The following is a 230686-nucleotide window of genomic DNA, read 5'->3' on the forward strand; positions in this document are numbered from 1 at the left end:
TGATACAAGTAGTAAAGATGGCGAAGCTGCTAAACAAGCAAGTTCAAATACGTCCTCCTCGGAAGTTGCTCCTGCTGGGCAGCAAAATGGTACGCCTAGTGAGAGAACGATAACTGACGAGTTGGGCAATGAAGTGAAGCTCCCGACAGAAGTGAAGAGCGTCTTCGCACCGAACATGGAAGATTCGCTAGTAGCTATTGGAGTTAAGCCTGTCGCGCAATGGTCGAATGGCAAGCTGGGGCACTTTTATTTACAAGACCAGTTAAAAGACGTTCCTATGATCGATCTTTCGGGAGGTCTTCCGTCACCAGAAGTATTAATGTCTCATAATCCGGATCTGATTATCCTGCATACAGAGTCGTATGCCAAGGACGGTACATATGAGAACTATGCCAAAATCGCTCCAACCTATGTGTTCAAGAACGCAGCTGGAAACATTGAAAAGTCTCTCGTTACATTAGGAGATTTGCTCGGCAAATCTAATGAAGCGGATCAGGCTGTGCAAAATTATAAACAAAAAGTTAGCGATGCAAAAGAAAAGCTAAGCAGCGTCGTAGGAGATAAAAAAGTGGCAGTTATTCGTTTTGCACCAAGAGGTGTCAGCTTGATGGGCGGGCAATATTTCTGCGGATATGCGCTGCATCAGGACCTTGGACTAGGTATGTCCAAACTTGTTGAGAACAAGACTGCGGCCAACCTCTCCTTAGAAATACTGCCTGAATTGGATGCGGACTTTATTTTTGTCATCAATGCTTACGATCAAGGGACAGAGCGCATGACAGAAATGATGGCAAGTGATATTTGGAAGAGCATGCCGGCAGTCAAGAATGGTCATGTGTATGAAGTGAATAATCATCATTGGCTTGGAAGCGGGCTTGTCGCATATGAAAAAATCATTGACGATACCGTTCGACTACTAACGAGCAAATAGGAGGATTTCATGAGTAACGGTACGATTTCAACCGATGTGATACGGCGCAGCGTAGTATTGCCTTATGCGGAGCATTGGATCATGCGTTCCAAAGTAGAGCAGCGCACCTATCGGATTATAGCGGCAAAGCCATTAGGGGAAGCCCCACCTGAAGGGTACCCGGTTATTTATATGTTGGATGGAAATTGCGTGTTCAATACGATGGTGGAGGCGCTGCGATTGCAGTGTCGTCGGCCAGAAAAGACAGGTGTTACACCTGCTGTCATCGTCGGGATCGGCTATGAAACGGACAATCAGTTCTCTCCTGATCGCTTCTATGACTATACACCATTTCCGAACACGAGCATTTTGAATAAATCGGATGGTTCGCCGTTGCCAGAACAAGGTGGCGCTGAGGCTTTCCTACGTTTTCTCGAAGAAGAAGTGAAGCCTCAAATCGAAAGTGAATTCAACATCGATCGCAATCGACAGACGTTGTTCGGCCATTCACTTGGCGGTTTATTCACCTTGTACGCGATGTATAGCAGGCCGCATGCGTTCCAGTATTATATCGCAGGCAGCCCGTCTATTCATTGGAATAAGGAATATCTGCAGGAGTTGGAATCAGCATTTATCGATCGCATAAAGGATGTACCGCATCGTATTCGTTTGTTGCTGGGCGTAGGTGAATTAGAGAAAACGCATGTGGCTGGAAATTGTTCGAATGCGTGTCAACTCGCTGATCGATTGGCAGACTTGGTTGAGTACGGTGTACAAGCTGAATACAAGGAATTTGAAGGTGAGGGCCATGTATCTGTACTGCCTGTTCTTATAGCTCGAGCTTTGCGGTTTGCTTTGCATCCTAAGCAATAGGGAGGATTCGATTGTGGAGTATCCATGCATGGAAGGGAAAGTTGCACTCGTCACTGGCGCTGCTCAAGGTATTGGTGAAGCGATAGTTAAGGCTCTCGCAGAACAAGGCGCGATAATAGCAGCTGTAGATCGGAACGAGGCTGGCTTGAACAGCCTCGTAACTGATCTTGTCAGTGAAGGGGCAAGGGTGTTCCCTTATACAGTAAATGTAGGCGACAGCACTGAAGTTGAAGCTGCTGTCGAGCGAATCGAGCATGAGCTTGGTTCAATTTCCATACTTGCAAATGTAGCAGGTGTGCTGCGTATTGGACCCATTAGCTCCCTCAGTGATGAAGATTGGCTTTCGCATTTTACGATCAATACGAATGGTGTGTTTTATACTTCCCGTGCTGTTGTACGTCGTATGGCAAGGCGAAAGACAGGTTCTATCGTTACAGTTAGCTCAAATGCGTCAAAAGTCCCTCGCACACAAATGTCCGCCTATGTAGCTTCAAAAGCAGCTTCAACCATGTTTACGAAATGTTTGGCACTAGAATATGCAGCAGATAATATACGCTGCAACATTGTCTCACCTGGCTCAACAGACACAGAGATGCAGCGTCTGTTATGGAAAGATGAGAATGGTGCACAGCCCATTATCGAAGGATCTTTAGAGACATATCGTACAGGTATCCCGCTTCGTAAAATTGCTCTTCCTTCGGACATTGCAGATGCCGCTCTCTTTCTCCTATCAGAACGTGCTAAACATATTACCATGCATGATATTTGTGTGGATGGCGGCGCTACTTTAGGTATCTGAAGTCAACAGGTAATTACTGAATGCATCATTTTAGTACATTTATTAGCAGGAGGGAGATCGAAAAAATGTTGTACGTTGACACATTAACAGTGGCTGAAGCTGAACAACTCATCAAACAATACCGGACAGGATCGTCCTTCTTCTTCTCCTCACCACGTAAAACCTTGCTTACACAAGGGGAGTTTGCAAGATTAACGTATCCAGCAGCGTCGGAAGCCGTCACATTGCCTCAGCGAGTTGCCAAACTACTAGAAGATGCAAAACAAGCAGGGAGAACGCATTCTATCGTAGTTGGCGCAATTCCTTTCCATATCAACCAGCCGTCACATCTATTTATTCCAGCTACGGTTGAATCGTATGATGAGCTGCGGTTCTCATCAGAAGCAGCGCCAGAACGGCCTCAAATATCGAATTATGAAGTGCATCCAGTTCCAGCTCCAAAACAGTTCAAACAAGGTGTAAATCGATTGTTAGAGCTGTTTCAGCAAGGTGTACTTCAAAAAGCAGTGCTCTCCCGAACGCTGCATGTCTCTTTACCTCAAGCTTTGCAAATTCCTCAATTGTTAGCTCATTTAGCTTTTTATCATTCCCATGGGTATACGTTCGCAGTTCCATTAATACCTGAGCAATCATTAGCTTCAAATCATATTTCAGATCCAGAAATCTCGGCTAGAACATTGGTTGGAGCAAGTCCTGAATTGCTAGTTACGAAGAAAGGACTTCAAATTAAAGCTAATCCATTAGCGGGGTCAGCCGCACGCAGCGATGATCCAGTTGAAGATGAGCGGAGAGCTGCTGCACTGTTGGCATCCGTCAAAGATAGATACGAGCACGCGATCGTAATTGAAGCAGTTGCCGAGGCCCTGAAACCTTATTGCAGCAAGCTGGATGTTCCATCCGAGCCATCGCTTGTTCAAACGAAGGCGATGTGGCATCTATCTACCGAAATTAATGGAGTGCTGAAAGATGAATCGATCACGTCGCTTGATCTTGCTTTGGCGATGCACCCAACTCCAGCTATATGCGGAACGCCTACTGACTTAGCTAGAGATGTCATTCAAGAGATTGAGCAGTATGATCGCGAATTTTATACAGGTGCGGTCGGTTGGACCGATGAAAACGGAGATGGTGAATGGGCGGTAACGATTCGCTGCGCTGATACAGAAGGTCTATCGATGAAAGTGTACGCGGGAGCGGGAATTGTGGCAGGTTCTAGTGCTGAGGCAGAGCTTGCTGAGACTTCAGCGAAGTTCCGTACTATGCTGGCTGCGATGGGCTTGAAAGAATAAGAACGGAACGGACAAAGTGCTGGTTATAACATAGGAGGGATAATTGATGCTGGCAGGATGCCCAACATGGCCAGAAGAATTTGCAGCGCGATATCGTCAAAATGGTTGCTGGGAAGGAATAACATTCGGAGAAATGCTGAGGCAACGAGCCTTAACACTTGGAGAGCATATTGCTATTGTTTGCGGTGATCAACAGGTTAGCTATGCGGAGCTTGATCGTAGAGTGGATCGACTTGTTGCCGGATTGCGGCAATTAGGAATAAAGAAGAAGGATCGAGTCATCATTCAGCTTCCGAATATTGCAGAGTTTTTCGATGCGATCTTTGCGTTGTTTCGGATTGGAGCCTTGCCTGTCTTTGCTTTACCTGTTCATCGTGAAAATGAAATTGTTTACTTAAGTGAGTTCAGTGAGGCAGCAGCATACATCATCGCTGATAAGGATGCGGGCTATGACTATTGTGAGCTGGCGAAGAAGGTTAAGCAATCGGTTCCTACGCTTCGCCATGTCATAGTAGTAGGGAATCCGAGTTCGGAAGAGTTCCATGCCATGAGCGATCTTTATGTAAACGGGGAAGATGTGATTATGTCAGCGGGGGTTGACGGACCAAGCTCGAGCGATGTTGCATTTCTGCAGTTATCAGGAGGGACAACCGGACTGCCTAAGCTGATTCCGCGTACTCATGATGATTATATTTACAGTTTACGCATGAGCGTGGAGGTCTGTGAACTGCACAAAGATAGCGTTTATTTGGCAGTGCTGCCCATTGCGCATAACTTTCCGCTTAGCTCACCAGGCGTTCTAGGAACAATGTATGCGGGTGGAAAGATTGTGCTTGCTCGCAGAGCAAGTCCAGATGTCGCATTTCCACTTATCGCTAACGAAGGAGTGACAATTACAGCCCTCGTTCCGCCGCTCGCGATTGTTTGGCTTGATGCGGCCGAGTCACGCCGTCGTGAACTGTCGAAGCTTCAAATCCTCCAAGTGGGCGGAGCTAAGTTCAGCGCAGAAGTGGCCAAGCGGGTACAAGCTGTAATGGGATGCAAGTTACAGCAAGTCTACGGAATGGCAGAAGGACTGGTTAATTACACGAGGCTGGATGATCCATTTGAAATTATGGTAAGTACGCAAGGTCGTCCGATGTCTCCTTATGATGAGGTACGGATCGTCGATGAGGATGATAATGAAGTTGCAACTGGTAATGTAGGTGAGCTGTTGACACGAGGTCCCTATACTATACGAGGTTACTACAAGGCAGAGAAGCATAACGAGAAGGCCTTTACGGCAGATGGATTTTATCGTACCGGCGATCTTGCCAGTATGACCCCTGAAGGGTACTTAGTGATTGAAGGACGTTCGAAAGATCAAATTAATCGTGGTGGCGATAAAGTAGCGGCTGAGGAAGTGGAGAATCATCTTCTTGCACACCCAGCGGTACATGATGCCGCTGTTGTTGCCATGCCCGATGAGTTTCTCGGTGAGCGGACGTGCGCATTCATCATTGCTCACGATTCTGTAGTTACTAGTAACGAATTAAAGGCATTTCTCAGACAAAGAGGGCTTGCTGCTTATAAAATCCCGGATCGAGTTGAATTCATGGATGAGTTCCCGCAAACAGGTGTAGGGAAAGTAAGTAAAAAAATGCTGCGTGAGCTCATAGCCAATAAGCAGAACATGTTAACTCGTTAATCACTATTTATAAATTTATTAAATTGAATTTTTCAGTTCCTATCCTTTGATGTATACACTACCTACAAAAATTACACAGAAAAGAGGAGATATGATGGCTCTTCCTACTATATTGCCTTATCCAATGCCTTTGGAAAATGAGCTGCCTATGAACAAGGTGGCTTGGACAGTAGACCCTAATCGTACAGTGCTGCTTATTCACGATATGCAGCAATATTTCATAGATGCATTTACGCCCGACCAGTCACCTGTCGTGGAATTAATCAGCAATATTCAGAGACTGCGTGTTTTTTGTGCGGAGCAAGGTATTCCGGTTGTCTATTCTGCACAGCCAGGTGGACAGAGAGTGGAGCAGCGCGGACTGCTGCAAGATTTTTGGGGATCAGGCATTAATGATGGGCCGTACCAGAAAAAGTTTGTGGATGCCGTAGCTCCAAGTGGACAAGATATTTTGCTAACGAAATGGAGATATAGCGCGTTTCAAAAAACAAATTTGGCAGAAATCATGCACGAGCAAGGCCGCGATCAATTGATGATAGTTGGTATTTATGCACACATTGGCTGCATGCTAACTGCTTGTGAAGCATTTATGCAAGATATCCAGCCATTCTTTATTGCAGATGCACTTGCAGATTTCTCAGAAGAGAAGCATCGCATGGCACTTACCTATGCGGCTGAACGCTGTGCTGTTGTCCTAACAACGGATCAACTTATTTCATCGTCAAGTCATAGACAGGTTGCCGCTTCCGTCGAATGCATAGAAGCGGAGAGTGACGATAGTAGTGAACAGACCCATGTTCTTAATCCAGCTGTTGCTAATGCTGCTAAAGAAGAGCCCCCCTTACTGACCGAGCTGTCATTGCGAGAGGAAGTAGCAGCTTTATTACAAGAAGAGGCCTCCACTATAGGTGCGGATGATCATTTAGTAGAGTATTGGGGACTTGATTCCATTCGTATGATGAGTTTGGCAGAGCGGTGGCGTCGTGCTGGCATTCCCGTTAGTTTTGTGGAATTAGCGGAGCAGCCTACTTTAGCAAGCTGGTGGGAGTTGCTGTCGCAGAAAATAAACATGCCAATGCCTAATTATGATTACTATACCGTATAAAAGGAGATAACTCTATGCTTGAACAGAAGAGGGAACACTGGCCCCTGTCTGGCGCACAGGCAGGTATTTGGTTCGCACAGCAAATTGATCCAAGCAATCCGATTTTCAATACGGCAGAATGTGTGGAGATTCACGGAGCTGTAGATCCGATTCGCTTCGAGGCAGCGGTACGTCAAACTGTCATGGAAGCAGAAGCCCTTCATGTTCGCTTTGGGGAAGATGCGGACGGACCATGGCAGTACAGCGATTTATCTTCCAATTGGCCGTTTCATGTAATAGATGTAAGTGATCAGGTTGATCCGTGTTTCGCTGCACAATCATGGATGGAGCATGATACTGCACAAGCTGTGAATTTGAGTGTAGGTCCTCTATTTACGGAGGCACTCTTTAAATTGGCCCCAGATCGCTATTATTGGTATCAACGCATCCATCATATTGTAATAGATGGCTTTGGAGTGTCGCTCCTTATGCGAAGAGTGGCCCAAATTTATTCAGGGCTAGTAAACGGAGACTCTCTTGCGGAAGGGGGATTTGGTTCATTTCGTGCTAGCTTGGACGAAGATATGGCTTATCAAAATTCTGAGAAAATGGTGCAGGATCGGGAATTTTGGCTCCAGCGGTTTGCTGATGAGCCAGAAGTCGTAAGCTTAGGCGGACACGCACAATTAACCGCACGCAGCTTTTTGCGGCGCTCCGCAAAGTTCCCTGATTCACTGCTGCACAGCTGGCAGCACGCAGCCCAACTATCTGGTACAAGTTGGCCGGATGTTATTGTTGCAGCAGCGGCACTGTATGTACATCGTATGACGGGTATAAATGATGTTGTATTAGGATTACCTGTGATGTGTCGCTTAGGATCTTCCTCGCTTCGTGTCCCTAGCATGGTTATGAACTTGCTGCCACTGCGGATTCATATATCCCCAGCTATGAGTTTGGAGGAATTGTTACAGCAGGTCACACGAGAGATCAGAAGTATTAGAAGGCATCAGCGATACAGGCATCAAGATATACGCCGTGATTTGAAGCTGTTAGGGGATAACCGCAGGTTGTTTGGACCGCTTATCAATGTCATGCCATTTGTGGAGGAATTGAATTTTGGAGGACATGTAGGCGTGATGCGGAATATTGCAGCGGGCCCTGTGGATGATCTGACGTTCAACGTGCACGGTAGTCTGGATGGAAAAGGACTAAGCATTGATGTAGATGCCAATCCAGTGATCTACAGTGAAGAAGAAGTACAAGCACATTTGCAGCGCTTCCTTCAATTGTTGAACGATATCGCAGATATAGATCCTGCTGAACCAGTCGGACGTCTGTCCGTCATTTTGCCTGAAGAACGAAATAAAGTGCTGCATGCGTGGAATGATACGACCTTTATCCTTCCGCAAACGAGTGTTTCTGAACTTTTTGAGGAACAGGTTACTCGATCTTCAGTTGCTCCAGCGATCGTTTGCCAAGAAGCTGTACTCAGCTATGACGAGCTGAACAAACAGGCAAATCGCCTTGCTCATATGCTTATTTCACGAGGTGTAGGGCCTGATCGAATTGTCGCTCTTTCCTTGCCGCGTTCCGTGGACATGGTCATTGCCATTTTAGCTGTTCATAAGGCCGGAGCAGCTTACTTACCCATAGATCCAGATTACCCGAGTGATCGGATTATGTATATGGTTGAAGATGCGAAGCCGATGTGTCTTATTACCTCACAAGAGCTGACAGCGAACTTCGTAAATGTTATGGAAGATGACCAAATTGTGAAGCTAGATGATCCGGTGGTCATTTTTAAACTAGCCGCACAAGTGTCTGCGAATCCTGTAGATGCTGATCGAACGGAGCCATTGTCACTACTTCATCCATCCTATGTGATTTATACTTCCGGTTCGACAGGGCGGCCTAAAGGAGTTATGTTGACGTTTGAAGGGCTTGTCAACTTGCTGCTCGATATGCGTGAGCGAATCGCGATAGGTGAGCAGGATCGTTGGCTGTCTGTTACGACTATCTCCTTTGATATATCGGTAATGGAAGTACTTCTGCCATTAATATGCGGTTCGACGCTTGATATCGTATTGAAGGATACGATTCTGGATACACCTGCGCTCATTCGCAGAATGAAAGAGACGGGTACGACAATTATGCAGGCTACTCCTACACTGTGGCAGGCAATCGCTTCTAGTCATCCTGAAAAGTTCGAGCGTTTAAAAGTAATAACAGGCGGCGAAGCGCTGCCGATTGGATTAAAACTTGCGCTGCAGGAACTGAATTGTGAAGTGAACAATCAATATGGGCCTACAGAGACGACTATTTATTCGACTGCCGCACAGTTGGATAATAAACGAGAGAAGCCATCGATCGGCGAGCCCGTTTGGAATACGAAGCTGTATGTGTTGGATTCGTCGTTAACGCCAGTTCCACCAGGTGTTACTGGCGAGCTGTATATTGCCGGCTTGGGGCTGGGTCGTGGCTACTTGGGTCGACCGGACCTGACGGCGGAGCGTTTCATAGCAGATCCATTTGGACCAGCTGGGTCACGCATGTATCGTACGGGTGATCTTGCAAGATGGCAGGACAATGGCTGGATTGATTATTTAGGGCGTGCGGATCATCAAATTAAGCTGCGCGGCTTCCGGATCGAGACCGGCGAAATCGAATCGGTTCTTATTGACCATCCTGCTGTAGAGCAAGCCTGCGTAATCGTACGTGAGGATCGCGCAGGTGATCGCAGATTGGTAGCCTACGTCGTTCTGAACGATACGGATTCGGCAAGCGTAATTGATGCTAATGAGCTTAGAAGCTTTGCTGCCGGGAAATTGGCGGATTACATGGTTCCGACCGTCATTGTGATGCTTGCAGAGCTGCCGATGACACCGAATAAAAAAGTCGATCGCAAGGCGCTGCCTGTTCCAGATCTGAGCTTGATAGCGATTGGTCGCACACCGCGCACTCCTCAGGAGGAGATGCTGTGTACCATATTCCAAGAAGTGCTTGAAATACCGCGTGTCACGATTGACGATGATTTCTTCGCCCTCGGAGGTCACTCGCTTCTTGCAGGTAGAGTGATGGTGCGGGTTCGTGAAGCATTTGGCGTAGAGATGAACATTGGCAGACTGTTTGAAGCACCTACGGTGGGGAATCTTGTGAAGCTGCTTGATCAGGCACAAGTGGCAAGACCAGCTATTCAGCCAGCTGTAAGGACAGGGCATATTCCATTGTCGTTTGCACAGCAGCGTTTATGGTTCTTGTACCGTTTGGAAGGTGCAAGCCCGACGTATAATATCCCACTAGTCGCGCGCCTTTCGGGTGAGATTCATTTGGATGCGCTGCAGGCAGCAGTTATGGATGTAGTTGCACGGCATGAAGTGCTTCGTACCGTTTTCCCAGATGAGATGGGTGCTTCGAGACAACTTATATGGGATGCTGAACAAGCAAGTCCTACACTGATCGTGACCGAAATAGGTGAGGCAGATCTATCAGAGCGGTTGAATAAAGCAGTTCGATACAGCTTTGACTTAGCAACTGAGACTTCAATGCGTGTTGAACTGTTTAAGTTAAATGAGACAGAGCATGTACTTTTGCTGCTGCTCCATCACATCGCAGGTGATGGCTGGTCGCTCACACCAATGACACGGGATCTTTCCGTGGCTTATGCGGCACGCTGTGAAGGAAAAGCACCTATACTGCCGCAATTGCCAGTACAGTACGCAGATTATGCGATCTGGCAGGAGGAATTGCTAGGCAGCTCTGGTGATGAACATAGCCTAATCGCTCGTCAATTGGACTATTGGACAAATGAGCTTCGCTATTTGTCTGAGCAGTTAGAGCTTCCAACGGATTATCCGCGGCCAAATGTTGCGAGCTATCAGGGGGATACGATTTCATTCCACATGGATCGTACTTTGCATCGTCAGTTGAATGAGCTTGCTCGAAGTAATCGGGCCACTTTATTTATGGTGCTTCAGTCCGCATTAGCAGCTTTATTCACCAACTTGGGGGCTGGGTCGGATATCCCAATCGGCAGCCCGATATCAGGTCGAAATGATGATGGTGTGGACAACTTGGTTGGGTTTTTCATCAACACGCTTGTTTTCCGTATTGATGCATCGGGTGACCCACAGTTTGATGAGCTTTTGAAACGAGTGCGTGAAATGAGCTTGGCTGCCTTTGAACATCAGGATGTTCCATTTGAACGACTAGTTGAGGCGCTAAATCCGTCTCGTTCTCGCTCAAGGCATCCGCTCTTCCAAGTGATGCTTGTTCTTCAAAACACGCCAGACGCTGTACTTAAACTGCCGGGAGTACAGGCAAGTCTGCAGCTGCAAAGCGTAGGTACAGCGAAGTTTGACCTAACGTTTGAACTGACAGAACGTAGGGATGCACACGGAGCTCCAGACGGGGTGGATGGACTCCTTGAATTCAGCACAGATCTATTCAAGCGCTCTACGGTTGAAGCGATGACGGAACGTTTTATGCGCGTGTTGCAAAGTGCGGTCAGTGAACCGAGTAAGCACATAAGTAAACTAGATATTTTAACCAAGCAAGAGCGTGAAGATTTGCTTCAACAATGGAGTACACCGATTCCGCTTTCTGAGCAGACGACCATATCAGAGATGTTTGAAGCTCAAGTTGCTCGCACACCTCAGGCCTTGGCTATTATCTACGAAGGAGTATCGCTGACTTACCAAGAACTGAATGAGCGTTCCAATCGACTCGCTCACTTAATAATCGAATCTGGTGTAAGAACCGAGCAAATTGTTGCACTAGCGTTACCTCGTTCGATTGATATGGTGGTTGGTATATTAGCTGTACTTAAGGCAGGAGCAGCCTACTTATCTCTTGATCCTGATTATCCGGAAGACCGACTCACTTATATGATGGAGCATGCTTGCCCTGCATGTCTGATTACAAGTGTACATGTAAGCGATCAAATACCGAATTCAGCAAGCTTGCCTCGTATCGTTATTGATGATATGGAAGTCGCTGCACGCATACAGCGTTACTCACGTAAAAATCCTACGGATGCAGAGCGTCATGGCAGACTTATGCCATTAAGTGCTGCTTACATCATTTACACATCGGGGTCAACGGGCAAGCCAAAAGGGGTACTCGTACCACATCAAAATGTCGTACGTTTATTCGCATCGACAGAACATTGGTTCCATTTTGATGAAACCGATGTGTGGACATTATTCCATTCTTATGCGTTTGACTTCTCGGTTTGGGAAATATGGGGACCTTTGCTGTACGGCGGACGTCTTGTTGTCGTTCCTCATCGCTTAAGCAGAGCGCCAGATGAAATGTTACGCTTGCTCGCTGAGGAAGGAGTAACGGTACTGAATCAGACGCCGTCAGCCTTTTATCAATTGATGCAGGCGGATCGTGAACAGCCTGAGCTTGGGCAGAAGTTGAAGCTTAGATACATCGTGTTCGGCGGGGAAGCCTTGGAGCTTGGTCGATTAGAGGATTGGTACAGCCGACATGCTGACGATGCTCCCCGTCTAATAAATATGTATGGCATTACGGAGACCACTGTTCATGTCAGTTATATCGAACTGAATCGACATAGTGCTGCTCCAGGAGCGAGCAGTCTTATAGGTGTTCCTATACCTGATCTTAAAGTATATGTGCTGGATAATACGCTTCAGCCTGTTCCTTGTGGTGTGACTGGAGAAATGTATGTGGCTGGCGCAGGGCTAGCACGTGGTTATTGGGGTCGTCCTGATTTGACTGCTGACCGATTCGTTGCCGATCCGTATGGAGCGCCTGGAACAAGAATGTATCGAACAGGAGACTTGGCGAAGCGGCTCGCGGATGGCTCATTAGATTATTTAGGACGTTCGGATCATCAGGTGAAAATACGCGGCTTCCGAATTGAGCTAGGTGAGATCGAATCCGTGCTTATACGTCACCCAGAAGTAGCTCAAGTTGCTGTTATTGTGCGTGAAGATCAACCAGGAGATAAGCGACTTACTGCCTATGTAGTCAGCGCAGTAAATACAATTGGCGAGGCAGCAGAACTGCGCCGTCATGCAGCTGCTTCACTGCCAGATTATATGGTACCTTGGGCATTTATATTTATGGACAAGCTGCCTTTAACAACGAACGGCAAACTGGATCGGAAAGCACTGCCGGCCCCAGATGTTACGTTGGATTCGGATGGTCGAAATCCTAGAACACCGCAGGAAGAAGTGATGTGCGAACTGTTCGCTGAGATTCTTAACGTCAAGCGGGTGAGCATCGACGATAGTTTCTTCGAGCTCGGAGGACACTCCTTGTTAGCAGTCCGGCTTATTAGCCGAGTACGTGAAGCATTGGGTAAAGAGCTTAGCATTGCGGTACTCTTCGAAGCGCCTACGGTAGCAGGGCTTATCGATAAGTTGGAAATGAGCGGTGGAAACAGTGCTCTGCAAATTATTCTCCCATTGCGCTCACATGGCGATCAAATACCTTTGTTCTGCGTGCATCCTGCTGGAGGTCTAAGCTGGTGTTATGCAGGTTTAATGAAACATCTCGGAATGAATTATCCTATCTATGGCTTGCAAGCACGTGGTATCGCTCAAGACGAAGACCGGCCACAGTCATTAGAAGAAATGACGGCTGACTACATTGATCATATTCGCACCATCCAGCCTAAAGGCCCTTATCGCGTACTAGGTTGGTCATTAGGTGGCAATGTAGCACAAGCTATCGCGGTGCAGCTGCAAGAAGCGGGAGAGGAAATTGAATTGCTTGGGATATTGGATGCCTTCCCAAGTCATTATTTGCCGATAAAAGATGAGCCAGACGAAGATGAGGCGCTTACGGCATTGCTTGCTCTTGGCGGATTTGATAGAGAGAGCATTGAAGAGAAGCTAGGTGATGAGTCCCTTACGATTGCAGGCGCACTTGAGCTGCTGCGCAATGAAAGCAGTGCATTGGCATCGCTTGAGGTGGACACGATTCTCAATTTGAAGACGACGTATGAGAACTCTGTACAATTGTTAAAAGCGTTTGTTCCGAAGAAATTCGATGGAGACATGCTATTCTTCCACTCGACCATCATCCCGGAATGGTTCGAGCCAATTGATCCAGATATGTGGCTTCCTTACTTAGGAGGGAAGATCGAAAGACATGATATCGAATGCCGTCATAAAGATTTATGCCAGCCAGGGCCGCTTGATTATATCGGCAAAGTTATTTTAAGCAAGCTGGAGGAAGCTTCACATGCAAGACAGACAACTTCTAAAGGGAGTGAACTGATCTATGAGTAATCCTTTTGAACAAGCGGACGGCAATTATCTTGTGTTAATAAATGACGAGGGGCAGTATTCGCTCTGGCCAGCTTTCGCGTCCGTTCCGAATGGCTGGACTCAAGTGGTTGGGCCAACTACGCGTGAAGAGTGCGTCGCCTATATTAACGACAAATGGGTAGATTTGAGACCGCGCAGTTTGTATGCGAAGGAAGAACTAATTGTGGGAAGCAAGCAATGAGTGCTTGGCTAAATCCGCGAAAAGTAATGTGTATCGTCTATGTAGCTGCTATGTTTGTCGTCGCGATGGACGCGACGGTGCTAAACGTGGCGCTGCAAACGATCAGCCAAGAACTTAATGTACCGCCAGCTGCATCTGGCATTCTCAATGTCGGCTATTTAGTCAGTCTTGCCATCGTCTTGCCGATGGCGGGGTGGCTTGGCGACAGATGGGGGACGAAGCGAACCTTTTTATTGGCGCTTGCTATTTTTACTAGCGCCTCTGCCTTGTGCAGCTTTGCTCAAGACTTAACGACATTGACGATCTTTCGTGTCATCCAAGGGATTGGCGGAGGCTTGCTTACGCCAGTAGGAATGGCGATGCTATTTCGAACGTTCCCTCCTGAAGAGCGTGCGAAAGTATCGCGATCACTCATTCTCCCCATTGCGATAGCTCCTGCTATTGGGCCGATTGTGAGCGGAATGCTGGTTGAGCATTTTTCATGGCGTTGGATTTTTTATGTAAATTTGCCGATCGGCATACCCGCATTATTGTTTGGACTATTGTTACTGAAAGAGCATAAGCAGCCAAATACGGGGAAATTAGATGTGCCTGGGTTTCTATTGTCGGCACCAGGTCTTGCACTCCTTATGTATGCGCTAAGCCAAGGTCCTATACATGGTTGGAGTTCACCGGCAGTGTGGGGAGCAGGAGCAATAGGAATCATCCTGCTGTCTGTGTTAGTAAAAGTAGAACTGAGCGTTAGCCAACCACTGCTGGATTTGCGTTTGCTGGGCAATCGCTTATTCCGAACGACTGGACTCGTTTCCATGTGTGCTTCTGCAGGTTTGCTAGGTATGTTGTATGTGTTTCCCTTAATGTATCAAAATGCATGGAATGCCTCCGCTTTAGATACGGGATTAACAACATTCCCAGAAGCGATCGGGCTCATGATTGCATCCCAGTTGGTGCCATGGACGTATCCAAGGCTTGGACCGAAACGTGTCATGGTCATTGGGTTTGTAGTAACTGCACTCATATTTGTCACGCTGAGTATGGTAGATGCGAATACGAATCCATGGTTTATTCGAGGTTTGTTGTTTAGTGTAGGTATTTTCCTTGGCCAGACGGTGGGCTCAGTACAAATTGCTGCCTTTGCAACGATCCCTCCAGCATCGATGGGGCGTGCAACGACCTGGTTTGCGGTACAGGGCAGACTTGGTCCTGCGATAGGGCTAGCTGTTCTTTCCGGAATTCTAGCATTTGTCGGCACAAGTACGGTGAATGCTGCTGGAACGATCGAGCCTAACTTGATAGCTTATCGCATAGCTTTGCTTGCAGCTGCTGGCTTTCTAATTTTAGGAGCTTGTGTGGCTCTATTCATTCGAGACAGCGATGCGGCTGCTACAATTCGCAAGCCAGTTAAGCAAAGCGCGTCCAAGAAGCCAGAACAGCCCGCAGCTGCTGAAGGGTAAGCACGCCGGTTGGTAAACGGATTGATTGAGGCAGTATGGAAATGAATGAACGAATGGACGAATGAACAAACGTCATAGAATGGAGGCTGTCTTGATTGAAGTCAAGGCAGCTTCTTTCGTGCTTCCTACGTATATTTTTGTACCTTCTTTTCTATGGAGAAGCACTCTCGTATCTCCGTGTTGAAGTGGATACTTTATTATAAAAATTAACTGGTTTCCATTCATAAATCGTTACTTAGACACATTGACTATTTTGGCGATTGGAATAAAATGATAAATAAAACCTAAATGAAAATGATAATCAATATCAAAATGGGTAAGTGTGAAGGTGGATAGGTATGGGTCAAAAAGCAAATTCGTATTCAGACACCATTGTTTCAACACCAGTGAAAGCAGCAAGCTCCACAACTGCAGAGACTGTATCAAGCATCTCAAGGCATGCCGGTGGAGCTCATAATCGCTCACGTCCGTGGGCGGCAACATTTATTCTTATAGGCGGGCTTCTTGCACTGCCGCTTGGTATGGCGATCTCGATTTGCTTTGGCGCCGCAAATATAGAATTTGCCACAGTATGGAATGCTATTTTCAACTTTGATTCGAATGTGAGCCAGCATCATGTTATTCAAGATGTTAGACTTCCGCGTATACTTGGAGCAGCTATGATAGGTGCATGCTTTGCTGTTGCGGGGGCAATGATGCAGGGGATGACTCGAAATCCACTGGCAGACTCAGGGCTGCTCGGTCTCAATGCCGGAGCAACTTTTATGCTGGCTGTTTGTTTTGCCTTTTTTCCAAGTTTGCCTTATAAATTTTTGATTTTGTTTGCATTTTTAGGTGCTGGAATAGCAGTCGGCATTGTATATGGGATAGGATCGCTTGCTAAAGGTGGTCTTACGCCTGTAAGGCTTGTGCTGGCTGGCTCTGCGTTAACTGCCCTGCTATCTGCCGTCAGTGAAGGAATTGCGCTGCAATTTGGCATTGGGCAGGACATGGCCTTTTGGTATGCTGGAGGTGTTTCAAGTACGGAGTGGTCTCAACTTAAAATTATGTTCCCGTGGGTATGTGCAGCTTTAATTGGAGCTATTTTGCTATCTCGATCGATCACGATATTAAGTTTAGGAGAAGATGTGGCAAAAGGACTAGGCCATCATGTTCGTAGCATACGTGCCGCAGGGATGGTCATTGTTCTTATCTTGGCAGGCACAGCTGTTTCGGTCGTAGGTGCCGTTGGTTTCGTGGGTTTGATTGTTCCACACCTCACACGATATTTGGTAGGGGTCGATTATCGTTGGATCATTCCATGCTCAGCTGTGCTTGGCAGCTTGCTTGTTGTCTTAGCTGATTTGGCAGCACGTATGATTAATCCTCCTCATGAGACTCCGGTAGGTGCGCTTATCGCCTTAATCGGGGTACCGTTCTTTCTGTATTTGGCACGTAAAGAGAGGAGGGGAATGTAGGCATGAATCAAGTCTATTTCGAATTAGCAGACCAAATGAAACGTAGACGCTACCGAATTATTATGACTGTAATCGCGATTTGTATTGCAGTTGTATTTATTATTAGTATGAATACAGGCCATATTCGATTGTCTCCTATGGAACTGCTGCGAACCGCAGTCGGTTCAGGAACAGATAGACAGGAATTAATATTATTTGAATTTAGACTTCCTCGTATGGTTATGTCGATCTTAATAGGCGCTGGACTGGCTGTAGCAGGTACGATTATGCAAGCTGTTACTCGCAACGCGCTGGCAGATCCGGGAATTATGGGGATTAATGCTGGAGCGGGGCTAGCAGTCATGCTGTTTATATCTTTCTATGAAATGAATAGTCAGGCTTCCATTTACATAATGCCGCTCGTTGCTTGGGGCGGAGCAGGTTTGGCAGCAGCACTCGTATTTTTATTATCCATTAAAAAACACCAAAGTTTATCGCCGACACGTCTGTTATTGACTGGTGTAGCGGTAGCAGCAGGTATTAGTTCTGCTATGATCGTACTCACCCTTAAACTTAACCCAGATAATTATCAGTTCGTAGCCACATGGTTGGCAGGAAGTATGAAGCATACGACTTGGAATTATGTATTAGCTCTACTTCCATTTATTATCGTGATCATGCCGTATGTATTTTACAAATCAAGAATGCTGAATGTACTGAATCTTGGGGAACAGACAGCGACTGGATTAGGTGCTCATGTATCGAAGCAACAGCTTGTTATACTTGCTGCGTCTGTTGGTCTTGCTGGCACTTGTGTAGCGGTAAGCGGCAGCATTGGCTTTGTCGGCCTTATCGGTCCACATCTAGCTAGACGTCTCATTGGACCGAAACATCAATTTCTTCTGCCAACCGCGGCCGCGGCAGGAGCGCTGCTTGTTATTGCAGCAGATACAATTAGCCGCAGTTTCTCTAAAGATGTACCTACTGGTATCGTAGTAGCTATTATCGGTGCACCGTATTTTTTATACTTATTGGCTAAATCCAAATCGTAAGAAATGAAAATGAGAGTGTGAAATTAACACTTATCGTACGTGGAACAATTTATGATAAGGCTGTATATCGTGCTATTAAATAAAGAGGCTGTATATCCTAGCTAGATGTTAGGATATCAGCCTCTTTATTTATTCAAACCCGTAAAACTTCTTAAATCATAAACAGAGAATCCACGAAAATATAGGGTCGCTCTTATCTCTATTCCAATGTTCAGTTGTTCATGTAGTGGGTAGTATAGCTGCATTTTGCAGCTTATGTTACTCCATGTGTTACACCATGACCAGTCATAGGTATTCTCCGTTTCACGTAGTTGCTATTTCGAATCAAAGAGAGAATTCGGGTCTTTTTTTACTTTACACACAAGATAGGTAGCAGTAGCGATCGCGCCGACGGTTCCACATATAATGTCCAGCATCGTATCGTACAAACTGCCATTTTGAGATTTGAACCCTAACAAGCCATCAACGGTGAACTCATAGATCTCCCATACGCCAGCCATTGCTACTGAGAAGAAAAAGGCAAACCAGATTGCAATGGAAGGGGCAATTTGGCTGTGATGACGACGTATCTTTTTCCCAAGGATAAACAGTCCGACGAAACAAAGGATGACCCCTGAGAGCAGATGCTCGATTTTGTCCAAATGCGGTATGACACCATACATATTGAACAAATTAGCGATTAGCATGGCAAGCGCAATAAAAAACAGAATCGAGAAGCGCAGAGCAAAGGGAAGATCGCTTTTTGTCCATTTGATAAGCCCGCGTAGAAGCAGCAGCACGACAATAATCAAAGCGGACTGAAACACTTTCCCGCCATTTCCGATCACCAAATAATAAACAAACGCTACCGAACAAATCACGTATAAACTAAGTTCAAAAAAGTCGTTGAATGTCAGTTTCTTCTTTTGCTTCATATGTGAATCACCTCGTTATTAAATTGTTACCCAATAAATGGTTGGATATTAGTATGCGGACGGATAACAACACGTGTGATCCAGCTATTCCGATCAAACTTGCTTGACTAAAAAATGCTTATGTACACAACTAAACGAATGAACATAGATGATAAGGATTCTCAATATAGCAATACTGATATATACTACAGCATATAGAAGATGATGTCGAATACCGATGTCAGGTTGTACATGAGCGTAAGGAAGGGAATCCATAATGAAAAGAATATTGCTTATTGAAGACGAGAAAAACTTATCACGCTTTATTGAGCTAGAGCTGCAGCATGAATCGTTTTCTGTAGGCACTGCTTCTAATGGTCAAGATGGACTTCAACTCGCAATGAAGGATTACTGGGATTTGATTTTGTTGGATCGAATGCTGCCAGGTATAGATGGACTTGAGGTGTGCCGACAGATTCGTGCGCATCGTAAAACACCGATCATTATGATAACGGCTAAGGATCGTATTGCTGATAGAGTGGAAGGATTGGATAGTGGTGCGGATGATTATATTCCGAAGCCATTTGCCATTGAGGAGCTGCTAGCACGTATCCGTGTTGTGTTCCGAAGACAGGAGGAGCACGATGAATCTCCGTTTGTTCAATTAGTATTCAAAGACCTTAGCATTAATCTAGATTCGAGAATCGTGAAGAAAGGTGCAGCTGAAATTGAATTAACAAAACGAGAATATGCACTGCTTGTAGCATTGATGGAAAATACAAACCGTGTGCTGAGCAGGGAAATGCTGTTGAATAAAGTGTGGGGCTATGACGCGGTCGTTGATATGAACGTTGTGGACGGGTATGTAAGATATTTGCGTAAAAAAATAGATACGCCTGGTCAGGATAGCTACATTCAGACATTGCGCGGTATTGGCTATGTGATGCGCAAATGAAGTTGAAATCAAACACAAGCATATTTTCGCGAATGCCCATTAAGTTGAAGCTTACGCTCTGGTCATCCTTCATATTATTTGTCCTATTTATGGCCTACAACGCCGTTCAATATGTATATATGGAAAAATGGATGATGGATCAAGAGAAGGTAAAGATTCAAGCGAATATGAACCAACTGCTGAATGAGCTTCTTGAAAATGAGTATGCACTGCAGAACAAAGCGCATGCTAGCATTCGCCAATTATTTTATAAGGTGAATGCACCGAACCAATTGATACGGTTAATGGATCAGCACGGGGAAACGATCGTTACGGTATCAAGCCATGTATCTGATGAATGGTTGCAGCCTCATCCGGTAACGAAGTCAGAGATCGTATTCACGGAAGTGGATGGACAGTCGTTGCTAGTGATGAGAAGTCCGATAACCGTATTTCAATTTAACGGTACGATTGAAATGGTGAAGAGTATGGATGACTTTACGCAGCTAAGTACTGCATTTGCTCAAATGATGTTTATTTTCGGGATAGGTGCAGTGGCGCTGTGTGGACTTGGTGGTGGAGTATTGGCTTGGCAGATGTTAAAACCTATTCAGTCTATGGCACTCACGATACGTAAGGTCAAGCAAAAAGGATTGCAGGAACGGGTTCCGATTCAAAATAAGGGCGATGAGGTGGGCAAACTCATTCTTCTGTTTAATGACATGATGGATCAAGTAGAGCAATCTTTTCATCAACAAACGCAATTTGTAGAAGATGCATCGCATGAGCTGCGCACACCGATCGCGATTATTGAAGGACATCTAGGACTGCTGCAGCGTTGGGGCAAGAATGATCCAGCTATCCTTGAGGAGTCTCTGCAAGCGTCTATGCAGGAACTGCTTCGCCTGAAAGGACTTGTTCAAGAGCTATTGGAGTTGAACCGTGCAGAGCATCTTGATGGAGAACCGTATCGTACAATATCCAATCTTGGCGAAGGGATCCAATTACTTATTCAGAAGCTCGTTCTCATTCATCCTTCAATTCAATTTGAAAACGAGGTAGCATCCGTGATGGATATGCCTCTCGCTATGGGAGAGCAGCATTTTGAACAAGTGATGCTCATTCTATTAGATAATGCGGTTAAGTACTCATCCTGCGATGCTGTTGTTCATATTAAGGCATTGGCGCACGAAGATACGGTGCAGCTTGTCATTAAAGATAAAGGAATAGGTATTCCGGAGGGACATCTTCCCTATGTAACGAATCGGTTCTATCGGGTAGAGCGAGCGAGAAGCCGTGAGCAGGGTGGGAATGGGCTCGGATTGTCCATTGCGAAACGGATTATAGAGAAATATGACGGCAAGCTAATGATTCAAAGTGAGTACATGAAAGGTACGTCTGTGACCATTTCATTACCGATTGCATCACGAGGCAAGTCACCTGAACGACAACGAAAAGAATGAAAGGTATATGCCAATGAATAAGAAAGTTTTCGTCTTAGCCATATCATTGGTGGTGCTGGTCATCCTTTTGATCGGTGGCATCAGTTTGATGGTGAATCAGACGGGAGAGAACACAAACGATAACTTAGCTAAAAAGGGAGAACAGGCTGCTGTGAACAAAGGGGCGGTTGTCAATGTATATACGTCGCGGCATTATACAGTTGATAGGAAGCTGTTCGAACAATTTACGAAAGCTACAGGCATCAAAGTAAATGAAGTGAAGGGAACCGCTGATGAGTTGATCGACAGACTGAAACGGGAAGGGGAGCATACCGAAGCAGATTTGTTTATAACGGTGGACGGTGGCTCGCTGCAAGCCGCGAAGCAAAATAATGTCTTGCAGCCTATACGTTCGAGTGCACTTGTTAAGCAAGTAGATAAGCGTTGGAGGGATGTGGACGAGCATTGGACAGCTATTTCAGCACGTGCGCGTGTAATCGTATACGCTAAAGATCGGGTGAAACCTGAGGAGTTGTCCACGTATGAGGATTTAACAAGCGAGAAGTGGAAAGGGCGCGTATTAGTTCGTTCTTCCTCCAACTTGTACAATCAGTCGCTTTTGGCATCCTTCATCAAGCTTAACGGCATAGAGGAAGCGGGCCAATGGGCTAGTGGAATCACGATGAATATGGCTCGTCAGCCGGAAGGCGGTGATCGAGACCAAGCGTATGCTATCGTTGATAAAGTTGGGGATGTCGCGTTAATGAACAGTTACTATATTGGACAGATGCTCAACGCCAACAAACCAGAAGAGGTAAAAGCGGCTAGCGGCCTTGGTGTTTATTTTCCAAACCAGCAAACGACTGGGGTTCACATGAATGTGAGTGGAATAGGACTGACGAAGTATGCGAAGAACAAAGATAATGCGATTAAGCTTATCGAATATATGACGAGTCAAGCGGGACAAACGTTGCTGTCGAATGAAAGCTATGAGTTTCCTGTTAATGAGTCAGCAGAAATGCCTCCATTGCTAAAAAGCTGGGGATCGTTTAAGGCGCAGTCTATTAATTATGCTGAGCTTGGTGATTATCAAAAAGAGGTAGCAGAGTTGTTTCAAGAAGCAGGGTGGAAATGATTCGTTCTCGATATTTTTAATGAAAGGACCTCAATTTCCGCCATAAAGGGGAGGATGAGGTCCTTATTTTAATTTTTAAACGAGAGTCCACTTTCCTGCAAAGCAGCCCGTAGTGTAGGTAATGATGCTGGACCTATACCATGCAGCTTTAAAATTTCTTTCTCACTATGAGTGGATAGCTGCTGCAAAGTTGTTATCCCGTGGTGCTCCAATGCTCGTCTTGCAGGTGCGGAAAGAAGCGAAAGAAATCCGGATTCGGGTTTGCTTTCTTGCGCACAGATTGGGCATGTGGGGCAATCACTACTTTTATAATAATTGTGTCCCTTGTCACAAGTTCTAAGTGTTTTCTTGGATGGCGCCATATTGAATATCTCCTTTTACATTCGTATCCACTGCAGCTAATTGTATGCTGATTTGTCTCCCAATGAGCCAATGATTCCTGTGCTTATTTTCACCCTTCCATTATAGAACGTACATTCGTAGATATCAAACCTACTTAACTATCGGAACATAACGCTTGCAAAAAGATTCGCATAGGGAGTAATTTTTTTGCTTTTCACACCATTTTCACATTTTCATTCGTTATAGTAACAGTAGAAATTGCAGATGATTATCATTATCAATGAGAATTGACTGAGAAAGATAGCAATAATGTTAGGAACGATGTGCTGGAATAATCAATCCAGCTTCATTCGATGAATGTAAGATACTGACTAGGGGGATCACTTGAAATGAAAAAGAGAAACTTCAGAAAATCATTTATGCTGCTTACCATTGTCATGATTATGACTTTGTTGGCAGGTTGTGTTGGCGGTAACAAGACTGCAGCGCCAGATGCTGGACAAGCAGCTAAAGAGCCAGCTAGCAAAACGAGCAACGAAGTAAATATTTATACAGCACGTCATTATGATGTAGATGCTGAATTGTATGCGAAGTTCACTGAACAAACGGGTATCAAAGTTAATGTAATTGAAGGCAAAGCACCAGAACTTATCGAACGTTTGAAGCGTGAGGGTGCAAGCACACCAGCTGACTTGTTCATCACAGTGGATGGCGGTATCCTCAATACAGCGAAGACAGCAGATTTGCTGCAGCCGATCCAATCTGCGACGATTGATACTCAAGTTCCTGCGGATATGCGTGATAAGGACAGCCAATGGGTAGGCTTGTCTACACGTGCACGTGTCATTGTATATGCAAAAGATCGTGTAAATCCAAGTGAATTGTCTACGTATGAAGATTTGGCAACAGATAAATGGAAAGGCAAGCTGCTCGTTCGTTCTTCAACGAATTTGTACAATCAATCTTTGCTAGCGTCTCTTATTTCTCTTAACGGTGAAGCAGAAGCTGAGAAATGGGCAGCTGGCATCGCAGCTAACTTAGCACGTGATCCTGAAGGCGGCGACCGCGATCAAGCGAAAGCAGTTGTAGCTGGTACAGGTGATGTTGCGATTATGAATACGTACTATGTAGGCCGTATGACTGTATCTGATGATCCAGAAGAAGTGAAAGTAGCAGAGAAAATCGGAGTATTCTTCCCGAACCAGCAAACGACGGGTACGCATCTGAACATCAGTGGCGCGGGACTTGTTAAACATAGCAAAAATAAAGACAATGCATTGAAATTGATTGAATTCCTAACAGCTAAGGAAGCACAAACAGCGGTTTCCAAAGCAAACTTCGAATTCCCAGTAAACAAAGAGGCAGAAATGCCTGAATTGTTGAAGAGCTGGGGCACATTCAAGCATCAAGGTTTGGACTTTGCTGTGTATGGTGAACTAAATCCGAAAGCAGCTGAGATTGCGAATAAGGTTGGTTGGAAATAAAAATGAACAAACGACGTCTCTTCATCAATGTGCGAAACAGAATGAATGCATGGACGATCGTTAGCTTAACAGGGGCAGCAGTTATTCTGCTGCCCATCCTGTATGTGATGTCTGGGTTGATTCGGCCAGCTAACGATAATTGGGAAACCGTAAAACAGTTCCTATTGACTGACTATGTCATAGGCTCTATAAAACTGGTGCTATTCACCGGTTTTTTTGCTACGTCTATCGGTGTTGTGCTCGCTTGGCTTGTGGTTGGATATACGTTTCCGCTGCGAAAATGGTTCCGATGGGCTTTGATGTTACCGTTAGCGGTGCCGCCTTATATCGCGGCCTATACCTATGCGACGATGACGAGCTATACAGGCTTTATTCAAGCAACACTGCGCAATCAATTTGATATTCATGTAACTCCTGGCACGATAGAGGTCATGTCAACACGAGGGGCCGTGTTTATTTTAACGTTGTTCTTATTCCCTTATGTGTTTATGATTGCAAAAATGTTTCTAGAGCGTCAGAGTGCGGTTTACATTGAAAATGCAAGACTGTTAGGACATAAACGACTATCCTTGTTCTTCAATGTCGTGCTTCCTATCTCACGTCCTGCTATTATTGCAGGCTTAATGCTGGTTGTCTTTGAAGTGCTGAGCGACTATGGCGTGGCGAACTATTTTGGTGTACAGACGTTGTCTACAGCCATTTTCCAGACGTGGTTCAGTATGTATGATGTTGACTCCGCGATGAAGCTAGCGGCATGGCTAATGGTTGTCATTATCGGGATATTCGTACTGGAGAGATATTTACGGCGCAATCAGCAGTACAATACGTCGATGAAGCAGAACAAACCGCTAACTCCGAAGCCTTTAAAGGGAGCGGCAGCATTTGGCGCCACAGCCTTTTGTATCATCGTATTTTTGTTATCGTTTGTCATTCCAGTTGTGCAGTTAGTCGTATGGGCGACTTGGACGTATGAGAAAATGTGGACTGCCGATCTGTTCGAATTGACGCTGAATAGCTTGAGTGGCGCTGCCATTGCTACATTTATCATCCTTACCTTTGCACTATTGTCGGCAAGAACGGTGAGAACGATGGCTTCATGGCCGGCCTATTTGCTTACTAAATTGATGACAGTGGGATATGCGGTACCTGGTGCGATTATTGCAATAGGAGTGCTGGCTGTCTGTATCCAATTCGATGAATGGTTAGCTTCCATTTATGCTTCTCTAGGTATGGGGGAGGGTGTACTTTGGTTAAGTACATCGCTATTTATGCTCATAGCCGGCTACGTGATACGATTTATGGCAACAGGCTATAATGCGATCGAAACGGGCTATGACAAAATTCCGCGAACCTACTCGGAAGCGGCAAGAACGCTTGGACACGGGCCTGCGAGGACCTTTTTCAAGATCGAGCTACCATTGCTGAAAGGGTCAATTGTAACTGGATTCATCCTTACCTTTGTTGAAATTGTAAAAGAGCTACCGATAACGATGCTGCTTCGGCCGTTTAACTTCAACACGCTGGCGGCAAGAACGTACCAATACGCCATTGATGAGCGAATTTATGAAGCAGCGCTGCCATCTTTGCTGCTGATCGGAATTAGTTTTATTTCTGTACTGTGTATCCTGAAGATTGAAAAGGAGAAGATGAGATGACGTTTGTGTCTATTAAAAACTTAACCTTCCGTTATAGTAAAAGGCAGATGCCGATTATCGATAATCTCTCCTTTGCGATTAATAAGGGAGAAATCGTAGGCATTGTGGGTGCAAGTGGCAGTGGAAAAAGCACTTTACTGCGTATTATTGCAGGATTGGAGCAGCCCGAGAAGGGGATAATTGAGGTCGATCATAAAGTGATGATGGATGATAGATGTTGGGTGGAAACGGAGCAGCGTGGTGTAGGTATGGTGTTTCAAGATTATGCGCTTTTTCCACATCTGAATGTGGCTGACAACATCGCGTTTGGGCTTCATAAGCTGAAGCGCTCAGAACGCAAGGAGCAGCTGCGTGAAATGCTTGAGCTGGTTCAGATGACGGAGTATGCGAAGCGATTTCCTCATGAGCTGAGCGGTGGACAGCAGCAGCGTGTCGCGATGGCTCGTGCTCTTGCGCCTAAGCCATCTATTTTGCTTATGGACGAGCCGTTTAGTAATTTGGATGCTCACTTGAAAGCTGGAATTCGAACAGAGCTGCTTCAAATTTTGCGAAAGGCAGGAATCACTTGCTTGTTCGTTTCTCATGATCAAGCTGATATTGAAGCTATTTGCGAGCGGGAGTTTTGTATTGTAGCAAATAGTAAGAACAATAGCTGCTGGTGTTGATGATTGTATCTAGAGATGTTTGTGGCCGATCGAGGGTGTATGAGCCTTCGATTGGCTTTTTTTGTTCATATCTATCTTTAACAAACCTTTACATTATTTTAACATAACCTTAATTGTTTTCTAGAAAAAGTAAGTTTACAATTACAGATGTAATAATAAAACTTAGAAAGGTGTTGTAAGGATGATGAAAATGATCAAGGCATTATTGAAAGGTATCATTTGTTCTTCTCTTATGTTGACACTTGCTGCCACTTCTGTATCAGCACTTCCGAAAGAATCAACTACTCCTACAGCTAAGAGCACGAATTCGCATATCATTTTTAATGGTGTGTCTATTAGTTCTTCGGATGCAACCAAGTACAAGGCTGCACTTGCACAAGTAAGGCACACTGTCGTCGAGAGTGATGGTGAAACATACGGATATGCAAATAAAGTAGATGCAGATAAGCACATCGAACGTCTTAATGAAGAACCTCGTGTTCAATTCATGCCACCACATGATAGATCTAAATTTTATGACCTAATCAACCTTGGCGGAGATGTTTTAGAAGTCCGTCAGGGTAATCATTCCACAGATCTAGGTGTTTGGAGTGACAAAATTTCGTCTGTAAAAGTAACAACTGGCTACAACGGACTTCGTTTATTCGAGCATGAAAATTACCATGGCAGTTCGATCTACTTACAAAAAGACAAGACCTATTCTAACTTAGGCGATCATTTCTTATGGCCAAACAAAACGTGGGACAATCAAGCGAGCAGTTTACAATTCCAGTAATTCCAGTAATAAGCGTGTAGTATTTAGCAGAGGTCAGTATCCAGTTTACTTTTCAGGGGTAAGCCAGTTGGATGATATTCATTCAGCTGGCTTTTTGGCATTAATCTTATAATGAACTTCTTATCCGCCAGTTGGAATGTTCATTCTTCCTGTTTAGAGCTTGAAAGTGTTATGATGTTATTGACTATCTCATCATTTGGGAGGCATTTCATTATGAAAATTGGAGTTATCGGTATTGGTGATATTGCGAAGAAAGCGTACTTGCCCATTCTAGGAACGCGAGCGGATGTGGAATTGTCAATTGCTAGTCGCAATCAAGAGGTTGTAACTCAAGTTGCGCAGCAATATCGGGTTGCACATCAGTGTGCTTCTGTACAAGAACTGATTGCTACGAAGATTGAAGCAGCATTCGTCCATGCGGCTACTGAAGCCCATCCGATTATCGTCCGTGAGCTTATCGAAGCAGGTGTTCACGTATTTGTAGACAAGCCGATTGCGTATACACTTCGTGAAACGGAAGAGATTGTATCATTAGCTGGGCGACGTGGTGTTGGAATAATGGTAGGCTTCAATCGTCGATTTGCTCCGATGTATCGGAATTTGAAGACAGAAATACACCATCCAGAGACCATTTTGTTGCAGAAAAATAGAACGGGCCCATTGTCAGATATTAGAACAACAATTTTGGATGATTATATCCATGTCGTGGATACGCTGCTCGCATATGTGGGTGATTCAAAGCTGGATATAAATGTGCAAGCTAAAATTGAAGAAGATCTGCTGCACTATGTCATTTTGAATGTAGCGTCAGAGAGCACTACGGCTATTGGCATGATGCATCGTCAGACAGGTGTTACAGAAGAACGTCTTGAGATCATGGGAAATCAAAAGAAGTTTGTAATCAACAACATGGTGCACACGACCGCATTTGTAAATCAGACTGAACAGCACCAGCCTTTCGGTGATTGGACGACAACGTTGTATCGGAGAGGTTTTGTCGATATGATTGATCATTTTATTACTTGTGTTAGAAATGGACAAGAATTTGAAACGAGTGGAGAACGTTCTTTACGTACACACGAGCTGTGCGAGAAGATCGTTTTGGATCTTTCATAGATCCATTTGCAGAGTTAATAAGCAGGAGTAGGTTACAAATATGGTGAAATCATTTTTTCAGAAGTTTATGTTTGCCAGATTTCTAGTAGTTGGTGTAATGAATACGATAGTTGGCCTAACGTCTATCTATATCTTTTTTAATGTCGTATCCTTGAATTACTGGGCTTCTACAGCAATAGGAAATGTAATAGGTGGCATTTGCAGCTATATTTTAAATAAGAAATATACATTTCAAGTGAAGTCATCCACGCCGAGTTTCTCAACGGCTATCAAGTTTATTGGTGTTAATATCGTAGCTTATTTCACGGCCTATTATATAGGGTATTGGATTATCACAATGGCAGAGAGCTTTGAGCAGTATATGTCGCCACTGCTGTATGAGAACCTTTCTATATTAATAGCTTCGGGCCTATTCACGATATTTAATTATGTTGGCCATAAATATATAACCTTTGCGAATCGAAGTACGCCATTGTAACTACTATGTGCTGTTCAAAGCATACAATGATTAATACCATTTATTTCAATTATTAAAATAACCTTAAGTCCCATGCGTTTTAAAATGAATCGGTTAACATGTTGGGAGGGTTAAGTCACCTTGAATAATTCAATATGGATAATAGTAGGGATTGCGCAGTTATGCACGATTGGTACTGCAGCGTTTCGAGCTTCACAAGACGTTTCGGGGCAGCGCAAGTTCCCGAAGATGCTCTGTATGTTGTTTAGCAGCCTGCTCGTTATTACCTCATGGCTCGTAGCTGCATCGGCAGATTTTGCTACTCCTTATGTATGGCTGGCTGCCGGGATGTCACTTTCATTCATCGGAGATTTATCGATGGCTGCTTTGTTGCCATGGCGCCAACCGATTATTGGGGGCATGATCACATTTGGTCTTGGACATCTATGCTACATGATTTCCTTTACTCGAATTGCTGATTCCACTGGCTCTACCATTTATAATGAGGCGTTTATCGTAAGTGCAGTGGTTCTCATTGTTACGCAATTATACGTATGGAGACGTATTCTGAATGTACCTACACAACCGCGAGCTATTGTGAATGGAGCAGCGGTCTATGGACTGCTTGTCGGTTTCACGGCAGTATATGCGGCGGGCTTGTGGCAGGCAGTAGGAGGTCTGTGGCTGATTCCGCTCGTAGGTGGCTTGTTATTTGTATGGTCTGACTTCTTAATTGGATGGTTCGATATCGGTGGGAGAAAATTGAGAAATCCTCGTTTATGGATATGGATTACATACGGGATCGCTCAAATTTGTATCGTGTATGCACCACTCGTGCACCTGTTGCAATAACGGGTGCTGCTACTTATGTTTTGTTATCGATATCTTGTCCGAGGATAAACGATCACTGGAAACCATTATTTTATAGAGAGGCTTTCCATCTTCAATAGAAGTGGAGAGCCTTCATTTTTGGATATATACAAGGGAAGAACGGCGCAGCAATAGGCTTAAGCTCACGTTACAGGTATTACCTTTTATTTTCTGATTCGAATTGGACTACAATGGGTACATCATTTTGTTCAGAAATTGTTAAGTCTACAGAACTATAATGAGAGGATTATACATTATTTATCCTTGATCATTTTCACATAATTGCTGATAATCATAGGTATAAAGCATTATTTTTGTAATTATGAAGGCATGACGAAAAGCTGAACTTACCCAGATCGTGAGTCCAGATTCATATTTTTATAAGGATGAGAGGAGTAATAACGTGAAACTTATATCTGTCGTGATACCTGCTTATTACGAAGAGGAAGTTATTGAACATTGTTATGAAACATTGACGGAAGTAATGAGTCATACGAACTATACTTATGAACTTATTTTTGTCAATGATGGGAGTCAAGATCGTACATTTGAAAAATTAACTCGTATAGCCAGTAACGACTATAACGTAAAGATTATCGACTTCGCAAGAAACTTCGGGCATCAGGCGGCGGTAACTGCAGGGATTTCTAAGGCTAACGGTGACGCAGTTGTTATTATTGATGCGGACTTGCAAGATCCTCCTGAAGTCATTGTAAGCATGCTCGCGAAGTGGGAGGAAGGTTATGATATCGTCTACGGCAAACGGAAGAAACGCGAGGGAGAAACGTGGTTCAAGCTCGTAACGGCAAAATACTTCTATAGATTCCTCAATTACATGTCGGATGTAGATATTCCAAAAGACACAGGCGACTTCAGACTGATTGATAGCAAAGTGGCTCATATATTCAACCGCATGTCGGAGAAAAACCGCTTTATTCGCGGGATGATAAGCTGGATTGGATTTAAACAAACGTATGTAGAGTATGATCGGAATGAACGATTTGCTGGGGAAACCAAATACCCGCTTCGGAAGATGATTAGATTCGCAACGGACGGCATTGTTTCATTCTCCTCGAAGCCGCTGAAATATATTATGCGTATTGGTTTCGTTACTGTTATACTGGCACTCGGTCTTTTAATTTATTCTGTATGTGCTAAGCTGCTAGGTTCTCCAACAGAGCCAGGATGGACTTCGATTATGGTAGCTATTACATTGTTCAGTGGCGTACAGATGCTTTCTCTAGGTATTATTGGAGAATATATCGCCAGAATATATGACGAAAGCAAGAATAGGCCTCTGTATATTGTGCAGAATGAAGTCAACTTTGAGCAAATGCAACCATCCAACAGGACTAAGGATACGAAGGTTTCCTCTATTATGTAGGTGAAGCACTCAATGATTCCTTTTTGAATCACGAAGGTGAGGTTTAATGGGGTGAACAACAAGAAAATGGTGTTGGGTGCAGGAATTATTTTATCTATTCTATTACTCACATCCTGTGACCGTTCTGAGCAGGTTGTGAAACCTGTTCAGCCTGACAAGCCTGTAACGACAGCTCCGCTGCTGCCAAGAGAGAGCTATGGGGATCAGCCGCATACACAAGCAAATGAAGAGCAGCTGTACCAGTTTATTACTAAGCAGTTGACAGGAACATACGGTGTATTTACGAATTTCCGTAACACGGATCAGTCTGCGGAAGTGGCGACTGGGCATGAAGTGTTGAGTGAGTCTGCAGGGTTGCTCATGCGTTATTATGCGCTAACAGGGCAGCAGCAGGCTTTCGATGCAGAGTGGAATCGTGCTAAGCAGACATTTAACTTGTCAGAAGGATTTAGTTATCGTTATAGTCCACAGCACAATAAACGTTATCCGTTAAATGCTGCAGTAGATGATCTTCGACTCATACGTGCATTGCATGAGGCTAGCATTGCTTTTGACAATAAACGTTATTCGAAGGAAGCTGAACAATACGGCAAGCGATTCTACGATCATAACAGTAGAGACGGACGTCTGTATGATTTTTACGATGAAACGTATAAGATGACAAATGACTTTATTACGTTATGTTATATCGACCTTACTTCATTAGGACTGCTGCCTATTTCAACATCTCAAGAAGAGTTATTGCAACGAAACATGCTCGACATTATGCATAAAGGCTATCTATCTGACCAATTCCCATTTTACGAGACGAGATACAGCTATAAATCTGAGACGTATCAATCGGAACGCATTAATACAGTTGAGTCGCTGCTAACCATATTATCGCTCGTAGAAGTGAAACAGCACAATCCAGCAAGCATTACATTTATTAAAGAGCAGGTGCAAGCTGGAACGCTGTTTGGGCAATATACGAAAGAAGGTAAAGCGACAACAGATATCCAATCGACTGCTATATACGCGATTGCTGCGATGATTGGATCTGAGCTCGGAGATGAGGACTTGTATAAAGCAAGCATTCAACGAATGGAGCAATATCAAGTCCGTAATAGCGGTACGAAGCTTGATGGAGGATATGGGGATGCTGCCACACAGCAAGCATATTCATTTGATAATTTAATGGCTTTATTGGCCTATGCGCATTAATGGAAATACAGGAAGGGTGAAGAGCTGATGACGGAGAGAGTGAACATACGCGTAAAAAGCATACTCATTGCGTTAAGTCAGTATGTATCTCCGGCTATGCTCGCAGCTGCGGGAGTTCTAATTGTTACGATAATCGCTTTGTTTGTACCACCTTATATCGGGATGGCAGATAACGGAGACTACTCACGAATTATTTATAGCAACGGTTTGTATATTCTGAATCCTGACTATAAAACGCATTTCTTTGGCTATTTCGTTAAAGAGTATGGCATGTTCCAGCACTTTAATGAGCATGCAGCTGCTTTGTTCTCGTCACATTCGTATTTTATTCGTTTAGCTATTTGGCTAAATGAACTGTTCTATAGTGATCAGATTTTTGACGTTCGGTTTCAAACCATTATTTTTGTTGCCTTGTACACAGTCGCTATTTATCTGCTTATCGAGAGTCTAACTTGGAAAGTTCCTCGAAAATACGGCTACCCAATTGCCTTAATCGCCATTTTTATATTTGCAGACACGGCGTATACGGCTTTTTTCAATTCCTTCTTCAGTGAAAGCATCATGTTAATTATGACTATGTTTTTATTTGCTTCGGGCTTGTTGTTATATCGCAATCGTTATAACGATTATGTACTGATGGCCGTGTTTTTTATTAGCGCATTGATTCTAACAACGAGTAAGCAGCAAAATGCTCCTGTAGGTGTCATTCTCGCGGTTACTGGCGTTGTACTCGTATTTATACGTAAAGAGCGATCTTTCCGTATTTGGATGTCATCGATTCTCGTGGCTTTATTTTTGACGGGAATTGGAACCTACGTGTTAATTCCGAAAGAGTTCGTAAATATTAACGCGTACCACGCTATGACCCGTGGTGTTTTGATGGAATCAGAGGATCCAGAAGCAACGTTGAAAGCCTTCGGCATTGATAAGCAATATGCCGTTCTAAATAAAAGCATATACTTTGAACCATTCACAACTGTAGATGTGGACTCCAAAATACTAGAGGATCATTTCTATAGCAAATATGGGTTCGGCTCGATATTGGCTTATTACCTGACGAATCCAAGTCAAGCATTTAAGATGCTGGATATTGCAGCGAAACATGCCTTCACGATAAGGCCTCCTGCTATGGGCAACTACGAGCAATCTGCGGGCAGGGAGTTTGGAGAGCAAACCACGTTCTTCTCCCTATACAGCAATATAAAGCATGCGCTAGCACCAAAAACGTTCGGCTTCGTCATACTTTGGGTCATTCTCATTGTTGGGCTGTATATGCCATCTTTTATTACAGCTGTAAAGGAAAAGCATATGAGGCACATCCAGCGGTTGCCGCTCATTATTGGCATGATGTTGCTCGGTTTATCCGGTATATTTGTTTCCATTATTGGAGCAGGAGATGCGGATTTATCCAAGCATGAGTTTTTATTTACACTGGTGTTTGACTTAGTGACATTTGTCGCAGTAGCCGATGCTATTCGTCGATATTTATGGCGAAGTGACCAAGATGTTGCCATTGAAGCTACATGACGAACGAAGGGAGGAAAGGCATGTTGTATAAAGCAACAAACAAAATACTGCTGCTGTTTATAAGTATGCTGCTTGTCATCATTACGATCGTGCCTGCTCCTTCGGTTCATGCCGAGGGAAATAAGCCTGTTCGCGTTCTGTTATTGTACGATAGCTTGGCTAGGGGGAGCGCAAAATCTGGTAATGTTGAAGCACTTCAACATGTATTAGCTGCTTATAGTGTTCAGGTTACGCTGCAATCATTTGATAACTATAAGAAGGGTGAGCTGCAGCAGTATACGAAAGTAATTGGGATTTATAATGTACCGGACATAGCTATAACGAATCTGGATTTTGAGAGAGACTTTGCACAGTACAAAGGAGAATACTTACATATTGGAACGAATGTACCATCCATGGTCCAGCGTAAGTTGAATTTACAGACGCAACAAGTAAAGGAAGACACGTTTAAACTGACAATAGACGACTTCTCTCAGAAAGCAATCCAAACAGAATCACTTACGTATATCACGGCGCATGAAGGTACTACTTATGGGCTTATCTCTTCTAGAAGCGGCCTTCAGTCTCCATTTGGAGTCGTTCATAAAGGGATAGCTTATGTGCCTTACTTTGAGAAAGGGAATTTGAGTGAGCTTGCGATCGGTTTCGTGCTCCGTGATTGGCTTGAATGGACAGAACAGAGTAGTACGTATGTGGTGTTTAAAGAAATATATCCATTCTCTAACTTGACACGATTGGAGCAGTTGGCGGACGAGTTGTATGAAGCTGGGATTCCTTTTGTAGTAAGTGTTAGACCTATCTTAATCAATCTTGATTATCCGGCAACGAAGCGATATTTTAAGACGTTGAAATATGTGCAGTCTCGTAATGGAAACATAGTGGTGAACGTGCCAGAAATATCCGCTATATTGAGTCCGCTTGAGCGCGATTTGAATAAAAGCCTAGGCTTGTTCATTGATGCAATGGTCAAGGAGGGCGTTGCTCCATTAGGTTTTGGTGCGGAAATGTATTGGACCTATGATCAATATTTTACAAACTCAGGACTTGGTCTATTTGATACGGCAGTTCTATTCCAAAATGAGGAGATTAAACACAAGGCGCAAGACAATACGTCGAAGTCATTTTCATCTACTTTATATAGCTCACGGTTAGAATATTTGGAGCAATTTGACTACAAGGAAACGGCGCTCACAGAGCTTCCGATGAATACAGCGATAACATTCAACTTCAATGATAACGAGCAGGAATTGAATGAAGCTGTGAAATGGCTTCGCGATAGTTGGGTAACATTCGCTGACTTGAAATATGGGGATCATACCGTGACAACGCAAGCGAATACCATTCGATCTAGTGGAGGCTCGCTCTACATCAATGATCAACTGATTGACTTAGCAAGCGCGCGTGAGGAAGTTAGTGAAGAATATGAGTACAAGCCTAAAGAACAAAAGAGCTTCGAGCGTTGGTTTAATGTCCAAAATAAAGTCTTTATCGTTATCATTCTGGTGACGATTGTAGCGTTTGGAGGCTTCTTCATCATTGGCCACCGATTATACAAACGTAAGTATTTTAAATGAGGAGGCCGCTATGACGATTGCAGATATACTGATGATGATTGCCGTGGTTTGTATCTGGTCCCTCTTGCTAGTCAATGTGGTACTGATTGTTGCAGGCTACTTGTATTACATCGAGAGTGAAGGCAAAGAGGTGCCTCCAATCAAAGGAGAAGCACCTTTCGTTACTATCATGGTTCCGGCGCATAATGAGGGAATGGTAATTATAAAGACCGTCGAGTCGCTATTAGCCTTGGACTATCCGCATGATAAATATGAGATTATCGTTATTAACGATAATTCATCCGATAATAGCAGCGAACTCTTAGCAGACTTGCAGGAGCGCTATACTGGGCGGAATCTAATCGTTATTAATACGGATAAGGTTACTGGCGGTAAAGGAAAATCCAATGCACTAAACATTGGGTTCCAGCGCAGCAAAGGCGAGTTAATTGCTATCTATGATGCAGATAATACACCTGAGAAAACAGCATTGCGTTATTTGGTAGGCGAAATTATGAATGATGATTCGCTCGGCGCTGTTATCGGCAAATTCCGTACGCGGAATCGTGATGCGAGTTTGCTGACACGATTTATTAACATCGAAACCTTATCGTTTCAATGGATGGCGCAGGCAGGACGATGGAAATTGTTCAAGCTGTGCACCATTCCTGGTACCAACTTTATTATGCGTCGTCATATCGTCGAAGAGATTGGCGGATGGGATGTCAAAGCAATCGCAGAAGATACGGAGATCAGCTTCCGTATTTACATGATGGGCTACCGGATTAAGTTTCAGCCTAAGGCCGTAACTTGGGAACAGGAGCCGCAAACGCTAAAAGTATGGTTTAAGCAGCGTACTCGCTGGGCAAAGGGAAATATTTATGTAATCGTCAAAAACATACCGCTGCTCTTTAATCGCTCAGCGAAACGAATTCGTTTTGATATTTTATACTTCTTATCGATCTACTTCTTGTTGTTGACGTCGTTAGTGATGTCTGATATTTTACTCATCTTACATGCTTTGGGTTATGTTCATACAACGATTGCTGGGCTTAGTATGTTCTTATGGTTGCTTGCGATAACGCTATTCGTAACGGGGACATTCATTACGATCATCACGGAAAAAGGAGAGATGCGCCTCTCCAACTTATGGATCATCCTGCTTATGTATGTGTCCTATTGCCAAATGTGGATGGTCGTAGCAGCGTATGGATTATATGCGTATATAAAGGACCAAATTTTCAAACGCGAAGCGAAATGGTATAAAACGGAACGTTTTTAAGATAGGAGAGAAGCGTGTGATGAGAAGAAGTCTACTTATCGGCATCACTTGTATATGTATGCTGCTCGTACAGATTGTTCAGCCGATGAAAGTTGCTGCAGCTGAAGTTAACAATGTGAAGGTGTATGAGACGCCGATGACGAATGCGAACACGTCGTTATCGGGTGTGATGACATCCAAGCATTTTCAATTTCAAACGGAGCCTTATTGGAAAGCCCAAAATGCAACCTTAACATTGGATTATAAAGCATCACAGTTAACGATTAATGATCGCTCCAGTGTTACTTTGTCAATGAATGGAACCAAGTTCTATTCATTCCGGCCTAAGGTTGCTGATCAAGCGAAGCAGCAGTTAACGGTTGTCGTTCCAGCAGAATTACTTGTTGAGGGCAATAACACGTTATCTGTTACAGGTAGTATTGAGACGTCTATTAATAATCAAATATGTGTACCACCAGATCGACATGATAATTGGTTGGAAATTTATAAGACGTCGACGGTTGCTGTAAAGTACGATACAGAAGCATTTAGCGGCAGCATACGAGACTTTAATGAGCGATTCACAGGAATGGACACGGTTCGTGCTGATTCCAATCTAATTGTAGTACCTGCACAAAGCAGTTCAACGGAACTGGAAGCAGCTGTGCATGCATTGTCAGGCTTCGCGAAATCCAATCGACTGAAGAGTGACACGATTCCGATACAAAAATTTGATGCGGCATCGATGAATCATAAACAATGGATCGTAGCTGTAGCACTATATGATCAATTGCCAGCTACGCTCAAAGCTTCTTTGGAGCAGCAGGACTTAAGCAAACAAGCACTAATTCAAGTTGTGACTTGGGATGGGAAGCCAACGCTTGTTGTTACTTCTCAAGATGCCGAATTGCTCGTAAAAGCTGGACGATTAATCGCCAATCAAGAGCTTATAATGCAAATGAACGGAAGCTCAAAAGTGATCACAGAAAGTACGGATGTAAATACGCCTGCCGTAAGCGTAAGCAAACAAGTAACATTGACTGAGACGGGCGATGAATTAAAAGGACCTATGCGTCAAGAGAAAAGCTACTTTATTGCATTGCCGGCCAACCGTTCCATTGCAGACGCAAGCAAAATTAGTCTCGACATGCGTTATGCAAAAAATCTAGACTTTGATCGTTCTATGGTGACGGTTTATGTGAATGAGAAGCCAATAGGCAGCAAGAAGTTGACTTCTGAATTGGCCAATAGTGACACGCTTACATTGCCAATACCTAAAAACCTTGATATCTCAGGCAACTTCATGGTTACGGTGGCATTTGATTTGGAAATGAAGGGTGGCGTATGTATCCGACCGCAGGATGAGATGCCATGGGCGTACATTACGAAGGATTCTATGCTGCAATTAAATACTAAGGACAAGACAGAATTGTTATTCAACAATTATCCGAGTCCGTTCTTACGCGATGGAAGCTTCAATCAAGTTGCAGTTGTCATGCCAAAAGAGCGGGATACCTATACGTATTTAGCGCTGTCGAATCTGTTTAACCTTCTAGGGCAATATGCGGAAGGCAACACAGGCAATATTCATTTCTTTGAAGATACAGTGGCTTCATCTGAACTGACGAATTACAATGTCATTGCTATCGGCAGCCACTCGAATAATAAAGTAATCCGCGATCAGAATACAAAACTATATTTCCAATACGCTGCGGATGGCGCGGGATTCATCTCCAATGAAAAGATGAGCATTGATCAGGAGTATGGCAAACGATTGGGAACATTGCAACTGATTGAGTCTCCTTACAAAGATGGTCATGGTCTTCTAGCAGTTACTGGAGCAAGCTCAGAATATTATTATTTAGCTTCCAAGCTGCTCGGCAGCGAAGAACAGAAGTGGAAAGTATTTGGAGACAGTGTAGCTACAGATAAAGATGGACAAGTATTTGCCCATCGCTTCAAGATGCAGGCAGAGCAAAATGAAGAATCGCTCGTGAGCAATATTATGGAGCGCAGCGATGTGCTTGGCTTTATGGTTGCTGTTATGCTCATCATCGTGCTCATTCTCGTGTCGCTTATTTTCATAATTCGCAAATATAGAAAGAAACGGAGGCAGAACGATGAAACGTAATCAAGGTAGTCTGCTGTCCGATGGAGCTTTCTTGCTGTGGATCGTTATCACTTTTGTCAGTATCATATTCATTGCGGGAGACCCGAACCGCTATATTTTGAATATCATTCTGTTAAATGTGGCTTTGCTTATTGCGATTATTACGTACTTTACGTCGCTAACAATCGGGCTTATCTTGAATGTTCTGTTTATTTTCGGTTACGGTACGTTCACGCTGTATCAAACGATCGTGCAGGGAAGTGTGCTGGAAGGACATCATTATTTCTGGCTCATTATGACACCTATGTTTGCGCTAGTTGCATGGATGATTACGTTTAGCAACCAGAAGATGCAGGCTGAGAATGAGCAACTGCTCAAGAAAAATCTATCGTTAGCGACGATGGATGAGAATACAGACTTGAAAAACAGCCGTTCCTTCCAAAAGGACGCAACGATATTTATGGCACTATCCAAACGATATCAAATCGAGCTTACGCTGCTTGTCGTAAAGGTAAGATATTGGGATGAATTGAAGCAGATGGTTAGCCGAGAACAAATGTCAGATCTGATTTACGATTTGTCCAAATTAAGTGAGACAAGCATACGGATGAATGATTCGTTGTATATGCTGAATTCCGATGATCCGACATGGGGACTGTTGCTGTTCACCGACCGTGAAGGGGCTAATATCGTCATCAATCGAATTAAGGACAAAGTAGCATCGTTTAATGCGGTTGAATCTACAGGAAAATACAAAATTGATTTGGATTTGATTATCGGCGCAGTTGAGTATGAGGTTGAAACGGTTTCAACACCGTTAGACTTTATTGCCCAAGCAAGAAAACAGTTGGAGTATGATGTGTAAGTTCTCAGAATAAAGAACATAATGAATCCCCTTTAGGCCATGCAGCTGACGCATCGTGATGATGTCGTTGCTGCATGAATACTTAAAGGGGATTTTTGTGATAGATGAATTGATTCTGTTACTGTGCTTGACTTTGAGTGTGGGCTGTTGTTCATCTTTATCCGTGTTGTAGTTCTTCCATAATGCTCTGTATACCATGTTCAATCTGCTCGACAGTTGTTCTGGAAATGCTCATCCGCAGAAATTTTTCCCGCTTCAGCCAGCCAGATAAGTAGAAGGGATTCCCTGGTGCGACCGTGATTTGCTTCGAGTCAAGTCGCTTTATGAGCTGGTCCATATTGATCGTTAGTGGCAACTTGAATTGTGTATAAATACTTGAGTGTGTTTCCGATAACTGTACAAGTCCTTTATCGTTATTTCGCGTAACTGCTGCATGCAGAGCTTGCATACGGATACTGTATTCTTTACGTAGAAGCTGTTTGTGGCGTTGGTACATGCCATTTCGGATATATACTTCGAGTGCCGCTTGAGATAAAAGGGAAGTGTCGCCGTAACTTTTATAGGATTGGAATGTTTGTACCAACTGCTCAGGAAGAACAGCAACACCGAGTCTTAAGCCTGGGAAAATCATTTTTGAGAAGCTCTTCAAATAAATGACGTGTGAACTTTGATTGTACGAATAAATGGGATCAAATTGTCGGTCAACACCCAGATCTGCCATATAGTCATCTTCGACGATATACACATCATAGGTGCTTGCTAGCCTGGCTAGTTTGCGCCTTTCTTCCTTGTTGTAAGAGGTGCCGAGCGGGTTCTGGTAGCGTGACATCGTGTAGAAGAACTTGATCTCACCGCTGCTGAATGCTTCCTCTAAGGCTTGCCAATCTACACCTTGTGCGGTCCGAGCCACTCCGCGAACCGGGATTCCTTCTCTTTCTAAGTAACGTAAATAAAGATCATAGCTTGGCTGTTCCACAAGTACGGTGGAGCGTTGATTCGGAAACGGCATTCTGGCTACTATCTCTAATGCTTGTTGGATGCCAGAAGTCAAAATAATTTGATCTGTGCGTGCAAATATTTGATCGTCCGCTAACAGCGATACGAGTGCTTGCTTAAGCGAACAAAGCCCTTGTGGATGGCCATATGTAAATAAGTTGTATTTATGAGTATCGATTGCTTTGTTCAAGCAATGCTGGAAATCTTGATATGGAAATAAATGAAGATCAGGAGAGGCAGATGAAAAGTTAATCTCGTCATTGAAACTGCCTCTATGATTTTGATCTGAACCGAATCGATCTACCACATAGTAACCGCTCTGCGGAATGGTGTAAATGACATGGCGTTGTTCAAGCTCTGTATAGGCCTGCGTGATCGTGCTTTGGCTGCAGTGATACATTCCGATGGCTTGGCGAACGGATGGTAGCTTTTGACCTGATTTGTAATGTCCTTCTCTGATTTTAGATTCGATATCCGCAGTAATCGCTTGATATTTTTTCATAAATGCTCCTCTATGTATGCCCTTTAGCCTTTAGCATTCATTTACGTAAATCCGTTTGAGTAAGGAAAGCGAAGGTATTCGTTTTCGTCTCCTATTATGTATGTTACCATGCTCATTCCTTTCTGACAGCAATAACAGATGTGACTGTATCGATACAGTTGCACAATTTGCTGCTCGGCTCTCAATCCAACTTGCTGTATCGTGGAACATAACGAATAAGGGAAGTGTTGTAATCACTCGTTCCCTTGCAGCAAAGAGAAGAGAGAGGGAGAATACGCATGAACAGAACAGGAATCAAGCTAGCTTACTTTTTAGCAGTAATGAATGCCGTCATTATCGGATTTTCATTTTTATTTGCCAAAGTTGCATTGGAATACGCTGCACCGCTGGACACATTGACTTATCGCTTTGCCGCTTCTTTTATCGTGATGTCGATACCAGTGGCATTCGGTTGGATTAAGCTTCAATATCGGGGGAAGGCGCTGTATAAAGCGCTGCTGCTTTCCTTGATGTACCCGTTAGGCTTTTTCACCTTGCAAACATTTGGGCTTCAGTACGCAAGCTCCGCAGAAGGTGGAATTTTATATGCTTGCACCCCTGTGGTAACCCTAATACTTGCTTCGATATTTCTGAAAGAAAAAACATCTTTGCTTCAAAAACTATCGATTTTCTTGTCTGTTTTCGGAGTGGTATTTATTTTCGTAATGATGGGGAGCAGCATCGACTTTTCAAATGTAACAGGATTAGTGTTGTTGTTTATGACCTGTGTTGCCTTCGCTGGATACAGTGTCATGGCGAGATCGATCTCGCAGCAGTTTAGTCCAGCAGAAATTACGTATCTAATGTTGGGGGTTGGATTTGCTACGTTTTTAGTCACTTCATTGGTACAGCATAGTAGTGCTGGGACCACAGAACAATTTTTCGCGCCCATCATGAACGGTACATTTACATTTATCGGATCGATTTTATTTCTAGGTATCATATCTTCACTTGGGACAGCGTTAGCAGCTAATTATATTTTATCGAAAATGGAAGCTTCGAAAATGAGTGTGTTCACGAACTTATCAACGATCGTCTCTATTGTGGCAGGTGCGATATTTTTAGGAGAAGAGGTAACGATCTATCATCTTATTGGGTCCGTGCTTATTATCGCTGGTGTAGTAGGAGCAAATTATTTCGGTCGAAAGAAAGCTGTGCAGCAGCAATCTATTGTTATTCATCAGAGCGAAGTAGTAAAGTGAGCGAATTCGGGCTAGTTTTTCTTGGTGTTTACCATGCATTGTAAGTGAATTTGTTGCAAAAAAATGTGAATTGTGATGTACTTTAATTCTGAATTAATTCCTTTACCTACTTGAAAAGGAGTGTCTGTATGAATGCAATGAAAAAATTAAGTCTTTTGAAAATCATCATTGTGTTTATTCTGGTTTCTGGATGTGTTCCAAATGAAGAGAGTAGCTTGAATAGTGTTAATGTAGGATATTCAATTCCAGATATTCAGTTCAAGGACCAAAAATTAAGTGCAAATTATGAGATTACTTTGAAAAATAATGAAAAAAACGAAATTGAAATAGAATGGATAGATCCTATTCTTAATATAAACGGAGAAAAAATAAACGCAGAACAAAAAGTATTTATTCATAAAGTTCTGAAAGATAATGAAGAAATTACTTTTCATGGGAGTCTTGAATATAACGGAATAGATACTTCTAAGTCTGAAATGATTATGAAAAATGAAGTCATGTATGGACTTAGAATTAAGCTCAAAAATGGTGATATTAAAACAGTTAAGATATAGTATATTATTACCCTAGCAATATCCAGCTAGTGTTCTCGAACTGGAAGTAATTGAGGTTTTCAACTCACTTTGATCACTAATTTTTCTTGAAGATATTAATAACTGATAAGATAGTTCCGAATATACAAAGAAACATTGAGGCAGCTACAAGAAAGTCAGAGTCATTAAAAGCGAACTTTCCAAGCAATAAAATAAAGATGCCTAATAGTGTAAATTGTATTCCTAAGAGAATGGCCTGGAGAGGTCGGAGATTTCTTGAAATGAACCAGCAGAATACGATCAGAATAATAAGTAGGATAGGTAATACGGCTAATAATGAGATCAAAATATTGTACCTCCTTTACAATTGAATATAGATGATTGTAGTATCGCTTCATTTTTAGAAATTGTCTAGATTGAAAAACAAAAGAACCGAGTAGCAAGGACAACATCGTCTTTGCTGCTCGGTTCTTGGTCGTTCAACCTGTGTTGTAAATGTTAATCGCTATCCACCAGATTAAGCTGCCATGTGACACCGAATTTATCGGCCACCCATGCAAACTTCTTGCTGAATGGGTAAGCTCCTAAAGGCATCATCACGAATCCATCCTGAGACAACTTTTCAAAGGCATGGTCCACTTCAGCTTCTGTATCACAATTGACGAATAACGAGATAGCCGGTGTAAAGCCAAAGTCATGCTTCACGAAGCTGTCAAAGAACCTAAACTGCTGCCCATGAATGGATAAAATAGCCTGCATTACAGTTCCCTCTGGGCCATCTTCATTTGGTCCGTAGTACTTCGCACTCACGATTTCGGAATTTTCGAAGATGGACATATAATATTCCATGGCCTCCCGAGCTTGACCAGTGAACATAAGAAACGTACTAATTTTTTGTACGGAATTGCTCATCGTTTATTCACTCCTTAGACACAATGGATATAGTATGCTTCATCAAAATACAAAACATACGTTCTCATATCATTTATTATCTAAGAGTTAGATAAGCCTGTCAAATGCTATTATTTTACTCGATATTTGATACCTTTTAGGACGGCATTTCCTCTTTCTGAGCCAAATAGCATTGCCAGTATAAAGAATACGACGACATATGGCATAATAGCGATCGTAGTTAGTGACGCTGCCCAGCCGAGCAGTGGAGGCAGTAACGTAGCACCGGTGTAAGCAACCGCCATTTGATAGCCCATAAGATGCTGAGACTGCTCTTTGCCAAAGCGCACTGGCGTTTCATGCAGCATGCATGGATAAATGGGCGCACAGCCTAATCCGACCATGATGAAGCCAATTAGCGAAAATACAGTTGGCAATGGAAGCAAGAGCATGACCGCACCAGTCAACGCAATAATTTGGCCGGAGCGAATTAGAATTTTATTGCTAACCTTCAAGGTGATAAATCCGGTGATGAATCGACCTACAGTAATGCCTGCATAGTACATCGATACCCACTGTGCTGCAACCGAAGCGGGCAAGCCTTTCACATTTACGAGAAAACTACTGCCCCACAGTCCCATAGTCGCCTCTGTACCGCAGTAAAATAAGAAGGCAAGCAGAGTTGCTTTAGCCCCTTTCATTTTTAAAGGACTTACTTTTTTGTTGGCGCCATTGTGAACAGATGCGGTTGCATCAGTATCACTTTCATTGTCTTTCGTGCCATCACTAGCCTCATCATTCCCTTTATGGACAACACGTTTCCAGAGGGGGAGAGTGATCAGCAAAATAATAACCAACGCAAACTGAATCATCGCAATTGTGAAATATCCTTCTCTCCAGCCGCTACTGCCAACTAGATAGTAAGACATAATGATTGGGCCTAGTGTAGCGCCTACACCCCAGAAGCTGTGAAGCCAGCTCATATGATGGGCTTTGTAGTGTAAAGCCACATAGTTGTTTAATGCGGCATCAACTGCACCAGCACCTAAGCCTAATGGGATAGCCAGTATGATCAACCAAGTTAACGATGGTGCATACGCAAAGCCTAGCAGTGCAGCAGCGGTCATGAGACAGCTGATGAACGTTACTTTTCCAGTTCCTAACCACTTCAACATGAGACCGCTCATTGAGCTAGAAACGATTGTACCGCCTGCAATAATCATGGACAGCAAGCCAGCGGTCTCGAATGATGCATTGTATTCCTTGTGCATAATAGGCCATGCCACACCGAGCAAGGAATCGGGCAGTCCTAAACTAATAAAGGCCAGATAAATAATAAGTAAGAAAAATGTTGCCATTACTTGTGAAACCACCTTATGTTTATTTTCTTTACTAAGTAGCGTGCAGCTAGCAGGGCTGTCAAGCAAGCTACTTAGTTGTGGATTCCGTATACGATGTAATCCATATTAACAGTTTCGATCCTAATTGTGCATCTGTTTCTCACTTCATTGGGAAGCTGCACTTGTTGGTTGGATACATTAAGATAAACGGCTTCTTAGTACATGTATACGTAATCTTTTACTTATGAACACGCCTTCCATCATACCATGTTGTCATGTATTCGTGTTGTGAAGTTAGATTTTTTATTGCAAGCCTTCATTTTAATAGTGACATACAGTTGGCCTAACTCAGTCGATGAGTTCGTGAGCCTGTTTTCTTTAGTTAGAATTTATGCAAAAGTAACAATTCAGCTACATGATAGACGGATGAATAGACATAGAATAAAAATGAAGGCGATTTCCTTTTTGAGCAAATCGCTTAAACTCTATCAAATGGGAAGGAGTCGATATTCATGAAGAATAAAGTCAAATGGCTTCTTTGCTTTGCGCTTATTGTCGGTTCTTTACAGGCGATGTTTATTCAAACAGCAGCAGCAAATGACACTCCAAATGAGGTGACTGAGTCAGAAGCAGGTGTATTTGCCACCCCTCAAAGGCCATTTCCCCAGCATACTAGCTATGTAGCGGGCGTGATCAAACCGAATAATGTAACTCAAACCCAAATGGACAACGAAGTCAAACGGTTGTACAACGAGTGGCGTACTAGGTATTTGAAGAAAAATCCGTATGTGAGCAATCAATATTTCGTTCACTATAATTTGAATCAAGAGTCAGACGACAATCCACAAGTGGTCACAACGAGCGAGGCAAACGGATATGGTATGCTGGTAACTGCCATAATGGCAGGTCATGATCCGAATGCGCAGCAGTACTTTGACGGTTTGTATCGTTTTTACAAAGCGCATCTCAGTAGTATTAATTCAAATCTAATGGCTTGGCAGCAAATCGATAATGGTTCTGCAATTATAAATAATGCCGCGGCAGGTGTTACTGCGGCTACAGACGGAGATATGGACATTGCTTACGGGCTTCTTCTTGCTGATAAGCAGTGGGGAAGTTCGGGGGCTATCAATTACAAGGCAGCTGCAATTCAAATTATTAATGCGATTATGGCAAGTCAAGTACATCAAACGGCCTGGCATTTGAAATTAGGAGACTGGGCACAGGATTCAGATCCGCAATGGGGCAAAGGTACACGGCCTTCAGATTATATGTTGAATCATCTTCGAGCCTTCCGAACAGTAACGAGCGACAGTCGCTGGGATAACGTGCTCAATCAGACGTACTTTATAATTGATCAGCTGTACAACAAATCGACTGGCTTACTACCAGATTTTGCGACGAAAGAATCTAGTGGATATAAACCGCCACAAACGACATATTTAGAAACGATATATGACGGTAAGTACTATTACAATGCAAGTCGGACACCATGGCGAATTGCAACGGATTATTTACTCACAGGAGATATACGTGCTAAAGCACAGCTTACTAAATTGAATCAATGGATTAAGAGCAAAACAGGCAGTAATCCTGCTCAAATTCAAGCGGGATATGATTTAAGTGGCAATGTGATTGGTACGTACTACGACTTGACGTTTGTTACTCCATTTGCAGTAAGTGCTGCAATTGACAGCAGCAATCAAGCTTGGTTAAATGCGTTGTGGACCAATACGGTATCGAAACAGACGAATCAAAATACGTATTTTTCCAACAGCATACGTATACTTAGTCTAATTACTGTGTCCGGCAACTGGTGGAGACCATAGTATCGTTAATGCATAGATGACAATAAACCGAGGGCTCCCCCTCGGTTTATTTGTGCTGTTCTAGAACTTTACTTAGAAGCTCAATTTTCATGTTTCGTATGAATATCGCTGTGGAGATGTACATGTTAGTTGTATAATGGAAATAGATGGATTAACCGTTTCTTTAATGGAGAACAATTTGAATCGTTAGCTATAATGTCAGTACTTAGAGATGAATATAAATAGCGATAGCTTCATCACACAAGCCGGATGTTGTTCAAAGAACCATAGTAAGGCCAAGCATCATAAAAAATGAAGGAGGTTGATATATCAATGAAGAATCACACGATTCAAGTTTTGATAATAGCTGCTGTATCTATACTACTTAGCGCTTGCGGGAACGGAACAGAATCGGTATCTTCCGAAGTTACGACGCCTGAGCAGCCATCTATTAAGAAGAAACAGGATGCACAGCAAGAGCCTATATTGATCATTATTGATCAGCGCGATGACTTCCCGGGCTCTGGAAATCAATTTTCATTTGGTATTGAGAAAGTTCCTGAAGGATATACGCTTGCAGAAATGAAATGGGAGTCCGACCACAATCGTATCGTAGATACCTTGGAAGAAGCAATGGAGCGTGGCGATAAAGGAGGAGACGGATTCAGCATTGGCGGTAGCGGCAATTTTTCGTACTTCTTTTATCCAGACAAGATGAAAGGGGAACAAGGCCAAGTCATATTTTTATTCCGTAATGATGAGAAGGATGAGTTGATATGGAAGAAAACGATCACGCTTAAATAAAAATATTTCATATCAACACACCGTGTACACACGTTGGTCACATGAGCACTCTATACTTAGCTTGTAACTAAGGAATGGAGGAGTCATGATGATGAAAAAGACAGCACTAGTATTGTGCTTGGCAATTGCAACAACGGCATTGACTGGGCATGTATGGGCGGATCCTAAACCTACCAAGGCTGGAAATACGATTGCACCTGTGGTTCAAGCAAATCAACAAACACAGGATATCACATCCTTTTTAAGCAAACTGCAAAAGTCCGTGAAAGAAGAGAATAAGAAGGAAGTTGCTAAGCTGATTTCCTACCCGTTAAATCTTATCAATAACGGAAAAAAGACACTCATCTACACACAGGAGCAATTTGTTCAAAAATATGATCGCATCATTACGAAGAGTGTGAAGAAGCAGTTGCTTAATCAGAAGTCAACGGACCTATTTGAAAATGAAAATGGGTATATGATTGGCAGAGGTGCGATGTGGATTAGTGAAATAAACAATCGTTTACGTGTTTATTCCATTAATGCAGCATACAATCCATACGAGGTTGCGGGGATTGACGATCCAGAGGAATTTATAGCGTATTTGAACAAACTGAAGAAAGAAGTGAGAGCCAATAACAAAAAAGTTGTCGCCCATCTAATTTCCTACCCGCTGCGGGTGAATAAGGATGGCAAAGCAACACTCATTAAAACGAAAAAGCAATTTATCGCCAAGTATGACCAGATTATAACGAAGCAGGTCAAGAAAAAGCTTCTTGAACAGGATCCAGACAACGTATTCGTTAGAGATGTAGGAGTGAGTATTGGTGAGGGGACAATGTGGGTTAGCCAATTTGGCAAAAAAATAGCGGTTTACGCTATTAACTTATAGAGTAGTTATCTTTTGACAGCATATACTTCGTTCATCTAAAATTGGTTCATACCATTTTAGTGTGGAACGGAGTGTTTGGATATGACACGAAATATCTTGCTTGTTGAAGATGATCCGTTAATGCGTGAATTTATAACAGATTACTTTTTGAAAGAGCAATGGAACGTTCATGAAGCTGAAAATGGAAAACAGGCATTAGACGTGTTCGAAACTACCTCCATTGATTTGGTTGTGCTGGACATTATGATGCCCGAAATAGATGGTTGGAGTGTTTGTAGGCGCATTCGGCACAAATCGGATGTGCCTATCATTATAATTACGGCCAGAGCCGAAGATGATGATCAAATTATGGGATTCGAGCTCGGAGCAGATGAATATGTCACGAAACCATTCAGTCCAAGGGTACTCGTTGCGCGTGCGAAAACATTGTTGAAAAGATCGGAAGGGACACTTGGCCGTGAAGGAGATACGATGGTGTACGGAGAACTTACTATTAACAAGCGCTCGCACACAGTAACTGTTGAGGGGGAAGTGATTAACTTATCCCCAAAAGAATATGAACTGCTCGTATTTTTGACGAAGCATGATGGTACTGTGCTGTCTAGAGAGTATATTTTGAACGCAGTATGGGGAATTGACTTCTTTGGGGATTTGCGAACAGTGGATACGCATGTGAAGAAATTACGGGCGAAGCTGGGAATTGAAGGTCAATCCATTCGGACCGTCATTCGAGCAGGCTATAAGTTTGAGCGGGAAACATGAGAAAGCATAGTGTTGTACGTAAATTATTTTTAGCAACAACCGCGCTAATTGCCGTTATTATAGCACTTATTATACTGGCGCAGGGACTATTCTTTGAACATTATTACCGCGATTTCAAACTTAAAGAGCTGCAGCACAGCATGAAACAATTCAGTCAGCAATATGATCAGATAAGCAACGATGAACGCGAGACTTCCAAGTTGTTTGCCCATTTTGTGAATCAAACAAATGCAAGTATGTCTATTCTAGATCCAGACTTTAATCAAGTGAGCATCATCAGTCCCTATTTTATTGAAGTGCAGACTCCATCTAAGCTCGTCATCATTCGTTTGAATTCAGCATCGTTCATGATGAATGACGTTCCACAAGGAATTCATATTGGAGAAATGTTGACGGTAGATGGCATATATATGGATGAACAGAATACGATACTTTCTCCAGTTCAATTTCAATCACAACATTCAGGACTTGAAGAGGGACTCGTTCGAGTAGAGGGCAAGATTACAGACTTGATGATTCCTGTGCAGCAAGCCTTCAATCCCTATTACCAGGATAGTTTGGTCACGGAAGCTCACAAGCATTGGATCGTACAAGCAGAACGATATCAAACTTCTTTACAAAATGGAATATCTGTACAGTGGGAATGGACAGATCCATGGAGTGGAGTTCAATACGGTGTTGTTATACTAGCCCTATCTGAAATAGAGCAGAATGAAGGCTACTTTTTTGCAATGACTTCACTGCAGCCAGTAGGGGATGCGGTCATAATCTTCGAGAAATACATGATTTACTTAGCACCGCTCATTTTACTGCTTATCCTCATTCTTACCTTTGTCTTCTCGAGAGTTATTTCTAGACCATTACTTACGCTCAATCGTACGGCTGCGCGCATGGCACAGTTGGATTTTACGATACCTGCTGCCATTCGTTCGAAAGATGAATTCGGAGAGCTTTCCCAAAGTATGAATACGCTTTCGTGTAATTTGGATACGGCTTTGCGAAACCTTACTGCAGCAAATACGCAATTGCAGGAAGATATGGTGGAGAAACAGCGGCAAGAACAACTCCGTAAAGAGCTGATCGCGAATATTTCACATGAGCTAAAGACACCTCTAGGAATAGTCAAAGGGTTTACCGAAGGGCTTCAAGATGATGTGGCGGAAGAGAAGAGAGAGCGATATCTTTGTTTAATACTAAATGAAGTGGATCGAATGAATGCTTTGATTATGGATATGTTGGAGCTTTCTAAGTTCGAAGCAAAAGCGATACGGTTGAATATTAGAGCTATTTCGTTGTCAAGGCTAGTTGAAGATATATGTATTGCTTTTACTCGTCAATTGGAAAGCAAGCAGCTTCGTATCCGAGTTGATCAACCATTCGAACAGTTAGTGCGGGCAGATGCCAGGTGGATCGAACATGTTATCGTTAATGTATTGAGCAATGCCATTCGGCACGCAGTTAAGCAAAGTGTAATCGGGATTCATATACAGGATACTGGGTCGAGTCATGTCATAATGCGTATTGAAAATGAGGGCCCATCTATCAAAGAAGAAGATTTGAGTCGTATTTGGGAGCAGTTTTACCGTGTAGAGCGTGCAAGAGATCGGAAATCTGGAGGAACCGGATTAGGACTAGCGATGGTTAAGCATATATTGGAGCTTCATGGTAGCGAATTCGGGGTTGAGAATACGAGTCGAGGTGTCGTGTTTTATTTTTCATTAGAAATAGACGGCAGCATCATCAAGAAAGAAGGAAGTTGATGATACCAATGAAGAAACAATCGATTTATGTACTGGTAGCAGCAGTTATAATCATGCTAACTAGCGCTTGTGAACAAGCAGAATCATCCGTATCTTCTAGAGAAGCGCCTGCACAGACTCCTGTTGAGAAAAAACACGACGATAAGCAGGGGAAAAAGCAATCGCTTATTAAGCAAGCCCCTATCCTCATTATTATTGATCAAACACCTCTAGAAGAATCTTTAGGAAATGGTTTCAATTTTACGGTTGAACAAATACCGGATGGTTATGCGCTTGATGAAATGAGATGGGAATCTGAGCAAACCCGTGTCGTAAATACATTCATAGAGGCATCAGAACATGGAGCGAGCGGGGAAAAAGGTTTCTATATTAGCGGAGATGGTCAATTTTCAGGATTCATGTATGATGACAAGATGAAAGGCGAGCATGGTCAAGTCACATTTGTATTTCGCAATGATGATATGGAAGCGTTGATTTGGAAGCAGAGTATTACGCTTAAATGACATTTGGATGAAATCAAAAGGAGGCTTTGAGAATAAGGACCTAAAACCTACTAGTCATGCTGATAAGAACAATAGAGTAGGTTAATCAAATAATAGTTGCCTGTTCTTATAATTTGAAAAAATATATTTCAGGGTGACAATTTGTAGTGAAAAAATGGTAAACTATATTTGTTCGCGATAACATCTAGTAATGTCATTGTTGTTATCCTAAGGACAAATCATATCCATCCAGATCAAAACATATTAGATAATTTGGAGTGATAGACCAATGACTAAACTAGAAAAAGCCTGTTTGTTTGTCAAAAAGGTAGGTTTTGGCGTTACAGCTCTTGTACTTTTTTTGTGTATGATACTTGGGACAGGACAGGTAGATGCATCTGGAGTACAATCGAAGCCAGAAAAACAAGCACAAGTGCTAAATCAGTACAGCAGTAATAAGCAGGACGGATTCACGTTTTATGTGAAAAACGCAAATCATGATTCGAAGATATTGACCTTTAAGTTGGAACGTAAAGGTGGAACTAAGTCATCTCCGACTATGATTGAAAGAGAATCTCCAGACGGTAAAACGAAATATTCCCAAAAAGGAGTTTTAGAGCATCTGGAGTTATTTGTTAATGGAAAGCGGCATAAATTTACTAGGAAATCTATGAAACGTGGAGAAGATAGCAATAGTTTTATTTTTGAATATCGTGCAGACAAACCACTGCCGGACAAATTCGACCTCATGATTAAATTGAAAGTAAGTAAAGTGAAGAACCCATATATGATTAAAATACCTATGAAATCCAAGGGAAGAACTATACTTAAGCCCGATATGATAAAAGCATACAAGAATTTTCAATTTATTCTTGAGCGAGTGGAATTAAGTTCGCTGACAACAACCATCGACTTAGTTGGATATGGTGATATAAAAGATTTACCGCTTCCGTCTGTTGGTGATAGAGATGAGTATTTTGCAGAAATTGATAGCCTTATAGATATGGGATTCGATATAATAGATGAGCAAGGTAATCATCTGAAAAATAATGGAATTTATTACGGGTTAGGCAAAGGAACGGGTACATATAAATTGAAATTGAATTTTTCACCATTCAAGTCGTTGCCTAAAACAATAACAATTATGCCATATGTTGAAAATATGGAATCTACTACCGGAAAACCTGAAAAAATATATATTCAAGAGCTACAATTTGAGGTTCCAGTAAATTAATTCATTAATTGAAATTTAATGAGAGTATGTGGTTCGTTACTGTGGTTAAGGTGAGCGTAGTTTGTTCCCATCATCGAAATAAAAAATGAACTCTTTTACTGTTATCTATGAGTTATATCAAGGATTCGCGATTGCGAATCCTTTTTTCATGTATGTGAACTGAAAGGCTAGTTATGTCAGCCTAAGTTTAGCGTAAGAATCTGCGCAAATAAATCATTGCAGATTGATGGAGCGCTTCATGATAGATGGTGCGGACAAGCACTTGTGCAATGGTGTGCATCCCAGATTCAGTAGCTCGATATGTTTGCAGTTGATTAAATAAAACTTCATGCCGTCTTAACATCTCAGCTCCTCCGATTCCGTTGATTGGGAAATTAATTGTTCGTTATCGATTGTAACAGGATTGGGAGTAAGTGAATAGAAATTGTCCACAGACTAGAGACAGCAAGTATATTATTGCAAAGTAAAAAGGCTGCCATTCGCATTCTTCCCGCGATATCAGCCTTTTACTTTGTTTTATTGCGATAGGAATTTACGTTTATAATTGCCCAGAGTGAGAAGTGGCCAAATATAATTATAGCTATGATAGTGAATATAATAGTTTCCCGGCAGACCTGCTCCTGTTGGGTAAGTTGCTGCTTGCTTGTTGGGATGTTCTAGCATGTGGAGTAGAGTCTGAATTCCTCGTTCCATTTCTTCAGTTGGCCGAGAAGATACAGCGATGAGCGCATCCAATGCCCAAGCAGTTTGTGAGGGTGTAGAGATGTGAAGCGGGATGTACGTTTTCTTTTGATCACTTTCACAGGACTCTCCCCATCCGCCATCTCGGTTCTGAATACGAGACAGCCAGCGAGCAGCTTTAATGAGGTTGGGGTTAGAACGGTCTAAACCTACAGCCGATAGTCCTGTTAAGGCAGCCCAAGTACCGTAAATATAGCTGATTCCCCATTTTCCATACCATGATCCGTCCTGTTCTTGGTGATGCATTAACCAATCTACCGCACGTTTTATAAAGGCGTGTTCCTGCTTAAGAATCGCCGTATTTCCCAAATATTCTAATGCTCTCCCTGTCAAATCAGCAGAGGAGGGATCGGTAAGGGCAGCATCTGCACCATCGTAAGGCAGCCAAGTAAGTATCGCTTTATTCGTATTTTTTTCAAATGCTGACCATCCACCATCGTCGTTTTGCATCGACAATAGCCATTGCAGCCCTTTGTCATAAGCAGCGGCATAAGTAGAGTTATTGCTAGCCAGCCTGTTAATAGCACGGAGTGCGGCGGTTGTGTCATCGATATCGGGAATGATGGTGTTAATATCTGAAAATCCCCAACCACCAGGAGGTGTATTCGGATTATGGAGTTGCCAGTCTCCTAGTACATGCTGCTGCCGAGATAATAAATAGGTGCCTGCCCGTTGAATGGCTGCATGTTGGGTGGGCAGTCCTGCTTGCTGCAAGGCATGGCTAATGAGTGCGGTGTCCCATACGGTAGGTGGGGAATTTTGAATATGTACATACGTGCCGGAAGGGCAGATAAATGATTTGAGCCCTTGTATGGCTTTGGAGATACGTGGATGATTTCGATCATATCCAAGTGCAAGCAGGGCAAATATCATTAGAAAGGTCGCACTAGCGTAGCTGTACAATGTCCCATTTGGTTCTATTCGATCTAAAATAAAGTTTTCTGCTTTATTTCGAGCCTCTTGCTTGACAGAGTGTGGGGAAGGCAGCAGTTGAAACAATTCTTTTTTTACATTTTGAAACAAGGAGCGGTACGGATCTGCAGAGTCTCGTTTCGTGTATTGTATTGACTGGGAATTTGAAAAGTCACATGAAAACGGATCGGAATCAAGTGTATATTGTAGTTGAAACGCATCTATTTGATCGGTATCTCCAGTCTCGTCTTCCCAGCTCCGATGTGGTAAAAGTAAATCGGACAGATCGGGAGCTCCTTCGGGTCGTTGTGGTTCAGGCAGACTGCTCATAATGAGTATCGGGGCAATATGTACTCTTGCATAGCCTACAATATCGTAAAAGCTGATAGGCGACCAATCAGGAAGCAGCAGGAATTCAATAGGTACCGTGTAGGAGCGGGGCCATGGACGTTGTCCTGTGGCTGCAAGCATTGTTTTTGTCATCACACTGCTAGCCTTTTGCATGCCGCCGCTTCTTAAAATATATGCTTTTGCTTTTAACAGGATGGGATCATCTTTCTTCATCGTTCCAGAGTAGAGCAGCGCATAGTACGCTTCTACCGTAGCAGATACATTGCCGTTCATTTCATTTGGGTATGAACTCCAATAGCCCTCTGGATGCTGTCTTGATACTATCCGCTGACTTAATTGCTTCACCAACTCTTCCTCAGGCAGCTGCAGCACGCGAAGCATAATAATCATATAGCTGTCTGTCATTGTCCCGATCTCAAAACAAAAACGCCATGAGCCATCGGGAGCCTGAGCCATGAGCAGCTGTTGAATCAGACGATTGATTCCTGTCTGAATGTCCACGCTTCGGTTCATTTCCCTCATCCCCTCCAATAGTCATGGTGAACGGTACTTTCGATATCTTAATTGATGATATTCATTTTCTTCTCGTCCTATTCTAAAACCTTTGGTAAAATTTATTGTTTATTTTAAATTTATAAATTAAACTTTAAATAAAAAGGGGGATGAGCAGTATGGAGTATGCAAACTACAAATTCAATTAATACATGGTGGTTGTTATCGATAGCGACCACCCATTTTAAAAGAATAGGTGGTTTATATATATGCGCAGCAAACAATATGAGATTATAGAGCGTCTTCCAACTGTAATGGAGCATAAGACAATATGGGAAGCAGTAGGTTGGGGCAGTGTTAATATAGAGATGACGGAACGATCGATTGCTAACTCCATATACTCTTTAGTTGTCATTAGTGACGATCATGTTATAGGTATGGGACGCATTGTCGGCGATGGAGCAATGTACTATTACATTCAAGATGTAGCTGTATTACCTGAATATCAGAAGCTAGGGATTGGTAAGCAAATTGTCGAGAAACTGATCAATTACATTTCTAATCATTGTGTTGGGGCTGGTTTCGTCGGTCTATTTGCATCACAGGGTAAAGAACCATTCTATGAACAGTTTGGATTCAAGGATTATTCGCCGGGTATGACAGGTATGTTTAGGGTGATGGAAAAATAGAGTAAGCCGGTCTTCGTATTCATAATAGAAAGATTAGGTGAGTCAGTATGGATGTTCAAAGTAAACTTCCTCGAATCGGTGTGGGGGCAGTAATTCGGAATGAAAAGAACGAAATATTATTAGTGCTGAGGAATAGAGATCCTGAAAAGGATAATTGGAGTATTCCAGGTGGCAAGGTAAAGCCTTAAGAACATCTTGAACAATGTGTCATGCGTGAAATTAAAGAAGAAGTGGATCTTGGGGTAGAGATTCAAGGCTTGCTATGTATGGCGGAAACGATTCGCCCCGGACACGAAGAACATTGGGTATCGGCTATCTATGAAGTAAGTGTTAAGAGTGGGGAAGCTCGCAATATGGAGCTTGGTTTAAGCTTGAACAACTGCCTACGAAACTGGAATGTTTCACAATACCAGCTATCGAACATATACAAAAAAGAGGTAGATTGTAAGCTATAGTTCGTTACTTGAAAAAAGATTATGAAATTTTAGCTCTAGAAGGCTGATTTTACCTAAATGAATATAAATAGACCGCCCTAAAGGCGGTCTATTTCATGTCAGACACGCTCTTAAAGAGTACTCCTATTTCCTAAACCGCTTTTAAGCTGGCTGGATACTACGCCTGTAACAGAAGTGGGAGGAAGAAGTGAGTGGTGACAGTTAAGATTATGACTTTAACCATTTATGTAGCAGCAGTTGTCATATAGACTTGGAAGTAAGTTGTTTATGCATTAATAACCTAACTTTTAATATTTATTTATCAAAAATTGGAAGTGAATATCAAAACTAAGAAATATGAAATCCATTGAAATCATTGTTTAGAACAGTGTAATTATTATCATTTTTTAGTAATGTTTTGGCTACATTATAAATGGGATAGTAGTTTTTAGATAAAGGAATCATGGTTTGATTGGAAAGTGTTAAATCGTAGTTGTTGAAGGAATTGGGGCTGACAGAGTGGGTATATTTAATATTAACTAGAAAGCTTTTATGAGATTGAAATAAATACGGGGTAGACTGAGTGGAAATGTCTTTTAAGTTAGTTGTACTTGTAATGACCCCTCCATTATTCAAATGAATTTCTACGTTGTATTTTCCTTTCTTTTCTATATACATGATTAAATCCTCTATGATTTCTTTTTGTTTATTTTTTACTGTAAGTTGGATGAAATTATATTTTTTGAGGTTGTTTTTGGTAATAAAGGCTAAACCTTGCTCATAAATGTACTGCATAACTTTAGTTACGTTTGAACGTAATAAATTTTCATCTAAGCAGCATGGAAGTATGCTGGATGGATTCAAGGATAATAAATTTAACAAAGTCTCAGTATCTTTTAGATTCACGAAATAAATAAACTTCACATTAGACACTTCATTTTTAATTTTTAACAGACGCTCGAATAATTGTGCAGTTTTCTCTGTTACTTCCAAGATAGCTATGCTAGTTTTCTGTTTTTTTATTTCCCCCCGAAATTTCTCCATGGTTTGAATTCCTGTCACAGTAAACTCTTTTAACATTTCACTAACTCGCACTCTAAATTCGCAATTAGGTGAAAACACTAAAATGGGAATGTGACAGTCAGTATCCAGATTCATACTAAATCTCCTTTTGAGTAAAAGTATTTAAATACAGCTACATAATAGACTAGATTCACAAAAATGGGAATACCCTAAATTTTTTGGGTCTTATTCCAATTTGATAGACCGAAAATGGATAAAAAGGATATATTGGCTATGAAGCGAGGCGGTTATTACATAGAATAATTGCTTTCGCCAGATTGCCGGCCGGCTATCAAAACATTTTTGGGAGGGATTTAAATGTGTCAATATGCATGTCCAAGTAAGTTTACTGCAGCTGCTAATAAAGTGGTAGGTACAGATCATGGTTGTTTTACTGATAATAGCTGTAGTTCAAGTAAAAAAAGACGTAAAGTAGATTTTTATACTCGTTGCTATCAAGATGGTTCTTCACACTTTCTTGATTTCTACTGCAACACGGATTGGCATACTTGCTGCTAAAAGAGTACTTAGTTAATAGGTTAATGTGTCATTTATACAACTAATAAAGATGCTCAGAGAACTGAGCATCTTTATTTTAAATCCTGAAATGGAGGAATGGTTACTCATGATTTCGAATCAAAAAAAAGATCATATGAGATTTTTGAAAAATCCAACCGTAGCAGATGTAGCAATCGGGGAATACCTTTCTAACACGTTTACCATTAATCGTATGGGTTCAACTGTAACGATTAAGCCAGATCCCAAAACGGGAGCTGTAATATTTTTTATGAGCACCACTTGTAAAGATTGTAACTTTGAAGCAATAGAGGCTTATAGTGAGCAATTTCAATTTAAAACGTATCTGTTTGTGGATGGCAAACAGAGCTTTATTGATGAGCTACGAGAAAAATATAAGTCTTTTATCATTGAGCAGGCTGATATATCTACACTCTATACCGAAATTAATATTGAAGTTGTTCCTTGGGTATATGCATTAAATAGTATGGGACAGATCGTATCAGGTGGGATATTCAATAATATCGATAGACTACGTGTTAAGATAGCTCCGCTAATTGATGTATTTGGAACGGGAGATACAAGTGAATGATGGCAGTAAAAGCTTATTATGACTTATTTCTTGCAACCTTAAAGGAAGTTTGGAAATTTGATAAACTTTATTTTTGCTTGAATCTATTCGTCTTTTTGTATAATTCGCTGCAAGCAAATATTAATATTTATTTAGTGGCACTTATTGCGAATCAAATTGCACAAGCCAGCTTTAATATCTACTTTGTTATGAATGCTGCCTTCATTATGATTTTAATAGAATTATTTGGAATATTTCTTGATTCATACAACCAAAAATATCAACTCAAGTTTAGTGAGAACTTCGGTGTACATCAGCAAAATAAATTAATTAATTATATGTTTAGTTTGGATCTGTTAGTGAAAGAAGACCCTCAATTTCACGGAGAAGCAAATATATATCAGTACGGAATAACTAAAATTGTGAGTAATTATATGGCATGGGTCAGTTCTTTTTCGATTATAATTAGTTTTTTCTTATCCTATACATTTTTACATAAACTAGATGGTTGGATTATTGTACTTCTATTGGCCGTTTCTCTATACAGAGCTTATTTAGAACTCAAGACAATTAACCAGCGAGTTAAAACGATGAACCATCTGCAGAGTTCACATCGGGCGCATGGTTATTTGCATCATATATTGAGTAGTTTTCATTATCACAAAGAGTTAGTTTTGATGCAGACGATTCCTTTTTTAAAATCATTATGGATGACTAAAAAAAGGGAGGCTTTTCAACTCTCCTATCAAGTTGAGAAGCAAACGATTCATTATGTAACGCTTAGTCAAATCATCTCAGGCTTGATGAGGCTGGGCATTATTTTATTTTGTATATATAGCATATATCAAAAGAAAATGTCGGTAGGCGATTATTTCGCGATTACCCTAGCCGTTGCGATGATAGAAGCGAATGTATTAAGGATGTGTACTGTATGTGGGGACATTCATGAAAATATGAGCTATCTCAAACGAATTAAAGACTTTCTACTCACGGAGGTTCACACGGGCACTGATAAAACACGAATTGAACGTATAGAAACAATTGAAGTAAAAGATCTTACCTTTTCCTATCCAACTGCGGCATGGCCTACATTACAAAATATTAATCTATCAATTAAGCGAAACGAAAAAATCGCGATTATTGGTGATAATGCCGCAGGAAAATCTACCTTAGTCAAATTTATTCTGGGCTTGTATCCGGCACCAACTGGAACGGTCTATTACAATGGAATCAAGCAAGAAAATATTGATATGGAAAGCTTATGGCTGCAATTCAGTGCTATATTTCAAGATTTTATTCGCTATGAGCTGAGTGTCCGTTATAATATTGCAATTTCAAATTTGGATGAACTACATAATGATGCAAGATTGGCTGAGATAATAAAGCAGGTTGGTCTGGATAAATTATTAACGCATCCTAACGGAATAGATGCAGAATTAGGTTATTTAACCGAGGGTGCTCAGAACTTATCAGGTGGACAGTGGCAGCGAATTGCGATCGCTCGTGCTTTAATAAAGCAATCCGATTTAATCGTACTGGATGAGCCGACTTCAGCCATCGATCCAAACACTGAATTGGAGATATTGAAGGAGATCATTAAACATTCCCAGGATAAAACATTAATCCTCATAACACATCGTATTGGTATCGCTGCAAATGTCGATAAAATTATAGTACTTAAGGAAGGGGAAATAGCCGAAATCGGGAGCCATCATGAACTGATAGAACGGAAAGGAGCCTATGCAGAGATGTGGGGAAAGCAAGCTGAAATGTATCAAATACAGGAAAAGGAGACTGCTATTTATGAACCAGTTAACTAATGTGACGGTGAGGTTTACAGACCAGTTCGTGGATTACAAAGGAAACCCGATCTTGATTCAACAACATAAGCTAACTGCACTCATCTTCGTATCTCTTTATTGCTCGACCTGTGTGGAGTTTTTACCGGATATCGCCACGCTAACCGAAGAATTCCCAAATATTGAAGTAATTCTTTTCTGTAATGGAACAACTGATGAGCATGATGAAATGATTAACTATTTTAATTGGAAGTTTCCTATCGTATTTATGGAGCCAGTAGAGGCTGATAAGCGGTATCAGATTACGGAGTTTCCATATATGATGCTGGTAAATGATGAGGCCCTTGTATGGAAAGAAACAATTGAGGAAGTCGATGAACTTATTGTAACGATAAAAAGCAGAGGGGTGTAGTTTTGATTGCTATACTTATGAGTATTTTTTTCGCTGCGCTATTCATGCTTTCTTCGATCTCAAAAATAGTCGATTTTCAGGACTTTCAACATGCAATCAAGCAGTTTGGAATCATAGCAAACAAAAAAATAATCAAAATTAGTGCTTATTTATTTGTTACTACAGAGTTGCTTATCTCATTTTCGTTTATTTTTTTCATGAGTCACTGGATTACTTATATGAGCGCAATTGGCATCATGTTATTGTTTACAGCTGTCCTTTTGAAAACTATAGTCGAAAAGAAAAAAATTACTTGTTATTGCTTTGGCAAGAGTAAAAAACAAACCAATATCCACTTGGCTGTGGCACGTAATACGGCGATCATTATGTTGCTTTCTGCAACTGCGATTCTAGCAAGTAGCCTCCACATAAATGTGGTTGTGCAGCTGCATATTATGATAGTTGTGGTTTTATTCTCCGTTATCACGCTAATTTGTAAAGAGTTTCTATTTGAGCGGGGAGGGAGCATACTTGAATCTCATCAGTGAGATTATGTTGATTGTTTATGGAGTTGGGATTTGTATTATAAGCTTTCTACTACTGCTGTTAGTTAGAAAAGCAGATCATACAAAAAAAATGATGTTTATCAATGAATCAGTTCGGACCACTGTAAATATAAATGCGCTGATATTTTCATCGTACTACTTCGTATTTATTGAACCAGGCTCGGAGTACAAACTTGAAGATGTTATGATAGATCTTCGCATAACTGAAGGACATAGTAATGTACTTATCGTATACTGCGCGCCAGAATGGAGAGCTAATATGCTCAAAAAGAAAATGGAGCAGCCGTATAGTTTTTATATTGATGAATCAAAACAATTAGCTTCATTATTAGGTGTTCAAGCATATCCAAGTGTATTATCTGTGCATTATCCAAGCAATTCTATTAAAAAAATAATGTAATAGGCGGTGGCACTTATGAAGATTGATGCTTATTTAGTGGATAACATAGAAATGGTTGAGCTAGAAGATGGAAGCAAGAAAATTGTTAACTCGGAGAAAATAAACACGATTAAAGTGCCAACACTCCCCTATGTAAACCAATTAACGATTAAAATCGATCTAACTGATTTGGTAGTAGGTGAAAGAACGATTCTTGAAGTACATATATTGGACCATAAAGAAAAGTTAATAGGATTTAGTGGTGCAAAAAAGATAAAAGCAGAAAAAGCTTCTTTCTCTATGCTGTGTCAAATTACAATGGTCCACACCTCAATTTCCGATCATGTATTTCGTTTATTTGTAGATGGTGAAATTGTAAGTACAGATACATACTGTGTTGAATTTGATTCCGATTCAGTAACCCAGAAATCAAGATTGTCTTCTTAAGTAACATCAGTTAAGTAAATAGGAAGGAATTTATATGATTCAATTTTCGGTGTGGATGTTTGCAACTTAACTAGTCATATAAACAAAAAGGATCGCTGTTGTTAACAAGCGATCACATGACTTCATCTAACCCTTCGGTTAGGTGATTTTTATTTTTTGAGTTAAATCAATAAATCTCTTTAGCTCCCATTGGCAAATCTCTTACTCTTTCAAGATAAGCGGTCATATTTGTATCATCATTCATTCGATAGGTATACGAATAAGTTGCAGCTACTTCAAGTGCCAGTGTCCTGAACAACTCACAAGTAACAAAGATAGAATTCCACATGTTTTCGTAGTTTGCATCCGAATAAGTTGCTTTGTACATGTCCCAATACGCAGTTGGAAGATACATTTTGAAGTATTTGCCCATTTTACCGGTTGAGACTTGATTGTGATGCTTTATACCGATCCACCAAGAAACCATTTCATCCAAAGGTGCTCTAGATGTAAACTCATACATATGTTTTGCATACGGCAGTTCGTCACGCCATATTCCTTTGGCGACGTTCTGCTGACACCACCAGAATTCATTGCAGCAGTTCATGAACTCCGCTTCTGTAGGTTTTTTAACATAGTAGCTGCTGTCTGTTGGTGCAGGGATAGACGGGAGTATATTGTCCTTATCCAACAATGGTGCAGTAAGGCTGTCTTCCATATATGTCTCAAGCATAGCTTCTTTCGTTTGAAGGCGGAGGTCAATACGGTTGCCATCTGCAAACAACATTAAATAGATGTATGTGCGATCTATATTTACATCGATGCCAACAGCACGGTCCATTTTATCGGCTTCCTGTATCATTAGCCGTTCGCCGAAAATATCAATCCAGTTCTCATCCCTTAAAAAGGATGCTATCTCTGTTACAACATAAACAAAATCATAGTCTTGAAAAATATCTTTCGGTGCATGGGGGTTCGTTCTGGAACCGTTCATATAGACGGCCCGTACACGTTCGTCTTTGTTAGCGACACCGAGTATTAGGTCAAAAATTTCTTGTTCACTTCTCAACGCAAATCACCTCATAGCAGCTTTATTTATGTATTGATTTCTATACTAATTTCCATGCTCGTTTCTATAGTAGCATATTTGCATAAATGAAGGTGGCGGTCGTACAGCTTACTTTTAATAGCTTAGCTTAAAAGATTGAGGAGTTGCGTGGTAAATGAGATTTGTGTTATATTGGAAATAATTCATGTGAAGGGGGTGAGGTAGGTGAATCACGAAATGGTCAACAACCGTATTAGTCAGCTGCCGATGGCTATGGCTGGCATTGTTCATGTATTTTCTGTGAACGGGATAAGTCTGTCCAAATTAGACGATACGTTTGAACCATTTGCAAGAAGACGCCTACCTTAACCACAACGGATTGTATGATTATCCTAAAGGGTCGCGGGCTTGTTGCCGCGGCTCTTTTTGTGCATTCAAGATAGGGTCTTTATCTAATAGGAGGCACCTAAAATGACAATTGTAAATATTCAAGAGATGAAGAAATACCATGCAGCGAACCTCATTCTAGACGGGTTGACATTTCAGATTCAGGCTGGTGAAAAAATCGGTCTCATTGGTCGGAATGGCAGTGGAAAATCCACACTGCTCCAATTAATTGCAGGTCATGAGCCTATAGACGAGGGCATGCTTACTATAAAGAAGGAACTGCGGATTGGCTATTTGCCGCAAATTCCTGCAGAGTTTGAAGCGCTGACCGTATATGATGTTTTGGCTTATGGTTACAGGGATCTAATGCTCACAAAACAGGAAATGACGAAGATTGAGCAGCAAATGTCAAGCCCAGAAGCAGCCGCTAATTCTGTTAGAATGGAGCAACTGCTTGAGGCTTATGCTACTATGCAAGAGAAGTTTGAGCGAGGCGGTGGCTATGATATGGACACTGCCATCGAACAAGTAGCGAACGGGATGCAAATTAACCGAAGTAGTTATGAGCGCGGCTTTTCCAGCTTGTCTGGTGGTGAGCAAACACGGGTGGTTTTGGCGTCTCAGTTAGTTGTAGCGCCAGATTTGCTCTTGTTAGATGAGCCGACCAATCATTTAGATCTAAGAGGAATTGAATGGCTGGAACAATTCATCAAACGTTATGACGGTGCATGTGTGATCGTATCGCATGATAGATATTTCTTGGATGCCGTCGGCACAAAAATGATCGAATTAGAAGACGGCGAAGCACACGTGTATCACTGCAATTACAGCGGATATATGAAAGAGAAGGAAGAACGGCTACTACAGCAGTTTGCACAATACAAAGAACAGCAAAAGGTTATTAAAAAAATGAAGGAAACGATCCGTCAATTAGAGGAATGGGGGCGTATAGCAGGGGATGAAAAATTTTTCAAACGAGCATTTTCCATTCGAAAAGCGCTGGAGAAAATGGAAGTTGTAAAACGTCCAGTATTAGAGCGAAAAGCAGCAGAGTTTGATTTGGTACCGCTTGATCGTTCTGGCCGTCAGGTCATCCTTTTTGAAGGATTGACGAAGACATTTGAGGGACGTGCGATACTAGATCAGGCGGAGGGAAGCCTTTCCTATGGTGAGAAAGTTGTCCTTCTGGGGGAAAATGGATCAGGTAAGACAACACTTTTCAAGCTGCTTCAAGGCATGATTGCACCAGATGAAGGTCAGGTTCGTCTAGGAGCGCGTGTAGAGGTAGGTTATTTAGCTCAGCAAGAACCTGTGTCAGATAGCAAGATGACGGTTCTTGAATTTTTCCGTACAGAGGGTGGTTTGGAAGAAGGCGAAGCACGAGGCGTATTGGCCAAATACCTATTTTATGGAGCAGATGTTTATAAGCCGCTGCAAATGCTCTCAGGAGGCGAGTGGTCTCGTCTGCGACTAGCCTTGCTAGTGAGAAAGAAGCCGAATCTATTACTGCTAGACGAACCGACGAATCATCTTGATATCGCTTCACGAGAAGCTTTGGAGGATGCCCTTGATGATTTCCCTGGAACCGTACTAGCGATTTCACATGACAGATACTTTGTAAATCGTTTGGCGAAGCGTGTATGGGAGATGAAAGAGGGATCACTTGCTAGCTATGAGGGGAATTACGATGACTTTAAGGAGAAGCGTGCGGAACTGCTTGCTTTAGAGGCTAGTTTGGCAAGTAATCATGCATTGAATATACATGTGATGCCCACTGATCGGGAGAAACCGAAAAAACCGGCAGCTGATGAAAAAAATAGACAGGTACGTGCTAATGAACGAAGACTTGAGCAGCTAGAAAGCGAGATTGCTGCTTTTGAATGGGGCATCGCTTGTGTGGATGAGGAAATGATTCAATTGAATCAAAGCGGGGATACTGCCCAGCTCGAAACCTTATGGCGCAAGAAGGAAGAGCTGCAGATGAATCTTGATGAACGTTTGGAAAAATGGGTTGAATTATCAAACGATTGAACCAATATACAATTAGGGGGGCGAGGCAATTGCACCCTCAAGAAATGTCGGCAAAATGGGAGCATCTTTCGCAGACGAAGATTTATAGTGAGAAGCTAATGTTTCGGTTTAGTATTTCCCCCATTTTTTTTGAAACTATTTCCCTCTTTAAAGCGTCTTTATCATAAAGGGGGCAATACGATGAAAAAGATAACCGTCATCGTCTTCATTCTAAGCTTTATTCTAATGGCATGCACTGACAATGGGGTAACACTTACATCGGATCAGGTGAAAGCTACCTTAGCCGATCATGGAGTTGTGCTGCCTGATAAACTCTCCTACAAACATTCTGTTTTTACAGAAAGATATAATCAAATTTTGCCAGAACATTACTTGATCGATGAACATCAATCTATTAGTATTTATGTCTATTCTTCGCGTGAGGCAGCAAAAGAAGGATATGAGGATTTTACAAATAAGACAGCAACGATGAAGCTAGTTCCACATAGTACGTTTCAAGTCGCTAATGTATTGATATTTTATGTGGCGAAAGAAGAATATATGGACAAGCGAGTAAAGGACGCTGCTGAGGGTCTGCTCGTATCAAAATGATTTCGATCGTCTAAAGTCAGCATAATCATGTGAATTGAGGAGAAATCTCTTGAAAAAGGAGTATTATCTCTAGATAGCTCGTTCTCAGTTATATAAATGGAGTTTGAACGTAGATTTAACTCATGTGTACAATAAAGCTATAATGATGTATACGCTAACACAAGGGCCATGCCTTATCTAGTGTTGTGAGATTGTATGATCGACAGCACTAAATAACAACCCCGTTTTCTTCGGAGAACGGGGTTGTTTGCGTTCTTGTAGTGGCACAATATGGATAGAAAGTAGGCTGAATGAATATGCAACTAGAAGCGATTTATCACCGTTCCAAACAAGGTTGGTCCTATGCTTATGACCAGGAGACAGTCCACATACGGATTCGCACAAAGAAAAATGATGTTACCGCAGTTGATCTGATTGCTGTTGACAAATATGCGTTTGAGCGCATGACGGAGTATGTGCCGATGCGGAAGTTTACGTCAGATGCATTATTTGACTATTGGGAAGCAGCTTATAAGCCGCCATTCCGCCGTCTTCGTTATGCATTTCGTTTCGTAGATGATCAGGAGCAATGGTATTTGACAGAGCGCGGTTTCCGCAAAGAGCTGTCAAAAGAATATTTTGAATCTTTCGAGTATCCGTACTTGAATAAAGTTGATATTTTTGAACCGCCTGCTTGGGTAAAAGAAGCCGTGTTCTATCAAATCTTCCCTGAGCGCTTTGCGAACGGGGATGCGTCGAATGATCCTGAGAATGTGCTACCATGGGGTGGAGAGCCTACACCTACGAATTTCTTCGGTGGAGATTTGGAAGGAGTTATCCAGCATCTCGATCATTTGAATGAGCTGGGCATTAATGCGATTTATTTCACACCTGTGTTCGAGGCAACGACGAACCATAAATATGATACACGTGATTATATGAAAGTAGATCCTCAATTTGGCTCTAATGAGAAGCTGAAGGAATTGGTTGAGGCTTGTCATGCTCGTGGCATTCGTGTATTGCTTGATGCTGTTTTCAATCATGCAGGCAAAACGTTCCCGCCGTTTGTGGATGTGTTGGAAAAAGGAGAGGAATCTGCGTATAAAGATTGGTTCTACGTACGTGAATATCCATTGCGTGTGGAAGAAGGCATTCCTACTTATGAAACGTTTGCTTTTGAACCAATTATGCCGAAGCTCAATACGGAACAACCAGAAGTGAAAGAGTATTTGCTTGAGGCAGCTCGTTATTGGATCGAGGAAATTGGGATTGACGGATGGCGCTTGGATGTTGCTAATGAAGTCGATCATCAGTTCTGGCGTGAGTTCCGTCAAGTAGTGAAGAAAGCAAATCCGGAAGCGTACATTTTGGGTGAAATCTGGCATGACTCGATGGCTTGGCTGCAAGGTGACCAGTTCGATGCTGTAATGAACTATCCATTTACAGATGCAGTAAATGATTTCTTTGCCAAACAATTAGGGGATGCTGCAGAATTTGCAAGTGCTATCGGAACACAGCTTGCTAACTACCCGCAGCAAGCGACTGAAGCAGCATTCAATTTGTTGGACAGTCATGATACGCCGCGATTGCTAACGCTATGTGATGGTGATAAACGCCGTATGAAGCTGACGTCCCTATTCCAATTCACGCATCCAGGAGTCCCTTGTATCTATTACGGAGATGAGGTTGGATTGGCTGGTAAAGGAGATCCGGATTGCCGTCGCTGCATGGAGTGGGATGTAGAGAAGCAGGATCGAGAATTATTTGAGTTTTATCGTAATCTAATCGCATTGCGTCGCGATCATGAAGCGATGCGTTCTGTAAATATTCGTTTCTTGCAAGCTGAATCTGATTCACGTGTATTGTTGTATGAGCGCTGGAGTGAGTCTGGCGAGCGCTTCTTGATTGCTATTAATGCTTCCTCTGAGAGCACTACGATCCGTGTAGGTGAGCAATTTGATGGGAAAGTGTGGAAGACAAAATTGTCTTCAGATGCTACAATTGCACATGTTGGCGATGCAATGACCATTCAGCTTGAAGCATATGGATTTGCTGTACTGAAACAGACGAATTAAGCTGGTAGAGCAACGGTTGTTGGCATGCAACGTCCATTCGCAATTTAGTTTATAACATGTACCGTATGCCTAGGGGGAAATGACATGAAAATGTTATCTCGTTGGAGCGCGTGGCTCCTAATGATTGCTACACTTTTATTTGTGTGGCCACCACAACCGTTGCAGGCAGCACCTGACACAGCCGTTACGAACACAGCAAACTTTAGTACAGATGTGATATATCAGATTTTGACTGACAGATTTTTTGATGGCAATCCCCGTAATAACCCGAAAGGATCATTGTTCGATGGAACTTGCAAAAACTTGAAAAAGTATTGTGGGGGAGATTGGCAAGGGATCATCAACAATATAAACGATGGCTATTTTACTGGGATGGGTGTTACTGCATTATGGATCTCTCAGCCTGTAGAAAATATTTTTCATGTCATCAACAACTCGGGTGTTCAAAATACATCGTACCATGGATACTGGGCGCGTGATTTTAAGAAGACTAACCCTGCATATGGTACGATGGAGCAATTTAAACAATTGGTTAAAGCTGCACATGCGAAAAATATTAAGATCATCATTGATTTTGCGCCGAATCATACCTCACCTGCGATGGAGACAGACCCTAACTTTGGCGACAATGGAAGGCTATACGATAACGGTACATTAGTTGCGGGTTATACGAACGACACTTCCCGTATTTTTCATCACAATTTAGGCACTGATTTTTCGTCTATTGAAGATGGGATTTATCGCAATCTTTATGATCTTGCAGACTTGAACCATAACAATACGATCGTGGATAAGTATTTTAAGGATGCCATTCAACTCTGGCTTGATATGGGTGTGGACGGCATTCGAGTAGATGCGGTCAAGCACATGCCGTTTGGGTGGCAGAAAAGCTGGATGTCTTCGATTTACAGTAAAAAGCCAGTGTTTACGTTCGGTGAATGGTTCCTCGGGGCAAATGAGGTAAGTGCTGATAATCATGCATTTGCGAATGAGAGTGGAATGAGCTTACTCGATTTCCGCTTCGCTCAAACGGTTCGTCAAGTATTTCGAGATCAAACTCAATCGATGCAGAGCTTGAATAATATGATCGTTAGTACAGCTAAAGATTATAAGTATGTGAATGATCAGGTTACGTTTATAGACAACCATGATATGGAGAGATTCCACGTCAATAAAACGAATAAGCGTATGCTCGAGCAAGCATTGGCATTCACATTAACCTCACGTGGTGTACCAGCGGTCTACTACGGGACAGAGCAGTATATGACGGGTGGCAATGATCCGGAAAACCGTGCACGTATGTCATCTTTCTCGAAAAATACGACAGCTTATCAAGTTATGGGAAAGCTAGGTCCACTTCGAAAAGTGAATCCCGCATTTGCCTATGGTACGACACAAGAGCGATGGCTCAATAATGATGTATATATTTATGAACGAAAGTTTGGTAATAGTGTTGCGTTGGTTGCTATTAACCGCAACTTAAGCAATGCTGCGCACATTAGCGGATTAGTTACAGCATTGCCAAGTGGGCAGTATCAAGATATGCTCAGTGGTTTGCTTAATGGATCAGAGCTAAAGATAACCAACGGAACTGTTGCACCATTCAAATTGGATGCTGGGGCTGTTGCCGTATGGCATCACAATCTGGATGAAACAAGTCCTGTCATTGGGCATGTTGGACCAACGATGGTAGTACCGGGAAATAAGGTGTCTATAGACGGACGTGGATTTGGTTCGGAAAAAGGAACGGTACATATTGGTGCTGTAAGGGTAACAGGGACAGATATACTGTCTTGGGAAGATACACATATTGAAGTGAAGATTCCACCAATTCGTCTAATTCCTCCAATGCATTTTGCGGGACATTATGATCTGGTAGTAGAAACCGTAAAACGTACGAAGAGTAATGCTTCTCCATCGATTCAAGTGCTCACAGCATCGCAAGTGAATGTTCGTTTCGTCATTCAAGGTGCGAATACAGATATGGGGGAGAATGTATATCTATCAGGAAACATATTTGAGTTAGGGTCCTGGGACATAAAGAGTGCTATTGGTCCGATGTACAATCAAGTTGTGTATAAATACCCGAATTGGTATATAGATGTTAGTGTTCCTGCGAATACACAGATTCAATATAAGTTCCTGAAAAAGAAAGGTAGCCATCTTTTCTGGGAAGGTGGGAAAAATCGTACTTATACGACACCGAGCAGTGGGACGGATACGGTTATTGTAAATTGGCAGCACCAGTGAATAGGAAGTAAAATGAAGTAACATCTTAGCAGTAAGCCGAGGGGGAATTCCTCGGCTTATTTTTTATGGTCAATAATATTCAAAAAATTCTAATATAACGATTTGTTGTGCTCAAAATCTTTACGGTGGAATCGACGATAGCGATGATAGGTAGATGAGTTTACCCAGTGTATGGTAGATAAATGTATGCATACAGAAGGCTCCGTCAAGTAGATATGGACGGAGCCTTTAGATTTATCTGTACAAGTGTGAAGTTGTATTAATATACTTCTAACTCATTAATTCGAACATATCCTTGCTGATGGCTTGGACCTAGTAGAGCAGAGACACGGATTTTGGTCGTGTTAACAGCGTTAAAGGTGTGCGTACGAGAGCTAGCAGTATTGCCTGTAACATTTGCTAGCTGCACCCAAGTTGAACCATTCCAATACTGTAGGTCGTATTTAGATATTGCATAAGTGGCTGTTGTATATAGGTCAATTCGGTTAATGGATCGGGACTGGCCGAAGTCGACATATACATATTGTGGCAGAGGCGTATGCTGGTTATTAGCCCAGCTATGGCTCTGCCCGAGAGCAGTATTGCGATCACCATCCTTTATTTTAAGAACGGAATACCCAGGGAAGGTCGAATCAGCAGAAACGGTTGCTGTTAAAGCGTAGTTCGTATTGTTCGTCGGAGGTTTCTTCTCCAACTTGACTAGATTCCAGCGGAATTCAAACAGTTTGAAGTATTTGTTTAGTACGGTAGCTTCACCTTTTACGAGCGCATCAATGGTGAGTGAGAAGTGGGAGGACACATTCGTATTACTTGTCCATTTTCCCTGTCCTTCTATCCCAGCAAAGACGCCTACGGCAATAACTTTCAACCTCGCAATTCTCAAGCTAACTTCAGCTTTTGCTCCAGCCCAAGCCGTAATTTGCCCTTCGATATTGTGAGAAACGTTGAGATACCTAGTGGTGTTTGCATATGGCTTAAATGAGACAGGTATCCAGAAGAAGTTCTTGCCTCGAATACCTGCTTCTACGAAATAGCCCTGATCAACGACAAACTCAAACTTAACGCTTCCATCGACACCAATAACTAAAAATACACCTACAGAAGCACTTGCTAGCTTGCCCGCATTAATGTTAAAGCCGAAGATAGGTACTTTTACTTCTTTGTGGAATTTGGCTTCGCCTTTAAGTGTAACTTTTGCTTTCTCACCTGCTGTAAACTTCACATCGTATTTTTTACGGTTATATACAGCAGATACTTTCGGGAATTGTAGTGTAATGCTTCCGCTAGCTTCTACATAAACTTTGCCGTTCGTGCCAGTTTGGTTCACTAATACTTTGTTGAAGTTACAAGTGAAATCATTACCGACTTTGCCACAACCCGTGGAAGTTGGTGATAGGACAGTAAGATCGTGTTCTGCTAAGGACATTTTTTCGGCAGGTAACACGATGTTGGATTCAGCTAATTCTACCGTTTGCTCTGGAATATCGTAATATTCGAGCAGTTCATCAAGTGCTGGAGCTACATAGTCAATTCTGAAGCTCGTTCCATCTTGTATCACTTGCGAAACTTTGATTGCTTTATTGCTTGCTTCATCGAAATAAATTTTTCCTACTGCGAGGCTTGGGGTAATTTGCCTAAACTCTTCTTGAGTCAGAACAAAGTTACCAGATTCGGCTTCATCTTCGAAAATATTCCCTTTTATATCTAAGCGATTTTTGACATTAGCAGGCATGGCTGCTGCAGTGCTCTTAATTTGATGGGTAACGTTGCTGAACGAACCTACACTCGTAATGGGGTTGCCTACACCTGATGAGCCGTCTGGATTGATTATGAATTCGAAGCGGAAGTAAGCTTCCTTCGCAGGAGACCAATAGTTCGTATCTCCTGGCCAAATCCATTTAGCAGCTGTATCAGCTGGCATACCTTGAACACTCTTGTCCCACGGTGTTATCCCGTATGCCCCGAAGTCCTTCGCACGCTGCCATACAGAGTCGTTGAAATCTCTCAGATGCCATCCTTCAGTAAAAGTACTTGTTGACTTCCAGTTAAAATCAGTTGTGAAAATGTCGTCTTGACCTGCATTGATCTCAGCAAGAAGACCTGCATAGATTCCATTGTCTTTCGCTTTTACTGCGATAACGTTTTTACCTTGAGTCACTTTGAGCGGGAAAGTGCCTGCTTGATTCCAGTTGGTACCCGCACCAATTCTGACTCCGTTATGATATACCTCGAATTCATCGTCAGCAGTCAACGTAATGCTTGGCTCCGTTGGAGAGACAGCTGCAGGAGCAATAAGTGCATCTGGACCATTAGGAATGAGTGAGCCATCAGGAAGATAGGTAGCATCGGTTACACTTTGAGGCGGGGCAACATAGGCTAATACTTGTCCTCCAACCATCGTGATAATAAGCGTAACGAGCATAAAGGATACTAGCCATTTTTTGAATACGGACTTCGTTTGTTCCACTATCCTTACCTCCTAAGAATATGGTGCGTCTGAGCTTCACATGCATCATGTTCGTAATGAAGGGGTATGTAGGCATCTTGAAGAAGCATCAGTCTACTTGAAAATAGAAGATGAGCAGATTGCCATGACTGTAAATGATAGATGTAAACCTAGGATCTGAATTATTTGTTCATGGAAGTAAGCTTCTGTTTTGCTCGTAATCATAACTGTTTAACCAAGTTGAATATGTCGATGGAAGGGGGTGGAAAATACTTACGCAGCTCGCTAGAAATGGTATGCGGATAAGATTCAATGTCTAACCGGAGGTGGAAATAATAAATAAATGTATTCGCATGGGCTTACATGGTTATTGAAACAGAGTTTTACCAAGGAAGCAATAATCGTGAGAGTAATAGTAATGTGGATGGGCACTACTAAATCATAGAATGAATAACTTATGGATATCTAGTGGAGGAGTTTCTTTGACTGAAATTGGAGTAGGTTGTAGAGGTATGACCAGGTTACTTAAAGAAGTGGTATGTAACTCATAGGGGCTAAATCAATGAATATGGACAATACGTCGTCCAAGGCGGGGAGGGTGTACTTCAACTGTTTGTATCCTGATATTCTGATAGAAGAAGTGACTCTAGATTATCAGTACAGTTGAACAGGACTCCCGAAATAAACAGCTTCACCTCCTAGCATGATAGACTAGCCATCTTTCGACAAAGTGGGAAATTACTGTGACCGTCCATTAGGTATGTCCACTCTATAGGATGCCGGAACATGATGATGTTAGTTGCATCATCCACTTAAAAGATAAGTTGTTCCAAGCAGTGGCGTCAACTATGGAATCGCTTACATATGGATTTGTTCAACAACATCGTTTCTGCGATCCTTGCCAACAGCATAGCACATGGATGGATACATGCGCTAGATCAAAAATAGTAAAAACTCACTAGATGATGTGAAAATGTAAATTACAAATATAATTAGAGGTGATACATATGTCACAGATGAAATAGTTGAAATGATTATAAACATAAATGGCATACGGTTGCGTGGAGAGATAAAAGAGAGAGAAGTTATTGAGGGCTATTTGAGAGATAGAGTTACTAGGATAGAAATATAAGCGAATCGACACTTAAGTTTTTTGTCACTTTTTGTCGCAGTTACAGGCGGATTATGACTGTTTTCCACAATTTACGCCAAAATTTCTTGATCATTTTACATATACTGTTTTGCGGAAAGTATAGTTCCAAAGTATGATAGGGTAAATGAATAAAGCTATCTTCCTGTTTTCTGAGCAAAATAAGTCTGGAAAGCGGTGTCATACATCATTGAAATGGTAGTTCGTTGGTGAATGTCGATAATTGTCGTATTTTAGTTGGTTTAATAGTGATGAGAGACACATAGAACAACAAAAATGGTGAGGCTAGTAAACAAAATTAGATTCTATAACATAATTGAAATATGAATGTGTATTCATATGAATCTAATTACGTATATCGAAGGGGTTGAACGCTTTGCCGGTTATGGACTTAACCACTGTAAGGTTACGCGAATATGAGACGTATACGTTTGCCATTTCCGAAGAGGCTGCTGAAGCCATTCGTTCGATTAGTGGTAAGCAGGATTTATCACCAGAAGCTGTTGTATGTACGGCTTGGGGGACTTTGTTGACACGGTATTTCAACTTGAATGAGGTTAGTGTATATGTTGCAGCATGCGAGAAACCAGATCACGCTGAAGTCGTTGTTAACGAAGATGGTATGACAAGGAAAATGCTAGCTGAAATGGAAGTCGGCATTCAACGCAGTGGTCAGGAACAGCGTAGTAATCATGTACCTATGAATGATTCAACCTATACTTATTGTTGGATCAGTAATTATAATGAGAAACCTTCCAATTCGGTTGCAGCCGAACTAGAAGGCGATCTTCACTGCCAATTCTTATACAACTATGGTGTTGCAGCACCACAACAGCTTATCATCTATTGTAGATTAAATCGATTGCACAACACAACTTTTGATCAATTGTATAGGGACCAACTTATAAATAATTGGGAACAACTCCTTTTACAGATGGAGAGGTTTCCTGATAAGCGTCTGGGTGAGCTGAAAGTGTTGACGCCAGCATATGAGCATCAAATAGTAGCGCTATGGAATGATACATCGGTAGCTTTTCCGAGATTTCAAACCATTACGACGTTGTTCGAAGAACAGGTAAAGAAGTCACCGAATCAAGTTGCAATTATAGAAGATGGGATCGAGATATCCTATTTGACGCTTAATGAAAAGGCTAACCGATTGGCGCACCGACTTCGTCGTCTAGGTGTAAAAAGAGAGCAAGCGGTTGCAATCATAGCTGAGCGTACAGCACAAATGGTCATTGGCATTTTAGCTATCCTCAAAGCAGGTGGGGTGTATGTACCAGTCGATCCAGATCATCCACCAGATCGAATCAAATACATATTGCAGGATAGCGGAGCACAGCTTGTACTGGCAAGCAGTCATTATACTGGACAGCTATCAATGGGAAATAAAGCAGTAACGATTGATGCTTCTGATCTAGATGTTGAACCAATGGACAATCCCGAGCCAGTAAATGAAGCGACAGATCTCATCTATTTGATGTACACATCTGGCTCTACAGGGATGCCTAAAGGAGTTATGGTTACACATCGCAACGTGACTCGACTTGTTATGAACACAAACTTTGTAGCATTTGGACCGGATGATCGTATTTTGCAGACAGGTTCACTAGTTTTTGATGCATCCACCTTTGAAATTTGGGGGGCGTTATTGAACGGTTTGCAGCTGGTGCTTGTAGACAAAACCGTTATTTTGGATCCTGTCCAGTTGGAGGCTGCCATTCGTCTACACAAGGTTACGACGATGTTCTTAACTACCGCATTGTTTATTCAATTGGCAGAACGTAACCCGAGTCTGTTTTTGCCGATTAAGCAATTATTCGTTGGTGGAGAACTTATGAGCCCGAAGCATATGCTGAGGGTGGCACTAGAGAGTGCGCCAATTGCGCTATCTAACATTTATGGGCCGACTGAAAATACGACCTTCTCGACTTGGTATGAGCTCGAAGGTAGCGTCGAGGAGTCAGTTCCGATTGGAAAACCAATTGCGAACTCAACGGCCTATGTTGTAAATAAGTACGGACAACTTCAGCCTGTTGGTGCAGTTGGTGAACTGTGGGTCGGAGGCGAAGGTGTTGCCCGTGGATATATTAATCGCGCTGATTTGACGGCTGAGAAGTTTATAGAAAGTCCATTTGTATCCGGCGAGCGGCTATATAAAACAGGAGATCTAGTGAGACTGCTTCCTAATGGCAATTTGGAATTTGTCGGTAGGGTCGACCATCAGGTGAAAATTCGCGGCTATCGGATGGAACTAGGAGAAATTGAAGCGCAAATACAAAGACATGAGTCAATAGTAGAAACGCTTGTAATCGATTTCGAAGATGCGCCAGGTCAAAAAGCACTTTGTGCCTATATCGTTGCAAATGGTGAAATGTCCGCAAATGAGATTCGCTCATACTTGGCCAGTCATTTACCAGCGAACATGGTTCCAACTTGCTATATGTTCTTGGAGCGAATGCCGCTGACGATTAACGGCAAGATCGACCGCCTGAAGCTGCCACTGCCTAAAAAACAGGGCTGGATATCGGACAACTATATAGCTCCGCAAACGGAAACAGAGCGCATGTTAGTTGGTATTTGGGAAGAGGTGCTAGGTTTCGCTCCTATCGGGGCAGCGGATCATTTCTTCGATTTAGGCGGTCATTCGCTGCAAGTTTCACGCATACAGGCGTTAATCGAGCAAGCATGTGGACTGCTGCTTACATGTAAGCAATTCTTTGAATCGCCTGTACTGAGGGATTTGGCGCTGCAACTGGATAATCAGGAACTGCGGTCTGTTGTAAAGATTGAAGTTGCTGCTGAAAGGAAAATGTATACACTAGGGACAGCTCAGCGTCGTATGTTCGCATTGCAGCAGCGTATGGGTATTGGTGCAGCTTATCATATTCCGTTCTTGTATCGAATGGAAGGTAAGCTTGACCGCGCACGATTGTTGAATGCATTAAAGCAGATCATTAGGAGACATGAAGCTCTGCGTACATCATTCCATTATGAGAATGGGGAGATTGGCCAGCGAATTGCGGCCATGGCAGATGTCGTATTTGAAATAGATTACAGGGATCGAACGAATGAGCGGTTGAGTGAACAGTCGGTTAATGAGTTAGTAGAATGGTTCAAGTGTCGCTTTGAACTTGAGGAATCACCATTGATGAAAGCAGCGGTGGTATCATTTGCAGATGAAGAGCATCTGTTCTTGCTGAATATTCATCATATTGTATTTGATGGTGCTTCATTGCGCATTTTTGCCGATGAATTGTGCGCCTTGTACGCTGGAAAAGAACTAGTCCCCTTAAAGCTGCAATTCAAAGACTATGCAGAGTGGCACGCCGATAAAATTAAATTTGATGTACAAGCTGAACAGTATTGGCTTAACGTTCTTGATGGAGAGCTGCCAGAGCTAAACTTGTCGCTTGATTTTCATCGACCAAGCAAGCAATCGTTCGAAGGTGAGGTCGTTCGTACTCGGTTATCAGTTGAGCAGACAGCTTTATTGCGACAGTTTGCGAAGGAACGCGGCTGCACGATGTACATGGTATTGTTATCTGTCTACCATGTGCTGTTGGCGAGATATGGGGATAAAGAAGATATCATCGTAGGCTGTGCTGTAGCAGCTCGCTCCCATGCGGATTTGCACGACATGATTGGGATGTTCGTGAATACGCTGCCGATTCGTTCTTATCCCGAGTCATCCAAATCTTTTGCTCGTTTCTTAGCAGAAATGAAAGATACGCTGCTGCATGCTTATGAATATCAGGATTATCCTTTGGAACATTTAATAGAAAAAAAGCAGCTAAAATCTGATTTGAGCCGTAACCCGCTGTTCGACACTGTATTTGTAATGCAGAATATGGGTAGCGTCGATATTCGGCTGCCAGGCTTAAGTTGTACAAATATCCCTGTTCACAACGAAACGTCTAAGTTCGACTTAACCCTTGAGGCGATAGAGCAAGCTGACTCGGTGACTTTTACATTCGAATATGCTGCAAAACTATTTAAGCGTGAAAAAATGATTCGTTTTGCGGATCATTTCGTTCAGTTGGTTCATGAAGCAACGGCAAATCCGGCATTACCGATTGCACAATTGAATATTCTGACTACTTCAGAACGCCAGCAGATTATACAGCAATTTAATGACACGGCTAGTGCGTATCCACGTGATTCTTCCGTCGTTGCGTTATTTGAGCAGCAAGTGTTAAGAACGCCACATAAAGTGGCAGTCGAGACGAAGGATCGCAAGCTAACCTATACGGAGTTAAACCAAGAAGCGAATCGTTTGGGACATCATTTGCGAAGTAACGGTGTTATAGCAGAGCAACCTGTAGTTTTGTTTGCGGAGCGCTCGGCTGACATGATCATTGGTGTGCTTGCTATTTTAAAGGCTGGTGGTGCCTATGTTCCCATTGATCCTGATTATCCTGCGGAGCGCATTCAATATATGATCAAAGACAGCGGGGCAGCAGTGGCGTTGTCTAATAAGCAACTAGCACATCGATTGCCTTTTAAGGTGAACACGATTGTATTTGATGATCTTGAGCTTAACGAGCATCCAATTGAGAACATTGGTAATCCGCCGGGTCCTAATCACTTAATGTACATCATGTATACTTCTGGGTCGACAGGCAACCCGAAAGGGGTAATGATCACTCATCGCAATGTGATTCGTCTCGTGCAGAATACAGATTTTGTTCCATTTCAAGAAGACAATTGCCTATTGCAAACGGGCTCGCTCGTGTTTGATGCGTCTACATTTGAAATATGGGGAACATTATTGAATGGATTGCGCCTTGTGCTTGTTGACAAGACAACGGTTTTAGATGCGGTGCAGTTGGGGAGCGCAATTCAGGAATATGGCATCACGATGATGTGGTTGACTTCACCACTATTTACACAGTTGGCGGAGAAAGATGTCCATATTTTCAAGCCTATACGGGTATTGCTTGTTGGAGGTGACGTTTTGTCACCAAAGCACATTTATCGCGTGCGAAATAGCTGTAAACCAATTATGATTATCAATGGTTATGGACCAACGGAAAATACAACATTTTCGACATGCTTCCCTATCGAAGAGGAGAGCGAGGGCTCTATACCGATTGGTAAACCAATTGCTAACTCGACGGCTTATGTTGTAAATGGTGCCGGTATGCTGCAGCCGATAGGTGTTCCTGGAGAGCTGTGGGTCGGCGGAGATGGAGTCGGTCGAGGATATTTAAATAGAGTTGACCTGACGCAGGTTGCATTTATTAATAGTTCATTTCGAATGGGTGAGAAGCTTTACAAAACGGGTGATCTTGTTCGTTGGTTGCCCAATGGCAACTTGGAGTTTCTCGGGCGTAAAGACCACCAGGTAAAAATTCGTGGTTATCGAATGGAATTAGGTGAGATTGAAGCTCATATTCGCAATCATGAATGGGTCAAGGAAGTACTTGTTATCGATATGGAAGAGCAATCTGGTACGAAGGCGCTGTGTGCTTACATCGTGGCAGACCGCGTAATGGCGAGTAAAGATGTACGTGACTTTGCGCTACAGCGGATGCCAGATTATATGATCCCAACATACTATGCATTTTTGGAGCAGCTGCCTTTGACGACAAATGGCAAGGTGGACCGTGCCAAGCTGCCAGCACCAGAAAAGCAAGCATGTATGGCTTCTGGCAATTTTGCTGCTCCAGCTAACGAAACAGAGCAGAAGTTGGCGACGCTGTGGAAGGACCTACTCGGTTTGATTGAAGTAAGTGTAGAAGACAACTTCTTCGAGCTGGGCGGCCATTCGTTAAAAGCCATTTCCTTAATCGCATGGCTGAAACGGGAATATGTAGTGGAAGTGAGCGACGTATATCAGTATCCTACTATTCGTCAGCTCGCACAGCATATGAAATTCCGTCCGAATCATTTAAAGGACAAGCTGTCTCAACTGCGTGACCGAATGCAAGCCGATCGGGAACGGAATGAGCAAGGAAATAAGAGTTTGGTTGGTGAACGCGAGCTGTATAAGGAAAATATTTCTATATATATGGCACAAGTTAAGCATGCTTTGCAAGAAGAGAATGCTTATACCGATGTTTTACTAACCGGAAGCACTGGTTATTTGGGAGCCTACTTGCTGCGTGATCTTATTGAGCAACAAAAGAGTTGTCAAGTTACAGTGATCGTACGAGGTGATTCTCAAGAGCATGCTAAGCAACGATTGCTTCACAAACTTACCCATTATTTTGGTTTCGCCTGGGTCGAGCAAAGCTGTGATCGAATTCATATCGTGAATGGCAATTTGTCAGATACAAAGTTTGGTTTAGACGATCGACAATATGCGCAGCTAGCTGCAGAAGTAGATTGTATCATCCATGCAGCTGCAAATGTAAAACATTATGGCCCTTACGACGAGTTTGAAAACAGCAATATTAGGGCAACTGAGCATTTGACCCAATTTGCTATGGCTGTGAAAGCTAAGCCGTTTCATCATGTATCGACAATGTCAGTCGGCATGGGAACGATAAATAATATAGAGTCTGTCTACTTTACAGAATATGATCTTGATCTTGGTCAACAGCATAATAACTATTATGTAAAGACAAAGTTTGAAGCTGAAAAGGTTGTCCATGCGGCAAGAAAGCAAGGGCTAATAGCAAATATTTATCGTATCGGCAATATTGTATTTGATTCCGTGAGCGGAAAGTTTCAAGAGAACATACAGGATAACGCGTTTTACAATCGGATGAAGTCATTTATCCAGCTCGGTGCTGTACCGATAACAGAGGCGGATATTGACCTGACATATGTTGATCAGGTCAGTGGAGCTCTCCTTACATTGTTCAATAAACCAGCGCTTCATCAACATACATTCCATTTGTACAATCCGAAATTCGTTAGTATGTCTGATATACTCGCGGATCAAGAGGAATGTAGTGTAGAGGAGCAGTCAACTGAAGTATTTTTTGACATGCTCTATACCGCATATATTCAAGGTGACCATATGCATGCTGTTGAGAATATGCTTTTGCACAGCGGATGGATGGATGAGAAGGTTGATAGCACTTATTTCGAGCTGACAGCAGAACTTACACTGAACCTATTGAAGCAAATGGGCTTCTCTTGGGACGTGCCAGAGAACAGACATATATCAGCAATGCTTCGACATTGCCGAAGAGTTGGATTTTTGGAATAAGTCGAGCAGAGCGTATACATATATAAAGATGACAGCACTACTTTACACTTTATAAAAACTACCATTTTAAACTTATATATTCCAGGAGGAATCTATATTATGTACGAAGTTAGATACAGAGAAGATAAAAATCGCATTTATGTAAAATTAGAAGGTCTTATGACATTAGAAGAGGCGAAAGTATACGATATAGCAGTACGTGAATGTGTAGACCAAGCTACATTAGGGTACACGTTCTGTATTGATATGGCCAAAGCTCAAGCAGCACCCCCTGAAGTAAATGACTATCTTGCGGGTCTTCGTGCCTACATGGCTGCAAAGCAGCTTATTGGTTCCTCGATGATCGTTAGCTCCGTACTTACCAAGCTTCAATTGTCCCGTTTGATTAAAGAAATCGGTGGTATTTTTAATGTGTCTCAAACCTACGAAGAAGCAGATAAATATTTGGATACGATATAAAAGAGAAAACTTTACGTAAGTAACTCTATTGAAAACTACATTGGGATTTTATATTGCTGTTTGTTCGCAGTTCACAGTTATGAACCGATAGCAAAAGACGGTACAGAGATTCATTTCTGTACCGTCTTTTTGTTTACATAAATAACTTTTACCAGCTTATCCTCACGAGATAGGCACGCATGTTTTTAATCCAAGTCTATTCAGCGCGAACATTATTCAAGATCTCAAATGAACGAAGCCTTGCATCATGGTCATAAATTTGACTGTTGATCATAATTTCATCCGCATTCGTTGATTCTAACAGTTCGGTCAGTTTGCGCTTGACAGTAGCAGGACTGCCAATAATCGATGTTGAGAGCGTACGCTGCACAAGCATTTTCTCATACTCGCTCCAAAGCTCCTCCATACTGTCAACAGGAGGCTGCAGCTTCTGCGGCCTATTGCGAATGAGGCTCAGGAACTGCTGCTGCGATGAGGTCGCCAATCGTTCTGCTTCTTCATCGGTATCCGCTGCTATGGCATTGACCGTTACGATAACATAAGGTGCATCCAACACTTCTGAAGGCTGGAAGTGGTTCCGATACACTTCCAGTGCAGGGCGTGTATTCTCAGGCGAGAAATGGCTGGCGAATGCAAAGGGAAGCCCAAGATCTCCAGCTAGTCGCGCACTGAAACCGCTCGAACCGAGCAGCCAGATCGGTATATGAAGGCCCTCGCCAGGTACGGCGCGAACCCGATTCTCAAGTGGTGAAGCATGTCGCAAATAATTTCGCAGCTCATCCAACAGCTCAGGGAATTCCTGCCCATTGCGGCCTGTATCACGACGAAGTGCTTGCGCAGTAAGCTGATCGCTGCCCGGCGCTCGGCCTAAGCCTAGATCAATGCGGTTCGGGTAGAGGGATTCTAACGTACCGAACTGTTCTGCAATAACGATTGGGGCATGGTTTGGCAGCATAATACCGCCTGATCCTACTCGGATGGTCGAGGTATTCGCAGCTACATGTCCGATAAGCACAGAAGTTGCTGAGCTTGCTATGCCAGGCATATTATGATGCTCGGCCAACCAATACCTCTGGTAGCCCCATGCTTCTGCATGGCGTGCTAAGTCTGCAGTTCGCCGAAAGGATTCGGCAGCCGTACTGCCTTCAACGATAGGAGATAGATCCAATACGGACAACGGGATATTAGCCAGTGATTGGTGAGTCGATTGTGATGGTTGTTCCATATTTTATAGGTCACCTGCTCTCTAGGTAATCGCTTTATGGCATGTTAATAACGAAATCATAAATGTAAGGAATGAATCTACAGCTAATAACATTTTAGCTTAATACCAGTAATGTACTAACAATTATAAAGTAAACATAGGGGCATGACAACATAACTGCTCCAAACAATGATATCCCGCATGTGATAGCTTGAATATTTTTCTTTTGGGGACTGCAATCCAAGATCATAAAGGGGAAACCTTGTCTATATACATAACTAAACAGTAGATTCGTCGGTGAGGAGAGTCAGGAAGGCAATGATTGATATACATACACATATTGTTCCGTGCCTTGATGATGGAGCACCTTCGCTTGAAGTCGCTGTATTAATGGCACGAATTGCATATGCACAAGGTATACGCGCTATGATTGCAACTCCTCATCATCGCAACGGCAGATACCGTAACGAAGCCGCTGACATCCAGATTGCTACAGCACGTTTAAACGAAGAGCTTAAGCAGCAAGGCGTCGATGTTATGGTATATGCAGGCCAAGAAATTCAAATGTACGACAGTCTGTTATTGGATTGGATCGAAGGCAAAACACTTCTCTCCTTGCATCGTTCCAAATACGTATTGATTGAGCTCCCTACTTCACACATACCGACCTCTTGTCGGGATTTGTTCTATGAGTTGAGGTTGCTTGGCATGGTCCCGATTATTGCACATCCTGAACGTAATGCTGAGGTGATGAAGGATGTAGGGCGATTGGTGGAGCTTGTTCGTGAAGGTGCAATATGTCAAGTAACGGCCAGTTCATTAACAGGCAGATTTGGTTCGAAAGTTAGGAGATTGGCATGGAAATTGTGCAAACAGAACTTTATTCATCTTATTGCGTCAGACTGCCACAATTGTCGTTCAAGGCCACCCGATCTTGCAAATTCCTATCAACAAATTGAAGAAGTGCTGGGCGAGCGTCTCGTTCAAAATTACATGCTGAACGCGATTAACGTCTTGCAGAACAAAGACATCGCGGTTCAAGAGCCTGCGCTGTCCGGTTCGATATGGCGTATGTCCCGGTATTAGACCATCTAACCCAAACTCAATAATAGATGTCCCATGGGTCAGAGTCATATAGAGGGCTCAATCGATGTGATAGGAGGGTCAATATGGAGGTGGGCATCAAAGAGATTTTACAAGTTATCCGCAAACGTAGCTGGTGGTTGGTTACGATTGTCGTACTCGCATCTGTATGTGCAGGGATTGTTAGTCTTTATTTATTACAGCCCAAGTATGAAGCTTCCAGTCAAATCATTATCAGTTCAACCAATACTACGGGTCAGTCTTTGATGAGCATAAATGAAGTAAATATGGATTTAAGGCTTATGGATACCTACAAAGAAATTATAAAGACCGTTGCGATGATGAAAAAAGTGACGGCGAATCACCCTGATATTGAACACACTCCGGAAGAATTATCTCGTCGATTGCAAGTAAACTCCGCAAGTTCAACACAAGTTATAACGCTTTCTTATCAGCATGAGAATTACAGCCAAGCAGTGAAGACCGTGAATGCTATTGTGCTTGAATTTCAACGTGAAATACCTTCTTTGATGAACATTGACAACGTGTCCATACTGGGGCTTGCCAATGAGGAAGCAGTTCCTGCACCAGTTAGTCCCAATATCGTGTTCAATGTAGCGGTTACCTTTATGATCTCATTGGTAGGTGGGGTGGCGTTGTTTGTTCTGCTTGAGATGTTGGATGACACCGTTAAAAGTGAAGAGGAGTTAGCACGATTGCTCAACTTGCCAGTACTAGCAACTGTAAATATCATCCGAGAAACGAACTTTACCAAATCGAGCACAGCAGTTATCCATGAGGAAGGAACGGGGAGCGATGTCACGATTGACGCGAAAGTCTAAATTGATTACGGCATACAGCCCGCTGTCTCCGATCTCGGAAGTATATCGGACACTGCGAACGAATATTCAATTTTCCTCGATTGATTGTCCGATGAAGTCCATCATGATTACTTCCTCCCGAGAAGGGGAAGGAAAATCAACAACACTAGTAAATGCAGCAGTCGCCTATGCGCAGTCCAATATGAAAGTTGTTATTGTTGATGCGGATTTGAGAAAGCCGACGGTTCATGAATTTTTCCATTTATCCAATCGAGTGGGTGTGACGAATGTATTAGCACAGCAAGCTAGTTTGGAATCCGTTATGTTAGAGAGTGGTATTCCGAATTTGAAGGTCATACCCGCTGGGACAATTCCTCCCAATCCATCAGAGCTGTTATCCTCTCCAAGTATGACTAGCTTCATGACGGAACTCAGTGAGTCGTACGATCTAATATTTGTGGATACTCCGCCAGTTCTGCTTGTAGCAGATGCTCAAATTATGGCTGCCAAATGCGATGGTGTGCTGCTTGTCGTTCAATACGGCAGAATAAAGCGTGAAGAGATAAGAAAAGCAAAAGCTAATCTTGAACTCGTCAATGCGAATTTATTAGGAACGGTACTTAATCAATATAAAGCAAAAGTGAGCAGCCGGTATCACTACTATAGGGAGTCATAAGCGAACACACTGTGAAGCGTGTGAGGTGGAACCGATGAAAGTGTTATTGATATCCAGCCTAGCTCCCTCGCTGTTAACCTTTCGGCTGGACATGATTAGAGCGTTTCAGAGGAATGGATATGAAGTTATCGCAATAGCTCCCGAGCATGGGCAGAAATGGGAAGCAGAATTCAAAGCGCTTGGAATCGTATATTACGCTATACCTATTGCTCGCACTGGCATGAATCCCTTTGAGGACATACGAACCTTTCTTCGTCTGATTCAGTACATACATAAAATCAAGCCTGACTTTGTTTTTGCTTATCAAGCCAAATCAATCGTATACGGATGTGTAGCAGCGAAATTAACGGGAGTAAATCGCATTTACGCATTGGTTGCTGGTCTCGGGTCTATTCTGCATAGCAATCGTAAATCCTCGATAAAAGCTGTTATCGTCAAACTTATTTTAAAGCTCCAGTACAAACTCGCGTTAGCTTGCTGTAAACGAGTGTTTTTTCAAAACCCAGATGATATGAAAGCAATGAGCAGCATGAATCTTATTCGTACGGAGCAGCCTTCACTTATTAACGGCTCTGGCGTTAATTTGAGTGTTTTCACAGAACAACCTCTGCCTGATCAGGATGTGTTTTTGTTTGTTGGCAGACTGCTTAAAGATAAAGGAATCCGTGAGTTTATGGAGGCAGCTAAGCTCGTAAGGGAGCAGTATCCGCAAGCTCGCTGTCTTGTTCTTGGCCCGTTCGATACCAACCCAACTGCTATTCATCAGCAGGAGCTGAAGTGCTTTGAAGAAGATGGCTCTATTGAATACATGGGCGCAACAGATGATGTTCGTCCTTACTTGAAGCAATGTTCTGTGCTCGTCTTGCCTTCCTATCACGAAGGGACGCCCCGTTGTGTGCTCGAAGCAATGGCTACTGGCCGTCCTATCATTACGACAGATGCACCAGGTTGCCGTGAAACGGTAGCCGATCAAATTAACGGTTTTCTCGTTCCACCTAAAAATGCGGCAGCACTTGCAGAAAAAATGATCTGGATGATCGAGAATAGGGAGCGGCTAAGATGGATGTCTCAGCAGAGTTTACGATTGGTTCGAGATAAATACGATGTCAACAAAGTGAATCAAGCGATTATGGAAACGATGCAAATCCAACCTTTGGAGGCTGTCAACTATGTTGGAGGCGATCAAAGATCATAAGAGGAAAATAGCGGTTGTTGGACTTGGGTATGTTGGCCTGCCGTTGGCCGTGGCCTTCTCCAAACATGCGAGTGTGATTGGATATGATAGCAGCGAGACTAAAATTAGCCTATATCATCGGGGGATCGATCCGACGAATGAAGTAGGAGACGACTCCGTTCAAGCGAGCAAAATGATGTTCACGAGCAACCCCGTTTATCTGAGCGAGGCTTCCTTTATTATTATAGCTGTGCCGACACCTGTTGATAAGCACAATAAGCCTGATTTGAGCGCCTTAATAAGCGCTAGTTCTATCGTGGGCAGCCATTTGCAAACGGGATCGATTGTCGTATACGAATCTACGGTCTACCCAGGTGTGACAGAGGAAATATGCATGCCTATTTTGGAGCAACAGTCTGGATTAAAAGCTGGCATAGACTTTCAAATAGGCTATTCACCTGAACGAATTAACCCTGGTGATAAAGTTCATCGACTTGAAACAGTTGTCAAAATCGTTGCTGGGCTTGACGAGGCCACATTGGAGACGATTGCTGGCGTGTATGAATTGATCATTAAAGCAGAAGTGTACCGGGCTCCTTCTATTAAAGTGGCAGAGGCAGCTAAAGTGATCGAAAATGCGCAGCGTGATATCAATATTGCGTTTATGAATGAACTATCGATTATATTTAATCGACTCGGCATTGATACGCTGGATGTACTGAAGGCAGCAGGTACGAAGTGGAACTTTTTGAACTTTCAACCGGGATTAGTGGGTGGGCATTGCATCGGTGTTGATCCTTACTACTTAACATACAAGGCAGAGGAAATTGGATATCATCCGGAAGTCATTACAGCTGGAAGACGAATCAATGACAATATGAGCAAGTACGTAGCGGATAGTCTCGTCAAGCAGCTGATTTATGATAACTGTTCCATTAAAGGCGCTAAAGTGCTGGTCATGGGTGTGACCTTCAAAGAAAATGTTCCCGATGTTCGTAATTCCAAAGTCGTATCAATGATTCGAGAACTGGAGCAGTATCATATCGATGTCGTGGTCGTAGATCCGCATGCAGACCGTGAAGTGCTATTTAATGAATATGGCATTGAGCTGGCTCACGAAATACCGCTCGTTGATGCTGTAATTGTTGCAGTAAATCATAGGGAGTATATGAATCTTGCTTTGGATGAGCTTCGTTCTTTGTATGAACATCATCGTTCAGTGCTAATCGATATAAAAGGAATCTATGATCGACGCGAGGCTGAGTCCAAAGGATATACCTATTGGAGGCTGTGATCGGATGGGATATCGTGATGTTACATTTCAAGCGGGTACGCAGTTCCTCGTAACTGGGGCAGCTGGTTTCATTGGCTCCAATCTTGTAGAGGCCCTTCTTCAGATGGGGATGAAGGTGAGAGGACTTGATAATTTTTCAACAGGAAAAAAGGAGCATGTTGTATTATTCCTAAACGATCCTAACTATACGTTTATAGAGGGCGATATTCGTGATGCAAATGTTTGCCGTGAAGCTTGCAAGCAGGTCGACTATGTTCTTCATCAAGCAGCGCTCGGATCTGTACCACGTTCTATTAGGGATCCGATCCTTTACGATCACAACAATATTGTTGGAACGCTTCATATTATGGAGGCAGCACGCTTATCAGGTACGGTAAAGAGGGTTGTGTATGCTTCCTCCTCATCAGTGTATGGGAATGCAGAACAGCTCCCTAAGATTGAAGGGCAGGAAGGGAAACTACTGTCTCCTTATGCGATTACGAAGGCCGTTAATGAGTATTACGGCTCGTTGTACACACGATTGTATCAGTTGCCTTGTGTGGGGCTTCGTTATTTTAACGTATTTGGCAGAAGGCAAGATCCTTATTCGACTTATGCGGCAGTCATTCCGTTGTTTGCCAAGCTTTTATTGGAAGGGCAGCAGCCTACGATAAATGGAGATGGAAGGCAGACAAGGGACTTCACTTATATTGACAACGTTATTGAGGCAAATCTAAAAGCTTGTGTGGCTGGGGACAAGGCAAATGGCGAGGTATTCAATATCGCATGCGCTGAATCGTTCACTATTGCTGACATGCTTCGAATGATGTGCGAGCAGCTGTCCATTCCGTATCGTCCGAACTATGGACCTGATAGGCAAGGGGATATTAAGCATAGTCTTGCGGATATTTCAAAAGCCCGTTCGTTATTGAATTATACAGCGGAATGGGATTTCCATCGGGGATTTGACGCAGCTGCTGCCTGGTATCGAGCCTATTTCAATCGCTAGATAAAAAGGGAGGTTTGATGAATGACGCATGCTCCTTATCGCGTTCTGCATGTATTTGCAAGAATGGACAAAGGCGGTGCTGAATCTCGTATCATGGATCTGTACCGTTATATGGATCGCAGTCACATTCAATTCGACTTCCTTAGTTTAGAGGGTGGGAAGCATTATTTTGATGAAGAAATTGCACAGCTCGGAGGGAGAAGGTTTGTTGTTCGCCACCCCAAAGAGAGCCTAATTGGCCATGTGCAGGATATGTACCACTTAATGAAAACCAAGGGACCATTTCAAGCCGTGCATGCCCACACGGCACATCATGAAGGTGTAGTGGCACTAGCAGCTCGCATGGCTGACATCCCTCACCGAGTATGCCATGCCCGAACAACGGGCACAGCGCGCTCTGCTTCGCTGCATAAACGAATTGCCCTGCTATTAGGCAGGTTGCTTATTTCATCTTGTGCCACGCGTCTGCTCGCAATAAGCCAAGCGGCAGGGAAATACTTGTTTGGTGAGCATGTCATGAAGCAGGGAAAGGTAGAGATCGTTCCTGACGCTATAGACTTGTCTGCCTATGAACAAGTCAATCATCTCGATCCACTCGTTCTGCGGCAGCAGGCAGGAATTCCGGCTTGCGGCATTTTGCTAGGGCATATTGGAAGTTTTCGCACTGTGAAAAATCAAACCTTCTTAGTGCGATTGCTAGAAAATTTACGAAGAACGGGCATTGATGCAAGGCTTGTTCTCATTGGAAGCGGGGATCAGCGATTAGAGATTGAACGGCAAGTCATAGAAGCTGGTCTTGCTGCTTATGTTCACTTTCTTGGTATTAGGGATGATATTCCTAGGCTCGTTCGTATGTTTGATGTTTTTGTCATGCCATCCCTTTACGAGGGATTAGGCGGAGCGGCTATAGAAGCGCAGGCTGCAGGCACAGCTTGTGTGCTGTCATCTACTTTGCCAGAAGAAGCGGATATGGGGCTTGGCACGGTGCGATTTGTAGACCTGAATGAATCCATGCCATTCTGGATGCAGGCTATTTTTAAACAAGCAAATGCAGTACGACCAAGGCCTGATGAGATACGAGCAGCCTTTTTAAGAAGAGGATTTTTGCTTGAGCATGCTGCTGACTGTATCCAACGTGCGTATGGGCTCTCAGACAGAAGCTGTGCGATTAATGATAGTGGAAGGATGTACGAGGGATGAGCAAAGAGTTGAAGCGTATCTTGCATATCATACCGTCAACTGGCTTTGGTGGCATTACATCCACGGTAATGAATCTATACCGTGCACTTGATAAAGAACAAGTTCAGTTTGACTTTGCATCGTTCAATCGCGGACATTTGCACGATGAAATTGTATCTATGGGTGGGCGCATTTTTTATTTTGAATATATGAAGAAGCAAGGTATTTTTCGTTACATGCGTGCGCTCAAGAAACTGATTCATGAGCAGGGCCCCTACCATGCGATTCATGTGCACAATGGCTACAAAGGTGGGTTTGCTTTATTAGCCGCTCGTATGGCAGGAATTGATACACGTATTTGCCATATTCATACGAGCAATGTTGAGCAGCGCTGGCAGAAGGCCATGCTGCCTTTGCTAAAGTCATTGTCGATTGGTCAAGCTACTGAGCTCATCGCTTGCGGTAAAGACGCAGGAACATTTATGTATGGAGCTCGCTCATTTTCCATACTGATGAATGCAATTCAACCCGAAGAGTATGCCAACCGTTCTCCGTGGGAGCGTGAGCAGTTGAGACGAGAGCTGAATATTCCAAGCGATTGTCTGGTCATCGGTCATGTTGGCAGGTTATCGCCTGTGAAAAATCATCATTTCATGCTCGAAATTGCAGAGCAATTGAAAAATCATCATGCAAGTGTACCGTTCCGATTTGTACTGGTTGGAGATGGGCCGCTGCAGTCCGAATTGGAGGAAATCATACGCAAGAAGGGACTGGAGAAGCACGTTTTTATGATAGGCTCCCGAGAAGATATACCTGCACTAATGAATATATTTGATTTATATTTGCTGCCATCCCACTTTGAAGGGTTGCCTGTTACGCTGTTAGAAGCGCAAGCCGCAGCGATCCCGTGTCTTGTATCTACAGGAGTAACTCGTGAGTCAGATATAGGGGCGGAGATGGTCACCTTTATGGATGTATCCGCTGGAGCGCAGGCTTGGGCATATGAATTACTGAGCTGTATCGATAGAGGGCAAGGCAATCAACAGGAGGCGCGAGCTAAGCTGACTGAGCGGGGTTATGATGTGAACAGCAGCCTAAACAGACTTTTACAGATCTATAACGTATAAATATCGCGCAATGCGCACGCGTCAGAAGGGAAGAGGTGCAGTGTCGCAACGTTCCATAAAGGACAGTCACGAGCTAAGAGGAACAGAACTACGCAATCGTACGATATCATTTGCAAACCGATTTCCTCGACTAGGTTGGTTCTATCCTAGCATTACAATATTGCTCATGCTCTATGCCGGCTTTCAACAACCCTCGCTGCTGCTCGTCGCCATGTTGTGCATGGGCATTTACATCGCCATATCTTCTGCTGACTCTAACTTCTACTTACTCGTATTTCTACTTCCATCTTTAAGTTTGTTTGTAACGGAACAAGCAGATTCCTCTTTTGCAACTATGCTGTTTTTAGCTGCTTTTGTAAAACACGTCGCTGCGAGAATAAGCAGCATGAAGCTGCATGTAGTCGGATTGTTGAGCATGTTGGGATTTATAATGCTCGAATTGCTGCATGTGTACACTTATTTATCAGAGTGGATGAATCCGACTGTAAGATGGATCGCGTTGATGCTGTATGCAAGCCTGCTTATTATCGATATGAACTTCAAACCCAGTTTCAAGCGTGCTGTCTACACGTTTACTTGTGGCATTTTAGTATCAAGTGCTTGTGGCTTGGTAATGAGCTTAACCAGTGAGTTGACTTCTGCCCCATTTCGTAGGTTTGAGGGTGTAGGTGGTGATCCGAACGGTTTCGGTATGATGGTGTTAATGGCGGCTTTTTTCCTCTTGCATCTGTACAAGCAAGCGCAAAAGCCCAATACATTACTTGTCTATAGTTCCATTGGTCTGTTGTTGTTGGGATTAACGACACTATCTAGGACCTATTTTCTTACCATGGGATTTATGGTGTTGCTCTTGCTCGGTTATATGGCAGTAACTGTGGATCGGAACAGTAGAAGGATGCGCTCGAAAATTATTGCAGCAGTATTGATACTAGGAACTGTATTTGCCATTCCCATGATGAATGTCATTCAATCGATAATTGATCGAATGTCCATTGGAAGCAGCTTGGACAAAATGACAGGTTCCCGCTCCTTTCTTGCTGAGCAGTATTGGACGCTGTTCAAAGATTCTTCTTTGTGGGAATTGTTATTTGGTAGAGGTATCATAGGATATTTGCCACAGAGCCCTATATCCGTTCATGGTCAGCAGCTAGGGCCACACAATACTTATTTAGAGTCACTCGTTGCATGGGGGATGGTAGGGACGGTTGTCTTTATCGCTTTTGTATGGCTGTTGGCTTATGTACAGCGGGTGAAGACTGGAACAGTCGATTTACACATAGAAACATTGCCGGCGCATTCACGAACGAATCCAAGTTTTCTCGCGTTTCTTCCCATCATCTCAACGATGATCTTTTTGTTGTCTCTGCATTCGCTAGGGATGTATACAACCTATTTCTATATCGTGCTGCTTATTATGAATTTGTACTATACAGAATCGGAAAGTGTTGAAGCGTTGGAAGCTGCCAATAACACAGAACCTGTGGCATCTGAGCGAGGGAGCGGGAGTATATGAGAAGCAAGCTGGCGCTGTACAATCTCTCGGCGAGTCTAGCCTTGCAATTCGTTACGGCACTTGTCGGCATTTTGCTGCCGCGCTTTATCATTGAAGCATATGGTTCATCCATGAACGGAATGATTGCTTCTATCACGCAAGTAATGCGCTACTTATCTGTTGTGGAGGCTGGGTTAGGAGCTGCATGTATTGCGGCTTTGTATCGCCCGCTAGCGAGCAATGACACGTATCAGGTGAGTGCAGTACTTTCGGCGGCACGAGTACTCTATAATAGAACGGGCAAGTTGTTTGCCATTTTTGCAATAGGGGCAGTGCTGGTCTATCCCTTTCTTGTCTACGCTCAGATTTCCATATTTACGGCAGGGGCGATGGTGTTCATTATGGCTGGGAGTGGATTAACGGAGTATTATTTAATCGGCAAATATCGTGTACTTCTAATCGCGGATCAGAAAAGTTATATCATTTCACTCATTCAGACCGCCGGCGTTATGCTCAATGCTGTCATATGCATTTTACTGATCATATATGGCTTTGATGCACTTACGATGCAGGCGGCTGCGACATTCATTTTTGCCTCAAGGGCGATATTTATTAAGAGGTATATTACTCGAAAATATAAGCAGATCGACTATCGAGCGTCACCTGACATGCAATCGTTGGAGCAGCGTAGGGATGTATTTATTCATCAGCTTAATGGTTTAGTTGTATTTGGCTTCGCGCCTATTATCATCACTATATTTTGCAATCTGAAAGAAGTAAGTGTCTATTCGGTATACAGTATGGTGTTTGTAGCTGTGAATATGTTTGTCTCCGCATTCTCTTCTGGATTAATGGCATCATTTGGGCAAGTGCTGGCGAAGGGGGAGGTGAGCGTGCTGAGACACAGCTTCAAAAGTTTTGAGTATGTATTTAGTGGCGTGCTCACTTGGGCGTACACATGTACAGCGCTGCTCCTTATTCCCTTTATTCAAGTGTATACCTCCGGCATTCAGGATGCGGACTACATCCGGCCAGATCTTGCTATCTTGTTCATTGCAGTCGGGATCGTAAGCAATCTGCGTACGCCACACCATATGCTTATTCAAGCTGCGGGACATTTTAGAGAAACGAGAAATCCTGCAATTATTGAGGCTGTGATCAGTCTGGCTGCTTCCATTCTATTCGTGCAATGGTTCGGTGCGGCAGGGGTATTACTAGGAATGTTATGTGCACATTTATATCGAACGCCAGAGCTTATTTGGTACACGTCAAAAACGATATTGGAGCAGTCTCCTACGTATGGATTGACTCGAAGCATTCGTAATGTAGGGTTGGGAGCAGGAGCTATTCTTTTGTGTACGTATTTTTTTACAAGGGGAGTAAACTCGTTAGGGGAATGGTTTGTCTGGGCGATCATAACAGCATTTTTCGTGCTCATTATTGTGGTTGCAGGGAATCTTATTTGTGAACCTCGTTCAGCTAGAACGGTGTTGATGAGAGGGCAGACTGTGTACCGAGGGATACGAAGTAAATCACAGTGAGCTTTAGGTTTGAGAAACATACAGCAATGTTATGGGACATTACGATATGAAAAATAACATGCGTGAGAAGGTTTTCGTGTATTGTGAAAGCGAGCTTTCTGATGCATGTTTTCGATTCTATAGATCTATATGTAGTCAACATAAGCAAGGTAATGGTACAATAACTTAAACGTTTAAGTTGTTAATTGAATGGGTAGTGTAAGTTGGAATATACGAATTAGGAGATGAGAAGGTGATTGCTTGAAAAAAGTAACGATTAAAGACATCGCGAAGGAAGCAAATGTATCTACAGCAACCGTTAGCTACATATTGAATAACGTCCCAAAGCAGACGATCACAGACGAAACACGATGTCGCGTGCTGGCAGCAGTAGAGCGCTTGAACTATGTGCCCAATCTCGCGGCTCGATCCCTTGTTAAGCGCAAGACGGGGCTAATCGGTATTTTGATTAATCGTGCTGCCAATGAACCGTGGTGGAGACAGCTTCGTTACGCTGACATGGTCAATCGATTGGAGCAGCTGTTGACCGAGCGAGGTTATCATGTCGTGCTATCTAGTATAGATGCTGAGAAGCCCAAAGTAGGGATTATTGCGGAGCGCAAGCTGGATGGTGTGTTCTTATTTGATGTAAAAGAGGAACATTTTTATTCCATTTCACATCATTTTCCTGCTGGTGTACCTTTGGTCGTTATTGATAGCTTGGTAGAGGATACGTTGTTCTATAAAGTCATCCATGACTATGAGTTCGTGCTGCAAAGTGCACAAGCATGGAATGCAGATCATGATTGCTATTACGTCATAGAACCTTATTACAATGAGCCTTATGTGCAAGCCATCAAAGACACGATTGGTGTTGAGGAGAGACAGTTGTATGTGATGGAGGATGAGGCACAGTTAGCTGAGTTTATAAACAGTCAGCCAGCAGGGAGCAAAGGCATTATATTTAATGAATTTATAGGAGCGCTTGCTGCCAAATATACTGATTCGTCTCATTTGACGATTATTTGCACAATGGGCTGCTCAGAGATTGTTCCTGCACCAGCCAAGCGTGTGTCTGCTGTAGAAAATAAGTCACAAATTAGCTTTGACCTGATGATGCAGCTCCTGAAGCAGGATGCTGCGCTTCCCAATGATAAATATATAAAAGTGAAATAAGGATGAAGGTAAAAGCAGAGTCACATCTGTTTTTTATTTCGAAACTTAAACGTTTAAGTGTTATGTAAGGGAGACTTGATGATGGAATTAGCAAGAGAAGAAGGAGGTATTCGTCAGGCGAATACCTCGTTATGGCGCAATCGCACATTTATCGGATTGTTTGCTAGTTATGCGGTTTCTTTATTTGGAAATATGTTTCACAATATTGCATTAAACTTATGGGTGCTACAGACGACAGGCAGTGCGAAGCAGATGTCTGTCATTGTCATTTCGCATTTAATCGTGGGCGTATTATTCGGCTCCTTCGCGGGAACTTTTGCGGATCGAATCGATCGTCGCGCACTCATGATGGTCTCTAATCTATGCCGTTTAGTGCTTGTATTAGGGATTGCTTTTGTCATGACACAGCCAGAAGTACCGTTCTACGTACTTGTCATACTGACCACTTTAGTAGCGTTTGCTGGTGTGTTCCATGGTCCAGCGTTTCATTCGTCGCTTGCAGATATTGTTGACAAGGAACAGATTCCACAGGCAATAGGGATCATTAATATTGCGGATAACATTATTCGAGTATCTGGCTTTGCTCTTGGCGGAATGGCTGTTGCCCTCTTCGGTGGTGTTGTCGCGATATTGATTGATGCAGGTGCATTTCTCGTATCTACGCTATGTTTGTTGGCTGCAGGTCAGTTCCCTCGTAAAATGGAGCGCAGTGAAGGGCAGAAGTCCAGCTTTATTGAAGATTTCCGTGAAGGATTCAAGGTTGTCTGGCACAATCCTTATGCCAAAGCAGGTATTATTCTCATGCCTGTGTTGTCTTGCAGTTTCATGTCGTCATTCATGATTATCCAAGTTATGGCCGTGCAGGTATGGCATGCGGATGGATTTGTATTTGGACTTATCGAAGCCTCTATTCCTTTGGGCTATTTAATAGGTTCCATCGGTATTATGTCGTTTAGTGAACGGCTTGGTCGTAGAGGGTATTGGGTAATTGCAGGAGCAGTCGGGATGGGGCCGATCTTCTACTTGATTGCGCAAGTTGATTCAGCAGCGGCCGCGCTTCCCTTAATTTTAATAATTGGATGTTTGTTTGCTTTTAGTACGCTTATTATCAATATTATGCTGCGGGTTGAGATCGATACAGCGGTGCAAGGGCGTGTTTTCGGTATTCTTGGCTCGATCATTGGTGTAACGCCACCAGTGGGGATCGCAATATGTTCGGCGATTTCGGACAGTTACGGTCCAGTGACAGCGCTTACGGTTAGTGCGATTGCAACGCTGGTTGTGAGTGTAATGGTAGTGGCATGGATTAAGCCGATACGAGATTATCGTTAGTAGAGATATAGAGTTTGATGATTCAGGTGAATAAGAAGTACATTTGAGGGCGAACGCATTAATGCTTCGTCCTTTTAATATGTTCGGCACATTTTAGAAAATAAAGGTATACTAAAACAGCAACATGAGATCGATAACATATTCAACAGGGGTGTGCAATGAAGAACAAGTGTAAAGGGAAAATCGCAGTATTAGTAATTGCTATGATGTTATTTACCTCTATAAGTCAGACTGGGGTGATAGAGGCGAAGCCAACGACTGCAAGTAAACAGCAAGAAGTAAAGAAGATAGAGAAACAGAAACAGAAGCAGAAGCAGAAGCAGTCGACCCCAATGGAGGTTGATAATAAGACACTTGAGGCGGCTAAGAAAATGATGTTAGCTTTGGCTGGGTCAGATGTCGCGTGGGGAAAGGAAATAGATGGTGGAAGTGAATGGATTTTCAGTACTGAAGATGAGAGATACGATGGTAAGATTAGGATAGATAAAAAAGCAAAAGTAGTAATAGCTGCCTCGATTAGCTTTTCGTATGATGAACTTGATGAGGACATTCGGAAAAATGTATTACATGCTCTACAAAAAGTCGATTCAGAGCGTGTAATTTCTTCAGGAACCGTATCGCGATATTATTTTAATTTCAGTAAACGACCAGTTGAGAACATCGAAATAAGCACGCGCGTTCAAAACAGTCAAATGTTAATCATGCTAGATAACTATCACGTCGAAAGGCTTTTACTTGTTTATACGAATAGCGAGGTAGATGAACAATTGCACGAGACTGCACAAAAAGCGGTAGAAAAAATAACGAAACGCCCGATTAGCTTTACTGGTGCGATTCGTACAGTAGATGACAAAGCAGACTTTTGGCATTTTACGACAGGGAGAGAGGAAAAAGGATGGATTACTGTAAATATAGATACTGCATCAAGGGAAGTAACAGAAATCGAAAATTTGTTTGAATACTATGCTGATAAACCCCAAACTCCACAGACCGATAAAGTATTTAAGAAAAAGGTGACAGAGCAAGATGCGCGTCGTGTTGCAAGCCCGATTACAAAAGATTTATTTCAAATTGATTTGAAGACATATAAGGTTAAGCGCAGCCCTAATAATGCTAGATTGTTCGTTTTTAGCAAAGAACAAGAGGCTACCGTGTCAGTTCAATTGAATGAGAAGAAACAAGTTGTACATATATCTAAAGATACTTCTGATTGATTTGCCATTGTATAGGGAGCGGTTTTAGCCTATAAAAGGCTGTATAGATTCGTTTATACTACTCTATTTTTTTCTAACGGTCGCCATTGACGCTATTTTTACGAAATATGCCATAGTAGAATTTTAACGGTCAGGAAAGAGCTTATTTTAGCAATAATGGTGAATTACATCCCTTTATCAGGCAAACAAGCTCTCTGGCAACCATTACATTTAAAAATAAGGGAATCTAAGCGAAATAGCCTCTATGGCAACCGTTATATGCTAAGGATAGTCGGAATTAGGATGAGATAGAGCTGCGACATCCTTTTACAGACTATTTTTCACCCTTCGTGCTTGGTAATGTGCCGAGTAGCTGGGTCTGGGGCTTGCAACTTACTTCAGTAAGGGTGAGAAAATACGTTTGTAAATGAATTCGGTACATCCTGGTATTCTGCACAAATATAAATATGACAAAAGAACAGGTCATAATACGAGAGTAATCCTACGTAAGTATTGCCTATTGTCGAAATATAGGTGATAATGAAAAATGTTAAAAAGGGTTTAACTGGAAATCAATCATGTGGAAGGGGAAAGATCAATGAGTGTTACTTGTTCGAATTGTCAACATACGACGGATGAAGGCGTGTTCTGCATCCATTGCGGTGCCAAATTGCCTGAAAAGATACAAGGAGAAATAGGTTCGTCTCAACCATTATCGTCATCTCAGGGAGTTCCTTATGGTCAAGCGCAGTTCAACCAAGGGACAGAACCAACCTCTAATTCCATGCTGACGAAAGAGCGTATGCAGAAGGCCAGCGAATCCTCAAAAATGTATGTTAGTTACGTTATGGATAACATCCGTTCACCTTATCAACGATTGCAAACGATATCCCAATCACATCTCATTCAAGCACTTGTTACCATGGGCATCTATGCTTTACTTATTCCGTTAATCTTGTATATTCAACTCCAGTCCAGCATCGGTTTGTTTGGTGATGTACCGTTTTTTGAAACGGTAGTGAAGCCGTTTCTTGGTTATGTCGTATTTTTGCTTTTGATTGGAACGATTACGTTTGGTGTAATTGTGCTGAATCGTTATCAAGCTAGTTTTTCAGAGGTTATTGCGCGCTTTGGTACGATACTGCTGCCGTTTGTGGGGTTGCTTATTCTTGCAATATTGATGTCACTTTTAAATATTGGTATGTTCATGCTTCTTCTCTTAATCGCTTTTACAGGGGCAATTTTTGTAGCGCCGTTACTTGTATTGCTAAGTTACCATGAGCCCGGTCGTGAGCGAATTGACTTGATGTATAGCATTTTACTTATTATTGTCGGCGCTTATGTGACAATTCGTATCATGTCAGGAGTTCTGCTGCCATTTGTTGGTCAACTATTTAGATTTTAATTAGAGGTTGCACTATAGAAAGTGATTTATTATCACTATAGTAAAATGATTTTTTCATAACCCAACAAAAAACGAAGCTGGAGACGGGATGCATGCATCCAAGTGCCAACTTCGTTTTTCGTTTGTATTATTCAGAACCAGGTTAAACTACGAACTGAATGGTCTTCCAGCATGCGGTTAACGATCCAAATGGCTGATAAGGGAGAAGTCCCGTGGACAATTTCCTTATCTCCATAAGTGGCTACTTGGACTTTAGCAGGAGCATTTCCTCCAATGGAACCAATCATTACGATCACTACGACTAGCAGTAAGGATACCTTTTTTAAGATAAAGAGTCTCCTTTCCATTCCAGTGTTTGCAGCCTATTTTACATAACAAATGGTTTTAGCAACAACTTTTTAAAAGAAAGTTGACATATAGGGTGAAATAAGGGGAGCGTATCAAGAATGACTTTTTATATAGTAAAAGAGCACACAATGATATAAACATGAAATAACATTGTCTACTCTTTATACTTTTTAATCCCACATAGGTTGGAATTCGGTTTCCTTGATAATTTTCCCTTTTTTATTAATGAGATAGTATTTATTGTTTAAAATGACCGTAGCCTGATTGTTTTGGTCGAATAAATTTGCGTTTTGGAATTTATATTGGATCACAAGCTTACCCTTTTTATCAATAAAGCCCCATTTATTATTTTTCATTACGGGTGCTAAGCCTTGAGCGAAGAATTTGACTTGGTCGTATTGTAGCTTAATGGCTACTTTCCCTTGTGCATTGATAAATCCATGCTTTTTATTATTAACAACTTGATAATAACCTTCGCTGGGAAATCCAATTACATCATAGGTAGGTTTTAATACATACTTGCCTGCTTTATTAATAAGACCATACTTGTATCCATGTTCTCCTTTACTATTTTTCATGCCAACAACTGCAATACCATTTTTATCGAAATGACCATAATTATCATAAACTGCCGGAATTACAATTTTACGATTTTTGTTAACATATCCATATTTGTTTTTAGAGTTTTTATAAGCGTATAGCCCCTGATTATTGGAATCGCTGTATTGATCAATATAGACAATATCTTGTTTTTTGGTATCTCCTTCAATGATTACATCGTATTTATATGTTTCTATTATCCAATCTGAGTTCAATATACCGTCTTTACCGTTTGAACCAATGACTTCAATATTTAATCGATATTTTCCTGGTTTAACTCGTGGTCCGAATTTAATTTGCAAATCAAATTTTCCTGTTTCACCAGGAAATAGAACCAGTATATCAGGATTTGGTTTGATTGCTAGCATATCGGAGCTAAAATAACCCCAATCAGGCAAATATCCAGCTAATGTGAGTGTCAGAGTATCCGGTCTATCATTAGTAAACTGCGTGTACAAATTTATCGATTTCCATTCCCCAGCTTTCATGGTAATCGTAGTACCTGATGCTGCGTTGACTGTACGTGATTGCTCTACGGAAATGAGCCCCATTGCAGTTGTTATCAATAACACAGCCAACCACGTTTTTAAAGCCAATGAAAGTGAATTCCGCTTCATAATCGTAAACCCCTTTTTCTCTAGTATGAATTTCCTATATATGTATCGGAAGAATAAGACTTTTTTCTTAGGATTTTGCAAAATTAAATATCTGGACATAACAGAGTTCCTCCTCAGTAAAAGACGATACCAATGGATCTTTTATCATTTGTAATGTGATGTTACTCCTCAGTGGATAGATTAAGCTCGGTTCTCAAATAGTAACAATACTTGCGAGCGAAATTGCATCTTGAATGAGCAGATGAACAGGGAGGATTTGAGAACGAATGGAACAGCATATTCCACAGCCGAAGTCGTTTGGCCCATTAGGCAACTTGCCACAACTTGATTTGGAAGCTCCGGTGCAGTCTCTAATGCGATTAGCGGAGGAATTAGGTCCTATATTCCGCTTGGAATTGCCAGGGGGCAGAAAAGAATTATACATATCTGGACATGAGCTTGTTGAGGATGCTTGTGATGAGACGCGTTTTGATAAAAGAGTGTGGGCTCCGCTGCAAAAAGTAAGAGCGTTTACCGGCGATGGGTTGTTTACAAGTGCGACGACGGTACCGAACTGGCAAAGAGCTCATAACATTTTGCTGCCAAGCTTCAGTCAAATGGCGATGCGAGGCTATCATGAGATGATGGTGGACATTGCTGTACAGTTGATCCAAAAATGGCTGCGGCTTAATCCCGATGAGAGCGTAGAAGTTGCTGAAGATATGACTCGTCTAACGTTGGATACGATCGGGTTGTGCGGGTTTGACTATCGTTTCAATAGCTTCTACCGGGAACAGTCACATCCGTTTATTACAAGCATGACTCGCGCATTGGATGAAGCAATGGGTCAACTACAGCGACTTAACATCCAACAGAAGCTTATGGTCGTGACGAAGCGTCAATTTCAGCATGATATCCAAGCGATGTACGCGTTAGTGGACAAAATCATTGCTGAGCGCAAAGCACATGGAGAGGCAAGTGGAAATGACCTGCTTGCTCACATGTTAAATGGTCAAGATCCTGCTACGGGCGAGCGTTTGGATGATGAAAATATTCGGTTTCAAATTATTACGTTCCTTATTGCAGGGCATGAGACGACAAGTGGATTATTATCGTTCGCGCTATATTATTTGCTTAAAAATCCAGATAAACTGCAAAAGGCATATGAAGAAGTTGATCGAGTTCTAGTAGATGCGGTACCTTCCTATACCCAAGTGAGAGAGCTTGCTTACATACGCATGATTTTGAATGAATCCTTACGCCTATGGCCAACCGCTCCAGCATTTGCGCTGTATGCGAAAGAAGATACGATGTTGGCAGGGAAGTATCCTATGAAAAAAGGGGACAGTGTAAACGTATTAGTTCCAATTGTCCATCGTGATAAGGCTGTATGGGGAGAGGATGTCGAGGCATTTCGTCCAGAACGTTTCGAGGATATTAGCAAAGTACCGCATCATGCTTTTAAACCATTTGGAAATGGACAGCGTGCTTGTATTGGGCAGCAGTTTGCGATGCAAGAGGCCGTACTTGTGTTAGGCATGGTGCTGAAACATTTTGAGATTATTGACCATACCAATTATCAGTTGAAAGTGAAGGAATCGCTCACGCTGAAGCCAGACGGCTTTACGATGCGGGTTCTTCCACGCAGCGAGCAAGGGTTCACGATAGCAGCTGTCGATGAATCTGCTCAACAAAAGAAAACTGGAACGTCAGTCGCAGCTAACAATCGAGTCGAGGGCCATAACACGCCATTGCTTGTCTTATTTGGTTCAAATCTTGGCACAGCGGAAGGAATTGCACGTGAATTAGCAGATATGGCGCGCAATCAAGGTTTCCGCACTGAAGTGGCACCTTTAAATACTTGGGCTGGCAAGCTGCCTAAGGAAGGAGCAGTCTTTATCGTGACAGCTTCGTATAATGGCAAGCCGCCGAGCAATGCGAGTGAGTTTGTAAAATGGATTCAGGAGGCTGACCGGTCTGAATGCGAAGGTGTTCGATATGCGGTATTTGGCTGTGGCGATCATAACTGGGCGAGTACGTATCAAGAAGTACCGCGACTTATCGATGAACAACTAGCTGCAAGAGGGGCTGTGCGTCTTACTTCGCTTGGTGAAGGAGACGCAAGCGGTGACTTTGAAATTCAGGTTGAGACGTGGCGAGAGCAAATGTGGCAGGATGTGATGTCCGCTCTAGGATTACAGTTAAATGAGGAGACAGCTAAGGAAACGAATAACCTTACCGTTCAATTTGTTAGCGGCATTGTAGGAACACCACTAGCGGAGTCATATGAAGCGTTCCATGCAAAGATCGCTGATAATCGTGAGCTGCAAAGTCCAGATAGCGGCCGGAGTACTCGTCATATCGAAATCTCTCTCCCAGAAGGAGTTACTTATAGCGAGGGGGATCATATTGGCGTACTGCCTATAAACCGCAAAGAATTAGTTATTCGGGTACTGCGCCGATTTAAGCTGGATGCCACGGATCATCTAATTCTAAGCGCAACAGGGCGCAGTGCTGCGCATTTGCCACTCGAGAGACCTGTAAGTGTGCTCGATTTGCTTAGTCACAGTGTTGAATTGCAGGAGGCTGCTACACGTGCGCAGCTGCGAGAACTTGCTTCTTCTACCGTTTGTCCACCACATCGTCGAGAGCTGGAAGCGCTATTGGAAGAAGAGGCGTATAAGACGCAAATTAAACAGAAGCGAGTAACGATGTTAGATCTACTCGAGCGTTATGAAGCTTGTGAAATGGCATTTGACCGATTTCTAGAGCTGCTGCCGCCTCTCAAGGCGAGATATTACTCGATATCCAGCTCACCGCGAGTGCATGCTGATCAAGCGAGCATAACCGTTGGTGTTGTTCATGCTCCTGCATGGAGCGGTGATGGTGAGTATAGAGGAGTCGCATCTAACTATTTGGCGGAGCGCCAGCCGGGCGATTCGATCGTTATTTTCGTGCGCACACCAGAAACTGAATTCCAACTGCCGAAGCGTACGGAAACACCGATTATTATGGTTGGCCCAGGTACCGGTCTTGCTCCTTTCCGTGGGTTTCTACAAGCTCGAAATGTTCTTAAGGAAGAAGGATATCAGTTGGGGCCTGCTCACTTGTATTTCGGCTGTCGTAGTGAATGCGACTTTATTTACCATGATGAACTGAAACAATATGAGGAAGACGGAATTGTTACTCTTCACACTGCGATGTCTCGCAAAGAAGGCGAACCAAAGACGTATGTTCAGCACCTTATGGCTCGTGATGCAGAGCAGCTGATCCGTATTCTCGATGAGGGCGGACACCTGTATATATGTGGAGACGGCACCAAGATGGCGCCTGATGTGGAGGCGACGCTACAGCGTGCATGGGAGGAAGTGCATGGGGAGAATGAGCGCGAGTCCGCGGCTTGGCTGGAAACCTTGCTGGATGAAGGCCGTTATGCGAAGGATGTATGGTCAGGGGTTTAAGTGATGAAAGGGTCTCATGCTAAGGAGTAGGACTTGTTAAGAAATCGAAAAGAGCTATCTATTGGCGATAGCTCCTTCTCTTTACTTGTTTAGCTTTATAATATGTTTTATCCCTATATGGATTAAATAATGCGTAATGGCTCCAACAGCTCCCCAATATGATACATGGAATGTTACGTGGAGTACGTACAGACTTATACTAATTGTAGGTATTAACGAAATAGCTGGGGTGAGCCAGAATATTAGCACACCTATTAGAGCATAGATAGTGATGATTAATATTGAACGACTAGATAGGAGCTTCCATTTTCTCAGAACAAATATGACAAGTATCTCAAGTACAGTTATCATCACAAGTATTCTAATAAAATATCTAATGAAATTTTCTAAGAAGGTAAAATGCTCTACATCAAGTGAAGCAATTGAAGTTAGTACAATAGCCGAGAGTAGGATATTGATAATTCTATATAATATCGTCATAATCCCCGACCTTCCTCAGAATAGTCATTAAGGTACCTATTTTATCTATATTCACGAATCATATCATCAGCTTTCTTGTTTGTTAAGTAGGCGTTATATAAAGTGATATCGGTAGCTAATGGATAATCCTGTTCATTTTGGTCAACAGTAAGAAATGGGGTTTGACGAAATGAACGGAGGTTTTAGGCAATGCCCGGTGAGTTAGAAATATTATTAAGAACGTTATCTGCTGTTGTGGTACTGTTTCTAATGACGAAGCTGCTAGGTAAACGACAAATTTCTCAGCTATCTTTATTTGAATACATAACGGGGATTACAATAGGTAACTTGGCAGCATATATATCTTTAGACTTGGATGCGCAGTGGTATTATGGTCTTATTTCCATTTCAGTGTGGGTGGGGATATCCCTGTTAGTTGACTTGCTCCAATTGAAGAGCAAAACAGCAAGGGACTTTATCGATACGAAGACTACAGTTCTCATAAGAGATGGGAAAGTACTGGAGCATAACCTGCGCAAGGAGCGAATAACAGCCGACGAGCTTATGCAGCAGCTGCGTAAAAATAATGCCTTTAGTCTTGCTGATGTGGAATTTGCGAGTATAGAACCGAGTGGGGAAATTAACGTGCTCCTTACGAAAGAAAATCAGCCACTCACGGCTAAAGATATTGGACTTTCCATTCAAAATGAACATGTACCTCAACTTGTAATTATGGATGGAGAAATATTGGATGAACCATTGAAGGAACTTGGGCTTGACCGCAACTGGCTCAATAAAAAGTTGGATGAATATCGTGTCAAACAAGATGAGGTATATCTTGCTCAAGTGGATTCGAAGAAAGAACTTTATTTGGATATGTACGCCGATCATATTAATGTGAATAAGAAAAAGACATCCCCTCCTTCTGAATTACTTGCCTTGTTGAAGAAATGCGAAGCAGATTTGAAATTGTACGCGGATAAAACAAAAGACAAGGAGATTAAACAGCTTCATGAGCGCTTCTCCACAGACTTGGAAAATGTGTTATCTGATATGAATCCTATGGCTAAGTAGGGAGAGTAATATAGTCATAACATGTGTACCCCTGGTCAATTGTGAAACAATTGTCTGAGGGGTATTTATTTTTCTCTTAGTAGCAGACATGATATGATGTTAGTTAGACATCTATCAAACTAATACATTTTATTTTGTTTGACATAAATAGGGGTGAAGCAAATGGTTCTAAAAGAGAAAACAGCATTGCTTGTAGGCGCAACAGGATTGGTCGGAGGGCATTTGCTGCCTATATTGCTAGAGCAACCAGCCTATCATAAAGTTAAGATTTTTACCCGAAGAAATATACAATTGGAGCATCCGAAGCTGGAACAGATCGTGGTCGACTTTAATCAGTTGGATCAGTACTTCGATCATGTCCAAGCAGATCATGTCTACTGCTGTCTTGGTACAACAATCAAGAAAGCAGGCTCGAAAGAAGCATTCCGAAAAGTAGATTTTGAATATCCGCTAGCTATAGCAAAAATGGCGAAACAGTGCGGAGCGAGCAAGTTCCTAATGGTTACCTCCATTGGTGCAGACTCAAATTCTTCATTTTTCTACAATCAAGTAAAGGGCAATGTGGAGGAAGAAATTAAGAAATTAGGTTTGCCGTCCGTTCATTTATTCCAACCGTCGCTATTGCTTGGCTCACGGAGTGAATCACGACCTGGTGAAAGTGCAGCCATAATGGTAAGCCCGCTGATTAAGCTGATTGCACGTGGGAGATGGAGCAAATATAGTCCAATTCAAGCGAAAGATGTAGCGGCTGCCATGTACCGGGTTGGTCAGAGCCAAGGGCAGGGGAACCATGTTCATCATTTTGAGCAAATGATGAGCAAGTAAAGGAGCGCTGTTTTGTTCACTCTCCTAAATATAGTTTCCATAATGGAATTATCGGAATTGATAAAAGTAGTCGATTATATACATATAGGGAAGGCTTGTTCTGTTTATGGAACAAGTCTTTTTTTATGTTGAAAAAAGAAGGGGAAGTTATCCAATGTTACCAATAGTAACAATAAATTAATAGTTATGAAACCATGTTGTCATTCATTTGCAGATCAAATTATATATATTCATATCCGGATTGAAAATCGGAGTGAAGAGGTTGTCACATTTGAGTATAGGGGAGAAATCATGGGACAAATTCAACAAGGAAAGACTACACGCAAGAAGTACATGTTCATGCTGCTAATGGCGTCTTCATTGGCGATGACAAATGGGTTGAGCATATCAGCGCTCAACGATAATAAACAGAGAGAAATGAGCATGAATGCAGTAGCACTGCAAACAAAAAAACAAGCTAATTCCAAATCAAAGTCTGCGACAGTTGCGCAAGCCAAAGTTATAGCTAGCTTCTCCACTAAGATAGCACCGGGTCATGCTGGGCGCACACATAACATCAAGTCAAGTACGAAAGCATTAAATAACATTGTGCTGCAACCAGGAGAATCATTAAACTACAGTGAAATTGTGCAAAAGACGAAGAAGTCATACGGTTTGAAAAAAGCCCCTGTTATCGTTAATGGCAAATTTGTTGAAGGGTATGGGGGAGGTATATGCCAAACGTCGTCGACACTGTATAATGCAGCCCTTCTCAGCGGACTTGAAATTGTTGAACGTCGTAGTCATTCGCTCCCAGTAGGTTACGTTGGTTTAGGAAGGGATGCGACATACGCGGATAACAGCATAGAGTTTACAATCCGAAACCATACAGAAGCTGATATTACGATCCAAACGAATACGGACAACAGCAAGATCACGATCAGCATACTTGGGCAAAAAGAAGAAGGGGTTTCGTATGAGATAAAAACGCGAGTTCTGAAAAAAATACAGCCTAAGACCGTCTATAAGAGCAGCAGTATTTCACGTTCTAAACAAACGAAAACGATTCAAAAAGGAAAACCTGGCTATGTCGTGGAGACAAAGCGCATAAAGAAGAAAAATGGCGTCGTCGTTGCGGAAGAACTAATGAGCAAATCCAATTATCGCGTTCAAAATACGATAAAAGGCAGACCGTAAACGAGAATAAAGCATGACCGATGTTCGAGTCTTTTTCAGCTGTTCCGTACACAGATATGGTTATAGGCATACAGCGCAGCGATTGCAAGTGTGCCTATAAGCTCCTTTCTTACATGGCTATTCATAGTGACGTTGGCCTCATCTCCTCTTCTTACACGCTCGCATAGAATAAGACATGGAGCTTATAGGAAGGGAGCTAGCTGGGTGCGGAACATGCTGGATATTTTCATTCACATTCCTAAAACAGGCGGAACATCGTTTAATAGATTAATCCAGGATCACTACAGCAAGAGCCGTATTGCATTTCTGCATGATGACCCAGAATGGTCGGTTGAGCGGTTAATTGATAAATGTAAAGATAAAAATCAAAAAATACAAATCATTTCGGGTCATTTTTCATATGGGATTCATGAGTACATCGAACGTCCTTATCGGTATATTACAATTCTTCGTAATCCGATTGAATTAGTTATCTCTTTATATGACTACATTAAAAGCATCCCTCTGCATCAGTATTATCATCTGGTAGTAGACAAGAGTTTGCATGAATTTATTTCAGAACAGCAATTCGATATATTTACTAGCAATCTGCAATCCAAATTATTGGGGTTGGCGGCGGTATTTCCTCATTTTCCAGCACTTCACAATGAGGTAGGTGTGGAAGATGCGGTATTTCCCGATCAAGCAAGTGTGCAGCAGCATTTGAGGCGGCATTTCGCATGTATTGGTGTAATGGAAAAGTATAGGGAGTGTTTGCAACCGATGCGTGATGCACTTGGCTGGAAGAGAAGCCCTAAGTTGTACAAGGAAAATAGCAACCCGAATCGGACTTCCGTGGACACGCTAGAGAGGGGAATCATTGAAAAGATTGCACGCAAAAATTCATTGGATACCCAATTATATTTGATGGTGGTCGAGCGTTGGTATACATCAAAAGGAAAATAATGAGCGGCTAAATAAAAGCAACAAGTGCATACTTGGCATGTCCACAAAGTCGAATCCCCTCCATATAATGAGCGAAGTGTTATTTCTGCTAGGAGAGGATTCTGTTATTATTCTTCATAAAATTCATAAATACTTACTTATTAACACTCACTCTATCAATTTCAACTTTTTGCACAGACGATATAAATAATGAGTGCCTCGAAGCTGATCTTTGTTCATCTTATGTAAATGCTGCAACGAATCATAGGCGATCTTTCTTGCCTGCTCGATATTGTTGTGGTCCAGACCTTGAAGTGCTTCTTTAATGGTATCTAATGAGTAAATCGCTGTTCGCAAGGAACGTATAAGTAGTACGCGCTTAATATGAGAACGATTATATCTGCGATAACCATTTTGTGGGTCGCGTTCTACGGTTATAAGCCCTTCTTGTTCCCAATGTCGAAGTACAGAAGTAGGGATCGATGTTTCTTCCGAGATTTCCCCGATTGTCATCCACTTCGTTCTGCCTTTCGTATTCCATTCGTCCATTTCCAGTTCATCCAACAATTGAATCGTCTTCTCAGCCATCAATTTGTCTTGATAAAGGGATGCTTGACTTTCATTAACCATCCATAGGGCGGCATCCATTTGTTCTGCTTGTAACTTTCGCATTACATCTGCTGTGAGCTGCATACCGAATCCAGCAGACAAAGCCCGTATACATTCGAAGTAAGCGACATGCACCTCGGTGTAGATCCGATAACCATTTGCTCCGCGCTCGATCGGGGGAACAATGCCCCAGTCTTCATAATGCCGCAAAGCGCTTGTACTTATATTTAGCTTTCTAGCAATATCGATAGGTCTTAATTTCATCCTACACCTCTTTGGACAATGTTCTAAGTTGGTCGTCTGATCGTAAACCTAATGCTAAAGTTTTGTCAATCAATCTGTATAGATGCAGGTGGAATTGGAGCCTAACTTTCAACAATTGAAACCTTTATTAAAAGGCTCTGCTGCTAGTGCAAATAAGCATATCGATTCCATGTTATTGCCGAGGAGTCCAATCACACAAATATTCAAATAATCGTTTGATTTTTGATATGTATTGCGATAAGATACATACATTACAATAATCATTTGAATATTATTGCGTGGTTGTAATATGCGAGTTATCTTAGCAGCATACTATACAGGTTTCTTATAAGGAGTTGATGAAAGTGGGTCGGTCACAAGCAGGCTCCATCGCGCAAACTCAACTAGAGCTTGAAGGCGTGCACTGTGCAGGTTGTGTAGCCAAGATTGAAAATGGATTGCGTAAGATTGAAGGGGTGACGAGCTGTAATCTTAACTTCGTCAATCAGACGCTAATTATTGAATCAACACAAGCTGTACCTAGTATGGTGGAGACAGCGAAGCAGGTCATTCGCGATATTGATCCATCTATCAAGGTAAAAGAAAAAGTACCGCTGCAGAAGATGAAGCTTACCATCGAAGGCATGGATTGTGCAGGTTGTGTGGCGAAGATTGAAAAAGGGGTAGCGACGATCCCCGGCGTACAATCTGCCAGTGTTAACTTTGTGACGAAGCAGCTAACGATTGAGGCAAATGCTGAACAATTACAGCATGTTACTTTGCAGACGGAGCAATATATAAGGCAGCTCGATTCCAAATTTACGGTTCAAATAGAAGGGAATAGCGATGCTCAACCGCACTCCCAGTCGGCGTCTGAAGGAAAGAGCAAGCTTCCTTATATAAGGCTAGCAGCATCCATTGGGTTGACCTTTGTGGCGGTATGGGGCGGGCTGTCATCTAATCTTGCGCTGGCTTTATTCCTTGTTGCATATGTGCTGGCAGGTGGCGATGTTCTCTATAAAGCATTGCGGAATATCACACGTGGACGTGTATTTGACGAGAACTTCTTGATGAGTATTGCTACGATTGGTGCGTTTATTATTGGCGAGTATCCTGAAGGCGTAGCGGTTATGATCTTTTATCAAATAGGTGAGCTGTTCCAAAGTATTGCAATCAATCGTTCTCGCAAATCCATTCGTGCGTTAATGGATATTCGTCCTGACTACGCTAACTTAAAAGTAAATGGTGAACTTCGCAAAGTATCACCGGAAGAGATTCAAATTGGTGATGTTATTGTCGTTAAGCCTGGTGAGAGAGTACCGTTGGACGGTAAAGTGATTGATGGCGTATCGATGCTAGACACTTCTGCACTTACAGGTGAATCCATTCCAAGGGAAGTGGAAGCGGGAAGTGAAATCCTTAGCGGCTTTATTAATAAGAACGGTGTGTTAACCGTAGAAGTAACGAAAGCGTACAAAGATTCAACGGTGTCTAAAATATTGGATTTGGTGCAAAATGCGAGCAGTCGCAAAGCGCCAACCGAAAATTATATTACGAAATTCGCTCGTTATTATACTCCTGTAGTCGTGATTACAGCAGCATTTATTACACTGCTACCGCCATTATTTTTTGCAGGGGAAGCATTTTCAGATTGGTTCTATCGCGCACTTGTCTTTCTTGTTATTTCTTGTCCTTGTGCTTTAGTTGTATCGATTCCGTTAGGCTTCTTCGGGGGGATTGGCGGAGCTTCCAAAAATGGCATTCTCGTAAAAGGCAGTAATTATCTCGAAGCGTTAAACGATGTGAAGTATGTTGTGTTTGATAAAACGGGTACGCTGACGAAAGGAATTTTCGTCGTAACTGAAGTACAGCCGCATGGTGACTTAACGGAAGAACAGCTTATGCGTTATGCTGCTTATGCAGAAGTGTACTCGAACCATCCGATTGCTCTTTCCATTGTGAATGCGTATGGTCAGAACATCAATAAAGACGAACTGGATCATTACGAAGAAATATCGGGTCACGGCATATCTGTGAATGTGAGCGGGCAGCATGTGTTAGCTGGAAATGCCAAGTTGATGAAAAGAGAGGGCATTTCTTATGTTGAACCTGAATCGGTAGGTACACTTGTCCATGTCGCTGTTGATCAGCGTTATGCAGGCTATATCGTCATTGCTGATGAAGTCAAGGAAGATGCAGCAGCAGCCATTCAGGAATTGAAGTCACTTGGCGTTAAGAAGACGATTATGCTGACAGGTGATGTGAAGCGAGTAGGAGATGCTGTTGGACAGAAGCTAGGACTAGATGAGATTTATTCCGAGCTGTTACCGCAGCATAAGGTGGAGCAGTTGGAGCGTATTGATGCACAGAAATTGCCGAAGGAAAAAGTCATCTTCGTAGGCGATGGAATCAATGATACACCCGTGCTTGCACGAGCAGATGTCGGTGTTGCGATGGGTGGATTAGGTTCTGATGCCGCGATTGAAGCAGCAGATATCGTCATCATGACGGATGAACCTTCCAAAATTCCTGCAGCCATTCGCATGGCGAAGCGCACGAGAAAGATTGTATACCAGAATATATTCTTCGCATTAGGTGTAAAGGCACTATTCCTGCTGCTAGGTGCATTCGGTATCGCAACAATGTGGGAAGCGGTATTCGCTGACGTTGGTGTTACATTGCTGGCAGTATTAAATGCGATGCGGGCGATGAAGCCGATTTGAATGAATACGTAATGTGACTCTCAAAATCCTCAGAGATTAAAAACTTATGATTTAAGTATTACTCTGTATTCGACCTATTTCAATAGTAACTCACAATAATAGTATGTCTCATTTCGAGTGTATTAAGAAATTGGAAAAGGTTGTTGAGAAAAGAAAAAGAGTTCATGTATAATTAATGAGGTAATAATTAATTGTAAAAAATGGATTTGATAATAAGTATGCTTTATCAAGTGCGTTTGTAAAAAGAATTGAGTTTAAAAATAGCTATTAAAAAGGGCGTTTACTATTGTAGTAGCGCTCTTTATTTATCTTTATGCTACTAGTATGAAAAATTAGACATGTACATAAGGAGGTAAAATGAAGAGTTTAAAAAGAAAGTCAGATGTTAGATATGCTCTATGGCAAGCATATACAAAGAAATGTGCAATCTGTGGAGATCATATCGAATACCCAGAACTACAGATAGACCATATCATTGCAGAAGATCTAGAGAAAAAACATAGCGAGCTTACAAGCGTATTAAAAAAATATGAACTACCAAATGATTTTAAGATAAATAGTTTGTATAATTTAAGACCTGCATGTGGTTATTGTAATAGAGAAAAAAGTTACTATGAAGCACCAGAAGAAATCACTGCAAAGCTATTAAGAAAAGCAAGAAATAAGATAAGTGATGTAAATAGAGAAATAAAAAAATACTTAGATGAATCGAAATATGCACTTAAAATAGAGGCAATGCGAATGGCTGTTAATTCAGAAGAATTGAATTTGGAGGAATACATAGATCAAGTTAATAACTTTGTTGCTGATTATGGGGATGAATATATTGAACATGAAAATAGATTTACTAACTTTCGTTCAATAAAGCATTTTTCGGTAAGCTTGGATGGCAATCTTCCAAGAGTTAACGAACCTGAAGGAAGTTGCTTATTTACTTTTAATAGTTTTTATATTCGTGGTATGAACATAAGCTTAGCACATAATGAAATCCTAAAAACGCTATTCAAAGGGACAAACACTCCAATTGAGCTATTAATGCGTCCCTACGTAATTGATAAATTGAGTGAGGATAATTTTATTATTCAATTAGGGAGTTGTAGATTCAACCTAAGTAAGGATGAAACAGTACATCTTTCTAAAGTAGTGGATAGGTTTATTAGCGAGTATATATTGGCCATAGAAAAAATTGAGAGAGTACTGTCTTGTAAAGAATTTTTACCCTTAAGTAATGATTTAACAAAGTATAAGCTTATCAAAATAAACCAACGTTTATGGAAAATGATGTTGAAATTTGCGGAAGAACATGATAATTATCATGGAACAGGTAAATGGCATATATTTGATTCATCGGGAAGTAATATGATTAAAGTTTTTAATAATCAACCAACTCTACAGTATAATTCCGGTTTTCATTGTGTTATACACAGCCTTGTAGAATCGGAAAATAGTTGGGAGCCTACTGATGAAGTGTGGTTAGTTTGGTGGGACGTTGAACAGAATCAGAATTATGGGATAAGAGATTATTGGACAGTAGAACAAGCATATAGGTGGTTAACAAGTGAACTCATACCGATAGTAATATATACATACGATGCCTCTATCCGAAAGAAAAAATTAGGATTTAAAAAAGAGGTGTTAATAGATGAATTTAAAGTGGGGCACGATAATTTTAAACATCTCTATTATAGGGAGAGTAAGCGTCACTTAAATATTCAAAATATGACAAGAGCTAACGATTTAATTAAATTAGTGGAATCATTACAGATATATTATTCAGTAACTAGAGAGATATATCTTGAAAAGAAATCAATTGAAAGTATATATGATGCATTAATTTATATTCTAAAAATAAGTTCAAAAACTGATTTTTACCATATTTGTTCGAAATTAAACTTTAATCAAACAGTCAGTATAGATGATTTACTTGTACAAGTAAATCAGAAAAAAGAAAAGGTAAAATCAAGTAAGATTTATGGTGGAGAATTAGATATGTTATTGAGATCCATCTGTGCAGCAGCTAGACATTCACAAGAAATATTAAATTCTGATGAAATCATACTAATTACAAAATATTTAGAACCTATTATTCATGACTATAATATAAATAAGTTAGTTAATGCGTATTGCATCAATAAATAGCTTTTAATTTCGATCCTGTTTTTGTTTCTTTCTAAAAAATCCGTGATTTTCAGAATTGGACAAAAGAAGGGAAGTAATGGATTGTTAGAATAAGAATATAAGAATTATAAAGAGAAAAACCGGAAAGGTAATAAAGATAACCGTCCGGTTTTTCTCTTTATATTTTTTAACAAACTATTAACGTACGTAAAATTATATTTCAATTGAAGAGGTCAGGAGACTTTAAATTGTGGTTAATCTAAGTGGTTTTTAAACAGGTCATAATCTCGATGGATAATTTGTGATAAACAGCATTCTATTTAGTATTGGACATTTGAGCCAAACTCTATTTTCTATAAAAATTTCTCACTGTCCCGTTTACTTACACGTTTCTCGATTAAAGCTAATCCTTCATAAATATGAAGCATATATTTTAGCGACCTCATCAATCCAACGAGAAGGAATAGGAAGGCATAGGACACTACATCATCCATATTCTTCGTGAGGAAACCCTCCATAATCTCATACAAACCCGTACCAATAAACAACACGGCTGCTACCAGCTCGAAATACTGATTTTCCAGTTTAGCAAACCATTTTGGAAGCTTATTACGATTGGATTCTACCAAATGATGTACCCCTGAATAGATAAGTGGAAGGGTCTTAGCTACAAGTAAAAAGCCATACAGCATAAATCCGTGATGAATGTCTACCTCTTTCTGAGACCATTCATAGATTACACTGTGCTCTGCCTCCATTATGGCGGTTACGATATAGATGATGCCGATGAGACACTCGGTAAACGAGTGAGAAGTGATGTCATGCAGGGATTGAAGCCATCGAGTCCATATGGATTCGCCAGTGCTAGCTTTGTGCAAATGACGAATCCCGCTGATAACGAGGGGGAGTATTTTCAGTACATTCCATATGCCGAACAGCAGCAAGCCATGATGAACGCCCAACTGATTGATTTCTTCAAGCTCGATGAGAGCTGCCACAAGAAAGCATAAGCCTATAAGGACAGACATGTAGGGATTATGAAGAATATGATGCAATCTACGAGCCGCCGGATTCGTCACTAATGCACCCCCTTTTATAAAATACGTCCCCTCTTATGCAAAAGGGGACGTATCGTATCGTTTAAACAAATGTAGCGGAATCCGCGAAATGATTGTTCTCAAACTTGCTGCTAATTCCAGAATTGGCGCCTGAAATGGTAATTTTACAGTTATTGGACAGCTTTTGGAACTCAAAAATGATGGTCCGAATGCCGGCATCATCGGCATCTTTAAGATTGGAAACATCCAATGTTACGGCTGTAGGATGGCTGTTCAGCAGCTCATCTAAGGCTTTCTTGAGCGAAGGAAGGGATGGATGATCGATTTCACCAGCTAAGTACAGTGTCGAACGCTGACTATCGACATCTAGACGGGCTAACAATCGCTGAGCAGCATCAACAGGAGTTAGTATGACACATACTTTCACGTTATGCTGTACATCTGGAAGCTCAATAGTTAGTGCCTCAGCATCGAACTTATCATATGCTTTACCATCAATCGTAACCGCTGTAATCTGAACGCTGCCTGCTGGAAGAATGTCAGGCTGCACGCGGAGAATTCGATTCTCAAGCCCTGCCGGATTCGGCTTGAAGAAGAACTGCATCGGCTGCTTCGTTACAAGCAAGTTGCTGTAAACACTGGCCAAGTACGTAAGCTCGAAGGAATGATAGCCGCTCATGGAATGGCTGCCTTTATTTCTTTCTGTGCCTAGTAAATATGGTAGACCGTTCGCGAGCACATTAAAGTATACGCCACCAGATTCATGATCGAGGAACCAAGCGTTATAGAATGCAGCAGATTCTCTAGCTAGTTTCAAGTATTGCTCCTTATTCAAAATTCCCGCCAAAATCAGGTAAGCGAGAACGCCTTGCTCTTGCTGCCACCAAGCTTTACGGTCATGCCATGCAAAACGGTGGGACGTTTCACCCTCAGCCAATGTTCTTTCGACTACGTCATACCAGCCGCCACGCTGTTGGTCTCCTCCTGCTTCTGGCATAAGCTCAGCAATCTTCTCCGCCAACGCCATATACTCGTCTTTATCAAACATGCTATGAATTCGCATCAAGTTCCAAGCAATTTTTAGATTATGACCGACGACAGAGCGATTTTGCTGCCAGCCCCATGTTTGGTCATGGCTCCAATCTTCATGGAATTTTTCTTGTACAAACGGATTGTTTGCGTAATCTGGAAAATACTTCGTGATCGTATCAGCTGTATACTCCAACATTTGTTTGTAACGATCGTTATCGGTTGCGAGCACAAGATTAATGAGATAGGCAGGGGCGTGATCACCTACGGAGTTCCAATTTTTTCGCGCGCGGTTATGACCCAGTGACTCATTTCTCGGATCGAAGTCGATCGGATCAATATGAGAGAAGTAGCCTTGGCGTGCTCTATCCAAAAAGTATTTATCAAACAGGTTAATTGTCTTCTCAATGACGTTCAGAATCTCAGGGTTCCCTGTAATCCGGTACGTTTGAGTTGGACCTGCTATTGCGTAAATCTGCTCATAAGCAGGAATCGCGTCGTAGTCATCACCGAACTCGGAAGCGAAAATTTTCTTTTCTTTATCCGGAGTCTGATCCAAAGCGTGATACCAGAATGCCGTATTATCTTTGGAGTTGATATTGCACAGATGGTTGATCAAGTACTCCGTTCCTTTGTCCGCCGCTTCCAAATAACGTTCTTCACCTGTCATCATGTAGGCCGTTGCAAAACCGTATACCAGCCTGGAAATCGTATCGGTCTCTTGACGAATATTCGATGTATGCTGACCTTCCAAGTTAAGTGATGTGCGGTAATTTTTATAATCAATTTCATCGGAGCCAAATTGTGCATGCAAATAGAAGTCTCCGAGTTCTTTAATTTGCTGAATCCACCAATCCTGCTGTTCAAACCGGTATTCATGGGTATCATTGCCGACGAATACGATATGTTTTGCTTCAAATGACAAACTATCGTTAGGACCGTCTGTATAAAAAATACCGTACGCGTACAAGTAGCGACCTTTTTGAATCTTATTTCTCATCTCGCTGCTACTGTCCAAGAATGGTTCGCCTAAATTGCGGAGCAGCTCTGCATAGACGTTGGCGGAAAGCTTCACTTGGAAAGCACGCCCGTCGGACGTTTCCAATGTAAACACATCATTGCTCAGTTCCGTGCTCGTTACATAGCCTGCAATTAAATCGGAAAACGTAAATTTAGGGTTTTTCATATACAACCTCCTATATTTCTTCTAGTGTTAATATAAGGACACTATGATATTGAACCTTGATCTCTTGTGCATGTATGCTCTCTCCATCCTGATGCAGGAAGGAGGAATCGCTATAAACGCGCCACGCTGTTCCAACTGGGGCAGGGGGAACTTCAAAGGCCAACGGCTGCTGCTCCATATTGAGCGCTACATATAGATCCGGCTCTCCCCGTACAAAGGAGCCGATTGTACATGCCAGCACACGAGATGATGGATTGTTCCAACCTGGACTGTACAACTTGCAGCCATGCCAATCTAAATCTTTGAATCCACGCTCATTCACAGCTCCGGTAAAGAACGTTTTTCTACGCAGGCTCTTGACTGACTTTCGCAGGTCAATCAGCTTTTTGCAGAATTGAATGAGACTCTCGTTCGTCTCCGTGAGGGTCCAGTCAAGCCAACTGATCTCATTATTCTGACAGTAGGCGTTGTTGTTGCCATATTGGGAGTTGCCCATTTCATCGCCAGCAAGCAGCATGGGAACTCCTTGAGAAAGCATCAGAATCGATAGGAAGTTTCTAATTTGTTGAAAGCGAAAAGCTTGAATGCCTTCATCCGAAGTCTTGCCTTCGTAACCATAGTTAGAGCTGTAGTTCTCATTGATGCCATCTTGATTGGACTCGCCATTTGCCCAGTTATGTTTCTCGTTGTAAGATACAAGGTCCATCATCGTGAAGCCGTCATGGCAAGTAATGAAGTTAAGGCTGTTGGTAGGTCCGTGCAAATCATGATTATACAAATCGGAGCTGCCGGAGATACGGGTTGCGACATCATTAATCATGCCAACATCTCCGCGTACGAATCTGCGGATGTCGTCCCGATAGCGTCCGTTCCATTCAGCCCAGCTATAGCCTGGAAAGGAGCCAATTTGATAGAGGCCCGCTGCATCCCATGCCTCCGTAAACAGTTTTGTATTTGCAAGAGAGTTACTAAGCTCGATGTTCCACAGAACAGGGGGGTGTTGAGTAGGAATACCATTTTCATCTCGGGTCAGTACAGAACCTTCATCAAATCGGAATCCGTCAACATGCATTTCATTGACCCAGAACTCTAGACTGTCGAGAATAAGCTTCTCAACTACGGGATGATTGACGTTAAAGGTGTTGCCGCAGCCGGTGTAGTCCATGTAGTAGTATTTATTTTGCGAGGAGAGGTAGTAGTAGGTGAGATTGTCGAAACCTTTGAAGCTGATAACAGGACCTTCGTGGTTGCCTTCGTTCGTATGATTATAGACAACATCTAAGATCACTTCTATTCCTGCACGATGAAGCGCTTTGACCATGTCGCGGAACTCATTTAAATGCGATCCTAGCTGAGGATCTACGCAATATCTGGAGTCCGGTGCAAAGTAACCGATCGTGCTGTACCCCCAATAATTATAAAGTTCATGGTCATCAACGACTCGAACAATTTCTTTATCATCGAATTCAAACACAGGAAGCAGCTCAACTGCAGTTACACCTAGTTGTTGAAGATAGGGAATTTTCTCAATCACACTTCGGAATGTACCCGGATGTTTGACCTGTGCGGTAGGAGAGGCGGTGAAGCCTCTTACATGCATTTCATAAATAATAGTATCTTGAATGGGACGTTGTAGCGGCCTGTCATCTTCCCAATCGTAATCCCGGTAATCAATGACGACACTGCGCATGGAAGTATGTAAATTGTCTTCTGCATGGCAGGCGTTCACTCGTTCCCATAACGTATCGGAATTCCCTTTAGCATAGGGGTCTATCAGTACCTTCTTAGGATTATATCGCAATCCAGCTTCGGGCAAGTTCGGTCCATCCACTCGATATGCGTATTGGACACCCGGCTTAAGATAATCGATAAAGACATGCCAGAAGCAGGATGTTCGGTTCGTCAATGGGTCCAAGCAGATTTCCTGTATGGGCTCCAAGTCACCGTCTTGCTGAAAAAGTAATAATGTGACCGCTGTCGCATGTTCGGAATACATAGAAAAATTAACGCCATCGTTGGTCACCGTCGCACCCAGCGGATGAGCGTTTCCTTCACGAACTCGATAGGGAAGAACAACTAATGCGTTAAACTCGCTCTTCATGGGGTGATTACTCTTCCTTCCCGAGTTAAGATGCTGCTTATGAACTTCTCGACAAATTCATTAACCACTTCTGGATGTTTGCCAGTAATGAGTTGACCCTCCTGAATAAGCTCACTTGTCTGATTGCCATCGAAGACTACGGTTGCTCCTGCATTCTGTACATCGTACAAAATGTTATGGGAGCAAGTTACTTTTCTTCCACGCAACAAGGCAGGATCCGCACAAAATAACCATAGGCTGTGGCAAATGGTACCGACAAAAAGTTTTCCTTCATCCATAGCTTTCACGGCTTCACGCAGAAATTGTACAGCAGGTGCTTGATTGCTTTGACCTTGAACGGGATTCGCTTCATAGCGGAGTCGGTCCATTGCATATCCACCAATCAGTATAATTCCGTCATAGTCTGTTGGTTTGCGCGCTGAAACATCGACTTGTACGGCAACTTGACTGGTCATATCATTGCCTGTGAAGATGAGCTGTCCGTTCCCCCACAGGTTGCTGATGTACTCGACCTCGAAGCCTTTAGATGGAAAATACGTATTGAATACTTGGAATTCGGTTTCGTCATAATGGGACTCGATTAGTACGCCGATTCTGCCTTTCACTTTACCTTGAGCATGGTAAAAACCAGGTTGCGTGTTAATGGTTCATCCTCTCCTCTCTTAAATCGAACAGCCATTTCCAATCGCATAGGCAAATGGTTGCATATTCTCGAGTGATGATCTGAATAACTATGGACGATTACTAAGCCAGAAGACGGAGAGAGGTAGGCGAATGGAGGCAATATGTCTAACTACGGCTTCATTTTTTCCGTTAATGTTTATTCAGAGAGCATCTCATTCGAAAAGGCTGCGGGCAAAATTACTGTTCATGTATATTCTAGTCAGTGGTGATTAGAACGGCGTGTTTAAAGGGGGAATGAGGCCAAGCTTTAGGTCGATGTCGTTACTAGAAGTAACTTGAAATTGATCCATCAGATGGTCGTATTTACATGTGAGGTCGAGTGGTATTTGCAACGAGCAGATGTATAATTGTACAAATAATAAAAAGCCCTGTCCGTTTCAATCGCAGAAACAGGTCAGGGCTATTGTTTGCATTAACGCTTATTTATCGCTGTTCTTCAACAAAGGTGCGAATCGCATATAGGTGATGGCGCGCCACAGCCATTCCATCGGTCCCATCTTGAAGAATCGAAGCCAAGCCAAGCTGAACACAATTAATATAAGATGAACCACGAGACAAATGTAAAATGTTTGTACATACGTGATGGTGTCGGATTGCTGAAGCCATTGAGCAGCTAGCAAAATAAGTGCAGTCTGGCTTAAGTAATTCGTCAACGCCATACGGCCATAATATTTTAACGGTGCTAGTAACGTTCGAATCGTTTTCATTTGCAACAATAGTATCAAAATACCGACAAATGCCGCGGATACGATTGGACCAATCATAATACCGATGCTCAAAAATTGATTAACTTGTAGGAGGTGAGGATCGAGATCGCCTCCTATCATATATGGGAAAAACGGTTCGGCTGGAAGGTACTGAAACTGATACCATAGGCCAGCTGCTGAGAGCAGCAGCATAATAAGCGCAAATGCCCATACCTGTTTCTGCAAGTTAGCAAGTCGTTCAAATATACGATACTGACCGACTGCGAGTCCTAATAAAATTAACGGGAACGTAAGCATCAACTTACTACCTATGTAGCCAAATACGGTAATACCAACGATGGCAATGATTAAGTTGATCTGCTTAGGCAGTTTGTAAAAAGGAATGAGAAGTAGCCCGCAGATCGCATACAGCGCTAAGGCTTCACCCGGCTGGAACATTTGATGAATAAACCCAATCGCAAATAATGCGGCGATACGACGAAGGAACAAGATGTATCCATTGTTGCCTTTTGCTAATGCTCTTGTAATAAAAATGTAAAAACCAACACCGAACAAGAACGAGAATATCGAATAGAATCGTCCTTCTACAAATAAATAAAGAAAACGCTGATAAGCTGCATCATGCGAGTTCACAGCAGGCAGTTCAGGGAGCATCATACTAATAATATTCATAAAGATAATGCCGATTAATGCAAATCCACGTAAATAATCAAGGATATCAATTCTTTGCTGTAATTGTGTGTTTTCCATAAGACAACTCCTTAAATCCATTAACTACTTGGTTTATTATAGAAGGATAGTCTTATGGTTCCCATTGATTTTACTTTCAGTAGTGTGACAACCTTGTAAGGAAACCAAGGAATAGAGCATCGTACAGTGAATTGTACATGACGCTCCATTTTTGCTGTAATTGGTAAATTTGATTATGCTTATATTAGAATTACACGGTTGTTCCCGAAAGTAGAAGATTGACTAATCGTGAGTAATTTCAGTCTGCATGCTTTTGCTTTTCTCTCCGTTCGATCTTTTCACGCTGTAATATCTCATTGCACGAGGTATCCCTTTAATCTCAAGCATACCGCTGTATATTAATTCGCGCAGTCGATATTCGAAATAACTGTCGTTGACATATTGTTCTGCCGAGACTAATGCTTGACCGATAACGCGGGCCGACTTTATGAAGTTATATTCATCTTGCGCTTGATGCAGCTGCTCTACCGTTTGGAGCAAGCAAGCATCATAGTAGTCTACGGGTACATTTGCAACTTTTCCGTCTTTTATAACTCGTAAATTGCCGGTATCTTCTGAAAGCACCCGCCATTCTTGTTCCAATCTCCGTCTTTCCTCAACATCAATAGGCGAATAGGTTAGGCTATGTTCAAGAATAGTTGGCAACTTATCCATATGTAATTCTCCGGAATAATACGATGCATTGTGTGTGGGGGGCGTATGAAATAACTGTTGCTTCATCTCTACGGCGTCACATAGAACAACATGGTTCGATTTATCGCGCAGCAAATAAATCGCATATCGCAATCCGCTCTGCTCGTGTGCATTGTTTGCTCCCCATACATAGACAGAGCCAGTGGGAGGAATTCGCTCAAACTGCTGCATCAAGTGTTCATTAGAACGGAAAATAGAATCTCTATCGTCATCATCTCCAGGATGAATATGATCCTGCAGCCATTCCCATCTGCGCATTAATCCTTCTCTTTCATGAAAGTGCCACAATGGACCATACGCGAAATGATCACGCAAGCAAATGAGTTTATCGCTGTGCTCTCGACCTAATTCACGTAATGAATTTTTCATACTCCCAGCAAATGAATCGCCTACAACAATATGTACTCGTTCACATTCTTCAGTCGGTTCCCAACTATGAGCCTCAGGAGGAGTCAACATTTCTTCATAGATTTGAAAGAGCTTATCACAGCACTCCTCTTGCAAATGTTGTTCCTGCTTCAAAGTCTCCACGATTGCCATTACTTGCATGAGATAAAGCTTGCTTTCTTGCTCCGGTTGAGACCTGATTACACCTACTATTGCTTTTTTTGGCAGCTGAATGATAGACACTTCCTCTCCTAAACGAGGGTTTCCTTGCATAACTATATATAAAAAAATTCCAATATTTTGTCCTGTTATGTAAATGTTCACACGAAGTTATGTATAGGATTATGTATTAAAATGTTATCAAAGTCTATAGTGACAGAGCTAAAAAGTATAAAAAAGCGTACGTTTATACATTTTTATGTCATTAATATTAAGATTTGATTAAATATTGATTTTCGAGTAAAAAGGATCTTGAGGAAGAAAATGCCTGTAAAATAGGGATGTATTCGTTTTCTTGAAAATTAATGCGGTTTTACTTTCTAAAATCAAATGAGTAGTTTGATAGTAGTGGTGAAATTTACCTAATTCTTGGCAGGGTGAGGTGGACGAGTCCTAACAGCAAGTAGGAACAGCATGTGCGGTTATCGTTAGAAAATAGAGAAAAAGGAGTGAGAGACTTGTCATATTTTCTTTATGTAACGACTATTACTTTTTTAGTATTTCAAACGCTATATACCTTCATTCCCCTTTTTGCTAGCAAAGTAAAGAAACTTAAGCCTAAGCTTACTGAAAAGTCGATATCTGTACTTGTACCTGCTTATAACGAGGAACTTACGATAAAAAACTGTATTGATGCGGCGCAAGGAATACGTTATAAAAACTATGAACTTATCATCATTAATGATGGCTCAACTGACCGAACTTTATCGAAGCTTGATGAGTTGTTGGACTTGCAAATTTACCGTCGTAAACCCGACGAGCGACTAGCATATCAACCGATTAAGCAAATGTACAGGTCAAAGAAACATCGCAATATTTATGTCCTCGATAAACATAATGGTGGTAAAGCGGATTCATTGAACGCAGGAATTGACTGTGCTCATGCAGATATTGTTATCACTCTAGATGCTGATAGCATGTTGGAAGTTAACTCCCTTAAATATGTGAATCAATATTTTCATGATCCAGAAGTTGTCGCAGTAGGGGGCACTGTTAAAATTGTGCAAGGTGCTGAGAAAAAGAATGGTGTCATTTTTGAAAGATTTACAGGGAGAGGGATTATTAAAAGTCAGATTATTAGCTATATTCACGGTTTCTACGTACGAAAGTTAACACAATCCGTTTTTAATTCGATTGTTGTCATCTCCGGCGCTTTTGGTGCCTTCTACAAAGACTTATTAATGGAAGTCAATGGTTTTCGCAGTACAGTAGGTGAAGACATTGATATAACGCTCAAAATTCACGAATATTTGAAAGCTAATAACCTCAAGAAACGTCTCGTCTATGCACCTGAAGCGGTGTGCTACACCGAATGCCCTGAAAATATTAAAAACTTCTATAAGCAAAGAATTAGATGGCAAAAAGCATTTATCGATTGCATCTTAATCTATTGGTCGAAGCTGTCTCAGAAATTCAGCTTTGGCGTAAGCATTTTCTTCGCGATCGATGGATTTATTTTAGGAACATTAACGGCGTTTACAACGATCTTCTTTATTCTACAAACGCTGCTTGTTGGCGGTAATTTATTTGTCGCTTTCCTGTTGTTTTTCATGTCTATATTTGTGAATGCGATCCAAATCATTGTCTCGCTATATTTATGCAAAAAATATGGAAGCAATTATACGTGGAAAGATTACATTCGTATGTTTATATTCAGCCAAGTTGAAATCTTTACGTATCGGAACCTGTTAACGTACTTAACAATCGTTGGAACGTTCAAATACTTTGACAATGACGAAGGCTGGGGCTATGTAGAACGAAAAGGTGTAGCTTCTATTAGCTAATGTGTTAACACTTGACTGTGCTATGAACAACTAGGAGGAACGTACAATGGAACCCGCTGCCAAACCTAATCGAATTATATATATAGATATACTCCGGATATTGTCAATTGTTGCGGTTATTGCACTGCACACGACAGCAGATTTATTAATACGATCAACTGACTTCAACTCTGCATCATGGTGGTTCAGTAATATATTAAACTCAATTGCACGGTTCGCCGTACCCGTGTTTTTTATGATCAGTGGAGCAATGATGCTTAAGGTTCATGTCACATCCTATCGTACTTTTTACAAGAAAAGAATTTTACCGCTATTTCTCGCCTTGTTGAGTTGGTCAATCATTTATGACCTTTACAATCAATTTTACATCATAAAATATGAACTAACATGGTGGGAGTATGTCACAGGGTTCGGCTATCGATTGATTATGAATCAGAACTATGTCCATCTATGGTTTCTTTATGTAATTATCGCTATCTATATGACGGTCCCATTAATAAGTAAGTTGGTAAAAGTATGCAGCGAGAAAGACTTGAGATATTTCATCATTGGATGGTTTTCGATTAGTATCGTTTATCAGTTTGTCACTGAAACGGTACTTCGAGTGACAGGCCAATCTATTTATATTATTAGTATGAATATACCTCTGTTTACGGGTTTCCTCGGATACTTCGTTCTCGGCTACTACTTATTCCATTATGAACTGCCTCAACGGGTAAAACATGTTTTGTTTAATATCGGTGTTGCCTCCTTTTTTATTACTCCAATAGCAACTTATTTTGTATCCCAACACAAGGGCTCATTGGATGAAATGTTCTATGGCAACTTTTCAATACCGACATTTTTTATGGCTGTCGCGGTTTATCTTTACTATCAGGAAAAGGAAACCTCAATGAATGAGAATCTCAATCATAAAATTCAAACCGTAATCGGTTCTTTATCCAAAGCAAGCTTTAGTATTTACTTAATTCACTTGCTCGTGGAACTGGCCATTTCTCGAAAAATCGAAGTAGATGCCTCCTTATTGCGGGTAAGTGCCAGTTTGTTATTCAATGTTGTTGCTATATTTCTAATCAGTTACGTAACTGTCAAAGTACTGCATCTCAATAAATACGTAACCAAGCTGCTGTTTGGTGGAAGAGGGTAACCGAGCATGAAAGTTAGCATCTATACGAAAATATTTATCGCCTTATTAGTAATTGGGATGAGTACTTACATGTATATTACTAACACGAAAGATGAAAAGGTGACTGCAGCCTATATCCCGATTTATAAGACGATTGATGAAACACAGTTGGATTACGTCGACATTGCTTATATTTCCTTTGCGAATATTGATAAAAATGAAATTTATTTTAGCAAAGACAAAAATGCTGACGAAGAGATAAAAAACACGATTAAAAGATTGAAGCAGGAACATCAAAAGACACGATTTGTGCTTGGAGTAGGTGGTTATGCAGTTGACGGATTCTCTGATGCATCGCTTGATGAGAACCGTAGTGAGTTTACTGATAACATTATTAATATGGTTAAAGAACTCGGTCTGGACGGGGTTGAAATTGATTGGGAGTACCCGGGGTACGATGCCTGGAACACGCAAAAGGCACGTGACATTGATACGGTGAACTTTACAAGTCTGATAAAAGAACTTAGAGAGAAGCTGGACAAGCTTCCAAAGAAGAATAAGAACTACTTGCTTAGCTTCGCCGCAGGTACACAGGAATGGTATTTTACAAATGTAGAGGTTAAAAAGGTAGAGCCGTATGTCGATTATATCAATGTTATGAGCTATGACTTAACAGGTGAATGGTCGGATACAACCGCCTATAATGCCAATCTTTACGTTGACTCAAAAGGGATAGCAACGAACAGTGTCGATGAAGTTATGAATCGTTATTTAGCGCATCAAATTGACAGCAAGAAAATACTAATGGGGATCCCTGCTTATTCCTATGGCTGGAAAAATGTACACAGAGATAAGGAAAAACAGCTGCAGGGGCTATATACGGTTGGGTACCCAATTGATATCGACAAGTTCGATATTAGCTATAAGTCACTTGTCTCTACATTTATGGATAAGCAAGGGTATAAGCGTTACTATGATGATAAAGCAAAAGCAGCATATTTATACAATGGGGATATTTTTATTACGTACGAGGATAAGCAAGCACTGGAAGCAAAAGTGAAATACATTCAAGAGAAAAACTTAGGCGGCGCGATGGTGTGGGAATACTCTCACGATGCCCAGGATGGGATTATGAAATACTTGTTCGACCATCTAGATTAAAATGTGAAAAAAGGTTGAACATTGGTGGCTGTTTCCCTGTGAGGGAATGGCCACTATCTTTATCAGACGTGGATTTTTCGGGGATTGGGGCTACGTGAAAATGATGGATGGAATGCTTGATCATATGCCCCAAAAGATATATGCTCTAGGAGCATTCTTATCATTGCATATGGAATTGGGGCTTTATCACGATTATAGGATGTTCCTCAGCTAGAATTACATAGTGAACGTGCCCCATAAATTAATGGAGGTGGAGTAAGTGGCACGCGTTTTGTATGTTACGATTCCAGCAGAAGGTCACGTGAATCCAACAGTAGGATTGGTGAAGCAGCTAGTCGACAACGGAGAAGAAGTTGTTTACATGAACGTAGAACCATTTCGGCATAGGCTGGCCCAGACAGGGGCGGAATTCCGAGCCTATCCAATCAATGAACAATTATTTGTAGAACTTGGCCTTAGTCCAACAGAATTTACACATCCACATCAACTCACCGAATTTATACTCAGAGGTATGATTGAACCTATTATTCCTGAAGTCTTGCGTTTAACTGAAAATGATTCCTTTGATTACGTCATTGTTGACTCCTTATTTGGTTGGGGCGGTGCTCTATTAGGAGAGAAGCTAGGTATCCCACTAATTTGTTCTGCTACAAACTTTGTATTTGATAAGCCTGTAAGCCATGTTATTAAAATGAAAGAATCCGACGAGAACTTCGATGCTGAAGCATTATGCGAGAGATTAACGAATACAGCGGAAAGAGTTGCATTAGCTTGCAATGTGACTGTACCTGCTTTAGATGATATTACACGCCAGTACGGCCAACAGAAAGTCGTATTTACTAGCCGCTATTTCCAACCCGAATCGGAAAAGTTTGACGATAGCTACATTTTTACCGGTCCTTCCATTTCACCGCGCCCTGATGATCCATCTTTTCCATTTGACCAACTTCGCTCGCAATATAACAAAGTCGTCTATATTTCCATGGGCAGTATTTTGAACAAAGATATCGAATTCTATAAACTTTGCTTTGAGGCTTTTAAAGATATACCAGCTCAATTTGTACTTGCTAGTGGCAGAGCTACAGATATTACGGCGCTCGATGATAGCATTCCAAATAATTTCATCATACAGCCTTATGTTCCTCAATTGGAAATTCTGCAACGAGCAGATGCTTTTGTGACACATGCGGGCATGAACAGCGCAAGCGAAGCATTGTATTATGATGTTCCACTCGTTGCGATTCCATTAAGCTCCGATCAGCCGATTGTGGCGCAGCAAGCAGAACATTTAGGAGCAGGAATCACATTAGACAAGGATAGCCTTACTCCTGAAACGCTAAAGCTTGCTGTCTTAAAAGTGCTGAACAATCCAATTTATAAACAGCGTGCGAAGATGGTTGGTGACTCTTTCCGCAGTGCTGGTGGATATCAAGAGGCTGCTGATCGTATTATGTCTCTATTTTCGAAAGTATAGTGAAATAACAAGAAATGCTATATTTGATCATAACGGTGGCTGTCCCCTAATTGGGATGGCCATTCTATCTGTCAACAATTGCTATACTAGAAAATGGAGCATAGCGAACAATTCATAGTGATAAGCTTGATCATCGTTACAACCTGATCTATCATAATATGGTGGCTATTTACATTGAAGTGCTAGAAAAATGGGAGACTTGCTCACGAATAGATTTGGTATTACAACATGATATGCAGAAGTGAACTTGCCCCATACATTGATGGAGGTGGAGTAAGTGGCACGCATACTGTATGTAAACATTCCTTCAGAAGGTCATGTTAATCCGACAATAGGGTTAGTGAAGGAGCTAGTCGACAACGGAGAAGAAGTTGTCTATCTGTGTACGGAGGGTTATAGGAAGAGGATTCAACAGACTGGGGCAGAGTTTCGAGCCTATCAAGTAAATGAAAATTTATTTGATGAACTTGGTTTTACGCCTACAGAAGCGAGGCATCCGCTTCAATTCGTCGATTTTATTCTCCGTGGCATTATTGAGCCCCATGTCCCTGAAATATTGAGACTTGTGCAGAATGAATCATTTGATTACTTTATTTATGATTCGATGTTCGGCTGGGGTGGATCTATTTTAGAAGAGAAACTTGGAATCCCAGCAATATGCTCGATTACACATTTTGTTTTTACGGAACCGCTGGAACTCGAAGAATCCGCAGATGATCATGGCGACTTGGATATTGAAGCGCTGCATAAACGGACAACAAGTACGTTAGAGAGAATTGCCAATACGTATCAAGTGACCGTTCCAGCGATTGAACAAGTATTTTTCCATCATGGTGTAAGTAAGCTAGTGTTTACGAGTCGCTATTTCCATCCAGATGCGGAAAAGCTTGATGATAGCTTTATATTAACGGGACCTTCCCTTACTCCTCGTCATGACGCTCCTGAATTTCCATTTGAATTGCTTCGATCCCGATATGAGCAAGTCGCATACATTTCTATGGGCACCATTTTGAATAAAGATGTGGAGTTTTACAAGCTATGTTTTGAAGCCTTTCAAGATGTTCCGGTTCAATTTGTATTATCTTGCGGCAAAGACACCGATCTAGATCCAATTGGGGACTCTATCCCTCATAACTTCATCATCGAACCTTATGTTCCGCAATTAGAAGTTCTGCAGCAAGCGGATGCCTTTATCACCCATGCGGGTATGAATAGCACAAGCGAAGCGCTCTATTATCAGGTACCGCTTGTTACGATCCCATTAAGTTCGGATCAACCGATTGTGGCCAAGCGGGTAGAGGAGTTAGGTGCAGGAGTTACACTGGACAAGAACAATCTTACGCCTGAAGGTTTAAGATCCGCGCTGCTTTCAGTTCTGCAAGATCCTTCTTATAAAAAGAATGCGAAGCAAATCGGGGAATCCTTCCGCGAGGCTGGTGGTTATAAAGAAGCTGCGAATCGCATTTTATCTTTATTTTCGAAAGTATAGTTGCAATTAAAAAACAGACGATGGCTGTTTCCTTTTGAGGGGAACGGCCATTTTTATTTTAAATCTGCCTTGTTATGTAAGCTACAATGCGCATAAAGGGTCGTAGCTTGATCCTTCATTCAACCTGATCTATCATTATATGGTGGCTATTGCCATTGAGTTGCTTAAGAAACATGGGGACTTGCTCACGAATGGAATGGAAAGTACAACATGTTATGCAGAAGTGAACTTGCCCCATAAATTATGGAGGTGGAGTAAGTGGCACGCATACTGTATCTAAACCTTCCAGCAGAAGGTCACGTAAATCCGACATTAGGACTAGTGAAGCAGCTTGTTGAGAACGGAGAAGAAGTTGTCTACATGTGTACGGAAGATTATCGGAACAAGCTATCACAGACCGGAGCCCAATTCCTGCCGTTTCAATTGAATGAGGAAATATTTAAAGAACTAGGTTTCAACCCTGCAGAAATCAAACATCCACTGCAATTCACAGAATTTATACTGCGAGGCATTATTCAACCTCATATTTCTGAAATATTGAGGCTTACAGAGAATGAATCCTTTGATTTCGTCCTTTTTGACTCCATGTTTGGCTGGGGAGGTCCTATTATAGCAGAAAAGCTTGGCATCCCATCGATTTGCTCGATCTCCCATTTTGTTATCGCGAATGTACCTGATTTCGAAATGCCAACTGATGCTGTTGATTTGGATATGGATGCCTTACGTGACAGGATAACGAATGCTGCACAGCAAATCGCTGCTGAATATAACGTTGACGTTCCTGCCTTTGAAGATATTTCTCGTCAGATAGGTAAATATAAGCTTATATTTACGAGTCGCTATTTTCAACCAGATGCAGATAAGCTGGATGAGAGCTTTATATTTACTGGATCATCGATTATACCTCGTTCCGATGCTCCTGATTTCCCACTTGAACAACTGCACTCCAAGTATGAGCAAGTTGTATACATTTCGATGGGTACGATTTTGAACAAAGATGTGGAATTTTACAAGCTATGCTTTGAAGCCTTTCAAGATATACCAGCTCAATTCGTATTGTCTTGCGGTAAAGACACGGATTTGGATCCGCTAGGCGATTGTATTCCTCATCATTTCATCATCGAGCCTTATGTTCCCCAATTAGAAATTCTTCAGCGTGCGGATGCTTTCATAACTCATGCTGGTATGAACAGTACAAGTGAGGCTCTGTATTATAATGTCCCGCTTGTGATGATCCCATTAAGTTCCGATCAGCCAGTGGTCGCAAAGCGGGTAGAGGAGTTAGGAGCGGGAATTGCACTGGATAAGTACAACCTTACACCTGAAGTGTTAAAATCGGCGTTGCTCCAAGTGCTCCATGATGCCTCCTATAAGCAGAATGCTAAGCAGATCGGAGATTCTTTCCGCGAAGCTGGCGGTTACCAAGAAGCTGCTAGACGCGTCGTGTCTTTATTTTCTAAAGTGTAGAATAGTGGCTGCCTCCTGAGTGAGGCAGCCGCTTATTTTTATTTGTGAACATTTTCGCAAAATCAACGAAATCAATACGTTTAGTCGGGGTGAACACATTGCTGCTCATGTCAACCTCATTTATCATAGACATATGGTGGTTATTACCATCGTGAAGCTTTACAATCACGGGGGCCAGATCACTGATCATCCTCACATTTTCAGCATGACCATGCAGAAGTGAGCTTGCCTCATCAAATCCTGGAGGTGGAGTAAGTGGCACGCATACTATTTGTTAATATTGCAGCAGAAGGGCACGTTAATCCAACATTAGGGCTAGTGAAAGAGCTTGTTGAACATGGAGAAGAAGTCGTCTATGTGTGTACCGAGGAGTTTCGTAATAAGATTACGTCAACTGGAGCACAGTTTCGGCCGTACACATTAAATGAGCAAGTGCTTGCGGAATTGGGATTTAGTCTTACGGATGTAAAGCACCCGCTGCAGTTTATCGAATATTTGCTTCGTGGACTCATTGAACACCAGGTACCTGAAATTTTGAAGTTGACGAAGGATGATTCCTTTGACTTTATCGTGTTTGACTCTATGTTCGGCTGGGGAGGCTATCTCTTGTCAGAGAAGCTGGGTATTCCATCGATTTGCTCAATCACTCATTTAGTGGTACCTAAAGTGCCTAATCAAGAAATGCCTCCGATTGATACTGGAGATTTTGATGTTGCTGCCTTAATTGAACGGATTATGACAGCTGCTCATCAAATCGCTGCTGAACATAACGTTGATGTCCCTACCATCGAAGATATCGCGGGGAAAATAGGGGAGCACAAGCTCGTGTTTACAAGCCGTTACTTCCAACCCTACGCGGATTTGATTGACGACAGTTATGTATTTACTGGACCCTCCATTGCATCGCGCGAAGATGCACCTGACTTTCCGCTAGAACGCCTTCACTCCAAATATGAACAAGTCGTCTATATTTCCATGGGCACCGTCTTAAATAAAGATGTACAATTTTATAAACTTTGTTTTGAAGCCTTTACAGACATTCCTGCTCAATTCGTATTGTCTTGCGGCAAAGATACCGACTTAAGCGAGCTTACCAATAGCATTCCTCCCCATTTCATTATTGAACCTTATGTTCCGCAATTGGAAATTCTTCAGCGTGCAGATGCTTTTATTACTCATGCTGGCATGAATAGTACAAGTGAAGGGCTATATTACAACGTTCCGCTCGTCATGATCCCGTTAAGTACCGATCAGCCATATGTGGCAGCTCGGGTTCAGGAACTAGGAGCAGGCATTATGTTAGATAAGAATAGCCTAACACCTGAAGTGTTAAAGTCCTCTTTGCTCCAAATACTAACAGATGCCTCATATAAAACGAATGCTGCGAAAATTGGGGACTCTTTCCGAGAAGCCGGTGGTCATAAAGCGGCGGCAAAACATGTTATGACGTTATTTTCTAAAGTATAAAAAGCGGTATGTAGTCCATCCTAATGTACGGAATCTAATTACCTTATGGAAGGATGGATCTGCAATTATGACACAATCAAACGCAAACAGTGGAGTATCAAAAGCTGAAGTTCAATCCACGAAATTAAATAAGTTTCCTGGCGTGAATATTGAAGAAACACAATCTGAATTCGCTTCAGAATTGTCCGCACAAGGTACAGGACTTGGAACGTCACAAGGTGCATCCCAAGGGGCATCTGCTCATATTGCACCAGCGACTGCGGACGAAGATTGAGGCACTCTAACAGCTAATAACACAAGCTATAAACGATGAAGTACAGAAAAGGTATTATTTATTTTTGAAAATAGGGAAGGGCCCTCCGGAGTTTGGAGAGCCCTTTTCATTTGTTGTCAATCTATAGATACAATTTAATTATTCATTGAATGCAAAAAACTAATTTAAATTCACCCACACCGTCTTTACTTCGGTATAGTTATCTAGTGCGTAAGAGCCCATCTCACGACCTAGACCAGACTGCTTATAGCCGCCAAATGGAGCTGCCGCATCAAATACATTGTAGCAGTTCACCCATACTGTTCCAGCTCTGAGTTTAGCGGCCATTTCATGGGCACGCTTCAGATCTTGCGTCCATACGCCTGCTGCTAAGCCGTAATCCGATTGATTAGCCTGCTCGACAAGATCATCGAGTGAGTCGTATGGCAAAGCTGAGATTACTGGGCCGAATATTTCTTCACGTGCTATTGTCATCGAAGGAGCCACATTCGCGAAAATAGTCGGCTCAACAAAATATCCGTGCTCATAAGGAACTCTTCCGCCAGTGAGTAGCTCCGCACCTTCAGAACGTCCTTGATCGATATACCGCTGAACGGTAGAGTGCTGCTCAGCAGATACGAGCGGGCCCATCTCCGTCTTTAAATCAAGCCCCGAACCTAATTTGATTTTCCTTGCAGCAGTGACCAGATCAGAAACGACATTATCATACTGTTTCTTCTGTATGAACAGGCGAGAACCTGCACAGCACACTTGGCCCTGATTGAACATGACGCCTTGGAGTGCGCCAGGTATGGCTTTGCTTAAGTCCGCATCTGGGAAAATAATATTAGGCGACTTGCCGCCCAGCTCCAGTGTTACTTTCTTCACGGTATCTGCTGCATCGCGCATAATAATCTTGCCTACCGAAGTGGAGCCTGTAAATGCGATCTTATCGACCTGAGGATGTCTTACAAGCGGCGCACCAGCCGTCTCGCCATAGCCCGGAATGACGTTGATGACACCTTTCGGGAATCCAGCTTCATGTGCTAATTGTGCTAAATACAGCGCGGATAAGGGTGTCTGCTCAGCAGGCTTCAATACAACCGTACAGCCTGTCGCAAGCGCAGCACCTAGCTTCCACGCTGCCATAAGGAGCGGGAAGTTCCACGGAATAATTTGTCCTACCACACCAACAGCTTCATGTCTTGTATATGTAAAGAATTGATTGCTCGTCGGTATCGTCTGGCCTGTAATCTTCGTTGCCCAGCCTGCATAGTAACGGAAATGCTCAATCGTAAGAGGTATATCCGCCGCCTGTGTTTCACGGAGCGGCTTGCCGTTGTCCAGCGTTTCTAATATCGCTAGTTCTTGTTTATTTTCTTCAATCAAATCAGCAAGTTTATAAATGAATCGACTGCGATCTGCAGGCTTTAAGCGAGACCATTCTCCGTGATCGAATGCTTCTCTTGCCGCTTTTACGGCTCTGTCTACGTCTTCCTCCTGAGCTTCATAAACGCTAGCTAATACATTGCCTGTAGCGGGATTAACAGTCGTGAAAACTTTGTGTTGGGCGGATTCCACCCATTCTCCGTTAATATACAGTTTCTTTGTGCCTTGTAAAAATGCTTGTACTTTCGGATTCACTGTAAGTTGTTCCATGTTATCTTTCGCTCCTTATAGAAAAGATGTCATTTGAACGAATAGGCTGTTTCTGTAAAGACCTACATAAATACTTATTAATTGTTCAAAGGAATCTAGAACGAAATAACTGAAATTACCGTTCAATAATCGTAATACGATTAGCTAACGGCGGTTATCTGCATTTTGAATAAGAAAGCTAACCCTATAATGGAGTTGCGCAGCTTGCTGTGTCTTAAAATGTAACAAGCTTGTACAACACTTTGTCTTAAACCAACTTCCTTGGCATACATATGTAGGCGAGGAGCGTGAATAAGGTGGACAAGAAAGTACAACGATATTATCAACTCAAGCAGCAGCAGAAAGAGATTGAACAAGAACTTACGGAGCTGCGCGGTGAAATACTTAATCATTGCTCGGAGCGGAGCGTTGGTGAATTAGAGTTTAACGATTATAAAGTGAAAATTGTCCGGCAGGAGCGAAAAGAATTTGACGATAACAAGCTGTATGCAGCAGTTGTTGATCCGAGCGTTTGGCGCATGCTGTCCAAAGCTGACCCGTCTAAGATTGCGAGTCTTATCAAATTAAACTTTATCTCCGAGGATAAGATTAAAGATACGTATTCGATTAAACAGATCTCATTGCTTCAAGTGGATAAAAAATAGTTCATACTATATAGGAGAAAAGACGTTTATGGAAGTAGCCTATGGTTACGTGATAGACGTCTTTTTTGTATTCGAGATCGCTGCGGTACTTACTATTCGCAGAAAAGAATTTATTTTCTCGATTTGAGGACATATGTCCTACCTCCCGTGCTCGGTTCTCCTTTTAAATATAATCAAAACCAAATGGGGAGACGGATTCCATGCGAGGGATACTATTTGCAATCATCGGTGGGGCATTTATTACGTTACAAGGAGTAGCGAATGCCCGAATTAGCCAAGACATTGGCAGTTGGCAGGCAGCAACGGTTACGCAATTTACTGGATTTATAACAGCATTGATTATCTTCTTTTTTGTCCGCGACGGAAAATGGCAGAGCTTTAAGCAAGTGCAGCCTGTCTATTTAACAGGTGGTGCTTTAGCGGCGGTGATTATTTTCGGCAACATAATCGCGATACAACAGATAGGTGTTACTTTAACGGTATCAGCCGTGCTTATTGCACAGCTGGGTGTAACTTTTTTGATTGATAGCACAGGAGCGTTCGGCGTAAAGAAACAGAAAATGAGGCTTCCGCAGTTTATTGGTATAGGCATGATGATAGCAGGCGTTATTGTACTCGGAATTTGATAAAATGAGATAGACAAATAGAAAGAGTATAGTAGGTCGGGGGCGGATTGGCATTATGGAAGAAGTAAAGGATCAGGAGCAAATCGAACAATATTTGCAAGCTTACCAAATCAAGCATATTTTTAATGAACCGTTACTGCCGCATTTATCGTTACATCGATTTAAACAGGGAGAATACATTTGTACGCAGGGGGAATCTTCACCCTATGTGTTCATTCTAGTTAAAGGCAAAGTAAAAGTATTTACAACATCAGCTGAAGGAAAAGCGCTCATCATCTCTTTTAAGAAGCCGCTAGAGGTGTTAGGTGAAATTGAATATTTTAGAGGTATTGATTTTCTGAATACAGTGGAGGTCATTTCTCCTGTACTCGCAATCGGCATTCATTATCGTTGGTTGAATAAGTACGGAAGAGATCACGCGCCATTGCTGCAATTTTTACTTGATATTATTACACAAAAATATTGTGTGAAGTCGAATTCGCTGAGCTTTAATTTGATGCATCCTGTTGAAGTTCGACTGGCTAGTTATGTATTGTCGGTTACATCTGATGAGGCTGATGCTCCATATGAAGGGCAAGTGGGTGCCGTCAATTTAAAGGATGCGGCGAACTTAATAGGAACGAGCTATCGACATTTGAATCGAGTCATTAAGCAATTTTGTGCAGAGGGACTAATTGAGCGGGCGAATGGAGGTATTCTCGTTAAAGATAGAGAGGGACTTCGCACGCTAGCTGGAAATAATATTTATGAATAGATGGATGATATATATGGTGAGAGATCACAGCAATATTTAGCAAATGGGAGTGAAATGACGATGATGATAGGTTTGTTATTAGCACTTCTATCTGGTGCGTTGGTCGGCCTGCAAAATATATTTAACAGTAAGGTAAATGAACATACAGGCTCATGGGCGACGACTACCTTAGTATTAGGTATGGGATTTCTAGCTTCATTTGCTTTTGGCCTATTATTTGAAGGCATGAATCTATTTAATTTGGATAATATGGAGCCCTGGTATTGGCTAAGTGGTATGATCGGCGTTGGGGTTGTTGTTAATATTGTAAAGGGGGTTAGATTGCTTGGCCCTACCTATGCTATTTCTATCGTATTAACGTCACAGCTCGTATTTGCGCTGCTATTGGATTCACTTGGCTGGTTAGGATTGGAGCAGGTTCCGTTTACGTTCAAGCAGCTGGTAGGTGTACTCATTATCGTAGCGGGGATTTTGGTTTTTAAATTAAGTGGTGAACGTAACAACCAGCAGATTGCTAAAGCGGTCTGATAGCTATATGATTACTAGCAACATAGGTTATTTGCTGCAGGAGAAGGAGAGAACGGTGTGAAAACATATAAAACATTATTATTTGATGTAGATGATACGCTGTTGGACTTTGGTGCAGCGGAACGATTAGCGCTTCGCTTGCTTTTCGAGGATGAGAACGTCGCGTTAACGGCTGAAATTGAGGCGTATTATAAGGAAATGAACCAACGACTCTGGCGAGCGTTTGAAGAGGGAACGTTGAATCGAGAAGAGGTCGTGAATACTCGCTTTGCCCTTCTTTTTAAAGCGTATGGGATTGAAGTAGATGGTGCTTTACTAGAGCAAAAATATCGCAGCTTTTTAGAAGAGGGACATCAGCTTATTGATGGAGCCTACGAACTGATTCGTCATCTGCACGATAAATATGATTTGTATATTGTGACAAACGGCGTGTCCACAACACAGTATAGAAGATTAACCGATTCAGCTTTATTGCCATATTTCAAATCGGTTTATGTATCCGAAGACACAGGATTCCAGAAGCCGATGAAAGAATATTTTGATTACGTATTTGAGCGTATTCCTCATTTTGCTGCGGACCAAGCTTTAATTATCGGAGATTCGTTAAGCGCGGATATAAAGGGCGGTCAGCTAGCAGGGATCGATACATGCTGGTTCAATCCTGAGATGAAATCGAATGCGTCGAATATTGCACCAACGTATCACATAAAGCAGCTCGATGAGCTCTATCATATTTTGAATGTAGAAAGAGATGTGCTAGTTGCGCGTTAATAAATAGTTAGAAGTTATTAGTTGCGACGCATGTAGTTTAATTGCAGATACTTCGAGGGGGAAATGTATGACCAATAACCTAGTTACCGTAGAGTTAGATGACGTTGTATTTCAATTGCGGGAAGCGCATGATTTCAGCTGGCTGAAGAAGCTAGGACGTGTATTTAAAGTATTCGATCAACAGGATTCAGGCAATATCAGCTTCGGTATTGAACGAAACGGTGAACAATTGTTTGTTAAGTATGCAGGTGCAAGGACGGAGCATTATACGGGTGAATCAGAGGCCGCGGTTGCTAATTTAAAAGCTGCTGCTCAGTTATATGAGGAATTGAGTCATCCGGCTCTAATTAAACTTATAGAACACTTTGAAGCGGGCTCCGGATATGCCACCGTATTTGAATGGATCGAGGGAGAGTCGCTGCATCCTCACTGGTCTTTTCCTCCTCCGTTGAAGTACACACATCCAGATTCTCCGTGCTATCGTTTTAAACAATTATCAATCGAGATGAGACTTGCCTCGTTAGATCGCATTTTTGATTTTCATGTACATATGGAGCGTAAAAACTATGTCGCGGTTGATTTCTATGATGGAAGTTTAATTTATAACTTTACTACTAACGAGATGAACATTTGCGATATCGATTATTATCATAAGAAGCCGCTAATCAATACACTAGGTACGTTCTATGGCTCCAAACGGTTTATGTCGCCTGAAGAATTCATATTGGGTGCGCCTATAGATGAAAGAACAAACGTATTTACGATGGGAGCGATGGCATTTGCCTTGCTAGGTGGTGAACTAGATCGCTCATTCTCTAAGTGGGATGCTGGCAGAGAACTGCATGAGGTTGCATTGCTTGCGGTGAGCGAAGATAGAGCACTAAGATATGCGAATGTAGCGGTGTTAAAGGAAGCCTGGGACACCGCACTAAAAAATGTTGACTAGGTCCAACGTTTCTGTGATAGTAGCTAATAACCTCTAGCATTGATCTATACAAATGCTAATGCCAACAATCTATTTTAGATTCATCTGCAGGTTCTATATCGTAGAGCGAACGGAGGAACTAGGTATGAAAACGATAGGTCTCATCGGCGGTATGAGCTGGGAATCTTCCGCACAATATTACCGTATCATCAATGAACAAGTGAAACAGAGGCTAGGTGGGCTGCATTCCGCAAAGTGTATCATGTACAGTGTTGATTTTGATGAAATTGCTCGCTTTCAGTCAAATGGTGACTGGGAAGGTGCAGGGGAGCATTTAGCCAATGCTGCAGAATCCCTACAGCGTGCAGGAGCAGATTTTATTTTGATTGGTGCCAATACGATGCACAAAGTTGTTGAAGCAGTTGAGGCGAGGATTACAATTCCTGTCCTCCATATTGCAGATGCGACTGCCAATCAGATTCAAAAGGCAGGTCTAAAAAAGGTAGGGTTACTAGGTACGAAGTATACGATGGAAGAAGACTTTTTGATAGCACGAGTAGAGTCGCATGGGATTGAAGTGAGCGTACCGGAAAAAGCAGATAGGCAAAGGGTTCACAACATTATTTATGAAGAGTTGTGCCGAGGTGAATTCAGGAAAGAATCTAAGGACTACTATATTGGTGCGATGAAAAAGCTAATTGATGACGGTGCAGAGGGAATTATTTTGGGCTGTACGGAAATCGGGCTGCTAGTAACATCCGATGATATTGATATTCCATTATTTGATACGGCATTTATTCATGCGTTAGAATCAGTAAAAATGGCTTTGGAAGTAGAGTAGCAGGGCTGCTAGCGCTAGATGAACAAACTACATAATTTACAGGGTAACGAAGGGCAGTTCATATTAAGAAAATTAATATGTGCTGTCCTTTTCTATAAAGAAAACTCATGATAAGGGCAGGTGGATGAAGTCGCTTATGGTAGATGGCTTCTAGGTAGAGAGATCGTAGATTATATACATTAGAGAGTTGAATCTGCATCGTGTTTGATTCGAGCCCACTTAAATTAGATTCTCCTCTTTGCAGGCACATGCAGAATCAATCTGTATGTCTCAACGTAAAGGGGATTTGTAATAGAAAAAAGAACGGGGCCCTCTTTATTTGGAGGTGTCCCGTTCTTTCTATGTGGAGAATTTCTATGTTATTATATTGACCCTTCTAATGGGAACAACAAAGCTGACTGTGGTGCCTTCTCCGAGCGTGCTGCTGATGTCCAAGCCGCTTCCATAAGCCTGTTTCAATCTCCGATCTGTATTGATGAGCCCAATGCCAGACTTGCGATTGATAGCAGGATCCAGCAGCATGTGTACTGTCTCTTCTTTCATGCCAATCCCATTGTCTCGGATGGAGATGTTCACACCATCTGGAGAGGAAGCAATTTGAATGGTAATCGTCCCGCCATTTATACGTTTCATGATCCCATGTCGTACCGCATTTTCAACGATCGGCTGAATGCAGAGAGGAGGGATGTGAATATTTACGCTATCATCTATTTCCCATTGAACTTGCAATCTGTCTTCAAATCGTTCCTTCTCAATATATAAATAAGAATGGACAATAGAGAGTTCATGTTCTAGCGGTACTAATCGCTTGGCATTTAAAGAATCATAACTTGCACGCAAGTAGTGACCGAACTCTTCCAGCAGTGCTCGCATTCTGTCCACGTCAATATCACTTAATGCGGCAATCGAATTTAGCGTATTGAATAAGAAGTGAGGTTGAATTTGCGCTTGCAGCCAAGCGGCCTCCATCTTCAGTCTTTCATTTACAGAATGCTTAAAGTCGGTTAAAGCACGTACTCTCGATCTCAGTTCCATCGAATCCATTGGTTTAATTACATAATCATTTGCCCCAGCGAGGAATCCAGTCTCAATGTCAATTTGAGCGCTTCGTGCTGTCAGCAGCAGGATAGGAAGCTCCGAAATGGAATATCGCTTTCGAATAAGACGTGTCAGTTCATAACCAGAAACCCCTGGCATCATCACATCAGCAATGACAAGATCTATTTCATTTAACTGGATGATAGATAGTGCCTCATTAGCGCTTGCAGCCGTTATTACTTGATAATGCTCTGCTCGCAAAATTCGGGCAAGAATATCTAAGTTCAAGGAGTCGTCATCAACTGCCAGCACGGTAATGCCACCACCTCGATCTTGATGTTGGTCAACAAGCTGACTTGAGACAGCAGCTTCATTGACAGAAGCCTGTGCAGATGTGGGATTCAAACTATCAATGATTTCACAAGAATCAATAAGTCCACTGACCGCGTCATTATTGTGACTGTCCACTGTCTTCTCAATCTGAGCAGCTTCATCAAGTGCTGCGAGCGACAACGTAAAGGTAAATGTAGAACCTTCTCCTAGTTTGGAGTGCAATTCAATCGTGCCACCATGCAGCTCAACAAGCTGCTTCGTAATATGCAGACCTAATCCTAGTCCGCTGGCCGAGCTACCTTTTCCTTGTTCGTAGGGTAAAAATAGCAGGTGCTGTATATTTTCTTCAATACCAATTCCAGTATCGACAACATGTATATACGCTTTATTTCCCCGGACCTCTGCTCGTACAGAAATCGTTCCTTCACTCGTATGTTTGATCGCATTATGAAGCAGGTTGAACAATATTTGTATGAGTCGTCCTTCATCAGCAAGCAGCTTCGGAAATGAACTCGGAATTTCATTGATAAGACGGACAGGCTTGGCAGCTGTCATATATTTCAGCATATCCATGACACCCGATACGACCGTTTGAATAGTAATTGGCGCCATGTTCAACTGAACGCGTTTCTCTCTTAGGCGAGCAATGTCGAGCAGATCGGTAAGCATGTTCGACATGCGGCGACCGACGGTAACGACGAGTTCCAAATGTTTCGAACTCTCTGTTCCAAGTGTCTCCTTATTTGATTCAAGCACATCTTGCGTCATATTAATAATGCTGTGCAGCGGATTACGCAGTTCATGTGACGTGCTGGCGAGAAATTCGTCTTTTAATGCATGTTCCTTTGTTAGTTGATCGGTTGTACGTGCCAACTGTACGGAAGTGCTGTAATATTTTCTTATCCAATAACCGACAAAAGCCAAGAAAGAAATAATGATATCGATCGGATAATAATACATATCTACGTATCCAGCGTTTTTGGCAATTCCCCATAACAAGTTAGCTGCAATGCAAACGACTCCAATTGCTAAATAAATGGCATCCTCCTTGTTTAGTAGGACATCCTTCATCGCCGCCCAGACGGTAATCAGGAATGGGGTATACAAGATGATTGTGTATACAGGGATGAGCGGCGTTATCAGCTCGATTGGAGCAATGAAAATATACAAGGACATAAGCATGCACATTATCGTTAAAAAGCGTATTAAGCCTGAACGTTTAAATCCAGTAAATAAAGACTTGGACATTTGCAACAGTGCGATGGATGAGCCCAAATAACCTAGAAATTGAATTTTAAGCGACCACCAATAGTCGATATCTACGAACTGAAGCAGCAGCCTATGATCATCCAGCAGTATGGAAATGCTGGTGCTGAACGATAAGAGGGCGAAGTATACTAAGCCTTTTATTCGTATACCAATCCAATAGACAAGTGCAACGTAGATCGTATGAATGATCATAATGATAAAAACGGTCATTTCCGTTCCAAGCGCAATCCACATTTTTTTCTGAACCGCATTGCTTGGGCCAAGTGTAATACCTTGTGTAATCCCTCCTGAATATGTATTTTCATAGTTGGCCACATGAATGAGAATATCTACGACTTCACTATCAGTCTGAAAGTTTGCGATGTAAGGGACACCCCAAGGTGAATACAAATCAGCTGAAGCTGCGGGTTTCCCAGAATGAGCGATTCGTTTGCCATTTATAAATACCTCTGAAGAGGTTGGCAATGCAGGAATATGCAGACCGTACATTCGGTCATCACTTCTATCCATCAAAACGCGCAATTGATAACTTCCATAACCTTGTGGACTTCCTTGCGGCGGTGTATGTGCGTCACTCCAGTTTCCCGGTACATCGATATATTCCGCCTCTGGTATCTGCTTTGGTGAACTTGGGTCAAGTAATTCGTTCGGATACCATTCCCACTCTCCATTTAACTTTAAGCTCCCATTTTGCTCAAAGTCCCAATTTCGCAAATCAAATTGGCCTTTAACGGCTATCGGCTGATTTGGAGTGGAGAGTGCGTACAGCCACACGAGCCGAATGCCTGTAATGGCAACTAAAAATAAACAAAGAATCATTACATTTTTTCTAATTTTCATCATAATTCTTTTAATTCGACAGAAACATAACGCTTCCTGCACTCGTATTCTCTTATATAAGATAGGTATATGGTCCTTATATCTTAGGAAGGAGTTCTCATTCTCATGAAAGTTGTACTTGTAGACGATGAGAAGTTAGCACTGCATAGCTTGAACCGTCTGTTGAAGGATTATGACGATATCGATATCGTAGCTATGATTCAGGATCCGCGAGAGGCGTTGGTTCTGGCTGAGCGTAAAGCGATAGATGTTGTTTTTCTAGATATTGAAATGCCAGAAATTAATGGAATGGTTTTGGCTGAAAAGCTGATGGAGCTGCGGCCTAATCTGCGAATTGTGTTTGTGACAGCGTACAATGAATATGCGATTCAAGCTTTTGAAGTGAATGCGCTCGACTACTTACTTAAACCGGTACAGCGGAGCAGAATCGCTATCACGATGCAAAGACTCAATCAACAGCTTCAAACCGTGAACGTCGACAACAAGACCTCTACGTATTCACTATGCTGCATGCAAAGCCTATATTTGAGAGATGATCAGAATCAAGTTCATTCCTTTCACTGGCGTACGCTAAAAGCACAAGAGCTATTTGCTTATTTGCTGCTTCATCGGAGTCAAACGGTGCACAAGGATTCGATCCTCGAAGCGCTATGGTTAGATTGTAAACTAGATAAAGCTTCGAGTTTGCTGCACACGACCATGTATCAAGTGAGGAGAACGTTGAAACGGTTGAATATAGATATCCAAATTAAATATTCGGATAACGGCTATCGATTAGAGATGGGTATGATTTCATTAGATATGGATCAATGGGAACAAGAGCTGCTTGAGTCCTTACCTGTTCGTTCGGAGACACTCGATCGTCACCACAAGCTGTTTGCTCAATATAGTGGAGATTATTTGGTATCCTATGATTACATATGGGCGGAGAGCGAGCGTGAACGGCTGCGGGCGCTATGGCTTGTACTTACGACACAGCTTGCGCAGTATCATACCCAGCAAGGGCAGCTTTTTGAAGCGTTCCATCTCTATGTAAAAGCGTTGGAGCGGTATCCGTTTAATGAGGAAATTGCATGGGAAGCAATGAAGCTGCAAGCAGAATTAGGGAATACATACGAAGTGAAGAAATTGTTTGATAAACTATGTCACAGTCTATCTGATGAGCTTGGGATTGAGCCTAATGCGAATATCCAGCAATGGTATGATCAATTTATAACACGTACATAATGTGAAAAGCTGCTCATAACTTGAACTGCATTTCCCGTTGTTAGATAATGTCTAACAACGGGAAAAAGTTCAATCAGTGGGCGGTTTTTTCGTTTTCATCGTACACAGTTGGAAACATAGTTTAGAAAATGTTCAGACTTGTTATTTACAATAGGATGAGACATGTACGATAGGAGTGAGGACATTGAATCATTTAGGCCAAATTATACTTGGCTTGGTTTCTATTTGTATGGTAGTAACTTTGAACATATATTTCTCCACACTAAATCAAATTTCTATTTCTTTAACTATGATCTCATGTATGTTTATTGCATTATCATGGGGCCTTGGTAAATATATTGACATGCTGCGTTATAAAATCGAATTCGATTCCTTAACAAATGCGTACAGTCGGACTGTTGCAGTCAAACGATATCGTAAGCTTATGCGTCGAGCGAAACGAACGAATGGGGCAGTCGCGGTTTATTTCATCGATGTTGATCATTTTAAACAAATTAATGATAACTATGGTCACAACACAGGGGATAAGATGCTGCGCAAGGTTGCTGATCGTTTGCTACAGCTTCGTATACCAGAAAAAGTTGTCGTGCGCTGGGGAGGAGATGAGTTCGTTGTCATGGTGCCTTGCCAATGCGAGCATGAAGTATGGGCTTTCTATCATCTTATGGATAAGTCTATTCAATCGATATCTTATCAAGGTAACATTCAATTGTCCCTTTCGATTGGAACTGCCGTCTCTTCTCATGTAGGTGCTAGACCTAAGCAGCTAGAACAGTTAGTTGAACTGGCTGATAAGCAAATGTTGTGGAATAAGCGGAGGAAGAAGTATGAGACAACACTGGTATCCAGACACACAGCAATAGGTGGACAATACCGAAATCTATGTAGATAAATGTTAAGATGAACCTAATTTGTAATTATCTAAGTGAAAAATAGATTAAACTATTTTTCTTTCAATTATGAGCATATATTGTTACTATAGATGAGCTGGAAGAGAAGTAGGAGAGCTGCCTTTCAAGATGAAGGGGAGCTTTTTTTGATGTGAAAAGAGATTGTACAGTAATTGTTCAGTCACGAATGTTACTATATGTGTCGCTACCAGCATTTTTATACGGGGGAGTAAATTATATGGAAGAAAAGCAACAAAGCAAGTCAAATCGAAAAAGAAAGGGGGCATTGGGCAAACGAATCGGGGCACTATTGATGACTTTTGTGCTGCTTTGTGGTCAGATAATGGTTCCACTAGCATCTATTAAGGCTGCGGCTCCAACTTCAGTTGACGGAGGCACGTTCTTCGTCGATTCAGATAACTGGGGCGGCGGAGTAAGTAACTCTGCGGCTGACGGGGATTTGGATATTGGCTTGAAAAATCAAAATAAAACCGGTGATAACTATAGCAAGTATCCAGTTGAATTTAAAATCCCCAACGTAAACAAAACTCCTACAAAAAGCGCACAGCTGCTCATACGAGCATTGGATGTGGATGAATATAACGCAGCTGCGAGTAAAAATGGAGAATGGGACCGCGTCTATTTCTCTTCGAATGCTGCTGATATCGCGTTAGGTAGTCCGTATACGCCCTGGAAAACGACGGCTGACTGGAACAACAGTATTGCTGGATCGGGTATCTCTCCAAATGGAACAGGCTACAAAAAAGAGATTACCGAAGGAGCATATTTAGGTACATTGTCAGGTCAAAATGCTAAATGGAATACGACCGTATTAAATTTCAAGCCGAATGAATTTCATCGCATTACTCAAGGCGATAACTATGTAGGGATTACGATTCACCATTATTATCAAGATGTACGCCCAGATGCACCTAACACGAACTGGCAGATGACAGTGGACTGGGCTCAGCTTATTATTGATGGCGGTTCTCGTAAATCCGGTGAAATTGATAAGGCTGACTTAAAAGTAGAGCCCGGCAAAGTGACGATTGACACGAGCTTTATTCCGAAAGTACCCGGAAATTATGCGATGGAAGTCAATGTCATTGAGAAATCGAAAGTAGGTAATCAAGAGGTAGAACGAAATCTAGGTCTCTCGCAGAAACTGTTCCCAGGAGCAGACACAGGCAAGACAGAGGACTGGAGTAACATCGTTATTACTGACAGAACAATTGATCCCTCGAAAGAATACGTCGTCAATGTTATTTTGTTCGAAGATCGTGGCAATGGCCGTCAGGAAGAAGGTAACACGAATGCGGGTGAAGCTCAGCATGTTGTAACCTTCTCCACACATGATCCACTAGTGGCAGATATCTCGAAATCAGCTTATCGCTCTGCTCCGACAGCGTTCACCGCAGATGACTTCAAGTCAAAGTATTTCAAAATAAACGGTGGCGCACCTAACGGAGACAACTTGCAAAGCGTGAAGATTGTAACGCTGCCAGATCCGGCAAAAGGGCAGCTTCAATTAAACGGTGTGGCGGTAACGGCTAATCAGCTGATTCCATTAAACGAGTTGGACAAACTTACATTTGTACCAGTAGCAGCTGGGTTTGACGGTACGGTTGAGTTCTTGTGGAATGGATACAACGGGACAAAGTTTGCTGTAGAAAATGCTAAGGTTACTGTCAACAGTTCCCCTGAAGTAAAGGATATTCGCAAAGTCATGAAAGCAGGGGATGCGGAGCTTCCATTTACGAATGCGGGAGATTTTGCACCGAATTATATTGATCCAGGTAATGAGCCGCTTGAAAAAGTGCGCATCGACACACTGCCTGATCCTATAAAAGGGAAGCTGGCTTTAGTTCCTTCCTCTGGTCCAGCAGTAGATGTTGCTGTAGGCCAAGAAATTACAGCGGCTGACCTTGATCGACTCAAGTTCATTCCAGCGCCAAATGCTGAGGGTGTTGTCGATTTCAAGTGGAGCGGTTCTGATGGACTGCAATATTCGCTCGAATCGAAGACGGTAACGATTGTAATAAATACACCGCCTGTTGTAGGTATTGTTAATAAGTCGGGCACAATTGGTTCAACGATTAGCTTTACAACAGCAGATTTTTCAGCAATACCTGCTTATACGGATAAAGACGGTGACCCATTAGAGCAAGTTCAAATTATGGTTCCGGCTGATTTAGGAAGCAAGGGAAGATTGAAATATACGTCCAGCGTAACTGGAGCGGTCTATCTCAATCCTGGCAGTACGGCGACATTGACGGCAGCAGAGTTGGGCAGCTTGCAATTCGAAACGTCTCCTACATTGCCAGATGGCAGCATCGTATCCATCCCATGGCATGGATTTGACGGTATGCATCAATCAGAGCAACCAGGAAGCATCAATATTTCTTACAACGGTATTCCTGTAGCAGAATCCGTAACAGTGGAAGCAAATGAAGGTCAACCTTCTGTTTCTATCGTCTTGCGTGGAACGGACCGTGAGAGCGTAACAGGAATTACGTACGGGATTATCACCAATCCCAAAAACGGATCTTTGACGAAAGACCCATCTGATCCGACAGGCGCGACTTGGATTTATACACCAAATCCTGGCTTTACATTTGGTCAAGATAACTTTACATACATGGTGACTGACCAAGATGGAAATACGAGCGTATCACCTGGAACTGTAGCCATTACACTCTATAAGGCGCTGAATGGATGGACAGGAAATAAGCAAGAAGGCGATTCGGAACCAGCTAAGGCGATCCCAAATCAGCCATTGAAACTTTCTGCTGTTAGTTCTATTGCAGCCGAAGGAGTAACAGCAACTGTAAATGGTACTTCCGTTTCGCTCACACTCAGCAATCCAAATACATGGGCTGCAGACGGATTTAAAAAATGGGAAAGCATGGATTACATCGTTCCTGCAAACGTAATCGGAGGGCAGCATGCGGTCACGTATGTAGCGGTTAATGGAGCAGGCGCTGTAGTACAGACAGAAGCGGTGGACAAGCTTGCTGATAATGACTTTAAGGTGGCAACATCGAACCTTACGCTTACAGCTAATCCAGCCAGCATTTTGGGAGACGGTAAGTCTTCCACTGTATTATCGGCGAAGCTGCAAGATGAGAACGGTAAACCTATTGCGGGTGTTGAAGTTGTATTTAGCGCTCCAGGGAATACGGGTCAATTCGTTGGCGGAAACAAAGCGATAACAAATGCAGATGGTATTGCGCAAGTAACGTATCAATCTGCAAGGATTACTGGTGTAGCTCCACAAGAGATTCCGCTTAAAGCAGTCGTAAACGACACCAAACTTGGATTGTCTGCTGAAAAGGAAATTAAGATCACGTTCATGCCGGCTTCCATTAAAGGCCTTGTGACGTCAAGTGACAGCAATAAGCCAGTGGCAGGTGCAAGTGTTAGAGTAACGCTTGATCTGAACGGTGATGGTGTAATTACACCAGGAGTTGACTTTGATCAAACCGTAATAACGGATCAAGATGGCGCGTATAGCGTCATAGTTCCTAAAGGCGATGTGACCTATGATTTAACGGTCACACAGCATGTTATGATCGGCGGCGTATCAACGCCAGTTAGCTACAAGCAAAAGGCGCCAGTTGGCGAGGTAACTGGCGCAGGCAATCAAAGCTTTGATTCGGACAGAACGGCTACTGGTATCGTATTGTTCAAGCAGCCGAACGGCAGCACATCTGTGCTTGCTCCAGAAGTTCTTAACAAAGCTAGCGTTTATTTGAAGAAACAGGATGGCACATATGTGATGCACAATGGAGCGCCAAAAGCGTTTCCACTGCAAGGGCAAGGCGTATTTAATGCTGATGGTATCGCAATCGGTGAATATGAGCTAGAGGTGCGTTACGAAGTGGCGCCTGGCCAATCCATTATTGTGAGCCGTGGTCCTGTAAAAGTATCGGCATCCGGAGAAATGAATATTTCAACAGAGTTGGTCGATCCATACGGCACGATCACAGATGCAGTTACGAATAAAGTAATTGAAGGTGCGAAAGTCACGCTTCAATACGCGAATACTCCTAGAAATATCGCGAAAGGACTTGTACCTGGACAAGGTGTCAAGCTGCCTGCAATTGCAGGATTTGAACCTAATGATAACGCAAGTCCAGAACAATTGAGCGATGCAAATGGCTTCTATGCTTACATGGTGTATCCAGAAACCGATTATGTACTGGTCGTTACGAAGAGGGGTTATGAATCTTATACGAGTCCAGTGTTGTCTGTTGAACGAGAAATCGTGAGGCATGATCTAAAGCTAAAGCCGATCAACAGCAATAATAGCAGTAACAACAATAATAATAACGGCGGCGGTACTTCGACACCGGATCCAACACAGAAGCTTGCGCTTCAAATGGAGATCGATAAGAACAAAGTAAAAGAAGGGGAGAAATCCCATCTGACGATTAGTTATAAAAACGTTTCTACAAGCTCTATTCCTTCTGCGGAAGTTCGTATCATACTTCCAGAAGGTGTTGTCGTTGTAGATGCTGCTGGCGGAGTTGTAACTGGAAATACAATTGTATGGAAAGTATCTAATATTTCCGGCGGCAAAGGCGATACCTTCAAACCTGTGATTCAATGGCCGCAAATGAATGCAGCGGACACGATCTTCGACATTCACGGTGAATTTGCTGTTAACGGTAATAACGATAATAAAGCCAAAGCAGTAATTAAAGTGAACGTGTTCTCTGATCGCTTCGGCACACTTAAGCATCCGCGTTACATTGTTGGTTTCCCAGATAAAGAGTTCAAACCGAATGGATTTTTGACTCGTGCGGAGCTTGCGGCCATCGTAGCCCGCCTCACAGAGCCAGGTGGTGTTAGTAACGACAAACTATCTTATACAGATATTCGTTCAGGACACTGGGCAACCAACTCGATAAAAATTGCAACGAAACATGGCTATTTCAGCGGATACAAGGACAACACATTCCGTCCAGATGCACCAGTAACGCGCGGCGAGCTTGCTTCGGTTATGGCTCGTTTCTTGAAGCTTGACGTGTATGCGCCAGTAACGCATCATTTTACAGATTCGTCTGAGCACTGGTCAGGCAACACGATCGAAGCGCTATATCGTGGCAAGTTCCTAGGCGGATATACAGATGGTACGTTTAAACCATCTCAAACTATTAATCGCGTTGAAGCTGTTACGATGATTAACCGTATGTTGTACCGCGGTCCGTTGAAAGGACTTACTCCTTTATTCCCTGACATGCCGACAAGCCATTGGGGCTTTGGCGATGTACAAGAAGCAACTGTATCGCATGAATCGACACGCAACGATGATGGCAGCGAAACGTGGAAAAGTACGTTGATCAGCCGAATTAAGTAAAAACGTAAGGTAAAATCATAACTTGAGAATGAGTACACATCCGGCAGTGATTGGAAGTGCAATCACAGTGTAATATTCACAAATGATGAATCTCGTGTTTACTTCAAGGACGTCCCTTCATAAATGGAGGGACGTTTTTTGTGCGAGGGGGCTGCTGCTTAAATAAAAGTGATGAGGACAAAAGTGCAGCTATTTTGAGCAGAAAACGCCATTTTGCGAAAATAAGGACACATATGCAGTTATTTTGTTCAATTATGCTCTCAAATTGGAAATGAGACAAAAATAACTGTATTTTTGCGGATAATGACTCGAATCCGTACACTTGCAGATAAAATAACTGCATTTTTGTCTCTAATCTTAACTCGGAACTTTCTAGTACTAATTAATGAAGCTTAGATTCTGCCTAAGCAGTAGCCGCAATGCTAGAGACATGGGGAAAGCATTACGTTTGTAGGATTAAAGGCTCATTAGAACTGCTACTTTACCGTCGGAGCACATAATGTCCATGTTGTGCGTCATATTTTGTATATATGGTTGATTGTGAGAGGAGAGAGGAGTGGATGCCTCATGAATGATATCCCCCATCAACATAGAAAGATGCCGATTCCACAACCGATTCGCAGCGATGGAGCGGGTGCAACCGATTTGGGACCTCGAAACATCATGCTTGATAGGCAAAATCCGGATATGCTTGTACCGCCAGCGACCGATGCGGGAACCATGCCTAATATGAGATTTTCTTTCTCTGATGCGCCGATGCAGTTGAATCATGGGGGATGGTCGCGCCAAGTAACGATTCGGGAACTGCCAATCGCAACGACGATAGCAGGAGTAAATATGCGTCTGACTCCAGGCGGTGTGCGTGAGCTGCATTGGCATACACAAGCGGAATGGTCCTTTATGATTCTAGGCAGAGCGCGTATTACGGCGGTCGATCAAGACGGTCGCAATTTTATCGCGGATGTTGGGCCAGGAGACTTATGGTATTTCCCACCTGGAATCCCTCATTCCATTCAAGGATTAGAGGAAGGCTGCGAATTTCTACTCGTTTTTGACGATGGGCATTTTTCTGATTTCGACACATTATCGATTTCGGATTGGTTCGCGGACACTCCCAAGGATGTCTTATCCGCTAATTTTGGAGTGCCAGAAAGTGCTTTTGCAAACATCCCCAAAGAACAGCGATATATATTCCAAGCAGCAGTGCCCGGACCTATCGAAACGCAAGCAGTTCCTGATCCATTCGGTACAGTACCAAAAACGTTTGCTCATCGGCTGCTAGCACAAACGCCATTAATTACACCGGGTGGCAGTGTTCGAATCGTGGATTCTACCAATTTTCCGATATCGATTAAGATTGCAGCAGCATTGGTAGAAGTCAAACCGGGAGCGATGCGTGAACTGCATTGGCACCCCAATAATGATGAATGGCAATATTACCTGTCAGGAACGGGTCGTATGACGGTATTTGCAGCTAATGGGGTTGCGCGTACGTTTAACGTGCGAGCTGGTGATGTGGGGTATGTACCGTTTGCTAATGGTCACTATGTGCAAAATACGGGCGAGCAAAGTCTTTGGTTTCTTGAAATATTTAAGAGTGATCGATTTGCGGATGTATCCTTGAATCAATGGATGGCGTTAACGCCGCATCAACTTGTAGCGGATAATTTACATGTAGGGCCTGAGTTAATAAATGCTTTGCGCAAAGAGAAGTATCCTGTCGTGAAGTATCCTGGATTTTCATATTATCCAAAGAAAGAGAAATAAAATCACTCAAGATGAAAGAGCCGCTGGGAAACCTGCGGCTTATTTGTTAGTATATACGCAAGTGCTAGAATTTCGAGATGAATAGTAATGTACCACAAAAGTGATGGGGGTAACCATTTGCAAATCACGTGGCACGAAGAAACCAAGCATTTATCGGATGTACTGAAAAATGAAAAGATTCATAGCTGTTTAGTGAGTAGAGACGGAGTTCTTGTATTTCAACACTTTAAAAATAGCAAGTCTGAGAAGAAACTACATAAAATCAATTCATGCACGAAAAGCTTTACTTCCTGCTTGATTGGCATTGCAAAGGATCAGGGATTGATTCCCGAGCTATCGATTCCGATCATTGAATTTTTCCCCGAATTAAGACGAAGCAGCGATTCTAGAAAGCAGCTGATTACGATCGATCATCTTCTTACGATGAGTGCAGGCTTCGATTGGCCAGAGATGACTGAGTGGGATGGCTGGCCCGAAATGATTCATAGTCCAAACTGGATTAGATTTGTGCTGGAGCGGCCACTTATAAGTGAGCCTGGCGAATCTATGAATTATAACTCCGGCTGCAGTCAGTTACTAACTGCCATTTTACAAAAAGTAACGAATGTTAGTGCGAATGAATTTGCGGATAAGCATTTGTTTGCTCATTTGCAGTTTAATAATTACATTTGGCATGATGATCCGCAAGGAATTCGTATAGGCGGCTTTGGTATACATCTTTCTGTACAAGATATGCTCAAATTTGGACAGCTGTATTTGAACAAGGGAAAATGGGGCAAGAAGCGGCTCATCAGTGAAGAATGGATTTCGTTAACGACCCGACCTGAATATTTAACTTACAAAAAACTCGGGTACTACGGCAGACATTGGTGGGTTTCAGAGACTGCGGCTGGGGAGCCATTTTATTATGCACTGGGCATGGGTGGAAATTATATTTGTGTAGTGCCATCCAAAGGCATCGTCATTGCGATTACGAATGATACTTATGGAGATGCATTAGTTCCTCTTGATATCATTAAAAGAATATTGTCTTTAGAAGGGTGTTAATGGGTACATTCAGAGGGTGAAATTATGAAATGTTATATATGATATACTGAATGCTGGTGGGAGGTGTATCATGCAAAAGTCAATCGTAGTTTATTATCTTACCGATAAGAAGAATAACGTAAGTGAATTAAACCAACTCTTGCAAGAGGGATGGAAGGTTGTCTCTCAGAGTGCTATGTCAGGTGCAGGTGGTGGTGGAGCAGTTTATTCACTTGTTATATTAGAGAAAAATTAGGAAACCACGCTCTGGTATTTATTGCCACTAACGGGAAACGATGTTTAACTAACCGCCTTTTTTCAAAGGGCGGTTTTCTTTTGGGATTAAAACAACATTAAGATGTAACACAGCCACTATTTATATGATGTTAGTTAACTTATAAGTTTGTTGACATCTCCATGCTGTAGTTGAAAAGTGCTGGGATATAATATAAAATACGATCATATGATAGAATGTTCTATCATTTTATATAACATATCGTACGAAAGCAGGGATCCAAAGTGAGTAATGCCAGGTCTGTCGCTAAGGAGAATAGGCTAAATGCGATACTAGATGCGGCAACGGAGATCTTGGTCAACAAACCGACCGCTTCTATGAATGATATTGCAGATTTTGCAGGTATCGGAATTGCTACACTGCACCGTTATGTAGAAAACAGAGAGCAATTGTTTGTACAGCTGGCGTTACGCTCGATCAAGGTTGTAGGAGAAATACTTAGCCACATTTCGAAAGATGATGAACATATTGAAACCTACATCCCAACCGTAGTTGAAGAGCTTATTCCTTATGGAGATAAGATACATTTTCTTATTCAAGACCACCAGTTTTTCTGCAATGAAGAAATACTTGAGGCTGAAGCCAGAATATTGGAGCCAATAAAAGAAGTAATTGAAACCTTGCAGCAGCGGGGAAGTATTCGGCAGGATATGAGCAGCGAATGGATATTGAATGTGTTCTACTCCATACTCATTTTGACGTGGCAGCAAGTTCAAAGTGGGCATGTTGCCAAGCGTTCAGCTGCAAAGTTAGTCATTGATACATTATTCCATGGGGTTAAGGCAGCAGTGCCGACACAGTAAACCTAATGAGCCAGCTCCTATTTAAAACGTACTTCTTCAAACTTAGTTTTCCATTTATTCGCCTAAAACGACCTACATCATGATCAGTCAGCGGCAGTATATCAAATGAATCTTGTACGTAAACCATTCGGAAAGGATGTTTATGATGATAAGAGAATCCGGATATATTCCTCAACCCAAATCATATGGACCGCTCGGCAACTTGCCTTTAATTAATAAAGATACTCCTATTTTGTCCCTTGGAGAGCTGGCCGAACAATACGGACCCATCTATCGGTTTAAATCGCCAGGCTTATCTACGCTGATGGTGTCTGGTCATAAGCTAGTAGCTGAACTGTGCGATATTACGCGATTTGATAAGTATCTTGGTAAAGAGCTGTTAAATGTCCGTGCCTTTGGTGGCGATGGCCTATTTACGAGCTGGACGAATGAGCCGAACTGGAAAAAGGCTCACAATATCCTTCTTCCTACGTTCAGCCAGCAAGCGATGAAAGGCTATCACACGATGATGGTTGATATTGCTTCACAGCTCGTTCAGAAATGGGCGCGATTGAATCCGAATGACACCATTGATGTGGCGGACGATATGACCCGTCTCACTCTCGATACGATTGGACTGTGTGGGTTCAATTATCGATTTAACAGTTTCTATAGAGAAGAGCATAGCCCGTTTATTTTGAGTATGGTGCGTGCGTTGAATGAAGCAATGCGGAGAAGCAATCGGATTGAGCTTCAAAACATGTTGATGGTGAAGACGAAGAAACGATACGAAGAAGACATCAAAACGATGTTTACCTTAGTAGACAAAATAATTGAAGAACGAAAGACAAGTGGCGGATCTGGGGAGATTGACCTGCTCGCACGCATGCTGGAAGGAAAAGATCCTGATACAGGAGAACAGCTGGATGTTGAGAATATCCGATACCAAATCATTACGTTTCTTATTGCGGGGCATGAGACGACAAGCGGTTTATTATCGTTTGCGCTTTATTATTTGCTGAAAAATCCAGACACACTGAAAAAGGCGTACCAAGAAGTCGATCAAGTGCTCACGAGCCCAACAACAACTTATGAACAAGTCATTCAACTGAAATATATTCGCATGGTGTTAAATGAAGCTCTGCGCTTATGGCCTACAGCACCAGGCTTTGAGGTGTCCGCACGAGAAGATACCGTGTTGGGCGGCGAATATCCGTTGAAAAAAGGGGACACCCTTGTCGTACTTCTGCCACAGCTTCATCGGGACAAAGATGCATGGGGAGCGGATGCAGAACAGTTCCGTCCAGAGCGATTTGAGGATCCGGCAAAAGTACCGACCCATGCGTTCAAGCCATTTGGCAATGGCGAGCGGGCATGTATAGGCATGCAATTTGCGCTTTATGAAGCGACGTTAGCGCTCGGGATGATTCTCAAACATTTTGAAATGATAGACCATCATAATTATCAGTTAAAAATAAAGGAAACGTTAACGCTTAAACCCGACGACTTCAGCATTCGAGTTAAGCAGCGGGAAGGTGTGCAGCATGCAAGTATGCCGTCTCATCAACGGATGGTAGCGGAAGAGACGGTTACTCCTGGACCGAATGCAGGTGAACATCTCAAGACAGGGGTTGTTACTCGTACGGATGCCGCTTCGTCCTCTTTACTTGTGCTTTATGGCTCCAATTTAGGCACGGCAGAAGGGATAGCGAGAGAACTAGCAAATACGGCTCGTTCATTCGGAGTAAATGCTGAGGTTGCTTCCTTACATGAATCAATCGGCAAACTGCCGAAAGAAGGGGCTGTTATCATCGTTACCGCCTCTTATAACGGCAAACCACCGAGAAATGCGGCACAGTTTGTAAAATGGCTGGAAGAAGTAGAAGATGGCGAGCTTGAAGGTGTGCAATATGCTGTATTTGGCTGTGGAGATCGCAATTGGTCTAATACGTATCAGAATGTACCTCGATTTATCGACGAGCAGCTTGCACGCAAAGGGGGCAAACGGATCTCGTCTCGTGGTGAGGCAGATGCCGGCGGTGATTTTGATAAGCAATTGGAACAATGGCGCGAAACACTGTGGACGGATGTTAGAAAGGTTTTGGGCATAAATGAAGTCTCTGTTGCTGAATCTGTCCGGAATGCACTCCATGTTCAGTTCGTTAATAGACCAGCTGCTGAGCCACTTGTGCGGACATATGATGCAGTTTATGCAACCGTGTTGGATAATCGTGAACTTCAATCGGCAACTAGTGAGCGGAGTACAAGGCATATTGAGATACAATTGCCAGAGGGGGTTGAATATTGTGAAGGTGATCATCTAGGGGTGCTGCCGCGTAACAGTAAAGAAAATGTGGATCGGGTGCTGCGAAGATTCCGACTCGAAGGGGACTCTCAACTGGTGCTAACTACAAACGGTCTAGACCTGTCTCATCTTCCTATGGATCATCCGGTAAATGTTCGGGATTTACTCAGCCGCAACGTCGAAATGCAGGAGCCCGCTACTCGGGCCCAAATACGAGAGCTTGCAGCTCACACGGTATGCCCGCCACACCAACGAGAGTTGGAAGCTTTGTTAGAAGAGGATGTCTATAGGGAGCAAGTGCTGAGCAAACGACTTTCGATGTTAACACTGCTAGAAAAATACGAAGCTTGTGAGCTACCATTTGTGAAATTTCTAGAGCTGCTCCCTCCGCTTAAACCGAGATATTATTCGATATCAAGTTCGCCGAAAAAATATCGGGATAAAACGAGTATAACGGTAGCGGTTGTAAATGGGCCAGCTAGGTGCGGCAATGGCGAATATAAAGGTGTTTCTTCCACTAACTTGGCTTCAAGTAAGCCCGGTGAGGAATTACTTATATTCGTTCGGACGCCTGAATCTGGATTCCAACTGCCTGAAGACCCAGCGGTTCCTATCGTGATGGTTGGTCCAGGAACAGGGTTAGCCCCGTTCCGAGGTTTCTTACAAGCTAGAGCTGCGCTTAAAGAGAGCGGCGTCACGATGGGAGAAGCCCATCTATATTTCGGCTGCAGAAATGAAACGGACTTTATTTATCGTGAAGAGCTGGAGCAATATGAAAGGGATGGCGTTGTAACGCTGCACACTGCATTTTCTCGTATAGAAGGGCACGGCAAAACCTATGTGCAGCATTTGATGGAACGGAACGCATCGGAAATCATCCAAATGGTGAATGGAACAGGGCGATTATATATTTGCGGGGACGGTAGCAACATGGCGCCAGATGTTGAAGCTATGCTGCGACAAGCTTATTGCCATGCAGTGGGAGTGGGAGAGAAAGAAGCCATCGATTGGATGAATCAACTTCAAGCAGAAGGGCGTTATGCGAAAGATGTCTGGGCGTCGGCATAATGTTGCACTTTAAACTTCATTTTAATATGATTGCCAAGGCTGTCAATTTATTGACAGCTTTTTTGTTTAAAGTATAAATAAAAGGCCAGACTAACCTTGGGCAATGATAGCGAGCAGCACGCAGGATGAAGGAATACAAGTATTTGCACACAAATGCTTATATGTAGTACAGCTTATAAATAATACTGTAAATCTGTTGAAAATTTATTCATAAATTTGTGAATTGTTTATATGTAAGCGTTATCATATAATATAGCTATCCGATGAAAAGGAGTGACTCCACTATGCATATTCAAGCAGCAATTGTGAACGAAAAGGGTGGCAATATTACAATAGAGAATGTTCAGCTCCAGCCTCCGAAATCTAACGAAGTGCTCATAAAACTTGTAGGTACAGGCATTTGCCATACGGATATCGGCGTCCAGCTTCAGCATACACCCACTCCATTGCCAATCGCACTCGGTCATGAGGGCGCAGGTATTATTGAGCAGCTAGGTCCGAATGTAACTGACTTTGAAGTGGGTGACCATGTTGTTATTTCATTCTCTTATTGCGCAAAATGCAAAAACTGTCTCGAAGGTCATCCAGCGAGCTGCGATCATTTTGGTGAGCATAATTTTGGCGGTCATTTGCTTGATGGGACAAGCCGTCTTACAAAAGAGAATGAAGAAATTGCTACGCTTTTTGGACAATCCTCCTTTGCAACGTATGCCGTTGCACATGTAAATAATGTTGTGAAAGTTGATAAAGATCTGGACCTATCGCTGCTCGGCCCACTTGGATGCGGCATCCAAACAGGTGCAGGTACTGTGTTGAACAAACTTAAGCCTGAGATTGGAGATTCTATCGTCATTTTTGGCTGTGGTGGAGTTGGATTAAGCGGGATCATGGGTGCCGCGATTACGGGAGCAAAGACCATTATTGCGGTAGATATTGTGCCTAGTCGGCTTGAACTAGCGAAGGAACTAGGTGCTACACATGTCATAAACGGCAAGGAGCAAGATGCGAAAGAAGAAATTATTCGAATCACTGGCGGCGGTGCAGATTACGTTCTGGAAGCGACAGGTGTTCCTGCATTAATTCTGCAAGCGATTCGCAGTCTTCGTGCACGTGGGACGATGGCATCGGTTGGAGTAGGCCCTGACGTGACGTTAAATATACTTGAAGAATTAATTATGTATAATCGAACGTTGATGGGTGTGGTGGAGGGAGATTCTATTCCGAAGCTGTTTATTCCTCAATTAATTGAATATTACAAACAGGGCAGATTCCCATTTGATAAATTGATAAATAAGTACAAATTCGAGGAAATTAATGAGGCTATCGCAGATATGAAGAGCGGCAAAACAGTGAAGCCGGTTGTTATATTTGAATAAGGATGGCTCTGTTTCTTAGTGGCTCGGCAACTGGTGCATCTTAGGGTGCACTAGCTAGCAAACGCTTTAAGTACAGGCTGACAGCATCCCGAAGAATATTAAGTTTTAATCCATTGCGTAAAATGCAGTAGCGGTTATTCAAGAAATTTAATTGAAATTTAAATAAGTATGTAATAAGAACGTGTCGATTCGATCGGCACGTTCTTTGGTTTTTTAAGAGCTAACATGGGTGTAGTTAGAATAAACTACTTTCAAGTTTAACGTAACTAAAGTTGCTGACATAACTCAAGTTGTTTAACATAACACTTCCACGGTAAATCCACCTGGTGCTTTAACATAAAAGGTATAGCCATGCCATCTTTGAGGTGGCTCCACGTCAAATCCATCTTCTTTCAATCGTTGGTTCAGCTCATCTACCTGCTCCTCATTTTCCTGCATGAATCCGATATGAAACGTACTAGGGTAATTCACTTTACCGCCTTTCATTAAGGTAAGTACCATACCGTTGTCGTCTGACAGGAATGCAAATCCATCACCACGTGTTCCCTGCGTTAAAAGCCCAAAATACTTCTCTAAAAATTCGCTAGTCGCTATCACATCGGTGACTGTGAGGTTAAGGTGATTTACTTTCATAAGAGACACTTCCTTTGCAGTTTTGGATGAATACCTATTCTGGCTTTTTGATCATAGCAAATTCATGCAAGTGCTAAGGTTGTAGAGTCTGAGTAGTTACATTCCTTGATCGAACTCGTGCATGTTCTTGAAGCTTGAATAGGAGGGGGATTAAAGTGAATGTCGTACACATCTTGTTTTTGGTGAGTCTGATTACGGCAGCTTAAAGGCCGCTCGTAAAAATAGCAATGAGTATCAACAAGATCAAATTATCTGTATTTCAGAAAACTCTCTCAATCGGCCCAATTAAGTGGTGGGTGACAGCGAGCATTGTATCAGTGACACGTATTTGGCTATTCGGATACGCCAGATGATTGATCAAGGTGAGCTTAGTTATCGAGGAAATTTAGAATTGCTTAGTGGCTTTGAAATTCGATTAAATTAGCGGCTTATTGGTATTTCTCATTAAAAAAGCAAGTCCTTTACGGACATGCTTTTTTTGTTTTTCGAATAGCATCAATCGGGAATCTGCCATCGACATCTATGACTTCCTTTCCATCAAATAAATCGAGAAACATATCACGCTGTTGGCTTAACGTTATTCCATCAATATGCCTGCGATCCTGTACAATCTTATTTTCAAGCCGCTGTTCATAGGTAACGTTGCCCACATGGCTGAATACGGTATAGCCTTGCTGCTCCAGCCACATTAGCCGCTCGTCGTCTAACTTATAGCCTTCTCCAAAAGGATAAATGTAAATGCTCGTGTCTCCGATAAGCGTGCTGACTTCGCGCTTCCATTTTCGTTCATCTCTTTTTAATCGATCTAGATCCATTTTTAAATGATGACGATGTCCGTAGCTGTGAGAAGCGAAACGCCAGCCGGTTTCCTTTAAACGCTTAACGACCTTTCTAGCTTCCACTCTTTCGCGTGACCATGTGGGTGAGGTGGATTGAGTACGCCAGCCCAAAATGCCTTCGAACCCGGTAAGTGCTAACGTTCCTTTTGCACCCTGATAAGAGAAGTCTGGTTGCTGCTCTACAAATCGATCTAGAATCGGAACGATATCCAAGTCTTTAGATAACACAACATTGCCTTTCAAGTCATGAGATTCAGACACAATCGTTCCTTCATGATTCAAACGAAGCTTATCTACCGTCCCATACTTACGCATGTACGTATAATAATTCGGATCATCTATCGAAATGACTAACGGTTTCTTTCCTTCTGGAAGCGGGAAGTTACGACGAACGGCTCGCTTTTTACCATTTACCGTTTTAAATTCATACACATCTTCCAAATGCACCAACACATACTGATGGTCGTAAAGTGATTGAAGAATGCGTTTGAATTCAGGCACGGTTACAAACCAATCAAACATTTCCCGAGACTGTCGATCACCGATAAAAGCCCGCTGCGGATAGGCAATAAGCGGATGAAAAAAGATGTGCTCAACTAATGGAGGATTATGCGCAGTAGGAGCTGCGTCGACCGCCTTTACGCTGTTCGCACTATCTACTCCAAATAAGACGATACAAAGTACGAGTACAAATATATTTCTCAGTTTTTTCCTGTGCATATAGCTACCTCCGCCCGCTCAAGATTGCAGCTTTTTTTCAAAGCATGCATTTGCTCTATGTAGTATGGGTTAATTGGTGAAAATAAATTTACAGTCTTTACATAATACGGTTGTAAGCATATAATTTCGCAAGAACTTGAAGTAGCAGTAAATATGTATTTTATTACCGACATAATGGACGGAAATATCGTAATGGGCGGACTGAATGTGATGCAGCGGAATTATTCGAGGTTCAGTTTGTTGTATAACTTAGGTAGTTAATTCAACTCTAAAGAGGTGATTTTTATGGAAATTAGGCATGTTCTTGAATCAGATTATATCCCCGTTGCGACGCAATTGTATGAGAAGTTCTTCGATATTGTGCGAGATCTTGGCTGCACGGAAGTGCGCTGTGTTACTTCTCCCGTTAATCGTATATCAATTGCTTTCCATACCCGACTCGGCTTTCGAATGGAAGTGGGGGATAGTCTAGTTGATGATATTCCCGTCATGGCTAACTATGATGGGAAGGGGCAAGATCGGGTTCTATTTGTCAGAAAGCTTTAATTGTATGTTTGATAAATTGGAAAAATAGATTCAGCAGTCATATAAAAAAGGACTCCTCTGCAGAAGTCCTTACAAGTATATATAAGTTTTTTACATATCATATGTGTTCAGCAATGTTCATTAACTATAGTACCTGAACTTATATTCCATTTCACCAGCCAAAGAAGCTACAGTGTCTCCGGTTTTTCTAAAGTCATGCGTATAGATGGTTTCGAATGGACCGAAGTTCGATTGTTTATAAAACTCAAAGCAAGGGAATCCATCATGTTCGCCAGTCATGGATACAGTACCGTCTTTAGTCACATTTACTCGTAGTAAGTAATCGACTGGTGGTGCTGCATCGTTCAATGGATTACTGGCACTAGCGAGCATTTTAAAGCACACGTCGTCATCCCTCCACACAATATCGATACATTGGATGCCGTCTGTGCTAGCTTTGCCTTGTCTTTGATGAGTAGAACCGTCTGAATGAGTGACATTCTCAGTTGTAATACCTGTGTTTTTGTAAGAAAACACTTCTTTTTTATAAAAATCTACAGTAACCTCTTGCTCGACTCTAGAGCGCATGGTGTTTACGGCATAGGGTGTAAATTCACGTGAATCTCCTTCGAACTTATGAACGTTTCCGGTCGTTATATCCTTTACAGATTCAGTCCAAGACATCGGAATAAACACACTTGCTCTAATTTTGATAATCATATAGAACCTCCAGAGTTGTTTTAATCTGGTTGAAAAATTTGAATGAAAGTGAAAAACACAACAGTCAACTTGATTGACTATATAGTAAACTGTACAATAGCAATCAGATAAAGTCAACTTGATTGACTATTATTAAGGGAGAGACGTTAGATGAATGAAGATAAATATGTGGAATCCGACCTTACTACATTAATGACAGCAGGCATTAGTTTATTGATACGAGAACTTCATGAACACTTAGATGAATTAGGATTTGGGCACATTAGGCCTGCACATGGTTATTTGTTTAAACGTATCACGCCTGATGGTGCGACAGGGATCGAGATATCGGAGTACTTAGGAATAACGAAGCAGGCTGTGAGCAAAATAGTTGATCATCTTGAAGAAAACGGATATGTGCAGCGTACGAATCATCCCACGGATATGAGGGGGAAATTGATCGTGCTCACTGAACGAGGTAAGTTAGCCATACAAGCAAAAGAAAAGATAGTTGCAGAGATCGAGGCGCGTTGGGCGCAACGAATAGGTGTGGAAAGAATGGATTTGCTTAAGAAGGATTTGACAACGTTAGTTGAGGAAGCCAATGGAGGCCAAGTTCCACGTGGTGCAAGACCTGTTTGGTGAATAAAGATAGGAACCCTCTAAATCATCAGCGATTGATGGAATTAGAGGGTTTTTTGATGCTATCTATGGAGCGTTAGCTCACAAGTACTATTTCAATCAACCTTACTTGTATGTTTTTCTTGGATAAGCCGTGACGACTCGAACTCATGAATGGATCGTAACTGTTTTGCCATATATTCAGGGGAAAATGGGGGTTCTTGATCAAGCCAGTATTTTAAGATGCCCATAAAAGAAAATAGTCCGTAATGTGTAATAAGGTCTTTGTTAAGATGCTTGGTTGCAACGGTGTCTAGCTTCATCACATCAAGGGTCTGATCGAAATGATTTTGCAACAGCTCTATAAACCGAGTATGAAAATAGGAGTTTGTGCCATCCTCAAACATTAATTTGTAGAAATCACGATGCTTTTGAAAATGGGTGAAGGATTGGATGATTCGTGGTTCCATGCTTGCGTATGAGGTTTGACTCACCGCACAGTCAGGGGGGGCTGAAGCAATCAGCTCCGCAAGTATATCATCCACTTTTCGCTCGAATAGATCGTATTTATCTAAAAAGTGTAAATAAAATGTTCCACGATTAATATCAGCTCGATCTGCAATATCTTGAACCGTAATGGCTTCGAATCCTTTCTCCTTCAACAATTCGTTAAAAGCCCGCTTTATATTTTTCTTTGTTCTTATAACTCGCCGATCCGTCGTATTGGCCATCATCCATCACCTCCTTATCAACGAATAATAACGTTACTCAACAATTTATCTGCTTCTGTCTGATAACGAACGAAACACAACAAGCTGCATATTGAACAGATTCCAGTTCTTAGTAAAATTATAAGCATCCAATTGGAGATTTATCAATTATTTAGCAATCAACTGGTAATAGCGTGTGTTTGACGATGCTGAGGGGGATGAAGTCTATGTTGCCTTATATTTTGCATTTGGAAAAAGTGAACCGAGCGCATATTCATAAAGTAGGTGGCAAGGGCGCAAATTTGGGAGAACTGCTGCAAGCTGGTTTTCCCGTTCCGCAAGGGTATTGCATTACAACTTCTGCTTATGAGAAGCTCGTGAACCAAACTGCTTCAATGACATCATTTTACGAACAACTCGGCCAATTGAACGCATCTGATATCGAAGAAGTTCGACGCATAAGCAAGGAAATAAGAACGTGCATCATGGGTCTTTCTGTTCCAAGTGATGTACACGAAGCCATCTTGCACGCATGGAGAGTATTAGGCACAGATTATCGATATGCTGTTCGTTCCAGTGCGACGGCAGAGGACTTGCCGACAGCTTCCTTTGCGGGGCAGCAAGATACGTTCTTAAATATAAAAGGTGAGCAGCAGCTGTTAGATGCGATCCGTCGATGTTGGGCATCCCTTTTCTCCGAGCGTGCTATCGTTTACCGCATAAAGAATGGGTACGATCATCAAGCTGTTCAACTGGCTGTTGTTATTCAGCAGATGATTGAGCCAGATGTATCAGGAGTCATGTTTACTGCTGATCCTGTTACAGGAAACCGAACAATTACTTCGATAGATGCGAGCTTTGGATTGGGTGAAGCGCTCGTCTCCGGCATTGTCAATCCTGACTTGTATCAGGTCAGAAAGGGAGAGATTGTAAAGAAACAAGTAGCGAATAAGCAAAAGGCTGTGCGACCGCTCACTGAGGGAGGTACGGTTGTTGAAGCTATTTCAGCAAAGAAGCAAAATCTACAAGCCTTATCGGATGAAGAAATTATGGCTTTGACTCAGATGGGTGAGCGCATTCAAGCTCATTATGGAACTGAGCAGGATATTGAATGGTGTTTGGTCAACCGACAATTCTATATTGTACAGGCTAGACCGATTACTTCACTTTTTCCCGTACCAGAAGCGCCTGATGACGAGCTACATGTGTATATTTCTAGCGGGCATATGCAGATGATGACAGATGTGATGACGCCGGCTGGCATTTCGATGTGGAAGCATCTTACTCCGGCTGATCAGGGTGCAAATATAGACTCGCAAATTGAAGTTGGCGGTAGACTATTCGCCGATGTAACTCACGTTCTCCAGTCGAATATGGCACGCAAGGTGTTTCTGTTTATTATCGATAAATTTGAGCCTTTAATAAGCAGTGCAGCTCGTCAGGTTCTGCCTCGCTTTCCCATCAAAGAAGGTCCTATGCCAGGCATGGAGCAGTTTAACCAAATGATTCCTTTTCTTGCAACGAAGGTTATGAAAGACCTGCTTGAAGGAGATGGCGAAACAGCTTATGAAGAAGTGAAATCATATGCGAGTCAATGTTCAGTGCTCTGTCGACAGGCTCTAGATGGCTGCAGCGGTGTGGAGAGAATTGCCTATGTTCAGAAAAATTGTGGGTCTCTGATGCAAGGTTTGATGGCAATAGATATGCATTATATGGCAGCTGCATCTGTGGCAAAAGAAATGCTTACATTGCTCTCGAAATGGTGGACATTCGACGAGGGTGATCTTCTCACCTTAAATAAATCATTACCTTATAATGTCACGGGCGAAATGGGATTGCAACTAGGGGACTTGGCAGACCTAGCTCGTGATCACCCCGAGCTTGTAATTTATCTTCGAGATGCAGTAGAAGATGGGTTTATGGAAGGGCTTAACTCGATTGCTGGAGGCAGCGAATTCAAAGCTGCATTCGAACAGTGGCTGGATCAATATGGGGCTCGCTGTCCAGGGGAGATTGACGTGGCTCGAACGCGCTGGTCGGAGCGTCCATATATGCTTGTTTCATCTATCGTGGGACATTTGAACAGTGTGAAACATGGAGAGCATCGTGAACGTTTCCGTCAGGGAGAGCTTGAGGCAGAAGCAGCAGCTGAGCGCATTCAAGCACAAGTTCGTACAGCGGATGACGGAGCGTTTAAGGAGAAGGTAGTGTCACGCCTTATGACCGTTTATCGCAGCTTTATGGGCTTGCGTGAGCATCACAAGTTTGTATTGGTGCGTCATTTTGCGCTTTATAAGCAAGCGCTGTTGGAAGAAGCTGATGCATTGGTGGCAAAAGGTGTTCTCTGTGAACGTGACGATATTTTCTTCTTAAACTTGCCTGAGATGCTTGAAGTGATAGAGGAATCGTTTGAGAAGGATGTTCAGCAGTTGATCCTACGTAGAAAAGAGGATTTTGAGTACTATAAACGATTGACGCCACCGAGGGTAATGACGAGTGAAGGGGAGATTATCGAAGGCAGTGTTCAGGGAGAAGATGCGCCTGAAGGAGCGTTGATTGGTACGCCGGTTTCTCCCGGAATCATTGAAGGGAGAGCTAAAGTCGTGCTTGATCCAACTACAGCTTCTTTAAAAGAAGGCGAGATACTAGTTGCACCTTACACCGATCCAGGTTGGACGCCTCTATTCCAGCAAGCGAAGGGACTTATTACGGAGATGGGCGGCTTAATGACACATGGTGCGGTTGTTGCTCGTGAGTATGGATTGCCTGCTGTTGTTGGCATTGAGCATGCAACGACGATAATTAAAGATGGAGATAGGCTTCGACTTGACGGCAGTAAAGGATATGTAGAGGTGCTGAAAGAAGCGAGTTTTGTAGATTAACTCTTTTTGCATAGATGAAGGATCATTGTGTTATATCACGTGCGCTTGCATTTTGCGCGTTTAAGCAACCAGTCGTCGATAATCAATCGGCGACTGGTTATTTATGTGAAGTTCGTATGAACTGGGAAAACAACAAGCATTAGAATATGATGATCGTGCACACGCTGATGACATTTTTATTAAGGAGCAATCTGTTTTTAACAAATGATGTTGGAGGTTGTTTTGTGCTGTACTATGATAGTTACAATGGCAATTCTAGTAGGAGGAACTTTCATGTATCGCATTTTTATCGTAGAAGACGATGAACAGATTGGCAATGTACTGAACAGGACGCTGGAGAAATACGGTTTTGATGCGAAATGTGCAGCAGAGTATAGCAATATCGTAACCGAATTGGAAGCGTATGCACCGAATCTAGTACTACTAGATATTAACTTGCCATACTTTGACGGCTATTATTGGTGCAGACAGATTCGAAAGAGCTCTAATGTTCCGATTATATTTATATCTGCTAGAGAAGGCGAGATGGATCAAGTCATGGCCATTGAGCATGGTGGAGACGACTATATTACAAAGCCCATCCCACTTGATCTGCTAATGGCAAAAATAAAAGGCGTGTTACGGAGAGTGTACGGGGAATATGCGGATACTTCAACGCTTGCTCCTCCTGATTCCGAATTAAGGGTAGAAGGTTTGCGGCTTAATCTTAGTTGTAATGAATTAGTATGGAAGCAGGAAAAGGTAGTGCTTACGAAGAATGAGCAATTGTTGGCAGAATGTTTCATGCAGCATTCAGGCAGGACGATTACACGTGATCAATTGTTAGAAGTATTATGGGATAAAGCAGAATTTGTAGACGATAATACGCTGACGGTGAACGTGACTAGATTGAGGAAAAAGCTAGAGGAGCTAGGACTGCCGCAGGTCATTGTGACCGTACGCGGTCTAGGCTATAAATTGCTGCTCGAAACAGAAGATGAGAAACAGTTAAATGAGCAGGAGTTACATTTATGATAAAAAAGGTAAAACGAAACTCAGCAGCTCTCTTTGTACGTGATCGTTCCTCATACATCCTAACGGGAATAGCCATTATTGCGCTAGGTGTAACCATTATGAAATTAGACAAAGCACGCTTAAGTAAAGGAATTAATGATACCGATACCCCAGTATACTTTATGGTCGTGTCCCTCTTTTTTATTGGCGTGTGGCTGGCAGTAGACTACATACGACAGCGTACTTATTATCGACAGGTAAGTATGGCAATCGAACATTCAGGAGAAATGCAAGCAACTGCAATGGTACACTCTACCGTGACACAGGAACAACGGCTTGTTGCTCGTTTGTTAGAACAACAACGAACTGCTTATTTGAATGAGCTTCGTAGTTATTACCGTCAGCAGGAGATGCACAACCATTTTGTATTGCAGTGGGTGCACAATATGAAAACACCCGTTTCGGTGATGGATTTACTTATGCAGGAAGCATCACAACAGATGCCGTATACCGAACAAGAGCAGCATCAGCTTATTTCAAATATGAAGGATGAGGCCGATCGGATGACGAGAGGTCTGGAAATGCTGCTATATTCAGCGCGGCTTGATAAATTTGAGATGGATTTGCATAGTAAACAGGTACCGCTGCACGAATTGATTCGTGACGTAATTATTGCCCATAAACGCCTTTGTATCCGTCATTCCATCACTCCTAACATAGTTGGCGAGGCGTGGATAGAGACAGATATGAAATGGCTGACGTTCGTACTCAATCAATTGGTTAGCAATGCGATCAAATACAGTAAGGGAAAGTCAGGCCCTAAACGTTTAACCTTTCAAATAGAGCAGTCAGCTAGTGAAGTGAAGTTGACCATAGTAGATGAAGGCATTGGCATACCTCCACATGATTTGCCGCGAATATTCGATCCGTTCTTTACCGGTGAAAATGGACGTTCTGTAGAAGAATCTACGGGGATGGGGTTGTATTTGGCGAAACAGGTATGCGATAGGCTAGGTCACAACCTGACTGTACGTTCCGAAGTAGGCAAGGGAACAACCTTTATAGTTGCATTTGAGCCAAGGAGCATTCATCGGCTGGAAAGTAATGTGACAAATATGTAAGGTTGGTTTTGACCCTTTTGTCATCTGAATCGATGGGACCTATGTTTGCAGAAGCCTATACTTACATAGTAACCGTAACGGATAAGAACATGCGCAGGGAGAGGAACTAGAGGATGACTGTACTAAAAGCGCAAGGGCTTGGGAAAATATACAGTTCCAAAGGCAACATCTTGACTACTGCCTTAACAGATTTTGATTTGGAAATAGAGGAAGGGGAATTTGTCGGCATCATGGGGCCATCGGGCAGCGGCAAAACAACTCTTCTTCATTTACTAGCTACCATCGATCGACCATCGTCAGGAAGTGTCGAAATTAACGGTGTTAACCCTATTGGATTTGACGATAAGGAGATATCATTATTTCGTCGTCGTCAGCTAGGCTTTGTATTTCAAGATTTTAATCTCGTACAAACCTTATCCATAAAGGAAAATATAATTCTTCCACTTGTCATGGAAGGCATGGCCCCAGAACAAATTGAGCAGCGCTTAAGGCCATTGGCTGAAAAGTTGCAAATTGCTCATCTCCTGCATAAGCGGACGTATGAGCTTTCAGGTGGTCAGATGCAGCGTACAGCTATTGCGCGTGCATTGATTCATAAGCCTTCGATCTTGCTTGCGGACGAGCTGAGCGGGAATTTGGATTCAAAATCGGCAAAGGATGTAATGGATGCGCTTCAGCTAATGAACGAAGTGGATCGAGCAACCGTGCTCATGGTAACGCATGATCCGTTCGCGGCAAGCTATTGTAAGCGGGTCGTGTTCATAAGAGACGGGAAGATGTTTATGGAAATACGGCGTAGTTCAAACCGACAAGCCTTCTTCCAACAAATATTGGACGCACAGAGCGTGCTAGGAGGAAACTTCAATGACGTTCCGTTCGCTCGCAATTAGCAATATACGAGGGAAATGGCGGTCATACAGTGCATTTTTTATGAGCTGCGTGTTCTCTGTCATGATTTTTTACATGTACACGGCATTTATTGTTCATCCTGATGTACTTCAAGGTCAAATGGTTGCTGCTTTGGAGATTAGGCAGGGGCTCATATTTTGCCAATACATCGTTATTATTTTCTCGCTCTTGTTTGTGCTCTATTCCAACGCTGCATTTTTGAAGACAAGGACGCAAGAGTTTGGACTTTTCAAAATGTTTGGAATGACGAGTATGCAGCTTCGCAAATTGATTATACTTGAAAATGCCATCATTGCAGCTTTAGCGGTAGGAGTTGGTATTGGTCTTGGCATCATGTTCAGTAAATTATTTTTTATGATGCTTGAAGTATTGCTGGAGATGAATGATCCTATTCCATATAAGGTTCCATTCCGTGCGGTCTGGCAGACGGTAGGTAGTTTCTTCGTCCTGTTTGCCCTGATTACGTTGTGGACCACCTATCGGGTCGGGCAAACGGAAATTATTCAGATGCTGAAAGCGCAGATGCAATCGAAGCAGCAACTTATTCAATCACGGTCCCTATCCGTACTTGCTGCTGTATGCTTAGGACTTGCCTATGGTCTGGCACTTGTGATAGACGCATTCAGTTTTGCGCTGCTCGCACCGATTATTATGGTAACGGTTGTAATTGGGACGTATCTCTTGTTTACCCAGCTTAGTATTTATATGTTACAGCTCGCTCAAGGGAATTCTCGATTCTATTATAATCGTACGAATATGATGATTATTGCTCAGTTAGCTCACAAATTAAAAGACAATGCGCGCATGCTATTTATCGTATCAATATTGAGCGCGGTTATCCTGACCGCATCGGGTGCCGTTTATACGCTATTGCGAAGCGTACAGCTGGATGGTGTGCACACGCAGTATGAAGATCCTGAAGGGCTTTTTTCACTGATTCTATTTATAGGCATGTTTATTAGTTTGCTATTCTTCATTGCAGCGGGTAGTATGATTTATTTCAAACTGTTTACAGAATTGCGAGAAGATCAGGAGCAATATAAAGTGTTGACTCGTATCGGCATGACCCAGGATGAAATCAGAAAGATAATCGTCACACAATTAGGAATTATCTTTTACGTACCTTGCATAGTCGGTATCATTCATACTTTGTTTGCGATGAAAGCGATGGACAATGTCCTTCAGCTCGCACATTGGAGTTATTCATTTGGAGTTATTGGTATTTATATTGCTATGCAAACGATATATTTCCTAGTGACTTGTCATGATTATATGAACAACGTTCTTCGCAGTAATGAAATCTAATAGATGACGAGGAGTAGGGATATGACTATTAGGCAGACAAGTAACTTATCTAATTGCGTTGCGAAAAGGAATACCCGAATCAAAGCTCACAATCGAATCGTAACTGCTCTGAAGAAGCCTTTCTTTACATTCATGGCGTTAGCGATTATTGGTGTCCTGCTGCCACAATCAGTTATGGCGCAAGACTTCTTGTCTAAGAAAGAGAAAACGAAAAAAATAGAGCAGTATGTACACAATCAGATGCAAGAAAGCCTTATTCCAGGGGTTTCATTGGTTATTGTAGAGAAGGGAAATATTGCTTATCAAAATGGATTTGGATTTGCGGATGCTGCCGCGAAGAAGCCGGTGACCAGCGAAACATTGTTTGAGCTTGCTTCTACGAGCAAAGCCTTTACGGGATTAGCCATTTTACAGCTGGAGAAGGAAGGGATGCTGAAACGGACGGATTCGGTTACAACATTCATCCCTTGGCTGCAATTATCGTACAATGATAGGCCTGTATCTATTACTATTCAAGATCTGCTCTATCATACTAGTGGAATCTCGGCAGCATCGATTCAGCACTATCCGAAGAGCAACGCTGATGATGCGCTTGAACAAACCGTGAGAACGTTACTTAACCAGCCTTTGAACCGTGAACCAGGAAGTTCCTACGAATATGCGACGATTAATTACGATATATTGGGCCTTGTCATTGAAAAGGTGACGAAGCAGTCCTATGAAGCGTATATGCAGCAGCATATTTTACAGCCACTTGGCATGACCGATTCAAAAGTTGGTGTACAGCAAATTCCGCCAGCTAATATGGCTACGGGGTATCGACTGAAATTCACGGTGCCCACTGCTCATACACCAGCTATCTATCGCGGCAATACACCAGCTGGATACATTATTAGTAATGCGAACGATATTGCGAAATGGATGAATGTGCAGCTTGGAAATGTACAGCTTCAAGGCATTGATCAGCAGCTCATCGTGGATTCTCATACGCCTGATCGATCAGTTAAACCCTTTGATGAACATACGTACTATGGGGCAGGTTGGGCTGCACAGCAAGGAGACAGTAATGTCGTTTATCATGCAGGAGTAAATCCAACCTTTTCTTCCTATATCACATTATTGCCCGAAGAGCAGATTGGAGTAGCGGTTTTATCGAATATAAACAGCAGTTCGACCACAACTATTGCTCAGGGCGTTATGGATATTTGGAATGGCGAGGCTCCGGAAGCGAATAGTCAACCAGATGGCATGCTAGTGGTGGAGCAAATCGCAACCTATGTATTTATTTTGGTGGGAATCCTAGGGCTTGTTGGACTCATTTTAATTGTTGTATGCATGAAGAAATTAATTAGGCAGCAGAGAAATTGGACTGCTCTGAAAGGTAAAAGGCTGCTATGGTTCGTCGTTCATTTTTTGCTTTGCACAGCTATTATGTTCCTTATCGTGAACCTTCCAAGTGTATTGCTCGGTGGAATGTCATGGTCGTTTGTGGCTAGATGGGCACCAGTTACCATCATGTTTACGATTTATAGTCTTATTGCCACATTAAGCGTGTACTTTATATATGGGCTGATGCTCGTATTATCAAAGAAACAATCGGACTTACAGAAAGAGTTGAAGTATTAATATATCTGTGTGAGTGTGATAGGAGAAAGCAACTGGGTTATTAAAACTCAGTTGCTTTTTTTATAAAATGCGATAAAGATCATTAATAGGAAAATTGATCTAACTCTTCTACATGTGAGGTGTAATGATTATGGTAAACAACAAATCGACGATACGAACGATTGCGCTAGAAGAACACTTTGTAACTCCATCATTTATGGAGGGTCCGGGTCGTCTCATTAAGGCGCAAGCAGAAGCGGCCCACGCTCATCCCCAAGTCGCAGCAGGGATCGCGAAGCTTATCGAAATGCTGTCTGACATAGGCGGAGGAAGGATTGCACAAATGGATGCAGCAGGTATCGATATGCAGGTATTGTCGCTAACCTCTCCGGGTGTAGAGCAGCTTGATGCTGTTGAAGCTGTAACACTTGCTCGTGAAGTCAACGATATACTCGCCGATGCGGTGCAGCAATATCCGCATCGATTTGCAGGCTTTGCAGCACTCCCAATTTCTTCTCCAGACAAAGCGGCGAATGAACTGGAACGCATGGTTCGCGTCCATGGATTCAAAGGCGCACTAATTAATGGTCACACCCAAGGTCGTTACTTAGACGATGAATATTTCTGGCCTATTCTTGAACGCGCTGAAACTCTGCAAGTCCCTGTATATCTTCATCCAACTCCACCTGCACAATCTGTAATAAAGGAAGTTTATACAGGAAATTATAGTCCGGAGATAGCAGGAGTATTGGCAACAGCAGCTTGGGGATGGCATATTGACACAGCTAATCATGTTCTTCGCCTTATCCTGAGTGGTGCTTTCGATCGATACCCGACTTTACAAGTTATCGTTGGTCATTTAGGCGAAACCCTTCCTTTTATGCTGCCGAGACTTGAACGAAGTTTGCCTCCAGAAATGACGAAGTTGAAAAAGAGCGTTGGAGCGTATTTGCGTGAAAATGTTTATTATACGGTATCCGGGTTCAATTGGACGCCAGCGTTCCTTGACCTATTCCTCCAAGTTGGCGTTGAAAGAATTATGTTTTCAACCGACTATCCATACTCATCCATGCACGAAGCTCGTGCATTTCTCGATCAGCTCCCAGTGAGTCCCGCAGATAGAGCAAGAATTGCACATCGCAATGCCGAACAACTGTTAAAGATTTGATTTATCTATATGGCTAGCAAACTAATCTGGAGCAATCGGATTTTCTAACATGTACAGATAGGTGCTTATGTTGTGATAGTCCTTTAAGGAATGACCAATTGCGGGATAATTAAGCGAGTTTAATGGAATTCCAGCCCCTTCTTGGACGAAGCCAAATAACTCGCCAGGGAGCTTAGGCACGATATCAGGTTCATTGTATACCCGATAATTCGATGGAACGGTTTCACAGTAAGCTGCGGCAAATGCGGGGTCTCCTGCCATAGGTGCTGCATAAGTATAGACTTCGGTTTGAGTCAAATTTGCAGCGGATATTCCCGCCAAAATAGCTAACGCACCACCCAAGCTATGACCTGCAATGGTGACCTTGGCGCTTGAAGTGACTTGAGCTAGTACTTCCGTGAATGGAGTCTCGTTTGAGCCATCTGTGTTCGTACCATATAACGAGCGAAAACATTCGGTAAATCCTTTTTCTGTTTCACCTGCATTCGGTACTTCGGCAAAGTCAACCAAGCCAAACTCGGCATCCAACACCCACTCCAATTCGGTCTTCGTTCCTCGGAATACGATAGCAACATGGGCAGGGTCGGTTTTGGAGCGGGCTACATAACCGATAAATTTGGTTTCAGTGAAAAATACGACGACGGGGTGGACGATCAATAGATTTTCGATCTCCCAATCAGTGGGGAAATCAGCAGGTGGCGTAGGAGTAAGGTTAGATGGGCATGAATCATACATTTCATAAGCCGAATTCACCATTTTGCACCAAAATAAAGCCTCCGTCCAATTGATGTCTGCTGCTGTTCTAGCGGATGAGGAGCTCATCATTATACCTCCTTAATAATAGGGATAGCTGACCTATTTTCAATCTATTGCTGGCGTATTGGTTTATGTCAGTTCCTCCCGAAGTTAAGACCGAATGAAAAAATATCATTAAGGACAACTTATCAGATATGTAAATGGTTATTCGGAGGGTTCAGGATGAAGCAAACCGATGAAAAGCGGCTACTGATTGCAGCATTAGGTGGAGTGAATGAGATAGGCAAAAATATGTACCTTGTTCAATACGGGGATGACATTGTCGTTATCGATTGTGGCTCGAAATTTCCAGATGAAAGTTTGTTGGGCATCGATCTGATTATCCCCGATATTAGTTACTTGCTAGCTAATAAAGATAAAGTTCGCGCATTAGTTGTGACGCATGGGCATGAGGATCATATCGGTGGTATTCCTTACTTTTTAAAACAAATGCAGGTACCGATCTATGGTTCAAGGTTAACGCTCGGACTTATCGAAATTAAGCTGCGAGAACATGGGATTCTTCATGAAACGAGCATGACATGCATCAACACAGATTCACAGATTGAACTTGGAACGATAACATGCTCCTTTTTTCCAACCAATCATAGTATTCCGGACTGCCTTGGTGTCGTATTTGACACACCTGAAGGAACGATTGTACATACAGGTGATTTTAAATTTGATATGACACCTGTTAATAAGCAGTATCCGGATCTTCATCGCATGGCTGAAATAGGGAAGAAAGGTGTCCGTGTGCTCTTGTCTGAAAGCACGAATGCGGAGCGGCCAGGGTTCACGGCATCGGAAAGTACCGTCGGAGCGCATCTGAAAGAAGCATTCCATAAAGCTGAAGGTCGTGTGTTTGTTTCGACATTTGCCTCGAATGTGTACCGACTGCAGCAGGTTATTGACGCTGCTGTTCAAACGAACCGAAAAATAAGCTTGCTAGGTCGTACGATGGTTAACGTTGTGTCAGTTGCGCAAGAGCTTGGATATTTGTCCGTACCATCAGGAATGATTATCGATGTACAAGAGGCAGCTAAACTTCCGCACGGGCAATGCACGGTACTATGTACAGGCAGTCAAGGTGAACCAATGGCGGCACTTGCTCGATTAGCGAGTTCTTCTCATCGCCAAATGAAAGTGGATGTAGGGGATACGGTAATTATTGCAGCGAACCCAATTCCAGGAAATGAGCGTAATGTCGCTCGGATTGTAGATAATTTGTATGCGCTTGGGGCCAAGATCATTTACGGTTCGCGCAGTGAATTGCATGTTTCCGGGCATGGTAACCAAGAAGAATTAAAGCTTATGCTCACCTTAATGAAGCCGGAGTATTTTATTCCGATTCATGGAGAATACCGAATGTTGTATTTGCATCGTGAGCTTGCTGAAGCTGTAGGAGTGAAGCGAGAAAACGTATTTATTTTAAAAAATGGTGAAGTTGTCGAATCGGTTAATGGGGTTGTTGGTCAATTCGGCCATATTCCTGCTGGTCAAACGTTAGTGGATGGCTTTGGCATAGGCGATATTGGTAATATCGTGCTGCGTGACCGCCGACAGTTGTCGGATGACGGGATTTTAATCGTCGTTATTACCGTAAGTAAAGCAGAGGGCAAGTTGCTAACTGACCCAGATACGATATCGAGGGGCTTCGTTTATGTGCGTAACTCCGAAGAGTTGATTGAAGATATTAACCAGCTTGTCATTGGGACTGTTGAAAAAATGCAGCAGGAAAAAATCAATCAATGGAGTGTCATGAAGAAGACATTAAAGGATACACTAGGTCAATTTCTGTACGCTCGTACCCAAAGACGTCCGATTATTTTGCCTATTATTATTGAGGTGTAGGTTTAAAGTGTTCACTCGCTGTGTAAACGGTATAACTAATTGGAACGATCGTATACGTTGTATTACGAATAGGACAGCTAATTGTAGCTGTCCTATTTTGTTATAAATTAGTGTGTGAAAATGTGTGAAAAGAAAAGTACTGTTCATAACGAAGTCATTCATGTGAGCCATCTATGTCCGAATGAATAAGTGATAGACGGTTAATGACAACTGCTAGCTTTTAATCTTCTAAAATAGTTCCATCTTGGGAGGTTAAATGCTACACTAGTTTCTGCATTTTATTTTTAGAGACATATGAGGTGGAGAAGTGTTTCAACGTATACAGAAAGAATGGTTCTCTAATATACGAGCGGATATTTTGGCAGGGATTGTTGTTGCATTAGCTCTTATTCCGGAATCTATTGCTTTCTCGATTATTGCAGGCGTTGACCCTATGGTCGGCTTATATGCATCATTTTGTATTGCTGTCATTATTTCTTTTGTAGGCGGTCGACCAGGAATGATTTCAGCAGCAACAGGCGCCATGGCACTACTAATGGTACCACTTGTGAAAGAACATGGTCTGAATTATTTATTGGCTGCAACGATACTAACCGGTATTATTCAAATGATTTTCGGTGTGTGTAAAGTGGCTCATGTAATGAAGTTTATACCACGGGCAGTTATGATTGGATTTGTTAATGCGTTGGCTATATTAGTCTTTATGGCACAGCTGCAGCATATTGTGGGCATTTCGACTTTAACGTACGTATTTGTAGGGATCACCTTACTTATTGTTTATATAATTCCGAGATATTTCAAGGCGGTACCAGCACCTCTTATTGCGGTTGTCATCTTAACAGCAGCTGCTATGATTTGGAACTTAGACCTTAGAACAGTAGGGGATCTGGGAAGTATCCAGCAAACGTTGCCGTCATTCCTTATACCGAATGTTCCGTTTACATTTGAGACGCTTACTATTATTTTCCCATACTCTCTTGCTTTGGCTATTGTAGGGTTGCTGGAATCTTTACTTACTTCCTCCATCGTAGACGATATGACGGACACAAGCAGCAACAAAAATAAGGAAGCGCGCGGTCAAGGGATTGCGAACATCATCAATGGCTTTTTTGGCGGAATGGCAGGTTGTGCAATGATTGGTCAAACCGTCATAAACATAAAATCGGGTGGGCGAGGCAGACTTTCCACATTTGTGTCAGGAATGTTTTTAATGTTCCTTATTATTGTACTTGGTGATCTGGTTGTTCAAATTCCGATGTCTGTGCTGGCTGGTATTATGGTTGTAGTATGCATAGGAACATTTGATTGGTCATCGTTTACCTACTTGAGAAAAGCGCCGAAGTCAGATGCATGTGTGATGCTAGCAACTATTATTATTGTTGTGGCGACCCATGATTTGTCCAAAGGTGTTATTGCCGGAGTACTGTTAAGTGCGATTTTCTTCGCAGCAAAAATTTCGAAGATTAAAGTTGTCAAACAACAAGATAAGGCAAAGCAGGTGTTCCAAGTGGAAGGCCAGCTTTTCTTTGCTTCAACGAACAGCTTCCTATCTGCCTTTGATTGGAATACTAGCGGGGAAGAAATCGTGATTGATTTCTCCAGAGCCCATGTATGGGATGACTCAGCTGTTGGTGCTATAGATAAAGTGATTCTCAAATATAGAGAGAATGGCAATCATGTAAGCATTGTAGGTCTTAACGCATCCAGCCAACATTTAATTGATCATCTTACCGTTCATGATAAGAATGTCAATTTTTCTTCTGGATAAGACTTGTAGCACATAACCTTAAGCTTGATAACGAAAGGACTGCGTTTCATTGAAACTGCAGTTCTTTTTGCATGCCCAAGATTGACTTCCTAAAGGGGAGTTCATATAATTGTCATAACAACTATATTTGATGTTAAAAAATGGAGGTTAATCTTTGGAGTTAGAAAAGTATATAGGTGTCATCGTTCACCGGGCAGACTTAAAGCTTAATCAGTATTATCAGAAAGTATGTGACCCATTTGATATCACAGTGGATCAGTGGGAAATTCTCGTTATTTTGTGGGAGAAGGAGGGCATCACCCAGAAGGAATTGGCAGAAAGATTGTATAAAGATCAAGCCAATATCGCCCGTATGCTTTTCAAGCTTGAAAAGAAGGGATTTATCCACCGCGTTACTCATGAGACGGATAGGCGCTCATTGCGAGTGTTCTTAACGAATAAGGGACGTACAATTAAAGAGGATATTATGGAACCCTCGATTGAGGCTTTTAATAAAACCATCGCAGGCCTAACAGAAGAAGAAGTGGAGAATTTCCGCAGAACGCTGGCGATTATACACAACAATGTAAAGGATCTATGACTACGCAATGTGGCATTGGTCCTCCATTTTTTTGAAGATATAGTTGTTATGACAATTACCGTTACGACAAGTATAAGGGAGCGATCGGTTATGACATCAACATCGGAAGCGATAAAACCAAGTATCTTTGGTGCTCCATATCGCGCATTAACGATTGGTATTATATTAGCTATCTCAACCGTAGCCTTTGAAGGATTGGCAATCACGACAGTTGCACCAACGATAGCACAAGAGCTAGAAGGTCTTCATTTATATGGCTGGATATTTAGTGCTTTTCTATTGAATCAGATCATCGGAACGATTGTCATGGGCAAGCGTATCGATAAACATGGGGTCTTCAAGAGCATGATCTTATCATTTGTTATTTTCGTGATAGGGATCGTGGTTGCGGCTATATCGTCTCATATGCTCATTCTCATTATCGGGAGGGCGTTGCAAGGCTTTGGAGCCGGTGCTCTTATTACGTGTGTATATTATAGTGCCGCCGTTCATTATCCTGAGGCACTTCGAACGAAAATTCTTGCTTCTTTTTCCATGGCCTTTGTGCTGCCAGCGTTAATCGGACCATACATAGCTGGGTACGCAGCTGCACATGTATCATGGAGATTTGTATTTGTAATGGTACTCCCCATCATTGTAATTGCTCTACTATTAACGCTTCCTACTTTTCGCACGTTACCCTCACCTAGACCTTCATCATCGAGTAAGCAAAACTACAAGGAAATACACGCGATCCTACTTGCTGTAGGAACAGGGACATTACTAACTGGATTGGGCTGGCTACCCGATTGGAAAGGCATATTGCTTGCTATTATGGGTGTGCTTATTATGATGAAGCCTTTACGTAAGCTGCTTCCAGAAGGTACATTTTCAATAGCAACAGGATTGCCAGCAACCATTGCTACACGAGGTATGTATGTGGCATGTTACTTTGCAACAGAAAGCTTTGTCGTGTTGGCACTTGTTGAAGTGAAAGGCTTATCGGAAGATCTCGCAGGTTTAATTGTAGCTGCTGGTGCATTAAGCTGGTCAGGCGCAGCATGGCTGCTGTCTGTGCTTGATGCAAGGGACCATGGTAAAGGCAGAAAGATAAGAATTCACATTGGTGTCAGTTTCATAATTGCTGGCGTAGCACTCGTGTTTGCAGCCATTGCTACTACAGGTAGTGGTATCGTGATCGCAGTCTTTTCACAAATTATTATCGGTTTTGGTGCAGGTTTGGCCAATCCGACTACGGCAGCGATTGCTTTACAGTATGCAAAAGCCGGGGAAGAAGGGGAGGTTTCCGCTATTCTTCAATTTATAGATTCATTTAGTATTGGATTGAGCATAGGAATTAGCGGGGCTTTAGTAGCGATAAGCGATACATTCGACTGGGGGATAACCACAGGAATTGTTATGGTACTATCTCTACAACTGCTGTTTGCTATTGTAAGCTTCATTACATCTTTCCGCATTTCAAAGAACAACCGAGTCGCTCATACTGAAATGCCCAGCAACATGTCCTAACAACCTACTCTATGGCTAACAGTCTAGCCTAGTTTCATGTCTTATTATCATTTAACGTAGTTGAGTTACAATTCAAACGTAATCCTACTATTGGAGGCGATGTTCATATGGCACGCGTGCTAATCGTTAATATTCCTGCTGAAGGGCATGTTAATCCTACACTTGGTTTAGTGAAGCAGTTGATAGACCGTGGTGAAGAGGTCGTTTATGTGTGTGCGGAGGAGTATCGAAACAAAGTGCTTCAGACCGGAGCAGAATTTCGATCGTATCCGTTTCAAGTAGATCCGTTTTCCTATGATCCTGACTTGAAGCCTGCTCCCTATAAGCATCCTTCCCAGTTTGCCAACATGGTCGTACGCGGTATTATTCAGAAAATCGTTCCAGAAATATTGAAAGTCGTCGAACAGGATACGTATGATTATTTAATCTTTGACTCGTTGATGGGTTGGGGAGGTACGATCATTGCTCAAAGTCTAGGAATTCCTGCCGTATGCTCCATTGCATCCTTTGCATTTGTAGATCCTCTTGGTTCAGAGCAAGGATTCATTGACGATGATGTTGAAAATGTGTATGAATCAACGCTGGAATTGGCACACCAGCTAGCTCAACAGTTTAACGTTCCAGCTCCATCGATACCGGAACTTACGAAGCATACCGGCCAACTTAAGCTTGTATATACAAGCCGCTATTTGCAGCCTAAAGCGGATCAGCTCGATGAAAGCTTCTACTTCGCAGGAACGTCCGTTGTGCCGCGTAAAGATGCGCCCAACTTTCCACTGGATCAACTCCTAGACCCACACAAACAGACCGTTTACATCGCAATGGGGACGATTTTGAATCGAGATTTGGCTTTCTATAAGCTGTGCTTTGATGCATTTCAAGACTTACCGATCCAATTTATTCTGTCTTCAGGTAAAGATACGGACATGGAGCCATTGGCTGATTGCATTCCTTCCAACTTTATTGTTCGCCCTTATATTCCTCAGCTTGAGGTGCTTGAACGTGCAGACGCATTTGTCACACATGCAGGGATGAACAGTGTGAGCGAGGCTCTATATTATAATGTCCCAATGGTTATGATTCCATTAACATCAGATCAACCACTCGTATCGAATCGAGTACAGGAGCTTGGGGCAGGTATCACGCTTGATCATCATACACTTACGGCCGAAGTTCTGAGGGAAGCATTGATGCAGGTGTTAGGCGATTCGAGCTTCAAACAGCAAGCATTCCATATTGGCGAATCATTACGACAGGCAGGGGGATATATTCGAGCAGCAGATACAATTATCAGTCGTTTCTCCATCGTAAAGCAATAAATGCGAGCGAGCGCTTAATCATTTCGTAAATAGGCATGGAAACCATCACTCGGCGCCAGAAAATATTTCTGGCGTTTTTCTTGTTTTATAGGTGGAACTTTGTGGCATATTAAGAAAGGTAAAAGATACTTATGACTTAAAAGAAATAAACTATATGAAGATCATTGCGAAAGTGTTAAGATTAAGATAGCCTTTTCTTAATAACCAGGTACAGCGAGAGAAGCTGCTATAAATAAAAATTTGGTTGAATAGAAGGGGAGAATGCAAACATGAGAGTTGAATTGACATTTACGAACAAAGGAAAATTAGCGATTGCTAATTTTAGCAACGAGGAACTACTTGAAATCTTTTCAAGATATATGAACACATTAAAGAAAAAATATGATATTGAAGTAGCCGTGGATCATGATTCCAACCAAAATATCATTACTGAAAACGTTCTATTCGTTGATGCGAGCAATGTAAATTGTGATGCAGAAACATTCTTCAAAGAACTGAGCAGAGATGTAAAAGTTCCGTTGAAGAAACGACTCGATGGGAACTTAGACAATGTGTTTAAAATAAAAATCAGTGAATAAGGGAAATGATAGAGCATCTTCAGAAAGCCTTGTGCTTACGAAGATGCTCTTTAGCTTTTTACAGGAAGGGGGAGAAACGGGGATAGATCTCTGTTCTACTGAAACCATCCATGTCTCGCTGCAATAATACGTTAACTTAGCCGCAGTCCTCTTCACTGCGAAGATTAAACTGCCACTCAATTCCAAATTTATCAGTCAGGCTGCCGTAACATTTACTCCAGAACGTCTCTTGAAGCTCCATCGCCACTTTGCCGCCTTCTTTAAGCTTATGGAATGCAGATTGAACCTCTTCGATATCATCGCCTACGAAAGTGAGGCTGACGTTGTTGCCCACTACGAACGGCATACCAGGGAACACGTCGGAAAACATAACCGTGCTGCCTTTAATGTTAATGCGAGTATGCATGACTAGATCCTTTGCTTCTTCTGGAAGTGTAAAGTCAGGGGATGGGGGAGCATCACCAAAAGCCATGATTTGAGGTTGTTCTGTTCCAAACACCTCTGCATAAAACGTTACTGCTTCGCGACAATTTCCATTGAAATTAAGATATACTTCGATAGACATAACATTCACTCCTCAAATTAATATGTAGTGCTTTACTTCGAATTTCGATCTCATTGTATCACGTAAATTCAAAAATGCAAATATATGTTCGCATTTAGATAAATTCCAAACGCTTTCCTCTAAGGCATAGTTTTATCCGATTATACCGTAAAAATACCGCTGAATAAGGAACAAGGGCTGTAGATCCACTTCGTACTAAAATACTAATGAACCTAGTTAAAGACGCTTATACGGGCCAGTAGTTAGCCGAACTATTAAGCATTACACGAAGCACGGCGATTTATTCCAGAAGATCATTTACTTCCAAGCTTGGATTTAATAGAAACTTCAAGACAGGTGTTAAGGAGACTTTGGAGGTTACACGTTCGAAGATAGAGCATGCGCCTGCTGCTTCGTTTGCTTTGGATAGTAACAATATCAATCGGAGGAAAAACATCGCGTCGACGTACCGATTTCATGCGAGTGAAGAGAGCTTTTATGTCTGTCTTGAGGAGTTCAAGCAGTTGCTGGACAAGCACTTTACCATACATGGAGCCGAGGTCCTATTCATGATCAAATGAGGAGAAAAGCTATTATATGTCTTTAATCGCATTTCAGGATGTCAAGGGGAACATCAACAATCAATGATTATGCAGCCTTGGAGGGAATACATATGAAAAGCACTCAATATCCTTTCGTAATAGATGCTGCATGGTTTACCGTATTGAAGTTGGATGAGACGACATTCGCAATTAGCGAATATGGACATTGGGAGAAAGTCCATTCGTTCTTGCTTATTGGGACAGAGCGTGCAGCTCTTATTGGCACTGGTCTTGGGAGCGATAACACAAAGCGGATGACTGATCAGCTGACTGACTTGCATATAATCGTGCTCACGACACATGTTCATGCTGATCATATCGGTAATCATGGGCAATAGCCCCGAGGAACTGGTTAATTCGCTGGAGAGAATAGCAACGAAAATTGACGGAATTCATAAAATATTTGGCGCTCATAATCGTATTGGATTGGAACCTGAACTGCTTGAAGCCGTGAAACGTGCATTCGTGAATGGGGTTGCTTCTTACCTCCCTTTATGTCATATGACGTTTTGTCATGATTGAAATGACATCTGTACTTCTAAGCTATCTTCCAGTCACATTGATAAATGACATCTGCTCACTATGAACAATGACACCATCCCATTTACGCTAACTCATGTGCCAGCACAGAGGAACACGACTTAAGCACATTCATACCCATTATTAATCGTAATAGTAGAGGAGAGATTCGCAATGAATGTAAAAGGAAAAGTGATGTTGAGCTTAGCTGTAATGATGGCAGGGACAATGTTGTTGGATGTATACGAAGGTACAAGGGGTGCAGCGATAGCGAGTGCTCAAGCAGTGAGCAGCGCAAAAGCATCCTCTGTAAAAGAGACTCATCCTGTAGCACAAAAAGAGAAAGTTAAGCAGCTTCTCAATGAAATGATTGCTGCTGGTGTGCCAGGTGTGATGATGCAATCGTTGAAAGATGGCGTCAAATGGGATTACGCAGCAGGGAAGGCGAGTATTCATTCTGGCCGCCCGATGAAATCCAACTTCCACTTTAGAATTGCCAGTACGACGAAGACATTTACAGCAACCGTTGTGCTGCAATTAGTAGGGGAAGGAAAATTGAGCTTAGATGATACCGTAGAGAAGTGGTTGCCTGGCCTTGTAAAAGGCAATGGATATGATGGCAGTAAAATAACAATTAAACAGCTGCTTAATATGACGAGTGGAATCGCGAACTATACGGTTAACGAAAAAGTTAGAACGGATTTGTATGAAAATCGCTTCAAAAGGTATACGTCTGAGGAGTTAGTCAACATTGCATTGAAAGAAAAGCCGTTATTTGAACCAGGAACACAATGGTCCTATTCCAATACCAATACAGTTCTAGCAGGTTTAATTATCGAAAAAGCAACGGGACTTACTTACGGGGAACAAATAAAGCGTCGCATTATTGAACCATTGAAACTTAAAAACACGTATGTTCCTGGGACATCTACAAGTCTGCCTGAGCCGCATGCAAGAGGCTATTATGAACATAAAGCAGATGGGAATTTACAAGATTTCACGGAGCTAAGTGTTACGATGGGGAATGCGGCAGGTGAAATGATTTCAACATCTACAGACTTGAATCGTTTCTTTAGTGAACTGTTAGCTGGGAAATTACTTAAGCCCGAACAGATGGAGCAGATGTTTGGCTCTCCAGTAGATAGTGAGATAGGCCGTTATGGTCTTGGCATTTTTGAAACAAAGCTACCTGACGGGAGTAAGATTTGGGGGCATGGTGGGACAATACACGGATATCTCACGTTCGTAGGAGGGACAATGGGCGGCAAGCATGTAATCAATTTCAACCTAAATTTACTTTCTAATGATATGAAAAAAATGAATACTGTCTATGAATTAAGCGATAAAATTTTTGCAGCGGAATTCGCAAAACCATCCAAATAATTGAAGTTCTGTTCCTGTGCGCCTGCGTCCTATTTTCGATCTTTCATTTCCATATATCTATCATCAGGAGGTAAGCGCGATATGCATATTCGGACAAGAATGATGCTTACTGCGACAGTCTTAGTGACGAGCGGACTATTGGTTTTAACAGTTAAAGGTCATGTGCAGGCGGCAGCGGGAACAGATGCAGGTTTACATGCAAAATCGAGTAAATCAACTGCGAGCCGCGCAGCAAGTAAACCAGCAACTCAGAGCAGTTATCAAGATAGTAAACGGAATCCTTTAATTGTTGAGGCTATGGCAGAGGGTGTTGCGAAAGGGATTCCGGGAATTCTCCTACAGACTTATAAAGATGGGGTTGTGCAGCACTATACAGCAGGAAAAGTTAGCATTTATGCGGATCGCAGCATGCAATCTAATTTTCATTTTCGGATTGGAAGTGTAACAAAGACATTTGTCTCTGTCACAATGCTGCAGCTCGTTGGTGAAGGCAAGGTAAGCTTGAATGATACCGTTGACAAATGGCTACCTGGGGTTGTCCAAGGCAACGGTTATGACGGGCAGCAAATTACGATCAGACAATTACTTAATCATACAAGTGGAATCGCTAGCTACACCGATGAACTATTTATGCAAAAAGTGTATGAAAACCGCTTTAAAAGCTTCACGTCTGAGGAACTTGTGCAAGAAGGATTACGGCAAAAGCCCCTATTTACACCAGGCACGCAGGCTTCCTATTCCAACACCAATTATATTGTTGCAGCGATGATTATTGAGAAAGTAACGGGAGATACATACGCGAAGCAAATCGAAGAGCGTATTATTAAGCCGTTAAAGTTGAAAAACACATCTATACCAGGGACTTCTACAAAGCTGCCTAAGCCGCATGCAAGAGGCTATTATCAATTAAAGTCAGGTGGACCGCTCCAAGACTTCACAGAGTTGAATGCAACTTCAGCCCATGCATCAGGTGGAATGATTTCCACTGCAGATGATTTGAACCGCTTTATTTCGGCACTCCTTTCCGGAAAGCTGCTAAAGCCTGAACAAATGAAGCAGCTCTTAGATACTGTGGAATTCCAAGATCAATCAAAATATGGTTTAGGTCTGCTGCAAGTTACATTGCCGAATGGTATGCAGCTATGGGGACATACGGGTGGTATTCATGGATTTAAAACATTTACTTTTGCAACCATGGACGGCAAGCACGTGGCAACAATGAGTATGAACTATCACGGAAAAGATTTGGAGAACGTCATTACAGAAATGATTGTGAACGTGTATGACGCCGAATTTACACTTACACCTAGTGGCTAAATCCGTCTACGTCTAACCATTGCAATTTCCTATAATAATGATAGGGAATTTGTAATTGATGCTTCTTGCTCGCGCTCCTATACTAATAAGTGTAGCAATGCTACATAATATAAAACAGTAGGAGTGGTTGAGCATGTCTAAAGCAGTTTACTATCATGCAGGTTGTGCTATTTGTGTAGAAGGTGAAAGATTTGTACTAGAGTTCCTCGATAAATCAAAAGTAGAGCTTGAAATTGTCCATCTTGGAACAGATCGCAATCGTATTGAAGAAGCTGAACAAGCTGGTGTTAAATCGGTTCCGGCACTAGTTATTGATGGCGGTGTGTACCACATTAATTTCGGCGCAAGTATGGACGATGTAAAGCAAGGATAAGTGGTACCAGAAGGGGGCGCCTGCAATTGGCTCCTCCTTTTCCTTTTACGTAACCATGTTTGGATGTAAAATAGAAATAGAATAAACATGGAAGGTACGAACTCAGATGATCTTTGATCCCAATCACCGACAAAACAATCGATCGGCTCGTATAAGTATGGCTTTATTTCGCATGTCGCAAGCCATTAAGAAAATGACACAGCTAGAGAGCGATACCGCAGGCTTCACCCCTGTCCAAATACAAGCTTTGCTGTTCTGCCTGCATACACGAAATGATGCAGCAACTGTCGGTAATTTCGCACATGCCATCGGAACGAGTCATGTGACTGCGGTCAAAGTCATAAACGGGCTCGTCCAAAAAGGGCTGATTCGCAAAGCAGCGAAGCCCGAGGATCGTCGAGTTACGTTGCTTCAGCTCACATCAGAAGGGCAACAGTCAGCAGCTAAGCTGGAACAGTGGGGTGAGTCACTTGAGGCAGTACTGTTTACCATTTCAGATGATGTATTGGCTAACTTAGAGCTTGGCCTCGGGTCTGTCATTTCCGCTATGCAGCAGCAAGGTCATATCGTCGTTGCGGAACCTTGTTTAGGTTGTATTCATTTTCATCCAAATGCACGAGAAGGTGCTGAACCGCATTATTGCGGACTTGTCCAAAAATATGTTTCTCACGAAGCTTCTTTAAAAGAATGCCCCGAACATACTCCTGCTATTGGCGTCCAGATGTGACGTCTTTATTTGCTGTCTAGATGTAGCTAAGCCAAGTGACTATACAATGAAATTTGCTTGGTCGTAGTCAGCATACATCCCATTTCCATAATGATAGGTAAAAACTATCATTATCATACAAATAATAGTATTGAACGATGAATCATAGAATTTTATACTGAACCCACAACGAAACACTTACGAAACAAATATAGAGTGTGAGTAGGGGGAGTCTTCAGTGTCATGGAAAGTAGAGCGAAAAGATTGGAATGCGAAAGCGGCATATGAGCGTGCAAAACGGGTTATCCCAGGCGGAGTGAACAGTCCCGTTCGTGCCTTCTCATCCGTTGATATGACGCCTGTTATTGCTGCTAGCGGTCAAGGATCGCGTGTATTTGATATCGATGGAAATACTTATATCGATTACATTGGATCATGGGGACCATTAATATTAGGGCATGCCCATCCTGAAATTGTGGAGGCCGTGTGGAAAGCTGCCATACGAGGGACGAGTTTTGGATTATCGACGGAAATCGAAACGAAGCTGGCAGAACTAATCTGCGAAGCGGTTCCATCTGTGGAAATGGTTCGGATGGTAAATTCCGGCACCGAAGCAACGATGAGCGCTTTGCGCTTGGCAAGAGGTTATACGAGCCGTCCCAAAATCGTCAAGTTTCAAGGCGGTTATCACGGTCATGCCGATGCGATGTTGATCAAGTCGGGCTCTGGCGTGGCGACGTTAGGCTTGCCGGATAGCCCGGGAGTACCGAAGAGTGTTGCAGAACATACCATTACCGTACCTTACAATGATTTGGATAGCGTACGAATGATCTTCGAGCAGTTGGGCGAACAGATCGCCGCTGTTATTGTCGAGCCTGTTGCAGGTAATATGGGAGTTGTGCCGCCTTTGCCTGGATTTCTACAAGGGCTGCGGGACATAACGACAAAATACGGTAGTCTACTCATATTCGATGAAGTGATGACGGGATTTCGTGTAAGCTACAATGGAGCACAAGGTTTATACGGTGTTAAACCTGATCTTACTTGTCTTGGTAAAGTGATTGGTGGAGGACTTCCTGTAGGCGCTTATGGTGGAAAACGCGAAATTATGGAGCAGATCGCTCCTATAGGGCCAATCTATCAAGCAGGGACACTTTCAGGTAATCCGCTAGCTATGGCAGCTGGTTACACTGCTTTGCGTATACTTAAAAATCCGGAAATCTATACGGAATTAGAACGTAAATCAGCGCGATTAGCAGAAGGTTTTCTGCAAAATGGGGAACGGACAGGAGTCACGCTGAAGGTCAATCGGGTAGGATCAATGCTCTGTTCCTATTTTACAGAACATGATGTTATTAATTATGAGTCAGCCAAACAATCGAATATGTCGTTATTTAAAAAATACTATGCAGCAATGATTGAGCGGGGTATTTTGACTGCACCCACTCCGTATGAAGTGATGTTCGTTTCTCATGCACATACTGATGAGGATATCGAAAATACGATAGACGCACATTACCAAGCATTGAAAATGTAAAACTGTTCTGTGCATGAATAAGGTTGCAGCGGGATGTTGGAATGAAAGATGAGCTCATGCTCGTACCCCCATCCCGCTGCAGTCTTTAGTCAATTTTCGTTATACTTTCCATTATTAACGGTCGCAAGCAATTGCTCCATAAATACTCGACTTGCTGCGCACAAGTACTTGTTCTTTCGATAGACAAGACCAACCTCGGTAGTGAGCATTGGATCTTGAAGCGGAATCGTTCGAATATGCGGATTATTGATATACTCTAGATAGCCTTTCGGCAATATTGTAACGCCAACACCTTGGCTAACCATGTTGATGATCGACTCCATCGTCGTCATTTCAATAACTTGCTTTGGCGTGCAATCCAAGGAGCGGCACTGCTCATTAATCAACTGACGTAAAAAATAAGTATCAGGGAGTAAAACACTTGTTGTCTCTTGCAAAATATCAAGGGTAACGAATGGCTGCTGTGCGATTGGATGATTGATAGGTGCTGCTAATGCAAGATTCTCCTTATAAAGCGGAATCGTCTCCAAATCATCATGTTCCATGGGTAAAAATACAATGCCGAGATCAAGCTCGTTTTGTAAAATCGCTTCAAAAATATCTCCAGTTCGCATCCCCAACACAGACAGCTCCACATTAGGATAACTGCTGTGGAAACCGATAACCGTCGGCGGCAGCAAGTAGTTTACGACCGTTAGAAGCGCACCAATTTTCAATGTTCCGCGCTTCAGGCCTTGCAGCTCACTTATCGCGGCACGAGCCTGCGACAATTCGTGAAACACATTGTAGCTATGATGCAGCAGTGTTTTTCCTGCCTCGGTAATAACCGTTCGTTTGCCAATGCGGTCAAATAAAGGCATGCCGATTTCATGCTCAAGCAGACGAATTTGTTGGCTTAGAGAAGGTTGGGCGATGCCAAGCTTTTCTGCGGCCCGGGTAAAATTCAGCTCTTTGCACAAAGCCATAAAGTACTCTAATTGTCTTAGTTCCATAGGATTCCCTCTTTCAATCTGTTCCCGTTTCAATCGTAAAGATCAGTCCAAAGAAAATTACTATCATTATGAGCGATATCCCTATAAATAGCTATTAGATATGAATGGAATGAGTATGTAAAGTTCAATCATAGGCTGCACCTATCGTTTCTATAGTAATAATTGAATTGTTAATCGTAACAAGCATCTTTATACTCAGTTCATATGATTTTAAGGAAAGAGGGGGAGTCAAACCTACATGAGAATTCATTATTTACAGCACGTTCCCTTTGAATCGATTGAAAATATTGGCGTGTGGGCTGGAGAAAGAGAGTACGGGATTACGGGAACGCTTGTCTATGAAAATGCCGATTTCCCATCATTATTGGAATTTGACATGCTTGTCATCCTCGGTGGTCCAATGAGTGTACATGATGAAGCATCCTATCCATGGCTTGTCCAAGAAAAGCAGTTTATTAAAGAAGCCATTCAGCAGCAAAAGCTCGTTCTTGGTATATGCTTGGGGGCGCAGCTGATTGCCGAAGTGATTGGAGGTAAAGTATACAAAAATGAGAATAAGGAAATTGGATGGTTTCCAGTGAAGTTGACGGAGGACGCCAAACATTCTCCCTTATTCAAATACATTCCGGACGAATTTATTCCTTTTCACTGGCATGGGGAAACGTTTGAACTGCCTGAGGAAGCTAAGAAAATGGCTTTTAGCAAAGGCTGTGTGAATCAAGCATTTGTATACGACGATCATGTGATCGGCCTGCAATTTCACTTGGAATCGAGTGATGTGAGTATAACGAAGTTAATTGAAAATTGTGCTGACGAGTTGGAAGAGGGGACCTATGTTCAAGCCCCCCATGAAATGCTGGCACAGCCAAGATTGTTGATACTATCGAATGCAGTCTTATTTACGCTGCTTGATGCATTTGAAAGTAATAAAAGGCATACCTAGTACGTATAACAACGTATAGGCATACCTAATATGAAGGCACGATTTATGTATATTATAGTATTCCTACACCGCGGATATCGCGGTTTTTTATATTGGATAAAGGAATTATTTGATGAGAACACGTATCAGAAATTGCGCATCCGGTAAACCAAATCCGTCAATTTCTTGAACTTGCAGCATAATACCGCTAATGATTGCAAAATACCAGAACAATAGCTTTTTAGGATCTCCTTCTATGAATTCTCCATTTTGTTGACCTTGAATAAAAATAGAAAGTAATGGCTTGAGCATGGCCTCTGAGGAGTACTGTTCGAGAACCCGCTGAACTTTCTCTGGTATATATTCGGACGTACGTGCTTGCTGCACGAGCATAAAGTAATATTTGTTGTTTTCTTCAAGCATACCTTCCGTAATCATCGCTAGTAACTCTGTTGGTGTACCTTGCTGTTCGCTAACATAGATGAGTGCATCCATCGCTTCTTCCATCGCTTCTTCTATAAGCTCTACGAACAGCTCGTCTTTTGATTTGAAATAACGGTAGGAAAGCCCCTGACTTACACCAGCTTCGCTGGCTATCATACTCATTTTTGTACCACAGAGGCCATAACAGGCAAATACTTTACGCGCTGCATATTTAATTTGCTCTTTGCGTTCATCGCGGAGCTGATCTAGTTGTTCTTCATTTAACGGGGGCATCCATTCTCACACTCCGGTTCACAGGTCATGTTGAGGTAATTTAAACATATTTGGATCATCAAATCAATCTGTACATACGAATAGAAAAGGATTGACGAATAGAAAAAAATACCTATACTTAAAAATGAATGAATTATTCATTCATAAAATAAAAGTCTGAGCACAGTCAGTCACATTTCCTTCAGCTTCCGTGTTCATGTTCAGATTGCTGAAATGGAGTGAACCTACTATGAGTCAAGAAGGATTACAGAAAGCTGCAAGAGGAGCGGTTGCGAAGCATGAACGTTCGATCGCACCTGATCTAGCGAGAGGTATGATGCTTTTGCTTATATGCATTGCTCACGTACCTTTGTATATCTCGAACAACCCAGAATACCGAACCTTGAATCATCCTTCAGGAGGAACCCTGCTGGATAGTATCGTCCAGTTTGCAACCATGATGATTGTGGATCTGCGCTCTTATCCAATGTTTGCTGTGCTCTTTGGATATGGTCTCGCTATGATTGTGACTCGCCAGCTAGCAGCGGGTACTTCGCAACAAACGACTCGCAAGCTCATACGGCGCCGATGCTTGTATATGATCTTGTTTGGTGCTGCGCACGCTCTAATCGTATTTTCTTTTGATATTCTTACCGTTTACGGAATAGTTGGATTACTATTCGGATCTCTGCTCTTTGCCCCAAAAAGAAAGTTGCTTCGTGTTATCAGTTGGTTGAGCCTCATTATGGTCGGCCTGTTAATCACTCAAGCTTGGTTATTATCGGGTGGACCTGCGCCATCACTAATGGATACATCCACGATAGCAACATCATATGGCGGAGCCATAGAAAAGCGCTTGTTTGAATATCCGTTTTGGATCGTTTATTCGTTAATTGCTATGCCGCTTATCATTCCTGTATTGATAGGAGTCTGGGCAGGTAACAAACGTTTGTTAGAAGCTCCTCAACAGAACCAGTACCTGCTAAAGAGAATAAGTATTATCGGTATAACGGTTTCGATGTTAGGTGCACTGCCCTTGGCGCTCACTGTATTTGGATTTTGGCAGAAATCAACTTATCTCATGACCTTGCACTCCATTAGTGGTATATTCGGTGGGGTCGGATATATAGCTTTGTTCGGTTTAATTAGTGCGCGTATTAGTGCCGCTGGCAGCCGAGGTAAGATCGTTCAAGCATTAGTCGCAACTGGGCAACGATCGCTGACGAGTTATTTGCTTCATTCCATCATACTTGCTTTACTACTCTCTAGCTGGGGACTTGGATTGGGTAAGTACTTCCACAGCTTTGAAGTCTTTTTCATTGGAATCTTAACTTGGTTCATCCTTGTCTTCGTTTCTGTCTTTTTAGAAAGAAAAGGACACCGAGGCCCTGCTGAATTGCTGCTTCGCAAACTTGTGTATCGCAAATCTTATTAATAAAGGCAGCAGTAACTACGTTTATGTATGTTCATGAATCCGTCCCGATCAAAATGGGCAACCTATGCTGTGGGATTGTGCTGGCAATGGTAACGGTAAGCCTCGCATTTCCTATTACGATCAAGAAGGAGGATGAGTGGAATGTCTAACAAGCATGAGAATAATCACAATCATAACCACAACCATAATCACAGTAACAGTCACAATAACGGTTCTGATCGTGACACCGCCGACACGGCTGACATGAATGCAGGAGAAGTGGCAGGAACTGTCGGTGGCGGAGCGGTAGGCGCCGCAGTAGGTTCTGTATTAGGTCCTGTAGGTACAGTTATAGGCGGTATTGCAGGTGCAGCTATCGGTAATATGGCTGGCGAAAGTATGGAAGATGCAGTAGATGATGAAGTTTAAACACTGCTAGCAATAATTACGCAGCGAAACGAAACATAAGGTGTACTTGAAAGAAGCCTCGCTTTAGAGTCCTTTCGGGTACACCTTTTTTAAACGGAATTTAAATTTGTTCCAACCCTTCTTTTAACCTCTGCTAATTATGATAAGTGAAGAGGTGAGAGATAGTATGGAACATATTGTACCAACAATAAAGAAGAAAAATAAAATTTGGAAGGTAACGAGAAATACTGTAGTGGTCATCGCGGTTATATTAGTTAGCTGGATCGCATTTCATCATGCCATATCGGCGTATGAACGAAGCAAACACCCTGCTCCTGGTGAGATCGTTGAAGTGGATGGTAAGAATATGCATGTCTATTCAAAAGGACAAGGGGAGCATACCATCGTACTATTACCCGGACTTGGAACAACAGCACCTGCATTGGACTTTGAGCCTTTCATGAATGAAATGGCAAAGAACAATAAAGTGGTTGTTGTAGAGCCCTTTGGATATGGGTGGAGTGATCAAACCAGCAAAGAACGCACAGTGGAGAATATGGTAGAGGAAATAAGGACAGCACTTAAGAACGCGAATATCGAAGGCCCATACATATTGATGCCGCACTCTGTATCGGGGATATACAGCATGTATTATGCGAATCAATATCCAAACGAGGTTGCAGCTATTATTGGGAATGATATTACTTTACCACAAGCGTTGGATTACTTTAATGAACCTGCTCCATCCATGCCGACGTTTATGAGCATGTTTGCTCCAACTGGGGTTACAAGATTGCTATCCTATGTTTCACCTAATCAATTCCTACCTGAAGCAGGTAAAGGAACGTATTCGGATGAGAATTTAGCGATGACGGCACTCATTTCTGCATGGAAGGGTGCAAATAAAAATGTAGTTAATGAAGCGAACGGAATGGCTAACAACATTTTGAAGACGAAGAAAATGTCATTTGCTCCAAACTTGCCAGTCATGATCTTTGCTAGAGAAAGAAAAGATAAAACAAGTGTAGATGGGAGAACTAATCTTACCTTTTATGAATCACAATTAAGCAATTCCGTAACAAGTAAACTAATCCCGCTGGAAGGGCATCATTATTTGCATTGGACCAATTATAAAGAAATGGCTGACCATGTGAATCGATTTATAGATACGTTTGAACGGAATTCATAAATAGACACCTCCTTTCCGATGACTGGAATAGGAGGCTTTTTTATTAGCTGTAAGGAAAACATATTGAATTTTTTACATATATGAAGGTAATATAGTAGAGGTTATCGGTTTGAAAAATATGCTCATTGACAGAGTTAGTTGGGATTTGGAGGATTTATCGAGTGGAGCAGCATTTGAAGAAGCATAAAAAAATCTATATGATGCAATTGGTTACGATCTTTCTAGGTTTTATTATTTTTGGTATTTCAGAAAATATTAAAGGGCCGGCAATACCGCGAATACAAATCGATTTTATGATCAACGAAGGTCAGCTTGGTACTTTATTGTCACTTAATGCGTTAGGCTATTTGCTGGCGTGTTCGTTTACTGCTTATTTAACACGGATATGGGGCATTAAAGCGGTTACGATTTCAGCATTTGGAGCGATGATTCTATCCGGTGTATTTATCTATTTTTCTCATAGTTACGCGTTGTTTACCTCGTCCTATTTTCTAATGTATATCGGAAATGGCATGCTGGAAATCGCGCTGGCGATTTTAGGTGCACGAATTTTCGTGAAAAATACGGGCATGATGATGAACTTATCGCACGGCTTCTATGGGCTTAGTTCAACTGTGGCACCATTGATCGCGACGGGGCTTATGTCCGTGACCATTTTCGGTCATACGATTGATTGGCGCGGTATGTATCTGGTTATGCTTTCGTTGTCTATTCTTCCGATTATATTCGCGTGGCGCAGCTCGTTTCCTGGGGACGATCTCCCGCATGAGGAGCGGGTGCCATTAAAACGTTTGATGCGCGATCCAGTATTGTGGTTTATGGTGCTGATTCTTTCCTTTGGCGTTGTATCTGAGCTTGCCGTGGGAGGTTGGTTAGTCAATTTCCTAGAGAAAGCGTACCAATGGGATACCGTTACAGCTTCTGGCATGCTGTCTGCCTTTTTCTTGTGCTTTGCGTTAGCGCGAATTGTATTAGGCCCTCTGACAGATAAGATCGGGTTTAATTTATCGCTTATCATTTTCTCTGCATTTTCGGCCATCTGCACGTTTATGGCGATTTGGGGAGGAGAAGAGTTTGCCTTCTTGTTCGCAGCAGCCGGAATCGGAATCGCGATGATTTACCCGACGGTAATGGCGTTTATCGCTAGAAGATACCCGAGCAGCAGTGATACGGCGATTACGTTTACCGTGACGCTAATGGGAATCGGTTGTGTTATTGGGAACTATATGATTGGCGGCATTATTGAGGGGGTAAAACACGCCTATGGGGCTGACACGCAAATTGGTTTAATTCGTGGTCTACAAGCGGGGTATGGATTTATTGGCTTGTGTGCTGCGATTTGCGCCGTGTTTAGCGGAATACTGTATGTTCTTTTAAAAAAGAGAAAAGAACTTATATAAGTTCTGAATCGGGATCGCATTTTTCTAAAATGAAAGATTTAATCCATGCTAGTACATGAATGATAGGAGGGATACAGTCGGGAGCGCCGACTTCGTATCCCTTTTTATTTATCTTATTGTTCTTTTGCTTCTTAAATAAACAGCCGCAAAACGCCCTATTGAAGATGGGTCCGTGATAATGCTGTATACTTACATTTAAACAGTAACGATAAACGTAAGGAGATTCATTCGTAATGATATCGGACCGTATAAAATTCCCGACGGGTTTTTGGACAGGAGTACAACAAGTAGGAATTACTCCACATGATGTAGCTCGTCAAGCAGGGCTACCGCTAACGATTATTACGGAATCAGCTGTCAATACAGCCCAATACTTTAAAATTTGGCAAGCCTACTCCGATCTAGTTGGTGACACTGCCATTGCCATGATCAAACTTGCAACTGCCTTTGAAACGGGACAATATCCACCGACCGTTCTAGCGACCTACCATGCTCGTGATTATCGTGATGCCCTTAACCGAATGGCTCGGTACAAACAATTGTGCCCTCCGGAGCGTCTGCAGATAACCGAAGAGGGCGAGAGCTGTACAATCGAATTGGAATGGATGCGCAGCGGGCAATCCGGACCTCCAGTGCTGGTTGGAACTACGCTGGCCTTTCTGTTAGAGCTTGGGCGACGGGGTACGGGGCAGCCTTTAACAGCACGATCTGTGGAATTTTCTCAATCGATGGGGGATGTAAAAGCTTTAGAAGCTTTCTTTGGCTGTCCTATCCGAATGGGGGCAACCTCCAACCGATTAACGCTGCATCGAAGGGATTTGAACCGTACTTTTATTTCATATAACCAAGAGCTGCTGGAGATCCTGACTCCTGTATTGGATCAAACATTGGATGCACAGCGTGGAAGTTCAATCTCCGCGATGGTCAAATGGATTTTGAAGCGAGGCCAAACAGGAGAGCGGCTTTACATTCGGACTGTAGCAAACGAGTTGGGCATGAGCGATCGTACCTTGCAGCGCCGTCTTACGGAAGAAGGCACAACGTTCAAGCAACTAATAACACAGGCTCGTCATGAGCAGGCCCGAGAATATTTGGCAAACCCCAAGCTCGATATTAAAGAAGTGGCATTTTTAGTAGGATATGAAGACCAGAACTCGTTTTATCGCGCCTTTCGTCTCTGGGAAGGAGATAGTCCTTCAAATTGGCGTGCGGAATATTTAGAATCAAACCCGCCGTCATAACATCTCGGAACCTAAACAGTTCTTTTTTCGTATTTCATTCATTTTGGCGGGTTAAACAAGATATTTGGCGCTGTACGCTAGTTACCGAACGATCCAGACAACGTAATATAATCTCTATCCGGAACACAATGATGTTCCAAAAATAACAAGAATACCTTCAGATCAACTTGCAGTGATTGACAACAAAGGAGATGAAGTTATGGATATGGGATTAAGGAATAAAACAGCTTTAGTAACTGGATCGACTAAAGGTATAGGGAAAGCAATTGCCATAGAACTTGCGAGAGAAGGTGCCAATGTCCTCGTCAATGGACGGAATAATGAAGAGGTAGAACGAACCGTACAAGAATTGAAGGCGGAGTTCCCAGCTACTTCTCCTCAGCATGCTGCAGCAGATATCGTGGATAAGCAGCAAAGAGAAGCTTTATTTGAGAAATATCCCAATGTTAATATTTTGGTAAACAATATGGGCATTTATGAAATCATGTCCTATGAGGACGTTGACGATGAAGAATGGGAAAAATACTTCCGAACGAATGTCCTTGCCGCCAATGGTTTGTCTTCCTTTTATTTACCGAAGATGCTTAACAACAATGATGGACGAATCATTTTTATCGCAAGTGAAGAAGCGATTATGCCCTCGGGGCTGATGCCTCAGTATGCTATGACCAAATCGATGTTGTTATCACTATCAAAAAGCTTGTCCAAGCTTACGGTAGGATCAGAGGTCACAACCAATACGATCCTGCCAGGACCAACGCTTTCCGAAAAGGTGTATCAAATCATTGATAGTTTGTATCCTGATGATATGACATTTTCTGAAAAAGAGAAATCATTTATGGCAGCAAGACTACCCCAATCTGAAATCCAGCGGTTCATCAGGCCATTTGAAATAGGCAGGCTGACTGCATTCGTGTGCAATCCTTATGCATCCGCATTTAAAGGTTCCCCGATTCGTATGGATGGGGGCATGGTGCCTACCATATTTTAATATGAAGGCCATGACGGCTTGCAAAAAACCTTAAGCGCAATGTGAAAGACTGGTTAGCAGGCTATTAACGATTGTTTTACAAATATAATAAGTACCGTACGTCAATAGGCTCGATTCTATCTGTGGTAGAATTGAGCCTATTTTGCATAAAAGGCATATTGCCGAATAGATCGCCTATACCTATAATTACCTATATTGAGAAAGGTAGGACAAAAAGGGGGCCCAACATGCGATCATACTGGACATGGCTTCTATTTTTAATGGCTACATGGCTATGTGCTTGGTTCAGCCTGCCGATTGAGGAGGCGTTAATGCCTTGGAGACTAGCTGTAATCGCGGCATTTTTTGCTCTTTATTTCGTAGCCGCGCTGCTGCGCAAGCATCCATATGGACTGACGGCTGTACTAGTAGCCGCCTCGACTCTTTCTACGATTGCATTATGGCCAGATCAAACAGCAGAACATGCTCTATATTTACTATTGATATATTCTCTGCTCGCTGGAAAGGCTGTCTATCAATTGCCGGCTACATTGGCGAGTGTCGTCGGGATTGTGCTAATCGCCAATCTTTTCATTCCTGGATTACTTGGATACGCTGCATATCCAACGATGTTTATCGTTCTGTATGCAAGTATGCTTACAGCTGGTCTTGCTGTGTATCACATTGTAAAAACAAAAATGGAAGAAATGGAACAGCGTAATGATGCGCTGCTTAGTGAATATCGTAGAATGAAACGGCGCATTGCCACGGACGAAGAAGTGGCCCGTCAGGAAGAGCGTACACAGATCGCAAGAGATATTCATGATTCAGTGGGGCATAGGCTAACGGCATTGCTCATGCAGTTGGAAGTGTTTCGCATGCAGACGGATGAGCAGCATACTTCACGGGTTCTTGCGCTTAAGGAGCTTGCCAAGGAAAGTCTGGAAGAGACGAGGAGTGCAGTCAAATCGTTGAAGCAGCAAGAGACGGGAGGACTGACAGCGATCCTCAATATGATTCGCAGGCTGGAAGCCGAACATTTTATGTGGGTTCAATTTACGGTCAAGCACGGGGCATTATCCGCTCCGTTGAATGCTGCACAATCCTTTGCGGTGTATCGGGCTGTGCAAGAGGCACTGACGAATCTGATGAGGCATGGTGAAGTAAGAGAAGCTGCGATAACTTTTGAAGCACCTGGAGGGGGTATTTTTCGGTTTGAGGTTATGAACCGTTTAAAGAGCAAAGTCGTTGTGCGTGAAGGCTTTGGCATGCAGTCTATGCGTGAGCGGATTGAAGAAGCAGGGGGGACGCTGGAGGCGATTGCCTATGAAGATTGTTTCCTCGTACGTGGTGTCATTCCGATCCTGAGAGAAAGAGGGGAAGCTTGATGATTCGGATTTTACTAGCAGAGGATCAAACGATGGTACGGCAAGGCTTGAAAATGATGATAGAAACGGATGAGGAATTGCGTGTTACAGGAGAAGCGGCGAACGGGAAGGAAGCAGTTGCTTTATGTGAAACTCATTCATTCGAGGTCATCGTGATGGACATTCGTATGCCAGAAATGAACGGACTGGAAGCAACACGAATCATTCGTTCCCGCTGCCCGCGCAGCAAAATACTTATTTTAACAACCTTTAATGACGATGAATATGCATTGGAAGCGCTCAAAAGCGGCGCAAATGGCTATATGCTCAAAGACGCAGAACCAGCGGACTTGATCCGCTCGATTCGCAGCTGTTTGTCCGGCGGCATGGCCTTGCAAGATGATGTGGCTGCCAAAGTCATCCCCCGACTTTTGAAGACTGAACGGGAGGACCTTAAGGTTGATGCGTCTATAACCCCGCGTGAACTGACAATACTCCGACTGATTGGTGAAGGCCGCAGCAACAAGGAAATCGCTGAACAGTTGGCATTGTCCATTGGCACAGTGAAGAATCATGTCAGCCAGATCATGGAGAAGCTGGAGCTGCGGGATCGGACGCAGTTAGCTATTTATGCGATTCGGCATAACGTTGTTTGATCGACCATGACTAAAGTCATGGTTATACATAAAAGGAATGACGGGAGACAGTGGGAGCACTGTCTTTTTACTTATACACTTGAATCATAAGCAGCACAGGATACCCTCAAACGAGGTCAATAACAAGGAGGTAAAAGCATGCTAGAAACAGTGGAACTGAGCAAAAGCTTTAAGGGGAAAACCGTAGTCGACAGCGTCAGTCTTTATTTAGAGCGTGGCGAATCAGTTGGATTGTTAGGGCCTAACGGAGCGGGCAAATCTACAACCATTTCTATGATTTCATCCTTACTAGTTCCTACTTACGGAGATGTAAAGCTGAATGGAAAAAGTATCGTTAAAAATCCGCAGGACATTCGCAAGGTGCTTGGTGTCGTTCCGCAAGATATCGCTTTATACGAGGAATTGAGTGCCTATGAGAACCTGTTATTTTTCGGTCGAATTTACAAACTGCCGAAGTCAGCGTTGGAAAGCAGCATTCAAGAGGTACTAGAAATCGTAGGGCTGCGTGATCGACAGAAGGAGTTAATTAAGACGTATTCAGGAGGCATGAAGAGGCGCATTAACATAGCAGCAGCGCTGCTGCACAATCCACAAATCGTCATTATGGATGAACCGACTGTAGGGATTGATCCTCAATCACGCAATCATATTTTAGAAACAGTAAAGCTGTTGAATCGTGAAAAAGGCACGACTGTCCTATATACAAGCCACTATATGGAAGAAGTCGAGCAGCTTTGTAATCGCATGTACATTATGGATCATGGCAAAGTGATCGCATCGGGCACAAAAGAGGAGCTAGGTCGCATTTTGTCCAGCGAAGATACCATTTTGCTGCAGCTTGATGCATACAAAGAACCGCTGATCGGCGCGATTCGGGCGATAGATTCGGTAAGGCAGGTCGAGGAAACGATACAGGGACTCAAGCTGATCGTAGCTAAACAAAGCCGTGTGCTTGGCGTAATCGTACAGCTTGCCGAACGGCATGGTGCACAGGTAACTAACATGCATGTGCAGACGCCGAGTTTGGAAGATGTGTTTCTTCATTTAACCGGGCGGACCTTACGTGATTAGAGGGGGATAAAGATGGGCGCGTTTTTTAAGAAAGATATACTCGTCTTCTATAGAGATCGCAAGCAAGTGTTAATACCGCTTATCCTGCCGATTATTTTGATTGTTGTCATGGGATTCTTGGTGCCTGACTGGTTTGGAAGTTCGACTTCATCGCTGCAGGCAAAAGTTGCATACGTCGTAAAGGACGACGCAGCCAACGGTTTGCAGCAATTTCAAGATTCGCTTGCGGCAAAAGGAATGAAGGCAGAAGAGGCTGCTGCTGTAGGGAGGCTAGCGAAAGAGATTCAACCGACTAAGCTATTAAACGATCTACTTGCAAGCAAACCAGTTGCAGACATGATCGAACGAATGGATATGAAGGAAGAAGAAGCATTGCTCAGGCTGAAAGCAGAAGAGATCGATGCCATTGTTATTTTGCCGGAACAATTTACAAGACATGTATTGGATAAAATGCTGCTGGGTGAAGGTAAAGGTGCGTCAATCCGCCTTGTAGCAGAAGAGCCTACCATGGAAGTCAGTGTGCTGCAGGGGATTATCGAGAGCTTTACCCAGCAATTGAATACCGATGCAGCGATTACTTATGCTGGAAGAAAGCTAGGAAGCATTGGTGAAATGGCTTGGCAGCCTAATGTTGGTGCAATTGGAGGAATGGAACAGATAGAGGGCGTAAAGACAGTGACTACTAAACAATACTTCACTCTCTCTATTAGTGTCATATTCACCTTATTTGCCTCGATCGTTATTGCGAACAAAGCAACAACCGAGAAAAGGGAACAAGTATTCCAGCGTATTTTGCTTTCGGGAAGTCGCCCATTAGCTTATTTGGCAGGTAAAGCCAGTTCAGCACTAGTGTTGGCCATCGTGCAGCTGCTGCTAGTCATCGTCGTGTCCCACTTCGTGCTGAATGTATTTACGGGATTTTCGTTGCAATTCTGGTTCGGATTCATCTTACTTACGTTTATGCTCTGTTTATTTATCGGAGCCATGTCAGGCCTATTTACGGCACTTATGCTGCGTATCAATACGAATATAGCAAATGCCATTATTCAATCCATTTTGCTTATGTTAGGGATTTTAGGTGGAAGCTTTGTTCCTGTGTATATTTTGCCCGACAGTATGCAGCGTTTATGGGAATGGACGCCGAATGGATTCTGGCTGTCGACGATGACACAATGGATTCAACAACAGTCGTGGGATGTTGTGACGAGCGGGCTGTTTGGTTTAGCGCTATTCACGGCAGTAACTGTCGTACTTAGCGTTTGGATATTTCCTAAAAGGGGGCGAATCTAAATGTTACCCGTGTTTTTGGCTCAATGGATGAAAGAAAAACGCTCCCCTTATATGGTACTTATTTTTATCGTACTCTCCATCGTGGCAACCTTTTTATTTGGATCTCATACAGAAACGAAATTAAGAATCGATGCGTTTTCCGGAGAAGGGATAGCGGCAGCTGAAGCGGAACAATGGTTGGATCGCCTAAATGAAGCCGGCCCATTTCTTTTTACGATGCGAAGCGAAGAAAACGTAATAGCTGATGTCAGGCAAGGTCGATTGGAAATGGCAGTTAAGCTGCTGGAAAATGATTTTCGCATCATTTCAGTTAGGGAGAGCGGAAATGCAAATCTAGTCCAGCAGCATATGCAATCTATCTACACGGAGGAACTTAAAATTAAGGCAGCTGCCCAGCATTCAAATGATACAAAGCAAATCCGTGATGTGATGAAGGTATATTTGGAACAACCGCCGATGAGCCTGCAATCCAGTACACCTACGGGAAATGCCTTAGAAAGCTACAATATGGGCTTGCAGCTGCTATTTGGATTTACGCTATTCCTCGTCATTTTCACGATCGGATTCAAGGTGAATGCCGTAACGGCGGAAAAAGTATCTGGTATTTGGAATCGGGTAATATTATCGCCTGTAACCAAGACGCAGATGTATTTTGGTCATCTGACTTACAGTACGCTTATCGGAATCGTCCAAATCACGATCGTATTTTGCTTATTTAAATATGTATTAGGATACGATCTTGGTGTAAATGCTGCATTTCTAACCATCATTAGCGTGCTTTATATCATTAGTACGGTGGCGATGAGCATGCTATTTACAGGTATGTTTAAAACACCAGAGCAGTTTAGAGGTTTCTTCTCCTCGGTTGTGCCAATGATGCCTGTGCTAAGTGGAGTCTATATGCCACCAGGTACAATTACGAGCGAAGTGATGCTATGGATTAGCGAGTTCTTCCCGATTAAACATGCGATGGACGCATTGATAGGTGTTTCGATGTATCAGCAAGGCTGGGGAGACATTTATTTGTCTCTAGCCAAGCTGCTGCTGATGACTGTCATTTTCTTCGGCATAGGGATTAATATGGTGGAGAGACGAAGGGCGTAGATTTTGAAATATCTAAAGCAGTCATTGGACTTAACATAGGCAAGTTGATAGTAAAAATACAGGTACTCTTTAAGCAACCTTATTCCAATGTTCAAACGGAATCGGGTTGTTTTTTTGTTGCTCTGCACTGGCAGCGTGTAATTGCTTGGCAATATATCTTGTTTTATGAAAAATGCTTGCTCTATGGCACATTCAGCAACAGAAAATAAAAACCATGAAAAGGAAAAATATATATTGACCAATCGGTTAGTATAAATTACAATCGTACTGACCGATTGGTTAGTATCAGGTTATTTAGTGAATCAATTCCTAATTGGGGAAGGAGAAATTACGATGACCTATAACGAAAATAAAGGTGAACTGAGCAACACGTTTGATCTTGCTCGTTGGCAGAAAAGGTTGGATGAGCTGCGTATAACATATTGCGTTCCTGGAGCGTCACTGGCAGTTCTTACAGAAGGACATACATACGAATTAGCAAGTGGTGTGCTGCATCGTGGAACTGGAGTGGAGGTAACTACCGACTCGGTGTTTCAGCTCGGTTCCATCGCCAAAATTTACACGGCTACGCTCGTAATGAAGCTGGTTGAATCCGGCGTCTTGGATCTAGATGCACCTGTGAAGGAGGTGCTGCCTGAGTTCGAGGCCGCAGATGCGGAAGCAACAAGGACGATTACGGTACGACAGCTGCTGAGCCATACGAGTGGTTTGACCTGCGACTTCAATTATAACAGTGGTCGTGGTGATGACTGTTTAGCGCGCTATGTTGAGGCTAGTAAAGGGGTTGCCATGGATTGCCCGCCTGGGACGGCGACTTCATACAGTGGCGTTGGATACACAGTGCTTGGCCGCATCGCTGAGGTACTGACTGGATTGACTTGGGATGAGGCGCTGAAAAAGCTGTTGTTCACTCCTCTCGGTCTCACGAGCACCATGACGCTTCCTGAAGAAGTGCTGCGATTCCGCGCGGCGATGGGGCATTTAGGCAGGCCCGGCGAAGAACCTGAGCCAGCTCCGTCATGGGACCCTATGCCACGTTCACAAGGTCCGGGAGGCAGAGTTTGTGCGACGGCTGCTGACGTCGTTAGGCTGGCCCACATGCACTTGAATGGGGGAATAGCTCCAGACGGAACTCGCATAATGGAAGCTGCAACCGTGGCGGAAATGCAGCAGTGTGTGGTCAAAGTCCCAGACAAATGGACAGTTAGTTCCGACGGATGGGGCCTAGGCTGGACGCTCTATGATTGGGATGGAATCAAGGGGTTTGGTCATGACGGTGCTGCGATTGGACAATACGGATATTTACGTGTGGTGCCAGAAGCAGGTGTTGCGATTGCCTTGCTCACGAATGGCGGAGGAGCGCGTATGCTTTATGCGGGACTGCTGCGTGAGCTGCTCGAAGAACTGGCTGGAGTGAACATGCCAGAAGCTTTTGCTCCATCTGCGAATCCGCCGGAGGTGGACTTCACGCGGTATATCGGCACTTATAGACGTGAAGGTGTCATCATCACGGTCACAGAGCGTGAAGGCAAGCCACATCTTGTGTATGAATTTGTTGACGGCATGAAAGACTTATCACCACCGCTTGAAATGGAGCTGGTTCCCGTAACCGAAACGGTATTTGCTGGTTCAGGAGCAGGTCCTTCCTTTAATGAGGCTTGGATGCCTGTCATATTCTCGACATTGCCAGATGGGACGTTGTATTGCTACATCGGCTTGCGAGTGGCACCAAAGATTGCCTAGGCAGGAAGTCGATCCTGCTTGAAGCACATGTTGATACAATGATGAATTAAACTGTACTACGAAATGGTATAATTTATTATATGTTTGATGCTCTCCTAGATCAGTTATCGTATACTGGTATATAGATTGACCAATCGACCATCTTTGTTTACAATGCAATGGATTGATCGGTCAGTAAAAGATGTAGGAGATGAAGCACTTGCCAGTACAGCTATATGAGCGGGATGACATCTTAGAAGCGTGCCTGTCTGTGTTTGCACGCCATGGATATAAACATACGTCAACTGGAATGTTGGCAGAGGCGGCTGGTATTTCTAAGGCGCTAATCTTCCATCATTTTAAAAATAAAAAAACACTTTATCTTAGTTTGTTAGAACATTGTTATGAAAAGGTGAGCACTGCGCTTGAAGTGGACTTCATCAGTGAGCAGGAGTATTTTTTTGAAGCGCTTGATCTGTACATGCGCAGGAAATTTGACTATTATCGCAAGCATCCAGAAGAATCGAAGCTCGTATATGAGGCTTTTTATTCGATCCCGGATGAATTAAAGGAAGATATAGAAGAGAAGTTTGGTCATGAGCTTGCTATCAAAGATCAAGTGTGGGAGCGGCTATTTGATAAATTCCTTCTGCAAGATGGCTTGGTACGCAGTCATGCGCTTGAACTTATTCGCATTGCCTTTACGCATTTAGATACGAAATTTTTCGCTGACCTAACCAATGGAGTATCAATCAATGACGAGTATATTTTTAACCTGCACGAGAAAGTCCGTCATTTTTGCAGCATGCTCCGTGATGGGATTGAACAGGAACCTTCATGATTCAAATTCATGAGGGTTTTTATTTTTCTCGAATGAACGAATGGAGGAATATGTTGACAATTCATATTTTCAAGTGTAGTGTTAAGAAATAAACATATATATTACAATTGTAATAGAAAAGAGGAGGTACTTTGATGAGGGAATTACCAAGAATTTCAGAAGCGGAATGGGCTATTATGAAGATCTTTTGGACCAAGTCGCCGATGACAGCTAACGAAGTTATCGATATGCTGGCAGACAATAAAGAATGGAAACCCACTACGATCCGCTCCTTAATTAGCAGATTGCTCAAAAAAGAGGCGCTTGGGTTTGAGCAAGACGGCAAGACTTATTTTTATTACCCATTGGTTAGTAAGGAAGAATGCATTAAAGCAGAAAGTACATCGTTTTTACATCGCTTGTATGGCGGGGCGTTAAAGCCAATGTTTGTGAACTTTTTAAAGCAGGAAAAGTTGACAGAGGATGAAGTGGAGGAGCTGAAAAAGCTGCTCGATGAGAGGAATCAATAAGAATGAATGGCGTTCTGGCATTCGTTGCATCTTTTGTAGACTGGCTTGTTTTGACTTCTTTTATGGCCTCTGTTATCGCTGCACTAATCTTAGTTGCTAGATATTTTTTGAAAAATGATTTGCCGATGAAATGGCAGTATATGCTTTGGTTCATCTTGTTAATAAGAATGGTAATACCTTGGGCACCCGAAAGTTCTATTAGTGTATTTAACATTTTTTCATTTATCGAACAACAAAGCACCACACAAGCTCTAGATGCAGCAACTCATTTAGATACGTTATCAGATTCAAATTTAATTCCTCACTCAACCACAGCAGAAGCTTCGATCCAGCAAACTAGTGAGCAACAGCAATTCAAAACAAAAATCACGACTTTTACAGATCGCATGATGAAAAGAGATACTACAGTTATGACCTTGATTTATGGCGGATTATTTGTCATATGGTTGTTTGGTGCAGTGGCTTTTGTCGTGTATCTGTTTGTATTAAACTATAAGTTTGCTAAAAAATTAAAACTAGCTACTTGTGCAGCAGCAAATACGGAGAGCCTAGCTGTACTTCAACAATGTAAAAACGAGTTAAATATGAAGCGGCAGATTTCGCTACATATTTCGTCAAAAATAGAAGAACCCACTCTATATGGAATCATACAACCGAAAATTATACTTCCGGCTGCAAGTACCACGAAGTTGCTGCATTCCGATCTAAGATATATTTTCCTCCACGAGCTTGTTCATTTAAAACGAAAAGATATTTCCGTAAATTGGATCATGACAATATTACTTGTTGTACATTGGTTTAATCCACTGCTTTGGTACGCATCGCGAAAGATGCGAGAAGATCAGGAGCTTTCTTGTGACGCCATAGTTATGTCTTGCATACAGCCCAATGAAGCAATCGAATACGGGTATACCATTGTTAGGCTCTTAGAAACACAACCATCGAAGTCATCCCGATTTGTTGCGACTGCTACGTTTATCACAGACAAATCTTTTATTAAGAGGAGAATCAAGATGATATCGATGTTCAAGAGAAGTTCAAGATCTATAAAATGGTCTGTGTTTGGTCTTGTGATTATTGCTATTTTTTCTACGGTAGCTTTGACAAATGCAATAGGTGGATCAAAACTGATTCTACCTGAAAGTATACCTGCATTTGTGAAAACGAGTGATATCGATATGATTAATTGGGAACGAAAAGCAGTTCCCGTTAATGTGCTCAGTGCAATCGGTAATGTAGGAAAATCTGCAGTTCTCGGTGCAGAGAGCCCAAGTCTCAACGGACAAAAGTGGATGTGGTTTTTGTGGGGAGTATCGAACATTGACTTAACGATTGTTGGCTATCACAAAGATTCGAAGTCCGTTCACTCCATTCTAGGAACATCTAAGTCTAAATCGAATATTTGGACATTGGAAAACGTATCAGTACCGCATCTTGGAGCTGATGCTCATGCTCCCTCGAGTGTGAAAATCCCAATAGCAGGGGAATGGGCGATTCTTTTGTACACGAATGGTGAACTTTTCGATATATTGGTCTATGATATTAAAGAATAACTGCTGCGGAGTCTGGTCTTACGATCGGGCTCTTTTTGTTGTTGTTCATTTAGGATGTAAAATATAAATGATGTCACAAAACACTATCATTTTATGTAATAATGCTTGTATATCTTAACTTACATAATCCAAATTGAAAATATACTCAGACATGTGTTATGTTTTCCTAGTTGTTTGCCCTGTTTAACGTTACGTACATATAAGGAGGAGACTCTATTGGACTGGTTACATAAAGAGATTGCTGCAAACTGGCGCCGTGAGGGGAAAAGATATGCAGCAGATGTTAATGAATTTGTTCGAATCGGAATAGGTAGTGAGTGGAAGCAGAAGCAAGAAGAGCCAGAACAAGACCAACGATCCAGCCTTGCACAATCTATTGTGAACATGATTCGTGCGGCCAATAAAGCTGGAGAAGTAGAGCGATTGAGAGAAGAGATTCCTCCTGCATCATGGCCGATTACGCCTGCTTATGAGAATAAGACTCATGCTGTAAAGCCTATCGCATTTTTACAAGATGGCAGTTTCATTGTACATACAGGCGGTCATGGAGATATCAGGAAGTTGTACCTTATCTATCAACAAACGATATCGGAAATTCCAAACTTGCAGCAGATTGGTTGTTCGCCAGATGGAAACTATTTTGCTCTCGTAAATAAGCAGGGTATCCGTATCATGCGTGGCCTTAATCGTTATAAAATAGAGGGAGAATCAGAAACAGCAGTTTTTTCGTGGGAATATATTCAGAACAGTATTAAAAAGTCTGTCCCTGAAGTAGAATCTCTTGCAAATCTAGAACATCCGGAAACTGTTCTGGATGAAGTCATACCGTTTCATGATGGGAAAAGCCTGCTGCTCGTAAGCCATTACGGGATATATTTGATAGAAAACGACGAAGTACAAATCCTTCATCCAGAGCTATCGCAGCTTATCGAAGATGAGATAGAGGATACAACCATTGATATGGCTCATGGAGCTGTGTCGCCGGATGGGCGTTGGATCGCCTATGGAAGCCAATGCAGTGAACATTTGCTGAAGGATTTATCTGATGGAACAGTATATGAATTTGCTCCAGAGTCCAGTTATCCGCACTACGCATTGTTTTCCCGAGATAGCGGTGATGTTTGGTATAACGCCTGCCATTTCTATAATGGGATGACCATTCGTGTGCCTATTACTGAAGCGATGAAGCAAGCACCAACTGCTGAAACAATGGAATGTCCGCTTATGAATGATGAAATGCGTGTGTATGCGGGAGCAGCATTGAAAAAAAGTCACATTCTAGGTGATGCTTATGGATATTTGCGCTGCATGGATCGGGATGGACAAGAAGTATGGCGTTATTTTGTTGGCAGCACGATTTCTGGGATAACGGTATCTCATGATGAAGAACGATTAGCGGTAGGGACGTATGGTGGTATGCTTCATTTCATTGATCTGACAACTGGATGCAAAAGTGAATACAGCATAGGTACGGCTGCGATTGTAGAGACGGAGCGCTGGATATTGTGGCGGAATGAAGAGCCGTTACGATGGTAACAACCCACAGAAACAATGATATTTCTAAGTGTAAATAAGTAATTCGTAATTTGGTAAAAATATGATTGTATGGATGATACGATTAGGTATTCAGAGGAAGGTGAATATGAACATTACATCTTGGATGCTCGGGCTCATTATCTTTTTAAATATTATATTCGCTTTTGTCGTTATTTTTCAGGGAAGAAGAAAAGACATAGGGTCAACATGGGCATGGCTCATGGTGCTGTTATTGATTCCAATCGTCGGTTTCGTACTGTATATTTTCTTCGCACAGAACTTTAAACGTACAAAATTGTTTTATTGGGATGACATTAAGAAACAAGGCTTAGATCAAGGGTTAAAATCTCAAGTTTCCCAGTTTCGTGCTCAGCAATTCCCGTTTCGAAACGCTACTTCAGCGCAATATAGAGATTTGATCACGATGAATTTGCTTAACAATCAGGCGGTACTTAGTGAAGACAATCAAGTTAAGATCTTTACGGACGGTAAAGAAAAGTTTGCCGCATTGTTTAAAGATATTGAGGAAGCTACAGAGTCTATCCATGTCCAGTATTACATTATTCAGAAGGATAACTTGGGCAAGCAGCTTATCGATTTGTTGACGAAGAAGGCCAAAGAAGGGGTTATGGTCCGAGTACTGTACGATGATCTTGGCTCCAGAGGGATTAATAAGAACGTAGTAGAAGATCTACGTGCTGCTGGCGGACAAGTTGAGGCATTTTTCCCATCTAAGCTTCGTCTGATAAATCTTCGACTAAATTATCGGAACCATCGTAAGCTGGTCATTATTGATGGTACGATTGGTTACGTGGGTGGTTTTAACGTAGGTGATGAATATCTAGGTCTTGATCCCAAATTCGGCTATTGGCGAGATACACATCTTAGAATTGAAGGTTCGGCAGTTTATTCGATTCAGACTAGATTTATACTCGACTGGAATCAGGCATCTGAGAACCACGATATTAATTACGTTCCTAGTTTATTTCCTCCTATCCCTGCAAGAGGAGATAAGGGCATTCAGATTGTTTCTAGTGGACCTGAGTCGGAGTACGAGCATATTAAAAATACGTATTTGAAAATGATTACTTCTGCTCGCACGTCGATATATATTCAAACACCGTATTTCATTCCGGATGCAAGCGTTCTTGATGCTTTAAGAATTGCTTCTTTGTCTGGCGTAGAAGTAAATATTATGATTCCAGATAAACCGGATCATATCTTTGTGTATTGGGCTACACTCTCGTATATTGGTGAGTTGTTAAAGACGGGTACGAATGTTTATTTGTACAGTAATGGATTTATTCATGCCAAAACCTTAGTCGTAGATGACAAAATCGCATCTGTAGGTACCGCTAACTTTGATTTCCGCAGCTTCAAGCTTAATTTTGAGGTAAATGCTTTCGTCTATGACGAGGCAGTAGCACAGCAGCTAACGGAAGAATTTAAGCGCGATATCCACGTATCTACGTTGCTAACGATGGAAAAGTATATGGAACGTTCGCGTTGGATTCGATTTAAAGAGTCCATTTCGCGATTATTGTCACCGATTTTGTAGTGAATTTTGAGAAAAGTTGACATTTCGTAGGTGCAACTATATACTAATGTCAACTCAAATGGAATGCGGAGAAGCACCTCGCAGGATAAGGCTAATAGGCCTTTCTTGTGAGGTGCTTTTTTTGTTTCCTTTGAGAAATATTTTTAATAAGGAGATGGTTCAGTGTTAAGAAGAACAAGTTATAGCAGGTATGGTTGGGCAGTTGTATGTTTGTGTTTTCTGCTGTTTGTCTTTAGTCCAGCTTACGCATCTGCTTCAAACAGCGGATGGGATACGGCTTTGGCTACTGTAGAGCAATTACATGACAGCTTGAGTGCTCTGGAATTAGTCAATCAACTAGACAAGCGGAAAATACAAACGCTGCGCAAACAAAATAATGACCAACGTAAAGAAGTTGACAGGAAAATAAAGCTCATCGACAAAGAGAAGCTTGAGCAGTTGAAGTTGGAAGCAGATCGTATACAAAAAAGGCACGAACCGCTTCTTGCTAAATATATTGAACTCGGCAAAAAAGCGGCAGAAGCTAAGAAACGAAAAGATAAAAAATCTGCGCTGCGATATGATCTTGAACGAAATCGGATTAAGGTATCTTCAAGTGCGGCACGCAAAGAAATCAAGTCGAGTAGAGATACATTAACAGCCGCGAGGAAGCAAGCTTCTGCTAAAGCTAAGCTAGTCAGAGATGCACTGGAACCGATCCAAGCGATAAAGAAACAAATTACAGCCGAGAATAAGAAAATAGCAGTAATACATAAATCACAGAGTGCGGCCAATAAACGCTATCGTACATCGATTAAACAAGGAAACGCTTTGACCGCAGCTTTAGAAATAAATATTATCGTCGGAGAGCTTAATCGAGTTCAGGCTTCACAGAAGAAAATCTATGAATGGGAAGGCAGTATTCGGAATTTGATTCGTACGGCTGAAGGCAAGTTGTAAGTAGATTGAGGAGTACGCTTGCTAGATGAGATAAAAGCTGGGCTCATATAGAGTCCAGCTTGATTGCTGCATTCATGTTGTTTCAAACAGATGTTCTTTGAATAATTTGATAAGGAATTAATACTTTTTGATTGGATTTATTAATAATCAGCTCACATGCTTGTTCACCAACTTTCGTTAATTGATGATCAACTGTAGTAATTCCTAACCCTATACCAATCGGTTGATTCTCTTGACCGATAATCGCTAAATCTGTAGGAATCTCAAGATTGATCGATTTTGCATACAACTGAATGCCGCCAGCTACTTCATCTCCATTTGCAAAAATAGCAGAGGGTCTGTTTGGCAGATGCAGCAGTTTCTGAGCTGCTATATAGCCATCATCTAGACAGTTGCACCCCGTTATATAATAGTCCGCTTGAAACGTTCCAAATACCTTTTTATAGGCAGCTATTAAATGCTTTGTACTCATGCTTTCCGTTTCTCGCGCTGTTGTAAACGCAACATGTACATGTCCTTTATCTTTTAATAGCTGAAAGGCTTCTACATAGGATGTATACCTGTCTATATAAGAGCAGCCAATTGTAGGGTGGGGGGTAAAATCATACGATACGATCGATCCATAGTCTGAAAACGGAATGATTGCCTCCCAATCATTTGCTCTAGATGTTAAGATAATGCCGTCAATCTGTTTGTTTTTTAACTTAGCAAGATATTCAAGTTCTTTTGCTTTATTATACTGAGTCGGCAGAACAATAACCGTATAATCCTTTTCTGCGGCTTTGTTAAGAACGCCATTCAGTAATTGATCGAAGCATGCATTATTGTTGTACGGGATAATCAGGCCAATCATTCTAGTTTCGCCCCGAGTAAGATCAATAGCGCTTTGGTTAGGTGCGTAATTCAGTTCGTTAATGATCTTGAGTACTTTTGTACGTTTGTCATCTGAAACATATTTATGATTATTTAGAACTCTTGAAACGGTTGTAACCGAAACACCAGCCAATTTTGCTATATCATGAATATTCGCCATGGAAGTGAGCTCCTGTAAGTTGTGATGTAGTGAACTTTCATTCTATACGAGATTCGAGATTCATGTCGTGGAATAAGAATCATTTCATTTTATTTTAAAATATGAAATGGGTTTCAGGTCAATGAAGAGATCCAAGAAATTATGAAATAAATGCTGCGAAGAGCGTTATCGTAAGATTGCCTTTTGAAACAAATAGGGTGTAATGAACGTCAGTCTCATTAGAGGTGATGGAATGAAAAAGATGATTATTATTGGATTGACTGCGTTATGGTTATCTGCTTGCAGTGACTTGCAGGGATCAAATGGTCGTACGGATGAAAATTTCCCGAAAATTTCAAGACCTTATAATTCCGAACAAGCCATACAAAACGGAGATGTAGTGAATGTACATGGGCAACTTTCTAATATGGATAAGTGGCATCAATTTTTGAAAAACATCGAGGCAAATAAGGCAGATAAAGTACGTATTACTCAATACACCATTGAAGGCGATCCAATCTTCTACGAGCTTATTTATAATGGAGAGTCGATTCATTATACGTTTGATAACTCGATGGACGCATATGGTTCAAATCAGGGCAGACCAAGTACAACTTGCAAAGGAATGGGAACTAAGAAAAATGAGCAAGGAAATGAATATTATATATTAAAGGATTGCGATAATGAAACGGGTAAGACATTTTGGTTTCACAAGAAATAAACCATGATTAAAGAGAACGACATCGCTGCCGTTCTCTTTGTATTTATTTCACCTGTTTTTCATGGTTAATTAACCACTCTTTACGTGACAGGCCGCCTCCGTAACCTGTAAGGTCTCCGTTCGCGCTAATGATGCGATGACAGGGGACAACTATGGCGATTTGATTCGCTCCATTCGCTCGAGCTACAGCACGAAAGGCAGAAGGATTTCCTATCAGTGATGCTAATTCTGAGTAAGAGCGTGTTTCGCCCGCAGGTATTTGTCTTAATTGCTCCCATACTTGTAGCTGAAATGGAGAACCAAGATAATGGATGGGGGTTTGAAATTCAGTTCGTTCTCCTTCAAAATATTGATTCAGTTCCTGCTCAATAGAAAGAATCGGAGCTGTGGTCCCAGGTATAATAGCTGATTTTGTTCGCTGTCTAAGGCGTTCAACTTCACGTTCCAGCCCTCGGCGATCTACGAACTCTAACAGATAGAGCGCTTCTTCATCGGCAATGGCGATCATAGGACCTAATCGTGTATCCAACCATGTTGCTTTCAAAATACGAACGTTCTCAAGCGAACTTGGGGTTGAGCCCATAATGCGTGAAAATGCATCTCTGAATCCGCTGCTTGATTCATATCCAGCTGCTAATTGTGCTTCGATCACATGATCGCCTTCTCTTATTTGTTTCATCGCAATTCCCATGCGCCGCGCACGCGCGTATTCCACAAATGTCATTCCGAATCGCTTTTTAAATTGACGGCGCGCTGTTGAAGCATCAATCGACAACTGCTGTAAATCTGCATCTTTCCATCGTTTTTCCGGATTTGCTTCAATGGCTTCTACAAGCATGCGTACAACTGCTGATACATGGTTGGGGTGGGAAAGCGGGCGGCATCTTTTACATGGGCGAAAGGATGCAAGTAGCGCTTGTTTTGCCGTTTCAAAAAACTCACAATTTTCAAACTTTGGCTTTCTGGCTGGACATGTTGGACGGCAGAAGACACCAGTCGTTTTGACACCCACATAAAAAAGACCTTCATATTCCGAATTTTTATCAACTAAAGCTTGGTAATATTCACATTTACGTTCAGCTACAATCATTTTGCTCACCCTAATTTCAAATGGATTCGATCTAATTACGATCATTATATCCATCTTATGGAGTGCTGTCCGCCGAAAATCAGGCATTGATATTTTTAAAAGGAAGGACATGTATTGCTACGATGAAACGAATTATGCAGGCTGCATGCATCGCTTTAAACGCGGAGATTTTGGTTTACATAATATTAATTAGGTTAACGATTTAGCTTTTACATAAATAATGGTGGATAAGATAGGAATTCAGCTATGCAGCTCAAACTTGTGTTAACAAGCTCGTAATGTGGAGCAAAATGAATTGTGGAGTGGATTACACTTAGATTTCAATCGTGAAGCCGTTTTCGTGCGGTAATTTGCTCTAACGGTCGCGAGTGACGTTAATTACGCAAAATCGTGCTATGTAGTATTTTAACGGTCGTAGGAGCGCTTATTTTAGCAATATTGGAGAATGCCATCGCTTTTTCTGATAAATAAGCTAACTGGCATCCTTTACATTTCAATCGAAGCAAAATGCAAGCTGATAGCCTCCATGGCAACCGTTACGTTAATGCAATTGATCTTGCCATAGGAGTTCGGCGGTCCATGAAGATGCCAGCTTCCTTTTACGTACTTTTGTTACCATCTGCTGCTGGGCAGGGCAGGTTTTCTAATAGTTGAGCCGAACCTTGACTATGAAGGTTCGGCTCATTTTGTGCAGACTATGTATCGATCATTCATATGCGGTAGATTTTTAGACTTCGTTTGTCTTAGTCTTATTTTCTCTGGCCAAAAACCAGCCTAAAACCCCAGATACCGCTATCGCTCCAAGGACAATAGATATCTCGAAAGTATCAAAATAAAAATAGGACGTTAGTGAATTCTGAGCAGCACGCATACCAATCACCGTAACGTAAGACACGATAAAACCGATAACCGTGCCAAGCAATACGTATTTTACTTTGTTGTCTGCCAGCTTACGTGTTATGACTTTATAGCCAACGATGATGAAAAGCAATGGAAGGAGGGATAGTAATTTTTGAATGAAAGATGAATAAGGTACAAATATTGTGATATGCTCATCCAATAGCATATACAGCCAAACTCCGAATACACCTCCGACTGCAATGCCACGCACATTAATCATCTCATCATATTTGAAATAAAATATACTCACGAGAATAGTAAGTATGGGAAATGCAATCATTCCAATAGAGTAAACTAGAAAGCTAAGTGCAAAAGAATCTTGCGGTGTAGATGTACTGAAATAAAAGTTATCTAATAAAATAAGCGCGACTAGATAACTAGCTACAACCGTAACGAGGCTACCGAGCATAGCATATAAACTTCTCATTAGTTCCTCCTAATGTAATATGATAGTTGTATCATAAGCTGAGAATGTTTGGAAATAGAATTTTTAAGAATTATGTAACCTTACCCATAAAAATAAATGGATACACATTGAGTTATGGACCCGATAACGTTTATAATAAATCGAGTAAAAAGTATATTAGAAAAGGTGTCATGGATGAGCATATTAAATGTAGAGAAATTAAGCCACGGCTTTGGAGATCGTGCGATCTTCAAGGACGTTTCCTTCCGCCTGCTTAAAGGCGAGCACATTGGACTAATCGGCGCCAACGGCGAAGGTAAATCCACTTTTATGAATATTATTACTGGTAAGCTTCAGCCAGATGAAGGTAAGGTAGAATGGTCCAAGCGTATGCGTGTTGGATATTTGGATCAGCATGCTGTACTTACGAAGGGATCTTCCATTCGTGATATTTTAAGAAGTGCCTTCCAATATCTATTTGATCTGGAACAAGAAATGAATGACATGTACGGCAAGATGGGGGATGTAACGCCAGAAGAGTTGGAAAAGCTTCTTGAGGATGTCGGTACGATTCAAGATACGCTGACGAATCAAGATTTCTATCTCATCGATGCTAAAGTCGAAGAAACCGCTCGTGGACTTGGACTTAACGATATCGGATTGGATAAAGACGTTCATGACCTCAGTGGTGGACAACGTACGAAAGTATTGTTGGCGAAGCTATTGCTTGAAAAGCCAGATATTTTGCTACTGGACGAGCCGACGAACTATTTGGATGAGCAGCATATCGAATGGTTGAAACGCTACCTATTGGCGTATGAGAATGCATTTATTTTGATTTCACACGACATTCCGTTTCTTAACAGTGTAATTAACATGATTTATCATATGGAAAATCAAGAATTGAATCGCTATGTTGGCGACTATGATAAATTCCAGCAAGTGTACGAAATGAGAAAGCAGCAGCTTGAATCCGCTTATAAGCGTCAACAGCAAGAGATTGCTGAGTTGAAAGACTTCGTTGCGCGTAACAAGGCCAGTGTAGCGACGCGTAACATGGCGATGTCGAGACAGAAGAAGCTGGATAAGATGGATGTTATCGAGCTTGCTCAAGAAAAACCTAAGCCGCAATTCAATTTCAAGGATGCTAGAGCTTCAAGCAAGCTTATCTTTGAAACAAAGGATCTCGTTATCGGATATGACGAGCCGTTGTCTCGTCCGCTTAACCTTCGTATGGAACGCGGTCAAAAGATTGCATTTGTCGGTGCGAACGGTATCGGTAAGACGACGCTGCTGCGCAGCATTTTGGGCGAAATCAAAGCGATTTCCGGCTCTGTTGAGCTTGGAGAAAACTTGGAAATCGGCTATTTCCAACAGGAAATGAAAGAAGCAAACACGAACACTTGCATCGAAGAAATTTGGGGCGAGTTCCCAGCGTTCACACAATTCGAGGTACGTGCAGCGTTAGCGAAGTGCGGACTTACGACGAAGCATATAGAGAGTAAGATTCAGGTGCTTAGTGGTGGAGAGAAGGCCAAGGTACGTCTTTGCAAGCTAATCAACAATGAGACAAACTTGCTCGTACTCGATGAGCCGACGAACCACTTGGATGTAGATGCGAAGGATGAGCTGAAGCGTGCCTTGAAAGCATACAAAGGCAGCATCCTGCTCATTTCCCACGAACCTGAGTTCTATCGTGATGTTGTTACAGAGACATGGAATTGTGAATCTTGGACAACAAAAGTATTTTAATACATGTTAATAATGCCGGTTCTGTCGCAATTGATGCGATAGAACCGGTTTGTACTATCTACATATATACGGCTATTGATGCAACGTATTAAATACCAGCGTTCGAACTATTTGCATTTGATGAACGCTCTCTATTTATATGAAGTGCAAATCGACCTCTAAGAAACCACGAAAACTACCACTTAGCTCTGATGGAAAATGATAAATTCTCAAAGAAAGAAGCTTTTGATATATACGGTAATCATTGCGAATATATTGGAAGTGAGGCATTTTGCATCTATGGCAATGAGCGTTATAATAACCTCAACTTCATTTCGTTAACCGAAGAGTACAGGCTTAAAACTATTCAATACAACATTTAAATCTGTCTCTCGGAGAATGAAAGAAGTTTTACTAGCCGACATAATTGGGTATCAAATGGACAAGACTCCGCTATTTTGATTCGCATCGAGTTAGCCTGTTACAGTATACAAATACGCTGTATAATGGAGAAACTTCGTTTCAAGATAACGGATGAGCTAGTTAGGCAAGATAGGATTCAAAAACCGAAAGCCTGAGTATTTAGCTTTGTACGATTGTTAGAGCAATAAAATTCAGCAAGATCCATATGAGGTGGCTTATGAATGATGAGCAATGGAGGCAGGCGGAATACGCACTGTCTCGCATGGAAGTAATGAAGCAAGGAATGAACGACCCCGTAACCATTGAAGGGGAGTCTGATGAACTGCACTGCATCGGAATCGGTACGGATGCTGCCGTGTTTGTCCATGACCGGATGCCTCAATACGCATATAAGCTCTACGCAGCAGAGGCGCTCCCTAAGAAAGAAGCGGAAATTAGCGTGTACGAAGCGTTGAAAGGGAGCTCATTTTTCCCAGTCTATTACGGTGCTGGAAATCGATATGTAGTACTTAGTCACGAACGAGGGATCACGCTTTATGACTGCTTGCTCTTAGGTATACCAGTGCCTAGACAAGTTGTTGATGACGTGGAAGCAGCACGAGCATTTGTCCGTGAAAAAGGGTTGAATCCCCGAGATATTCACTTAAAAAATGTGCTGCTGCAGGACGGTCGAGGTAAAGTTCTCGATGTGTCTGAATATATTCAGCCTGGTAACGACAAGCGATGGGAGCATCTTGTATGGGCGTATGACAACGTCTATCCTTTGCTAGAAGGAGAGAAAATATCAAGCTGGCTGTTGGAAGCAGTGAAAAACGGATATTATCGTTTTGATCCAGCTAACGGTAGTTTACAGGATTTCGCGGAGCGCATTAGAAGGCTCTTTTTTGGAAAGTAAGATCGGGAGAATGATATTCGTAATTGGAAAATATCATAACTATCGATTCACGAACGAATTCGTTCAAAATTTAAATACATGCATGAGTAAAGATCCCCGCAGCGTAACATGCGGGGGTTTTCTTTTCCATTTATGAAATGCTGAAAAAATAGTATGTCATTATAGGCTTCGGGATAATCAAACATTATCAGTTATCACCGGAATACAACCTCAATATTTCTTCCGCATGCTTACGCATACCATCGATTAATTCCTGCGGTTCTAGCACACGCGCATGAGCTCCGAGTCTATAAAATAAAGGCATGGAAAAATTAATTTCACTCTTATCCATCATCATATCGATATGGCCTGTTCCATCTTCATGGATGACGACAGAGTCTTCAAAGTTAGGGATGCTTTTAAATTGACGGATACCTTCTGCTGATAACTGAACATACAGCCGAATCGGCTGCTTGACTTCATAAGAGCTAAACCACTCCTGTAAATTCATATATTCATCATGATTTTCTTCTGTCGATTCGATAGATCGAATACGATCTACACGAAATAGCAGCACCTTTTGCTTAGGATAATCATAAGCAGGCAAATACCATAAACCATCATGGGCGTATATCCCGATAGGACGGATATACTTTGTTGTCGTTCCTGATTTTGATTCGTATTGCATGTGTATATTTTGATTATGAATAGCAGCTTCAAGTACGTCTCTTAACAGTGGTGTATGTATTGTCCGTTTAGGAGCCCAAAACGCGATATATGAACGAATTTTATCGACTTTAGCTTTCGCGTCAGGCTGAAGCGAATTATATAATTTATGCGACACAGAGCTGATTTCTGCATCAAAAGGTAAATCGCGATAGTAGCGTAAGGACTGAAAGGAAAAGAAAATGGATACCGCTTCATCCTCTGTAAATAATATAGGCGGCAGCATTTTACTTGATAATACGGTGTATCCTCCGTGCCGTCCTTGTTCCGCGTAAATGGGTAAGCCCATATCACTTAAATCCAGTATATATCGATGTACCGTACGAACAGATATCTGAAATTCATCTGCGATTTCCTGTGCAGTAAACTTCTTTTTCGCACTGGCAAACAAGAGAATATCTAATAATCGCTTTGCTTTTGACAATTCGCTCACCTTTTCTTTATTTATCATGCCATTAGTTGTCATGTTTTATCGTTAGTATAGAGGATACCTGATGAATGTATCAACAATTAGGAACTTTCAAACAGCGAAAAGGAGACGGATGATATGTCACGCGAAATTATTTTGTATATTGCAACAAGTTTAGATGGATTTATTGCGAAAGAAGATGATGATTTGCAATGGCTAATGGAAACGGAAGCAGAGGAAGGCGATAACGGATACAACGAAATGTACCAATCGATCGATACGACGATTATGGGGAAACGCACGTATGATTGGGTTGTGGAAAATATCGAAACGTTTCCGTATATGGATAAAAAGAACTATGTCTTTTCAAAGACTGAAATAGGTTCCAATGAATATGTGGAATTCGTTAATGAAGATGTGGTCGAGTTTACGAGAAAGTTGAAAGCTCAAGATGGCTCAAAAATATGGATGATAGGGGGAGGCTTAATCCTTGATGCATTTATGAAGGAGAACTTAATTGATGAATATATCATAACGGTGACTCCTCACATCTTAGGTTCTGGCATTCCTTTATTTAAAGAGAAAAATCCACAAATTGATTTGCAGCTAGTCAGTACACGACGGACGGGGCAGTTTGTGGAAATGCACTATAAGGTGAAATAAATCGTATTCTCGCTCAAAAGGAAATCTCCATCTCCACTTCATCTGTGGTCATTGGAGGTTTCTTTGCGTATGTGAATAGGCGAATTGAAACGTAAAGCTTTATCTTCCCATTGAAAGAGGGAAATATAATAAAATATTGTATTGCCCTCACGTAGCGTCAATATAGTAAGCTAATGGAAGCGGGGGGTTATGTTAAGTAATCTTTATGAGGGGGATTCCACAGTGGTTGATAATCGTACCGTTATGGAGAATGGAAGATGCATAGAATGTGGAGCGAAGTCGGTAGATGGATTTTCCTGCTACGAACTGTTTGGTTTTCCACTTGTATGGGAGCACAATGACCCCGAATTATATGCCCTGCATTTCTGGCTTGTTTCATGTTATATGATACAGCATCCTTCTAACTACACAGAAGAAGGGTATCGTCTCACGGTTCAATTATTTTCGGAGGCTTACGATAATGATTGGGATACTGCGTATATTCTAAAAAGAAATCGAAAGATGGTCGCCACAATTGATAAAATATCAAATCCGCAACCGCATAAAGAACGAGTGCGAAAATTAAAATCTTGGTCTATGACGATTGAAAATATATACGCAGGCGGAGAAAAGAATGCTATCGCAAATATTATCAAATGGAAAGACTCGATTCGCAATGAATTAGATTATCCGATAAAGTAACAGACCGCCTTTCATAACAAATAGGTATCTATGTCTAGGTATCGTTTTGTATACTATACCACTTTGAAGTGCCTACTTTTATAAATGGATCATTTAGGGGATAATAAACACATTGATAATCATTTAAAAGTTAGTTACTTTCTATAGTATAGTAAGGGGTTGGAGAGCGTGGAAAAGTATCGTATTGATCAAAATAAAGGTATAGAATTTGGTCTTTTTACACTAGGAGAGCATACTCCAGATCCACATACAGGTGAACGAATATCTGCTGAACAGCGAATCCATCAAATTATTGAGTCAGCGAAGCTGGCGGAGCAAGCGGGCGTAGATGTTTTTGGTGTTGGGGAAAGTCATCAAGAGTATTTCGCATCACAAGCTCATTCTGTTATTTTAGGCGCAATCGCACAAGCAACTGAAAAAATAAAAATCATAAGTGCTTCTACCATAATCAGTACCTCTGATCCTGTACGTGTATATGAAGACTTTGCAACGATTGATTTGATATCAAAAGGGCGTACAGAAATTGTAGCGGGACGGGCATCACGAGTAGGTCTTTTCAAATTGTTAGGGTATGAATTGCACAATTATGAAGAATTATTTGAAGAGAAATTTGATCTGTTGAACCTGATTAATGAACAGGAAACGGTGAACTGGAAGGGACAATTCCGTGCTAAGCTGCATGATGCTAAGGTTCTGCCTCGACCAAAGCTCGGTTCGATGCCAATCTGGCGTGCAGTTGGCGGCTCTCCAGGCAGTGCAATTAAAGCGGGTCGTGCGGGAGTTCCTATGACACTTGCGACACTAGGTGGTCCAGCAACAAGTTTCAAACATGCTGTGGATGCTTATCGAAATGCTGCAGCAGAGAGTGGATATGATCCACAAACCCTTCCTGTTGCCATTACAGGTTTGTTCTACGCGGCTGAATCTACGCAGAAAGCGCTAAGTGAGTATTATCCATATGTAAACTCAGGCATTACATTGGCAAATGGACGGGGATACCCGAAACAGCAGTTTGCTCAAGGTGCAGACAAGCGAGATACGCTTGTGTTGGGCAGCCCACAAGAAATCATCGAGAAAATCCTTTATCAACATGAGATATTTGGACATCAGCGATATTTGGCGCAGCTAGACTTTGGCGGTGTTCCATTCGATAAAGTGATGAAAAATATTGAATTGATTGGCACGGAAATACTGCCGGCTGTTAAAAAATATACAGCCAAATAATTGGAGGCCTTTGCTATGAAAATTGTCGGTTTATCTGGTTCGATCGTAGGGTCGAAAACACGTACCGCTATGGATTATACGATTAAGACATTGTCTGAGAAATATCCAGATGTTGAAGTTACCTTAATTGACCTTGCTGAGTATTCGGTCCAATTCAGTGATGGACGTGACTATAGGGAGTATGATGGCGATACCGCTTATGTAACGAAAACGATTATGGAAGCTGACGCGATCATTATAGGAACACCTATTTTTCAATCATCCATTCCAGCGACGTTGAAAAATATTTTCGATTTACTTCCTGTTAATGCTTTTCGCGATAAAATCGTTAGTATGCTGGTCACTGCGGGTACATCGAAGCATTATCTCATTCCGGAGCTGCATCTTAAGCCGATTCTTGCTTATATGAAAGCACAAATGGTTCAAACGTATGTATTTATTGAAGAACAAGATTTCCAACGGAAAGAAATTGTGAATGACGATGTTCTATTCCGCATTGAACGTTTGGTGGAGGACACAGTCGTGTTGACTGAAACCTTTACGAACATTCGTGAGCAAAACGAAGCCAAGTATGATTTCTAAAAGGCTAATGAAGTGGAGCACCATGTAAACGACATAACTGAAATATCGATTGCAGACATAAGAAGGTAATAAGAAAAGAGGGGCAACTGTGACGATAGCCTCTCTTTTGTGCGGCTGCTAACATCAGCCATCTTATTTTATTACATGCTGCTTTGCTGTGCTTCTTGCATCTCTTGCTTCTTTTGAAGCTTACGCAAATTATGACTGTGACCCCATTCATGCATAGCTTCTAAAATTGGCTCCAAACTTTTGCCGTACTCCGTTATCGAATACTCCACTTTTGGTGGGACCTGTGGATATATTTTCCGTATAATAATTTCTTCTTCTTCTAATTCACGAAGCTGCTGCGTTAACATTTTCTGAGTGATGCCTGGCATATCACGTTTCAATTCGTTAAATCTTTTCGTTCCAGAATGGAGCAGATGCAGCAATATGATAGGTTTCCATTTGCCGACTAATATCCCCAACGCCTCATCGACGCGGCATAATTCGGGCTGCTTCTCCATTACACACCTCCGCTAAGTATCTATTTGTATACTATACCACTTAAACGTATGTACATCCATAAATCACAGTAGCAACGACGTAGTAAGAGCTTGCTAATCGTACGAACTCTTATTAGAGTCATTGTATAAGCATTCATATGAGAACCTTTAGAATTGACGTGTTTTGAGTTCAATGTACATGACTATATGTAGCGTAAAAATGCTTAGCGGTGGACATTAAGTTATTGGAGGACTCAGCAATGATAGAAGCTATGAAAATGTGGATTCAACGTTGGGAAGTAATCATAAGTCAGATCGAGCAACAAGGTGCGAATGTGCATCCTTTAGCCGTTCAACCTGGTGCAGCTGAAGAGGAGATCAAGGAAGTAGAGGAGCGAATAGGCATTCCGCTTCCGTCCGTATTCCGCGAATTATTGAAACAGGGGGCATCAGAAGTAGGTGTGTATTGGTCTCTGCCTGATGAGGCCATGCTTCCTGAAGAGCTAAAAGAAAAGCCCTCTGGCGATTTTGGCTGGAGCTTGAGAGGGCTGGATTGGCCCTATTTCGGTGGTGATGAGGATGACCCAGATGAACGCTGCTATTTGCAGTTTTACACAGCGGGAAACGGGGATGCATTACTAATCAAAATTGATGACGGTAAGGCAGATCCTGCTGTCTGGTACTGGGGACATGAGGATGGAGAGTTCGATTTATTAGCGCCCAGCTTTACCGAGTACGTCGAACGAGTGACGAGACTGGGCTGTATCGGTACAGATTGCGGGCAGCATCGACCATTTCTCAGGGAAGATGGCCTAGATCTACGATGCTCTAACGCTCAAGTATGGTTGAAGTGGCTTGATCGTTTCTTAACACTTACGTTAGAGCAGGCATCCGCAAATCTGGAAATGCTGCTTGAGTACGCTTCGATGCATGGAGCAGACGATCCAGATATCCAGGATGCGTTCGCGCGATTCGACCGATCCGAGGTATGCAGCCATTTAATATCTAAGTTGGAGCAAACGCTGCGGGCAGACCACCAGCAAGCTTGGGGTGAGATTATCGTGCGTGTATGTGCTTCTGAAGCTGTCAATTGGGTAAGATCGCTGTGGCATGGTGATGAGACATTCGCAGCGCAGACACGGGACTATTTAACCGCGCATTGTTTGCCTGAGGAAGAGGGTCTAACACTTGTGATTCGAGATATAGAAAGCCGTGAGGAGAAAGGATCTATTTATCCATACACGGCCTTACATAGATTGCGACATTTCCGCAATAGGAGCGTCATAAGTTGGATGAAGCCTTATGTCGCTTTTCCAATTGACGGTTGGGATTTGCTGCTGGCTGAATCGCAGCCAAGTGCGGAAGACTTGCTGGATTGGCTGAGCGGGAGCGATGCCGAGCGACAAACTGCGGTACATGCGATATGCAAGATGATGAAGCAGCAAACCGTTCCTACGACTCTGGTACATGTGCAGCAATGGGAGCAGCTACTTTCTTATTGGCGTGACAAGGAAATTTTGCGGAACAATAAACGAGTGTTTGATGAGGCTATCTCGGGGCTGTGCAGTTGGAATGCTTCCTAATTTTCTCTCAAACCAATCTTAATCACATGTCAGAAAAGGACACTCTTTATGAGCGTCCTTTTATTTTTTCCTTTTCTGGGAAAAGTAACGGTAACACTTGTTATAAGGACAGCAGCTTAGAGGTGACTGATGTATGGTATTTTCCAGTATCGTATTCCTATTTTTATTTTTGCCAGGTGTACTAACCATTTACTATGGGTTGTTGAGAGGCCGTCAGGCACGAAACATCTTTTTACTACTTGCGAGCTTGGTATTCTACGCATGGGGAGAACCTGTCTATGTACTGCTCATGATCGCGAGCTTTATGGGGAATTACGTCTTTGGCTTATGGGTACATGCCTATAGAGAGCAGAAGCAAGTAAGCCATATTGTCATCACGGTGATGCTTATTTATAACCTAGGTATTTTAGGTGTATTTAAATACTTGGGTTTTGCAATCGGGATTATAAATAACATGTTTCAAATGGATTTAGCGGTACCTCATTTAACGCTGCCAATTGGTATTTCATTTTACACCTTTCAAGGGATATCCTATGTCATCGATATTTATCGGCGTGATGCTGAGCCATTAACGAATCCGCTCGATGTGGGTTTGTACATTGCTTTATTTATGCAGCTCGTTGCTGGCCCCATTGTGCGTTTTAAGACGGTTGCTAAGCAGATTTATGGAAGATGCGAAAATGAGAGTGATTTTGTCAAAGGGATCGGCCGTTTTATAGAGGGATTGGCTGTAAAGGTGCTGCTTGCCAATAACTTTGCGCTGCTCGCTGACACTGCATTCAGCCTTGAGGGATATAGGCTGTCCGTTATGCTTGCTTGGATGGGAGCTGTAGCGTATGGCTTGCAAATCTTCTTCGATTTTTCCGGTTATTCTGCTATGGCGATCGGACTTGCTAACATGTTTGGTTTTCACTTTGAAGAAAACTTTAATGTTCCGTATATTTCTCGTACCATTTCGGAATTTTGGCGCAGATGGCATATCTCTTTAGGAACTTGGTTCAGAGATAACGTGTACATACCGTTAGGCGGCAGCAGAGTGTCAAAATGGAAAGTAGTTCGCAATTTGTTCGTTGTATGGTTTTTGACAGGACTGTGGCATGGTGCAAACTGGACATTTTTGGTTTGGGGGCTGTATTTTTTCTTTTTTATCATGCTTGAGAAAATATTCGGATTGGAAGGTTATTTTGCAAAATATCGGGCGTTAGGGCATTTGTATGTCATTGTTGTCGTTCTTTTTGGATGGGTGTTATTTAGAGCGAATAGCATTACCCATGCGTTTGAATATATCCAATCCATGCTTGGTATGAACGGAAATGCAGCAGTAGGAGATGAAGCGATCTTTTATTTTCGTGAATATGTGATCTTGTTTATGATTGGCATCATCAGCTGTTTACCGCTTAAGAAGTGGGTATTGGAACGACACATGAATTGGATGGGTCCTGCTGTTAGCTACACGTATCCAGTGGTTATGGCAGTGCTTTTACTCTTCTCGATTGCTTATTTGGTTAAAGGGAGCTACAATCCATTCATTTATTTTAATTTTTAATGTAAGGAGAAGGAACCTATGGTTATGGAGCAAGAAGAACAGGAGAAGGAACAGTCTACTCGAAATCGTTTTAGAAATCGACTCATCATTATGTTGTTCTGTTTGTTTTTATCCCTCAGTGGCTTGTTCACAATCATAGGAAATGCGAAAAAATTAAGTTCCATGGTAAAGGCGGTTCTGAAGGAAAATGCTGCGTCTACCCACGAATTTGATGGTAGGATCGGTAAATTAACAAAAGGGATCGAGGAGAATATTTCAAGTGGCTTTATAGCGAAGGAGAAATACATTGATTTGGTTGGCCTTGCAGACCGAATGTTAGGCAAGCAATATATTAACGATGTGGACCCAAAGAAAAATATCGTAAAGGATAATCACGGCTTACTTCACTTTTTGACACGGAGGATGAAAACGAAAGAAGTGACAGATCAGCTTGCCCATTTAAATGAATGGTTGAAGATCAAGCATATCCCGCTTCTTTATGTACAAACTCCATTAAAGGTCAAACCTAGATTTACACAACTGCCGCCATCTATCGAGGATTTCTCCAATTCCAACTCTAATACCTTTTTAGCTGGATTATCGACAGGCGGTGTAGATTATGTTGATCTAAGGAGCGAGGCTAGCAGAGCGCAGATGAATCCTGCGCTAATGTTTTATCGTACCGATCATCATTGGACAAACCAAACGGCGTTCTGGGCTGTCCGCAAAGTGGTTGAGAAGCTGGATGAAGATTACGGCCTAAGTTTAGATCCAGACCGTTTCTATACAGATCCAGCTAATTTCACCTATAGGACCTATGAACATGTCTTTTTAGGTTCGCAAGGAAGACGCGTAGGCAAGTATTATGGGGGTGTCGATGATTACACGTTGATTGCACCTGATTTTGCGACAAAGTATAAGATCGGCATCAACAAGAATGGGCGCTCTTTGTCGATAAGGGAAGGGAGCTTTGCAGACACCATACTTGCCAAAGAACTATTGGATATGTCCAGTTCTGTATACAAAAACCGCTATGCAGCTTACTTTGGCGCAGATTATCGTGAAGTTCAAATAACAAATCAAAATGCGCAAAATCAATTGAAAATGGTGATTGTCAAGGATTCTTTTGGCCTGCCTTTTACTGCATTTTTGTCTACCATGGTCAATGAAATTCGGATGATTGATTTACGTTACTTCTCTCATGAACAGTTACTAGCTTACATTAACGATTTTCATCCTGATGCTGTGCTGTTTGTGTATAAAGGGATCGGAATACGTTATAATCTGATTACCGAGATTTTGAGGATGTCACGCAGCTTCGTTCAGGAATAGAGTTGATTTGAGGTGATGATGGTGCGAAGTAAACAAGAAATGATGGATGTAGGCATGCAATTTGCGCGCAACTGTGAACAAATTAGAATGTTTACACTGGAAGGTTCACTAACAAATGTGAATATACCACCAGACGAGTTTCAGGATTATGATTTTAGTTATTTTGTAACGGACATGGACTATTTCAAGAAAAATGATGACTGGCTAGACTATTTTGGTCAACGAATTATTTTACAAAAGCCAGAAGATATGGAATTGTTTCCTGCTGAACTAGGGAACTGGTTCTCCTACCTCATGATCTTTGAGGATGGAACGAAGATGGATCTGACGCTTATTCCTCTTGAGGAATACAAGGACTATTTTGCAAATAGCGATGGACTAGTTGAAGTATTATTGGACAAAGATAACCTTATCCAAGAGCCTGTCATTCCCACGGACAGCATGTATCATATTCAAAAGCCTAGTCAGCGCTCCTTTGATGACTGTTGTAATGAGTTCTGGATGTCATCGACTTATGTAGCGAAAGGTTTAGCCAGAAATGAAAGTTTATTTGCGGCCGATATGATGAATCAGGTTTTCCGTCCACAGTTACTTACGATGCTCCGTTGGAAGGTAGGGATAGAGACAGGCTTTTCGTTAAGTGTAGGGAAGTCAGATAAATTTTTGATGAAATATGTAAGTGATGAAGTTTGGGTTAGGCTGCTATCTACATATGACATGAGTTCTCAATCGAAAATGTGGGAAGCGCTTTATACAAGCTGTGATTTATTCAGGG

At 42.3% G+C, this 230686-nt stretch carries 180 protein-coding genes and 3 pseudogenes (2 of these 183 cut by a window edge); 149 read left to right on the forward strand and 34 right to left on the reverse strand.

What is annotated here, in order from left to right:
* From NQ117_RS00595 to NQ117_RS00645, 11 genes are all read left to right on the forward strand, one after another.
* On the forward strand, positions 1–931 hold the 3' portion of the coding sequence (locus tag NQ117_RS00595; RefSeq protein WP_258278116.1) for an ABC transporter substrate-binding protein. The gene continues 41 nt to the left of window position 1, outside the view; only the last 931 of its 972 coding nucleotides appear in the window; its start codon lies beyond the left edge, outside the window; its stop codon occupies positions 929–931.
* Positions 932–940: 9 nt separating this feature from the next.
* A complete protein-coding gene (locus NQ117_RS00600; RefSeq protein ID WP_258276096.1) occupies positions 941–1783 on the forward strand; it encodes an alpha/beta hydrolase in 843 nt (280 codons plus the stop codon).
* Between the two features lie 28 nt (positions 1784–1811).
* On the forward strand, positions 1812–2582 hold the full coding sequence (locus tag NQ117_RS00605; RefSeq protein WP_375163042.1) for a 2,3-dihydro-2,3-dihydroxybenzoate dehydrogenase: 771 nt from the start codon (positions 1812–1814) through the stop codon (positions 2580–2582).
* Between the two features lie 65 nt (positions 2583–2647).
* A complete protein-coding gene (gene dhbC, locus NQ117_RS00610) occupies positions 2648–3871 on the forward strand; it encodes an isochorismate synthase DhbC (protein ID WP_258276098.1) in 1224 nt (407 codons plus the stop codon).
* 46 nt (positions 3872–3917) lie between these two features.
* Positions 3918–5558, forward strand: a complete 1641-nt coding sequence (locus NQ117_RS00615; protein WP_258276099.1) for a (2,3-dihydroxybenzoyl)adenylate synthase — start codon at positions 3918–3920, stop codon at positions 5556–5558.
* Positions 5559–5652: 94 nt separating this feature from the next.
* Positions 5653–6663, forward strand: coding sequence for an isochorismatase family protein (locus NQ117_RS00620; RefSeq protein ID WP_258278117.1), 1011 nt, complete (start codon positions 5653–5655; stop codon positions 6661–6663).
* A gap of 14 nt (positions 6664–6677) precedes the next feature.
* Positions 6678–13904, forward strand: a complete 7227-nt coding sequence (locus NQ117_RS00625; RefSeq protein WP_258276100.1) for an amino acid adenylation domain-containing protein — start codon at positions 6678–6680, stop codon at positions 13902–13904.
* Positions 13897–14124 (forward strand): MbtH family protein, encoded by a 228-nt coding sequence (locus NQ117_RS00630; protein ID WP_258276101.1) that lies wholly within the window; start codon positions 13897–13899, stop codon positions 14122–14124. The genes NQ117_RS00625 and NQ117_RS00630 overlap by 8 nt, the downstream gene beginning before the upstream one ends.
* Positions 14121–15578: an MDR family MFS transporter gene (locus tag NQ117_RS00635; RefSeq protein WP_258276102.1), complete on the forward strand. Its 1458-nt coding sequence runs from the start codon at positions 14121–14123 to the stop codon at positions 15576–15578. The genes NQ117_RS00630 and NQ117_RS00635 overlap by 4 nt, the downstream gene beginning before the upstream one ends.
* Before the next feature lie 338 nt (positions 15579–15916).
* Positions 15917–17035 (forward strand): FecCD family ABC transporter permease, encoded by a 1119-nt coding sequence (locus NQ117_RS00640; protein ID WP_258276103.1) that lies wholly within the window; start codon positions 15917–15919, stop codon positions 17033–17035.
* 2 nt (positions 17036–17037) lie between these two features.
* Positions 17038–18066: a FecCD family ABC transporter permease gene (locus NQ117_RS00645; protein ID WP_258276104.1), complete on the forward strand. Its 1029-nt coding sequence runs from the start codon at positions 17038–17040 to the stop codon at positions 18064–18066.
* Between the two features lie 314 nt (positions 18067–18380).
* Here NQ117_RS00645 and NQ117_RS00650 read toward each other — a convergent pair whose 3' ends face one another.
* Positions 18381–18980, reverse strand: coding sequence for a DUF2238 domain-containing protein (locus tag NQ117_RS00650; protein WP_258276105.1), 600 nt, complete (start codon positions 18978–18980; stop codon positions 18381–18383).
* A 256-nt stretch (positions 18981–19236) separates the two neighbouring features.
* Between NQ117_RS00650 and NQ117_RS00655 the strand changes: the two genes are divergently transcribed.
* From NQ117_RS00655 to NQ117_RS00665, 3 genes are read left to right on the forward strand one after another with little or no spacing between them, the layout of a single operon-like run.
* Entirely contained in the window at positions 19237–19914 is a 678-nt protein-coding gene (locus NQ117_RS00655; protein ID WP_258276106.1) for a response regulator transcription factor, read from the forward strand.
* Positions 19911–21356, forward strand: coding sequence for a HAMP domain-containing sensor histidine kinase (locus tag NQ117_RS00660; protein WP_258276107.1), 1446 nt, complete (start codon positions 19911–19913; stop codon positions 21354–21356). Before NQ117_RS00655 ends, NQ117_RS00660 begins: the two co-directional genes overlap by 4 nt.
* 13 nt (positions 21357–21369) lie before the next feature.
* The gene (locus NQ117_RS00665; RefSeq protein ID WP_258276108.1) at positions 21370–22470 is read left to right on the forward strand and encodes a Fe(3+) ABC transporter substrate-binding protein; all 1101 of its coding nucleotides are present in this window, start codon (positions 21370–21372) and stop codon (positions 22468–22470) included.
* 68 nt (positions 22471–22538) lie between these two features.
* Here NQ117_RS00665 and NQ117_RS00670 read toward each other — a convergent pair whose 3' ends face one another.
* On the reverse strand, positions 22539–22832 hold the full coding sequence (locus NQ117_RS00670; protein ID WP_258276109.1) for an RNA polymerase alpha subunit C-terminal domain-containing protein: 294 nt from the start codon (positions 22830–22832) through the stop codon (positions 22539–22541).
* Positions 22833–23201: 369 nt separating this feature from the next.
* Here NQ117_RS00670 and NQ117_RS00675 point away from each other — a divergent pair, with 369 nt between their 5' ends.
* The 14 genes from NQ117_RS00675 (at position 23202) to NQ117_RS00740 (ending at position 39737) form a co-directional block, all read left to right on the forward strand.
* On the forward strand, positions 23202–24296 hold the full coding sequence (locus NQ117_RS00675; RefSeq protein ID WP_258276110.1) for a Fe(3+) ABC transporter substrate-binding protein: 1095 nt from the start codon (positions 23202–23204) through the stop codon (positions 24294–24296).
* A 2-nt stretch (positions 24297–24298) separates the two neighbouring features.
* Positions 24299–25951 carry an ABC transporter permease gene (locus NQ117_RS00680; RefSeq protein ID WP_258276111.1) on the forward strand — a complete coding sequence of 551 codons (1653 nt, stop codon included), beginning with the start codon at positions 24299–24301 and terminating at the stop codon, positions 25949–25951.
* Entirely contained in the window at positions 25948–26616 is a 669-nt protein-coding gene (locus NQ117_RS00685) for an ABC transporter ATP-binding protein (RefSeq protein ID WP_258276112.1), read from the forward strand. Before NQ117_RS00680 ends, NQ117_RS00685 begins: the two co-directional genes overlap by 4 nt.
* Before the next feature lie 181 nt (positions 26617–26797).
* A complete protein-coding gene (locus tag NQ117_RS00690; protein ID WP_258276113.1) occupies positions 26798–27391 on the forward strand; it encodes a beta/gamma crystallin-related protein in 594 nt (197 codons plus the stop codon).
* A gap of 213 nt (positions 27392–27604) precedes the next feature.
* On the forward strand, positions 27605–28507 hold the full coding sequence (locus NQ117_RS00695; RefSeq protein ID WP_258276114.1) for a Gfo/Idh/MocA family protein: 903 nt from the start codon (positions 27605–27607) through the stop codon (positions 28505–28507).
* Positions 28508–28547: 40 nt separating this feature from the next.
* A complete protein-coding gene (locus tag NQ117_RS00700) occupies positions 28548–28985 on the forward strand; it encodes a GtrA family protein (RefSeq protein WP_258276115.1) in 438 nt (145 codons plus the stop codon).
* A gap of 120 nt (positions 28986–29105) precedes the next feature.
* A complete protein-coding gene (locus NQ117_RS00705) occupies positions 29106–29816 on the forward strand; it encodes a lysoplasmalogenase (protein WP_258276116.1) in 711 nt (236 codons plus the stop codon).
* 421 nt (positions 29817–30237) lie between these two features.
* A complete protein-coding gene (locus NQ117_RS00710; protein WP_258276117.1) occupies positions 30238–31218 on the forward strand; it encodes a glycosyltransferase family 2 protein in 981 nt (326 codons plus the stop codon).
* Positions 31219–31269: 51 nt separating this feature from the next.
* A complete protein-coding gene (locus NQ117_RS00715) occupies positions 31270–32421 on the forward strand; it encodes a hypothetical protein (RefSeq protein ID WP_258276118.1) in 1152 nt (383 codons plus the stop codon).
* Positions 32422–32448: 27 nt separating this feature from the next.
* Positions 32449–33948, forward strand: coding sequence for a glycan biosynthesis hexose transferase WsfD (gene wsfD, locus NQ117_RS00720; RefSeq protein ID WP_258276119.1), 1500 nt, complete (start codon positions 32449–32451; stop codon positions 33946–33948).
* A gap of 20 nt (positions 33949–33968) precedes the next feature.
* Entirely contained in the window at positions 33969–35522 is a 1554-nt protein-coding gene (locus tag NQ117_RS00725; RefSeq protein WP_258276120.1) for a hypothetical protein, read from the forward strand.
* A 10-nt stretch (positions 35523–35532) separates the two neighbouring features.
* Positions 35533–36783, forward strand: a complete 1251-nt coding sequence (locus tag NQ117_RS00730; RefSeq protein ID WP_258276121.1) for a glycosyltransferase family 2 protein — start codon at positions 35533–35535, stop codon at positions 36781–36783.
* A 19-nt stretch (positions 36784–36802) separates the two neighbouring features.
* Positions 36803–38893, forward strand: coding sequence for a cellulose biosynthesis cyclic di-GMP-binding regulatory protein BcsB (locus NQ117_RS00735; protein WP_258278118.1), 2091 nt, complete (start codon positions 36803–36805; stop codon positions 38891–38893).
* A complete protein-coding gene (locus NQ117_RS00740; protein ID WP_258276122.1) occupies positions 38883–39737 on the forward strand; it encodes a diguanylate cyclase domain-containing protein in 855 nt (284 codons plus the stop codon). The genes NQ117_RS00735 and NQ117_RS00740 overlap by 11 nt, the downstream gene beginning before the upstream one ends.
* 157 nt (positions 39738–39894) lie before the next feature.
* Here the strand turns inward: NQ117_RS00740 and NQ117_RS00745 are convergent, their stop codons facing one another.
* Complete coding sequence (locus NQ117_RS00745) at positions 39895–41235, reverse strand: aminotransferase-like domain-containing protein (protein ID WP_258276123.1); 1341 nt, start codon at positions 41233–41235, stop codon at positions 39895–39897.
* 278 nt (positions 41236–41513) lie between these two features.
* On the opposite strand from NQ117_RS00745, the gene NQ117_RS00750 reads away from it, so the two are divergent.
* Both NQ117_RS00750 and NQ117_RS00755 read left to right on the forward strand, forming a co-directional pair.
* Positions 41514–42476, forward strand: coding sequence for a DMT family transporter (locus NQ117_RS00750; protein WP_258276124.1), 963 nt, complete (start codon positions 41514–41516; stop codon positions 42474–42476).
* 128 nt (positions 42477–42604) lie between these two features.
* Positions 42605–43030 (forward strand): hypothetical protein, encoded by a 426-nt coding sequence (locus tag NQ117_RS00755; RefSeq protein WP_258276125.1) that lies wholly within the window; start codon positions 42605–42607, stop codon positions 43028–43030.
* A gap of 477 nt (positions 43031–43507) precedes the next feature.
* Here NQ117_RS00755 and NQ117_RS00760 read toward each other — a convergent pair whose 3' ends face one another.
* Both NQ117_RS00760 and NQ117_RS00765 read right to left on the reverse strand, forming a co-directional pair.
* Complete coding sequence (locus NQ117_RS00760; protein WP_258276126.1) at positions 43508–43921, reverse strand: VOC family protein; 414 nt, start codon at positions 43919–43921, stop codon at positions 43508–43510.
* Between the two features lie 110 nt (positions 43922–44031).
* Positions 44032–45258 (reverse strand): MFS transporter, encoded by a 1227-nt coding sequence (locus tag NQ117_RS00765; RefSeq protein WP_258276127.1) that lies wholly within the window; start codon positions 45256–45258, stop codon positions 44032–44034.
* A gap of 494 nt (positions 45259–45752) precedes the next feature.
* Here NQ117_RS00765 and NQ117_RS00770 point away from each other — a divergent pair, with 494 nt between their 5' ends.
* From NQ117_RS00770 to NQ117_RS00800, 7 genes are all read left to right on the forward strand, one after another.
* Positions 45753–47069, forward strand: coding sequence for a family 8 glycosyl hydrolase (locus NQ117_RS00770; protein WP_258276128.1), 1317 nt, complete (start codon positions 45753–45755; stop codon positions 47067–47069).
* 312 nt (positions 47070–47381) lie between these two features.
* Positions 47382–47852 carry a hypothetical protein gene (locus NQ117_RS00775; RefSeq protein WP_258276129.1) on the forward strand — a complete coding sequence of 157 codons (471 nt, stop codon included), beginning with the start codon at positions 47382–47384 and terminating at the stop codon, positions 47850–47852.
* Between the two features lie 85 nt (positions 47853–47937).
* Positions 47938–48723 (forward strand): hypothetical protein, encoded by a 786-nt coding sequence (locus NQ117_RS00780; protein WP_258276130.1) that lies wholly within the window; start codon positions 47938–47940, stop codon positions 48721–48723.
* A gap of 81 nt (positions 48724–48804) precedes the next feature.
* On the forward strand, positions 48805–49485 hold the full coding sequence (locus NQ117_RS00785; RefSeq protein ID WP_258276131.1) for a response regulator transcription factor: 681 nt from the start codon (positions 48805–48807) through the stop codon (positions 49483–49485).
* The gene (locus NQ117_RS00790; RefSeq protein WP_258276132.1) at positions 49482–51245 is read left to right on the forward strand and encodes a sensor histidine kinase; all 1764 of its coding nucleotides are present in this window, start codon (positions 49482–49484) and stop codon (positions 51243–51245) included. Before NQ117_RS00785 ends, NQ117_RS00790 begins: the two co-directional genes overlap by 4 nt.
* A gap of 8 nt (positions 51246–51253) precedes the next feature.
* The gene (locus tag NQ117_RS00795) at positions 51254–51748 is read left to right on the forward strand and encodes a hypothetical protein (RefSeq protein ID WP_258276133.1); all 495 of its coding nucleotides are present in this window, start codon (positions 51254–51256) and stop codon (positions 51746–51748) included.
* A gap of 268 nt (positions 51749–52016) precedes the next feature.
* On the forward strand, positions 52017–52961 hold the full coding sequence (locus NQ117_RS00800; protein WP_258276134.1) for a DUF5643 domain-containing protein: 945 nt from the start codon (positions 52017–52019) through the stop codon (positions 52959–52961).
* Positions 52962–53148: 187 nt separating this feature from the next.
* Here NQ117_RS00800 and NQ117_RS00805 read toward each other — a convergent pair whose 3' ends face one another.
* Both NQ117_RS00805 and NQ117_RS00810 read right to left on the reverse strand, forming a co-directional pair.
* Positions 53149–53304 (reverse strand): hypothetical protein, encoded by a 156-nt coding sequence (locus tag NQ117_RS00805; protein WP_258276135.1) that lies wholly within the window; start codon positions 53302–53304, stop codon positions 53149–53151.
* A gap of 173 nt (positions 53305–53477) precedes the next feature.
* Positions 53478–55478 (reverse strand): terpene cyclase/mutase family protein, encoded by a 2001-nt coding sequence (locus tag NQ117_RS00810; RefSeq protein ID WP_258276136.1) that lies wholly within the window; start codon positions 55476–55478, stop codon positions 53478–53480.
* 248 nt (positions 55479–55726) lie between these two features.
* Here NQ117_RS00810 and NQ117_RS00815 point away from each other — a divergent pair, with 248 nt between their 5' ends.
* Complete coding sequence (locus NQ117_RS00815; protein WP_258276137.1) at positions 55727–56146, forward strand: GNAT family N-acetyltransferase; 420 nt, start codon at positions 55727–55729, stop codon at positions 56144–56146.
* Positions 56147–56193: 47 nt separating this feature from the next.
* A pseudogene (locus tag NQ117_RS00820) lies at positions 56194–56594 on the forward strand (NUDIX domain-containing protein).
* A 334-nt stretch (positions 56595–56928) separates the two neighbouring features.
* Here NQ117_RS00820 and NQ117_RS00825 read toward each other — a convergent pair.
* Complete coding sequence (locus NQ117_RS00825) at positions 56929–57738, reverse strand: LytTR family DNA-binding domain-containing protein (protein WP_258276138.1); 810 nt, start codon at positions 57736–57738, stop codon at positions 56929–56931.
* A gap of 529 nt (positions 57739–58267) precedes the next feature.
* Between NQ117_RS00825 and NQ117_RS00830 the strand changes: the two genes are divergently transcribed.
* From NQ117_RS00830 to NQ117_RS00855, 6 genes are read left to right on the forward strand one after another with little or no spacing between them, the layout of a single operon-like run.
* Entirely contained in the window at positions 58268–58750 is a 483-nt protein-coding gene (locus NQ117_RS00830; RefSeq protein ID WP_258276139.1) for a hypothetical protein, read from the forward strand.
* Positions 58747–60549 carry an ABC transporter ATP-binding protein gene (locus NQ117_RS00835; RefSeq protein WP_258276140.1) on the forward strand — a complete coding sequence of 601 codons (1803 nt, stop codon included), beginning with the start codon at positions 58747–58749 and terminating at the stop codon, positions 60547–60549. Before NQ117_RS00830 ends, NQ117_RS00835 begins: the two co-directional genes overlap by 4 nt.
* A complete protein-coding gene (locus NQ117_RS00840; protein WP_258276141.1) occupies positions 60533–60940 on the forward strand; it encodes a thioredoxin-like domain-containing protein in 408 nt (135 codons plus the stop codon). The genes NQ117_RS00835 and NQ117_RS00840 overlap by 17 nt, the downstream gene beginning before the upstream one ends.
* Before the next feature lie 2 nt (positions 60941–60942).
* Positions 60943–61467, forward strand: a complete 525-nt coding sequence (locus NQ117_RS00845; RefSeq protein ID WP_258276142.1) for a MauE/DoxX family redox-associated membrane protein — start codon at positions 60943–60945, stop codon at positions 61465–61467.
* Positions 61451–61885, forward strand: coding sequence for a hypothetical protein (locus tag NQ117_RS00850; protein ID WP_258276143.1), 435 nt, complete (start codon positions 61451–61453; stop codon positions 61883–61885). The genes NQ117_RS00845 and NQ117_RS00850 overlap by 17 nt, the downstream gene beginning before the upstream one ends.
* 15 nt (positions 61886–61900) lie before the next feature.
* Entirely contained in the window at positions 61901–62311 is a 411-nt protein-coding gene (locus NQ117_RS00855; protein ID WP_258276144.1) for a hypothetical protein, read from the forward strand.
* A gap of 166 nt (positions 62312–62477) precedes the next feature.
* On the opposite strand, the gene NQ117_RS00860 is transcribed toward NQ117_RS00855, so the two are convergent.
* On the reverse strand, positions 62478–63359 hold the full coding sequence (locus NQ117_RS00860) for an aminoglycoside 6-adenylyltransferase (protein WP_258276145.1): 882 nt from the start codon (positions 63357–63359) through the stop codon (positions 62478–62480).
* A 204-nt stretch (positions 63360–63563) separates the two neighbouring features.
* Here NQ117_RS00860 and NQ117_RS00865 point away from each other — a divergent pair, with 204 nt between their 5' ends.
* From NQ117_RS00865 to NQ117_RS00885, 5 genes are all read left to right on the forward strand, one after another.
* Positions 63564–63707, forward strand: a complete 144-nt coding sequence (locus tag NQ117_RS00865) for an RAxF-45 family protein (RefSeq protein WP_258276146.1) — start codon at positions 63564–63566, stop codon at positions 63705–63707.
* A gap of 102 nt (positions 63708–63809) precedes the next feature.
* Positions 63810–65756, forward strand: a complete 1947-nt coding sequence (gene abc-f, locus NQ117_RS00870; RefSeq protein ID WP_258276147.1) for a ribosomal protection-like ABC-F family protein — start codon at positions 63810–63812, stop codon at positions 65754–65756.
* 180 nt (positions 65757–65936) lie between these two features.
* Positions 65937–66347, forward strand: coding sequence for a hypothetical protein (locus tag NQ117_RS00875; RefSeq protein WP_258276148.1), 411 nt, complete (start codon positions 65937–65939; stop codon positions 66345–66347).
* A gap of 296 nt (positions 66348–66643) precedes the next feature.
* Positions 66644–68401, forward strand: a complete 1758-nt coding sequence (locus tag NQ117_RS00880) for a glycoside hydrolase family 13 protein (protein WP_258278119.1) — start codon at positions 66644–66646, stop codon at positions 68399–68401.
* Between the two features lie 120 nt (positions 68402–68521).
* Positions 68522–70651 (forward strand): alpha-amylase family glycosyl hydrolase, encoded by a 2130-nt coding sequence (locus NQ117_RS00885; RefSeq protein ID WP_258278120.1) that lies wholly within the window; start codon positions 68522–68524, stop codon positions 70649–70651.
* A 259-nt stretch (positions 70652–70910) separates the two neighbouring features.
* On the opposite strand, the gene NQ117_RS00890 is transcribed toward NQ117_RS00885, so the two are convergent.
* Positions 70911–73118 (reverse strand): discoidin domain-containing protein, encoded by a 2208-nt coding sequence (locus NQ117_RS00890; protein WP_258276149.1) that lies wholly within the window; start codon positions 73116–73118, stop codon positions 70911–70913.
* A 1514-nt stretch (positions 73119–74632) separates the two neighbouring features.
* Here NQ117_RS00890 and NQ117_RS00895 point away from each other — a divergent pair.
* Both NQ117_RS00895 and NQ117_RS00900 read left to right on the forward strand, forming a co-directional pair.
* Positions 74633–81412, forward strand: a complete 6780-nt coding sequence (locus NQ117_RS00895; protein ID WP_258278121.1) for a non-ribosomal peptide synthetase — start codon at positions 74633–74635, stop codon at positions 81410–81412.
* A 99-nt stretch (positions 81413–81511) separates the two neighbouring features.
* Positions 81512–81871 (forward strand): protein kinase, encoded by a 360-nt coding sequence (locus tag NQ117_RS00900; protein ID WP_258276150.1) that lies wholly within the window; start codon positions 81512–81514, stop codon positions 81869–81871.
* Between the two features lie 196 nt (positions 81872–82067).
* Here NQ117_RS00900 and NQ117_RS00905 read toward each other — a convergent pair whose 3' ends face one another.
* A complete protein-coding gene (locus NQ117_RS00905) occupies positions 82068–83096 on the reverse strand; it encodes an LLM class flavin-dependent oxidoreductase (RefSeq protein WP_258276151.1) in 1029 nt (342 codons plus the stop codon).
* A gap of 297 nt (positions 83097–83393) precedes the next feature.
* Here NQ117_RS00905 and NQ117_RS00910 point away from each other — a divergent pair, with 297 nt between their 5' ends.
* The 14 genes from NQ117_RS00910 (at position 83394) to NQ117_RS00975 (ending at position 99535) form a co-directional block, all read left to right on the forward strand.
* The gene (locus tag NQ117_RS00910; RefSeq protein ID WP_258276152.1) at positions 83394–84161 is read left to right on the forward strand and encodes a tyrosine-protein phosphatase; all 768 of its coding nucleotides are present in this window, start codon (positions 83394–83396) and stop codon (positions 84159–84161) included.
* An 83-nt stretch (positions 84162–84244) separates the two neighbouring features.
* Positions 84245–85000, forward strand: a complete 756-nt coding sequence (locus NQ117_RS00915) for a YveK family protein (RefSeq protein ID WP_258276153.1) — start codon at positions 84245–84247, stop codon at positions 84998–85000.
* On the forward strand, positions 84975–85655 hold the full coding sequence (locus NQ117_RS00920) for a CpsD/CapB family tyrosine-protein kinase (RefSeq protein ID WP_258276154.1): 681 nt from the start codon (positions 84975–84977) through the stop codon (positions 85653–85655). The genes NQ117_RS00915 and NQ117_RS00920 overlap by 26 nt, the downstream gene beginning before the upstream one ends.
* A gap of 34 nt (positions 85656–85689) precedes the next feature.
* On the forward strand, positions 85690–86850 hold the full coding sequence (locus NQ117_RS00925) for a glycosyltransferase family 4 protein (RefSeq protein WP_258276155.1): 1161 nt from the start codon (positions 85690–85692) through the stop codon (positions 86848–86850).
* Positions 86825–88123, forward strand: coding sequence for a nucleotide sugar dehydrogenase (locus tag NQ117_RS00930; RefSeq protein ID WP_258276156.1), 1299 nt, complete (start codon positions 86825–86827; stop codon positions 88121–88123). The genes NQ117_RS00925 and NQ117_RS00930 overlap by 26 nt, the downstream gene beginning before the upstream one ends.
* Before the next feature lie 4 nt (positions 88124–88127).
* Positions 88128–89111: an NAD-dependent epimerase/dehydratase family protein gene (locus NQ117_RS00935; RefSeq protein WP_258276157.1), complete on the forward strand. Its 984-nt coding sequence runs from the start codon at positions 88128–88130 to the stop codon at positions 89109–89111.
* A 21-nt stretch (positions 89112–89132) separates the two neighbouring features.
* A complete protein-coding gene (locus NQ117_RS00940; RefSeq protein ID WP_258276158.1) occupies positions 89133–90311 on the forward strand; it encodes a glycosyltransferase family 1 protein in 1179 nt (392 codons plus the stop codon).
* Positions 90308–91417, forward strand: coding sequence for a glycosyltransferase (locus tag NQ117_RS00945; RefSeq protein ID WP_258276159.1), 1110 nt, complete (start codon positions 90308–90310; stop codon positions 91415–91417). Before NQ117_RS00940 ends, NQ117_RS00945 begins: the two co-directional genes overlap by 4 nt.
* 40 nt (positions 91418–91457) lie before the next feature.
* Entirely contained in the window at positions 91458–92930 is a 1473-nt protein-coding gene (locus NQ117_RS00950) for an O-antigen ligase family protein (protein WP_258276160.1), read from the forward strand.
* Entirely contained in the window at positions 92927–94450 is a 1524-nt protein-coding gene (locus NQ117_RS00955; protein WP_258276161.1) for a lipopolysaccharide biosynthesis protein, read from the forward strand. Before NQ117_RS00950 ends, NQ117_RS00955 begins: the two co-directional genes overlap by 4 nt.
* Before the next feature lie 240 nt (positions 94451–94690).
* Positions 94691–95605 (forward strand): LacI family DNA-binding transcriptional regulator, encoded by a 915-nt coding sequence (locus tag NQ117_RS00960; protein WP_258276162.1) that lies wholly within the window; start codon positions 94691–94693, stop codon positions 95603–95605.
* A 78-nt stretch (positions 95606–95683) separates the two neighbouring features.
* Entirely contained in the window at positions 95684–96937 is a 1254-nt protein-coding gene (locus tag NQ117_RS00965) for an MFS transporter (protein ID WP_258276163.1), read from the forward strand.
* Positions 96938–97095: 158 nt separating this feature from the next.
* Positions 97096–98151, forward strand: a complete 1056-nt coding sequence (locus NQ117_RS00970) for a hypothetical protein (RefSeq protein ID WP_258276164.1) — start codon at positions 97096–97098, stop codon at positions 98149–98151.
* 577 nt (positions 98152–98728) lie between these two features.
* The gene (locus NQ117_RS00975; RefSeq protein ID WP_258276165.1) at positions 98729–99535 is read left to right on the forward strand and encodes a zinc ribbon domain-containing protein; all 807 of its coding nucleotides are present in this window, start codon (positions 98729–98731) and stop codon (positions 99533–99535) included.
* 518 nt (positions 99536–100053) lie between these two features.
* On the opposite strand, the gene NQ117_RS00980 is transcribed toward NQ117_RS00975, so the two are convergent.
* Positions 100054–101100 carry a WG repeat-containing protein gene (locus NQ117_RS00980; protein ID WP_258276166.1) on the reverse strand — a complete coding sequence of 349 codons (1047 nt, stop codon included), beginning with the start codon at positions 101098–101100 and terminating at the stop codon, positions 100054–100056.
* A gap of 266 nt (positions 101101–101366) precedes the next feature.
* On the opposite strand from NQ117_RS00980, the gene NQ117_RS00985 reads away from it, so the two are divergent.
* From NQ117_RS00985 to NQ117_RS01005, 5 genes are all read left to right on the forward strand, one after another.
* Entirely contained in the window at positions 101367–104540 is a 3174-nt protein-coding gene (locus NQ117_RS00985) for a bifunctional cytochrome P450/NADPH--P450 reductase (RefSeq protein WP_258276167.1), read from the forward strand.
* Positions 104541–105209: 669 nt separating this feature from the next.
* On the forward strand, positions 105210–106073 hold the full coding sequence (locus NQ117_RS00990; protein WP_258276168.1) for a DUF421 domain-containing protein: 864 nt from the start codon (positions 105210–105212) through the stop codon (positions 106071–106073).
* 162 nt (positions 106074–106235) lie between these two features.
* Positions 106236–106898, forward strand: a complete 663-nt coding sequence (locus NQ117_RS00995; protein ID WP_258276169.1) for an oxidoreductase — start codon at positions 106236–106238, stop codon at positions 106896–106898.
* Positions 106899–107189: 291 nt separating this feature from the next.
* Complete coding sequence (locus tag NQ117_RS01000) at positions 107190–108074, forward strand: VanW family protein (RefSeq protein ID WP_258276170.1); 885 nt, start codon at positions 107190–107192, stop codon at positions 108072–108074.
* Between the two features lie 213 nt (positions 108075–108287).
* Positions 108288–109019 carry a sulfotransferase family 2 domain-containing protein gene (locus NQ117_RS01005; protein WP_258278122.1) on the forward strand — a complete coding sequence of 244 codons (732 nt, stop codon included), beginning with the start codon at positions 108288–108290 and terminating at the stop codon, positions 109017–109019.
* A 147-nt stretch (positions 109020–109166) separates the two neighbouring features.
* Here the strand turns inward: NQ117_RS01005 and NQ117_RS01010 are convergent, their stop codons facing one another.
* A complete protein-coding gene (locus NQ117_RS01010; protein ID WP_258276171.1) occupies positions 109167–109871 on the reverse strand; it encodes a MerR family transcriptional regulator in 705 nt (234 codons plus the stop codon).
* 344 nt (positions 109872–110215) lie between these two features.
* On the opposite strand from NQ117_RS01010, the gene NQ117_RS01015 reads away from it, so the two are divergent.
* Both NQ117_RS01015 and NQ117_RS01020 read left to right on the forward strand, forming a co-directional pair.
* Positions 110216–112573, forward strand: a complete 2358-nt coding sequence (locus tag NQ117_RS01015) for a heavy metal translocating P-type ATPase (protein ID WP_258276172.1) — start codon at positions 110216–110218, stop codon at positions 112571–112573.
* Between the two features lie 357 nt (positions 112574–112930).
* A complete protein-coding gene (locus NQ117_RS01020) occupies positions 112931–114712 on the forward strand; it encodes an HNH endonuclease (protein ID WP_258276173.1) in 1782 nt (593 codons plus the stop codon).
* 332 nt (positions 114713–115044) lie between these two features.
* Here NQ117_RS01020 and NQ117_RS01025 read toward each other — a convergent pair whose 3' ends face one another.
* The 6 genes from NQ117_RS01025 to NQ117_RS01050 all read right to left on the reverse strand — a co-directional run bounded on the left by NQ117_RS01025 (position 115045) and on the right by NQ117_RS01050 (position 123529).
* Positions 115045–115770: a hypothetical protein gene (locus NQ117_RS01025; protein ID WP_258276174.1), complete on the reverse strand. Its 726-nt coding sequence runs from the start codon at positions 115768–115770 to the stop codon at positions 115045–115047.
* Positions 115771–115831: 61 nt separating this feature from the next.
* Complete coding sequence (locus tag NQ117_RS01030; protein ID WP_258276175.1) at positions 115832–117964, reverse strand: AGE family epimerase/isomerase; 2133 nt, start codon at positions 117962–117964, stop codon at positions 115832–115834.
* Between the two features lie 10 nt (positions 117965–117974).
* Entirely contained in the window at positions 117975–120065 is a 2091-nt protein-coding gene (gene glgX / locus NQ117_RS01035; protein WP_258276176.1) for a glycogen debranching protein GlgX, read from the reverse strand.
* Positions 120062–120670, reverse strand: a complete 609-nt coding sequence (locus tag NQ117_RS01040) for a DJ-1/PfpI family protein (RefSeq protein WP_258276177.1) — start codon at positions 120668–120670, stop codon at positions 120062–120064. Before NQ117_RS01040 ends, glgX begins: the two co-directional genes overlap by 4 nt.
* A 498-nt stretch (positions 120671–121168) precedes the next feature.
* On the reverse strand, positions 121169–122206 hold the full coding sequence (locus tag NQ117_RS01045; protein ID WP_258276178.1) for a DUF418 domain-containing protein: 1038 nt from the start codon (positions 122204–122206) through the stop codon (positions 121169–121171).
* A 222-nt stretch (positions 122207–122428) separates the two neighbouring features.
* Positions 122429–123529: a DUF1835 domain-containing protein gene (locus NQ117_RS01050; protein WP_258276179.1), complete on the reverse strand. Its 1101-nt coding sequence runs from the start codon at positions 123527–123529 to the stop codon at positions 122429–122431.
* A 434-nt stretch (positions 123530–123963) separates the two neighbouring features.
* On the opposite strand from NQ117_RS01050, the gene NQ117_RS01055 reads away from it, so the two are divergent.
* The 8 genes from NQ117_RS01055 (at position 123964) to NQ117_RS01090 (ending at position 133747) form a co-directional block, all read left to right on the forward strand.
* Positions 123964–125289, forward strand: a complete 1326-nt coding sequence (locus NQ117_RS01055) for a glycosyltransferase family 2 protein (RefSeq protein WP_258276180.1) — start codon at positions 123964–123966, stop codon at positions 125287–125289.
* Positions 125290–125335: 46 nt separating this feature from the next.
* Positions 125336–126436, forward strand: a complete 1101-nt coding sequence (locus NQ117_RS01060) for an acyltransferase (protein WP_258276181.1) — start codon at positions 125336–125338, stop codon at positions 126434–126436.
* Positions 126437–126442: 6 nt separating this feature from the next.
* Positions 126443–127576 carry a glycoside hydrolase family 18 protein gene (locus tag NQ117_RS01065; protein ID WP_258276182.1) on the forward strand — a complete coding sequence of 378 codons (1134 nt, stop codon included), beginning with the start codon at positions 126443–126445 and terminating at the stop codon, positions 127574–127576.
* A gap of 259 nt (positions 127577–127835) precedes the next feature.
* Positions 127836–129050: a macrolide family glycosyltransferase gene (locus NQ117_RS01070; RefSeq protein ID WP_258276183.1), complete on the forward strand. Its 1215-nt coding sequence runs from the start codon at positions 127836–127838 to the stop codon at positions 129048–129050.
* Positions 129051–129327: 277 nt separating this feature from the next.
* Positions 129328–130539, forward strand: a complete 1212-nt coding sequence (locus tag NQ117_RS01075; protein WP_258276184.1) for a macrolide family glycosyltransferase — start codon at positions 129328–129330, stop codon at positions 130537–130539.
* A gap of 258 nt (positions 130540–130797) precedes the next feature.
* Positions 130798–132006 (forward strand): macrolide family glycosyltransferase, encoded by a 1209-nt coding sequence (locus NQ117_RS01080; protein ID WP_258276185.1) that lies wholly within the window; start codon positions 130798–130800, stop codon positions 132004–132006.
* Positions 132007–132261: 255 nt separating this feature from the next.
* On the forward strand, positions 132262–133473 hold the full coding sequence (locus tag NQ117_RS01085) for a macrolide family glycosyltransferase (RefSeq protein WP_258276186.1): 1212 nt from the start codon (positions 132262–132264) through the stop codon (positions 133471–133473).
* Positions 133474–133540: 67 nt separating this feature from the next.
* Entirely contained in the window at positions 133541–133747 is a 207-nt protein-coding gene (locus tag NQ117_RS01090) for a hypothetical protein (protein WP_258276187.1), read from the forward strand.
* A gap of 159 nt (positions 133748–133906) precedes the next feature.
* Here the strand turns inward: NQ117_RS01090 and NQ117_RS01095 are convergent, their stop codons facing one another.
* On the reverse strand, positions 133907–135385 hold the full coding sequence (locus NQ117_RS01095; protein WP_258276188.1) for an aldehyde dehydrogenase family protein: 1479 nt from the start codon (positions 135383–135385) through the stop codon (positions 133907–133909).
* 296 nt (positions 135386–135681) lie between these two features.
* Between NQ117_RS01095 and NQ117_RS01100 the strand changes: the two genes are divergently transcribed.
* From NQ117_RS01100 to NQ117_RS01130, 7 genes are all read left to right on the forward strand, one after another.
* Entirely contained in the window at positions 135682–136029 is a 348-nt protein-coding gene (locus NQ117_RS01100; protein ID WP_258276189.1) for a hypothetical protein, read from the forward strand.
* A gap of 200 nt (positions 136030–136229) precedes the next feature.
* On the forward strand, positions 136230–136655 hold the full coding sequence (locus NQ117_RS01105) for a DMT family transporter (RefSeq protein ID WP_258276190.1): 426 nt from the start codon (positions 136230–136232) through the stop codon (positions 136653–136655).
* A 55-nt stretch (positions 136656–136710) separates the two neighbouring features.
* Positions 136711–137409, forward strand: a complete 699-nt coding sequence (locus tag NQ117_RS01110; RefSeq protein WP_258276191.1) for a Crp/Fnr family transcriptional regulator — start codon at positions 136711–136713, stop codon at positions 137407–137409.
* 60 nt (positions 137410–137469) lie between these two features.
* Positions 137470–137937, forward strand: a complete 468-nt coding sequence (locus NQ117_RS01115; RefSeq protein ID WP_258276192.1) for a DMT family transporter — start codon at positions 137470–137472, stop codon at positions 137935–137937.
* A 57-nt stretch (positions 137938–137994) separates the two neighbouring features.
* Positions 137995–138708, forward strand: a complete 714-nt coding sequence (locus NQ117_RS01120) for a YjjG family noncanonical pyrimidine nucleotidase (protein WP_258276193.1) — start codon at positions 137995–137997, stop codon at positions 138706–138708.
* A gap of 67 nt (positions 138709–138775) precedes the next feature.
* Positions 138776–139654, forward strand: coding sequence for a serine/threonine-protein kinase (locus tag NQ117_RS01125; protein WP_258276194.1), 879 nt, complete (start codon positions 138776–138778; stop codon positions 139652–139654).
* Between the two features lie 124 nt (positions 139655–139778).
* Positions 139779–140474 (forward strand): aspartate/glutamate racemase family protein, encoded by a 696-nt coding sequence (locus NQ117_RS01130; RefSeq protein ID WP_258276195.1) that lies wholly within the window; start codon positions 139779–139781, stop codon positions 140472–140474.
* Between the two features lie 354 nt (positions 140475–140828).
* On the opposite strand, the gene NQ117_RS01135 is transcribed toward NQ117_RS01130, so the two are convergent.
* Positions 140829–143957, reverse strand: coding sequence for an ATP-binding protein (locus NQ117_RS01135; protein ID WP_258276196.1), 3129 nt, complete (start codon positions 143955–143957; stop codon positions 140829–140831).
* A gap of 102 nt (positions 143958–144059) precedes the next feature.
* Between NQ117_RS01135 and NQ117_RS01140 the strand changes: the two genes are divergently transcribed.
* The 9 genes from NQ117_RS01140 (at position 144060) to NQ117_RS01180 (ending at position 160052) form a co-directional block, all read left to right on the forward strand.
* Entirely contained in the window at positions 144060–145181 is a 1122-nt protein-coding gene (locus NQ117_RS01140) for a response regulator (RefSeq protein ID WP_258276197.1), read from the forward strand.
* A 184-nt stretch (positions 145182–145365) separates the two neighbouring features.
* The gene (locus tag NQ117_RS01145) at positions 145366–146073 is read left to right on the forward strand and encodes a GGDEF domain-containing protein (protein WP_258276198.1); all 708 of its coding nucleotides are present in this window, start codon (positions 145366–145368) and stop codon (positions 146071–146073) included.
* Between the two features lie 236 nt (positions 146074–146309).
* On the forward strand, positions 146310–151433 hold the full coding sequence (locus NQ117_RS01150; RefSeq protein WP_258276199.1) for an S-layer homology domain-containing protein: 5124 nt from the start codon (positions 146310–146312) through the stop codon (positions 151431–151433).
* A 567-nt stretch (positions 151434–152000) separates the two neighbouring features.
* On the forward strand, positions 152001–153200 hold the full coding sequence (locus tag NQ117_RS01155) for an oxalate decarboxylase family bicupin (protein ID WP_258276200.1): 1200 nt from the start codon (positions 152001–152003) through the stop codon (positions 153198–153200).
* Between the two features lie 117 nt (positions 153201–153317).
* Positions 153318–154247, forward strand: a complete 930-nt coding sequence (locus NQ117_RS01160) for a serine hydrolase domain-containing protein (protein ID WP_258276201.1) — start codon at positions 153318–153320, stop codon at positions 154245–154247.
* A gap of 70 nt (positions 154248–154317) precedes the next feature.
* A complete protein-coding gene (locus tag NQ117_RS01165; RefSeq protein WP_258276202.1) occupies positions 154318–154482 on the forward strand; it encodes a hypothetical protein in 165 nt (54 codons plus the stop codon).
* A 263-nt stretch (positions 154483–154745) separates the two neighbouring features.
* Positions 154746–155324 carry a TetR/AcrR family transcriptional regulator gene (locus tag NQ117_RS01170; protein ID WP_258276203.1) on the forward strand — a complete coding sequence of 193 codons (579 nt, stop codon included), beginning with the start codon at positions 154746–154748 and terminating at the stop codon, positions 155322–155324.
* Between the two features lie 136 nt (positions 155325–155460).
* A complete protein-coding gene (locus tag NQ117_RS01175; RefSeq protein ID WP_309137838.1) occupies positions 155461–158676 on the forward strand; it encodes a bifunctional cytochrome P450/NADPH--P450 reductase in 3216 nt (1071 codons plus the stop codon).
* A gap of 284 nt (positions 158677–158960) precedes the next feature.
* Positions 158961–160052: an NAD(P)-dependent alcohol dehydrogenase gene (locus tag NQ117_RS01180; RefSeq protein WP_258276204.1), complete on the forward strand. Its 1092-nt coding sequence runs from the start codon at positions 158961–158963 to the stop codon at positions 160050–160052.
* 294 nt (positions 160053–160346) lie between these two features.
* Here NQ117_RS01180 and NQ117_RS01185 read toward each other — a convergent pair whose 3' ends face one another.
* On the reverse strand, positions 160347–160685 hold the full coding sequence (locus tag NQ117_RS01185; RefSeq protein WP_258276205.1) for a VOC family protein: 339 nt from the start codon (positions 160683–160685) through the stop codon (positions 160347–160349).
* Between the two features lie 292 nt (positions 160686–160977).
* Between NQ117_RS01185 and NQ117_RS01190 the strand changes: the two genes are divergently transcribed.
* A complete protein-coding gene (locus tag NQ117_RS01190; RefSeq protein ID WP_258278124.1) occupies positions 160978–161109 on the forward strand; it encodes a DUF3658 domain-containing protein in 132 nt (43 codons plus the stop codon).
* A 37-nt stretch (positions 161110–161146) separates the two neighbouring features.
* Here NQ117_RS01190 and NQ117_RS01195 read toward each other — a convergent pair whose 3' ends face one another.
* The gene (locus NQ117_RS01195) at positions 161147–162244 is read right to left on the reverse strand and encodes a polysaccharide deacetylase family protein (RefSeq protein ID WP_258276206.1); all 1098 of its coding nucleotides are present in this window, start codon (positions 162242–162244) and stop codon (positions 161147–161149) included.
* Between the two features lie 285 nt (positions 162245–162529).
* Here NQ117_RS01195 and NQ117_RS01200 point away from each other — a divergent pair, with 285 nt between their 5' ends.
* A complete protein-coding gene (locus NQ117_RS01200) occupies positions 162530–162790 on the forward strand; it encodes a GNAT family N-acetyltransferase (RefSeq protein ID WP_258276207.1) in 261 nt (86 codons plus the stop codon).
* A gap of 120 nt (positions 162791–162910) precedes the next feature.
* Here the strand turns inward: NQ117_RS01200 and NQ117_RS01205 are convergent, their stop codons facing one another.
* Entirely contained in the window at positions 162911–163489 is a 579-nt protein-coding gene (locus NQ117_RS01205) for a DUF3238 domain-containing protein (protein ID WP_258276208.1), read from the reverse strand.
* Positions 163490–163639: 150 nt separating this feature from the next.
* On the opposite strand from NQ117_RS01205, the gene NQ117_RS01210 reads away from it, so the two are divergent.
* A complete protein-coding gene (locus tag NQ117_RS01210) occupies positions 163640–164113 on the forward strand; it encodes a MarR family winged helix-turn-helix transcriptional regulator (RefSeq protein ID WP_258276209.1) in 474 nt (157 codons plus the stop codon).
* 92 nt (positions 164114–164205) lie between these two features.
* Here the strand turns inward: NQ117_RS01210 and NQ117_RS01215 are convergent, their stop codons facing one another.
* Positions 164206–164823 (reverse strand): TetR/AcrR family transcriptional regulator, encoded by a 618-nt coding sequence (locus NQ117_RS01215; protein WP_258276210.1) that lies wholly within the window; start codon positions 164821–164823, stop codon positions 164206–164208.
* A 203-nt stretch (positions 164824–165026) separates the two neighbouring features.
* Between NQ117_RS01215 and NQ117_RS01220 the strand changes: the two genes are divergently transcribed.
* From NQ117_RS01220 to NQ117_RS01250, 7 genes are all read left to right on the forward strand, one after another.
* A complete protein-coding gene (locus NQ117_RS01220; RefSeq protein ID WP_258276211.1) occupies positions 165027–167681 on the forward strand; it encodes a phosphoenolpyruvate synthase in 2655 nt (884 codons plus the stop codon).
* Positions 167682–167954: 273 nt separating this feature from the next.
* Positions 167955–168695 (forward strand): response regulator transcription factor, encoded by a 741-nt coding sequence (locus NQ117_RS01225; protein ID WP_258276212.1) that lies wholly within the window; start codon positions 167955–167957, stop codon positions 168693–168695.
* Complete coding sequence (locus tag NQ117_RS01230; protein ID WP_258276213.1) at positions 168692–169795, forward strand: sensor histidine kinase; 1104 nt, start codon at positions 168692–168694, stop codon at positions 169793–169795. Before NQ117_RS01225 ends, NQ117_RS01230 begins: the two co-directional genes overlap by 4 nt.
* Positions 169796–169908: 113 nt before the next feature.
* Entirely contained in the window at positions 169909–170685 is a 777-nt protein-coding gene (locus NQ117_RS01235; RefSeq protein WP_258276214.1) for an ABC transporter ATP-binding protein, read from the forward strand.
* Positions 170660–172009, forward strand: coding sequence for an FtsX-like permease family protein (locus NQ117_RS01240; RefSeq protein ID WP_258276215.1), 1350 nt, complete (start codon positions 170660–170662; stop codon positions 172007–172009). Before NQ117_RS01235 ends, NQ117_RS01240 begins: the two co-directional genes overlap by 26 nt.
* 21 nt (positions 172010–172030) lie before the next feature.
* On the forward strand, positions 172031–173635 hold the full coding sequence (locus NQ117_RS01245) for a serine hydrolase domain-containing protein (protein WP_258276216.1): 1605 nt from the start codon (positions 172031–172033) through the stop codon (positions 173633–173635).
* A 130-nt stretch (positions 173636–173765) separates the two neighbouring features.
* Entirely contained in the window at positions 173766–174782 is a 1017-nt protein-coding gene (locus tag NQ117_RS01250) for an amidohydrolase family protein (RefSeq protein ID WP_258276217.1), read from the forward strand.
* Between the two features lie 21 nt (positions 174783–174803).
* Here the strand turns inward: NQ117_RS01250 and NQ117_RS01255 are convergent, their stop codons facing one another.
* On the reverse strand, positions 174804–175607 hold the full coding sequence (locus NQ117_RS01255) for a lipase family protein (RefSeq protein WP_258276218.1): 804 nt from the start codon (positions 175605–175607) through the stop codon (positions 174804–174806).
* 153 nt (positions 175608–175760) lie between these two features.
* On the opposite strand from NQ117_RS01255, the gene NQ117_RS01260 reads away from it, so the two are divergent.
* The 6 genes from NQ117_RS01260 (at position 175761) to NQ117_RS01285 (ending at position 183185) form a co-directional block, all read left to right on the forward strand.
* Positions 175761–177431 (forward strand): ribonuclease J, encoded by a 1671-nt coding sequence (locus NQ117_RS01260; protein ID WP_258276219.1) that lies wholly within the window; start codon positions 175761–175763, stop codon positions 177429–177431.
* A gap of 307 nt (positions 177432–177738) precedes the next feature.
* Positions 177739–179199 (forward strand): SulP family inorganic anion transporter, encoded by a 1461-nt coding sequence (locus tag NQ117_RS01265; protein WP_258276220.1) that lies wholly within the window; start codon positions 177739–177741, stop codon positions 179197–179199.
* Between the two features lie 154 nt (positions 179200–179353).
* Positions 179354–179779, forward strand: coding sequence for a MarR family winged helix-turn-helix transcriptional regulator (locus NQ117_RS01270; RefSeq protein ID WP_258276221.1), 426 nt, complete (start codon positions 179354–179356; stop codon positions 179777–179779).
* 90 nt (positions 179780–179869) lie between these two features.
* On the forward strand, positions 179870–181288 hold the full coding sequence (locus tag NQ117_RS01275) for an MFS transporter (RefSeq protein WP_258276222.1): 1419 nt from the start codon (positions 179870–179872) through the stop codon (positions 181286–181288).
* Between the two features lie 107 nt (positions 181289–181395).
* A complete protein-coding gene (locus tag NQ117_RS01280) occupies positions 181396–182607 on the forward strand; it encodes a macrolide family glycosyltransferase (RefSeq protein WP_258276223.1) in 1212 nt (403 codons plus the stop codon).
* A gap of 269 nt (positions 182608–182876) precedes the next feature.
* On the forward strand, positions 182877–183185 hold the full coding sequence (locus NQ117_RS01285) for a hypothetical protein (RefSeq protein ID WP_258276224.1): 309 nt from the start codon (positions 182877–182879) through the stop codon (positions 183183–183185).
* A 136-nt stretch (positions 183186–183321) separates the two neighbouring features.
* Here NQ117_RS01285 and NQ117_RS01290 read toward each other — a convergent pair whose 3' ends face one another.
* Positions 183322–183750: a VOC family protein gene (locus NQ117_RS01290; RefSeq protein WP_258276225.1), complete on the reverse strand. Its 429-nt coding sequence runs from the start codon at positions 183748–183750 to the stop codon at positions 183322–183324.
* A gap of 652 nt (positions 183751–184402) precedes the next feature.
* Here NQ117_RS01290 and NQ117_RS01295 point away from each other — a divergent pair.
* The 6 genes and pseudogenes from NQ117_RS01295 to hemL all read left to right on the forward strand — a co-directional run.
* Positions 184403–184666 (forward strand): annotated as a pseudogene (locus NQ117_RS01295) (MBL fold metallo-hydrolase); the annotation flags it as partial.
* A 358-nt stretch (positions 184667–185024) separates the two neighbouring features.
* A complete protein-coding gene (locus NQ117_RS01300) occupies positions 185025–186233 on the forward strand; it encodes a serine hydrolase domain-containing protein (protein ID WP_258276226.1) in 1209 nt (402 codons plus the stop codon).
* Positions 186234–186314: 81 nt separating this feature from the next.
* A complete protein-coding gene (locus NQ117_RS01305; protein WP_258276227.1) occupies positions 186315–187550 on the forward strand; it encodes a serine hydrolase domain-containing protein in 1236 nt (411 codons plus the stop codon).
* Positions 187551–187683: 133 nt separating this feature from the next.
* Positions 187684–187923: a thioredoxin family protein gene (locus NQ117_RS01310; RefSeq protein WP_258276228.1), complete on the forward strand. Its 240-nt coding sequence runs from the start codon at positions 187684–187686 to the stop codon at positions 187921–187923.
* A gap of 106 nt (positions 187924–188029) precedes the next feature.
* Positions 188030–188650: a MarR family winged helix-turn-helix transcriptional regulator gene (locus NQ117_RS01315; protein ID WP_258276229.1), complete on the forward strand. Its 621-nt coding sequence runs from the start codon at positions 188030–188032 to the stop codon at positions 188648–188650.
* Between the two features lie 217 nt (positions 188651–188867).
* Entirely contained in the window at positions 188868–190166 is a 1299-nt protein-coding gene (hemL, locus tag NQ117_RS01320; protein WP_258276230.1) for a glutamate-1-semialdehyde 2,1-aminomutase, read from the forward strand.
* A gap of 89 nt (positions 190167–190255) precedes the next feature.
* Here the strand turns inward: hemL and NQ117_RS01325 are convergent, their stop codons facing one another.
* Entirely contained in the window at positions 190256–191158 is a 903-nt protein-coding gene (locus NQ117_RS01325; RefSeq protein ID WP_258276231.1) for a LysR family transcriptional regulator, read from the reverse strand.
* Positions 191159–191396: 238 nt separating this feature from the next.
* Between NQ117_RS01325 and NQ117_RS01330 the strand changes: the two genes are divergently transcribed.
* Positions 191397–192101, forward strand: coding sequence for a type 1 glutamine amidotransferase (locus NQ117_RS01330; RefSeq protein ID WP_258276232.1), 705 nt, complete (start codon positions 191397–191399; stop codon positions 192099–192101).
* A gap of 105 nt (positions 192102–192206) precedes the next feature.
* On the opposite strand, the gene NQ117_RS01335 is transcribed toward NQ117_RS01330, so the two are convergent.
* Positions 192207–192797 (reverse strand): TetR/AcrR family transcriptional regulator, encoded by a 591-nt coding sequence (locus NQ117_RS01335; RefSeq protein WP_258276233.1) that lies wholly within the window; start codon positions 192795–192797, stop codon positions 192207–192209.
* 229 nt (positions 192798–193026) lie between these two features.
* Here NQ117_RS01335 and NQ117_RS01340 point away from each other — a divergent pair, with 229 nt between their 5' ends.
* From NQ117_RS01340 to NQ117_RS01425, 18 genes and pseudogenes are all read left to right on the forward strand, one after another.
* Complete coding sequence (locus tag NQ117_RS01340) at positions 193027–194211, forward strand: DUF418 domain-containing protein (RefSeq protein ID WP_258276234.1); 1185 nt, start codon at positions 193027–193029, stop codon at positions 194209–194211.
* A 141-nt stretch (positions 194212–194352) separates the two neighbouring features.
* Positions 194353–194619: a glycine zipper domain-containing protein gene (locus NQ117_RS01345; RefSeq protein ID WP_258276235.1), complete on the forward strand. Its 267-nt coding sequence runs from the start codon at positions 194353–194355 to the stop codon at positions 194617–194619.
* Between the two features lie 166 nt (positions 194620–194785).
* Complete coding sequence (locus NQ117_RS01350) at positions 194786–195787, forward strand: alpha/beta fold hydrolase (protein WP_258276236.1); 1002 nt, start codon at positions 194786–194788, stop codon at positions 195785–195787.
* Positions 195788–195984: 197 nt separating this feature from the next.
* A complete protein-coding gene (locus tag NQ117_RS01355; protein ID WP_258278125.1) occupies positions 195985–197187 on the forward strand; it encodes an MFS transporter in 1203 nt (400 codons plus the stop codon).
* A gap of 233 nt (positions 197188–197420) precedes the next feature.
* Positions 197421–198428 carry an AraC family transcriptional regulator gene (locus NQ117_RS01360; RefSeq protein ID WP_258276237.1) on the forward strand — a complete coding sequence of 336 codons (1008 nt, stop codon included), beginning with the start codon at positions 197421–197423 and terminating at the stop codon, positions 198426–198428.
* Between the two features lie 199 nt (positions 198429–198627).
* Positions 198628–199419 (forward strand): SDR family NAD(P)-dependent oxidoreductase, encoded by a 792-nt coding sequence (locus NQ117_RS01365; RefSeq protein WP_258276238.1) that lies wholly within the window; start codon positions 198628–198630, stop codon positions 199417–199419.
* Positions 199420–199646: 227 nt separating this feature from the next.
* Complete coding sequence (locus NQ117_RS01370) at positions 199647–200786, forward strand: sensor histidine kinase (RefSeq protein ID WP_258276239.1); 1140 nt, start codon at positions 199647–199649, stop codon at positions 200784–200786.
* A complete protein-coding gene (locus tag NQ117_RS01375; protein ID WP_258276240.1) occupies positions 200786–201421 on the forward strand; it encodes a response regulator in 636 nt (211 codons plus the stop codon). The genes NQ117_RS01370 and NQ117_RS01375 overlap by 1 nt, the downstream gene beginning before the upstream one ends.
* 138 nt (positions 201422–201559) lie before the next feature.
* A complete protein-coding gene (locus NQ117_RS01380; RefSeq protein WP_258276241.1) occupies positions 201560–202492 on the forward strand; it encodes an ABC transporter ATP-binding protein in 933 nt (310 codons plus the stop codon).
* Positions 202493–202504: 12 nt separating this feature from the next.
* Positions 202505–203782 (forward strand): ABC transporter permease, encoded by a 1278-nt coding sequence (locus NQ117_RS01385; protein WP_258276242.1) that lies wholly within the window; start codon positions 202505–202507, stop codon positions 203780–203782.
* Positions 203783–204886 (forward strand): ABC transporter permease, encoded by a 1104-nt coding sequence (locus NQ117_RS01390; RefSeq protein WP_258276243.1) that lies wholly within the window; start codon positions 203783–203785, stop codon positions 204884–204886. It abuts the gene before it with no gap.
* Positions 204887–205219: 333 nt separating this feature from the next.
* Positions 205220–206629, forward strand: coding sequence for a serine hydrolase domain-containing protein (locus tag NQ117_RS01395; RefSeq protein WP_258276244.1), 1410 nt, complete (start codon positions 205220–205222; stop codon positions 206627–206629).
* A 190-nt stretch (positions 206630–206819) separates the two neighbouring features.
* Positions 206820–206984: pseudogene (locus NQ117_RS24095) on the forward strand (TetR/AcrR family transcriptional regulator); the annotation flags it as partial.
* 599 nt (positions 206985–207583) lie between these two features.
* Positions 207584–207958: a BlaI/MecI/CopY family transcriptional regulator gene (locus tag NQ117_RS01405; RefSeq protein ID WP_258276246.1), complete on the forward strand. Its 375-nt coding sequence runs from the start codon at positions 207584–207586 to the stop codon at positions 207956–207958.
* Positions 207959–207960: 2 nt separating this feature from the next.
* Positions 207961–209511, forward strand: a complete 1551-nt coding sequence (locus NQ117_RS01410; protein ID WP_258276247.1) for a M56 family metallopeptidase — start codon at positions 207961–207963, stop codon at positions 209509–209511.
* A gap of 216 nt (positions 209512–209727) precedes the next feature.
* Positions 209728–211047, forward strand: coding sequence for a hypothetical protein (locus NQ117_RS01415; RefSeq protein WP_258276248.1), 1320 nt, complete (start codon positions 209728–209730; stop codon positions 211045–211047).
* 106 nt (positions 211048–211153) lie between these two features.
* Entirely contained in the window at positions 211154–212605 is a 1452-nt protein-coding gene (cls, locus tag NQ117_RS01420; protein WP_258276249.1) for a cardiolipin synthase, read from the forward strand.
* Between the two features lie 162 nt (positions 212606–212767).
* Positions 212768–213544: a hypothetical protein gene (locus tag NQ117_RS01425; RefSeq protein WP_258276250.1), complete on the forward strand. Its 777-nt coding sequence runs from the start codon at positions 212768–212770 to the stop codon at positions 213542–213544.
* A gap of 82 nt (positions 213545–213626) precedes the next feature.
* On the opposite strand, the gene NQ117_RS01430 is transcribed toward NQ117_RS01425, so the two are convergent.
* The gene (locus NQ117_RS01430) at positions 213627–214577 is read right to left on the reverse strand and encodes a LacI family DNA-binding transcriptional regulator (RefSeq protein ID WP_258276251.1); all 951 of its coding nucleotides are present in this window, start codon (positions 214575–214577) and stop codon (positions 213627–213629) included.
* A gap of 232 nt (positions 214578–214809) precedes the next feature.
* On the opposite strand from NQ117_RS01430, the gene NQ117_RS01435 reads away from it, so the two are divergent.
* Positions 214810–215277 carry a DUF4362 domain-containing protein gene (locus NQ117_RS01435; protein ID WP_258276252.1) on the forward strand — a complete coding sequence of 156 codons (468 nt, stop codon included), beginning with the start codon at positions 214810–214812 and terminating at the stop codon, positions 215275–215277.
* Between the two features lie 43 nt (positions 215278–215320).
* Here NQ117_RS01435 and NQ117_RS01440 read toward each other — a convergent pair whose 3' ends face one another.
* Together NQ117_RS01440 and NQ117_RS01445 are read right to left on the reverse strand one after the other, a co-directional pair.
* Positions 215321–216367 carry a bifunctional transcriptional activator/DNA repair enzyme AdaA gene (locus tag NQ117_RS01440; protein WP_258276253.1) on the reverse strand — a complete coding sequence of 349 codons (1047 nt, stop codon included), beginning with the start codon at positions 216365–216367 and terminating at the stop codon, positions 215321–215323.
* A 727-nt stretch (positions 216368–217094) separates the two neighbouring features.
* Complete coding sequence (locus tag NQ117_RS01445; RefSeq protein WP_258276254.1) at positions 217095–217694, reverse strand: hypothetical protein; 600 nt, start codon at positions 217692–217694, stop codon at positions 217095–217097.
* Positions 217695–217868: 174 nt separating this feature from the next.
* Between NQ117_RS01445 and NQ117_RS01450 the strand changes: the two genes are divergently transcribed.
* Positions 217869–219425, forward strand: a complete 1557-nt coding sequence (locus tag NQ117_RS01450) for an ABC-F family ATP-binding cassette domain-containing protein (protein WP_258276255.1) — start codon at positions 217869–217871, stop codon at positions 219423–219425.
* Between the two features lie 619 nt (positions 219426–220044).
* Positions 220045–220722 carry a protein kinase family protein gene (locus NQ117_RS01455; protein WP_258276256.1) on the forward strand — a complete coding sequence of 226 codons (678 nt, stop codon included), beginning with the start codon at positions 220045–220047 and terminating at the stop codon, positions 220720–220722.
* Between the two features lie 187 nt (positions 220723–220909).
* Here the strand turns inward: NQ117_RS01455 and NQ117_RS01460 are convergent, their stop codons facing one another.
* Entirely contained in the window at positions 220910–221878 is a 969-nt protein-coding gene (locus NQ117_RS01460) for a helix-turn-helix transcriptional regulator (RefSeq protein ID WP_258276257.1), read from the reverse strand.
* 96 nt (positions 221879–221974) lie between these two features.
* Between NQ117_RS01460 and NQ117_RS01465 the strand changes: the two genes are divergently transcribed.
* The 4 genes from NQ117_RS01465 (at position 221975) to NQ117_RS01480 (ending at position 224986) form a co-directional block, all read left to right on the forward strand.
* Complete coding sequence (locus NQ117_RS01465; RefSeq protein ID WP_258276258.1) at positions 221975–222499, forward strand: dihydrofolate reductase family protein; 525 nt, start codon at positions 221975–221977, stop codon at positions 222497–222499.
* Between the two features lie 222 nt (positions 222500–222721).
* Positions 222722–223180, forward strand: a complete 459-nt coding sequence (locus NQ117_RS01470) for a DUF5946 family protein (protein WP_258276259.1) — start codon at positions 222722–222724, stop codon at positions 223178–223180.
* A 168-nt stretch (positions 223181–223348) separates the two neighbouring features.
* Entirely contained in the window at positions 223349–224404 is a 1056-nt protein-coding gene (locus NQ117_RS01475) for an LLM class flavin-dependent oxidoreductase (RefSeq protein WP_258276260.1), read from the forward strand.
* Between the two features lie 15 nt (positions 224405–224419).
* A complete protein-coding gene (locus tag NQ117_RS01480; protein ID WP_258276261.1) occupies positions 224420–224986 on the forward strand; it encodes an NADPH-dependent FMN reductase in 567 nt (188 codons plus the stop codon).
* A gap of 140 nt (positions 224987–225126) precedes the next feature.
* Here the strand turns inward: NQ117_RS01480 and NQ117_RS01485 are convergent, their stop codons facing one another.
* Positions 225127–225492, reverse strand: coding sequence for a winged helix-turn-helix transcriptional regulator (locus NQ117_RS01485; RefSeq protein ID WP_258276262.1), 366 nt, complete (start codon positions 225490–225492; stop codon positions 225127–225129).
* A gap of 239 nt (positions 225493–225731) precedes the next feature.
* Between NQ117_RS01485 and NQ117_RS01490 the strand changes: the two genes are divergently transcribed.
* The 4 genes from NQ117_RS01490 to ant(6) form a co-directional block, all read left to right on the forward strand.
* On the forward strand, positions 225732–227054 hold the full coding sequence (locus NQ117_RS01490; protein WP_258276263.1) for an SMI1/KNR4 family protein: 1323 nt from the start codon (positions 225732–225734) through the stop codon (positions 227052–227054).
* A gap of 133 nt (positions 227055–227187) precedes the next feature.
* The gene (locus tag NQ117_RS01495) at positions 227188–228600 is read left to right on the forward strand and encodes an MBOAT family O-acyltransferase (RefSeq protein WP_258276264.1); all 1413 of its coding nucleotides are present in this window, start codon (positions 227188–227190) and stop codon (positions 228598–228600) included.
* A gap of 18 nt (positions 228601–228618) precedes the next feature.
* Entirely contained in the window at positions 228619–229911 is a 1293-nt protein-coding gene (locus NQ117_RS01500) for an alginate O-acetyltransferase AlgX-related protein (protein WP_258276265.1), read from the forward strand.
* 21 nt (positions 229912–229932) lie between these two features.
* Positions 229933–230686, forward strand: the 5' portion of a protein-coding gene (gene ant(6), locus NQ117_RS01505) for an aminoglycoside 6-adenylyltransferase (RefSeq protein WP_258278126.1). The gene runs 101 nt beyond the window's last position; only the first 754 of its 855 coding nucleotides appear in the window; its start codon is at positions 229933–229935; the stop codon falls past the right edge of the window.

This window comes from Paenibacillus sp. SC116, from assembly GCF_024733555.1.
Taxonomy (GTDB): Bacteria; Bacillota; Bacilli; order Paenibacillales; family Paenibacillaceae; genus Paenibacillus_B.

Excerpts from the sequence above, each read along its gene's own strand:
- NQ117_RS00600 (WP_258276096.1), top strand. The coding sequence starts at position 941 with ATGAGTAACGGTACGATTTCAACCGATGTGATACGGCGCAGCGTAGTA.
- NQ117_RS00605 (WP_375163042.1), top strand. The coding sequence starts at position 1,812 with ATGGAAGGGAAAGTTGCACTCGTCACTGGCGCTGCTCAAGGTATTGGT.
- dhbC (WP_258276098.1), top strand. The coding sequence starts at position 2,648 with ATGTTGTACGTTGACACATTAACAGTGGCTGAAGCTGAACAACTCATC.
- NQ117_RS00615 (WP_258276099.1), top strand. The coding sequence starts at position 3,918 with ATGCTGGCAGGATGCCCAACATGGCCAGAAGAATTTGCAGCGCGATAT.
- NQ117_RS00620 (WP_258278117.1), top strand. The coding sequence starts at position 5,653 with ATGGCTCTTCCTACTATATTGCCTTATCCAATGCCTTTGGAAAATGAG.
- NQ117_RS00625 (WP_258276100.1), top strand. The coding sequence starts at position 6,678 with ATGCTTGAACAGAAGAGGGAACACTGGCCCCTGTCTGGCGCACAGGCA.
- NQ117_RS00630 (WP_258276101.1), top strand. The coding sequence starts at position 13,897 with ATGAGTAATCCTTTTGAACAAGCGGACGGCAATTATCTTGTGTTAATA.
- NQ117_RS00635 (WP_258276102.1), top strand. The coding sequence starts at position 14,121 with ATGAGTGCTTGGCTAAATCCGCGAAAAGTAATGTGTATCGTCTATGTA.
- NQ117_RS00640 (WP_258276103.1), top strand. The coding sequence starts at position 15,917 with ATGGGTCAAAAAGCAAATTCGTATTCAGACACCATTGTTTCAACACCA.
- NQ117_RS00645 (WP_258276104.1), top strand. The coding sequence starts at position 17,038 with ATGAATCAAGTCTATTTCGAATTAGCAGACCAAATGAAACGTAGACGC.
- NQ117_RS00650 (WP_258276105.1), bottom strand. The coding sequence starts at position 18,980 with ATGAAGCAAAAGAAGAAACTGACATTCAACGACTTTTTTGAACTTAGT.
- NQ117_RS00655 (WP_258276106.1), top strand. The coding sequence starts at position 19,237 with ATGAAAAGAATATTGCTTATTGAAGACGAGAAAAACTTATCACGCTTT.
- NQ117_RS00660 (WP_258276107.1), top strand. The coding sequence starts at position 19,911 with ATGAAGTTGAAATCAAACACAAGCATATTTTCGCGAATGCCCATTAAG.
- NQ117_RS00665 (WP_258276108.1), top strand. The coding sequence starts at position 21,370 with ATGAATAAGAAAGTTTTCGTCTTAGCCATATCATTGGTGGTGCTGGTC.
- NQ117_RS00670 (WP_258276109.1), bottom strand. The coding sequence starts at position 22,832 with ATGGCGCCATCCAAGAAAACACTTAGAACTTGTGACAAGGGACACAAT.
- NQ117_RS00675 (WP_258276110.1), top strand. The coding sequence starts at position 23,202 with ATGAAAAAGAGAAACTTCAGAAAATCATTTATGCTGCTTACCATTGTC.
- NQ117_RS00680 (WP_258276111.1), top strand. The coding sequence starts at position 24,299 with ATGAACAAACGACGTCTCTTCATCAATGTGCGAAACAGAATGAATGCA.
- NQ117_RS00685 (WP_258276112.1), top strand. The coding sequence starts at position 25,948 with ATGACGTTTGTGTCTATTAAAAACTTAACCTTCCGTTATAGTAAAAGG.
- NQ117_RS00690 (WP_258276113.1), top strand. The coding sequence starts at position 26,798 with ATGATGAAAATGATCAAGGCATTATTGAAAGGTATCATTTGTTCTTCT.
- NQ117_RS00695 (WP_258276114.1), top strand. The coding sequence starts at position 27,605 with ATGAAAATTGGAGTTATCGGTATTGGTGATATTGCGAAGAAAGCGTAC.
- NQ117_RS00700 (WP_258276115.1), top strand. The coding sequence starts at position 28,548 with ATGGTGAAATCATTTTTTCAGAAGTTTATGTTTGCCAGATTTCTAGTA.
- wsfD (WP_258276119.1), top strand. The coding sequence starts at position 32,449 with ATGACGGAGAGAGTGAACATACGCGTAAAAAGCATACTCATTGCGTTA.
- NQ117_RS00725 (WP_258276120.1), top strand. The coding sequence starts at position 33,969 with ATGTTGTATAAAGCAACAAACAAAATACTGCTGCTGTTTATAAGTATG.
- NQ117_RS00730 (WP_258276121.1), top strand. The coding sequence starts at position 35,533 with ATGACGATTGCAGATATACTGATGATGATTGCCGTGGTTTGTATCTGG.
- NQ117_RS00735 (WP_258278118.1), top strand. The coding sequence starts at position 36,803 with ATGAGAAGAAGTCTACTTATCGGCATCACTTGTATATGTATGCTGCTC.
- NQ117_RS00740 (WP_258276122.1), top strand. The coding sequence starts at position 38,883 with ATGAAACGTAATCAAGGTAGTCTGCTGTCCGATGGAGCTTTCTTGCTG.
- NQ117_RS00745 (WP_258276123.1), bottom strand. The coding sequence starts at position 41,235 with ATGAAAAAATATCAAGCGATTACTGCGGATATCGAATCTAAAATCAGA.
- NQ117_RS00750 (WP_258276124.1), top strand. The coding sequence starts at position 41,514 with ATGAACAGAACAGGAATCAAGCTAGCTTACTTTTTAGCAGTAATGAAT.
- NQ117_RS00755 (WP_258276125.1), top strand. The coding sequence starts at position 42,605 with ATGAATGCAATGAAAAAATTAAGTCTTTTGAAAATCATCATTGTGTTT.
- NQ117_RS00760 (WP_258276126.1), bottom strand. The coding sequence starts at position 43,921 with ATGAGCAATTCCGTACAAAAAATTAGTACGTTTCTTATGTTCACTGGT.
- NQ117_RS00765 (WP_258276127.1), bottom strand. The coding sequence starts at position 45,258 with ATGGCAACATTTTTCTTACTTATTATTTATCTGGCCTTTATTAGTTTA.
- NQ117_RS00770 (WP_258276128.1), top strand. The coding sequence starts at position 45,753 with ATGAAGAATAAAGTCAAATGGCTTCTTTGCTTTGCGCTTATTGTCGGT.
- NQ117_RS00775 (WP_258276129.1), top strand. The coding sequence starts at position 47,382 with ATGAAGAATCACACGATTCAAGTTTTGATAATAGCTGCTGTATCTATA.
- NQ117_RS00780 (WP_258276130.1), top strand. The coding sequence starts at position 47,938 with ATGATGATGAAAAAGACAGCACTAGTATTGTGCTTGGCAATTGCAACA.
- NQ117_RS00785 (WP_258276131.1), top strand. The coding sequence starts at position 48,805 with ATGACACGAAATATCTTGCTTGTTGAAGATGATCCGTTAATGCGTGAA.
- NQ117_RS00790 (WP_258276132.1), top strand. The coding sequence starts at position 49,482 with ATGAGAAAGCATAGTGTTGTACGTAAATTATTTTTAGCAACAACCGCG.
- NQ117_RS00795 (WP_258276133.1), top strand. The coding sequence starts at position 51,254 with ATGAAGAAACAATCGATTTATGTACTGGTAGCAGCAGTTATAATCATG.
- NQ117_RS00800 (WP_258276134.1), top strand. The coding sequence starts at position 52,017 with ATGACTAAACTAGAAAAAGCCTGTTTGTTTGTCAAAAAGGTAGGTTTT.
- NQ117_RS00805 (WP_258276135.1), bottom strand. The coding sequence starts at position 53,304 with ATGTTAAGACGGCATGAAGTTTTATTTAATCAACTGCAAACATATCGA.
- NQ117_RS00810 (WP_258276136.1), bottom strand. The coding sequence starts at position 55,478 with ATGAACCGAAGCGTGGACATTCAGACAGGAATCAATCGTCTGATTCAA.
- NQ117_RS00815 (WP_258276137.1), top strand. The coding sequence starts at position 55,727 with ATGCGCAGCAAACAATATGAGATTATAGAGCGTCTTCCAACTGTAATG.
- NQ117_RS00825 (WP_258276138.1), bottom strand. The coding sequence starts at position 57,738 with ATGAATCTGGATACTGACTGTCACATTCCCATTTTAGTGTTTTCACCT.
- NQ117_RS00830 (WP_258276139.1), top strand. The coding sequence starts at position 58,268 with ATGATTTCGAATCAAAAAAAAGATCATATGAGATTTTTGAAAAATCCA.
- NQ117_RS00835 (WP_258276140.1), top strand. The coding sequence starts at position 58,747 with ATGATGGCAGTAAAAGCTTATTATGACTTATTTCTTGCAACCTTAAAG.
- NQ117_RS00840 (WP_258276141.1), top strand. The coding sequence starts at position 60,533 with ATGAACCAGTTAACTAATGTGACGGTGAGGTTTACAGACCAGTTCGTG.
- NQ117_RS00855 (WP_258276144.1), top strand. The coding sequence starts at position 61,901 with ATGAAGATTGATGCTTATTTAGTGGATAACATAGAAATGGTTGAGCTA.
- abc-f (WP_258276147.1), top strand. The coding sequence starts at position 63,810 with ATGACAATTGTAAATATTCAAGAGATGAAGAAATACCATGCAGCGAAC.
- NQ117_RS00875 (WP_258276148.1), top strand. The coding sequence starts at position 65,937 with ATGAAAAAGATAACCGTCATCGTCTTCATTCTAAGCTTTATTCTAATG.
- NQ117_RS00880 (WP_258278119.1), top strand. The coding sequence starts at position 66,644 with ATGCAACTAGAAGCGATTTATCACCGTTCCAAACAAGGTTGGTCCTAT.
- NQ117_RS00885 (WP_258278120.1), top strand. The coding sequence starts at position 68,522 with ATGATTGCTACACTTTTATTTGTGTGGCCACCACAACCGTTGCAGGCA.
- NQ117_RS00895 (WP_258278121.1), top strand. The coding sequence starts at position 74,633 with ATGGACTTAACCACTGTAAGGTTACGCGAATATGAGACGTATACGTTT.
- NQ117_RS00900 (WP_258276150.1), top strand. The coding sequence starts at position 81,512 with ATGTACGAAGTTAGATACAGAGAAGATAAAAATCGCATTTATGTAAAA.
- NQ117_RS00905 (WP_258276151.1), bottom strand. The coding sequence starts at position 83,096 with ATGGAACAACCATCACAATCGACTCACCAATCACTGGCTAATATCCCG.
- NQ117_RS00910 (WP_258276152.1), top strand. The coding sequence starts at position 83,394 with ATGATTGATATACATACACATATTGTTCCGTGCCTTGATGATGGAGCA.
- NQ117_RS00915 (WP_258276153.1), top strand. The coding sequence starts at position 84,245 with ATGGAGGTGGGCATCAAAGAGATTTTACAAGTTATCCGCAAACGTAGC.
- NQ117_RS00920 (WP_258276154.1), top strand. The coding sequence starts at position 84,975 with ATGTCACGATTGACGCGAAAGTCTAAATTGATTACGGCATACAGCCCG.
- NQ117_RS00925 (WP_258276155.1), top strand. The coding sequence starts at position 85,690 with ATGAAAGTGTTATTGATATCCAGCCTAGCTCCCTCGCTGTTAACCTTT.
- NQ117_RS00930 (WP_258276156.1), top strand. The coding sequence starts at position 86,825 with ATGTTGGAGGCGATCAAAGATCATAAGAGGAAAATAGCGGTTGTTGGA.
- NQ117_RS00935 (WP_258276157.1), top strand. The coding sequence starts at position 88,128 with ATGGGATATCGTGATGTTACATTTCAAGCGGGTACGCAGTTCCTCGTA.
- NQ117_RS00940 (WP_258276158.1), top strand. The coding sequence starts at position 89,133 with ATGACGCATGCTCCTTATCGCGTTCTGCATGTATTTGCAAGAATGGAC.
- NQ117_RS00945 (WP_258276159.1), top strand. The coding sequence starts at position 90,308 with ATGAGCAAAGAGTTGAAGCGTATCTTGCATATCATACCGTCAACTGGC.
- NQ117_RS00955 (WP_258276161.1), top strand. The coding sequence starts at position 92,927 with ATGAGAAGCAAGCTGGCGCTGTACAATCTCTCGGCGAGTCTAGCCTTG.
- NQ117_RS00965 (WP_258276163.1), top strand. The coding sequence starts at position 95,684 with ATGATGGAATTAGCAAGAGAAGAAGGAGGTATTCGTCAGGCGAATACC.
- NQ117_RS00970 (WP_258276164.1), top strand. The coding sequence starts at position 97,096 with ATGAAGAACAAGTGTAAAGGGAAAATCGCAGTATTAGTAATTGCTATG.
- NQ117_RS00975 (WP_258276165.1), top strand. The coding sequence starts at position 98,729 with ATGAGTGTTACTTGTTCGAATTGTCAACATACGACGGATGAAGGCGTG.
- NQ117_RS00980 (WP_258276166.1), bottom strand. The coding sequence starts at position 101,100 with ATGAAGCGGAATTCACTTTCATTGGCTTTAAAAACGTGGTTGGCTGTG.
- NQ117_RS00985 (WP_258276167.1), top strand. The coding sequence starts at position 101,367 with ATGGAACAGCATATTCCACAGCCGAAGTCGTTTGGCCCATTAGGCAAC.
- NQ117_RS00990 (WP_258276168.1), top strand. The coding sequence starts at position 105,210 with ATGCCCGGTGAGTTAGAAATATTATTAAGAACGTTATCTGCTGTTGTG.
- NQ117_RS00995 (WP_258276169.1), top strand. The coding sequence starts at position 106,236 with ATGGTTCTAAAAGAGAAAACAGCATTGCTTGTAGGCGCAACAGGATTG.
- NQ117_RS01000 (WP_258276170.1), top strand. The coding sequence starts at position 107,190 with ATGGGACAAATTCAACAAGGAAAGACTACACGCAAGAAGTACATGTTC.
- NQ117_RS01005 (WP_258278122.1), top strand. The coding sequence starts at position 108,288 with ATGCTGGATATTTTCATTCACATTCCTAAAACAGGCGGAACATCGTTT.
- NQ117_RS01010 (WP_258276171.1), bottom strand. The coding sequence starts at position 109,871 with ATGAAATTAAGACCTATCGATATTGCTAGAAAGCTAAATATAAGTACA.
- NQ117_RS01020 (WP_258276173.1), top strand. The coding sequence starts at position 112,931 with ATGAAGAGTTTAAAAAGAAAGTCAGATGTTAGATATGCTCTATGGCAA.
- NQ117_RS01030 (WP_258276175.1), bottom strand. The coding sequence starts at position 117,964 with ATGAAAAACCCTAAATTTACGTTTTCCGATTTAATTGCAGGCTATGTA.
- glgX (WP_258276176.1), bottom strand. The coding sequence starts at position 120,065 with ATGAAGAGCGAGTTTAACGCATTAGTTGTTCTTCCCTATCGAGTTCGT.
- NQ117_RS01045 (WP_258276178.1), bottom strand. The coding sequence starts at position 122,206 with ATGGAAAACACACAATTACAGCAAAGAATTGATATCCTTGATTATTTA.
- NQ117_RS01060 (WP_258276181.1), top strand. The coding sequence starts at position 125,336 with ATGGAACCCGCTGCCAAACCTAATCGAATTATATATATAGATATACTC.
- NQ117_RS01065 (WP_258276182.1), top strand. The coding sequence starts at position 126,443 with ATGAAAGTTAGCATCTATACGAAAATATTTATCGCCTTATTAGTAATT.
- NQ117_RS01090 (WP_258276187.1), top strand. The coding sequence starts at position 133,541 with ATGACACAATCAAACGCAAACAGTGGAGTATCAAAAGCTGAAGTTCAA.
- NQ117_RS01095 (WP_258276188.1), bottom strand. The coding sequence starts at position 135,385 with ATGGAACAACTTACAGTGAATCCGAAAGTACAAGCATTTTTACAAGGC.
- NQ117_RS01105 (WP_258276190.1), top strand. The coding sequence starts at position 136,230 with ATGCGAGGGATACTATTTGCAATCATCGGTGGGGCATTTATTACGTTA.
- NQ117_RS01110 (WP_258276191.1), top strand. The coding sequence starts at position 136,711 with ATGGAAGAAGTAAAGGATCAGGAGCAAATCGAACAATATTTGCAAGCT.
- NQ117_RS01115 (WP_258276192.1), top strand. The coding sequence starts at position 137,470 with ATGATGATAGGTTTGTTATTAGCACTTCTATCTGGTGCGTTGGTCGGC.
- NQ117_RS01125 (WP_258276194.1), top strand. The coding sequence starts at position 138,776 with ATGACCAATAACCTAGTTACCGTAGAGTTAGATGACGTTGTATTTCAA.
- NQ117_RS01130 (WP_258276195.1), top strand. The coding sequence starts at position 139,779 with ATGAAAACGATAGGTCTCATCGGCGGTATGAGCTGGGAATCTTCCGCA.
- NQ117_RS01135 (WP_258276196.1), bottom strand. The coding sequence starts at position 143,957 with ATGATGAAAATTAGAAAAAATGTAATGATTCTTTGTTTATTTTTAGTT.
- NQ117_RS01140 (WP_258276197.1), top strand. The coding sequence starts at position 144,060 with ATGAAAGTTGTACTTGTAGACGATGAGAAGTTAGCACTGCATAGCTTG.
- NQ117_RS01150 (WP_258276199.1), top strand. The coding sequence starts at position 146,310 with ATGGAAGAAAAGCAACAAAGCAAGTCAAATCGAAAAAGAAAGGGGGCA.
- NQ117_RS01155 (WP_258276200.1), top strand. The coding sequence starts at position 152,001 with ATGAATGATATCCCCCATCAACATAGAAAGATGCCGATTCCACAACCG.
- NQ117_RS01165 (WP_258276202.1), top strand. The coding sequence starts at position 154,318 with ATGCAAAAGTCAATCGTAGTTTATTATCTTACCGATAAGAAGAATAAC.
- NQ117_RS01175 (WP_309137838.1), top strand. The coding sequence starts at position 155,461 with ATGTTTATGATGATAAGAGAATCCGGATATATTCCTCAACCCAAATCA.
- NQ117_RS01180 (WP_258276204.1), top strand. The coding sequence starts at position 158,961 with ATGCATATTCAAGCAGCAATTGTGAACGAAAAGGGTGGCAATATTACA.
- NQ117_RS01185 (WP_258276205.1), bottom strand. The coding sequence starts at position 160,685 with ATGAAAGTAAATCACCTTAACCTCACAGTCACCGATGTGATAGCGACT.
- NQ117_RS01195 (WP_258276206.1), bottom strand. The coding sequence starts at position 162,244 with ATGCACAGGAAAAAACTGAGAAATATATTTGTACTCGTACTTTGTATC.
- NQ117_RS01200 (WP_258276207.1), top strand. The coding sequence starts at position 162,530 with ATGGAAATTAGGCATGTTCTTGAATCAGATTATATCCCCGTTGCGACG.
- NQ117_RS01205 (WP_258276208.1), bottom strand. The coding sequence starts at position 163,489 with ATGATTATCAAAATTAGAGCAAGTGTGTTTATTCCGATGTCTTGGACT.
- NQ117_RS01210 (WP_258276209.1), top strand. The coding sequence starts at position 163,640 with ATGAATGAAGATAAATATGTGGAATCCGACCTTACTACATTAATGACA.
- NQ117_RS01215 (WP_258276210.1), bottom strand. The coding sequence starts at position 164,823 with ATGATGGCCAATACGACGGATCGGCGAGTTATAAGAACAAAGAAAAAT.
- NQ117_RS01220 (WP_258276211.1), top strand. The coding sequence starts at position 165,027 with ATGTTGCCTTATATTTTGCATTTGGAAAAAGTGAACCGAGCGCATATT.
- NQ117_RS01225 (WP_258276212.1), top strand. The coding sequence starts at position 167,955 with ATGTATCGCATTTTTATCGTAGAAGACGATGAACAGATTGGCAATGTA.
- NQ117_RS01230 (WP_258276213.1), top strand. The coding sequence starts at position 168,692 with ATGATAAAAAAGGTAAAACGAAACTCAGCAGCTCTCTTTGTACGTGAT.
- NQ117_RS01235 (WP_258276214.1), top strand. The coding sequence starts at position 169,909 with ATGACTGTACTAAAAGCGCAAGGGCTTGGGAAAATATACAGTTCCAAA.
- NQ117_RS01240 (WP_258276215.1), top strand. The coding sequence starts at position 170,660 with ATGACGTTCCGTTCGCTCGCAATTAGCAATATACGAGGGAAATGGCGG.
- NQ117_RS01245 (WP_258276216.1), top strand. The coding sequence starts at position 172,031 with ATGACTATTAGGCAGACAAGTAACTTATCTAATTGCGTTGCGAAAAGG.
- NQ117_RS01250 (WP_258276217.1), top strand. The coding sequence starts at position 173,766 with ATGGTAAACAACAAATCGACGATACGAACGATTGCGCTAGAAGAACAC.
- NQ117_RS01255 (WP_258276218.1), bottom strand. The coding sequence starts at position 175,607 with ATGATGAGCTCCTCATCCGCTAGAACAGCAGCAGACATCAATTGGACG.
- NQ117_RS01260 (WP_258276219.1), top strand. The coding sequence starts at position 175,761 with ATGAAGCAAACCGATGAAAAGCGGCTACTGATTGCAGCATTAGGTGGA.
- NQ117_RS01275 (WP_258276222.1), top strand. The coding sequence starts at position 179,870 with ATGACATCAACATCGGAAGCGATAAAACCAAGTATCTTTGGTGCTCCA.
- NQ117_RS01280 (WP_258276223.1), top strand. The coding sequence starts at position 181,396 with ATGGCACGCGTGCTAATCGTTAATATTCCTGCTGAAGGGCATGTTAAT.
- NQ117_RS01285 (WP_258276224.1), top strand. The coding sequence starts at position 182,877 with ATGAGAGTTGAATTGACATTTACGAACAAAGGAAAATTAGCGATTGCT.
- NQ117_RS01290 (WP_258276225.1), bottom strand. The coding sequence starts at position 183,750 with ATGTCTATCGAAGTATATCTTAATTTCAATGGAAATTGTCGCGAAGCA.
- NQ117_RS01300 (WP_258276226.1), top strand. The coding sequence starts at position 185,025 with ATGAATGTAAAAGGAAAAGTGATGTTGAGCTTAGCTGTAATGATGGCA.
- NQ117_RS01305 (WP_258276227.1), top strand. The coding sequence starts at position 186,315 with ATGCATATTCGGACAAGAATGATGCTTACTGCGACAGTCTTAGTGACG.
- NQ117_RS01310 (WP_258276228.1), top strand. The coding sequence starts at position 187,684 with ATGTCTAAAGCAGTTTACTATCATGCAGGTTGTGCTATTTGTGTAGAA.
- NQ117_RS01315 (WP_258276229.1), top strand. The coding sequence starts at position 188,030 with ATGATCTTTGATCCCAATCACCGACAAAACAATCGATCGGCTCGTATA.
- NQ117_RS01325 (WP_258276231.1), bottom strand. The coding sequence starts at position 191,158 with ATGGAACTAAGACAATTAGAGTACTTTATGGCTTTGTGCAAAGAGCTG.
- NQ117_RS01330 (WP_258276232.1), top strand. The coding sequence starts at position 191,397 with ATGAGAATTCATTATTTACAGCACGTTCCCTTTGAATCGATTGAAAAT.
- NQ117_RS01335 (WP_258276233.1), bottom strand. The coding sequence starts at position 192,797 with ATGCCCCCGTTAAATGAAGAACAACTAGATCAGCTCCGCGATGAACGC.
- NQ117_RS01340 (WP_258276234.1), top strand. The coding sequence starts at position 193,027 with ATGAGTCAAGAAGGATTACAGAAAGCTGCAAGAGGAGCGGTTGCGAAG.
- NQ117_RS01345 (WP_258276235.1), top strand. The coding sequence starts at position 194,353 with ATGTCTAACAAGCATGAGAATAATCACAATCATAACCACAACCATAAT.
- NQ117_RS01350 (WP_258276236.1), top strand. The coding sequence starts at position 194,786 with ATGGAACATATTGTACCAACAATAAAGAAGAAAAATAAAATTTGGAAG.
- NQ117_RS01355 (WP_258278125.1), top strand. The coding sequence starts at position 195,985 with ATGATGCAATTGGTTACGATCTTTCTAGGTTTTATTATTTTTGGTATT.
- NQ117_RS01360 (WP_258276237.1), top strand. The coding sequence starts at position 197,421 with ATGATATCGGACCGTATAAAATTCCCGACGGGTTTTTGGACAGGAGTA.
- NQ117_RS01365 (WP_258276238.1), top strand. The coding sequence starts at position 198,628 with ATGGATATGGGATTAAGGAATAAAACAGCTTTAGTAACTGGATCGACT.
- NQ117_RS01370 (WP_258276239.1), top strand. The coding sequence starts at position 199,647 with ATGCGATCATACTGGACATGGCTTCTATTTTTAATGGCTACATGGCTA.
- NQ117_RS01375 (WP_258276240.1), top strand. The coding sequence starts at position 200,786 with ATGATTCGGATTTTACTAGCAGAGGATCAAACGATGGTACGGCAAGGC.
- NQ117_RS01380 (WP_258276241.1), top strand. The coding sequence starts at position 201,560 with ATGCTAGAAACAGTGGAACTGAGCAAAAGCTTTAAGGGGAAAACCGTA.
- NQ117_RS01385 (WP_258276242.1), top strand. The coding sequence starts at position 202,505 with ATGGGCGCGTTTTTTAAGAAAGATATACTCGTCTTCTATAGAGATCGC.
- NQ117_RS01390 (WP_258276243.1), top strand. The coding sequence starts at position 203,783 with ATGTTACCCGTGTTTTTGGCTCAATGGATGAAAGAAAAACGCTCCCCT.
- NQ117_RS01395 (WP_258276244.1), top strand. The coding sequence starts at position 205,220 with ATGACCTATAACGAAAATAAAGGTGAACTGAGCAACACGTTTGATCTT.
- NQ117_RS01405 (WP_258276246.1), top strand. The coding sequence starts at position 207,584 with ATGAGGGAATTACCAAGAATTTCAGAAGCGGAATGGGCTATTATGAAG.
- NQ117_RS01410 (WP_258276247.1), top strand. The coding sequence starts at position 207,961 with ATGAATGGCGTTCTGGCATTCGTTGCATCTTTTGTAGACTGGCTTGTT.
- cls (WP_258276249.1), top strand. The coding sequence starts at position 211,154 with ATGAACATTACATCTTGGATGCTCGGGCTCATTATCTTTTTAAATATT.
- NQ117_RS01430 (WP_258276251.1), bottom strand. The coding sequence starts at position 214,577 with ATGGCGAATATTCATGATATAGCAAAATTGGCTGGTGTTTCGGTTACA.
- NQ117_RS01435 (WP_258276252.1), top strand. The coding sequence starts at position 214,810 with ATGAAAAAGATGATTATTATTGGATTGACTGCGTTATGGTTATCTGCT.
- NQ117_RS01440 (WP_258276253.1), bottom strand. The coding sequence starts at position 216,367 with ATGATTGTAGCTGAACGTAAATGTGAATATTACCAAGCTTTAGTTGAT.
- NQ117_RS01445 (WP_258276254.1), bottom strand. The coding sequence starts at position 217,694 with ATGAGAAGTTTATATGCTATGCTCGGTAGCCTCGTTACGGTTGTAGCT.
- NQ117_RS01450 (WP_258276255.1), top strand. The coding sequence starts at position 217,869 with ATGAGCATATTAAATGTAGAGAAATTAAGCCACGGCTTTGGAGATCGT.
- NQ117_RS01455 (WP_258276256.1), top strand. The coding sequence starts at position 220,045 with ATGAATGATGAGCAATGGAGGCAGGCGGAATACGCACTGTCTCGCATG.
- NQ117_RS01460 (WP_258276257.1), bottom strand. The coding sequence starts at position 221,878 with ATGATAAATAAAGAAAAGGTGAGCGAATTGTCAAAAGCAAAGCGATTA.
- NQ117_RS01465 (WP_258276258.1), top strand. The coding sequence starts at position 221,975 with ATGTCACGCGAAATTATTTTGTATATTGCAACAAGTTTAGATGGATTT.
- NQ117_RS01480 (WP_258276261.1), top strand. The coding sequence starts at position 224,420 with ATGAAAATTGTCGGTTTATCTGGTTCGATCGTAGGGTCGAAAACACGT.
- NQ117_RS01485 (WP_258276262.1), bottom strand. The coding sequence starts at position 225,492 with ATGGAGAAGCAGCCCGAATTATGCCGCGTCGATGAGGCGTTGGGGATA.
- NQ117_RS01490 (WP_258276263.1), top strand. The coding sequence starts at position 225,732 with ATGATAGAAGCTATGAAAATGTGGATTCAACGTTGGGAAGTAATCATA.
- NQ117_RS01495 (WP_258276264.1), top strand. The coding sequence starts at position 227,188 with ATGGTATTTTCCAGTATCGTATTCCTATTTTTATTTTTGCCAGGTGTA.
- NQ117_RS01500 (WP_258276265.1), top strand. The coding sequence starts at position 228,619 with ATGGTTATGGAGCAAGAAGAACAGGAGAAGGAACAGTCTACTCGAAAT.